The 227,416-nt window shown below is 60.1% G+C and carries 218 protein-coding genes and 3 pseudogenes (2 of these 221 only partly in view); 107 read left to right on the top strand and 114 right to left on the bottom strand.

Annotation, left to right across the window (positions count from 1 at the left end):
- From D8767_RS01375 to dadA, 3 genes are all read right to left on the bottom strand, one after another.
- Window positions 1–464, bottom strand: the 5' portion of a protein-coding gene (locus D8767_RS01375) for a cupin domain-containing protein (protein WP_012274808.1). Its footprint begins 85 nt before the window's first position; only the first 464 of its 549 coding nucleotides appear in the window; the start codon lies at window positions 462–464; the stop codon falls past the left edge of the window.
- A gap of 109 nt (window positions 465–573) precedes the next feature.
- Window positions 574–1,647, bottom strand: coding sequence for an alanine racemase (gene alr / locus D8767_RS01370; RefSeq protein ID WP_016712681.1), 1,074 nt, complete (start codon window positions 1,645–1,647; stop codon window positions 574–576).
- Between the two features lie 148 nt (window positions 1,648–1,795).
- Window positions 1,796–3,100 carry a D-amino acid dehydrogenase gene (gene dadA, locus D8767_RS01365; protein WP_016712682.1) on the bottom strand — a complete coding sequence of 435 codons (1,305 nt, stop codon included), beginning with the start codon at window positions 3,098–3,100 and terminating at the stop codon, window positions 1,796–1,798.
- 156 nt (window positions 3,101–3,256) lie between these two features.
- On the opposite strand from dadA, the gene dadR reads away from it, so the two are divergent.
- Window positions 3,257–3,745 carry a transcriptional regulator DadR gene (gene dadR / locus D8767_RS01360; protein ID WP_003258963.1) on the top strand — a complete coding sequence of 163 codons (489 nt, stop codon included), beginning with the start codon at window positions 3,257–3,259 and terminating at the stop codon, window positions 3,743–3,745.
- A 2-nt stretch (window positions 3,746–3,747) separates the two neighbouring features.
- On the opposite strand, the gene D8767_RS01355 is transcribed toward dadR, so the two are convergent.
- Entirely contained in the window at window positions 3,748–4,101 is a 354-nt protein-coding gene (locus D8767_RS01355) for a YkgJ family cysteine cluster protein (RefSeq protein ID WP_003253518.1), read from the bottom strand.
- 195 nt (window positions 4,102–4,296) lie between these two features.
- On the opposite strand from D8767_RS01355, the gene D8767_RS01350 reads away from it, so the two are divergent.
- A complete protein-coding gene (locus D8767_RS01350) occupies window positions 4,297–5,589 on the top strand; it encodes an FAD-binding oxidoreductase (RefSeq protein ID WP_016712684.1) in 1,293 nt (430 codons plus the stop codon).
- 4 nt (window positions 5,590–5,593) lie between these two features.
- Here the strand turns inward: D8767_RS01350 and D8767_RS01345 are convergent, their stop codons facing one another.
- The gene (locus tag D8767_RS01345; RefSeq protein WP_016712685.1) at window positions 5,594–5,824 is read right to left on the bottom strand and encodes a DUF1127 domain-containing protein; all 231 of its coding nucleotides are present in this window, start codon (window positions 5,822–5,824) and stop codon (window positions 5,594–5,596) included.
- 178 nt (window positions 5,825–6,002) lie between these two features.
- On the opposite strand from D8767_RS01345, the gene D8767_RS01340 reads away from it, so the two are divergent.
- Window positions 6,003–7,433: a PLP-dependent aminotransferase family protein gene (locus D8767_RS01340; protein ID WP_163002504.1), complete on the top strand. Its 1,431-nt coding sequence runs from the start codon at window positions 6,003–6,005 to the stop codon at window positions 7,431–7,433.
- Window positions 7,434–7,494: 61 nt separating this feature from the next.
- Entirely contained in the window at window positions 7,495–9,048 is a 1,554-nt protein-coding gene (locus D8767_RS01335; RefSeq protein WP_016712687.1) for a phospholipase D family protein, read from the top strand.
- A 39-nt stretch (window positions 9,049–9,087) separates the two neighbouring features.
- Here the strand turns inward: D8767_RS01335 and D8767_RS01330 are convergent, their stop codons facing one another.
- The gene (locus tag D8767_RS01330; RefSeq protein ID WP_016712688.1) at window positions 9,088–10,227 is read right to left on the bottom strand and encodes an MFS transporter; all 1,140 of its coding nucleotides are present in this window, start codon (window positions 10,225–10,227) and stop codon (window positions 9,088–9,090) included.
- Between the two features lie 100 nt (window positions 10,228–10,327).
- A complete protein-coding gene (locus D8767_RS01325; protein ID WP_016712689.1) occupies window positions 10,328–11,821 on the bottom strand; it encodes an aldehyde dehydrogenase in 1,494 nt (497 codons plus the stop codon).
- Between the two features lie 196 nt (window positions 11,822–12,017).
- On the opposite strand from D8767_RS01325, the gene D8767_RS01320 reads away from it, so the two are divergent.
- Both D8767_RS01320 and D8767_RS01315 read left to right on the top strand, forming a co-directional pair.
- Window positions 12,018–12,377, top strand: a complete 360-nt coding sequence (locus D8767_RS01320) for a cupin domain-containing protein (RefSeq protein ID WP_012274818.1) — start codon at window positions 12,018–12,020, stop codon at window positions 12,375–12,377.
- Window positions 12,378–12,460: 83 nt separating this feature from the next.
- On the top strand, window positions 12,461–12,664 hold the full coding sequence (locus D8767_RS01315) for a hypothetical protein (RefSeq protein WP_016712690.1): 204 nt from the start codon (window positions 12,461–12,463) through the stop codon (window positions 12,662–12,664).
- Window positions 12,665–12,730: 66 nt separating this feature from the next.
- Here D8767_RS01315 and rpmG read toward each other — a convergent pair whose 3' ends face one another.
- On the bottom strand, window positions 12,731–12,886 hold the full coding sequence (gene rpmG, locus D8767_RS01310; protein ID WP_003253507.1) for a 50S ribosomal protein L33: 156 nt from the start codon (window positions 12,884–12,886) through the stop codon (window positions 12,731–12,733).
- 11 nt (window positions 12,887–12,897) lie between these two features.
- On the bottom strand, window positions 12,898–13,134 hold the full coding sequence (gene rpmB / locus D8767_RS01305) for a 50S ribosomal protein L28 (protein ID WP_003253504.1): 237 nt from the start codon (window positions 13,132–13,134) through the stop codon (window positions 12,898–12,900).
- A 361-nt stretch (window positions 13,135–13,495) separates the two neighbouring features.
- On the opposite strand from rpmB, the gene D8767_RS01300 reads away from it, so the two are divergent.
- Entirely contained in the window at window positions 13,496–15,103 is a 1,608-nt protein-coding gene (locus tag D8767_RS01300; protein WP_016712691.1) for an ABC transporter substrate-binding protein, read from the top strand.
- Window positions 15,104–15,223: 120 nt separating this feature from the next.
- Here D8767_RS01300 and D8767_RS01295 read toward each other — a convergent pair.
- Window positions 15,224–15,388 (bottom strand): annotated as a pseudogene (locus D8767_RS01295) (JAB domain-containing protein); the annotation flags it as partial.
- A gap of 76 nt (window positions 15,389–15,464) precedes the next feature.
- On the opposite strand from D8767_RS01295, the gene D8767_RS01290 reads away from it, so the two are divergent.
- Genes D8767_RS01290 through D8767_RS01275 form a run of 4 tightly spaced genes read left to right on the top strand, consistent with a single transcriptional unit; the run spans window position 15,465 to window position 20,986 of the window.
- Window positions 15,465–16,631 carry a tyrosine-type recombinase/integrase gene (locus D8767_RS01290; RefSeq protein WP_223817826.1) on the top strand — a complete coding sequence of 389 codons (1,167 nt, stop codon included), beginning with the start codon at window positions 15,465–15,467 and terminating at the stop codon, window positions 16,629–16,631.
- A complete protein-coding gene (locus tag D8767_RS01285) occupies window positions 16,624–18,168 on the top strand; it encodes a site-specific integrase (protein ID WP_232859845.1) in 1,545 nt (514 codons plus the stop codon). Before D8767_RS01290 ends, D8767_RS01285 begins: the two co-directional genes overlap by 8 nt.
- 59 nt (window positions 18,169–18,227) lie before the next feature.
- Window positions 18,228–20,630 carry a hypothetical protein gene (locus D8767_RS01280; RefSeq protein WP_003253492.1) on the top strand — a complete coding sequence of 801 codons (2,403 nt, stop codon included), beginning with the start codon at window positions 18,228–18,230 and terminating at the stop codon, window positions 20,628–20,630.
- Entirely contained in the window at window positions 20,627–20,986 is a 360-nt protein-coding gene (locus D8767_RS01275; RefSeq protein ID WP_003253491.1) for a hypothetical protein, read from the top strand. The genes D8767_RS01280 and D8767_RS01275 overlap by 4 nt, the downstream gene beginning before the upstream one ends.
- 8 nt (window positions 20,987–20,994) lie before the next feature.
- Here D8767_RS01275 and D8767_RS01270 read toward each other — a convergent pair whose 3' ends face one another.
- The gene (locus D8767_RS01270; RefSeq protein WP_003253488.1) at window positions 20,995–21,417 is read right to left on the bottom strand and encodes a hypothetical protein; all 423 of its coding nucleotides are present in this window, start codon (window positions 21,415–21,417) and stop codon (window positions 20,995–20,997) included.
- 83 nt (window positions 21,418–21,500) lie between these two features.
- Between D8767_RS01270 and D8767_RS01265 the strand changes: the two genes are divergently transcribed.
- From D8767_RS01265 to D8767_RS01255, 3 genes are all read left to right on the top strand, one after another.
- Window positions 21,501–21,821: a helix-turn-helix domain-containing protein gene (locus tag D8767_RS01265; protein ID WP_003253486.1), complete on the top strand. Its 321-nt coding sequence runs from the start codon at window positions 21,501–21,503 to the stop codon at window positions 21,819–21,821.
- Between the two features lie 149 nt (window positions 21,822–21,970).
- Complete coding sequence (locus D8767_RS01260) at window positions 21,971–22,330, top strand: histone-like nucleoid-structuring protein, MvaT/MvaU family (protein WP_003253484.1); 360 nt, start codon at window positions 21,971–21,973, stop codon at window positions 22,328–22,330.
- A 956-nt stretch (window positions 22,331–23,286) separates the two neighbouring features.
- On the top strand, window positions 23,287–24,207 hold the full coding sequence (locus D8767_RS01255; protein ID WP_003253479.1) for a hypothetical protein: 921 nt from the start codon (window positions 23,287–23,289) through the stop codon (window positions 24,205–24,207).
- 130 nt (window positions 24,208–24,337) lie between these two features.
- Here D8767_RS01255 and D8767_RS01250 read toward each other — a convergent pair whose 3' ends face one another.
- From D8767_RS01250 to D8767_RS01240, 3 genes are all read right to left on the bottom strand, one after another.
- Window positions 24,338–26,167: a CocE/NonD family hydrolase gene (locus D8767_RS01250; RefSeq protein WP_003253477.1), complete on the bottom strand. Its 1,830-nt coding sequence runs from the start codon at window positions 26,165–26,167 to the stop codon at window positions 24,338–24,340.
- A 44-nt stretch (window positions 26,168–26,211) separates the two neighbouring features.
- A complete protein-coding gene (locus D8767_RS01245) occupies window positions 26,212–27,651 on the bottom strand; it encodes a YfcC family protein (protein WP_003253475.1) in 1,440 nt (479 codons plus the stop codon).
- A gap of 112 nt (window positions 27,652–27,763) precedes the next feature.
- Window positions 27,764–28,675 (bottom strand): LysR family transcriptional regulator, encoded by a 912-nt coding sequence (locus D8767_RS01240; RefSeq protein ID WP_003253472.1) that lies wholly within the window; start codon window positions 28,673–28,675, stop codon window positions 27,764–27,766.
- A gap of 202 nt (window positions 28,676–28,877) precedes the next feature.
- Between D8767_RS01240 and D8767_RS01235 the strand changes: the two genes are divergently transcribed.
- The gene (locus tag D8767_RS01235) at window positions 28,878–30,104 is read left to right on the top strand and encodes an OprD family porin (RefSeq protein WP_009682006.1); all 1,227 of its coding nucleotides are present in this window, start codon (window positions 28,878–28,880) and stop codon (window positions 30,102–30,104) included.
- A gap of 323 nt (window positions 30,105–30,427) precedes the next feature.
- On the opposite strand, the gene D8767_RS01230 is transcribed toward D8767_RS01235, so the two are convergent.
- Together D8767_RS01230 and D8767_RS29060 are read right to left on the bottom strand one after the other, a co-directional pair.
- Entirely contained in the window at window positions 30,428–32,125 is a 1,698-nt protein-coding gene (locus D8767_RS01230) for a phosphoethanolamine transferase (protein ID WP_003253466.1), read from the bottom strand.
- 440 nt (window positions 32,126–32,565) lie between these two features.
- Complete coding sequence (locus tag D8767_RS29060; RefSeq protein ID WP_003253464.1) at window positions 32,566–32,772, bottom strand: hypothetical protein; 207 nt, start codon at window positions 32,770–32,772, stop codon at window positions 32,566–32,568.
- Here D8767_RS29060 and D8767_RS29055 point away from each other — a divergent pair.
- The 3 genes from D8767_RS29055 to D8767_RS01215 all read left to right on the top strand — a co-directional run bounded on the left by D8767_RS29055 (window position 32,752) and on the right by D8767_RS01215 (window position 34,420).
- Entirely contained in the window at window positions 32,752–32,952 is a 201-nt protein-coding gene (locus tag D8767_RS29055; protein WP_223255137.1) for a zinc ribbon domain-containing protein, read from the top strand. The two genes, D8767_RS29060 and D8767_RS29055, sit on opposite strands and share 21 nt — an antisense overlap.
- Before the next feature lie 54 nt (window positions 32,953–33,006).
- Window positions 33,007–33,912 carry a cation diffusion facilitator family transporter gene (locus D8767_RS01220; RefSeq protein ID WP_003253462.1) on the top strand — a complete coding sequence of 302 codons (906 nt, stop codon included), beginning with the start codon at window positions 33,007–33,009 and terminating at the stop codon, window positions 33,910–33,912.
- A gap of 157 nt (window positions 33,913–34,069) precedes the next feature.
- Window positions 34,070–34,420, top strand: a complete 351-nt coding sequence (locus D8767_RS01215; RefSeq protein WP_003253461.1) for a DUF3147 family protein — start codon at window positions 34,070–34,072, stop codon at window positions 34,418–34,420.
- Window positions 34,421–34,452: 32 nt separating this feature from the next.
- Here D8767_RS01215 and D8767_RS01210 read toward each other — a convergent pair whose 3' ends face one another.
- Window positions 34,453–34,779 (bottom strand): DUF2790 domain-containing protein, encoded by a 327-nt coding sequence (locus tag D8767_RS01210; protein ID WP_003253458.1) that lies wholly within the window; start codon window positions 34,777–34,779, stop codon window positions 34,453–34,455.
- Window positions 34,780–35,468: 689 nt separating this feature from the next.
- Between D8767_RS01210 and D8767_RS01205 the strand changes: the two genes are divergently transcribed.
- Entirely contained in the window at window positions 35,469–36,143 is a 675-nt protein-coding gene (locus tag D8767_RS01205; RefSeq protein ID WP_003253457.1) for a heavy metal response regulator transcription factor, read from the top strand.
- Window positions 36,140–37,558, top strand: a complete 1,419-nt coding sequence (locus tag D8767_RS01200) for a heavy metal sensor histidine kinase (RefSeq protein ID WP_009682005.1) — start codon at window positions 36,140–36,142, stop codon at window positions 37,556–37,558. Before D8767_RS01205 ends, D8767_RS01200 begins: the two co-directional genes overlap by 4 nt.
- 57 nt (window positions 37,559–37,615) lie before the next feature.
- Here D8767_RS01200 and D8767_RS01195 read toward each other — a convergent pair whose 3' ends face one another.
- Complete coding sequence (locus tag D8767_RS01195; RefSeq protein ID WP_003253452.1) at window positions 37,616–38,203, bottom strand: hypothetical protein; 588 nt, start codon at window positions 38,201–38,203, stop codon at window positions 37,616–37,618.
- Between the two features lie 266 nt (window positions 38,204–38,469).
- Here D8767_RS01195 and D8767_RS01190 point away from each other — a divergent pair, with 266 nt between their 5' ends.
- Window positions 38,470–38,691 (top strand): hypothetical protein, encoded by a 222-nt coding sequence (locus D8767_RS01190; RefSeq protein WP_003253450.1) that lies wholly within the window; start codon window positions 38,470–38,472, stop codon window positions 38,689–38,691.
- Window positions 38,692–38,773: 82 nt separating this feature from the next.
- Here the strand turns inward: D8767_RS01190 and D8767_RS01185 are convergent, their stop codons facing one another.
- Genes D8767_RS01185 through D8767_RS01175 form a run of 3 tightly spaced genes read right to left on the bottom strand, consistent with a single transcriptional unit; the run spans window position 38,774 to window position 41,590 of the window.
- Window positions 38,774–40,228 (bottom strand): glycosyltransferase family 39 protein, encoded by a 1,455-nt coding sequence (locus D8767_RS01185; RefSeq protein ID WP_003253448.1) that lies wholly within the window; start codon window positions 40,226–40,228, stop codon window positions 38,774–38,776.
- Window positions 40,222–41,205: a glycosyltransferase family 2 protein gene (locus D8767_RS01180; RefSeq protein ID WP_003253446.1), complete on the bottom strand. Its 984-nt coding sequence runs from the start codon at window positions 41,203–41,205 to the stop codon at window positions 40,222–40,224. The genes D8767_RS01185 and D8767_RS01180 overlap by 7 nt, the downstream gene beginning before the upstream one ends.
- On the bottom strand, window positions 41,171–41,590 hold the full coding sequence (locus tag D8767_RS01175) for a GtrA family protein (protein ID WP_003253444.1): 420 nt from the start codon (window positions 41,588–41,590) through the stop codon (window positions 41,171–41,173). Before D8767_RS01175 ends, D8767_RS01180 begins: the two co-directional genes overlap by 35 nt.
- 257 nt (window positions 41,591–41,847) lie before the next feature.
- Between D8767_RS01175 and D8767_RS01170 the strand changes: the two genes are divergently transcribed.
- The 4 genes from D8767_RS01170 to D8767_RS01155 all read left to right on the top strand — a co-directional run bounded on the left by D8767_RS01170 (window position 41,848) and on the right by D8767_RS01155 (window position 46,010).
- The gene (locus D8767_RS01170) at window positions 41,848–42,816 is read left to right on the top strand and encodes a LysR family transcriptional regulator (RefSeq protein ID WP_003253442.1); all 969 of its coding nucleotides are present in this window, start codon (window positions 41,848–41,850) and stop codon (window positions 42,814–42,816) included.
- Between the two features lie 210 nt (window positions 42,817–43,026).
- Window positions 43,027–44,334: an OprO/OprP family phosphate-selective porin gene (locus D8767_RS01165; RefSeq protein ID WP_003253440.1), complete on the top strand. Its 1,308-nt coding sequence runs from the start codon at window positions 43,027–43,029 to the stop codon at window positions 44,332–44,334.
- 298 nt (window positions 44,335–44,632) lie between these two features.
- Window positions 44,633–45,658, top strand: coding sequence for a hypothetical protein (locus D8767_RS01160; protein WP_003253439.1), 1,026 nt, complete (start codon window positions 44,633–44,635; stop codon window positions 45,656–45,658).
- 127 nt (window positions 45,659–45,785) lie between these two features.
- Window positions 45,786–46,010, top strand: coding sequence for a hypothetical protein (locus D8767_RS01155; protein ID WP_003253436.1), 225 nt, complete (start codon window positions 45,786–45,788; stop codon window positions 46,008–46,010).
- Between the two features lie 90 nt (window positions 46,011–46,100).
- On the opposite strand, the gene D8767_RS01150 is transcribed toward D8767_RS01155, so the two are convergent.
- From D8767_RS01150 to D8767_RS01130, 5 genes are all read right to left on the bottom strand, one after another.
- Window positions 46,101–48,098 (bottom strand): heavy metal translocating P-type ATPase, encoded by a 1,998-nt coding sequence (locus D8767_RS01150; RefSeq protein WP_009682002.1) that lies wholly within the window; start codon window positions 48,096–48,098, stop codon window positions 46,101–46,103.
- A 201-nt stretch (window positions 48,099–48,299) separates the two neighbouring features.
- Entirely contained in the window at window positions 48,300–48,623 is a 324-nt protein-coding gene (locus D8767_RS01145; RefSeq protein ID WP_003253432.1) for a DUF2790 domain-containing protein, read from the bottom strand.
- Between the two features lie 162 nt (window positions 48,624–48,785).
- Window positions 48,786–51,947: a CusA/CzcA family heavy metal efflux RND transporter gene (locus tag D8767_RS01140; protein WP_003253428.1), complete on the bottom strand. Its 3,162-nt coding sequence runs from the start codon at window positions 51,945–51,947 to the stop codon at window positions 48,786–48,788.
- A 24-nt stretch (window positions 51,948–51,971) separates the two neighbouring features.
- Window positions 51,972–53,222 (bottom strand): efflux RND transporter periplasmic adaptor subunit, encoded by a 1,251-nt coding sequence (locus tag D8767_RS01135; RefSeq protein WP_003253426.1) that lies wholly within the window; start codon window positions 53,220–53,222, stop codon window positions 51,972–51,974.
- 68 nt (window positions 53,223–53,290) lie between these two features.
- A complete protein-coding gene (locus tag D8767_RS01130; RefSeq protein WP_016712696.1) occupies window positions 53,291–54,562 on the bottom strand; it encodes a TolC family protein in 1,272 nt (423 codons plus the stop codon).
- 404 nt (window positions 54,563–54,966) lie between these two features.
- Here D8767_RS01130 and D8767_RS01125 point away from each other — a divergent pair, with 404 nt between their 5' ends.
- Together D8767_RS01125 and D8767_RS01120 are read left to right on the top strand one after the other, a co-directional pair.
- Window positions 54,967–56,310, top strand: a complete 1,344-nt coding sequence (locus tag D8767_RS01125) for an OprD family porin (RefSeq protein WP_003253422.1) — start codon at window positions 54,967–54,969, stop codon at window positions 56,308–56,310.
- A gap of 489 nt (window positions 56,311–56,799) precedes the next feature.
- On the top strand, window positions 56,800–57,474 hold the full coding sequence (locus D8767_RS01120; protein WP_003253420.1) for a heavy metal response regulator transcription factor: 675 nt from the start codon (window positions 56,800–56,802) through the stop codon (window positions 57,472–57,474).
- A 535-nt stretch (window positions 57,475–58,009) separates the two neighbouring features.
- Here D8767_RS01120 and D8767_RS28590 read toward each other — a convergent pair.
- Both D8767_RS28590 and D8767_RS01105 read right to left on the bottom strand, forming a co-directional pair.
- On the bottom strand, window positions 58,010–58,246 hold the full coding sequence (locus D8767_RS28590; protein WP_074059229.1) for a hypothetical protein: 237 nt from the start codon (window positions 58,244–58,246) through the stop codon (window positions 58,010–58,012).
- Window positions 58,247–58,521: 275 nt separating this feature from the next.
- Window positions 58,522–59,061 carry a hypothetical protein gene (locus D8767_RS01105; protein ID WP_122048271.1) on the bottom strand — a complete coding sequence of 180 codons (540 nt, stop codon included), beginning with the start codon at window positions 59,059–59,061 and terminating at the stop codon, window positions 58,522–58,524.
- Window positions 59,062–59,160: 99 nt separating this feature from the next.
- Here D8767_RS01105 and D8767_RS01100 point away from each other — a divergent pair, with 99 nt between their 5' ends.
- The gene (locus D8767_RS01100) at window positions 59,161–59,694 is read left to right on the top strand and encodes a hypothetical protein (protein WP_009682000.1); all 534 of its coding nucleotides are present in this window, start codon (window positions 59,161–59,163) and stop codon (window positions 59,692–59,694) included.
- Here D8767_RS01100 and D8767_RS29050 read toward each other — a convergent pair.
- The 3 genes and pseudogenes from D8767_RS29050 to D8767_RS01080 form a co-directional block, all read right to left on the bottom strand.
- The gene (locus tag D8767_RS29050; RefSeq protein WP_014754857.1) at window positions 59,687–60,583 is read right to left on the bottom strand and encodes an alpha/beta fold hydrolase; all 897 of its coding nucleotides are present in this window, start codon (window positions 60,581–60,583) and stop codon (window positions 59,687–59,689) included. The genes D8767_RS01100 and D8767_RS29050 overlap by 8 nt on opposite strands.
- Before the next feature lie 336 nt (window positions 60,584–60,919).
- Window positions 60,920–61,957: a hypothetical protein gene (locus tag D8767_RS01085; protein WP_003253411.1), complete on the bottom strand. Its 1,038-nt coding sequence runs from the start codon at window positions 61,955–61,957 to the stop codon at window positions 60,920–60,922.
- Between the two features lie 498 nt (window positions 61,958–62,455).
- Window positions 62,456–62,968: pseudogene (locus D8767_RS01080) on the bottom strand (JAB domain-containing protein); the annotation flags it as partial.
- Between the two features lie 127 nt (window positions 62,969–63,095).
- On the opposite strand from D8767_RS01080, the gene coaBC reads away from it, so the two are divergent.
- From coaBC to argB, 4 genes and pseudogenes are all read left to right on the top strand, one after another.
- Entirely contained in the window at window positions 63,096–64,307 is a 1,212-nt protein-coding gene (coaBC, locus tag D8767_RS01075) for a bifunctional phosphopantothenoylcysteine decarboxylase/phosphopantothenate--cysteine ligase CoaBC (protein ID WP_016712699.1), read from the top strand.
- A gap of 5 nt (window positions 64,308–64,312) precedes the next feature.
- Window positions 64,313–64,768, top strand: a complete 456-nt coding sequence (gene dut, locus D8767_RS01070) for a dUTP diphosphatase (RefSeq protein ID WP_016712700.1) — start codon at window positions 64,313–64,315, stop codon at window positions 64,766–64,768.
- A 144-nt stretch (window positions 64,769–64,912) separates the two neighbouring features.
- Window positions 64,913–66,280, top strand: a pseudogene (locus D8767_RS01065) (phosphomannomutase/phosphoglucomutase); the annotation flags it as partial.
- 30 nt (window positions 66,281–66,310) lie between these two features.
- Window positions 66,311–67,216 carry an acetylglutamate kinase gene (argB, locus tag D8767_RS01060; protein ID WP_004575216.1) on the top strand — a complete coding sequence of 302 codons (906 nt, stop codon included), beginning with the start codon at window positions 66,311–66,313 and terminating at the stop codon, window positions 67,214–67,216.
- A gap of 70 nt (window positions 67,217–67,286) precedes the next feature.
- Here the strand turns inward: argB and pyrE are convergent, their stop codons facing one another.
- The gene (gene pyrE, locus D8767_RS01055; protein ID WP_016712702.1) at window positions 67,287–67,928 is read right to left on the bottom strand and encodes an orotate phosphoribosyltransferase; all 642 of its coding nucleotides are present in this window, start codon (window positions 67,926–67,928) and stop codon (window positions 67,287–67,289) included.
- Window positions 67,929–68,008: 80 nt separating this feature from the next.
- On the opposite strand from pyrE, the gene D8767_RS01050 reads away from it, so the two are divergent.
- The gene (locus tag D8767_RS01050) at window positions 68,009–68,788 is read left to right on the top strand and encodes an exodeoxyribonuclease III (RefSeq protein WP_003253401.1); all 780 of its coding nucleotides are present in this window, start codon (window positions 68,009–68,011) and stop codon (window positions 68,786–68,788) included.
- A 63-nt stretch (window positions 68,789–68,851) separates the two neighbouring features.
- On the opposite strand, the gene rph is transcribed toward D8767_RS01050, so the two are convergent.
- Window positions 68,852–69,574 (bottom strand): ribonuclease PH, encoded by a 723-nt coding sequence (gene rph / locus D8767_RS01045; protein ID WP_016712703.1) that lies wholly within the window; start codon window positions 69,572–69,574, stop codon window positions 68,852–68,854.
- 228 nt (window positions 69,575–69,802) lie between these two features.
- Between rph and D8767_RS01040 the strand changes: the two genes are divergently transcribed.
- Both D8767_RS01040 and gmk read left to right on the top strand, forming a co-directional pair.
- Window positions 69,803–70,666 (top strand): YicC/YloC family endoribonuclease, encoded by an 864-nt coding sequence (locus D8767_RS01040; RefSeq protein ID WP_028699257.1) that lies wholly within the window; start codon window positions 69,803–69,805, stop codon window positions 70,664–70,666.
- Window positions 70,667–70,679: 13 nt separating this feature from the next.
- The gene (gmk, locus tag D8767_RS01035; protein WP_016712705.1) at window positions 70,680–71,300 is read left to right on the top strand and encodes a guanylate kinase; all 621 of its coding nucleotides are present in this window, start codon (window positions 70,680–70,682) and stop codon (window positions 71,298–71,300) included.
- A 35-nt stretch (window positions 71,301–71,335) separates the two neighbouring features.
- Here gmk and D8767_RS01030 read toward each other — a convergent pair whose 3' ends face one another.
- From D8767_RS01030 to D8767_RS01020, 3 genes are all read right to left on the bottom strand, one after another.
- Complete coding sequence (locus D8767_RS01030; protein ID WP_016712706.1) at window positions 71,336–72,877, bottom strand: APC family permease; 1,542 nt, start codon at window positions 72,875–72,877, stop codon at window positions 71,336–71,338.
- A gap of 119 nt (window positions 72,878–72,996) precedes the next feature.
- Window positions 72,997–73,764, bottom strand: coding sequence for a gamma-glutamyl-gamma-aminobutyrate hydrolase family protein (locus D8767_RS01025; protein WP_016712707.1), 768 nt, complete (start codon window positions 73,762–73,764; stop codon window positions 72,997–72,999).
- Between the two features lie 4 nt (window positions 73,765–73,768).
- Complete coding sequence (locus tag D8767_RS01020) at window positions 73,769–75,151, bottom strand: glutamine synthetase family protein (RefSeq protein WP_016712708.1); 1,383 nt, start codon at window positions 75,149–75,151, stop codon at window positions 73,769–73,771.
- 204 nt (window positions 75,152–75,355) lie between these two features.
- Between D8767_RS01020 and D8767_RS01015 the strand changes: the two genes are divergently transcribed.
- From D8767_RS01015 to D8767_RS00995, 5 genes are all read left to right on the top strand, one after another.
- Window positions 75,356–76,228 carry a LysR family transcriptional regulator gene (locus D8767_RS01015; RefSeq protein ID WP_016712709.1) on the top strand — a complete coding sequence of 291 codons (873 nt, stop codon included), beginning with the start codon at window positions 75,356–75,358 and terminating at the stop codon, window positions 76,226–76,228.
- 240 nt (window positions 76,229–76,468) lie between these two features.
- Window positions 76,469–76,732, top strand: coding sequence for a DNA-directed RNA polymerase subunit omega (gene rpoZ / locus D8767_RS01010; protein WP_003253383.1), 264 nt, complete (start codon window positions 76,469–76,471; stop codon window positions 76,730–76,732).
- A 59-nt stretch (window positions 76,733–76,791) separates the two neighbouring features.
- The gene (spoT, locus tag D8767_RS01005) at window positions 76,792–78,900 is read left to right on the top strand and encodes a bifunctional GTP diphosphokinase/guanosine-3',5'-bis pyrophosphate 3'-pyrophosphohydrolase (protein ID WP_016712710.1); all 2,109 of its coding nucleotides are present in this window, start codon (window positions 76,792–76,794) and stop codon (window positions 78,898–78,900) included.
- Window positions 78,901–78,923: 23 nt separating this feature from the next.
- Window positions 78,924–79,304: a RidA family protein gene (locus D8767_RS01000; RefSeq protein WP_003253379.1), complete on the top strand. Its 381-nt coding sequence runs from the start codon at window positions 78,924–78,926 to the stop codon at window positions 79,302–79,304.
- A gap of 60 nt (window positions 79,305–79,364) precedes the next feature.
- The gene (locus tag D8767_RS00995) at window positions 79,365–80,096 is read left to right on the top strand and encodes a hypothetical protein (protein WP_016712711.1); all 732 of its coding nucleotides are present in this window, start codon (window positions 79,365–79,367) and stop codon (window positions 80,094–80,096) included.
- Between the two features lie 67 nt (window positions 80,097–80,163).
- Here D8767_RS00995 and D8767_RS00990 read toward each other — a convergent pair whose 3' ends face one another.
- Window positions 80,164–81,021: an SDR family oxidoreductase gene (locus D8767_RS00990; RefSeq protein ID WP_028699259.1), complete on the bottom strand. Its 858-nt coding sequence runs from the start codon at window positions 81,019–81,021 to the stop codon at window positions 80,164–80,166.
- A gap of 189 nt (window positions 81,022–81,210) precedes the next feature.
- Here D8767_RS00990 and exbB point away from each other — a divergent pair, with 189 nt between their 5' ends.
- From exbB to D8767_RS00960, 6 genes are all read left to right on the top strand, one after another.
- A complete protein-coding gene (gene exbB, locus D8767_RS00985) occupies window positions 81,211–82,200 on the top strand; it encodes a tonB-system energizer ExbB (protein ID WP_016712713.1) in 990 nt (329 codons plus the stop codon).
- Window positions 82,201–82,203: 3 nt separating this feature from the next.
- Window positions 82,204–82,632, top strand: coding sequence for a TonB system transport protein ExbD (exbD, locus tag D8767_RS00980; RefSeq protein WP_003253367.1), 429 nt, complete (start codon window positions 82,204–82,206; stop codon window positions 82,630–82,632).
- Complete coding sequence (locus D8767_RS00975) at window positions 82,629–83,360, top strand: energy transducer TonB (protein WP_016489831.1); 732 nt, start codon at window positions 82,629–82,631, stop codon at window positions 83,358–83,360. Before exbD ends, D8767_RS00975 begins: the two co-directional genes overlap by 4 nt.
- A gap of 94 nt (window positions 83,361–83,454) precedes the next feature.
- Window positions 83,455–84,381: a hydrogen peroxide-inducible genes activator gene (locus tag D8767_RS00970; protein WP_016712714.1), complete on the top strand. Its 927-nt coding sequence runs from the start codon at window positions 83,455–83,457 to the stop codon at window positions 84,379–84,381.
- 3 nt (window positions 84,382–84,384) lie between these two features.
- Window positions 84,385–86,463, top strand: a complete 2,079-nt coding sequence (gene recG, locus D8767_RS00965) for an ATP-dependent DNA helicase RecG (RefSeq protein WP_016712715.1) — start codon at window positions 84,385–84,387, stop codon at window positions 86,461–86,463.
- A 78-nt stretch (window positions 86,464–86,541) separates the two neighbouring features.
- Window positions 86,542–87,945 carry an aminoacyl-tRNA deacylase and HDOD domain-containing protein gene (locus tag D8767_RS00960; RefSeq protein ID WP_016712716.1) on the top strand — a complete coding sequence of 468 codons (1,404 nt, stop codon included), beginning with the start codon at window positions 86,542–86,544 and terminating at the stop codon, window positions 87,943–87,945.
- A gap of 33 nt (window positions 87,946–87,978) precedes the next feature.
- On the opposite strand, the gene D8767_RS00955 is transcribed toward D8767_RS00960, so the two are convergent.
- From D8767_RS00955 to D8767_RS00940, 4 genes are all read right to left on the bottom strand, one after another.
- Window positions 87,979–88,353, bottom strand: coding sequence for an SCP2 sterol-binding domain-containing protein (locus D8767_RS00955; protein WP_010955807.1), 375 nt, complete (start codon window positions 88,351–88,353; stop codon window positions 87,979–87,981).
- Between the two features lie 148 nt (window positions 88,354–88,501).
- Window positions 88,502–88,801: an HU family DNA-binding protein gene (locus D8767_RS00950; RefSeq protein ID WP_016712717.1), complete on the bottom strand. Its 300-nt coding sequence runs from the start codon at window positions 88,799–88,801 to the stop codon at window positions 88,502–88,504.
- Window positions 88,802–88,988: 187 nt separating this feature from the next.
- Window positions 88,989–90,137: an NAD(P)/FAD-dependent oxidoreductase gene (locus D8767_RS00945; RefSeq protein ID WP_016712718.1), complete on the bottom strand. Its 1,149-nt coding sequence runs from the start codon at window positions 90,135–90,137 to the stop codon at window positions 88,989–88,991.
- Between the two features lie 16 nt (window positions 90,138–90,153).
- A complete protein-coding gene (locus tag D8767_RS00940; protein WP_003253349.1) occupies window positions 90,154–90,321 on the bottom strand; it encodes a rubredoxin in 168 nt (55 codons plus the stop codon).
- Between the two features lie 129 nt (window positions 90,322–90,450).
- On the opposite strand from D8767_RS00940, the gene D8767_RS00935 reads away from it, so the two are divergent.
- Window positions 90,451–91,008, top strand: coding sequence for a chorismate lyase (locus D8767_RS00935; RefSeq protein ID WP_016712719.1), 558 nt, complete (start codon window positions 90,451–90,453; stop codon window positions 91,006–91,008).
- Window positions 91,008–91,898, top strand: coding sequence for a 4-hydroxybenzoate octaprenyltransferase (gene ubiA, locus D8767_RS00930; RefSeq protein ID WP_016712720.1), 891 nt, complete (start codon window positions 91,008–91,010; stop codon window positions 91,896–91,898). The genes D8767_RS00935 and ubiA overlap by 1 nt, the downstream gene beginning before the upstream one ends.
- 33 nt (window positions 91,899–91,931) lie before the next feature.
- Here the strand turns inward: ubiA and D8767_RS00925 are convergent, their stop codons facing one another.
- The gene (locus D8767_RS00925; RefSeq protein ID WP_016712721.1) at window positions 91,932–92,300 is read right to left on the bottom strand and encodes a hypothetical protein; all 369 of its coding nucleotides are present in this window, start codon (window positions 92,298–92,300) and stop codon (window positions 91,932–91,934) included.
- A 171-nt stretch (window positions 92,301–92,471) separates the two neighbouring features.
- Here D8767_RS00925 and phoB point away from each other — a divergent pair, with 171 nt between their 5' ends.
- The 3 genes from phoB (at window position 92,472) to D8767_RS00910 (ending at window position 96,031) form a co-directional block, all read left to right on the top strand.
- Window positions 92,472–93,161 carry a phosphate regulon transcriptional regulator PhoB gene (phoB, locus tag D8767_RS00920; RefSeq protein WP_003253341.1) on the top strand — a complete coding sequence of 230 codons (690 nt, stop codon included), beginning with the start codon at window positions 92,472–92,474 and terminating at the stop codon, window positions 93,159–93,161.
- A gap of 48 nt (window positions 93,162–93,209) precedes the next feature.
- Window positions 93,210–94,517 carry a phosphate regulon sensor histidine kinase PhoR gene (phoR, locus tag D8767_RS00915; protein WP_016712722.1) on the top strand — a complete coding sequence of 436 codons (1,308 nt, stop codon included), beginning with the start codon at window positions 93,210–93,212 and terminating at the stop codon, window positions 94,515–94,517.
- A gap of 173 nt (window positions 94,518–94,690) precedes the next feature.
- Entirely contained in the window at window positions 94,691–96,031 is a 1,341-nt protein-coding gene (locus tag D8767_RS00910) for a hemolysin family protein (RefSeq protein WP_016712723.1), read from the top strand.
- 12 nt (window positions 96,032–96,043) lie between these two features.
- Here the strand turns inward: D8767_RS00910 and D8767_RS00905 are convergent, their stop codons facing one another.
- From D8767_RS00905 to D8767_RS00870, 8 genes are all read right to left on the bottom strand, one after another.
- Window positions 96,044–96,940, bottom strand: a complete 897-nt coding sequence (locus tag D8767_RS00905) for a peptidoglycan DD-metalloendopeptidase family protein (RefSeq protein WP_016712724.1) — start codon at window positions 96,938–96,940, stop codon at window positions 96,044–96,046.
- Between the two features lie 114 nt (window positions 96,941–97,054).
- On the bottom strand, window positions 97,055–97,951 hold the full coding sequence (locus D8767_RS00900; protein ID WP_016712725.1) for a response regulator: 897 nt from the start codon (window positions 97,949–97,951) through the stop codon (window positions 97,055–97,057).
- 164 nt (window positions 97,952–98,115) lie between these two features.
- The gene (gene phoU / locus D8767_RS00895; RefSeq protein ID WP_122048270.1) at window positions 98,116–98,886 is read right to left on the bottom strand and encodes a phosphate signaling complex protein PhoU; all 771 of its coding nucleotides are present in this window, start codon (window positions 98,884–98,886) and stop codon (window positions 98,116–98,118) included.
- Between the two features lie 59 nt (window positions 98,887–98,945).
- Window positions 98,946–99,779: a phosphate ABC transporter ATP-binding protein PstB gene (pstB, locus tag D8767_RS00890; protein ID WP_012274853.1), complete on the bottom strand. Its 834-nt coding sequence runs from the start codon at window positions 99,777–99,779 to the stop codon at window positions 98,946–98,948.
- A 72-nt stretch (window positions 99,780–99,851) separates the two neighbouring features.
- A complete protein-coding gene (pstA, locus tag D8767_RS00885; RefSeq protein WP_174442280.1) occupies window positions 99,852–101,468 on the bottom strand; it encodes a phosphate ABC transporter permease PstA in 1,617 nt (538 codons plus the stop codon).
- A 71-nt stretch (window positions 101,469–101,539) separates the two neighbouring features.
- Entirely contained in the window at window positions 101,540–103,828 is a 2,289-nt protein-coding gene (locus D8767_RS00880) for an ABC transporter permease subunit (RefSeq protein WP_016712728.1), read from the bottom strand.
- A gap of 139 nt (window positions 103,829–103,967) precedes the next feature.
- Complete coding sequence (locus D8767_RS00875) at window positions 103,968–104,966, bottom strand: phosphate ABC transporter substrate-binding protein PstS (protein ID WP_016712729.1); 999 nt, start codon at window positions 104,964–104,966, stop codon at window positions 103,968–103,970.
- A 153-nt stretch (window positions 104,967–105,119) separates the two neighbouring features.
- The gene (locus D8767_RS00870; RefSeq protein ID WP_016712730.1) at window positions 105,120–106,409 is read right to left on the bottom strand and encodes an MFS transporter; all 1,290 of its coding nucleotides are present in this window, start codon (window positions 106,407–106,409) and stop codon (window positions 105,120–105,122) included.
- Between the two features lie 362 nt (window positions 106,410–106,771).
- On the opposite strand from D8767_RS00870, the gene D8767_RS00865 reads away from it, so the two are divergent.
- Both D8767_RS00865 and D8767_RS00860 read left to right on the top strand, forming a co-directional pair.
- On the top strand, window positions 106,772–107,170 hold the full coding sequence (locus tag D8767_RS00865) for an acyl-CoA thioesterase (RefSeq protein ID WP_016712731.1): 399 nt from the start codon (window positions 106,772–106,774) through the stop codon (window positions 107,168–107,170).
- Between the two features lie 71 nt (window positions 107,171–107,241).
- Window positions 107,242–108,138, top strand: a complete 897-nt coding sequence (locus D8767_RS00860) for a D-hexose-6-phosphate mutarotase (RefSeq protein WP_016712732.1) — start codon at window positions 107,242–107,244, stop codon at window positions 108,136–108,138.
- Between the two features lie 62 nt (window positions 108,139–108,200).
- Here the strand turns inward: D8767_RS00860 and D8767_RS00855 are convergent, their stop codons facing one another.
- From D8767_RS00855 to D8767_RS00835, 5 genes are all read right to left on the bottom strand, one after another.
- Complete coding sequence (locus D8767_RS00855) at window positions 108,201–108,734, bottom strand: DUF3299 domain-containing protein (protein ID WP_161751323.1); 534 nt, start codon at window positions 108,732–108,734, stop codon at window positions 108,201–108,203.
- 48 nt (window positions 108,735–108,782) lie between these two features.
- Entirely contained in the window at window positions 108,783–109,028 is a 246-nt protein-coding gene (locus tag D8767_RS00850; protein ID WP_010955824.1) for a GlsB/YeaQ/YmgE family stress response membrane protein, read from the bottom strand.
- 99 nt (window positions 109,029–109,127) lie between these two features.
- Complete coding sequence (locus D8767_RS00845; protein ID WP_016712734.1) at window positions 109,128–110,210, bottom strand: 5-(carboxyamino)imidazole ribonucleotide synthase; 1,083 nt, start codon at window positions 110,208–110,210, stop codon at window positions 109,128–109,130.
- Window positions 110,211–110,220: 10 nt separating this feature from the next.
- Window positions 110,221–110,712, bottom strand: a complete 492-nt coding sequence (gene purE / locus D8767_RS00840; protein WP_009684500.1) for a 5-(carboxyamino)imidazole ribonucleotide mutase — start codon at window positions 110,710–110,712, stop codon at window positions 110,221–110,223.
- A 171-nt stretch (window positions 110,713–110,883) separates the two neighbouring features.
- The gene (locus tag D8767_RS00835) at window positions 110,884–111,816 is read right to left on the bottom strand and encodes a LysR substrate-binding domain-containing protein (protein ID WP_161751324.1); all 933 of its coding nucleotides are present in this window, start codon (window positions 111,814–111,816) and stop codon (window positions 110,884–110,886) included.
- 182 nt (window positions 111,817–111,998) lie between these two features.
- Here D8767_RS00835 and aspA point away from each other — a divergent pair, with 182 nt between their 5' ends.
- The 4 genes from aspA to D8767_RS00815 all read left to right on the top strand — a co-directional run bounded on the left by aspA (window position 111,999) and on the right by D8767_RS00815 (window position 116,859).
- Window positions 111,999–113,423, top strand: coding sequence for an aspartate ammonia-lyase (gene aspA / locus D8767_RS00830; protein WP_025754235.1), 1,425 nt, complete (start codon window positions 111,999–112,001; stop codon window positions 113,421–113,423).
- Window positions 113,424–113,603: 180 nt separating this feature from the next.
- Complete coding sequence (locus D8767_RS00825) at window positions 113,604–114,596, top strand: AraC family transcriptional regulator (protein ID WP_016712738.1); 993 nt, start codon at window positions 113,604–113,606, stop codon at window positions 114,594–114,596.
- A gap of 116 nt (window positions 114,597–114,712) precedes the next feature.
- Complete coding sequence (locus D8767_RS00820) at window positions 114,713–115,756, top strand: histone deacetylase family protein (protein WP_016712739.1); 1,044 nt, start codon at window positions 114,713–114,715, stop codon at window positions 115,754–115,756.
- Complete coding sequence (locus tag D8767_RS00815; protein WP_016712740.1) at window positions 115,756–116,859, top strand: polyamine ABC transporter substrate-binding protein; 1,104 nt, start codon at window positions 115,756–115,758, stop codon at window positions 116,857–116,859. The genes D8767_RS00820 and D8767_RS00815 overlap by 1 nt, the downstream gene beginning before the upstream one ends.
- 30 nt (window positions 116,860–116,889) lie before the next feature.
- Here the strand turns inward: D8767_RS00815 and D8767_RS00810 are convergent, their stop codons facing one another.
- Window positions 116,890–118,419, bottom strand: coding sequence for a PLP-dependent aminotransferase family protein (locus D8767_RS00810; RefSeq protein ID WP_016712741.1), 1,530 nt, complete (start codon window positions 118,417–118,419; stop codon window positions 116,890–116,892).
- 91 nt (window positions 118,420–118,510) lie between these two features.
- Here D8767_RS00810 and D8767_RS00805 point away from each other — a divergent pair, with 91 nt between their 5' ends.
- From D8767_RS00805 to D8767_RS00795, 3 genes are read left to right on the top strand one after another with little or no spacing between them, the layout of a single operon-like run.
- A complete protein-coding gene (locus tag D8767_RS00805) occupies window positions 118,511–119,140 on the top strand; it encodes an FMN-binding negative transcriptional regulator (RefSeq protein ID WP_016712742.1) in 630 nt (209 codons plus the stop codon).
- Window positions 119,141–119,151: 11 nt separating this feature from the next.
- Window positions 119,152–119,598: a GNAT family N-acetyltransferase gene (locus D8767_RS00800; protein ID WP_016712743.1), complete on the top strand. Its 447-nt coding sequence runs from the start codon at window positions 119,152–119,154 to the stop codon at window positions 119,596–119,598.
- Window positions 119,599–119,605: 7 nt separating this feature from the next.
- Window positions 119,606–120,277 carry a GNAT family N-acetyltransferase gene (locus D8767_RS00795; protein ID WP_016712744.1) on the top strand — a complete coding sequence of 224 codons (672 nt, stop codon included), beginning with the start codon at window positions 119,606–119,608 and terminating at the stop codon, window positions 120,275–120,277.
- Between the two features lie 85 nt (window positions 120,278–120,362).
- Here the strand turns inward: D8767_RS00795 and oadA are convergent, their stop codons facing one another.
- Window positions 120,363–122,171 (bottom strand): sodium-extruding oxaloacetate decarboxylase subunit alpha, encoded by a 1,809-nt coding sequence (gene oadA, locus D8767_RS00790; RefSeq protein ID WP_016712745.1) that lies wholly within the window; start codon window positions 122,169–122,171, stop codon window positions 120,363–120,365.
- Between the two features lie 11 nt (window positions 122,172–122,182).
- Window positions 122,183–123,598 (bottom strand): acetyl-CoA carboxylase biotin carboxylase subunit, encoded by a 1,416-nt coding sequence (locus D8767_RS00785; protein WP_016712746.1) that lies wholly within the window; start codon window positions 123,596–123,598, stop codon window positions 122,183–122,185.
- A gap of 204 nt (window positions 123,599–123,802) precedes the next feature.
- On the opposite strand from D8767_RS00785, the gene D8767_RS00780 reads away from it, so the two are divergent.
- Window positions 123,803–124,750, top strand: a complete 948-nt coding sequence (locus D8767_RS00780) for a LysR family transcriptional regulator (protein ID WP_161751335.1) — start codon at window positions 123,803–123,805, stop codon at window positions 124,748–124,750.
- Here the strand turns inward: D8767_RS00780 and D8767_RS00775 are convergent.
- Together D8767_RS00775 and hexR are read right to left on the bottom strand one after the other, a co-directional pair.
- On the bottom strand, window positions 124,692–124,910 hold the full coding sequence (locus tag D8767_RS00775; RefSeq protein ID WP_080578095.1) for a PA3496 family putative envelope integrity protein: 219 nt from the start codon (window positions 124,908–124,910) through the stop codon (window positions 124,692–124,694). The two genes, D8767_RS00780 and D8767_RS00775, sit on opposite strands and share 59 nt — an antisense overlap.
- A 132-nt stretch (window positions 124,911–125,042) precedes the next feature.
- Window positions 125,043–125,909, bottom strand: a complete 867-nt coding sequence (gene hexR / locus D8767_RS00770) for a transcriptional regulator HexR (protein WP_003253273.1) — start codon at window positions 125,907–125,909, stop codon at window positions 125,043–125,045.
- A 103-nt stretch (window positions 125,910–126,012) separates the two neighbouring features.
- Between hexR and zwf the strand changes: the two genes are divergently transcribed.
- From zwf to D8767_RS00750, 4 genes are all read left to right on the top strand, one after another.
- The gene (zwf, locus tag D8767_RS00765; protein WP_016712748.1) at window positions 126,013–127,455 is read left to right on the top strand and encodes a glucose-6-phosphate dehydrogenase; all 1,443 of its coding nucleotides are present in this window, start codon (window positions 126,013–126,015) and stop codon (window positions 127,453–127,455) included.
- A 96-nt stretch (window positions 127,456–127,551) separates the two neighbouring features.
- Window positions 127,552–129,738: a DNA helicase II gene (gene uvrD / locus D8767_RS00760; protein WP_016712749.1), complete on the top strand. Its 2,187-nt coding sequence runs from the start codon at window positions 127,552–127,554 to the stop codon at window positions 129,736–129,738.
- Between the two features lie 110 nt (window positions 129,739–129,848).
- Window positions 129,849–130,706 carry a Tim44 domain-containing protein gene (locus D8767_RS00755; RefSeq protein WP_016712750.1) on the top strand — a complete coding sequence of 286 codons (858 nt, stop codon included), beginning with the start codon at window positions 129,849–129,851 and terminating at the stop codon, window positions 130,704–130,706.
- A gap of 115 nt (window positions 130,707–130,821) precedes the next feature.
- Entirely contained in the window at window positions 130,822–131,229 is a 408-nt protein-coding gene (locus tag D8767_RS00750; RefSeq protein WP_016712751.1) for an SMI1/KNR4 family protein, read from the top strand.
- A 155-nt stretch (window positions 131,230–131,384) separates the two neighbouring features.
- Here D8767_RS00750 and D8767_RS00745 read toward each other — a convergent pair whose 3' ends face one another.
- Window positions 131,385–133,145 carry a cation:proton antiporter gene (locus D8767_RS00745; RefSeq protein ID WP_016712752.1) on the bottom strand — a complete coding sequence of 587 codons (1,761 nt, stop codon included), beginning with the start codon at window positions 133,143–133,145 and terminating at the stop codon, window positions 131,385–131,387.
- Window positions 133,146–133,487: 342 nt separating this feature from the next.
- Between D8767_RS00745 and D8767_RS00740 the strand changes: the two genes are divergently transcribed.
- On the top strand, window positions 133,488–133,973 hold the full coding sequence (locus D8767_RS00740) for an acyl-CoA thioesterase (protein WP_016712753.1): 486 nt from the start codon (window positions 133,488–133,490) through the stop codon (window positions 133,971–133,973).
- On the opposite strand, the gene pdxY is transcribed toward D8767_RS00740, so the two are convergent.
- The gene (gene pdxY, locus D8767_RS00735; protein WP_016712754.1) at window positions 133,970–134,842 is read right to left on the bottom strand and encodes a pyridoxal kinase PdxY; all 873 of its coding nucleotides are present in this window, start codon (window positions 134,840–134,842) and stop codon (window positions 133,970–133,972) included. The two genes, D8767_RS00740 and pdxY, sit on opposite strands and share 4 nt — an antisense overlap.
- A 120-nt stretch (window positions 134,843–134,962) precedes the next feature.
- On the opposite strand from pdxY, the gene D8767_RS00730 reads away from it, so the two are divergent.
- A complete protein-coding gene (locus D8767_RS00730; RefSeq protein WP_016712755.1) occupies window positions 134,963–135,355 on the top strand; it encodes a DUF3301 domain-containing protein in 393 nt (130 codons plus the stop codon).
- Here the strand turns inward: D8767_RS00730 and D8767_RS00725 are convergent, their stop codons facing one another.
- From D8767_RS00725 to zigA, 3 genes are read right to left on the bottom strand one after another with little or no spacing between them, the layout of a single operon-like run.
- A complete protein-coding gene (locus D8767_RS00725) occupies window positions 135,356–136,327 on the bottom strand; it encodes a GTP-binding protein (protein WP_063977231.1) in 972 nt (323 codons plus the stop codon).
- A gap of 40 nt (window positions 136,328–136,367) precedes the next feature.
- On the bottom strand, window positions 136,368–136,994 hold the full coding sequence (locus D8767_RS00720) for a DUF1826 domain-containing protein (protein WP_016712757.1): 627 nt from the start codon (window positions 136,992–136,994) through the stop codon (window positions 136,368–136,370).
- Window positions 136,991–138,199: a zinc metallochaperone GTPase ZigA gene (gene zigA, locus D8767_RS00715; protein ID WP_016712758.1), complete on the bottom strand. Its 1,209-nt coding sequence runs from the start codon at window positions 138,197–138,199 to the stop codon at window positions 136,991–136,993. The genes D8767_RS00720 and zigA overlap by 4 nt, the downstream gene beginning before the upstream one ends.
- 114 nt (window positions 138,200–138,313) lie before the next feature.
- On the opposite strand from zigA, the gene D8767_RS00710 reads away from it, so the two are divergent.
- Both D8767_RS00710 and folE2 read left to right on the top strand, forming a co-directional pair.
- Window positions 138,314–138,694, top strand: coding sequence for a hypothetical protein (locus D8767_RS00710; RefSeq protein ID WP_016712759.1), 381 nt, complete (start codon window positions 138,314–138,316; stop codon window positions 138,692–138,694).
- 25 nt (window positions 138,695–138,719) lie between these two features.
- The gene (folE2, locus tag D8767_RS00705; RefSeq protein ID WP_016712760.1) at window positions 138,720–139,625 is read left to right on the top strand and encodes a GTP cyclohydrolase FolE2; all 906 of its coding nucleotides are present in this window, start codon (window positions 138,720–138,722) and stop codon (window positions 139,623–139,625) included.
- Here the strand turns inward: folE2 and D8767_RS00700 are convergent.
- Window positions 139,609–140,136: a DUF3617 domain-containing protein gene (locus D8767_RS00700; RefSeq protein WP_016712761.1), complete on the bottom strand. Its 528-nt coding sequence runs from the start codon at window positions 140,134–140,136 to the stop codon at window positions 139,609–139,611. The two genes, folE2 and D8767_RS00700, sit on opposite strands and share 17 nt — an antisense overlap.
- 132 nt (window positions 140,137–140,268) lie before the next feature.
- Between D8767_RS00700 and cls the strand changes: the two genes are divergently transcribed.
- Window positions 140,269–141,708, top strand: a complete 1,440-nt coding sequence (cls, locus tag D8767_RS00695; RefSeq protein WP_016712762.1) for a cardiolipin synthase — start codon at window positions 140,269–140,271, stop codon at window positions 141,706–141,708.
- 36 nt (window positions 141,709–141,744) lie between these two features.
- Here the strand turns inward: cls and cfaB are convergent, their stop codons facing one another.
- Complete coding sequence (gene cfaB, locus D8767_RS00690; RefSeq protein ID WP_016712763.1) at window positions 141,745–142,929, bottom strand: C17 cyclopropane fatty acid synthase CfaB; 1,185 nt, start codon at window positions 142,927–142,929, stop codon at window positions 141,745–141,747.
- Between the two features lie 207 nt (window positions 142,930–143,136).
- Here cfaB and lpdA point away from each other — a divergent pair, with 207 nt between their 5' ends.
- Window positions 143,137–144,537, top strand: a complete 1,401-nt coding sequence (gene lpdA / locus D8767_RS00685) for a dihydrolipoyl dehydrogenase (protein WP_016712764.1) — start codon at window positions 143,137–143,139, stop codon at window positions 144,535–144,537.
- A gap of 54 nt (window positions 144,538–144,591) precedes the next feature.
- On the opposite strand, the gene glmS is transcribed toward lpdA, so the two are convergent.
- The 21 genes from glmS to rpmH all read right to left on the bottom strand — a co-directional run bounded on the left by glmS (window position 144,592) and on the right by rpmH (window position 164,862).
- Window positions 144,592–146,427: a glutamine--fructose-6-phosphate transaminase (isomerizing) gene (glmS, locus tag D8767_RS00680; RefSeq protein WP_016712765.1), complete on the bottom strand. Its 1,836-nt coding sequence runs from the start codon at window positions 146,425–146,427 to the stop codon at window positions 144,592–144,594.
- 3 nt (window positions 146,428–146,430) lie between these two features.
- Window positions 146,431–147,207 (bottom strand): DeoR/GlpR family DNA-binding transcription regulator, encoded by a 777-nt coding sequence (locus D8767_RS00675; protein ID WP_016712766.1) that lies wholly within the window; start codon window positions 147,205–147,207, stop codon window positions 146,431–146,433.
- Between the two features lie 192 nt (window positions 147,208–147,399).
- The gene (glmU, locus tag D8767_RS00670) at window positions 147,400–148,767 is read right to left on the bottom strand and encodes a bifunctional UDP-N-acetylglucosamine diphosphorylase/glucosamine-1-phosphate N-acetyltransferase GlmU (protein WP_016712767.1); all 1,368 of its coding nucleotides are present in this window, start codon (window positions 148,765–148,767) and stop codon (window positions 147,400–147,402) included.
- A 121-nt stretch (window positions 148,768–148,888) separates the two neighbouring features.
- A complete protein-coding gene (locus D8767_RS00665) occupies window positions 148,889–149,308 on the bottom strand; it encodes a F0F1 ATP synthase subunit epsilon (RefSeq protein ID WP_010955886.1) in 420 nt (139 codons plus the stop codon).
- A 43-nt stretch (window positions 149,309–149,351) separates the two neighbouring features.
- The gene (gene atpD / locus D8767_RS00660) at window positions 149,352–150,728 is read right to left on the bottom strand and encodes a F0F1 ATP synthase subunit beta (protein WP_016502294.1); all 1,377 of its coding nucleotides are present in this window, start codon (window positions 150,726–150,728) and stop codon (window positions 149,352–149,354) included.
- Window positions 150,729–150,755: 27 nt separating this feature from the next.
- Window positions 150,756–151,616, bottom strand: a complete 861-nt coding sequence (gene atpG / locus D8767_RS00655; protein ID WP_003253195.1) for a F0F1 ATP synthase subunit gamma — start codon at window positions 151,614–151,616, stop codon at window positions 150,756–150,758.
- A 48-nt stretch (window positions 151,617–151,664) separates the two neighbouring features.
- Window positions 151,665–153,209, bottom strand: a complete 1,545-nt coding sequence (atpA, locus tag D8767_RS00650; RefSeq protein ID WP_016712768.1) for a F0F1 ATP synthase subunit alpha — start codon at window positions 153,207–153,209, stop codon at window positions 151,665–151,667.
- Between the two features lie 21 nt (window positions 153,210–153,230).
- Window positions 153,231–153,767, bottom strand: a complete 537-nt coding sequence (locus D8767_RS00645; RefSeq protein ID WP_003253191.1) for a F0F1 ATP synthase subunit delta — start codon at window positions 153,765–153,767, stop codon at window positions 153,231–153,233.
- Between the two features lie 12 nt (window positions 153,768–153,779).
- On the bottom strand, window positions 153,780–154,250 hold the full coding sequence (locus D8767_RS00640) for a F0F1 ATP synthase subunit B (protein ID WP_003253189.1): 471 nt from the start codon (window positions 154,248–154,250) through the stop codon (window positions 153,780–153,782).
- Between the two features lie 56 nt (window positions 154,251–154,306).
- Window positions 154,307–154,564 carry a F0F1 ATP synthase subunit C gene (gene atpE / locus D8767_RS00635; RefSeq protein ID WP_003097235.1) on the bottom strand — a complete coding sequence of 86 codons (258 nt, stop codon included), beginning with the start codon at window positions 154,562–154,564 and terminating at the stop codon, window positions 154,307–154,309.
- A 142-nt stretch (window positions 154,565–154,706) separates the two neighbouring features.
- Window positions 154,707–155,576, bottom strand: coding sequence for a F0F1 ATP synthase subunit A (gene atpB / locus D8767_RS00630; protein WP_003260030.1), 870 nt, complete (start codon window positions 155,574–155,576; stop codon window positions 154,707–154,709).
- Window positions 155,577–155,592: 16 nt separating this feature from the next.
- On the bottom strand, window positions 155,593–156,000 hold the full coding sequence (locus tag D8767_RS00625) for a F0F1 ATP synthase subunit I (RefSeq protein ID WP_011536507.1): 408 nt from the start codon (window positions 155,998–156,000) through the stop codon (window positions 155,593–155,595).
- Between the two features lie 149 nt (window positions 156,001–156,149).
- Complete coding sequence (locus D8767_RS00620; protein ID WP_016712770.1) at window positions 156,150–157,022, bottom strand: ParB/RepB/Spo0J family partition protein; 873 nt, start codon at window positions 157,020–157,022, stop codon at window positions 156,150–156,152.
- Window positions 157,023–157,031: 9 nt separating this feature from the next.
- A complete protein-coding gene (locus D8767_RS00615) occupies window positions 157,032–157,823 on the bottom strand; it encodes a ParA family protein (RefSeq protein ID WP_012274913.1) in 792 nt (263 codons plus the stop codon).
- Between the two features lie 18 nt (window positions 157,824–157,841).
- Entirely contained in the window at window positions 157,842–158,492 is a 651-nt protein-coding gene (gene rsmG, locus D8767_RS00610; RefSeq protein ID WP_016712771.1) for a 16S rRNA (guanine(527)-N(7))-methyltransferase RsmG, read from the bottom strand.
- Complete coding sequence (mnmG, locus tag D8767_RS00605) at window positions 158,489–160,381, bottom strand: tRNA uridine-5-carboxymethylaminomethyl(34) synthesis enzyme MnmG (protein ID WP_028700025.1); 1,893 nt, start codon at window positions 160,379–160,381, stop codon at window positions 158,489–158,491. The genes rsmG and mnmG overlap by 4 nt, the downstream gene beginning before the upstream one ends.
- Window positions 160,382–160,927: 546 nt before the next feature.
- The gene (gene mnmE / locus D8767_RS00600; protein WP_016712773.1) at window positions 160,928–162,298 is read right to left on the bottom strand and encodes a tRNA uridine-5-carboxymethylaminomethyl(34) synthesis GTPase MnmE; all 1,371 of its coding nucleotides are present in this window, start codon (window positions 162,296–162,298) and stop codon (window positions 160,928–160,930) included.
- Window positions 162,299–162,386: 88 nt separating this feature from the next.
- On the bottom strand, window positions 162,387–164,069 hold the full coding sequence (yidC, locus tag D8767_RS00595) for a membrane protein insertase YidC (RefSeq protein WP_016712774.1): 1,683 nt from the start codon (window positions 164,067–164,069) through the stop codon (window positions 162,387–162,389).
- 2 nt (window positions 164,070–164,071) lie between these two features.
- Window positions 164,072–164,317 carry a membrane protein insertion efficiency factor YidD gene (gene yidD / locus D8767_RS00590; RefSeq protein WP_015268406.1) on the bottom strand — a complete coding sequence of 82 codons (246 nt, stop codon included), beginning with the start codon at window positions 164,315–164,317 and terminating at the stop codon, window positions 164,072–164,074.
- Entirely contained in the window at window positions 164,310–164,714 is a 405-nt protein-coding gene (gene rnpA / locus D8767_RS00585) for a ribonuclease P protein component (protein WP_016712775.1), read from the bottom strand. Before rnpA ends, yidD begins: the two co-directional genes overlap by 8 nt.
- A 13-nt stretch (window positions 164,715–164,727) precedes the next feature.
- Entirely contained in the window at window positions 164,728–164,862 is a 135-nt protein-coding gene (gene rpmH, locus D8767_RS00580) for a 50S ribosomal protein L34 (RefSeq protein WP_003253163.1), read from the bottom strand.
- Window positions 164,863–165,457: 595 nt separating this feature from the next.
- On the opposite strand from rpmH, the gene dnaA reads away from it, so the two are divergent.
- From dnaA to gyrB, 4 genes are read left to right on the top strand one after another with little or no spacing between them, the layout of a single operon-like run.
- On the top strand, window positions 165,458–166,987 hold the full coding sequence (dnaA, locus tag D8767_RS00575; RefSeq protein ID WP_016712776.1) for a chromosomal replication initiator protein DnaA: 1,530 nt from the start codon (window positions 165,458–165,460) through the stop codon (window positions 166,985–166,987).
- 40 nt (window positions 166,988–167,027) lie between these two features.
- Complete coding sequence (dnaN, locus tag D8767_RS00570; protein ID WP_016712777.1) at window positions 167,028–168,131, top strand: DNA polymerase III subunit beta; 1,104 nt, start codon at window positions 167,028–167,030, stop codon at window positions 168,129–168,131.
- A gap of 15 nt (window positions 168,132–168,146) precedes the next feature.
- Entirely contained in the window at window positions 168,147–169,250 is a 1,104-nt protein-coding gene (recF, locus tag D8767_RS00565; RefSeq protein ID WP_016712778.1) for a DNA replication/repair protein RecF, read from the top strand.
- Between the two features lie 4 nt (window positions 169,251–169,254).
- The gene (gene gyrB / locus D8767_RS00560) at window positions 169,255–171,675 is read left to right on the top strand and encodes a DNA topoisomerase (ATP-hydrolyzing) subunit B (RefSeq protein WP_016712779.1); all 2,421 of its coding nucleotides are present in this window, start codon (window positions 169,255–169,257) and stop codon (window positions 171,673–171,675) included.
- A gap of 61 nt (window positions 171,676–171,736) precedes the next feature.
- Here gyrB and D8767_RS00555 read toward each other — a convergent pair whose 3' ends face one another.
- Both D8767_RS00555 and D8767_RS00550 read right to left on the bottom strand, forming a co-directional pair.
- Window positions 171,737–172,144 carry an RcnB family protein gene (locus D8767_RS00555; protein WP_016712780.1) on the bottom strand — a complete coding sequence of 136 codons (408 nt, stop codon included), beginning with the start codon at window positions 172,142–172,144 and terminating at the stop codon, window positions 171,737–171,739.
- Between the two features lie 129 nt (window positions 172,145–172,273).
- Complete coding sequence (locus tag D8767_RS00550; protein WP_016712781.1) at window positions 172,274–173,566, bottom strand: sigma-54-dependent Fis family transcriptional regulator; 1,293 nt, start codon at window positions 173,564–173,566, stop codon at window positions 172,274–172,276.
- A gap of 222 nt (window positions 173,567–173,788) precedes the next feature.
- Here D8767_RS00550 and D8767_RS00545 point away from each other — a divergent pair, with 222 nt between their 5' ends.
- Genes D8767_RS00545 through D8767_RS00535 form a run of 3 tightly spaced genes read left to right on the top strand, consistent with a single transcriptional unit; the run spans window position 173,789 to window position 176,799 of the window.
- Window positions 173,789–174,673 carry an MBL fold metallo-hydrolase gene (locus D8767_RS00545; protein ID WP_016712782.1) on the top strand — a complete coding sequence of 295 codons (885 nt, stop codon included), beginning with the start codon at window positions 173,789–173,791 and terminating at the stop codon, window positions 174,671–174,673.
- Window positions 174,674–174,712: 39 nt separating this feature from the next.
- Entirely contained in the window at window positions 174,713–175,984 is a 1,272-nt protein-coding gene (locus D8767_RS00540; protein ID WP_016712783.1) for an FAD/NAD(P)-binding oxidoreductase, read from the top strand.
- Window positions 175,981–176,799, top strand: a complete 819-nt coding sequence (locus tag D8767_RS00535; RefSeq protein WP_016712784.1) for a sulfite exporter TauE/SafE family protein — start codon at window positions 175,981–175,983, stop codon at window positions 176,797–176,799. Before D8767_RS00540 ends, D8767_RS00535 begins: the two co-directional genes overlap by 4 nt.
- Here the strand turns inward: D8767_RS00535 and D8767_RS00530 are convergent.
- Entirely contained in the window at window positions 176,788–177,675 is an 888-nt protein-coding gene (locus D8767_RS00530; protein ID WP_016712785.1) for a LysR family transcriptional regulator, read from the bottom strand. The two genes, D8767_RS00535 and D8767_RS00530, sit on opposite strands and share 12 nt — an antisense overlap.
- 170 nt (window positions 177,676–177,845) lie before the next feature.
- On the opposite strand from D8767_RS00530, the gene D8767_RS00525 reads away from it, so the two are divergent.
- Entirely contained in the window at window positions 177,846–179,492 is a 1,647-nt protein-coding gene (locus D8767_RS00525; RefSeq protein WP_016712786.1) for a GMC family oxidoreductase, read from the top strand.
- 96 nt (window positions 179,493–179,588) lie between these two features.
- Window positions 179,589–181,208, top strand: coding sequence for an MFS transporter (locus tag D8767_RS00520; protein WP_016712787.1), 1,620 nt, complete (start codon window positions 179,589–179,591; stop codon window positions 181,206–181,208).
- Window positions 181,209–181,385: 177 nt separating this feature from the next.
- Here the strand turns inward: D8767_RS00520 and D8767_RS00515 are convergent, their stop codons facing one another.
- Genes D8767_RS00515 through glyQ form a run of 4 tightly spaced genes read right to left on the bottom strand, consistent with a single transcriptional unit; the run spans window position 181,386 to window position 185,743 of the window.
- Window positions 181,386–182,171 (bottom strand): 1-acyl-sn-glycerol-3-phosphate acyltransferase, encoded by a 786-nt coding sequence (locus tag D8767_RS00515; RefSeq protein WP_016712788.1) that lies wholly within the window; start codon window positions 182,169–182,171, stop codon window positions 181,386–181,388.
- A gap of 45 nt (window positions 182,172–182,216) precedes the next feature.
- The gene (gmhB, locus tag D8767_RS00510) at window positions 182,217–182,744 is read right to left on the bottom strand and encodes a D-glycero-beta-D-manno-heptose 1,7-bisphosphate 7-phosphatase (RefSeq protein WP_016712789.1); all 528 of its coding nucleotides are present in this window, start codon (window positions 182,742–182,744) and stop codon (window positions 182,217–182,219) included.
- Window positions 182,745–182,747: 3 nt separating this feature from the next.
- Entirely contained in the window at window positions 182,748–184,799 is a 2,052-nt protein-coding gene (glyS, locus tag D8767_RS00505; protein WP_016712790.1) for a glycine--tRNA ligase subunit beta, read from the bottom strand.
- On the bottom strand, window positions 184,796–185,743 hold the full coding sequence (glyQ, locus tag D8767_RS00500) for a glycine--tRNA ligase subunit alpha (protein ID WP_003253126.1): 948 nt from the start codon (window positions 185,741–185,743) through the stop codon (window positions 184,796–184,798). The genes glyS and glyQ overlap by 4 nt, the downstream gene beginning before the upstream one ends.
- An 83-nt stretch (window positions 185,744–185,826) precedes the next feature.
- Between glyQ and D8767_RS00495 the strand changes: the two genes are divergently transcribed.
- Window positions 185,827–186,378, top strand: coding sequence for a DNA-3-methyladenine glycosylase I (locus D8767_RS00495; protein ID WP_016712791.1), 552 nt, complete (start codon window positions 185,827–185,829; stop codon window positions 186,376–186,378).
- Between the two features lie 41 nt (window positions 186,379–186,419).
- The gene (locus tag D8767_RS00490) at window positions 186,420–187,307 is read left to right on the top strand and encodes a lysophospholipid acyltransferase (RefSeq protein WP_016712792.1); all 888 of its coding nucleotides are present in this window, start codon (window positions 186,420–186,422) and stop codon (window positions 187,305–187,307) included.
- A 97-nt stretch (window positions 187,308–187,404) separates the two neighbouring features.
- Here the strand turns inward: D8767_RS00490 and D8767_RS00485 are convergent, their stop codons facing one another.
- Genes D8767_RS00485 through def form a run of 5 tightly spaced genes read right to left on the bottom strand, consistent with a single transcriptional unit; the run spans window position 187,405 to window position 191,934 of the window.
- On the bottom strand, window positions 187,405–187,719 hold the full coding sequence (locus D8767_RS00485) for a tetratricopeptide repeat protein (protein WP_016712793.1): 315 nt from the start codon (window positions 187,717–187,719) through the stop codon (window positions 187,405–187,407).
- Window positions 187,720–187,730: 11 nt separating this feature from the next.
- On the bottom strand, window positions 187,731–189,104 hold the full coding sequence (gene trkA, locus D8767_RS00480) for a Trk system potassium transporter TrkA (protein WP_016712794.1): 1,374 nt from the start codon (window positions 189,102–189,104) through the stop codon (window positions 187,731–187,733).
- Between the two features lie 23 nt (window positions 189,105–189,127).
- Complete coding sequence (gene rsmB / locus D8767_RS00475; protein ID WP_016712795.1) at window positions 189,128–190,438, bottom strand: 16S rRNA (cytosine(967)-C(5))-methyltransferase RsmB; 1,311 nt, start codon at window positions 190,436–190,438, stop codon at window positions 189,128–189,130.
- On the bottom strand, window positions 190,435–191,367 hold the full coding sequence (fmt, locus tag D8767_RS00470) for a methionyl-tRNA formyltransferase (RefSeq protein ID WP_016712796.1): 933 nt from the start codon (window positions 191,365–191,367) through the stop codon (window positions 190,435–190,437). The genes rsmB and fmt overlap by 4 nt, the downstream gene beginning before the upstream one ends.
- 60 nt (window positions 191,368–191,427) lie before the next feature.
- Entirely contained in the window at window positions 191,428–191,934 is a 507-nt protein-coding gene (def, locus tag D8767_RS00465; RefSeq protein WP_016712797.1) for a peptide deformylase, read from the bottom strand.
- 206 nt (window positions 191,935–192,140) lie between these two features.
- On the opposite strand from def, the gene dprA reads away from it, so the two are divergent.
- Together dprA and D8767_RS00455 are read left to right on the top strand one after the other, a co-directional pair.
- Window positions 192,141–193,238, top strand: coding sequence for a DNA-processing protein DprA (dprA, locus tag D8767_RS00460; RefSeq protein WP_016712798.1), 1,098 nt, complete (start codon window positions 192,141–192,143; stop codon window positions 193,236–193,238).
- Between the two features lie 42 nt (window positions 193,239–193,280).
- A complete protein-coding gene (locus D8767_RS00455; RefSeq protein WP_016712799.1) occupies window positions 193,281–193,838 on the top strand; it encodes an L-threonylcarbamoyladenylate synthase in 558 nt (185 codons plus the stop codon).
- Between the two features lie 79 nt (window positions 193,839–193,917).
- Here the strand turns inward: D8767_RS00455 and D8767_RS00450 are convergent, their stop codons facing one another.
- Window positions 193,918–194,895: an NADPH:quinone reductase gene (locus D8767_RS00450; protein WP_028699541.1), complete on the bottom strand. Its 978-nt coding sequence runs from the start codon at window positions 194,893–194,895 to the stop codon at window positions 193,918–193,920.
- 135 nt (window positions 194,896–195,030) lie between these two features.
- Between D8767_RS00450 and hemF the strand changes: the two genes are divergently transcribed.
- Together hemF and aroE are read left to right on the top strand one after the other, a co-directional pair.
- Window positions 195,031–195,942, top strand: a complete 912-nt coding sequence (hemF, locus tag D8767_RS00445; protein WP_016712801.1) for an oxygen-dependent coproporphyrinogen oxidase — start codon at window positions 195,031–195,033, stop codon at window positions 195,940–195,942.
- Between the two features lie 25 nt (window positions 195,943–195,967).
- The gene (gene aroE, locus D8767_RS00440; RefSeq protein ID WP_016712802.1) at window positions 195,968–196,792 is read left to right on the top strand and encodes a shikimate dehydrogenase; all 825 of its coding nucleotides are present in this window, start codon (window positions 195,968–195,970) and stop codon (window positions 196,790–196,792) included.
- A 304-nt stretch (window positions 196,793–197,096) separates the two neighbouring features.
- On the opposite strand, the gene D8767_RS00435 is transcribed toward aroE, so the two are convergent.
- From D8767_RS00435 to betC, 3 genes are all read right to left on the bottom strand, one after another.
- Window positions 197,097–198,662 carry a SulP family inorganic anion transporter gene (locus tag D8767_RS00435; protein ID WP_016712803.1) on the bottom strand — a complete coding sequence of 522 codons (1,566 nt, stop codon included), beginning with the start codon at window positions 198,660–198,662 and terminating at the stop codon, window positions 197,097–197,099.
- A gap of 158 nt (window positions 198,663–198,820) precedes the next feature.
- Window positions 198,821–199,744: a choline ABC transporter substrate-binding protein gene (gene choX, locus D8767_RS00430; RefSeq protein ID WP_016712804.1), complete on the bottom strand. Its 924-nt coding sequence runs from the start codon at window positions 199,742–199,744 to the stop codon at window positions 198,821–198,823.
- Window positions 199,745–199,758: 14 nt separating this feature from the next.
- Entirely contained in the window at window positions 199,759–201,276 is a 1,518-nt protein-coding gene (gene betC / locus D8767_RS00425; protein ID WP_016712805.1) for a choline-sulfatase, read from the bottom strand.
- A 108-nt stretch (window positions 201,277–201,384) separates the two neighbouring features.
- Here betC and D8767_RS00420 point away from each other — a divergent pair, with 108 nt between their 5' ends.
- Together D8767_RS00420 and D8767_RS00415 are read left to right on the top strand one after the other, a co-directional pair.
- On the top strand, window positions 201,385–202,284 hold the full coding sequence (locus tag D8767_RS00420; protein ID WP_016712806.1) for a LysR family transcriptional regulator: 900 nt from the start codon (window positions 201,385–201,387) through the stop codon (window positions 202,282–202,284).
- Between the two features lie 23 nt (window positions 202,285–202,307).
- The gene (locus tag D8767_RS00415; protein ID WP_016712807.1) at window positions 202,308–202,640 is read left to right on the top strand and encodes a DOPA 4,5-dioxygenase family protein; all 333 of its coding nucleotides are present in this window, start codon (window positions 202,308–202,310) and stop codon (window positions 202,638–202,640) included.
- A gap of 43 nt (window positions 202,641–202,683) precedes the next feature.
- On the opposite strand, the gene trpA is transcribed toward D8767_RS00415, so the two are convergent.
- Both trpA and trpB read right to left on the bottom strand, forming a co-directional pair.
- Window positions 202,684–203,493, bottom strand: coding sequence for a tryptophan synthase subunit alpha (gene trpA, locus D8767_RS00410; RefSeq protein WP_016712808.1), 810 nt, complete (start codon window positions 203,491–203,493; stop codon window positions 202,684–202,686).
- Window positions 203,490–204,707: a tryptophan synthase subunit beta gene (gene trpB / locus D8767_RS00405; RefSeq protein WP_016712809.1), complete on the bottom strand. Its 1,218-nt coding sequence runs from the start codon at window positions 204,705–204,707 to the stop codon at window positions 203,490–203,492. Before trpB ends, trpA begins: the two co-directional genes overlap by 4 nt.
- A 110-nt stretch (window positions 204,708–204,817) precedes the next feature.
- Here trpB and D8767_RS00400 point away from each other — a divergent pair, with 110 nt between their 5' ends.
- The gene (locus D8767_RS00400) at window positions 204,818–205,714 is read left to right on the top strand and encodes a LysR family transcriptional regulator (RefSeq protein WP_016712810.1); all 897 of its coding nucleotides are present in this window, start codon (window positions 204,818–204,820) and stop codon (window positions 205,712–205,714) included.
- Here D8767_RS00400 and D8767_RS00395 read toward each other — a convergent pair.
- Window positions 205,711–206,034 carry a YqjD family protein gene (locus D8767_RS00395; protein WP_016712811.1) on the bottom strand — a complete coding sequence of 108 codons (324 nt, stop codon included), beginning with the start codon at window positions 206,032–206,034 and terminating at the stop codon, window positions 205,711–205,713. The two genes, D8767_RS00400 and D8767_RS00395, sit on opposite strands and share 4 nt — an antisense overlap.
- A 151-nt stretch (window positions 206,035–206,185) precedes the next feature.
- Between D8767_RS00395 and D8767_RS00390 the strand changes: the two genes are divergently transcribed.
- The gene (locus D8767_RS00390; RefSeq protein WP_003253076.1) at window positions 206,186–206,401 is read left to right on the top strand and encodes a dodecin; all 216 of its coding nucleotides are present in this window, start codon (window positions 206,186–206,188) and stop codon (window positions 206,399–206,401) included.
- Between the two features lie 101 nt (window positions 206,402–206,502).
- Window positions 206,503–206,724 carry a DUF1161 domain-containing protein gene (locus D8767_RS00385; RefSeq protein WP_016712812.1) on the top strand — a complete coding sequence of 74 codons (222 nt, stop codon included), beginning with the start codon at window positions 206,503–206,505 and terminating at the stop codon, window positions 206,722–206,724.
- Window positions 206,725–206,761: 37 nt separating this feature from the next.
- Here D8767_RS00385 and D8767_RS00380 read toward each other — a convergent pair whose 3' ends face one another.
- On the bottom strand, window positions 206,762–207,766 hold the full coding sequence (locus D8767_RS00380) for an LLM class flavin-dependent oxidoreductase (protein ID WP_016712813.1): 1,005 nt from the start codon (window positions 207,764–207,766) through the stop codon (window positions 206,762–206,764).
- A gap of 154 nt (window positions 207,767–207,920) precedes the next feature.
- Between D8767_RS00380 and D8767_RS00375 the strand changes: the two genes are divergently transcribed.
- Together D8767_RS00375 and D8767_RS00370 are read left to right on the top strand one after the other, a co-directional pair.
- Complete coding sequence (locus D8767_RS00375) at window positions 207,921–208,346, top strand: OsmC family protein (protein WP_016712814.1); 426 nt, start codon at window positions 207,921–207,923, stop codon at window positions 208,344–208,346.
- Window positions 208,347–208,419: 73 nt separating this feature from the next.
- A complete protein-coding gene (locus D8767_RS00370; RefSeq protein WP_016712815.1) occupies window positions 208,420–208,653 on the top strand; it encodes a DUF1161 domain-containing protein in 234 nt (77 codons plus the stop codon).
- 35 nt (window positions 208,654–208,688) lie between these two features.
- Here D8767_RS00370 and D8767_RS00365 read toward each other — a convergent pair whose 3' ends face one another.
- Entirely contained in the window at window positions 208,689–209,102 is a 414-nt protein-coding gene (locus D8767_RS00365) for a hypothetical protein (RefSeq protein ID WP_016712816.1), read from the bottom strand.
- A 55-nt stretch (window positions 209,103–209,157) separates the two neighbouring features.
- Window positions 209,158–209,571: a hypothetical protein gene (locus D8767_RS00360; RefSeq protein ID WP_016712817.1), complete on the bottom strand. Its 414-nt coding sequence runs from the start codon at window positions 209,569–209,571 to the stop codon at window positions 209,158–209,160.
- An 85-nt stretch (window positions 209,572–209,656) separates the two neighbouring features.
- Between D8767_RS00360 and D8767_RS00355 the strand changes: the two genes are divergently transcribed.
- Window positions 209,657–210,730 (top strand): aminopeptidase, encoded by a 1,074-nt coding sequence (locus D8767_RS00355; RefSeq protein ID WP_016712818.1) that lies wholly within the window; start codon window positions 209,657–209,659, stop codon window positions 210,728–210,730.
- Window positions 210,731–210,764: 34 nt separating this feature from the next.
- Here D8767_RS00355 and D8767_RS00350 read toward each other — a convergent pair whose 3' ends face one another.
- Window positions 210,765–211,415 carry an HAD family hydrolase gene (locus tag D8767_RS00350; RefSeq protein WP_028699535.1) on the bottom strand — a complete coding sequence of 217 codons (651 nt, stop codon included), beginning with the start codon at window positions 211,413–211,415 and terminating at the stop codon, window positions 210,765–210,767.
- A gap of 20 nt (window positions 211,416–211,435) precedes the next feature.
- Entirely contained in the window at window positions 211,436–211,984 is a 549-nt protein-coding gene (locus D8767_RS00345; RefSeq protein ID WP_016712820.1) for a gamma carbonic anhydrase family protein, read from the bottom strand.
- A 102-nt stretch (window positions 211,985–212,086) separates the two neighbouring features.
- Between D8767_RS00345 and prlC the strand changes: the two genes are divergently transcribed.
- From prlC to D8767_RS00315, 6 genes are all read left to right on the top strand, one after another.
- On the top strand, window positions 212,087–214,138 hold the full coding sequence (prlC, locus tag D8767_RS00340; RefSeq protein WP_232889095.1) for an oligopeptidase A: 2,052 nt from the start codon (window positions 212,087–212,089) through the stop codon (window positions 214,136–214,138).
- The gene (locus D8767_RS00335; protein WP_016712822.1) at window positions 214,135–214,416 is read left to right on the top strand and encodes a YheV family putative zinc ribbon protein; all 282 of its coding nucleotides are present in this window, start codon (window positions 214,135–214,137) and stop codon (window positions 214,414–214,416) included. Before prlC ends, D8767_RS00335 begins: the two co-directional genes overlap by 4 nt.
- Window positions 214,417–214,526: 110 nt before the next feature.
- Window positions 214,527–216,521, top strand: coding sequence for a M3 family metallopeptidase (locus D8767_RS00330; protein WP_016712823.1), 1,995 nt, complete (start codon window positions 214,527–214,529; stop codon window positions 216,519–216,521).
- Between the two features lie 70 nt (window positions 216,522–216,591).
- Complete coding sequence (locus D8767_RS00325) at window positions 216,592–217,650, top strand: PA0069 family radical SAM protein (protein WP_016712824.1); 1,059 nt, start codon at window positions 216,592–216,594, stop codon at window positions 217,648–217,650.
- 273 nt (window positions 217,651–217,923) lie between these two features.
- Window positions 217,924–218,643 (top strand): carbonic anhydrase, encoded by a 720-nt coding sequence (locus D8767_RS00320; protein WP_016712825.1) that lies wholly within the window; start codon window positions 217,924–217,926, stop codon window positions 218,641–218,643.
- Window positions 218,644–218,833: 190 nt separating this feature from the next.
- The gene (locus tag D8767_RS00315) at window positions 218,834–220,366 is read left to right on the top strand and encodes a SulP family inorganic anion transporter (RefSeq protein ID WP_016712826.1); all 1,533 of its coding nucleotides are present in this window, start codon (window positions 218,834–218,836) and stop codon (window positions 220,364–220,366) included.
- 70 nt (window positions 220,367–220,436) lie between these two features.
- Here D8767_RS00315 and D8767_RS00310 read toward each other — a convergent pair whose 3' ends face one another.
- Window positions 220,437–221,078, bottom strand: a complete 642-nt coding sequence (locus tag D8767_RS00310; protein WP_016712827.1) for a hypothetical protein — start codon at window positions 221,076–221,078, stop codon at window positions 220,437–220,439.
- Between the two features lie 369 nt (window positions 221,079–221,447).
- On the opposite strand from D8767_RS00310, the gene coxB reads away from it, so the two are divergent.
- From coxB to D8767_RS00290, 4 genes are read left to right on the top strand one after another with little or no spacing between them, the layout of a single operon-like run.
- Window positions 221,448–222,575: a cytochrome c oxidase subunit II gene (gene coxB / locus D8767_RS00305; RefSeq protein WP_016712828.1), complete on the top strand. Its 1,128-nt coding sequence runs from the start codon at window positions 221,448–221,450 to the stop codon at window positions 222,573–222,575.
- A gap of 43 nt (window positions 222,576–222,618) precedes the next feature.
- Window positions 222,619–224,208, top strand: a complete 1,590-nt coding sequence (ctaD, locus tag D8767_RS00300) for a cytochrome c oxidase subunit I (protein ID WP_016497403.1) — start codon at window positions 222,619–222,621, stop codon at window positions 224,206–224,208.
- A gap of 10 nt (window positions 224,209–224,218) precedes the next feature.
- A complete protein-coding gene (locus D8767_RS00295) occupies window positions 224,219–224,785 on the top strand; it encodes a cytochrome c oxidase assembly protein (protein ID WP_016712829.1) in 567 nt (188 codons plus the stop codon).
- Between the two features lie 16 nt (window positions 224,786–224,801).
- On the top strand, window positions 224,802–225,689 hold the full coding sequence (locus D8767_RS00290; RefSeq protein ID WP_016712830.1) for a cytochrome c oxidase subunit 3: 888 nt from the start codon (window positions 224,802–224,804) through the stop codon (window positions 225,687–225,689).
- Window positions 225,690–225,713: 24 nt separating this feature from the next.
- On the opposite strand, the gene D8767_RS00285 is transcribed toward D8767_RS00290, so the two are convergent.
- Entirely contained in the window at window positions 225,714–225,917 is a 204-nt protein-coding gene (locus tag D8767_RS00285) for a twin transmembrane helix small protein (protein ID WP_003253030.1), read from the bottom strand.
- Window positions 225,918–225,968: 51 nt separating this feature from the next.
- Between D8767_RS00285 and D8767_RS00280 the strand changes: the two genes are divergently transcribed.
- The 3 genes in view from D8767_RS00280 to D8767_RS00270 are tightly spaced (at most 9 nt apart) and all read left to right on the top strand, a layout consistent with a single transcriptional unit that may run on beyond the window.
- Window positions 225,969–226,706: an SURF1 family protein gene (locus tag D8767_RS00280; RefSeq protein ID WP_028699530.1), complete on the top strand. Its 738-nt coding sequence runs from the start codon at window positions 225,969–225,971 to the stop codon at window positions 226,704–226,706.
- On the top strand, window positions 226,675–227,256 hold the full coding sequence (locus D8767_RS00275; protein ID WP_016712832.1) for a hypothetical protein: 582 nt from the start codon (window positions 226,675–226,677) through the stop codon (window positions 227,254–227,256). Before D8767_RS00280 ends, D8767_RS00275 begins: the two co-directional genes overlap by 32 nt.
- 9 nt (window positions 227,257–227,265) lie before the next feature.
- Window positions 227,266–227,416, top strand: the 5' portion of a protein-coding gene (locus D8767_RS00270; protein WP_016712833.1) for a heme A synthase. The gene runs 929 nt beyond the window's last position; only the first 151 of its 1,080 coding nucleotides appear in the window; the start codon lies at window positions 227,266–227,268; its stop codon lies beyond the right edge, outside the window.

Raw genomic sequence — 227,416 nt, 5'->3', positions numbered from 1 at the left:
AAGTAATAGCTGTCGCCTTCTTCGAGGATGAAGATCTCGTTGCCGACCACCAGTTCCAGGCGGCCCTCCAGCAAGATACCGGTTTCCTCGCCGTCATGGGTGAGCATCTCGGCACCGGTGTCGGCACCCGGCGGGTACACCTCGGTGAGAAAGGCGATGGCGCGGTTGGGGTGCGACTTGCCGACCAGCTTCATGGTCACCGCACCGTCCGAGATGTCGATCAGCTCGTGGGCCTTGTAAACAATCTGCGTGGGGCTTTCAGGTTCCAGCTCGACCGAAAAGAACTCGACCATGGACATGGGGATGCCACTCAGCACCTTGCGCAGCGAGCTGATCGAGGGGCTCACACTGTTCTTCTCGATCATCGAGATGGTGCTGTTGGTCACGCCGGCACGCTTGGCGAGTTCACGCTGGGACAGGCCCTTGAGCTTGCGGATGGCTTGCAGTCGTTCGCCGACGTCCAAAGCTGGAGCCTCCTGAAACGGTGGAAAAGGGGGTGGATGTGAACGATATCATGGCAATGCCGTTCAGTATTTACAACACACCGCCCTTCAACCTGTCCGCTTCAGCATGTCATTCGCCGATGTAGTCCCGCGGTACGCGCTTCAGGTTGCAGAAGATCTGGTAAGGAATGGTGCCCGCGTGTGCGGCCACTTCACTGGCCAGCACCTGCTTGCCCCACAGCTCGACCGGGCTGCCGACAGTGGCTTGTGGCACGTCGGTCAGGTCGACGCTGAGCATGTCCATCGATACACGGCCAATCAGCTGGGTGCGCTGGCCGGCAACCAATACCGGGGTGCCGTTGGGCGCCTGGCGCGGGTAGCCGTCGGCATAGCCCATGGCAACCACGCCAACGCGGGTTGGCCGGGGGCTGACGAACTTGGCGCCATAGCCCACCGGCTCGCCGGCAGGCAGCTCGCGCACGCTGATGACCCGCGATTGCAAGGTCATGACCGGTTGCAGGCGTTGGGCCTGGGCCTGGGCCACTTCGAACGGGGTGGCGCCATACAGCATCAGGCCTGGGCGTACCCAATCGCTGGGGGCTTGTGGCCAGCCCAGCACGCCGGGGGAGTTGCGCAGGCTGCATTCGGCGGCCAGGCCCTGGCGGGCAGCCTCGAACACGGCAATCTGCTGGGCAGTGGCGTCGGCATCCAGCTCGTCGGCGCGAGCGAAGTGGCTCATCAGCACGATGCGAGAAACCTTGCCACTGGCCAGCAGGCGCCGGTAAGCCTCGTGGTAATCCTTGGGGTGCAGACCGACACGATGCATGCCACTGTCGAGCTTCAACCAGACAGTGAGCGGCTTGTGGACCTGGGTCTGCTCGATGGCTTCGAGCTGCCACAACGAATGCACCACACACCACAGGTCGTGCTCGGCGATCAGCGCCAGCTCGCTGACTTCGAAAAAGCCTTCCAGCAGCAGCACCGGGGCCTTGATACCGGCGGCGCGCAGTTCCAGCGCCTCCTCAATGCAGGCCACGGCAAAACCGTCGGCTTCGGCCTCCAGGGCCAGGGCGCAACGCACGGCGCCATGGCCATAGGCGTCGGCCTTGATCACGGCGAGGGCTTTGGCACCGGTCAGTTCACGGGCCAGACGGTAGTTGTGGCGCAGGGCCTGGAGGTCGATCAGGGCGCGGGCGGGACGCATGGCGGCTGCCTTATGGTGGTTCACAGGTTGAAAACGGTGTTGGGTTCTTCGCGGCTAAAGCCGCTCCCACAGGCGACCGCACAATGTCGATGCACATGCGATCTCTGTGGGAGCGGTCTTAGCCGCGAAAGGGCCGGTACTGGCGAACTTACTGCTGGTGAGCCGGCGCAGTCTGCCCGTGCTTGGCCACTTCCGGGCTGTTGCCATAACGGGAAATGTCCAGGCCTTCGGCACTGATCTGCGGCTTCTTGCGCGCAATCAGGTCGGCCAGCAGACGACCGGAGCCGCACGCCATGGTCCAGCCCAAAGTACCGTGACCGGTGTTCAGGAACAGGTTGCGGAACGCGGTCGCACCCACAATCGGCGTACCGTCCGGGGTCGCCGGGCGCAGGCCGGTCCAGAAGCTGGCCTGGCTCAGATCACCGCCGCGAGGATAAAGGTCGTTGACGATCATCTCCAGCGTTTCGCGCCGACGCGGGTTCAGCGACAGGTCAAAACCGGCGATTTCAGCCATGCCACCAACGCGGATGCGGTTGTCGAAACGGGTGATCGCAACCTTGTAGGTTTCATCAAGAATGGTCGACGTCGGGGCCATGTCGCCGTTGGTGATCGGCACGGTCAGCGAGTAGCCTTTAAGCGGATAAACCGGGGCCTTGATGCCCAGCGGCTTGAGCATCTGCGGCGAATAGCTGCCCAGCGCCAGCACGTAGCGGTCGGCAGTTTCCAGCTTGCCGTCGATCCACACGCCATTGATGCGGTCGCCAGCGAAGTCCAGGCGCTGGATGTCCTGGCCGAAGCGGAACTCCACGCCCAGCTTCAGCGCCATGTCGGCAAGCTTGGTGGTGAACAGCTGGCAGTCGCCAGTTTGGTCGTTAGGCAAGCGCAGGGCGCCGGCCAGGATGTCTTTCACCCCCGCCAGGGCAGGCTCCACGCGGGCAATGCCGTCGCGGTCGAGCAATTCGTAAGGCACGCCGGACTGTTCGAGCACGGCAATGTCCTTGGCCGCAGCATCTACCTGAGCCTGGGTACGGAACAGCTGGGTAGTGCCCAGGCTACGGTTTTCGTAATTGATGCCGGTTTCAGCGCGCAACTCGTCGAGGCAGTCACGGCTGTACTCGGACAGACGCACCATGCGCTCTTTGTTCACCGCGTAACGGCTGGCGGTGCAGTTGCGCAGCATCTGTGCCATCCACAGGTACTGGTCGACGTCGCCGGTGAGCTTGATGGCCAGGGGGGCGTGGCGCTCCAGCAGCCACTTGATGGCCTTCAGCGGCACGCCAGGTGCGGCCCAGGGCGAGGCATAGCCGGGCGAGATCTGACCGGCGTTGGCAAAACTGGTTTCCATGGCCACCGCCGGCTGGCGGTCGACCACCGTCACTTCGAAACCTTGCCGGGCCAGGTAGTAGGCACTGGCGGTTCCGATTACGCCGCTACCAAGTACCAGAACTCGCATCGTTATATCCCTCACACGCGGCACGCCGCAGACTTTTATTGAAATGGCATGAATGGGCGCAGTATAGGAATTTGAGACCAGTGCAATTCACTATATAAAAGCCTATTATTGGCGAGAATTCTCGGCAAAATCGCCTTTCACGGAGGGGCATCCCCTATGAGAACCCAGCACCAGAGCAAGCGTGAACTGGACAAGATCGACCGTAACATCCTGCGCATCCTGCAGAATGACGGGCGTATTTCCTTCACCGAACTGGGCGAGAAAGTTGGGCTGTCCACCACCCCTTGCACCGAGCGGGTTCGCCGCCTGGAGCGCGAGGGCATCATCATGGGCTACAACGCCCGCCTGAACCCGCAGCACCTAAAGGGCAGCCTGCTGGTGTTCGTGGAAATCAGCCTGGACTACAAGTCGGGCGACACCTTCGAGGAGTTCCGCCGCGCGGTGTTGAAGCTGCCCCATGTGTTGGAGTGCCACCTGGTGTCGGGCGACTTCGACTACCTGGTGAAAGCGCGTATTTCGGAGATGGCGTCGTACCGCAAGCTGCTTGGCGACATCCTGCTGAAGCTGCCGCACGTGCGTGAGTCGAAGAGCTACATCGTGATGGAAGAGGTGAAGGAGAGCCTCTGCCTGCCGATTCCGGACTGAGGCTAGACCAGCACCTGGCGGGTGGTGGCAATGAACTGATGGACCAACTGCTCGGCGGCAGGGTCGATCATCGGTTCAGGGCCACGACCACGCGGGCAGGCCATGCGCGGCGTGGTGCCGAACAGGCGGCAAATCATGGGCCGTTCTTCATACACCGTGCAGCCGTTGGGGCCGAGGTGCACACAGTCCAGGCGCTCCAGAGCGGCGTCCTGCTCGGCCTGGGACTTGCGCGGGAGGCGGGCCATTTCTTCTGCCGAGGTGGTGACCGGGCCGCAGCAGTCGTGGCAGCCGGGTTCGCACTCGAATGAGGGGATGAGTTCGCGCAGGAAGTGGATCTTGTGGCGGTTGCAGGACATGGCGATGTACAAAATTGAAGACTGAAGCTGGATTATAGGGCCAATCGCCGGCAAGCCAGCTCCCACAGGTACACCACTGGTCTCAGCTATCGCACAATCCTGTGGGAGCTGGCTTGCCGGCGATGAGGCCGGTTGCCCACCCCAAAGGCCCGGCTTATCCTCCTCCCCTAGCCTTCCAGCCTCAGGACCGAACCAATGATCCACAGCGCGCAGCATGCCGCCTCCTACTACGCCGCCAGCAGCGCACCACACCCTGACCACTCCTTCCTGCAAGGCGACCATAGCGCCGATGTGTGCATCGTCGGCGGGGGCTATTCGGGCCTGAACACTGCCATCGAACTGGCCGAACGCGGCTTCTCAGTCATCTTGCTGGAAGCACGCAAACTGGGCTGGGGCGCCAGTGGGCGCAATGGCGGGCAGCTAATCCGTGGCGTTGGTCATGGCCTGGAACAGTTCCTGCCGGTAATTGGCGAGGACGGCGTGCGCAGCATGAAGCTGATGGGCCTGGAGGCCGTGCAGATCGTGCGCGAGCGGGTGGAAAAGCATGCCATCGCCTGTGACCTGACCTGGGGTTACTGCGACCTGGCCAACAAACCCGCCGAATTGCTGGGCTTTGCCGAGGACGCCGAAGAACTGCGCAGCCTGGGCTACGCGCATGAACTTCGGCTAGTCGGCAAGGACGATATCCACAGCGTGGTCGGTGCCGACTGCTATGTGGGCGGGCTGGTCGACATGGGTTCCGGCCATCTGCACCCGCTGAACCTGGCCCTGGGCGAAGCGGACGTGGCCAGCCGCCTGGGCGTCAAGCTGTTCGAACAGTCCGAGGTTACCCGCATCGACTACGGGCCTGAAGTGCAGGTGCATACTGCCCAAGGGCGAGTGCGCGCCAAGACCTTGGTGCTGTGCTGCAATGCCTATCACAACGACCTCAACCGCGAGCTAGGCGGCAAGGTACTGCCTGCGGGCAGCTACATCATCGCTACCGAGCCGCTGGGCGAAGAACGCGCACGCACGCTGCTGCCACAAAACATGGCGGTGTGCGACCAGCGCGTGGCCCTGGACTACTACCGCCTGTCTGCCGACAACCGCCTGCTGTTCGGTGGGGCCTGCCATTACTCGGGCCGCGACCCGAAGGACATTGCCGCCTACATGCAGCCGAAGATGCTCAAGGTGTTCCCTGAGTTGGCCGACGTGCGCATCGACTACCAGTGGGGCGGCATGATCGGCATCGGCGCCAACCGCCTGCCACAGGTTGGCCGCTTGGTCAGCCAGCCGAACGTGTATTACGCCCAAGCCTATTCAGGCCATGGGCTCAACGCCACCCACCTGGCCGCGCGCCTGCTGGGCGAAGCCATCAGCGGCCAGGAAAGCGGGCGTTTCGACCTGTTCGCCAAGGTGCCACACATCACCTTCCCTGGCGGCAAGCACCTGCGCTCGCCGCTGCTGGCATTGGGGATGCTGTGGCACCGGCTTAAAGAACTGGTCTAGGGCCTCAATCTTTCCAGAAGGGCTTACGCCCTTCTGTCCGGGCCTGCTCCCAGCTCAGCCCCACATCGCGCAGCTCGTCATCCGTCAACTGCAGCAGCGCCCTGCGGGTGTGCCAGCGATGCAGCATCAGCCCCCAACGCCCCAAACCCTCCGGCGCGTTGAAGACCTTGGCCTGCTGCCCGACTTCCAGCTCCCTGGCCAACAGTTGCAAGCGCACATCGCTCATGCCACCCATCGCTGCATTCTCCCATTCGATTGATACCGTGGAGAAAGCATGCGCGTCGGCAGCACCGGCAATACAGATCCAATACAGCCTTATTATTCCCATACAGAATTGGCTGAAGATCGACTGAATGCTGTATTGTCAACCCAACTGTACCGGTCGCTATGCCAATGCACCGCAGGAGTATGCCGTGACCCTCTACCTGAACCTCGCCGAACTGCTCGGCGCCCGCATCGAACAGGGCCTGTACCGCCCCGGCCAGCGCCTGCCATCGGTGCGCGCCCTGAGCGTGGAGCATGGCGTCAGCCTGAGCACCGTGCAGCAGGCCTACCGCACGCTCGAAGACAGCGGCATGGTCTCGCCACGGCCCAAGTCCGGCTATTTCGTCAGTGACCACCGCCTGCTGCCGGCCCTACCCGCCGTCAGCCGCCCGGCCCAACGCCCGGTGGACATCTCGCAGTGGGAACAGGTGCTGGAACTGGTGCGCAGCACCCCACGCAAGGATGTGGTCCAGCTCGGCCGCGGCATGCCCGACATCGACAGCCCCACCCTTAAGCCGCTGCTGCGCAGCCTGGCGCAGTTGAGCCGGCGGCAGGACATGCCAGGCCTGTACTACGACAACATTCACGGCAACCTGGCCCTGCGTGAACAGGTTGCCCGGCTGGTGCTCGATTCCGGTTGCCGCCTTGGCCCGGCCGACCTGGTGATCACCACCGGCTGCCACGAGGCGCTGTCGTGCAGCATCCGCGCCGTGTGCGAGCCGGGCGACATCGTTGCCGTCGACTCCCCCAGCTTCCACGGCGCCATGCAAACCCTGAAGGGCCTGGGTATGAAGGCGCTGGAAATCCCCACCGACCCGGTCACCGGCATCAGCCTGGAGGCGCTGGAGCTGGCCCTGGAGCAGTGGCCGATCAAGCTCATCCAGATCACCCCCAGCTGCAACAACCCGCTTGGCTACATCATGCCCGAGGCACGCAAGAAGGCATTGCTGAGCCTGGCCCAGCGCTACGACGTGGCAATTCTGGAGGATGATGTATACGGCGACCTGGCCTACAGCTACCCGCGCCCGCGCACCCTCAAGTCGTTCGACGACGATGGCCGCGTGCTGCTGTGCAGTTCATTCTCCAAAACCCTCGCCCCTGGCCTGCGAGTAGGTTGGGTGGCCCCTGGGCGCTATCTGGAACGCGTGCTGCACATGAAGTACATCAGCACCGGCAGCACCGCCTGCCAGCCCCAACTGGCCATCGCCGACTTCATCGCCGCCGGGCACTATCAACCCCACGTCCGGCGTATGCGTAGCCAGTACCAACGCGGCCGCGACCTGATGAGCGACTGGGTGACCCGCTACTTCCCGGCAGGCACCCGGGTGAGCCGGCCCCAAGGCGGCTTCATGCTCTGGGTAGAATTGCCCGAACATTTCGATACGCTGCGCCTGAACCGGGCTTTACTGGAGCAGGGCGTGCAGGTTGCCGTCGGCAGTATCTTCTCGGCCTCGGGCAAGTTCCGCCACTGCCTGCGCATGAACTTCGCCGCGCGGCCAACGCCGCAGATCGAAGCCGCCGTGCGCAAGGTTGGTGAAACCGCCCTTCGTCTACTGGATGAAGAAAGCGCCGACGCGTAACTTTGCGCCGCCCGCCACGGTCCAACCCCCTAAAGCCCTTGCTGCACAGGACGATCCACCCTTGAGACTCCAGCGAGCCTTGCCTCTGCTGCTGGTACTGTCGCTCGGCCTTACCGGCTGCGCCAGTGTCGGTGTGCCCCGCGAAACCAGCCAGGCGTTACCCGCCAACGACTCGGCCTTCGGCCGCTCGGTGCTGCGCCAGGCCGCGCCCTACGGGGGGCGCTCGGGCTTTCGCCTGCTGCCCAACAGCAACGAGGCATTCCGCGCCCGTGCCGAACTGATCCGCAACGCCCAGGCAAGCATCGACCTGCAGTATTACATCGTCCACGACGGCCTCAGCACCCGCGCACTGGTGCATGAACTGCTACGCGCCGCCGACCGTGGCGTGCGTGTGCGCATCCTGCTGGACGACACCACCAGCGATGGCCTGGATACCATCATGGGCACCCTGGATGCCCACCCGAACATCCAGATTCGCGTGTTCAACCCGCTGCACCTGGGCCGTAGCACAGGCGTGACGCGCGCCGTGGGCCGGCTGTTCAACCTGTCGCGCCAGCACCGGCGCATGCACAACAAACTGTTCCTGGTGGACAACAGCATGGCCATCGTGGGTGGCCGCAACCTGGGTGACGAATATTTCGATGCCGAACCCAACCTCAACTTCACCGACATAGACCTGCTGGGTGTAGGCCCGGTGGCTGAACAGCTTGGCCACAGTTTCGACCAATACTGGAACAGCGCCCTGAGCCGGCCGATTACCGACTTCCTCTGGCGTGCTCCGGATGCCAATGACCTGCACGCCAGCCGCCATCGCCTGGAGGTGTCGCTGGCCGAAGCCAGAACCCGGCGCAAGGCCCTGTACGACCGCCTGATGGCCTACCAGTCGCAGCCGCGCCTGGATGTATGGCGCAACGAGCTGATCTGGGCTCATGCCCAGGCGTTGTGGGATGCACCGAACAAGGTGCTGGCCGATGACGAACCCGACCCACAGCTGTTGCTGAGCCAGCAACTGGCCCCGGACCTGGCCAACGTGCGCAGCGAGCTGATGCTGACATCGGCGTACTTCGTGCCGGGTGAACCGGGGTTGCTGTACCTGACCGGCCGCGCCGACGCCGGTGTTTCGGTGAAGCTGCTGACCAACTCGCTGGAAGCCACCGATGTACCGGCGGTGCACGGAGGCTACGCGCCCTATCGCCGGGCCTTGCTTGAGCACGGAGTGCAGCTGTACGAGCTGCGCCGCCAGCCCGGCGACCCCAGGGCGGGGCACCTGAGTTTCCGTGGCAGTTCGGATTCGAGCCTGCACACCAAGGCGATCGTGTTCGACCGGCGCAAGACCTTCATCGGCTCATTCAACTTCGACCCGCGTTCAGTGCTGTGGAACACCGAGGTAGGCGTGCTGGTGGACAGCCCGGAGCTGGCCGAATACACCCGCGAACTGGCCCAGCAGGGTATGGCGCCTGCGTTGAGTTACCAGGTGAAACTGGTGGGTGACAAATTGGTATGGGCGACCGAGGACAATGGTCAGCGGCACATGCTGACATCAGAGCCAGGTGGGATGTGGCGGCGGTTCAATGCCTGGATCAGCAAGGCCGTTGGCTTGGAGAAGATGTTGTAGCGGCAATTTCTGGGGCTGCTTTGCAGCCCCCAAATCCCATCAGGCAGACACTGCCTCGAAAGCCCCACGCCGCTGGGTCAACACCACCAGCCCGGCAGCCCCGGCTGCCATCAGGAACAGCAATGCATGTCCGCTGATCCACTGGCTGCCGGCCCCCGCCAGCAACGGCCCGAGCAGGCAGCCAATACCCCAGAGCTGCGCCACATGGGCATTGGCCCTTACCAGCTCATCATCGCGGTAGCGCTCACCGATCAGCACCAGCGACAGGGTGAACAAGCCACCAGCACTGGCCCCGAACAGCACCCACAACGGCCACACAACCGGGGTATGCAGCAGCAGGGGAATCGCCAGGCTGGACACCAGCAGCGTTACCGCACACCCCGTGAACAATGCACGTCGCGACATATGGTCGGCCAGCGCGCCGATAGGCAGCTGCAGCACTGCATCACCCACCACCACGGTACTGACCATGAACAGGGCGATTTCAGTGGTAAAGCCTTGCTGCAGGCAATACACCGGCAGCAAGGTAAGGATCATCGCCTCGAACGAGGCGAACAGGGCGATGGCCCAGGCAATCACAGGCAAGCGCCGGCAGAAGGCGAACAAGTCGCGGAAGGTAACGCTGCAGGCCTCTGTGCTCGGCGCTCCGCCACGCCCCAACAGCACCAGCGGTGCCGCCAGCAGCAGGCCGGTCGCGGCCCAGAAGCCGAAGTCGTCATCCGAGCCGAGAAAACCCAACACCAACGGCCCGGCCAGCTGGCTCAGGGCATAGCTGCTGCCGTACAAAGCCACCAGCCGGCCACGCCACTGCTCGACTACCAGCTGGTTGATCCAGCTTTCGCCGAGGATGAACACCACAGTGAGGGACATACCGATCATCAGCCGCAGCAACAGCCACAGCGGGTAGCTGGGCAGCAGCGCGACCAACCCGATCGACAGTGCCCCGCCCCACAGGCACAAGCGCATGGCCGAAGGCACGCCGACCCAGCCGGCCAGTCGGCTGGCGATACTAGCGCCAGCCAGAACACCCAGCGCTGGCATCGCAGCCATTACGCCGATGGCGAAGCTGCCGTAGCCCCAAGCCTCCAGGCGCAGGGAGACCAGCGGCATGCTTACGCCAAGGGCCAGCCCGACACTGAGTACGGATGCCAGCACGGCGAAATAGGTACCCCAACGCATTGCAGCCTCCCAGGCAGAATTCTTGAACAGCAAAAACGACAAAGCCGGGGCAGCGTGAGCCGACCCGGCTATTGTTGGGGCTGCTCTGCAGCCCCGGCGATTACAGCTTGATCCAGGTCGCCTTCAGCTCGGTGTATTTCTCCAGTGCATGCAGCGACTTGTCACGGCCGTTGCCCGACTGCTTGAAGCCACCGAACGGTGCGGTCATGTCGCCGCCGTCGTACTGGTTGACCCACACGCTACCTGCGCGCACGGCACGGGCAGTCTTGTGGGCCTTGGAAATGTCCGACGTCCAGATGCCCGCCGCCAGGCCATACGGCGTGTCGTTGGCAATGGCGATGGCTTCTTCGGCGGTGTCGAAGGCAATCACCGACAGCACTGGGCCGAAGATTTCTTCCTGGGCAATGCGCATGGCGTTGGTCACACCGTCGAAGATGGTCGGCTCCACGTAGGTGCCACCCGTCTCCTCCAGGGTACGCTTGCCGCCAGCCAGCAGCTTGGCGCCGTCCTGGTGGCCGGCCTCGATGTACGACAGCACGGTGTTCATCTGCTGGGTGTCGACCAGGGCACCGACCGTGGTCGCCGGGTCCAGCGGGTTGCCTGGCTTCCAGCCTTTCAGGGCCTCGACCACCATTGGCAGGAACTTGTCCTTGATCGAACGCTCGACCAGCAGGCGCGAACCTGCGGTGCACACTTCGCCCTGGTTGAAGGCGATAGCGCTGGCAGCCGCTTCGGCAGCTGCTTGCAGGTCTGGCGCGTCGGCGAAGACGATATTCGGGCTCTTGCCGCCGGCTTCCAGCCAGATGCGCTTCATGTTCGACTCGCCCGCGTACACCATCAGCTGCTTGGCGATCTTGGTCGAACCGGTGAACACCAGGGTGTCGACGTCCATGTGCAGGGCCAAGGCCTTGCCCACGGTGTGGCCGTAGCCTGGCAGCACGTTCAGCACACCCGCCGGGATACCGGCTTCGATCGCCAGCTGGGCGATACGGATGGCGGTCAGCGGCGACTTTTCGGACGGCTTGAGCACCACCGAGTTACCGGTGGCCAGCGCCGGGCCGAGCTTCCAGCAGGCCATCAGCAGCGGGAAGTTCCACGGTACGATGGCACCGACCACACCCACTGGCTCACGGGTCACCAGGCCAAGCTGGTCGTGCGGGGTCGGGGCGACTTCGTCGTAGACCTTGTCGATGGCTTCGGCAGTCCAGTGAATGGCTTGCGCAGCCCCCGGGATGTCGATGCTGGAGGAGTCGCCGATCGGCTTGCCCATGTCCAGGGTTTCCAGCAGCGCCAACTCTTCAACGTTCTTGCGCAGCAGGTCGGCGAAGCGGATCAGCTTGGCCTTGCGCTTGGCCGGGGCCAGCTGCGACCACACGCCCGAATTGAAGGTAGCGCGGGCGTTTTCCACTGCGCGGTTGGCGTCGGCCAGGTCGCAACTGGCAACCTTGGCCAGGAAGCGTCCGTCGACCGGGCTCAGGCACTCGAAGGTTTCACCGGATGCGGCATCGGTGTATTCGCCGTTGATGAAGGCGCGGCCTTCGATCTTCAGTTGCTGGGCACGTTGTTCCCAGTCCGCACGGGTCAGGGTGGTCATACGAAACTCCTCCTCTTGTTTAGGTGCAACGCCGCACTGAGGACTCACAGGCGTTGTCAGAATTCTGGCCGGGCGACACGCGCACACGGGCAAGCGATACCCTAAACCAGCCGGTGTAAACTATCAATATATTTGACACGCAGGGCTCAAAAGCCTACTGATGTTCATTTTATTAAACAACAACAGGAGCCGCACCATGAGAATAGACAGCATCATCGACTTCGCGCAGGTCATCACCGAGGCCGAACGCTACCGCCCGGCGGCGGAAAAAATCCTCAAGGGCGAGCCTGACCAGGCTGTCTACAACCATTATTCCAGCCCGTGCGGCCAGTTTGCCGCAGGCGTGTGGGAAGGTGAGGTGGGCCAGTGGACGGTGAACTACACCGAACACGAATACTGCGAAATCGTCCAGGGCGTTTCGGTACTGCGCGACCAGGACGGCGGGGCGAAAACCCTGCGTGCCGGCGATCGGTTCGTGATTCCGGCCGGCTTCAAAGGCACCTGGGAGGTGCTGGAACCGTGCCGCAAGATCTATGTGATGTTCGAACAGAAGTAACTATGTAGTGCAGGCAGCCTGCTGGCGTGCGTGAGGATGGCCCTGCCCATGTCGGGCCATCCAACTTCAACAGGAAGATCACCATGACCAACGAAGACGTTCTGAAAACCCTCGCCCACTTGGTCGGCACCCCCTACTCGCCGGCAATCAAGGACACCATCTGCACCCTCACCGGCCGCACCCGGGTAGTCGGCCCCGACGAGATGTGCACCCGCGAGTACGACATCGAGCGCATCCAGATCAAGGCCGGCACCGACCTTTTGATCCAGGGCTTCGACTTCAACTGACCGTAATGCAGGCATAAAAAAACCCGCGTCCTTTCGGATGCGGGTTTTTTTCAGGTCGCCGATCAATTACTTGATCTTGGCTTCCTTGTACACCACGTGCTTGCGAACAACCGGATCATATTTCTTGATCTCGATTTTGTCCGGGGTGGTGCGCTTGTTCTTGTCGGTGGTGTAGAAGTGGCCGGTACCGGCACTCGAAACCAGACGGATCAATTCACGCATGATGCTCTCCCTTAAACCTTGGCGCCAGCTTTACGGATGTCAACCAGAACGGCGTCGATGCCGCGCTTGTCGATGATACGCATGCCTTTGGCGGAAACGCGCAGACGCACGAAACGCTTCTCGGATTCAACCCAGAAACGGTGGTGCTGCAGGTTCGGCAGGAAACGACGACGGGTTTTGTTGTTTGCGTGGGAAATGTTGTTCCCGGTTACTGGACCCTTACCAGTAACTTGACAGACTCTCGACATGACTCAGCCCTCTAAAACCTCATGCCCAACCCGGCATGGGTTGGCCGCTTAATCTCTCAGTCTTTGGCGCCTGGGCGCCGTGATTCTGGAGGTCTTATCGACCGGATCCGCTTATGCGACAGGCCGAGCCCCTAGAAAAGAGCGCTGCTTTATACCAGAAAGACTTGGCTGCAACAACAGTAGATGCACATTGCCGCAAGCTAGAACACGCCGGGCCAGCATAGCGGCAGGCCCCGCCAGCCGTCGACCGCTCGTCGCCAGATTTGTAAAAAAGGGTGTGGTCATTTGCCGGCGGGCGCACTAGGGTAAGCCTTTTCCAGACTGCACAGGCAGATGGGCCACTGACTGCCAAGGAGCCACCATGCGTGTAGCCGCCCTTTCCTTATTGTTCAACTCTCTGTTCGCCGCCGGCGCTCTGTTCGCTACCGCCGTTGCCCAGGCCGCCCCGCTGAGCGTTTGCAGCGAGGCCAGCCCCGAAGGCTTCGACGTGGTGCAGTACAACTCGCTGACCACCACCAACGCCACGGCTGACGTGCTGATGAACCGTCTGGTGGAGTTCGACGCGGCGCAAGGCAAGGTGGTGCCGAGCCTGGCGGCCAGCTGGACGGTATCGGCCGACGGCCTGGTGTATGACTTCACCCTGCGCGATGACGTGAAGTTCCACAGCACGGCCTACTTCAAGCCAAGTCGCGAACTGAATGCCGACGACGTGCTGTTCAGCTTCCAACGCATGCTCTACCCGGCCCATGCCTGGCACAAGACTGCACCGGGCGGCTACCCGCATGCCCAATCGCTGCAGCTGGGCAGCCTGATCAAGGCGATCGAGGCACCGACGCCGAATACCGTGCGCTTCACCCTCAGCCACCCGGACGCCACCTTCCTGGCCACCCTGAGCATGGGCTTCGCCTCGATCTATTCCGCCGAATATGCCGACAAGCTGCTGAAGGCGGGCACGCCAGAGAAGCTCAACAGCCAGCCGATCGGCACCGGGCCTTTCGTGTTCCAGCGTTTCCAGAAGGACGCCGTGGTGCGCTACCGCGCCAACCCGGACTACTTCGCTGGCAAGCCGGCGGTCGACCCGTTGATCTTCGCCATCACCACCGACGCCAACGTGCGCCTGCAGAAGCTCAAGCGCGGCGAATGCCAGGTCGCCCTGTCACCCAAGCCACTGGACATTGCCGAAGCGGGCAAGGACGGCACCCTCAAGGTGGCCAGCACCCCGGCGTTCATGACCGCCTTCGTCGCCATCAACAGCCAGCACCCGCCGCTGGACAAACCGGAAGTGCGCCAGGCCATCAACCTGGCTTTCGACAAGCAGGCCTATCTCAAGGCCGTGTTCGAAGATTCCGCGGTGGCCGCCAACGGACCCTACCCGCCCAATACCTGGAGCTACGCCAAGGACCTGCCCGGCTACCCGCTGGACCTGAAGAAAGCCAAGGCGTTGCTGACCAAGGCTGGCTTGGGTGAAGGCTTCAGCACCACGATCTGGACCCGCCCGTCGGGCAGCCTGCTCAACCCCAACCCCAGCCTCGGCGCGCAAATGCTGCAGGCCGACCTGGCCAAGATCGGCATCAAGGCTGAAATCCGCGTGATCGAGTGGGGCGAGCTGATCCGCCGCGCCAAGGCCGGCGAGCATGACCTGCTGTTCATGGGTTGGGCAGGCGACAACGGCGACCCGGACAACTTCCTCAGCCCGCAGTTTTCCTGTGCGGCGGTCGAGTCGGGGACCAACTTCGCGCGCTTCTGCGACAACCGCCTGGACCAGTTGATCAGCGCCGGGCGTACCACCAACGACCAGAGCGTGCGCAGCCGGCTGTACCAGCAGGCGCAGACGCTGATCCAGCAGCAGGCGTTGTGGGTGCCACTGGCGCACCCGACGGCGGCTACCCTGCTGCGCCAAGGGGTTGAGGGGTACCAGGTGAGCCCGTTCGGGCGGCTGGATTTCAGCAAGGTGTCGGTGACCAAGTAAGCCTGCACCGGCCCTTTCGCGGGACAAGCCCGCTCCCACAAGGTCTCCATTGCCCTCAAACATGGCGGGTAACCTGTGGGAGCGGGCTTGTCCCGCGAAGAGGCCGGCACATGTACACCACTAAGCAACAATCCACCCCTGCTCCACCATCGATAACGGCTCTCCATCTCCCACGATGATGTGATCCAGCACCCGCACATCGATCAACGCCAGCCCCCGCTTCAGCGACAGAGTCAAATGCACGTCATCCTGGCTCGGCTCAATGCTCCCCGAAGGATGGTTATGACACTTATGGTATATGTTCGGAAACGTTGCAGATCTGGAGCTACCGATGCCAGACGTCCCTTTCTGCGAGATCCGAATGATTCGTACTGCCTCCAGCGGCCTCAGGCCATACCTGCTGGTGCAGGGGGTTCCAGTGATCCTAGCAAACCTCTGGGCGGAGGATTTGCTCCACAGATCGCGTCTCAATACCGTCGAAAATTACCTACGTGACATCGCTATCGCGTACGAGTGGGCTCTCAGCCGAGGTTCTCCACTGGAAGCGAAGCTTGAGCGCCTAGCGGTGTTCAGCTCAGCGGAACTGACATCGCTGGCCGAACGCCTCTGCTCCACCAAACGCGGTGCGGGTGCGAGCCAATCGACATGCACCCGACGACTCGAAGCTGTCAAATCATTCATAGATTTCTCCTTCGAGCACTACGTTGAGCTCAATCGACTAGGTCTACTTGAGCAAAGCCAAGCGGAAAAAAACAAAGCCAAGAATCTGCGAAATCTTCAAAAAAAAATCACCAAGATTGCATATCAATCAGAACCGCCGCTACCAGCAACGCCACTTGACTCCGGCGGACAAGCCTTATTCAAAGGGGTGCTCAGTCCTGATGACTTTAGGAACCCATTCCAAAGTAAACAGATACAGGCACGCAATTACTGTCTGTTCTTAGTAATGCTTGAAACACTTGCCAGGCGTGGCGAAGTGGTTCTCATAGAACTCGACGACGTTGACCTTGGTCCCTCACCTACAATACGCATCAAGCGCCCAAGCGATATCAACAGGGAGCGGAGACTGGACGGGGCTAGTCTCAAGACGCGCGGTCGGATAGTCCCCATAACCGCATCGGTAGCCGCGGTTCTGAACGAATACATTTCCGATCATCGCCCTAAACTGATCAAACCAAAAAGACCTTGTACAGCCCTATTCGTGAGTTCCCGTGACGGGAGACGGCTATCTGCGCGAACCGTAAACACCATTCTTCGTACCGTTGCAGCCAGCCTCGGCTTGCCAAACTTTTCAACACGAATTCATCCGCACGGCTTGAGGGCGACAGGGGCAAATATAGCTCGCAAAAAGTTTGAAAAAAGTGGCGCCAACAGCATTAATGTAAAAGATGCTCTGGCGTATCTGGGCGGATGGAGCCCCAGCAGCGAAAGTGTTCAGCGCTACTCTCGACAGGCCATATCTGATCGGCTCGGCGAAATAATCAGAAGCTCAGACAGCTCAAATTTTCGAGGCAATGAAGATGATTAAAATTTCGCCTGCCGAACTCGTAGCCGAGATTGAATGTCGCTTCGGCATCGAGGCCGATGCCTTTCCTTCCACAGTCAAATCCACCTTCGGTCAGGCTATAACAATTCACAACAATGATGCGTGGGTTGAGAGAATAACGGTAGAGATTGTCGGGTGTGCTCCGATGAATATTGCGTGGAGCAAGCCCCTACATTCTAACTTGTTAGTTGAGTGGCTACTCAGAGGGTGGTTCATCGACAGACTCCAAACCCACATCGACCTTAGGCCTCTGATTGTCGTCCAGCGGCTTCTGGCCCAGCATAAATTTTCGGGAAATGACGCGGATACTATTGGCAATAGGTTATCGACATTTGCTGTACGTGAATGCACTCGATTAAAAGCATCAAGCTGGTATGAGGAGCTAGTTGCTCTTCGAGTATTTTATCGATGGTGCTTGGATGAAGAAGTCCCAGGCTTCAACGAACATGACAGCCTTGAACTATCACAGCTTACAGTAAAGGCGCATGATAACAGGCATTTAGTCACGATGCGAGATGATGACTTTGGCCCTTTCACTCGCGTACAACTCGCGAACATTGAGATGAAGCTTGCCAACAATCCGCTCATCACTCATGCCCAACGCACGCTTTTTTTGCTCTGTCGCGACTGGGCTCTTCGCCCTATACAGTTGGCCCTAATGCAGGTTACTGACTTCGGGATCGATGAGGGCGGCCCCTTTGTAAAGGTGCCGAGTGTTAAAGGAATTAGACGTTCAAGGCTCAGGAGGCATCCGAGCAACCTGGTAAAACGTTACATCGCTAACGATACTGCAGAGGCAGTAGAACTTCAGTGCACTTTAGCTGAGACCCAATGCAATGCCGCATCGAAGGAAATCAACGCGATATGTGCCAGGCATGGAATAAGCACTCCAGTACTTCCTACGCCGTTGTTTCCCTCGGCGTACACAACCGAAAACCGCCTTTTACGCTTCCTCACCAACCCCAAGCTGACACCATTCACATTACATCTCGACAACCATAGAATAAGTTATGCGCTAACATCTCTCACTTGGATACTCCAGTTACCAGACCCTCATCGACCCATACAAAAAACAGAGCCCTTCATGCGGATCACCGCGTACCGACTGCGCAGGACCAAGGCTACTTCAATGGTTCTTTCCGGTGCATCCCCTGAAGAGGTCGCTGAAGCTTTAGATCATTCAAATCTGAACTCTATAAAGCACTACTTCCATTACAACCTTGAGCTGCAAGAGTTCATAAATACGACCCACATGGCAAGCCCGGAGATCAATGCAGCCGTGCAGATGTGGTGCGGCAAATTCATGGAAGAAATCCCTGACAGATCCGCGCTAAGGCCAATAAGTGGCTTAGGATCATGCAATTCTGAAGAGCCATGTCCTTACCACCCGACGGTCACTTGCTATGCATGCCCTAAATTCAGACCTAGCCGTCATGCTAATCATGAAGGGGCTTTAGCAGACATCACTAAATTCCAGCAGATGCTCGGGAGCAATTCCACTGGCGCTATGGCCCAATAGGTCGAAGCAGCAATTCACGGCGCTAAGTCAGTAATCATTGCTGTGAAGGAGTTGAAAGAATGAGCATATCAATGATGGTCTTAGACGACCGATACAAACATGCAGAGCAACAATTTAATGACCTCAAGGCCAACGGATTAGTAGCAGGAGATTTCGAGGGCAAGGTATGGCAGTATCGATCGAGTAATATTCCCTTCACATCACTCGATCCTCTCAACAGGCGAAATCAAGACCAACCCCCTCTCCCGCTAGTGATTGGCAAGCTTGCGCGCTGCTTTATAGTTAAAGAAATTCTGGCACATCCGTCAGCAGAGCTGATTATCGGCAGAATGGCCTCGATTAGGCATCTATCCGCAGTAATGGATAGCGAAAACATTGAGTGGAGCGACATAACGCGCAAAGTCTTCGACCGCACCGTAGACTCGATCAGGCATGGACGTTCAGACTCTACCATTTACCATAGAGCAAATGCCCTCAAGGCATTTGTTGATTTCCTCAACCAACTTAGCGTAATGGTCGATGGAGTACTGCTGCGATTCGTCGATAGGTTTATCAAATGGCAAACTGGGATACCCAACCCGACTCATAGTGCGCTTGAACTCACATCACGAGAGTTTCAGCAAAGAGAAGAAAATCTATACTCTTCTGACTTGCACAAAGGGATTGCACAAGCCAGGTGGTTGATCAAGCAGAACCCACATTTGGAGCCAACTGCGGGCTTCGATAGAATTCGACTTGAGGCGACCTGCTTTGGAATGGCGCTCGGTTTGAGAGTTGGTGAGATCGCGAATCTTCCAAAGAGTTGCCTTTTCCAAGATCCCAACACTCACACGACGTTCGTACGAGTGCCTGTAGAAAAAAACTGCATCCCCAACGCCGTACCCGTCGCAGACCTATGGAGCGCACCACTCACCGAAGCGTACGAGTACTTGCTGGCTGTCACTCAGGATGCTAGAGAGCGTGCTCTTGACATTGAAACCAATGGTTTCTCATTTATAGATAAAGCACTCGCAGCCTATCGCGCTAACCATCCGTTAGATCCCGGCGCGGTGGATCAACTCTCATCGTTGGATCTGCCCGTAGAACATCACTACTTTGTTGAGGAGATATGTAAGTGCTTCCCCGTATCTCCAAAAGAGCTCTACAGTGGTGGGCGATTTTACAGCAGCAGCGTTGAACTCCCTAGAATAACGGCCGCTCGAATCGCAATTTGGATAGATGAACGAATGCATAATTGGGATTGGTCTAATTTTCTCAATGAGTACAAAAAGAACTGTTATAGCGTATCCGTCATTGACATTGCAAAACACACAAAATCCTCCGAGGCGTCAGTAAAAAAGAGCAAATGGTTTGTAGATCACCTGCGCACCTTTCTCAAGGGAATGGTTCACGACGGGCTTTTCAAGCCTGGAAACAATCCTTCACATGCGCAACTCTTCGACATCCGGAATGAGTGGGCAAGCATCAGAGAACTTATGTTATCTCAAAGAGGATTCGGGGCGGGAGTACCATCCCTGGTCATAGATATCAGACTGCTCAAGCGCCTTTTAGAAGATAAATACAGATTTCACCTGCGACGCCATTTTGAAGAACAATTTTCAATGCCTGGTGATGGAAGTGAAGCACCTTATCATGCGAAGCACACTGCCAAAGGTTATCCTAGCAAGCTGAGTGACAACTTACTTGTAATCTGGGAAAACCAGTTTGACTCGATATCTGAGCTAGGGATCATCCCCCGCCCCCTATTTAGAGCCGATCTCTACAACTATCTCTCTTCGAACTCCTCAAAAAAAACAATCTTTCAGCGCCTTGACCTACGAGGGCAAGACGGTGAAATCTTTTCCATCACTCCTCATCAAATCCGTCGTTGGGTTACCACGGCAATTCTTCGTTCTGGTCCCTCTGAAACAGCTGTGGACCTATGGATGGGGCGAACCCCACGCCAAAGCCGTCAATATGACTACCGTACTGCCAAAGAGCGAGCAGAATATGTGAGATCTTTATACTTGGCCGTTGACCCTCCCCCAGACTTTTTGGGCAGGCTAGTAATCCGATGGCGGGAGGAGTCAATCGCTGACGAACAAATCGAAGAGATGATCATCGAGAAACTCAGCATTCTCAACCTAACGCCTTGGGGCGGGTGTACACGTGAGCTCTATATCAGTCCGTGCGACAGGGGCCTCATGTGTATCAGAGGCTTCGGTACAGATTCTGGATGTAAATCCTTTCACCTGAACCCTGATGATCTGGAAGCAAAGGCCGCTATCGAGAGCTTACTCAGCGAGTACGAGAAAATTTTGAGGGCAATTTTTGACAACCAAACTGACATCACGTCTAGTATTGAGGCTGAGCTCGATAATACTCACGCTTTCGATCAGCACGTTCTGTTTGTGATGGATATGGTTACGAGCTGCAAAACGGCCTTAGAAGCTTACTCAAAACCTAAGAAGGCTTCATCATGAAGCAGGAAAAAAAATGGAAGGACCACGTGCGGTCCATTCTCGCCGAATATGAGGCCGGACGGGTTCAGGAACCGCTCACCCAAAGTGGCCTTGCCCAGCAGGCGGGTGTTAGTCGTCAAACGCTCTGGAGAGATGAGGAAATACGATCTTTATATACGGCCACTCAGACCCATCTTAAAGACTTCAAAAAGGTCGGGCGTAAAAATAGTGATGCGAGAATTTATGCTCTCGAAGCACAGCTACAAAAAGCACGCATGGAGAACAATCGATTAATTCAGACAATCGTCAAAGCCGCTCAGCTAATGACCGAGGATGCAATTGACCCAAGACGATACTTCGAAGATACCACGAGCTGACTCACCAGCTATCCTCGTCTGTAAAGTTCCTTGAAGAAGCCATACTCACGGCACTCGGAGCTGTTAGGCTGGTAATACCGACGACCGCCTTGAACGGTGTAACACCTGTACAAACGATCCTCGCTTTCATGAATGACCTCCAGATGCTCCATCGCCCACCCGCTACTACCGTTCATCCACCCGGGAGTAACAATCTGAAGGGATAACTCAACGGCACCATTCAGGGTTAAACGCGTGAACTGCTCCAGCCCACGCATGTCCTCCAGAAAGAAGACCTCCACACACGTGTCCTCTCCCCGCTCCCTCGTCACCGTGATGTGAATCCATGGCGATGACAGCCGTTGCTCCACGAAATGCCAAGCCTGCTGATCCTCAGCCAGCCAGGCGAAGGAGCGATCCACCTCTGCCCATCGGTTGGTGATAAACATCATGACCCCCTCTCAAATGAACAGCATACATTGTAGTCATATACTGTTCACGGGTGCCTCATCTTTCCTTTTGCGGAAGATGCAAAGTGGAATTGAGACAGGCATTCGGTCGGGTTCTGAAGTGGATGCGAGTCCAGCAAAAGCTGACCCAAGAAGACTTCGCGACGGTGAGCAGTCGTACCTACATCAGCACGCTGGAAAGGGGACGATACGTCCCGACCATCGAGAAACTGGACACCATCGCACCAGTGCTGGGAGTTCATCCGATCACATTACTGGTTGGGAGCTATGCCCTCAAAGAGAACCGAGCAGTGGCAGAGTTACTCGCTCAAATCACTCAAGAAGCTGAACGCATGGACCTTGCAACGGCCTTCCCGGACTCAAGCAAAACCTCACACCAGAGCTGATCACCACCTGCTAATGCCGCGAAGCGATTGCCCAAGCGCCAATGGGGGGACTGGATTTTGCTCTATTGCAGGGCTGTTTAGGCCACAAGATACTTAGCACGCTTTCTGTCTAGCCTGATAAAATCTCAGGCCACTTCTTGGAGAATCTCATGTCCCGTCTCGCTGAATTTCGCCTTCTCGAACAACAGCTCGCCGCGCAGCTCGCCGAACTGGAAGCACTGAAGAATGATTCCGCCCTGAAGCAGGAAATGGAATTCGAAACGAAGCTCCGCAACCTGCTCAACGATTACGGCTACAGCCTGCGTCACGTGATCCAGATCATTGATCCGCAGCCCGTAGATTCCGGATCTATTGCACAAAAACCTGCACGGAAACCACGAGTAGTGAAAACCTACAAGAACCCGCATAGCGGAGAAGTCGTTGAGACGAAGGGGGGCAATCAGCGCACTCTGAAGGCCTGGAAGGCAGAGTACGGTGCCGAGGTGGTTGAGTCCTGGTTAGCCAACTGACTGTGCTGTAGTCGACCTGTGGCAGGAGCATAAACGTGAATCGTCGCCAAATGCGAATTCCCATTCTGGGGCGCGACGATTTTTTTGGTAGGTGGTAATGACACACCATTTATGCGCATTAAATAGAGGTCCACTTCAGAAACGGACGCTCCAAAATGCGCAATGCTCTCGTCACAATCTCAGTAAACACCCTCGCAAGCATCCTGGCTGGTCTCATGCTCCACTGGATCACCCCCCCTCCTACTGCCGAAGCCATTCGATCCGGGATCGCGACGCCTGTCTCACCGTCTAAGTCGGTTACCGAGCCTTGACATCTGCACCTCCGAATCATGTGGCCGGCTTACCCAGTGGATGCCTCAAAAAAGCAGAACTTGGGGACCAGTTCGCGCCCCGCCCGAAGCGCATGAAGTGATGTTCCGTTTTTAGACCAAGCGAGAGCACGCCAGGCTTACAAGTCAGTTGCATGATCAGCTGAACGAATTGCTGGAGCATTTCGTAAACCTCAACGAGGGGCTGTACTTCGGGGGCGGATGTCACGGTATTGCAGAATTTCACTATGCTCGATGCGGAGGATGAAGACTTCGTGCATTACAGCCTGCACGACTGGTTCAGTTTTGGAGACGCCATAGAAGACGACGATTTGCTGATTGAGCGGCCTTGATCGACGGTGCTGGGCCATAGCTGACGGCTGGTCTGCCTACCAACTGATCCGTTCCGTGGCAGGTGTTATTTTCTCTACAAGAATAGCCTCCACGCCTCGGGCGGGTCCCAGACCTGCACTGCGCACCAGGGGGTTAGTTGTTTCTGGGGCTCACAGACTCCTTACGGGGTAATCCCATGCTTCTGGCAAGGCCTGCCACCGGAGGGTGACCACCTAAGGGGCAGATAGGCCTTCCTGCTACCGAACTTCGCTGGGTACGATCAATAAACCCTCTATTGATACGGTTTTGGCAAAGATGGATGTGTACAAGCTCCGCATTGAAGACACTGAAAGCAAAACCATAGACAAGGATCGGTTCGAGTCTGAGACCTTCCGCAGGGAGCCGTGGTATCAGCCCGGAAGCGCGGGCAAGCTGGCTCAGTTCGCGGTGTGCCCGGCATGCGACAACCCTGTCCAGCTGGTAGGGCTGTATGAGTTACCCCCAAACGTAAAAAATCCCTTCGGAAAGCACGCGACGAAGAGCATTCGCGGTATCGCTCCATTTGATGGAGAGGCCCGTAACGATTGCCCATACTTCCAGCCCCGTCAGCACAAGAAGACCGACCGAAAAACCGGTTTTGACGGCGTACCGCGGAAGATTCTCAGGCTTTTGATAGAACAGTTTGACCGCGTGGTTTACATCCTGGAGAAGGAAACCCAGGTGGTGCTCTCGGAGAAAGCCTTGCGAGGCATGCTGCAGCGTTACAAAGGGGAGCGCGGCTACCTCTATACCGGTGCGACGCTACGCAACGTGCCATGGATCTTCGCCTATATGTCGGACGCCACTCGGCTCTTTGGCCAGAAGATAGGTGGGAATGCTGAGCTTGTGAAAGCGATAGAGTCTCAAGTGCCAGGGGCGGAAATCAGCACCAAAGGCCGGCTGGAGGCGAAGAGCCTTCCTGGGATGAAAGGCCCCTACTTCGATCTCAAGATGAGTTTCATCCGCCACCGGATCTCTAAGGATAACGAGGAATCCGGCCTGGTTGAGAGCATGGAGTTTGTAGTGTCCCAGCTTCGCAAAGGTGAGCTTGAGCACATTCACAAGCAGGTGCTCAAATTCGATCCGGCTTGGTTCGAGAGCCTCATCCGAATGCCTGTTGATCATCCCTATCGCAGGATGGACCGAGTGGATATGGCCCGTGAAGAGCTAGGCGATTTGCTGGTGTCGAACGGGTAGAGGTGAGCATCGTGTAAACCTATTTTTTTACCTGTTAACTACAGTGGTTAACAGGTAAAAAAACTGGTTTACAGGGACAGCGCTCGGCAGCTGTCCAGAACTGCTGCCAAGCGATAGCTCTATACCGCTATCAGCTACCAGCTGGTGCTTGGACGACCGTTAGCTGAATCCTGGAGGGCCGCTTAGCCCCCATATGTACGGTATTTCGAGCAGTCCTTTTTTTGTTCGCGCAGCCTTCCGGCTCACCGCTGTTGGGGTTTACGTCGAACCGTGGGAAATTGCTGCCGGCAATCTCAAGGCGCAAGCTGTGACCGCGCTTGAACAGGTTGCAGGTTGCAAACGGTTCGATCTGCACCTTGAAACATTCCCCAGGTACCGTCGGCTTCGGATCGTTCCAGCTGTCCCGGTATCGGCAACGAATGATGCCGTCTGTAATGTTCATGGCATACCCCTCTGGGAAGTCATCGCTTGGCGGATAGACGTCGACCACCTTAGCGGTAAAGTCAGTGTCTAAGCCGTCGGTCTCGACCCACAGCTGGATCGTTACCGGACCGGCGACAGCAAGGTCAGCTTCAAGCGGCTCAGTTTCGAAACACAGCACATCGCTGCGCTGGCAGATGGCACTGCCATCTCCGCGCGCGCCGAAGAAGCGTGGTGTTTCTCGCTGATCAAACGCTCCGCCTTCGAAGACAGGAGCGCCGGAAGTCAGCGCGCCGCCGATGGTCGGTACTGGATTAGATGGATCGGCGAGGAAGTGGCAAGCAGCATCGGTTGCCGCTGGCCCCCCTTTGCTCAACTGACCGTCAGGATGAAGATAAAGATCCAACCGCTGGCTGCCAGGTAATGGCCACTGCTGTGCATCAAGCCACTGACCACCATGATCTATTCGCGTGTCCTGAAGCTTGCGACCACTACCACCGCCCATCATGAATACCTGCACCTGTTGGGCTGGTGCAGTGATCTGTAGCTGCAGATGGTTTACAAACCACTCAATACGACAGGACAGCCAATCCTGCGCCACTTGCCCATCGAAAGCGGCGGCTGGGCCAAACTCGGCATCGCCGCTGTGGCTAATGTTGCGGTCGCCATGCAGCCAAGGGCCCATCACGAGTCGTTGTGGTGCCTTACCGTTCGCGACGAAGGCAGCAAAGTTATCCAGGGTTGAGCTGACATAGGCGTCATACCAGCTCGACATGTGCAGCACCGGAATATCGGGAATGTTGCTGCGATAGTGATCGGCGCAAATGCCCAACTGTTGCCAATAGGCATCGAAACAGCCGCGGCCCCATTGGTCGAACAGGTAGTCCTCATACGCTGGCGCATGACGCAGCGGTGAAAATCCTGGACGCCACGGCATATGGGCGAACCAATGCCGGATGTCTTCCTGCTCCAATGCTTCGCGCAATAGTGGATCGGCTTTGGCTGCCGGACTTTCCTTGGCCTGCTTGTATGCCCATGTGGCCTGTTTGAGCTCGAATGCGCCTCCTTGGCGGATGCCACATTGATAAGCGTTGGCGAAGCCTCCAGAGTCCAGCACCATCGTCTTCAGCCCTGGAGGATTTAAGCAGGCCATAGCGAGCTGAGTATGGGCTGCATAAGAAAGACCCATGCTTCCGACCTTCCCATTGCACCAAGGCTGCTCGACCAACCAGGCCAAAGTGTCGTAGCCGTCTTCTGCTTCGTTGACGTACTTGATGAATTCGCCTTCGGAGGCGTAGCGACCGCGGCAGTCCTGAAACACAGTGACGAAGCCATGTTCGGCAAAGGCTTGGGCCATCTCTTCACGCCCTAAGTGATGACCATTCAGGCATTTCTCCGAGCGTGAGGGCTTGCTCTTGTCGTATGGAGTGCGTTCGATCACCACTGGCCACACGCCGGTACTTTCATCAGGCAGGTAGACATCGGTGGCCAACCGAACGCCATCGCGCATCGGGACCATCAGGTTTCTGAGGATTTGCATGTTTGACACTCAAAGCAGTAGGGCCGCATACGCGGCCCGAGATTTCAGTAGCCGGTCAGAACGGCAATGGAGAGGAGGCACATGGCGATGGCCGCGAATACCAGGCACAACGGCCAGATGAATCGCGCCCATTGACCCCATCCGACTTGAGCGGTCGCAAGCAGCACTAGTAGGCCACTTGAGGTAGGAGTGATCAGGTTTGTTAGACCATTGCCCAGCAAAAAGGCATACACAGTGGTCTGAGCGCTCACACCTGACAATTGCCCCAACGGTCCGAAGATTGGCATGGTCACTGCTGCTTGCCCCGACGTGGACGGGATCAGGACATCCAGCCCGAGTTGTGCGAAGAACATGCCGTACGCCGAAACTAGAGGGCCGTGATCGCTGACCAGGTTGGAAAGGTTGTTGACGATAGTGTCGAGCACCTGGCCAGTGCTGAGGATGATCTCCACCGCAGTGGCGAGACCGATCAGCACGCCGGCCATTAGCACCTTCTTCATTCCGTCGACGAATGCGCCGGCAGCCTCGCTGGCACCGATGCCAGCCACCACACTGAACACCATGCTCATCGCCAAGTAGTACGCAGACAACTCTGGGTACTTCCAGTGCCAGCGATTGGAGGCATAAACCAGGAAGGCGACGCCCGCTCCCAGCAGTAGAAGGTTGAGACTGTGGCGTGGCGCTAGCGGTGTGCGCTTAAAAGTAAACTCAGCACTGGCGTCGTAACCCAGTCGGCGTACAGTCATTAACACGAAGCCAATGCCGACCAGCAGAAACACCAAGTAGGCTGCCACACGCATATTCAGCCCGCTGAACATTGGAACGCCCACTAGCGGCTGGGCAACCGCCAATGCCACGGGGTTGGTAATCGAACCCAGATAGCCGATTTTCACCGAGATCACCACGATCGCCAGACCAACAATGTTGGGCAGCCCCAGGCGATTGGCCATCGCTACCATTAGCGGGACGATCAGGATGAACTCTTTGGCCAGTCCCATGAACGTGCTACCGGCCGAGAACACCAGCATCAAGCAGGGTACCAGCACGTAGATGTTGCCCCGGGTAAGGCCAAGTATCCGCTCAAGACCAGCATCGATTGCCCCGGCCTTGTTCAGCACGCCAAACATTCCGCCGATGAACAAAACCATGAAGATCAGGCCGGCTCGCTTCTCGATGCCCTGTGGAATGGCCATGAAAGCCTCAACCAAGGAGACCGGACGTGCAGCAGAATCGGTTGTGGCACGCGGCTCTGTGGAAAATAGCTGGCTTAGAGAGGCGTCCTTTTCCAAGGTCTGGTACGAACCGGGGACAACAGCGATGTCTTTGCGCTGGAACTGGCCTGAATCGACGAAGTAGGTGAAGGCCAGAGCCATGAAAACAATGCTCAACAGGATCAACGCAGGATTGAGCTGCTTGGCCGGGCGAGGGATGTCTGCTTTTCCAGCAGGCGCGGCTTGCGCCGCCGGTGCATGAGGTAGGTTCATGGTGCGCGATCTCGATTATTGTTTTGTAGGGGCCCAGGGCTACAGGGCGCACACTAGTTCAATCGGATGCAGTCACTCAACGTTATGAGTAAATCGGGTTGGGCTATGCAATTTATTGCGTTGGCGTAGAACCATTCACCTCTGTGAGCCTGTTACGCATGTGCTCCGCGAAACTCTCAACCAGCAAAGAGCGTGGCTGGTCTTTGCGGAAAATCAGGCCAAAACGATAGCAAAGCGCAGGTCTCAGCGGCTTGGCGATCAAAGGAAGGCCACCAAACTCTTTGGCCAAAAGACCATTGATAATTGAGACCCCCATACCCTCTGCAACGAATGCGCAAGCAGCACTGACCGAGTGGACCTCTACGCGAACTTGAGGGGTAATTTCAGCCTCTCGGAAACGCAGGTCGAGTTCAGATCGAAGGCTCCTTTGCCGCCCCAGAAGCACGAGGGGTTCATACCGCAATGCTTCGAGACTGACCTCCGATAGCTCCGCCAGTGGATGGCTTTGGTGCATGACGCACATCCCTTCGGTCTCCAGTACCGGTAGCACTTCAAAATGCTGAAGTTCCGTAGGCAAACGCACGAAAGCGAAGTCAGCGCTTTTGTCGAGTACGGCCCTTTCCAGCGCATCGTATCCGCCGGTGATGACCTCTACGACGACGTCCTCACGGCCCTGCATGAATTCGGCAACGATCCTCGGTAGCAAGTGTTGAGACATGCTGGTCGGTACTGCAACCTTGAGCAGACTCCGGCGCGAATGACCCAGTCTCAGCTCATCTGCCATGCGTTGTACGCGCTGGAGGTTGTCTACGAGCTCCGCCACCTGTCCAAGGAGTTCTTCCGCCTCAGGAGTCGCCATCAATCTGCCCTTACGTCGAAGGAAGAGCGCGAGGCCTAAGTGATCTTCGAGCTGAGTTAACAAGCGGCTGACGGCCGATTGGGACAAGCCCATACGGGTAGCAGCTCCGATGGTAGAGCCCGTTGTCATGATGGCTTGAAAAGCTTCGAGTTGTTTGAGGTTCACAAGATACTCCGAGGTTTCTTACCAACTAAACGCATAGCCTCATGCGTATTACTCATAACGTTGTTGCCGATTCCACGACGGGTTAGTGTCCGCCGCATGAGTGAATCCCGTCCAGCATGACGCTGCGTAATCTGCGATGGATAGTACTGGGTCGCTCCATTTTGATGCTGCCAAAAATCACAATACACAGCAGAGATTTCCGATGAACACCCTCACAACATCGCGCACACTCGCGTGTGCAAGCGTCATTGCTAGCTTGTTCCCCAATTTTGCTGAAGCAGACTTCTTCAAAGACTCCGAGGGCCGGCTGGCTCTGCGAAATTACTATTTCAATGATGGATTTCGTGATGGGGGCGAAGATCGCAAAGAGTGGGCGCAGGGTTTTCTGCTCAAGCTACAGTCAGGTTACACCGAAGGACCTGTAGGCTTTGGTTTGGAGGCACTGGGACTTTCAGGAATCCGGCTCGACTCAAGCGCTAAGCATGCGGGGACAGGCCTTCTGCCGGTCCACGACGATGGTCGGGCAGCTAGCGAATATTCGAGTCTTGGCATTACCGCTAAGGCCAAATGGAATGACCTTTTGGTCAGTGGTGGCACTCTCCTCCCCAAAATCCCCGTCCTGGTTTACAACGATGGTCGACTACTACCTCAAACGTTCCGAGGTACCCAAGCGGAGTACACCGGTGTTGATCGGTTGTACCTTCAAGCTGGGCATCTAGACAAATTCAAAGCCCGAAACTCTACCGATAGCGTCGATATATTTCCTCAGGGATATTCCGGAGGTGGCGGTACGGACTTTGATTTTGCGGGGATGCGCTACGACCTCACCAAACAGCTCAGTTTTAGCAGCTACTACGGGGAACTTCGGGATTTCTACCGCCAACAATTTTTCGGGTTGGTTTACACACTGCCGCTTGGCCCAGGCAAGCTAACTAGCGATCTACGTTACTTTATCAGTGATGATGCTGGCGCAGCCCGTAATGGTGTAGTTGATAGCGATATGTTTAGCGGTTTACTCAGTTATCGTCTGGGTGGCCACACGTTCAGTGCTGGATATCAAAAGGTTGATGGCAGCACCGCACTTCCGTACGTGAGCGTAAGCACGGTCTACTCGTTCAGCAATGCTAGCGTTGGCAAATTCATTCAGCCCGGAGAGCGGACCTGGATGGCGAGGTACGACTACGATTTTACTAGCATGGGAATTCCTGGACTGAGCTTCATGACCCGCTACTACAAGGGCGAGGATGGGGTCTATCGTGGTCAGGAAGCCCGGGAGCACGAGTCCAATACGAACCTGAAATATGTGATCCAGGACGGGCTCTTCAAAGGTGTGGGGGCTGAGTTTCGATATGCAGTGGCCAGGAGCACGTACAGCAGCGACCGGGATAACTACCGCTTGTATCTGACGTACGACATTGCATTGTGGTGATAGCTTCAAGTTCCCCTTGAAGCCGTCATCTAAAGGCAGCTCCCGCAGTCGGGAGCTGCCTTGTTAACCTACTCCCCCTTTTTGTGCTTGTGGGGTTTCAGGTCCGGATGGTCCTTCTGCTTCTCAGGCGTGACTCGCTGCCTTTTATCCGGAGTGCCATCTTCGTTAGTTCGTTTAGGGCCTGGCTTGATGCTCATGCGAGATTTCCTTTATCGCTTGGGTTGGTGGGTGCTGCTATGTAGTTAGTCCAGCTTCTTATAGCTGTCAAAGCGGACGGGAGCAGAAGCACTTGGCATCCCAGAGGGGCCATCCTACTTCGTGTCTTAGAGGCCTGAGTAAGAGCCTCCTGGCAAGGGCTTGCACGGGGCAGTGAAATCCAAGGCTGAGCGGTACGAGGACGTCTGGACATTCATCATCCCGAGCACTGTGTGAAACAGGTTGTCGTGGCTAAGAGGTGAGCTTGCTTGAGCTTTCAAACAGCCGACGTTGAGCCTTTCACTCTTCGCAAGAGAATCGGACATCCAAAGCACCAATGGCACCTTGGTTTGCTCTTCAGGAGCCATCGCATAAGGCAGCCCATGCAGGTAGAGCCCACCCTCACCCAGTGATTCTCCGTGGTCAGAAACGTACAGGAGCCCAGTGTCGAATTTGGTGTTCGCTGCCAGGATGTCGATCAGCCCGGCTGTAACGTAGTCGGTGTAAAGGATCGAGTTATCGTAGGCATTGAGCACTTCCTGCTGCTTACATTTGTCGAGCTCGTTGGTCTCGCACACCGGCGCGAATTTCTTGAATTGCGCGGGGTAGCGCTTGTAGTAGGCCGGGCCATGGCTACCTTTGTAGTGGAGCACCAGGACAGCATCGCCTTCTTGACGCTTGATGAAGTCTTGCATCTCCGAGAGCAGCACCCCGTCCTTACACTCCTCGCTGGTGCAAAGTTGGGGATCCGCGTGAGAGGCAGCCTTGTGGTTGGGAACCCTGTCGCAGGCCCCTTTGCACCCCGAGTTGTTGTCAGTCCACATGACACTAATGCCTGCGCGTTGAAGCACGTCGAGCAGCCCTTCTCGGCTCTTGGCCAAGCCATCTTTGTACTCGGCCTTACCCACATCCAGGAACATGCATGGCAACGAAACTGCGGTGGCGGTGCCGCAGGAGCTGACGTTGGAGAAGCTGATGACGTTGCGTTTTTCCAGCTCCGGGTTCGTTTCACGGGTGTAGCCATTGAGGGAGAAGTTGGCGGAGCGGGCGGTCTCTCCTACAGCCAGTACCAGCAGCCTAGGTTTACGGGCCGCCCCCTGTCGATTAACTACCGCATCAGTTCCAATGGCCGTCAGCGTTTTAGGTGTGGCCAGCTGGCGCTTCAGGTAACCATGGCCAGCCGCAAACAAGTTGGTGGGTACCAGGATCAGTCGGATCTCCCGATTGTTGCGCAGCAAGGAGGCATATGACTGGTATTGACTCAGCACGATGCCAGACAAGGTCAACAGAGCGAGCGACAGAGCAATGACCCTGCTGACCAAAGCTCTGGCCCAAGGCTTGCGCCGGAGGGGAACCCGGGAGATCAGGTAGACGGGCAACACCCCAACCATTGCGACCCACAGACCGAGCTTCCAATTCAGCAGCTCGGTTGCCTCAGCGACGTCTGTCTCCACAACGTTGGTGAACATTGTGTAATCGATCACGATGCCATAGGCATTCATGAAGTAACTCGCAAAAGCCGCGCTGATCAGTACGAGACATAGAAAAGGTTTGGTCAGCCGCGCCCATGACAGCAAGCTCAGAACCGTAAACACCCATGCGAATACTATGACTGGGAGGCTAGCTGCTAGCAGCCAGTTCACTTCATCGGTTTTGAATACCAGCTTCCAGAGCACGCTCCAGAGCTCAGCATTCGCGAATAGCAGCAACCAAAGAGTTACCAGCCCAATGAGCAGATTAGTGCTGATGCCTTCCTGTCGGGCAGTGCGAATAGCAAAGATCCATTTACTTAACAGGGTGTGAACAATGGATTTTGAAGGTGTCATTATCAAACTCTGAGAGGCTGCTTATCCATGCGTTAGCTGTGGAGTTAGCGGGAGCTGCTTGGCAAACCATCGACAGATGCTGAGCGATTGCGCAATGTGCGGAGCGCCAGAGGCCTTAGGGCCTAGGCGTTGGAGACGCTTAGAATGTGTGAGGCATAGGGACAAAAGAGAAATAAATCTCGCTGAGCGCATTATTTCCGGCGCCTGATAACGACACGATGACCTCGTGATTACAATGCTGACAGAAATGCAATAACTGCTGTTTTAATTGCCATCGACCAGGCTATGATAAAAATTAGGGCGACACCATCTATTAAACGCAGAGCACCGCTCAGCTAGATAAATTTAATTTCACAAACAAAACGGCTTCGTTTTGACGTAGGCTAATTTTGAACTTTCACTTTAACTTACAAGTCTTTCTCGCGAGCAGAACATTCTTTTCAACTTTTGCTCGTTAATATGTCACCCATCAATGAGGGGCGAATACCATGAGCTTTTTCAAAAATATCCTGGGCGGGCACCATGGCCGTGGAAACCACGGTGGAGGCAAGCACCACAGCGGGGGACATGGGGCCGAGCAATACGATCGCCATGGCCGGCAGCAGGGCTGCGACGGCGGCAACCAGGTGTATGACGGCGGGCGCCATGCCACTCCAGCCCCCATTAAAGATCTGCAGGGCTGCAGGCAGTGCCGGACGGCCAACGATCCGTCAGCACGCTTTTGTCTAAACTGCGGAACACCACTATCGAGTGGTTGCACCGCCTGTGGCTCGTTGCTGAGCGCAGGAGCAAAATTCTGCAGTCAGTGTGGCCAAGCGACGCTCTAACGATAGGCAGACAGGAAGGCCAACGAGACCACAACCCTGCGCAAGGAGAAATACGTGGGTTCAAATCATGACCATGGCAGCGCTGCAGTACGCGAGGGGCATCAGAAGAAGCTAATCATGGCGCTCGCCTTGACTGGCAGCTTCATGATTGCAGAAGTGATCGGTGCGTGGATTACCGGCAGCCTGGCGCTGCTGTCTGACGCATCCCACATGTTCACAGATACTGCCGCCTTGGCGATCTCACTGATTGCACTTCAGATAGCCAAGCGCCCGGCGGATCAGAAAAGAACCTTCGGCTATGCGCGCCTGGAGATTCTGGCTTCGACGTTCAACGCCGTGCTGCTCTTCCTGGTGGCGATGTACATCTTGTACGAGGCCTACCAGCGCTTTTTCATGCCGGCGGAGATCGCTACCGGGGCGATGATGTGGATCGCAATCGCCGGCCTGATCATCAACCTAATCTCGATGCGCCTTCTGGCATCTGCGAGCAACGAGAGCCTTAACGTCAAAGGCGCCTACCTCGAAGTTTGGAGCGACATGCTCGGCTCGCTAGGCGTAATCATTGCAGCACTCATCATCCGCTTCACGGGCTGGACCTGGGTCGACACGATTGTCGCTGTGGCAATCGGACTTTGGGTACTGCCGCGGACGTGGCAGTTGCTTCGCGAAAGCCTGGGGATTCTCATGGAGGGTGTGCCGAGGGGGCTCGACGTTACGGCAATCGAGGCCACCATCCGCGGCGTAGATGGGGTCACGGACGTTCATGACTTGCACGTCTGGGCCGTCAGCAGTGGCAGCAACGTGATGACGTCGCACGTAGTGGTACGGGATTCTGCAGATGGGGATGCTGTGTTGGCGGCCGTCGTGGATGCTGTCAGCGATGGATTTGAAATCCATCACTGCACCATCCAGATCGAGCGGGCAGCTTTCCACGAGAGCGTTCCCTCGCCCTCGCACTGATCGATCGGTAAACACCATGCAGACACATCCCCTTCCTGGCTGAGGGGGATGTTGTAGAAGAAATGCGATGAGGGATGGCGTAAACGGCAGGAGCACTTCGAGAGGGGTTGGAGAATGGCTTCACCTCCCCCGTCCACAATCCCCAGAAGGTTCAGCGATGGCTTGGATCATCACGAAGTACCTACTCACTGCCGGAATAGTGATTCTCGTATCAGAGCTGGCGAAACGCAGTGACAAGCTGGGCGGCCTGGTCGCCGCCCTACCCCTGGTCACTGTCTTGACGCTGGTCTGGCTCTATTTGGAGAACCAGAGCATGGAGAAGATCTCCAATCATGCTTGGTACACGTTCTGGTACGTGCTTCCTACACTGCCGATGTTTATCGCGTTCCCGTTGCTGCTACCTAAGCTCGGCTTCTGGCCGACCCTTATCAGCAGCATCCTCATCACAATGGCCAGTTTCGGATGTTTCGCCGTACTGCTGCGCCGGTTCGGCATTGAGCTTCTATGATCCGGCGACCGCAGACATCATCTTGATGAGCCTTAACGGCTGTTAATACACTCGCCCTTCACCAGGTAGCGAACCATGTGCAGCTCGCCTTTCGAGTCTTCGTAGGTCATCATACTTCTTACATTACCGCAGTACCGCACGCTGGGTGATACATACACCAACTTACCAACGTCAAGGTCCATACCGTAGGCATAGTCTTCAAGTTGAGGCATGGGCTTTTTTACGCGCTGAGCATAATCCGCAGTAGCCTCTCTAGCAGAACGCTCAATGCGTTGGTTTATTTCCATACCGCTTTGTGCATTGGCTGTTAGTGATGTGAAGAGCATAAACACGGCGATCGCTGATACAGTAGTGTTCATAAGAAGTCCCTTAATAAAAAAGCGCCCGTAGGGGGGCGCTAAAATTCACCTACCAAAGGAGCGTATGGTTTACAGGTGAATGCATTGACGAGAACAACTGCCCGCTGCTCTTGCCAAGCTGCTTTGAAATGAGACAATTTCCAAAGCAGCGATGCCTCTTCCGCTGCCCTTAAACTAGCAAAGGAGGCTAACACCAAGATGATCGCGCAATTACAATTTGGACATGTAATAGATTGTAAGGTAATTATTCGGGAGACTACTGAGCCACCAAGTGAACTAATTCGCAGAAAGGCGTAGCAGTTCGCGGCCGTGCATGGGGACTGCCTGCGTGGCGCACTCGATGCAAGGCCAGCGCCAGTCTCTGCAAGCTGGCGACCGAAATACTGCCTGTCATGGCCGATTCCGCCTGTCAGGCGAAGCTGTCATACACCGTCGCAGACCCCAGAATCCGCTAAGCTCAGAGCTGGAGCCTGCATGACTGTCAGAAATCTTGCGGCTACATTACAAATTTGTAGGATTTCGCCGCGGCCAGCTTCTTCGCGTTAAGATTCAAGCGTCCTCAGGTGACCCGGCGTATGGACAGAGGTAGCGACTACCACATGCCATACCCTCAGCCTATCTTTCGAACAGCCTGCAACCATAATCTTGGCGGATTAGGCCAACTCCTTCCTCACACCTTGAGATAAGTTATGCGCGTTCTAGTTGTGGAAGACGAAATTAAAACTGCCGAATATCTTCAGCAGGGCCTATCCGAAAGCGGGTATGTCGTAGATATCGTGCACAACGGTGTAGATGCCCTGCACTTGTTCAACACTAATGTCTATTCGTTGGTCCTTCTGGACGTGAACCTCCCCGGTATCGACGGCTGGGACCTGCTGGAAACCATCCGTAAGACCAGCCGGGTCCGCATCATCATGCTGACCGCCCGCGGACGCATCAATGACAAGCTCAAGGGCTTGGACGGCGGCGCGGATGACTACCTTGTGAAGCCATTCGAATTCCCTGAACTGCTTGCTCGCATCCGTTCGCTGCAACGCCGTGGTGATGAGTTGGTCGAGAAGAGCTCGCTGAAAATTGCGGATCTGGAACTCGACTCCGTCCGCCATCGCGTCTTCCGCGGTGGCACACGCATCGATCTCACCACCAAGGAATTTGCGCTTCTGCACCTGCTCATGAGCCGAACGGGCGAAGCGCTGACTCGTTCCCAGATCATCTCGTTGGTCTGGGATATGAATTTCGATTGCGACACCAATGTCATCGATGTAGCCATCCGGCGCTTGCGCTCGAAGATCGATGACCCGTTTGAAACCAAGCTCATTCACACGCTTCGTGGCGTTGGGTACGTTTTTGAGGAACGCGCATGAGGCCATTCAGCCTGGCTGCAAAGCTGGGGTTAAAAGTTGGGTTGATGAGCGCAGCGTTGCTGCTTCTGTTCGCCACCTTTGGCTATCTGATGGTAGGTAAGGCTCTGGAAAGAAATGCCCGAGCGGACCTGGAAGTAAAGATGGCGGGGATGGCTCACAACCTGTCCACCATCCCGGATATCTCCGGCGTCAACGCAGATGCACATCAGCTTGTCGATTTGGTCATGGGCCACAACAACCTGTATGTGAGCATATTCGATACCTCACAGAATCAGACTCCTCTGCTCTCGATTGGCTCGAAACAGGTCAATCTGGAGGTGCACAAGTTTCAGCCGGCGGCCCAGCCTAAAGAGCATGAATGGCGTGATACGCAGGACCGTCCTCTGCTGAGTGCTTCTCGGATCATGCGCTTGGGCGATGGAACAGAGGTCAGCGTCTATATGACCATGGACCAGTCATCCAGTGAGGCACTGCTTGATGCGTTGCTGACTTGGGCCTTGATGATGTCCCCCGTCATCCTCGCACTGATCTTGGCCATTGGCTGGTGGACCGTGCGCAGAGGCCTGCTGCCGCTGACCAAATTCCTCAAGGTGGCGTCAAAGATCTCAACGGAGAGCCTCGACCATCGTCTTCCGACTGATGGGATGCCGGCAGAACTCAAGAAGCTCGCCGACGGCATCAACATCATGCTGGCTCGCCTGGATGATGGCGTTCAGCAGCTCTCGCAGTTCTCTGACGACCTTGCCCACGAACTTCGAGCACCGCTTTCCAACCTGATGGGCAAGGCCCAGGTTGCCTTGACCAGAGAAAGATCGCTTTCCGAGTACCGGGAGGTTCTAGAGTCGTGCACAGAAGAGTTGGACCGCATGAGCCGCATGGTTTCCGACATGCTGTTCTTGGCCCAGGTCAGTCACCCTGCGTCCATGGTGGAGTTCGAACCGGTGTCCCTGGTCGACGAGGTTCAGCGCGTATGCGACCTCTTCAGCATTTCGGCAGAGGAAGGCGAGATCCAGCTGCAGATTTCTGGGAGTGATGATGTGGTACGCGGGAACCGCCTGATGGTTCAACGGGCCGTCTCAAACCTCGTGTCGAACGCGATCCGCTACTGCCCTCGCGGCCGCACGGTCTACGTGAAGGTGCAGCATAGTGCGAGCGGTACGACCTTGAGTGTCGGCAACCCCGGCCGCGGTATTGCCAAGGAACACCATGCGCACTTATTTGAGCGGTTCTACCGTGTGGACAAGAGCCGAGCACGGAGCGAAGGCGGTACCGGTCTTGGCTTGGCCATTGTGCAGTCGATCATGAGCCTGCACCAAGGGTCGGCGAGCGTGGAGGTGACCGAAGAAAACTTCACCTGGTTCCACCTTCACTTTCCCGCAGCCCAGCAACTGCAGCCAGCAATGACCGCCGCTTAAACCGCGCAGACATGATTAGGCCCGTCCATCGACGGGCCTTTTTGTTTGCTCAATGCATCAGTGCCGGAGGACCACAGGGTCCATAGGCGACCGCAGAATCACCGACTTGATGATCTTCTGCTCGTCAGGATTGGCGTTCTTCCACAGGTGTGAGAAGTACTGAGCATTCACTTTCTCTTGAGCACTTACGCTGCCGGCGGCATCGATCAGGCGCATGGTCGAGTAGACACAGATCAGCGCCAGAATGAAGAACGACGTGGCGACCACCATCACATAACGCTTGGCCAGCACCGGTGCCCGCTTGAGCTCCTGGATAGAGGCGTCCGCCGCCTTTGTCGCTGCTGTAAGCTCCGAGATCAGTGGCTGGATGGCGGTGTCGACTCCGCGGCATGCAGCTGAATACGCTGATGCAGCGGCGCGCAAGGCAACCTCCTCCGCGTTCGACCAAGCCTTCTCCGCCTTTCGCACCTCCTCCTGAATCTGCCGGCCGACAGCGTCCACCTGCTCCACCAGTTCGTTCGACCTCTCCAGAACAGCGCTGGAGGTCCGCGTCTGCGAGGTCAGCTCATCGAGCTGGACAGTGAGTTTTTCAGTGCAGCGGCGAAAGTCACCGATAGCAACTGCCCAGGGCTCTATGTCATTCATGGCTATCTCCTAGGGCGGCCAACAACGCCGCGCTGAATTAACGCGCTAGATATCAAAATTGTAATTTAAGAGAAAATTCTTAGTCGCCCTCGACAGTGCCGAGATAGACATGATCCTTCCAGATTTGAGGATTTAACGCATCCTGCCTGCCGCCAAAATTACGGAATTGTAATTATTGACTCACCTTGTCGTTAGCTTCGCGTTCCTAAACTACAAACCAACAAAGGCCGCTAATCAGGCAGGCCTAGTATGAACCGAGGTTCACAATGAAATTTGTCAAATCTATCGCTATTGGCAGCCTGCTGCTGGGTCTCATGGGTACCGCTTACGCTGAAGGTGGCTTCGAGCGAGCGAAACAGTTCAATGAAAACTTCCGAACCGAACAGGCTCGCCTATGGAGCGATGACTCTTCGGACCAGAACAAACAACAAGTCGCTCAAGAGCAAAAGAAAGAAAGCAAGGATGGTAAGGAACAAGCCGACAATTAATCGGCGGTTAAATAGGACTTCAAATGACGAAAGAAATCGACAAAAAAGCCAGGATAAAACCTGGCTTTTTTGTGCTTGGAATTTAGCCTTCGTTCTTGCGAGGCGTTTCCGCATTGCTTTCTCCAGCCAGACCCTCGGCACCTTGTACGGTACGTTTCCAATGGCACAGCATGAGCTGGCTGGCGTTCGCTTCGGTGATCGCTGTACATGCTAGATCAGCGGGCAGACCATCCTTGCTGTCTCGCAAGCGCCTGGACAGATAGAACGAGCCATCCTGCGGCCACTTGGCAGGATCCTTGATGTTCTCGGACTTTCCGCTGCTGTAAAACTCCGACGAGTATGAGCGGCGGCCAGGATAGATCAGGGGAGCGGAATGAGCAGACTGCACATTGAGCCAGGCTTGAACCACATCTCGCTGATTCTGAGGTCGCTCCTCAAGTACCCCGGCGTAGATGATGCCCGCACCGATGATTGGTAACACCAATGCACTCGCCGCGGCAGCCCATGTAGTCTTCGGGCCAACATCGCTGATCCGTCCGGATAGCAGCAATGCCCAGGCTGGCAGCGCAGGTAGCAGGTAGGTCCACAGAATGTTGCCTGCAAATGTGAAGAAGACCGGTGTCGCCAAGGCCCACAGCCAGAGGTAAGCCTCGAAGCGCTGCATTGATTCACGCTTGCGGATCAGTAATGGTAAGAAAAAGGCCCACGGCAGTAGCGACAGTCCGAGCTGGATCCAGATGGTGCCATATGGCTTGGCATGAGCACTGCCGTATAGGTCGCCCGCCCAGTTACTGACGACGTAGCGGCTCCAGTGCTCACCAACGAAGAAGTACTCCATGAAGCCGGGCGTTTTCATCTCGGCCGCGACATACCAAGGCACGGATATACCGAACATGAGTACAAGGCCGCTGATCCAGGGAAGCCTCAGTACCCGTCCCCATTCCTTGTAGATAACGAACCAGGCGAATGCCGGCGCCCCCATAAGCACTAGGGTCAGAGGGCCTTTGGCAAGCAAGCCCAGCCCGAGACCTGCGAACATCAGGTAGGCATCCGCCTTGCTGGCGCACTTCATCCAACGCCAGAAACCGTAGCTGGCCAGCAGAATCGAGAACGACAAAACAGGGTCGGTCAGCACGACACCGCTGGAGACTAGGCCAAGGGTGGTGCTGGAAAAGATAATGGCGGCCCAGATGCCGGCGTTACGGGAAATCTGCTGCGTGCCGAGTTTGATGATGATGAAACAGCTTGCCAGGTGCAGCAGCCACGCCGGGAAACGCGCAGCGAACTCGTTAACGCCGAAGACCGTCATGCTTGCGGCCTGGGTCCAGAAGGACAACGGTGGCTTGCCCCAGAACGGTACCCCGTAGTCGAACATGGGCGTGATCCAGTCATTCAACTCGACCATCTTGCGAGCCATTTCAGCGTAGCGAGCCTCCGATGTGTCCATCAGTGGATAGATGCCCAGCCCCACCAAACGCAAGAGCAAAATCGAACCCAGGATCCACCACAGCGTCCGCTCGTTTTTCAGGCTCAGCATTTCTTACCCTCGATCGAGGCCATCGAAGGGTGGAGTGACACGGGATCCGCCTTGCTGCTGTGCTTCAGGAAATAGAGAGGCCGGCGCTTCACTTCCGCGAGTGTCACGCCCAGGTACTCCCCCACCATGGCGACACCGACGCACATGAATGAAGCCATTCCGACGATCAGGTGATGGATGTCGAAACTTCCTGCCACAAGCGACGCAAGCATGTAGCAGATGCTGGAGACGAAAAGACCGAAACTGATGAGGCTGAAAATGCGCAGCGGTTTGCGAGAGAAGCTGACGATGCTTTCGATGGCCAGATTGAACAGGCCAGCTGCATTCCACTTGGTGCTGCCGGCATGGCGAACGGTGCGATTGTAGGGCAGCTCGATGGTACGGAAGCCTACCCAGCCGATCATGCCTTTGAGAATCCTGGAGCGTTCGTCCAGCGCCCGCAGTGCTGCCAGCGGCGCAGGCCCAATCAATCGGAAATCGCTGACATCGGCCGGCATGTCCACCTTCTCCACCAGGCGCTGCATGACCCAGTAGTAAGCCCGGGCACTCATGCGCTTAAACCACGAATCACCGACTCTCAGGTTGCGTTGCATGTTCACCACGTCGTAACCGCGTTGCCAGTGGTCCACCATGGCCGAGATGAGCTCTGGTGGGTCCTGCAGGTCGACATCGATGAAGATCAGCGCACTGCCACGGGCATGGTCTATCCCGGCGCTGAGTGCAGCCTCTTTGCCGAAGTTGCGACTCAGGGACAGACAACGTACAGATGACCCATCCTGATAGTGGCGAAGAATGTCGGCCGTTCGGTCGTTACTGCCATCGTCGATATAGAGGATTTCGCAGGAGACGGGTAAGCGCTTCACGACGCGGGTGATCCGCTGGTGGAACTCGGGGATGGTTTCCTCTTCCTGGAAGCAAGGGACGACGATGGTTAACAAGGGATCAGGGCGCTCGGGAAAGCGATGTAATGTCTGCATGATTGAATGTCCAAAAACGATGTGCAATGAATCCAAGTGCAGTGAGGCTTAAGGTCACTACAAGTTGGGAGATGAGCGGTGACAGATTCGACTTGATGAGGAACCACATACCCACGCCATTGCCGAAGTTTGTGGCTAACGCGACCAGTGCAAACCTGACAGGCTGAAACTTACGAGAGCCATCTGACACAAAGCAGAGCGCCCTATTTCCAATAAAGCTTGCGATAGCGCCAACCATGCCTCCACAGATACTGGCTAGCAATGGAGTAGATAATTCTGTCGTAACCAGCACTAGGAACACCGCATAATGGATTCCCGTTGCTATGAAGCCGATCCCCAGATAACGAATCAGTAAGGTAGTAAGAGGTAGGGTTTGATTTTCCATGCCCAAAGCCTATGGAGGCAAAGGTGAAAAAAAAGTGAACCAAATGTAAATGCGTAATTGGCTAAATTTAGATCTGCCAAGTAATGAAATTGGCGCGCTAGGCTAGCACGCTACAATATCAGCAAGATTGCTCGAAAATTACGCTTTCGAAATAAAACCTTCCGATAACGCATGCATGACCTGCGGATTACAATGCTGACAAGATAAGGAAATGCTGGGTGGCATTGAGATAGATTCCCCGAATTAAGGGGGACCCAATGGTTACACAAAATGAAACATTTACAAGCAGCGTTGTTCCTTACAGTCCTGACATATTGGATGATCTGCCAATTGATGATCAGCTGGCCGTAGAGTTTTTCGCAACAGCACGTTGTGCCAGTTTCAAACAGGCTGCCCGGGGGCTCAATGTGCCAGTGGTAGGCCTTCGGAAACGCTTGGAGAAACTGGAAGAGCACATTGGTGCTCCCGTGTTTGTATACAAACACAACAAGCTTGCCCTGACCCGCACTGGCGAGAGGGTCAGCCATTACCTGTGCCAGCTCTTCGGCCCAGACGGCCTTGGCAAGTCCGGTGAAAAGGAAGTCCCCAGGCTTACCATCGCGATCACGGAGCCAGTGTTGAGCGACATCGTAAACCGCGATCTAGTCGCCTACGTGCGCGATCATGCCGAAATGCAGCTTGAAATCCATTCAGAGTGCACAACGCAGATGCTCTCTGAGTGTGAAGTCGATGTGGGTATCGCTTTCGTGAGCCCAGATGATGAGGGCGCGTTTGATCGCCATCCTACGTATAGGTTTGAACGGCTTGGCCGGATTGGGCACTCGCTGTTCATTTCCAGCCGCTACTCAAGAAGCGTCACCCTTCCAGTGCAGAGCCTGGATTTGCACAACTTCATGCTCGTTATCCCTTGGGATGAAGAGATTTTGGCGGGCTCACGAAAGTGGGCATCGATAATGGCTGAGCATCAGGGCGGTACCACTCGGGTAAAGAACTATAACTTATCCCGTGGCCTTGTCGTAGGAGGCGCGTGTATCGGTGTGCTGCCCGACTATAGTCGAAAGATGGAGAGGAATATTCTGCCGATGCCGGGTTTTTTGGACGATCTGGAGGAGAAAGATGTCTATCTTGTTATCAAAACCAAGCTTGCCCGCAACCCGCACGTTCTGGAAATCCGTAGATTGATCAAGAAGAGCTTCTTTGATAAGAAGGACTGGCTTGTTCGGTAACAGTTTTGTTAGGTTTCAAACTCTCCTGTTAACACTACAGAAACACAACTGTCATATTCGCTTGCAATCTAGTCAGAGTGCTTAGAACAAAGGCATCTTGTTACAGCAGGTGACAACCGTGGCCTGCTCCCATCTGCAAGATAAATTTAGGCCGACGAAGGGCGAAATACAACGTCGGTAGCTAAGCACTTAACATACGAGAGGCAAGCAATGATCCGTTCTTCGAACATGCGGGAAAAGCTGTTGGCTGCCGCAATAATAGGCACATTTTCCTCGCAAGCATTCTCCGGAACAGTAACCACTGACGGAGCTGACATCGTTCTGAAGACCAAGGGCGGTCTTGAAGTATCGACTTCTGACAAGGAATTCAGTTTCAAACTGGGCGGTCGCGTTCAGGCCGACTACGGCCGTTTCGATGGTGTCTTCACCAAGAATGGCGATACCGCTGACGCCGGCTACTTCCGTCGCGCCTACCTTGAGCTCGGCGGCGTTCTGTACCGCGACTGGAAGTATCAGCTCAACTACGACCTTTCCCGCAACACGGGCAACGACTCCGACGGTTACTTCGACGAGGCCAGCCTGACCTACACCGGTTTCAAGCCCGTCCAACTGCGATTCGGTCGTTTCTACACCGACTTCGGTCTTGAGAAAGCCACCAGTTCGAAGTGGACCACTGCCATGGAGCGGAACCTCTCGTACGACCTGGCGGACTGGATCAACGACAACGCCGGCATGGGTGTTCAAGCCACCAGCACCATCGCTGACATGGCTTATGTCTCCGGTAGCGTTTTCAGCGAAACCAACAACAACTCGGATGGCGACAGCACCAAGCGCTACAACGCACGTGCCGTGTTCGCACCGCTGCACAGTGATGGCAACGTCCTGCACGTCGGTGCTCAGTACGCTTACCGCGACCTCAAAAACAGTGCGGTCGATACCCGGATTCGTTCGCGTCTTGGCGTTCGCGGTGTAGATACCAATGGCGGCGGCGATGCCGGCACCAACGGCAACCGCATGCTGTTTGGCGGTGCCGCCGCACAAGATGGCCTGTGGAAGGACGATTCGGTCTGGGGTCTCGAAGGTGCCTGGGCCACCGGCCCGTTCTCGGTGCAAGCGGAATACCTTCGCCGCAAGCTGAAAGCTGACCAGGCCAACAGCGACATGAAGGCCTCTGGTTACTACGCCCAGATGGCTTACACCCTGACCGGCGAGCCGCGTATCTACAAGCTCGACGGTGCCAAGTTCGACACTATCAAACCAGAGAACAAGGAACTGGGGGCCTGGGAAGTTTTCTACCGCTTTGACGATATCAAGGTCGAAGACGGCAACCTGGTCACCGCAGCGGATCAATCGAACGAGCGCAAGGCCAAGAGCCACACTGTGGGTGTGAACTGGTATGTCAACGAGGCAGTGAAACTCAGTGCCAACTACATCAACGTGCGTACTGACAATAACGAGAACACCGTGGGCGACGACAGCGGCAATGCAATCGTGACCCGCCTGCAATACGTCTTCTGATCCCTCTCATCAGTCTGACGTGAGAAAGCCGGAAGCGCTCAATGTGCTTCCGGCTTCCCTGTTTCTGACGTGATCGAGCTTGGAGCGTCCTCCTCCTACCTGCTCTCGCTCACCTGATGACCTCTCTTGCCAAAACTCGGCGAATCTGGTGTGATCGCCGCGTCGGGTTTTGCATGGTGGCCGTGCAAGCAAACCAAACCTGACTCCTACTCATGATTGAACCTGATTCGACGTCCAGCTTCGCGTCTAACGGCCCTACAAGCGCAGCTACCCCAACGTCGCTCATTAGGGGATAGTCATGTCTGCCAAAAAGCTGCTTCAACCTCTCGCTGCTCAGCTGCACGCCTCATTCTCGGCTTCCGGTCGCCCGTACGCTCACCAGCACATTCACCAGTTGCTCCACGCTGCCATTGGCTCCGTCTCCCCAGAAGTTGACTCCCAAGACAATCTGCCAATCCAGGTATGCCGTGACAGCGACAGGCAGTACAACCTCTACGAGACGATTGAGCGGGCGAAAAAGTGCTTGGGATTGACCGATCTTCAAGCAGTCGGCGTGGCTGAAGAAGTCATCGAAGTACTACGAGCTGCAGGGATAGGCGTGAACCAGGTTCGCCTGCTCCTCGACCCCTCCTTCACCTCGAAGACTCGTAAAAAGGCATTCAAAGCCCTTTGCAAGAATCTGGATCTGAACGAGCTCGGCGATCGATTCGTCCCGAAAACGGCGACGCTGGCCATTGCGGCGGGTATGGCACCGCCTCCGAAAATCACGTGGAAAGATCGCTTCGCACTGGCTGCAGATTTCCCTATACGGGGACAGAGCCAGCTCGTCGAAATGGTGACTCGAAGCGAGTGCTATCTGTGGGTATTTCCGCCGACTGATCATCAAGCTACGGCTTCGGCGAGTCACGACCGCTATTTCGGTGAACAGACCCATCCGAGCGCTGAGATGGGCATGGGGTTCACTATCATCGATTCCGGATCGACCCGCCCTAAATTTCCGATGCTCTCCAAACAGCCGGAAGAGACCTTCATCCAGTATTCACTTTCGGCGCCGATGTGGTTCTGGCGCGCACAAAGTAACACCTGGCGGCTGGGAAACATCCTGCGCTCCAAGATCCTTGACGGGGCTCCTTGGCATAACGAGCCCTTGAGCGATGTGCTGCCAGGTGGTCTGAAGTCTCTGCCGCGGATTTATGGGTGCACCACCTGCCAAACGCTGTTCGTCGAGAAACACAGCGGCTATCCGGATGTACCCACTCAGTGCCAATGCGGTGAGGCGAGCAGCACGCGTGACCAAAACGAGTCACCTGCTCTCAATAGCTGATTTTCCTTACGGTGGCGGGCTATGCCCCCCGTTAGGGATTGGCTATGGGAGCGGGATTCGCTCACCCCAAACCTGAAGGCGCCGCCATCTAACCGAGCGATATGAGCTGAATGCTCGCGGAGTAGATATGCAGAACAGTACCAACAAACAAGACACCCTGGCGGCGATCAATGCACTTGTGGAGATTGCGTATGATCAGGGATTTGCGAACGGACAAGGGGTCGGCAATCAAGTCGGTTTCGTAGCCGGTGTCATGAGTCTCAAAGCTGCGTTGGCCTGCGGCTTAAGGCACGGCTCACCTGAGTGTGGGAAGGCCCTTGAAAGCCTCAAGCGCATCGGGATCGACGAGTGAGAAAAGTACGGGTCGTGCGCTGATCGCGCACGACCCGTACTTCTACTTCAAGTCATTTCCCTGCTTAGCTTCATGATTGAAGCTCAGGGATCAGGAGCTTCTGCGGTAGGCCAACAACCGCAAGGCGTTGAAGACGACCAGCAGTGTGGAGCCCTCATGGATCGCAACGGCGGCACCAATGCTCAAGCCCATGATGGTAGACGGAACCAAGATGGCCACAATCCCCAAGCTGACGAACAGGTTCTGGCGGATGATCGATCGCGTGTGACGGCTCAGCCCCACCGCAAATGGGAGTTGCCTGATGTCGTCAGCCATAAGCGCGATATCAGCCGTTTCCAGGGCGACATCAGATCCGGCAGCCCCCATTGCGATGCCAACGCTCGAATTGGCCATGGCAGGGGCATCATTCACGCCGTCACCCACCATGGCCACCCTGGCGCTGAGGCGCAGGTTCTTGATGGCCTTGACCTTGTCTTCCGGCATTAGGTCTCCCCACGCCTCATCTAAGCCAACTTGTTTGGCTACCGCCTCTGCAACGCGGTTGTGGTCCCCAGAAATCATGACCATGCGGTCGATGCCCATCTCTCTGAGTTTCTGGAGTGCCTCTTTGGCACCCTCTCGGGGTGTGTCCAATAGCCCGATAGCGCCCAGATCCTTGTCAGCGCGACGTACCACCATGGTTGTGCGGCCCGACTGACGCAGACGCTCCGCAGCCTCCAAGGCTGCCTTGCTCAGTGCGGGAATACCATTGGTACCGAACATCTCGACCTTGCCAATCCAGACGAACTGCCCATCAAGCTCGGCACGTACGCCGCGGCCAATCATGTTGCTCATGTTCTTGGCTTGCAATCGGCGCCGTGTGCCAATCATCTCTTCACCGTCACGCACAATTGCCGCAGCCAGCGGATGGTCGCTCATCGACTCCACAGCGATGGCGACGTTTAGTAGATCCTCGATCTGCGTGCCGCCTACCGGTATTACATCGGTGATGCGTGGGCGCCCTTCGGTCAGGGTACCGGTCTTGTCGAATGCCATGGCATTCAAGGAGCCGAGCTCTTCAAGCGGTGCACCGCCCTTGATCAGCACGCCACCTCGGGCTGCCCTGGCGATGCCAGATAGAATGGCGCTTGGTGTTGCGATCGCCAGCGCGCAGGGGCTGGCTGCAACCAGTACGGCCATCGCCCGGTAGAACGAGTCACGGAACGGCTCATCAAGGAAAATGCCGGCAAATAGCAGCCCGACTACCAGCAGCAAAACCAACGGGACGAATATGCGTTGGAAGCGGTCCGTGAATCGCTGGGTCGGTGACTTCCTGACTTCGGCTTCACTGACCATCTTGATGACCCGCGCCAGGGTACTTTCCGTAGAGCGCCGTGTTACCTCAACCTCGATGAGCGTTTCGCCATTGATGGTACCGGCGAAGACTTTCGAGGCTGCATCCACTGCATCTGGCTTGCTGCGTGCGAGTTCGGCATCAGGGACAGGTTGCTTGTCCACGGGGACGCTCTCACCGGTTACTGGCGCCTGGTTGATACTTGAGGAGCCCACTACAACAAAACCATCGGCCGGTAGGCGGTCATTGGGGCGCACGATGACAACGTCACCGGGAACCAGCAGCTCCACAGGCATTTCCAACGTGCCATTTGCTCTGCGTACGATCGCGGTGGCTGGTGCGAGCTTGGACAGTGCCTCAATCGCTTTCTTGGCCCGCCCCATCGCGTAGCTTTCAAGGGAATGCCCCAGACTGAACAGGAACAGCAGCAGAGCCCCCTCCGCCCAGGCGCCAATGCTCGCGGCACCGGCTGCGGCGAGAAGCATCAGCGAATCGATCTCGAAGCGTTTCTGGCGGATGTTGCTGATCGCTTCCTTGGTGGTGAACCATCCACCGAACACATAGGCCGACACGTACAGAATCAGGGGCAGTCGATCAATCAGGTCAAGTTGTCCTGCGAGAGCTCCGGCACCCAGGAGGGCACCACAGATCAGCGCGAAAATCAGCTCCGTGTTCATGCCAAAAATGCCGCCATGCTCATGGCTATGACCTTCATGCCCAGCTTGGTCATCAGGGCGTTCAAGCAAACTCTTCATAACTCGTCCCTTCTGGGGTCAAGGCTTCCAATTGCCCTCTGCAGTTGGGAGCCGTCGCGGTTGGTTAGCTAAGACCTATTGCACGGTTTGCCCCGGCCCAGGCGTTAACATGTCAAAACCATGGGGCATCGGGCGTAATAAAAAATGCCAGGCACTGCCTGGCATTTATGAATTCTCTAATTGTTCTGTTCAAATCGTTTACTACTTGTTGTTGATGCATTGCGAATACATCGAGTAACGAACAGTCTTGAGCGTGCCCTGGGAGTCCTCGAAGGTCATCAACCGTGGGTAGACCTGGCAGGTACGTGGGTCCTGCGACTGACGTACGAACTTAGCAACGTCTATCTTCATGCCATATTTGTAATCCTGAATCTCTGGCATTGGCTTGCCATTTTTCTCCGCGTACTTGGCCACTGCGGTCTGGTGCTCCTTGGTGTATTGCAGCTGCTTGCTCTCGGAAAAAGTGTTGGCCTGCGAAGCCACCGAGAAAACAACAAGTGCAGCAGCGATAATTAGCTTTTTCATAAAACCCTCTCAATTTCAAAACTTCTCGGGCGTAACCTTAGCAATGCATAGGCATCACCGGCATGACGAGAAACTTACAATTTTGAAAGGTAAGTGCATCTACTTCACTTTAAACAAAAAAGCCCACAACACGTGTTGTGGGCTTCTCTTTAGCGGAGCCTGTTAGCTAACCACTTCGGCCTCGTCGCCGTCTTCATCCTTGCGGTGTGCCCAGTAATACAGGGCAGGCAGTACCAACAAGGTCAATGCGGTGGAGGACAGGATCCCGCCAATCACCACAGTCGCCAGTGGCCGCTGAACTTCTGCACCGGTACCGGTGGCCAAAGCCATCGGGATGAAGCCCAGGGAAGCTACCAAGGCAGTCATCAGAACAGGTCGCAGACGGGTTAATGCACCTTCATCGACTGCCTGCCTGAGCGTTCGCCCTTCCTCCCTTAGCCCGCGGATGAAGGCAATCATCACCAGGCCGTTCAGTACTGCAACGCCGGACAGTGCAATGAAGCCGACACCTGCCGAGATCGACAGTGGGATGTCCCGCAACCACAACGCCACAACACCACCGGTGAGTGCGAATGGAATACCGGTGAAGACCAGCATGCCGTCCTTCAGGTTGTTGAACATCAGGAACAACAAGGTCATGACCAGCAGCAAGGCGACTGGAACAACGATCTGCAGCCGTTTGGCAGCCGACTGCAGCTGCTCGAACTGGCCACCCCAAGTCGTCCAGTAGCCCGCAGGGATTTGCACCTTCTGATCCAGCGAAGCGGTCGCCTCCTCAACGAAGGATCCCAGGTCACGGCCTCGAACGTTGGCACTGACGATTACCAGACGCTTGCCGTTCTCGCGGCTGATTTGGTTCGGGCCCAGTTGCAGGTCCAGATTAGCGACCTGCGACAGCGGGATGAAACCGATCTGGTTGGCACCCTGAGCCGCATTGGCAGGCACCGGAATCAGCAAACTGGACATCCCCGCTACGTCGGTGCGAACGGTCTCAGGCAGGCGCACTACCATGTCGAACCGACGGTCGCCCTCATACAGCGTGCCGGCCTGGCGACCACCCACGGCGATAGCGATCGAGTTCTGAACATCCGCGATGTTCAGGCCGTAGCGTGCTGCTTTCTCGCGGTCGATGTTGATTGTCAGCACCGGCAGGCCGGATGTCTGCTCAACTTTCACTTCCGACGAGCCCGGTACCGCTTTGAGCGCTGCCGCGATCTTGTTGGCGGTGTTGTTGAGCACGTCCATGTCATCGCCGAAGACCTTCACAGCGACATCACTACGCACGCCCGAAATCAGCTCGTTGAAACGCAGTTGGATTGGCTGCGACAACTCGTAGTTGCTTCCTGGAACACCCGCTGCGGCCTTCTGCACCTCAGCAATCAGCTCATCGCGAGGCTTCTTGGGGTTAGGCCACTGATCCTGAGGCTTGAGCATGATGTAGGCGTCGGAGGCGTTCGGTGGCATCGGGTCAGATGCAATTTCCGCGGTACCCGAGCGTGCGAACATCCGCTCGACTTCAGGCACCTGCGCTATTACCGCTTTCTCCAGACGCTGCTGCATCTCGACGGACTGAGTGAGGCTCGTTCCAGGCACACGCATGGCCTGCATCGCAAAGTCACCCTCACTGAGGCTTGGGATGAACTCGCTACCCATACGACTTGCCAGCACACCACTGAGCACGACCAAGGCTACTGCGGCCGAGAAAGCGATGTTCCGATGTCCCAGCACCCATTGCAGAACCGGCTCATAGCGCAGTCGAGCTGTGCGCATGACCACGCCTTCCTCTTCCTTCACCTTGCCAGTGACGAACATGGCAATAGCTGCAGGAACAAAGGTAACGGACAGGATCATTGCGCCCAGCAGAGCCATCACAACGGTGAACGCCATAGGGTGGAACATTTTGCCTTCGACGCCGGTGAGGGCGAAGATCGGCAGGTACACCACCATGATGATCAGCTGACCGAAGATCAGCGGCCGGCGAGCTTCTCGCGCCGCGGCAAAGACCTCGTGGAAGCGTTCGGTTTTGGTGAGCATGCGGCCATGCTTATGCTGCGCATGAGCCAGTCGACGGATCGCGTTTTCTACAATAACCACGGCACCGTCGACGATGATGCCGAAGTCGAGTGCCCCCAAACTCATTAAGTTGGCACTGACCTTGTTGTTGAACATGCCTGTGAAGGTGAAAAGCATGGACAGCGGAATCACCATCGCGGTGATCAGGGCTGCACGGATGTTGCCGAGGAACAGGAACAGAATCGCGATTACCAAGATCGCGCCTTCTACCAGGTTCTTCTTCACCGTCGCGATGGCTTTTTCAACCAGGTTGGTACGGTCGTAAACGGTCACAGCCACCACGCCCTTTGGCAGGGTGCGGTTGATGTCCGCCAGTTTGGCGGCGACAGCTTGAGACACAGTACGGCTGTTTTCACCAATCAGCATGAACACGGTACCGAGCACGACTTCGCGGCCGTTCTCAGTAGCAGCACCTGTGCGGAGTTCTTTACCGATGCTGACGTCAGCAACGCTGCTGATGCGAATCGGTGCACCATCCACGCTGGTGATCACGATGTTGGCGATGTCTTCGATGTTGCCTACCTGGCCGGGCGCACGGATGAGCAACTGCTCACCATTACGTTCGATGTAGCCGGCGCCGACGTTGGCATTGTTACTTTCCAACGCTGCGACCAGGTCATTGAGGGTAAGCTTGTAGGTAGCCAGGCGCTTAGGATCTGGCGCAACCAGGAACTGCTTGGCATAGCCGCCGATGGTATTGATCTCGGCTACACCCGGGACGTTGCGCAGCTGAGGCTTGATGATCCAGTCTTGGATCACGCGCAGGTCGGTCGGGGTGTAAGGCGTACCGTCCTCTTTGACCGCGCCATCTTCGGCTTCAACGGTCCACAGGAAGATCTCGCCGAGGCCGGTAGATACCGGGCCCATAACGGCCTCTACGCCTTCTGGCAGCTGTTCCTTCGCAACCTGCAGCCGCTCGTTGATCAACTGGCGGGCAAAGAAGATGTCAGTGCCATCCTTGAAGATCACGGTGACCTGAGACAAGCCAGAGCGAGACAGGGAACGGGTCTGCTGAAGGCCCGGGAGACCGGCCATGGCCGTTTCAACTGGAAACGTGATCCGTTGTTCGGTTTCCAAAGGCGAATAACCAGGCGCTGCAGTGTTGATCTGCACCTGGACGTTGGTGATATCGGGTACCGCATCGATGGGCAGCTTTTGATAGCTGTAGATACCGATACCCGCCATGATCAGAACAGCGATCATTACTACGATGCGCTGCTCGATGGCGAATCTGATGATACGTTCAAACATGAGAAATCATCCTGTCAGTTCGCATCAGTGACCGTGTTCGGCAGAAGCTTTGCCGAGCTCGGACTTGAGTGTGAAGCTGCCACTGGTTGCTACCTGGGCGCCGGCTTCAATACCGTCGATGACTTCCACGTACCCATTGTCGCGACGACCCAGTTTTACCGGGCGGGTGTCAAACCCATCTGGGGTGCGTACGAATACCGAGGGTTTGTCTTCAACGGTCTGGACTGCGTGCTCAGGGACCGCTACGGCAACTCGATCAGTCTGGGAAGTGACCGCAATGTTCACGAACAGGCCTGGACGCCAGGCACCGTTGGGGTTGGTCAAGGTGACGCGGACAGTGGCTGCGCGGTTTTGCTCGCCCAGCAGGCTCCCGACATAACCCACCTTCCCTTCGACCTCGACATTCATGTCAGGCGAAGAGACTTTCACCGCACGACCAGTCGTGACCTTGCCCAGATCTGTAGGCGGGACGGCGAAGGTTGCCCAGACCTGATTCAGGTCAGAAAGGATGAAGGCGTTGGTCGCCTCGCTGACGACTTCGCCAACGGTCAGGTGTTTCTCCACCACCACGGCGTCGAAAGGAGCTCGGAGTTCGTAACGATTACCGCCAACGGAGTTAACCGAAGCACCGATCGCACCGACCTTCTGCTTGGCGTTGGCCAAGGAGATCTCCGCTTCTTGCAGCGCTTGGCGTGCTTGGAGGTAGTCTTGCTCCGCGGAAATCTTGTCCTGCCACAGCTGCTTCTCACGCTCGAAGGTCACTCGCGCCAGTTCGACGCGACGCTGTGCGGCCTGTTGTTCGCTGCGCAGGTCAGAGATCTGCTGGCTCGCGATTACAGCGAGGACCTGACCCTTTTTGACCGTCTCACCCAGGTCGGCTTGGACAGTCTCTACAACGCCAGGAACACGAGGAACCACGTGGGCGGTCCGGTCTTCATCGAAGCGAATTTCGCCCGGGAAGCTCACGACTGTACCCAAGTCACGCGGCGCTGCAGCTTCCAGGGCAACGCCGGCAGCCTTGATCTGCTCAGCGCTAAGCGTCAGCTTGCCCTCTTCTTCACCGCCCTCTTCGCTGTGGCCTTCTTCACCATGGCCCTCATCACCCTCCTCTTTGGCGGCAGATGCGGCTTTCTTTTCGTCGCCATGGCCATCGTTAGCGCCATGCTCGGCGGTACTAGCGGCCTGCTGTCCAGAACTGTTGTTCCAGGCAAGGCTGCCAAATCCGAGGGCTGCCACAGCGGCTACCGCGAGGGCGATCTTGCGTTTGTTATCCATTGCTACTCCTGCTGATCGTAGGCACCGGCTTGTTCAAGGCTGTGTGCCGAAGAAAATGTTTGGCCCGTTCAGCGAGCGCCGGCAGTTGAGCCGACTTCGCCATAAACCCTTTCCACCTGCGCACGCGCATTGGTCGCCGCTGCCAACGATTCGAGATATTGGCCACGAGCGACGATCAAGGTGCGCTGGGCATCCAGCACTTCGATGAAGCCGAATTTGCCCATCTCGAAGCCGCGGGTTGCGGTATCTACGGCTTGTTGGGCTGACGGCAGAATGGTCTTGTCGTAGGACTCGACCTCCTGCATGGCGGTGGACCACTGGTTCAACGCGGTTTGGGTTTCGGTGCGCAGCCGCAGCTCCACAGCATTGCGCTGGTCTCGGGCCTGATCTGCACGACGAGAAGCGGAAAGAATGTTGCCCTGGTTGCGATCAAACAGCGGCAAAGGCATAGAGACGCCCACAGTGTTGACACGCTCGCGCACAGAGCGGTCGTACTGGCTACCTACGCTGACGGTAAGGTTCGGGATACGCTGAGCTTTCTCTGAACCGAGCGAGGCATCGCTCTTGTCGATCTGTACCACGGCCTGGCGCATTTCTGCGGTCTGATCGAGCTTCGCCAGCAGCTCTTCAGTCCGCGGTGGCAGTCCCGGGGAGAGGGTTGGCGATTCGAGTCGATCAAAGACGGTGACCGAGCTCCCGGTAATTTGAGCGAGTTGCTGGTAAGCGGTCGTCTTTTCGGTTTCGGCACGTCGAACTTGCAGCTTTGCTTCGGCCAGTTGTACTTGGGCGCGGGTGGCCTCTACTGGAGACGATTTACCTGCGCGAACACGACCATCGACGATGCGGAGACCGCGCTCAGTCAGTTCGAGAGATTGCTTGGCCAGGTCAAGGCCTGTCTGGGCCCGCAATGCGGCGTAGAAGGCCTGTACGACGTCTGCCCGCAGACCGTTCACGCGACGGTCCAACTCCAGCTGTGCGGCGGTCTGCCCGTAAGTGGCGACGTCAACACGAGCTCCCCGCTTACCACCCAGCTCCAGGGTTTGGCTAAGCGACACGGTCGTCGTGCTGGTGTTACGACGGGTGTCTTCCACGTCGTACGAAATAGTGGGGTTGGGGATAAGCCCGGCCTGCTTGCGAGCACCATCAGCGATGCCAATCTCTTGCCGGGCCGCGGCCAGGTCAGGGTTGGCATCCATGGCCGTCGAAAGCGCCTGGGGCAAGCTGATGCTTTGAGCAAGAGCTGCAGGTGCCATCAATCCAGAGATGACTGCACAGAGTGCAGCGATCTTCCAGGGCGAGACGGAGGTCTTGGATAAGACATTGCGGTTATACCGGGGCACTTTGATGGTCCTCGTGCACAAACTTCGATAAAGCTTGGCGAGAACGCCGAAACAGCTGCCAAGCCCCACTTGATTAGGTGATGGCACTCTAATGAGCGGTAGCTATCAGAGGGGTGGCTAGAAAATTACAATTTCGTAAGAAAGTCCTGTAATGCCCGAAAATACTGGGAAACCAAACCCGGCACTAGGATTTCGTTACAAGCAACGGAGATGGCAAACACGCGGTGCGAAGGCGCCGAATAACAGGCAGATGACGAAATTGTAATTGTCCTATCACCCTCCCGTTATCTTCGGCCTGCAAATATGAGCTCGCGCTACGCTAGGCGCGCCGCCGGGTCAGAACAATTAACGACACCCGCGCCGGTAAACATAATAAAAACTGCCGTGAATCAAAGGAGCATCGGATGAAAATCAAAGTACCACTGTATTTGGCGGCAGTTTCTGCGCTGTCTGGAAGCTACGCTATTTCGGCACAAGCTGAAGACAAGCCAGAAGGCTTCATTGAAGGCAGCAGCCTTACAGTGTTGAACCGTAACTTCTACTTCAACCGTGATAATCGCGACAGCACCGCCCCCACTTACAACAGTGGCAAGGGCAATACCAACGGCTACTCCGAAGCCTGGGCGCACGCGATCATCAGTAAATTCAACTCTGGGTTTACCCAGGGTACCGTTGGCTTCGGCGTTGATGCCTTCGCCATGATCGGCCTCAAGCTCGACACCGGTGATGGGCGCAACGGCGGCCGTAGCTCCTTCGACGTGCTACCCGTTGATAACAAGGGCGAAGCTCGCGACGAATACACCAAGGTCGGCGGTGCAGCCAAAGTCCGCTTGTTCGATACCATCGTGAAAGTAGGTGATGTTTTCCCATCGACTCCGGTCGTTGCATCCGGTGACTCTCGCCTGCTGCCAGAAAGCTTCCGCGGCGTGACCGTTGAGAACACCAGCATCCAAGGCCTCACCCTTCAGGGTGGTCGACTGCACGCCATGAGCCAGCCAGTCTCCAGCAACCTGAACGACAACTTCGTGACCTTCTACGGCGGCCCGGTCAACTCGCCATGGATCGGTTACGGTGGTGGTGACTACTCGATCAACGACAACTGGACTGTGAGCGTCTACGCCAGCCAGCTGAAAGACGTCTGGAATCAGTACTACGCCGGCACCAGCGTTGTTTACCCGCTGAGCGACGATCTGGCGCTGATCGGTGGCTTCAACTACTACAAAGCCGTAGATGAAGGTAAGAAGCGCCTGGGTGAATTCGACAACAACATCTGGAGTGCCAAGGTCGGCGTGCGTTACGGCGCCCACACCCTGGCCCTGTCGCACCAGCGCAACAACGGCGACGACGATTTCGACTATCTGCGTCAGTCGGACTCGATTTTCGTCGACAACTCCATCCAGTACAGCGACTTCAACTCGCCGAAAGAGCGTTCCTGGATGCTGCGCTATGACCTGAACTTCACCAGCTACGGCATCCCAGGCCTGACGTTCATGACCCGCTACGCCAGAGGCTCGGGCGCGGATTACTCGAACGCTAACCAGTTCTACATGCGCACCGACGACAACGGCAACCCGCTCGACAATCAGAAGCGTTGGGAGCGTGACGTCGAAGTCAAATACGTTGTGCAAACCGGTCCGGCAAAAGACTTGTCCTTCCGGTTGCGCCAGGCAACCACGCGTGCCACTGCTTTCGAATCGGATCTGGATGAAACTCGTGTAATCATCGAGTACCCGCTTTCGATTCTGTAATTCGCTGAGCGGGCCAGTCTTTCGACGGCTGGTCCGATTAGTAAAACGAGCATTACGAATTCACCTTGAGTGGCTTAATTGCTCCTTTGGTAAAAGGTGGATATTTGGCGCCCATTGGGCGCCTTTTTTTTGCCTAAAATTCAAGTAAGCGTTCGATTGTACGCATTGCATGCCGGTGAAGTTCATGACTACACCAATGACCAGTCTCCTCAACATGAGCGACCTCGCCGTCATCCGAACGGAACGAAGCTAGCACAAAGAAGAAAATAACCCAGTATTTCATATGGTCAAATCATCCGCTGGAGAGAGGGCCCGCAACTGTCAAACCCAAGCCGCGACAAGATATACCTCCAGACTATCAACTGTATTACCTAGAAATTACAAATCCGTCATTTGAACCCCAACACGCTCATTTTGATTTACCATCCATTTCAATAATGCCGGCGCGCGTGCGCGGTTAATTGCTCAGTGATATCGAGACATAATCCCATGCGAATTCTGGTAATTGAGGATGAAGTAAAAACTGCGGAGTATGTGCGTCAAGGCCTTACAGAGTGTGGCTATGTCGTAGATTGCGTCCACACCGGATCAGATGGATTATTCTTGGCCAAGCAGCATGAGTACGAGCTGATTATCCTCGATATAAACCTACCAGAGATGGACGGTTGGCAGGTCCTTGAGTTGTTGCGCCGTAAAAACTGCCCGTCCCGCATCATGATGCTGACGGCGAGAAGCCGATTGGCGGATAAGGTCCGGGGGCTGGAGAACGGCGCAGATGACTATCTGATCAAACCATTTGAGTTCCCAGAGCTGCTAGCCCGGGTTCGCGCCTTGATGCGCAGGTCAGATCACCCCGCATCTGTGGAGGTCATTCGCGTGGCCGATCTGGAACTTGATCAAAGCCGGCACAGGGCATTCAGGGACGGTCAGCGTATTGATTTGACCACCAAAGAATTCGCGTTGCTGCACTACTTGATGCGTAACACCGGGGTGGTACTGAGCCGTACGCAGATTATCTCTCAGGTTTGGGATATGAATTTTGATTGCGACACGAACGTTGTAGAGGTGTCGATTCGAAGACTCAGAGCCAAGATAGATGACCCCTTCGAAACCAAGCTGATACACACACTTAGAGGCGTAGGGTATGTACTTGAAAAGCGTTAATTGCCAAACTATATAGTATCGAGATCGGCTAACTAATTCCGTCGCAAACGTGCCTACTGAACTGGATTTTACTATTTACGACCCGCGGCGCTGATTCCTTACCCCGCAAATGAGGTAGGCTGTGCATGAGGTATAGCATTGATTATCAGCAGGTCTCGGAGGATCAAGAGTTTGTCAGGCCTGATGACCGCTCAGCTGATATTGTCTTTAACAGTGAGCATGGCTTAGCTCTTATCCCATGTGTTGGCGATGTAGTCAACCTACCCTCTACGGCCGTCAAAGCGGGGGTTTGTGGCGTCGTCAGATCAAGAATTTTCAATTATCTCAGGGGTCCTGAAGAGTTTTACTGCCACGTCAATATTTTTGTTGAAGAGGCCGACATCAATTTCGGCAATCTAATATCCGAATATATGCGTAACCAGGCACGCTCACGATCACCCTCCTCATAGTGGTTTGAATAGTCAATACGGATTCCGTCCTTTTATTGAGTGCTCAGTAGAACCCACGTTGCAGAGCTCTACTGAGCCCAAAAACCTTATTTCCGCTGCTGTGCAAAAACCACTAACTGCCACTCAATCTTGCCCGCGCCAGGTGCATGCTGGTGATGGTTCTGTGGAGGAAGAACATGCCCTTTGGCAATACCGATCTCATCCCCGCAGGAGACGCATCGGTAAATGCCTGGATTTGGCGCTTCGGTACCAGGCGAATACTTTTTATCGTACTCCGAATGATCACTTTTGTGCAGAAAATTGCCGTGCTTATACTGAGCCATATCTATTCCCTTGAACTGTTGCTCTATATTTTTGTGCCACTTTACCGGGGCACAGAATAATTTTTATCACGTAATGACGAATAGATTCCAGCGAAGTTTTCCATAATCGCTCAGTACGCAGCCTACTTTCGTAGCATTTATTATTCTGATTGTGTCAGGCAGGAGATTTTTATGCCGGCGGAATTTTGGCGCCATGCTATGGCACCAGGATAGAGATCAAATCACGCCATCAAGTGACTCTTGCTATTCGAACCTGCCCCTACAAGAACAGGTAGTCACGGCACCCTGCTAGAGCGCGGGAGAGGCGGAGCACACAGAGCAGGCGTCATTGTTTTTTGAATAGCGCACTGAAAAATATAGAAGTACAAGAAGCCCGCAAAGAGAACAGTAGGCGCCATCAGAGCCAATTGAGGATCCATAAACCCTGAAATTACATACTGCTTAAGTGTAAGAGAAGCCAGGATAAAGGCCGAACAATACAAAGCACCTGTAAATTGATTCCCTAGAAAGCTTAGCACCCCACTAAAGGCATTATTGGCGCTCAATAACACTGCCTTCAATATGGTCCAACCGAAAAGCGGAAGGAAAATCTTCACCATAAAGGCAAATAAAGTTGTTGAGGCGAACAGTTTCAGTGGTATCTCTGCCCATGGCTTGATGGTACCGTCGTTTTCTACACCAAAGAATAGGATGGCATTCAGGATAATTGCTATAGAGCAGCATATGATGAGGCGTATCACCTCCCGTTTAAGCGGGGCCATCATTAAAACTGAGTTAATGCTTTTCGCGATATATTGCTTTAGAGCCTGGGTCATTGACCTATTGCGTCCTATGCTAGCCGAGGTGATAATATTGTATTGATGCAGCAGTAATAGACTGACGCTTTATTTATTTCTCAGTCAAGGAGAATCCTGATGATTTACGAGTCTGATGATTGGAGGAAGTCACTTCTTCGTTCAGCTCGTTGGCTTGAGAAGGCTCGTGTAAAAGAGTGTTCTGAAGGGCGCATTTATGCGAAAGCAGAACGTGAAATTTTTGTCAGTTTTTATACGGTACGCAAGCTAATCGAGACCTACAAAATCTCTGAATCAACGAAGAAAATTAAGCTCCATCTACCGTACTACCCGATCACCAGTGGCAAGACAGTAGACTACTTCAATCGGCACAACATAATGGAAAACTACGAAACTACTAAAGTTTACAAAGAACTGCGGGATATGACTTTTGTCGCGAACCAGGTAATCCACTCGTACGTATTCGAATTCGCGACTAGTGAGGATGGACGGATTGACGGGGTGTTTGTGGCCTCAGACAAGGGACGACACCAGCGACTCTATTACTATTCTATGACGCTAATGCTCAGTATTTTTAGGTCCGTAGGCTTGGATGTCGTCTCAGAGCAGCATTTGGTAAGGGACCCTGAAACAGAGCAGTGGAAGATCAGGTGAGTAGCCACCAAGCCAAACCCGCTACGGCAGCTGTAATTAACCCAACGGTTGCATAGAAGGCAGGTCTGCCGATCCAAGGGTGACAAGCCAGCATGATTCCCAGATGGGTCTTCGGCTTTATGCTATCCCACTCAGACTCGACGATGGTCCCATCTAGAATATAAGGCTTCCAATATTTGACGATATGGTCCTTGTCGGGCTCAAAAAAATCGCTATGGCCGTAATCAAAGTAACGGTCAGCTACACGTGTATTTTTAAATCCGTTTCGACCAGTCCCGCCGTAGCCTATAGTCGAAAAGGTAGCTAGGACGGGGTAAAAATCTCGCGTCCCGACATCGTTGACGATGTTGCCTGCAGCCATGTGCCGAGCATGCTTCTCCCAGGCATAATTGCCTTTTATTATGGAGCCGCAGAGAACAATTCTCTCAATGTTGATGTCAGTGTATTTGGCGAGGATCCGACTAATGATATAGGTGCCGAAGCTGTGGGCAATGACCATAATGCGAGCAGTCGGTTCCATAAGCCGTGCGTCTCGGAAGTCATTTGCGATCTTATTGATTGGCGTAGATCGAAACGGACACGCAAGCTGCAGCGCGGTCACACAATGGTAGCCAAGACCTTTGACTCTGACATGAGCAACATCTCGGAAGGCTGCTTTTACCAGCTCGTGCCAGGAACCATCAGTTTGAATACCATGGACAAGCATGAGCGTGATGGCCTGAGCATCATCTTTGACATTAGAAATCTGCATATCGACTAACGAGTCAAACAGCTCCAGATGCTCGGCATCCAGAGTTGCCCTAATTGCCTGCAGCTGGGCCAGTCGTTTGGTCTCAATCGTATTTTCCCAAGTCGATCGAACAAGGGTAACAATATCAACAGGCTTCAATCGAGCACCAATCTATAGGTTGGTTCCACGTTGGCGGCAAGTACTTCAAATTCGGTATCCATCCCAGGATCACGAACAATCTCTGGGATATCGCCGTAAGATTGGAATGAGAGACCTTCGCCGCTGGGGCACCTAACAATAAGGAATCTCTTGATAATCCGGCCCGTTACCAAGATATTAATCAAGATTGCAAGGTGCGCGGAAGTACCGGCTTGCATAATATCGAACATGCGATTCGGGTTTAGCCGAATTCTAGGCAAAGCTTCGCCACCCTGGGATTCATAGCCCTGGATAAAACTAGCCAATCTTCGGAGGCCTTCAGCCTCGTCTGGATGGTTAAGTATTAAAGGCGATAACTTTTCCGCGAACATATTCGTATTCTCCGGCGGAGCACGCTACGGTCACCGCAAACTCGTTTCTCTCACCCGAAATCAAAAGCCTCAGTTCACGGGGAGGATCACTGTCTGGTAGTTTAACGTAAATATTGGCTCCCGTCACTTCGCCATCACGCTCCAAGAAGCGATCCAACGCAGACATCGAACCCTCATCCGATGAAAGGTTTTCATCAACCGATGCGGAGGTAATCTGCATTTGGGCCCCGAATTCATTTCGAGCCGTTGAATTGCTATATCTGATTTCTTGGGAGAGGTTATCGCGCTCGCGCAGAATCTTATTCTTAGCGGGGCTAAGCGAAACTTCAGCGAACCCATCGTCCGGTAGAAATTTCCTTACTTTGTTTTTCAACACCCACAAGAGCTCGGAATATTTCTTTGCCTGATTATCTTGAGAGGCAATACGAAACTCCAATAAACCAGTGTGGTCCAGGTGAACAATATTCACCGCACGTTTTTTTGTGGTCGCATAGCGTCGAATCAGTTCGCCAGTTGCTGGATCCGTCTCCACAGCGCTGAGACGATTGATGTCACGGCTTTCGACGACTTTGATCGTAAGCGAAACCGGTGTCTTCTGCGGGTCCGGACGGTACAGGCGGATGTCGACGATTGTGGCCTCGTCGGGCATCTCAAGATCCAGCGGGTGAGTAAACAGCCCCGAAAGGCCCTCAGCTGCTGCGATTGAAGCGATGCGCGTAGGAGACAGCAGGCCGATTGCCCGCTCTTCAGTGCACTGGAAAAGGAACGAGTGCTGCTTGCCAAACTCCTCCACCTGCTGCAGTAGATCACGGAGGTCTTTCAGGGCAAGTTTTTTATCCTTGAGGGCAGGCTCGATCCGCTTCTCATAGAGATCGTCCCAGTTTTGCGCAGAAACGGGGATGCCCTTCGTCCGGAGGAATTCCTTGACGACGGCTTGGCTAGTCGCATTTTTCAGAAGGCCAAAAAGGATCTTGGCTAGCTTTTGGTCGTCGTCACTCAGCACATCACTCTCCACAAATTGGCATTAAGCTTAAAGGCTCGTGCGAGCCTTGGCTGTGGAGGCATGAAGCCGGTGACATCCTGCCACGAGAGCGCCGACCTGCGCGCATCATGCCTTCCATTGCGCGCGCATTCTCGCCTTTTTATCCAGCGGTACACAATGAGTGGAGAAGGTCAAAATGCCATCAGCGATGTAGGATCCCTTGGCCACGTGGAGTAGGTTCCATCAGATTTTGCCGTAATGTTCAGCTTTTTCGGGAAGATGGGTAGGAATTCCCAGCTTTTCTGTGAACCGCAAGCAACAGCCTGAGCCCCAGTCATCCGGGACCTAGCATCACAATTGTTGGTGAAGCTGACTGCTGTGGTGGCCCGCCTGGGCCTAAAATCAAATTTGCTCTGCAACACTGAATATGGAACATCAAAATCTGAATAAGCATCAAGGAATGCTTCTATCTCGGGCACTTCAGCCGAGTGAAACACTAGAGTTGACACCATAACCCGTCAGGATCAAAGCCGCCGCGTTATGCAGCAACGCCCGCCGCACCACCTCCCGCGGGTAAACACTCGCCCGGTCTATCGTGCCCCTGAACAGGGTCTCGAACGCCAACGGCCGGTGCTTGGTGTCCAGAAACAGGCACCCGAACACTTCACTGGCCTCATGCCGCAGCATGGCCTTGAGATAACGCCGCACCGCCGCTGGCCCATCCAGAGCCTCTGCGCGCTTGATGTTCTCACCCAGATAACGCCGGCCGATCTCCAGCAGCGCCTGCAACTGTGCATACTTCACGGCCCCAATACCCGGCTCGCGCAGCACCGTTTCGCGATCGGCCTCCAGAAACTGCCTCAGCCCGCCAAAACGCATCAGCAGCCCCCGCGCAAGGTCCAGTACATTGCGCCCGGCCACCCCTGAGCCCAGCAGCACGGCAAGCAATTCGGCATCCGTGAGTACCGCCGCACCACGCTGCAACAACTTCTCCCTCGGCCGCTCTTCAGCCGGCCACTCCCTGATATTCATCCCCGCCCCCTGCCCTTGCTGCGGCCCATTTCGACCCTGTGTTAATCTATTTCGCCTCGTACATGCGACGTTCTGCCGCAGGCATTTCGAACGTCGCCGCCCGCTCTCACTGGAAAAAGGCAAGCCTATGCAGCGGCTGTATCGCAAGCGCATCGTTCTCGGCGTGGGTGGCGGCATTGCCGCCTACAAAAGCGCCGAGCTGATTCGCCGACTCCTCGAGCACGGCGCGCAGGTGCGCGTCGTCATGACCCGTGGTGGTGCCGAGTTCATCACCCCGCTGACCCTGCAGGCGCTGTCGGGCCACCCGGTGCACATGGACCTGCTCGACCCTGCCGCCGAAGCAGCCATGGGCCATATCGAACTGGCCAAGTGGGCCGACCTGGTGCTGATCGCCCCGGCCACCGCCGACCTCATGGCGCGCATGGCCCAGGGCATGGCCGACGACCTGCTGACCACCCTGGTACTGGCCACCGACGCCACCGTCGCCGTGGCCCCGGCCATGAACCAGGCCATGTGGCGCGACCCGGCCACCCAGGCCAACCTTGAGCTGCTCAAGAGCCGTGGCATTCAGGTATTCGGCCCGGCCTCCGGTAGCCAGGCCTGTGGCGACGTGGGCCTGGGCCGCATGCTCGAAGCCACCGACCTGGCCTGGTGCGCCGCAGAAAGCTTCAAGCGCCAGGCACTCACCGGCAAACACGTATTGATCACCGCCGGGCCGACCCAGGAAAACATCGACCCGGTGCGCTACATCACCAATCATAGCTCCGGCAAGATGGGCTTCGCCCTGGCCGAAGCGGCTGCCGAAGCCGGGGCTCGGGTGACCCTCGTCACGGGCCCGGTGCACCTGCCAACCCCCGACCGGGTCAGCCGCATCGACGTGGTCAGCGCGCGGGACATGCTCGCGGCCTGTGAAGCAGCCATGCCATGCGACCTGTTCATCGCCTCGGCAGCGGTCGCGGACTACCGTCCGGAAGTGGTTGCCACACAAAAACTGAAGAAAGATCCTACGACCGGCGACGGCATGCTGCTGCAGATGGTGCGCAATCCCGATATCCTTGCCACCATTGCTGGCCGCAGCGACCGCCCGTTCAGCGTCGGCTTCGCCGCCGAAACCGAACACCTGCTCGATTACGCCACGCGCAAGCTCAAGGACAAGAACCTCGACCTGATCGTCGCCAATGATGTGGCCAACCCCAGCATCGGCTTCAACAGCGAAGAAAACGCCTTGACCGTGATCGACCGCCAGCAGCACCAGACCCTCTTCGCGCAGACCAGTAAGGGCAAGATCGCCCGGCAACTGGTCGCCTTCATCGCCGAACGGCTCAACCAGGTTCAATAAGTTACATGCACGCTCTTCAAGCCAAGATCCTCGACCCACGCCTGGGTTCCGAATTCCCCCTGCCGACCTACGCCACCCCTGGCTCCGCGGGCCTGGACCTGCGCGCCCTGCTCAAGGAGGACACTGTCCTTGAGCCAGGCCAGACCCTGCTGATCCCTACCGGCCTGTCGATCTACATCGGCGACCCGGGCCTGGCGGCGGTGATCCTGCCGCGCTCGGGCCTGGGCCATAAGCACGGCATCGTGCTGGGCAACCTGGTCGGCCTGATCGACTCGGATTACCAGGGCGAGCTGATGGTGTCGTGCTGGAACCGCGGCAACACGCCATTCACCATCGCCGTTGGCGAGCGTATCGCCCAGCTGGTGCTGGTGCCGGTGGTACAGGCCCATTTCGACATCGTCGAAGCCTTCGATGAAAGCCAGCGTGGCGCTGGCGGCTTCGGTCACTCCGGCAGCCACTGAGCCGGTAGATGACCGTTCAGGCCAAGGATGGCGAACTCTCTGGCGAAAGCACCGTCCAAGCGTTCAGTTTGCGCCTGCCCAGAATGCCTTTGACTAATGGAGCTTCCAGAGATGAACGACATGGCCCACCTGGTCCCCGCCGCATTGCCCGACAGCATTTTCCGCGCGTATGACATCCGCGGCGTGGTCGGCAAAACCCTTCACGCCGATACCGCCTACTGGATCGGCCGCGCCATCGGTGCGCAAAGCCTGGCTCAGGGCGAACCGCAGGTTTCGGTCGGCCGTGATGGCCGCCTGTCCGGCCCGATGCTGGTCGAACAGCTGATCAAGGGCCTGGTCGATGCCGGCTGCCACGTCAGCGACGTCGGCCTGGTGCCCACCCCGGCCCTGTACTACGCGGCCAACGTGTTGGCAGGCAAGTCGGGCGTGATGCTGACTGGCAGCCACAACCCGTCGGACTACAACGGCTTCAAGATCGTCATCGCTGGCGACACGCTGGCCAACGAACAGATCCAGGCCCTGCTCACCCGCCTGAAAACCAACGACCTGACCTTGGCAGAAGGCCGCGTGGAAAAGGTCGAGATCCTTGACCGCTACTTCCAGCAGATCGTCGATGACGTGAAGCTGGCGAAAAAGCTCAAGGTGGTGGTGGACTGCGGCAACGGTGCCGCTGGCGTGATCGCACCGCAACTGATCGAAGCCCTGGGCTGTGAAGTGATCCCGCTGTTCTGCGAAGTAGACGGCAACTTCCCCAACCACCACCCGGACCCGGGCAAGCCGGAAAACCTTGAAGACCTGATCGCCAAGGTCAAGGAAACCGGCGCCGATATCGGCCTGGCCTTCGACGGCGATGGCGACCGCGTCGGTGTGGTGACCAATACCGGCAGCATCGTCTACCCCGACCGCCTGGTGATGCTGTTTGCCCAGGACGTGCTGGCGCGCAACCCGGGCGCCGAAATCATCTTCGACGTCAAATGCACCCGTCGCCTGACCCCGCTGATCGAACAGCATGGCGGCCGCGCACTGATGTGGAAGACCGGTCATTCGTTGATCAAGAAGAAGATGAAACAGACAGGCTCGCTGCTGGCCGGCGAGATGAGCGGTCACATCTTCATCAAGGAACGCTGGTACGGTTTCGACGACGGCATCTACAGTGCCGCACGCCTGCTGGAGATCCTCAGCAAGGCCGGGCAAAGCGCCGAAAACCTGTTTGCCGCCTTCCCGAACGATATTTCCACGCCGGAAATCAATATTGATGTGACCGACGAGGGTAAATTCAGCATCATTGATGCACTGCAACGCGACGCCGACTGGGGCGAAGCCAACCTGACCACCATCGACGGTGTGCGGGTCGACTACGCCCACGGCTGGGGCCTGGTTCGCGCCTCCAACACCACCCCGGTGCTGGTATTGCGCTTCGAGGCCGACAGCGACGCCGAATTGCAACGTATCAAGGATGTTTTCCGTACCCAGTTGCTGCAGGTTGACCCTGAGCTGCAACTGCCGTTCTGACCGACTATCTGTTCCTTACAGGAGCCCTGCATGACCCTCGATCGCGATGCCGCTTCCCATGTAGCCGAGGTTTTGTCCGAAGCACTGCCTTACATCCGCCGCTTTGTCGGCAAGACCCTGGTGATCAAGTACGGCGGCAACGCGATGGAGAGCGAGGAGCTCAAAACCGGCTTCGCCCGTGACATCGTGCTGATGAAGGCTGTGGGCATCAACCCGGTGGTGGTCCACGGTGGTGGCCCGCAGATCGGCGACCTGCTCAAGCGTCTGTCGATCGAAAGCCACTTCATCGACGGCATGCGCGTCACCGACTCGGCGACCATGGACGTGGTGGAGATGGTGCTGGGTGGCCAGGTCAACAAGGACATCGTCAACCTGATCAACCGCCACGGCGGCAGCGCGATCGGCCTGACCGGCAAGGACGCGGAACTGATCCGCGCCCGCAAGCTGACCGTCAGCCGCCAGACGCCCGAGATGACCACCCCGGAAATCATCGACATCGGCCACGTGGGCGAAGTGGTGAGCGTGAACACCGACCTGCTGAACATGCTGGTGAAGGGCGACTTCATCCCGGTCATCGCGCCGATCGGCGTGGGTGCCAACGGTGAGTCGTACAACATCAACGCCGACCTGGTAGCAGGCAAGGTCGCGGAAGCGCTGAAAGCCGAGAAGCTGATGCTGCTGACCAACATCGCCGGTTTGATGGACAAGCAAGGTCAGGTTCTGACCGGCCTGACCACCGAACAGGTCAACGAACTGATCGCTGACGGCACCATCTACGGCGGCATGCTGCCGAAGATCAAGTGTGCATTGGATGCGGTGCAGGGCGGCGTGAACAGCTCGCACATCATCGACGGCCGCGTGCCGAATGCTGTGCTGCTGGAAATTTTCACCGACAGCGGCGTGGGTACCCTGATTACCAACCGCAAGCCGCGCTGATCGGCCGAAACGGGCGACAAAAAAAGGCGACCTTCACAAGAAGGTCGCCTTTTTCATTTCCAGGCCAGGATCAGATCCCGTACTGCGCGCGGTAAGCCTCGACAGCCGGCAGATGCTGCTTCAGCTGAGGGTCATCTGCCAGGAACTCCAGCACCTGGGTCAGCGAAACGATGCTGACCACCGGGATACCGAAGTCGCGTTCCACTTCCTGGATCGCCGACAGCTCGCCATTGCCACGCTCTTCGCGGTTCAGCGCGATCAGCACGCCGGCGGCCTTGGCCTGCTGGGCGTTGATGATCTGCATGACCTCACGGATGGCAGTACCGGCGGTGATCACGTCGTCGATGATCAGCACGTCACCGGCCAGTGGCGCACCCACCAGGCTGCCGCCTTCGCCGTGGTCCTTGGCTTCTTTGCGGTTGAAGCACCAAGGCACGTCGAGCTTATGCTGGTCTGCCAGGGCCACGGCAGTGGTCGCCGCCAACGGAATACCCTTGTAGGCCGGGCCGAACAGCACGTCGAACGGGATCTTGCTGTCGACAATGGCTGCGGCATAGCACCGCCCCAGTTCGGCCAATGCAGAACCGGTGTTGAACAGGCCGGCATTGAAGAAATACGGGCTGGTACGCCCCGATTTCAGGGTGAATTCACCGAAACGCAGTACCCCGCGATCGATGGCAAAACGGATAAAGTCGCGCTGATACGGCTGCATGAATAGTCCCGGACACCACGGATTTAGCTAAATGGGTTGAGCTCGGGTATCATACACGCACGAGATTTTTGGGGCCATTTATGCGGATCATCAGTGTGAACGTAAATGGCATTCAGGCTGCGGCCGAGCGTGGTTTGCTCAGCTGGCTGCAAGCCCAGAATGCCGACGTCATCTGCCTTCAGGATACCCGCGCCTCGGCCTTTGAACTCGATGACCCAGCTTTCCAGCTCGATGGCTATTTCCTTTATGCCTGCGACGCGGAGGTGCCTGCCCAAGGTGGTGTGGCCCTTTATTCGCGCATGCAGCCCAAGGCAGTCATCACCGGCCTGGGTTTCGAGACAGCCGACCGCTACGGGCGTTACCTGCAAGCAGATTTCGACAAAGTCAGTATTGCCAGCCTACTGCTGCCTTCGGGCATGAACGGCGACGAAGACTTGAACCAGAAGTTCAAGTTGATGGACGACTTCGCCAAGTATCTGGACAAGCAGCGTCGCAAGCGTCGCGAGTACATCTATTGCGGCTCGTTCTACGTGGCGCAGCAGAAGCTCGACATCAAGAACTGGCGTGACAGCCAGCAATCGCCGGGCTTCCTGGCGCCGGAGCGCGCCTGGATGGATGCGATCACTGGCGAGATGGGTTACGTCGATGCCCTGCGCGAAGTCAGCCGTGAAGGCGACCAGTACAGCTGGTGGCCAGACAACGAGCAGGCCGAGATGCTCAACCTGGGCTACCGGTTCGACTACCAGATCCTCACGCCAGGCCTGCGCCGTTTCGTGCGCAACGCCCGCCTGCCGCGTCAGCCGCGCTTCTCCCAGCATGCGCCGCTGATCGTGGACTATGACTGGACGTTGACCATCTAAGCGCTTTGCTCAGATACAAAAAAGCCGACAATGATGTCGGCTTTTTTGTATCTACGGAATCAGTCAGTCCGCCAGTGCAGCCTGCTGCAGCTCGAAGATTTCGGTCATGCCCTTGTGCGCCAGCGCCAGCATGGCGTTGAAGTCTTCAGGCTGGAACGGCGCACCTTCGGCAGTGCCCTGCACCTCGATAAAGCCACCTGCGCTGGTCATGACCACGTTCAGGTCGGTTTCGGCGGCGGAGTCTTCCAGGTAGTCCAGGTCGAGCACGGCTTCGCCCTGGTACATGCCCACCGACACGGCAGCGATCATGTGCTTGAGCGGGCTGCCGGCCTTCAGGCCACCACGCTTCTTGATCACCGCCAGCGCATCGCACAGGGCGACCATGGCACCGGTGATGGACGCGGTACGGGTACCGCCATCGGCCTGGATCACGTCGCAGTCGACGTACAGGGTGATGTCGCCCAGCTTGCTCATGTCCAGCGCGGCGCGCAGCGAACGGCCGATCAGGCGCTGGATTTCCAGGGTGCGGCCACCCTGCTTGCCACGGCTGGCTTCGCGCTGGTTACGCTCACCAGTAGAACGCGGCAGCATGCCGTATTCGGCGGTCAGCCAGCCTTGGCCTTGGCCTTTCAGGAAGCGCGGTACACCGTTTTCAACGCTGACCGTGCAGATGACCTTGGTGTCACCGAACTCGACCAGTACCGACCCTTCGGCGTGCTTGGTGTAGTTGCGGGTGATGCGGATCGAGCGGAGCTGATCGGCGGCGCGACCACTTGGACGTTTCATCTGGGATACCTGTACTGGGACTTTGAATCTGCCGAGCATTATAGAGCCCGCAGCCCAGGGAAGACATGCCTATTGTCGTACCCGCCACAGCCCGTCGCCTTTTCCTACTGGCGCGCCCGCCCGTCGGTAACATAGGTGGATTGGGCGCCAAGGCCCCACTGCGCTACAATCCTGCGCCTTGCAGCCGAGAGGCTCCCACCGTTCATTCATCTAAGCGAGGTACTCCCCATGGTGCACAGCATGACCGCTTTTGCTCGTGTCGAGCGCGCCGGCAGCCAAGGCACCCTGATCTGGGAGCTGCGTTCGGTCAACCACCGCTACCTGGAACCGCACCTGCGCCTGCCGGAGGCCCTGCGCGACCTCGAAGGCGCCGTGCGTGAAGGCCTGCGCCAGGGCTTGTCGCGGGGCAAGGTGGAATGCACCTTGCGCCTCAACGAAGACAGCAACGGCAAGCCCCTGAAGGTAGACCGCGAGCGCGCAGCGCAACTGGTTGCCGCCGCCGAGGAAGTGGCCGGCCTGATCAAGCAGCCAGCACCCCTGAACCCGCTGGAAGTGCTGTCGTGGCCAGGTGTGCTGGTGGCCGACACCAGCGACCCGCAGGCACTGAACGCCGAAGCCATGGCGCTGTTCGACGAAGCCCTGGCCGAACTCAAGGCCGGTCGCCTGCGCGAAGGCCAGGAACTGGCCCGGCTGATCAACGAGCGCCTGGACAACATGTCCAGCGAAGTCACCACCTTGCGCGCCTTGGTGCCGCAGATGCTGGCGGCGCAGCGGCAGAAGATTCTCGACCGTTTCGGCGACATGCAAGCCGAGCTCGACCCACAGCGCCTGGAACAAGAGATGGTGCTGCTGGCGCAGAAGAGCGACGTGGCCGAGGAGCTCGACCGCCTCAGCACCCACGTCACTGAAGTGCGCCGGGTCCTCAAGGGTGGCGGCGCCGCAGGGCGTCGCCTGGACTTCCTGATGCAGGAACTCAACCGCGAAGCCAACACCCTCGGCTCCAAGGCCTTCGACCCACGCAGCACGCAAGCGGCGGTCAACCTGAAGGTATTGATCGAACAGATGCGTGAACAAGTACAGAACATCGAGTAAGGCCACCCCGACCATGAACCACAGCAGCGGCACCCTCTACATCGTTTCGGCCCCTTCGGGCGCCGGCAAGACCAGCCTGGTAACGGCCCTGACCAAGGACGACCGGCAGATCCGCGTTTCGGTCTCGCACACCACCCGCGCCATGCGCCCGGGCGAGGAACACGGGGTGAACTACCACTTCGTCGTCCACGAAGAATTCAAGGCGCTGATCGCGCAGGGCGACTTCCTGGAGCATGCCGAAGTGTTCGGCAACTTCTACGGCACCTCGCGCAGCGCGCTGCAGCAGACGCTGGATCAGGGCTACGACCTGATCCTGGAAATCGACTGGCAAGGCGCCCAGCAGGTGCGCAAGCTGATGCCACAGGCACTGTCGGTGTTCATCCTGCCACCGAGCCAGGAAGCGCTACGCCACCGCCTGGACGGCCGCGGGCAGGACAGTGAAGAAATCATTGCCGGGCGCATGAAAGAAGCGGTCAGCGAGATGGTGCACTACGACGAGTATGACTACGTGATCATCAATGATGACTTCGACGTGGCGCTGGAGGATTTGAAGGCGGTGTTCCGCTCGAATCGCTTGCTGTTGAAGAAACAGCAACAACGTCATGCGACGCTTCTGAAGCAAATGATCGGCTGAAAAACGAGTTGGGGCCGCAGAGCGGCCCCAACTATTTATTCCTGCAGTGGCAAGGTAGCCTGCTGACGCAGAGTAGCCCCCAGGAAGTAAGCCGGCGCGCGCATGCGCGACAGCATCATCAGCCCGATGCCCAGCACCGAGATGATCGCGGCAATCACGAACACCAGCCCCAACCCGCCCACATGCGAGCCACTGCCGAAGTCCGGCGACGCGCTGTCGATGGCAGTCCGTACGAAGATCACCGACAGGATCACCCCACCCACCAGCGGGCACAGGCCGCGCATGATGAAGTGGCGCAGGCTGTCGAACAGGCTGCCACGGAAATACCAGACGCAGGCAAATGCGGTCAGCGAATAATAGAAGCAGATCATCATGCCCAGCGCGGTGATGGTATCTGCCAACACGTTCTCGCTCAGGCTACGCATGGTCACGTAGAACAGACCTGCTGCCAGGCCTGCGCAAATAGTGGCGTAGCGCGGGGTTTGCGAACGTGGGCAGACGCTGGCGAACTTCGGCGGCACTGCACCGTAGTACCCCATCGCCAAGAGGGTCCGCGCCGGCGCCACGAAGGTCGACTGCAACGACGCCGCCGTACTGGCCAGCACGGCAATGGACATCAGGATCGCCAGCGGCCCCATGACCGGGCCGGCCAGGTGGGCAAAGACGTTTTCCTGGATGCGCGGGTTGTTCAGGCCCAGGCCCGTTTCGCTGATACCGGCAAACTGCAGGGTGGCGATGGCGGTGAACAGGTACAGGCCGAGGATCAGCATCACGGTCCAGGTGGCGGCCTTGCCCGGCACCTCTTCGCTGCCCACCGACTCTTCGCTGACGGTGAGGCATGTGTCCCAGCCCCAGAAGATGAAGATCGAAAGCGACAGCCCGGCGGCAAAGGCCGAGAACGACTCGACACCGAACGGGTTGAACCAGGCGAAATCAAACGCCAGCGGTGGCGGCGCGGTGGTACCGCCGAAGGCGGCGACGGCAAAGCCGATCAACACCACCAACTGCAAGGCCACCAGGCCGTACTGCACGGTCATGGTGGTGGCGATGCCGCGACAGCAGATCCACACCGCCAGGGCGATGAACACGCAACAGGTAACGATGTTGATCAACAGGTTATCGGCCAACGCCGCCAGCTCATGCTTGCCAGTGATCTGCCCCAGGAACAGGTAGAAGAAGTCGACTGCCACTCCCGCCAGGTTCGACAGCACGATGGTGGTGGCAACCACCAACCCCCAGCCGCCAATCCAGCCGATCATCGGGCCGAAGGCACGTGCCGACCAGGTGAACGATGTACCGCTGTCCGGTTCTGCCGAGTTCAGCTCGCGGTAGCCCAGGGCCACCAGCAACATCGGCAGGAAGCCGACGATGAACACGGCTGGCAGGTGGGCACCGACCTCGCGCACGGTCGGGCCAAGGGCGCCGGTCAGGGTGTAGACCGGGGCGATGGTAGAAATGCCCAGCACCACGCTGGCCAGCAAGCCCAAACGGCCCTTGGCCAGACCTTTGCTGCGCTGAGTGTTGCCCGCGTCGGCTGCCACGTCGGGTGGGCGGCCAGCTTCTGTGTAATTGCTCATGAGTATTTGCCGTAAATTTTGGAATTGTTTTCACAGGCCTTGCGTACAAGACCCGCTTTCACTCATTGAAAGCTTGCTGTCGGGGACAAGTCATCCGAGACCTTCGGCTGACGTCAGAATCATTCCTGCCGTGCGCCCTCCCGTGCTGCAAAGGCAATGCAGGCCTCGCGAAACGCCTGAAACAGGCGCAGCGAGACCGGGTTTTCGTTGAAGCGCCACTCCGGGTGCCACTGAACACCGAGCACAAAGCCCGGCGCATCGGGCATGGACACTGCTTCGATCAGGCCATCCGGGGCCCGTGCCTCGACGCGCAAGCCTGGGGCCAGGCGGTCGATGCCCTGGCTGTGCAGCGAGTTGACCTCGAACTGCGCCGCCAGGCCCAGGCGCTCGAACAACCCGCCAGGCTCGATGCCGACCGGGTGACGAGGGCCGTATTGCACCTCCAGGGGTGCGTCCTCAGGTTCGCGATGATCAAGGTAGCCAGGCAGCTCCTGCACGCGTTGGTGCAAGCTGCCGCCAAGGGCCACGTTCAGTTCCTGATAGCCACGGCAAATGCAGAACACCGGCACACCGGCAGCAATCGCCGCCTGCAGCAGTGGCAAGGTCAGCCGATCACGCGCCTGGTCGTGCCGGGTACCCGCCACGCTGGGGGCGCCATTGTAATGATGCGGTTCGATATTTGAAGGCGAGCCTGTAAAAACAATGCCGTGCAGCCGGGCCAGCAGCGCCTGTGGGTCGCTGCCCCCGTCGCGGGCCGGCAAGATCAGCGGCATGCCGGCAAAGCCGGCCGCCTCGACATACTTGTCGCCTACCGTGTGCGACGAGTTCTTCCCCACCTGCTGGCGGCAGGCGCTGACACCGATCAAGGGGACCGCAGTTGCGCTCATGGGCTTACACCGTGTGCAGGTACCAGTTGTACTCAAGGTCGGAAATCGACACTTCGAACTCGGCCAGTTCGCTTTCCTTGCAGGCCACGAAGATATCGATGTAGTCCGGGCTGATGTATTGGTTGAGGACTTCGCTGTCGTCCAGCGCGCGCAGGGCATCGCGCAGGTTGTTCGGCAGGCTTTGCTCCAGCTGTTCGTAGGAGTTGCCTTCGATCGGCGCATCCGGCTCGACCTTGTTGGTCAGGCCGTGATGCACGCCGGCCAGGATGGCCGCCAGCATCAGGTACGGGTTGGCGTCGGCGCCAGCCACACGGTGCTCCAGGCGCACGTTGTCGCTGCTGTCGGTGGGCACGCGTACGGCAACGGTGCGGTTATCCAGGCCCCAGCTTGGCGCATTGGGCACGTAGAACTGCGCGCCGAAGCGGCGATAGGAGTTGATGTTCGGGCACAGGAACGCCATCGACGCCGGCATGGTTTCCAGCACACCACCGATGGCGTGGCGCAGCGTGTCGCTTTGCAACGGGTCATCGCTGGCAAAGATGTTCTTGCCGGTTTTCTTGTCCAGCAACGAAATGTGTACGTGCAGGCCGTTACCTGCCTGGCCCGGGTAGGGCTTGGCCATGAACGTGGTGTCCATTTCGTGGTCGTAGGCCACGTTCTTGATCAGGCGCTTGAGCAGGATCGCGTAATCACAGGCCTTCAGCGGATCGGCCACGTGGTGCAGGTTGACTTCGAACTGCGCCGGGGCGCTTTCCTTGACGATGGCGTCGGCGGGCAGGCCTTGTTCCTTGGCGGCTTCAAGCATGTCCTGCAGGCAGTCGGCGTATTCATCGAGGTCGTCGATCAGGTACACCTGGGTAGACTGCGGGCGTTTGCCGGAAATGGGCGAACGCGGCGGCTGCGGGCGACCGTTGAGGTTGTCCTGGTCGATCAGGTAGAACTCCAGCTCGAACGCCGCGCAGATATCCAGGCCCAAGTCGTCGAACTTGCTCACCACCTGGCGCAACACTTCGCGCGGGTCGGCGAAGAACGGCTGGCCATCGAGCTCGTGCATGGTCATCAGCAACTGGGCCGTGGGGCGCTTCTGCCACGGCTCATCCGACAACGTGCCCGGGATCGGGAAGCAGATGCGGTCGGCATCGCCGATGTCCAGGCCAAGGCCGGTGCTCTCGACGGTGGAGCCATTGATGTCCAGGGCGAACAGCGATGCGGGCAGGTTGATGCCCTTCTCGTACACCTTGTGCAGGCTGGCCCGCTCGATGCGCTTGCCACGTACCACGCCATTCATGTCGGAGATCAGCAGGTCGACGTACTGCGTGTCCGGATGGGCCTGGAGGAAGTCATTCATCTCGCTGGAAGAACTGGCGCACGGGGTTACCGACGTCATGGTGTACATCCTTTGATGTGCTGCGGCGATGTGGGATACGGCTGGCGCCTCACGGGCGACGATGGTTGCAGCTGTTGTTCTTTTCACTTTCCCATCGTGGGGACTGGTTACCCGACCGGGCGCATTGATTCCGGGGGGCCGTTTCACTATAAAATGGCCCTGACGCAACAGACATTGGCAATTCGGCAAGCAGAGCGTGCACCAATGCAATATCAGATCACCCACGCCGACCTCTCCCTGGTCCTGGCACTGGAGCGGGGCCGCTCGCTGGCCAAGGCCGCCGAGCTGCTGAAAGTCGATGTTTCGACAGTATTCCGCTCGATCCGCCGGCTGGAGTCGGCGCTGGGCACCGCCTTGTTCGTCAAGAGCCGCAAGGGCTACCTGCCGACCGACACCGCTCAGGCGCTGGCCGAGCAGGCCGAACGCGCAGAACAGGCACTGGAGGCGGCGCGCATTGCCATGACCAGTGGCGAGCAGGTGGTAAGCGGCACGGTGCGCCTGACCTGTACCGAGGCGGTGATGCACAGCCTGTTGCTGCCGGCGCTGGCCGAGTTCATGCCCAACTACCCGGCGCTATCGCTGGAGATGGGCACCTCCAACACGTTTGCCAACCTCAGCCGGCGCGATGCCGACATCGCCCTGCGCCTGACCAACACGCCACCGGAGCACCTGGTGGGCCGCAACCTGGGTTCTACCTCCTATGTCGTCTGCGGCCAGCCACAGTGGCGCGAGCGTCTGGCCGAGTCGCCCGCCAACGTGCCGTGGATCGCCCCCGATGACTCGATGGTGGACCACCCTACGGTGGTCTGGCGCAACCAGCAGCACCCTGGGGTAAGCCCGCGCTACCAGTGCAGCAGCATGTCGACCATCGCCCAGCTGGTCACCGCCGGCCTGGGCGTGGCGGCGTTGCCGGACTATATGGTGCATGCCTTGCCCGGCGTGGATGCGTTGAGTGGGCCGCTGCCGGGTTGTGACACCCAGCTGTGGCTGCTGACCCGGCCGGATTGCCGGGCATTGCGCTCGGTACAGACCTTGTTCGAAGAGCTGACCCCGCGGTTGCGAGACGCGATGCTCTGAGGTTATCGTCAGGATCAAGCATCGAGGGTCTCTGTTCCGGCCCTTTCGCGGGTAAACCCGCTCCTACAGGCACCGCGTACCTTGTAGGAGCGGGTTTACCCGCGAAGAAGCAAACACGGGGCTTGAAGGTATCACCCGACAAAACAGCGCTTCCCTATTGGCTGGTGAATTTTTATACTATCGAGTCCGCCTGCCCACTATTGGGCTGCACGCCCACCGCATTTGCTACTGAGGAAGACCATGGCCCGCGTAACTGTTGAAGACTGCCTGGAACACGTGGATAACCGCTTTGAGCTGGTCATGCTCTCGACCAAGCGCGCTCGCCAGCTGGCGACCGGCGGCAAAGAACCACGCGTTGCGTGGGAAAACGACAAGCCAACCGTTGTTGCCCTGCGTGAAATCGCCGAAGGCATCGTCACCAACGAGTTCATCGCCGCTGAAGAGATCGTCACCGAGGATCCGGTGTTCGCCGCGTTCGAGGACGAGAACAACGAGGCTGTCTGATTGATGCCAGGTCGACGTCGCACGGCGCAAGGCCCTCTTCCTCCGCAGGAGGTGAACCCATGCCGGGTATAGAAGCCTTGGCCGAACGGCTGTCGACCTATCTTGGCCCCGAACAGGTCAACCTGGTCCGCCGCGCCTATTTCTACGCCGAACAGGCCCACGACGGGCAGCGCCGCCGCAGCGGCGAGCCCTACGTGACCCACCCACTGGCCGTGGCCAGCATCCTCGCCGACATGCACATGGACCATCAGAGCCTGATGGCGGCCATGCTGCACGATGTGATCGAAGACACCGGCATCGCCAAGGAAGCCCTCAGCCAGCAATTTGGCGAGACCGTGGCCGAACTGGTCGATGGGGTCAGCAAACTGACCCAGATGAACTTCGAGACCAAGGCCGAGGCGCAGGCCGAAAACTTCCAGAAGATGGCCATGGCCATGGCTCGCGATATCCGCGTGATCCTGGTCAAGCTGGCCGACCGCCTGCACAACATGCGCACCCTGGAAGTGCTGTCTGGCGAAAAGCGCCGACGCATCGCCAAGGAAACCCTCGAAATCTACGCCCCCATCGCCAACCGCCTGGGCATGCACACCGTGCGCGTGGAGTTCGAGGACCTGGGCTTCAAGGCCATGCACCCGATGCGCTCGTCGCTGATTCACCGGGCGGTGAAAAGCGCACGCGGCAACCGTAAAGAGATCGTCGCCAAGATCGAGCACTCGCTGGCCAACTGCCTGGCCGCCGACGGCATCGAGGGCGAGGTCAGCGGCCGGCAGAAACACCTCTATGGCATCTACAAGAAGATGCGCGGCAAGCGCCGTGCCTTCAACGAGATCATGGACGTGTACGCCTTCCGCATCATCGTCGACAAGGTCGACACCTGCTACCGCGTGCTCGGCGCCGTGCATAACCTGTACAAACCGCTGCCCGGTCGCTTCAAGGACTACATCGCGATCCCCAAGGCCAACGGCTACCAGTCGTTGCACACCACGCTGTTCGGCATGCACGGCGTGCCCATCGAAATCCAGATCCGCACCCGCGAAATGGAAGAGATGGCCAACAACGGCATCGCCGCGCACTGGCTGTACAAGTCCAACGACGACGAGCAGCCCAAGGGTAGCCACGCCCGTGCCCGTCAGTGGGTCAAGGGCATCCTTGAACTGCAGCAACGTGCCGGCAACTCGCTGGAATTCATCGAAAGCGTGAAGATCGACCTGTTCCCGGACGAGGTCTACGTGTTCACGCCCAAAGGCCGCATCATGGAGCTGCCCAAAGGCTCCACGGCTGTCGACTTCGCCTACGCGGTGCACACCGACGTGGGCAACAGCTGCATCGCCTGCCGCATCAACCGCCGCCTGGCGCCGCTGTCCGAGCCGCTGCAAAGCGGCTCGACGGTGGAAATCGTCAGCGCACCGGGCGCACGGCCGAACCCGGCCTGGCTCAACTTCGTGGTCACCGGCAAGGCGCGCACGCACATCCGCCACGCCCTCAAGCAGCAGCGTCGGTCCGAGTCCATCAGCCTGGGCGAACGCCTGCTGAACAAGGTGCTCACCGGCTTCGACAGCAGCCTGGAGAAAATCCCCCAGGAACGCATCCAGTCGATTCTCGCCGAGTACCGCCTGGAACTCATCGAAGACCTGCTCGAAGACATCGGCCTGGGCAACCGCATGGCCTACGTGGTTGCACGTCGCCTGCTGTCGGCCGAAGGCGAGCAGTTGCCAGCGCCGGAAGGCCCGCTGGCGATCCGTGGTACCGAAGGCCTGGTGCTGAGCTACGCCAAGTGCTGTACGCCGATCCCGGGTGACCCGATCGTCGGCCACCTGTCGGCTGGCAAAGGCATGGTCGTGCACCTTGAGAACTGCCGCAACATCAGTGAAATCCGCCACAACCCGGAGAAGTGCGTGCAGCTCTCCTGGGCCAAGGACATCACGGGCGAGTTCAATGTCGAACTGCGTGTCGAACTGGAGCACCAGCGCGGCCTGATCGCCCTACTGGCCAGCAGCGTCAACGCCGCCGACGGCAACATCGAGAAGATCAGCATGGACGAACGCGACGGCCGTATCAGCGTGGTCCAACTGGTGGTCAGCGTGCACGACCGCGTGCACCTGGCGCGTGTGATCAAGAAGCTGCGTACCCTGACCGGTGTGGTCCGCATCACCCGCATGCGTACGTAGTCCGCCAACCGCAAGGAGTCATCATGAGCAAGACCGTCATCAACAGCGACAAGGCCCCAGCTGCCATCGGCACCTACTCGCAGGCGATCAAGGCCGGCAATACCGTGTACATGTCGGGCCAGATCCCGCTGGACCCGAAGACCATGGAGCTGGTCGAAGGCTTCGAAGCTCAGACCGTGCAAGTGTTCGAGAACCTCAAAGCCGTGGCTGAAGCCGCTGGTGGTTCGTTCAAGGACATCGTCAAGCTGAACATCTTCCTCACCGACCTGAGCCACTTCGCCAAGGTCAACGAGGTGATGGGCCGCTACTTCGAGCAACCATACCCGGCCCGCGCCGCCATCGGCGTTGCCGCGCTGCCGAAAGGCTCCCAGGTCGAAATGGACGCCATCCTGGTCATCGAATGATGCCCTTGGTGACGGGCACCCTGCCCGTCACCCCTCCCTCTTCTGCAAGGTTATTCCCTCATGCGTCAAGCACTGCCCCTCGCACTGGCAGCCCTGCTTCTGGGCGGCTGCGCCAGCCACAAACCCGAAGACTTCAACGGCACCTGGATCAACCAGGACGCCATCACTGCGGCCGTCAAAGGCGGCAGCCTGCGCCAGGCGCTGAACGAGCACGGCCCGGTGTTCGAGTGGAAGGTCGACGTCGCCAACCAGCAGGCCAGCTACAGCAATGGCTTCGAGGCCGCTGACGGCCAGCTGAGCGCCAATGAAAAGCAATGGCAGGCCAACTTCGAAGGCGGCCAGACCGAGCAGTTGTCGCTTGATGGTGACGAGCTGCTAACCGTCGACCAACGCGGTACCAAGCAGGCCTTCGTACGCGCCAAAACGCCTGCGGCTGCCAATGCCCCGCTGGGCAGCAACTTCGAGAAGGCGCTGTACCAGGCCTACCTGGGCGGCAACTGGAAGATCACCGAAGGCCAGGGCAAAGGTGCCAGCGTGCGCTTCAGCGACACCGGCAACGTCACCGGCCTGCCAGGGCCGGACCGTTTCGCCCTGTGCCTGGCAGGCGACTGCGCGACCATGGGCGGCAGCAATGACAGCCTGTGGCTGGAGCGTAACCAGCGTGGCGCGCCGTTCATCATCAAGCGTGATGGCGACAAGCTGGAGATTTTCCAGGCGGTGAACCGGGCACAACCGGATGAAATGCCGCAGCTGGCGGCGGGTAAGCGCCAGTGGGTGCTGGAGCAGAACTGAATGCTGCTGCATTTGCACTGAATTTACCGGCCTCTTCGCGGGTTTACCCGCGAAGAGGCCGGTACATTCAACGGCCTCCTTTCAGGATGGCTGCATACCCTTCCTTGTAACTCGGATACACCGGTACCCACCCCAACGCCCGCGCCCGGGCATTGCTGCAGCGCTTGCTGCCAGTACGCCGCACCCGCTGCTCATCAGACCACTCGGTAACCCCCATGTACGCCCGCAGCCAAGCCACCACATCGGCCAGCGGTGCCGGATCGTCATCGACGCCAATGTAATAGTCGTCCAACGCCTTGCCGTCGGCATCGGCCTGCAGCAGGTGAGCCAACAGGCTGGCAGCATCCTCGGCATGAATACGGTTGCCATACAGCGGCGGCTCCTCGGCGACGCGGTAACCCTGGCGCACCTGGCTCAACAGCCACTCGCGGCCTGGGCCATAGATGCCGGTCAGACGCACCACGCTTGCCGGAATGCCGCTGGCCAGCGCCAGCTGCTCGGCCTCCAGCATCACCCGCCCGGAATAACCTTCAGGCTCGGTGGCCGCACCTTCTTCGATCCATTCACCGTCTTTTTGGGCATACACGCTGCTGCTCGATACAAACAGCAGGCGACGCGGGCGCTGGCCTCGCTCGGCCAGCCACGCCAGCACATGGCGCAAGCCGTCGACGTAGGCCGCCTGGTAACCCGCCTCGTCGTGCTGGCTGGCCGCCACGCAGTACACCAGGTAGTCCAGCGAGCCCTGCGGCCAGGCTTGCGGAATTGCAGGTTTCGCCAGGTCGGCGGCAACCGGTGCAATACCCGCAGGCAGTTGCCCGACAGAACGGCGCAGGCCGCTTACCCGCCAGCCTTTGGCCAGCATCTGCTTGGCAAAACGCCCGCCTACATCACCACATCCCACCACCATCACGGATAGGTCTGACATCACAAAACTCCCTAGACCAATTGATCAGCCAGGCCACGCTACACGATGGGCGGCTAGACCATAGGCGAAAAAAGCAACAAGATTACTTTTGTTAACAAGAATTACTTGCAATAATGACGACCAATTTGTTCTCGGCCTATCTCGAGGCCTTGGAGAACGTCCACTTTTTCTTCATCAGGTCCGGCCAGCATGACACGTACTCAACCTTCCGCTTCGCCAACCCCGTCGCGCGCCTGGCGCGCCATCGCCGCGCTGACACTCAGCCTGGTGCTGGCCCCGGTGGCCATGGCCGATGAGCCAACCGCCAATGCCGCTACACCAGCCGCTGCTTCCGCTCCGGCTGCTCAAGCTGCCCCGGCGGCACCGGCTGTGGAAGGCCAGGCTCCCGCTGGCGAAGTACAAGCTGCCGCCCCGGCAGATTCGCAGGTTGTGGTTGATCCCGCTACCGATGCACTGGTTGAAGACACGTCCCTGGGCATGGCCCACGACCTGTCCCCGTGGGGCATGTACAAAAACGCCGACATCGTGGTGAAGATCGTCATGATCGGCCTGGCTATCGCCTCCATCATCACCTGGACAATCTGGATTGCCAAAGGCTTCGAGCTGATGGGCGCCAAACGTCGCCTGCGTGGTGAAATCGCCCAGCTGAAGAAGTCCACCACCCTGAAAGAAGCCAGCGAAGTCTCCAAAAAGGAGGGCACCCTGGCCCACACGTTGGTTCACGACGCCCTCGAAGAGATGCGCCTGTCGGCCAACGCCCGTGAAAAAGAAGGCATCAAGGAGCGCGTCAGCTTCCGTCTGGAGCGCCTGGTGCACGCCAGCGGCCGTACCATGAGCAGCGGCACCGGCGTACTGGCAACCATCGGTTCCACCGCGCCGTTCGTAGGTCTGTTCGGTACTGTATGGGGCATCATGAACAGCTTCATCGGCATCGCCAAGACCCAGACCACCAACCTGGCCGTGGTCGCCCCCGGCATCGCCGAAGCCCTGCTGGCCACCGCCCTGGGCCTGGTCGCAGCAATCCCGGCCGTGGTCATCTACAACGTCTTCGCCCGCTCCATCGCCGGCTACAAGGCCCAGGTGTCCGACGCCTCCGCCCAGGTACTGCTGCTGGTCAGCCGTGACCTGGACCACCAGGGCAGCGAGCGCGCCGCCCCGCACATGGTGAAAGTGGGGTAAGCCATGGGCCTGCATCTCAACGAAGGTGGCGACGACCTCGCCGAAAACCACGAAATCAACGTTACGCCGTTCATCGACGTGATGCTGGTGCTGCTGATCATCTTCATGGTCGCAGCCCCCTTGGCCACGGTCGACATCAAGGTCGACCTGCCGGCCTCAACCGCCAAACCGGCGCCGAGGCCCGAGAAACCGGTGTTCGTCAGCGTCAAGGCCGACCAGAAGCTGTACGTCGGCGACGATCAGGTTGCTGCACCCGACCAGCTTGGCCCGATGCTCGATGCCAAGACCAAGGGTGACAAGGAAACCACCATCTTCTTCCAGGCTGACAAAGGCGTGGATTACGGTGACTTGATGGAAGTGATGAACAACATGCGCGCGGCCGGCTACCTCAAGGTCGGTCTGGTAGGTCTCGAGACGGCAGCCAAGAAATGACAAAAACGCGCTCTAACATGGCGCGCTACGGTGGCAGCCTGGCGATCGTGCTGGGCGTGCACGTGGTCGCCGTGCTGCTGACGCTCAACTGGTCGGTGCCCCAGGCCATCGAACTGCCACCGGCAGCCATGATGGTCGAGCTGGCGCCATTGCCGGAGCCTGCGCCACCACCGCCCCCGAAAGCGGCGCCGCAGCCACCGGCACCGGTCGAGGAACCGCCGCTGCCGAAGCTGGCCGAGGCACCCAAGCCCAAGATCGCCATTCCCAAGCCGCCCAAGCCGAAGGCCAAGCCACAGCCGCCCAAGCCCGAGAAAAAGCCTGAGCCGCCGAAGGAAGCACCACCGACCGAACAAACGGTAGACGCACCGCCCAGCAACACGCCGCCGCAGAAGTCCGCGGCACCGGCGCCGAGCATTGCGTCCAACAGCAACGCCCTGCCGACCTGGCAGAGCGACCTGCTGCGTCACCTGGCCAAGTACAAGCGTTACCCGGAAGACGCGCGCCGTCGCGGTCTGCAGGGCATCAACCGCCTGCGCTTCGTGGTCGACGCCGAAGGCAAGGTGGTGTCGTACTCCATGGCTGGTGGCTCGGGTAGCGCCGCACTGGACCGGGCGACGCTGGAAATGATCCGTCGGGCCGGCACTGTACCCAAGCCGCCACCCGAGTTGCTGAACAATGGCACGATCGAAGTCGTGGCACCGTTCGTCTACTCGCTGGACCGCCGCTGAGACTTTTGTTTCTGTCACAAATCGGCAAGTCTGATAACGTGCGTCTATCGATTGCAGCCGCTATGCTGGGCCCGCAACTTCATGGACGCACGTTATGACCCTCACAGAATTACGCTACATCGTCACACTCGCCCAGGAACAGCACTTCGGCCATGCCGCCGAACGCTGCCACGTGAGCCAGCCGACCCTGTCGGTCGGTGTGAAGAAGCTCGAGGATGAGCTTGGCGTTCTGATCTTCGAACGCAGCAAGAGCGCGGTGCGCCTGACCCCGGTCGGCGAAAGCATTGTCGCCCAGGCGCAGAAGGTACTGGAGCAGGCCCAAGGCATTCGCGAGCTGGCCCAAGCCGGCAAGAACCAGCTAACCGCCCCGCTCAAGGTCGGTGCCATCTACACCGTCGGCCCCTACCTGTTCCCGCACCTGATTCCGCAACTGCACCGCGTAGCGCCGCAGATGCCGCTGTACATCGAAGAAAACTTCACCCACGTGCTGCGCGAAAAGCTGCGCAATGGCGAACTGGACGCGGTGATCATCGCCCTGCCGTTCAACGAAGCCGACGTGCTGACCCTGCCGCTGTACGATGAGCCGTTCTGCGCCCTGATGCCGGCCGACCACCCGTGGACGGCGAAAAAGACCATCGACACCGCCATGCTCAACGACAAGAGCCTGTTGCTGCTGGGTGAGGGCCACTGCTTCCGCGATCAGGTACTGGAAGCCTGCCCGACCCTGAACAAGGGCGGTGAAGGTTCCAAGCACACCACGGTCGAGTCCAGCTCGCTGGAAACCATCCGCCATATGGTGGCATCAGGCCTTGGCGTTTCGATCCTGCCGCTGTCGGCGGTGCACAGCCACCACTACGCCCCTGGCATCATCGAGGTCCGCCCGCTGACGGCGCCAGCGCCGTTCCGCACCGTGGCCATCGCATGGCGTGCCAGCTTCCCGCGGCCGAAGGCCATCGAGATCCTCGCAGATTCGATCCGCCTGTGTTCGGTTGCCAAAGCCCCTGCGGAACAACCGGCCTGAGTCATGAGTGAGCTGTCGAAGGTCCCGGTCACGGTACTCAAGGGCGTTGGCGAGGCCATGGCGGAAAAACTCGCCAAGGTCGGCCTGGAGAACCTGCAGGATGTGCTGTTCCACCTGCCCCTGCGCTACCAGGACCGCACCCGCGTGGTGCCGATTGGCCAATTGCGCCCCGGCCAGGATGCCGTGATCGAGGGCGTGGTCAGCGGCGCCGACGTGACCATGGGCAAGCGACGTAGCCTGGTGGTGCGACTGGGAGATGGCAGTGGCGTGCTGAGCCTGCGCTTCTACCACTTCAGCAACGCGCAGAAAGAAGGCCTGAAACGCGGCACCCACTTGCGCTGCTACGGCGAAGCCCGCCCCGGCGCTTCGGGCCTGGAAATCTACCACCCGGAGTACCGCGCACTGAATGGCGACGAACCACCGCCCCCGGTCGAGCAGACGCTGACACCGATCTACCCGTCCACCGAAGGCCTCACCCAGCAACGCCTGCGCCTGTTGTGCCAGCAGAGCCTGGGCCTGCTTGGCCCGCGCAGCCTGCCTGACTGGCTGCCTGACGAGCTGGCCCGGGACTACCAACTGGCGCCGCTGGACGATGCCATCCGCTACCTGCACAACCCGCCGGCCGACGCCGACCTCGACGAGCTCGCCGAAGGCCAGCACTGGGCCCAGCACCGCCTGGCCTTCGAAGAACTGCTGACCCACCAGCTGTCGCAGCAACGCCTGCGCGAAAGCCTGCGTAGCCTGCGCGCACCGGTACTGCCCAAGGCCAAGCGTCTGCAAGCGCAGTACCTGGCCAACCTGGGCTTCCAGCCGACCGGCGCGCAGCAGCGGGTGGCCAACGAAATTGCCTATGACCTCAGCCAGCACGAGCCGATGATGCGCCTGGTGCAGGGCGATGTGGGGGCAGGCAAGACCGTGGTCGCCGCCCTGGCCGCGCTACAGGCGTTGGAAGCCGGCTATCAGGTGGCCTTGATGGCACCCACCGAGATCCTCGCCGAACAGCACTACATCACCTTCAAGCGCTGGCTCGAACCACTGGGCATCGAAGTGGCCTGGCTGGCCGGCAAGCTCAAGGGCAAGGCCCGGGCAGCTTCCCTGGAACAGATCGCCAACGGCGCACCGATGGTGGTCGGCACCCACGCGCTGTTCCAGGAAGAGGTGAAGTTCAAGCACCTGGCCCTGGCGATCATCGACGAACAGCATCGATTTGGGGTGCAGCAACGCCTGGCCCTGCGCAAGAAGGGCGTGGCCGGCGAGCTGTGCCCGCACCAGTTGATCATGACCGCCACGCCTATTCCGCGCACCTTGGCGATGAGCGCCTACGCCGACCTGGACACCTCGGTACTGGACGAACTGCCACCCGGGCGTACGCCGGTAAACACGGTGCTGGTGGCCGACAGCCGTCGCTTCGAGGTAGTCGAGCGGGTGCGCGCCGCCTGCGCCGAGGGCCGTCAAGCTTACTGGGTATGCACGCTGATCGAAGAGTCCGAAGAACTCACCTGCCAGGCGGCCGAAAGCACGTATGAAGAACTTGGCAGCGCCTTGGGCGAACTGCGTGTGGGCCTGATCCACGGTCGCATGAAGCCTGCGGAGAAAGCCGAGATCATGGCGCTGTTCAAGGCCGGTGAATTGCAGTTGCTGGTTGCGACCACGGTCATCGAGGTAGGCGTGGACGTGCCCAACGCCAGCCTGATGATCATCGAGAACCCCGAGCGCCTTGGCTTGGCCCAGTTGCACCAGCTGCGCGGCCGGGTTGGCCGGGGCAGTGCCGTGAGCCATTGCGTGCTGCTGTACCACCCGCCACTGTCGCAGATCGGCCGCGAGCGCCTGGGGATCATGCGCGAGACCAACGACGGCTTCATCATCGCCGAAAAGGACCTGGAGCTGCGCGGCCCGGGCGAGATGCTGGGGACCCGCCAGACCGGCCTGCTACAGTTCAAGGTCGCCGACCTGATGCGTGACGCCGACCTGTTGCCAGCGGTGCGCGACGCCGCCCAGGCCCTGATCGCGCGCTGGCCGGAACACGTCAGCCCGTTGCTCGACCGCTGGCTGCGTCATGGCCAGCAATATGGCCAAGTGTGACGCTAGTCCCAGAATGGATCCAGATTTGCTCGCAGGCTGGTTATACTTCGCGTTTAAAAGAATCAGTGGATACGGACCATGACTGAAGTTGCCCTGGACACCGCAACCCCACACGCACCCTCTGTTATCAGGCTGCTGCTCGACAAAGTCGGCGTCGCCTACCGCGAGGTGGCCGAGCACCCGAACCTTCCTGCGGCTTCGCGGGTGCAGGCAGTGCTTCTCGACGACGAAGTCGGCGCCCTCATGGTGCTGTTCCCGCAGAGCCAACTGCTGGACCTCAACCGCCTGACCGAGCTGACCGGGCGCAAGCTGACCGCCGTGTCGGTGCCGCGCTTGAAGCAGATGCTCGACAAACACCAGCTCAAGGCCCTGCCAGGCATTCCGGCGCTGACCAGCTCACCGTGCCAGTACGAGAAGAGCCTGCTCGACGCCGAAACCGTCTATATCCAGTCGGGCGAAACCGGCCTGCTGCTGGAAATCGAAAGCGCGCACTTCAAGCGCATGCTGGCCAAAGCCAGCGCCAGCAGCTTCGGTCAGGAAATCGAGGCCATCAGCCCCAACCTCGACCGCCCCGATGACGACACCCGGGAAATCACCAATGCCGTGCAGGCCTTCACGGCCCGACGCATCCAGAAGCGCCTGGAAGAAACCATCGAGATCCCGCCGCTGGCCGATACCGCGCAAAAGATCATCAAGCTGCGGGTAGACCCCAACGCCAGCATCGATGACATCACCGGCGTGGTTGAAACCGACCCGGCGCTGGCGGCCCAGGTGGTGAGCTGGGCGGCTTCGCCGTACTACGCCTCACCCGGCAAGATCCGCTCGGTGGAAGATGCCATCGTGCGCGTGCTGGGCTTCGATCTGGTGATCAACCTGGCCTTGGGCCTGGCGCTGGGCAAGACGTTGAGCCTGCCTAAAGACCACCCGCAGCAGGCCACACCGTACTGGCAGCAGTCGATCTACACCGCCGCAATCATCGAAGGACTGACCCGTGCCATGCCGAGGGCAGAACGCCCCGAGGCAGGGCTAACCTACCTGGCCGGGCTGCTGCACAACTTCGGCTACCTGCTACTGGCGCACGTGTTCCCACCGCACTTCTCGCTGATTTGCCGCCATCTGGAGGTGAACCCGCACCTGAACCACACCTACGTGGAACAGCACCTGTTGGGCATCAGCCGCGAACAGATCGGCGCCTGGCTGATGAAGCTGTGGGACATGCCGGAAGAGCTGTCGACCGCGCTGCGTTTCCAGCACGACCCGGCCTATGACGGCGAGTACTCGGCATTCCCCAACCTGGTGTGCCTGGCCACCCGGCTGCTGCGCTCGCGAGGCATTGGTTCGGGGCCGGTGGAGGAGATCCCGGACGAGTTGCTGGAGCGCCTGGGGATTACCCGGGACAAGGCGGAAGATGTGGTGAACAAGGTGCTCGAGGCCGAGAACCTGTTGCGCGAACTGGCTTCGCAGTTTCACGCACCGCATTGATTTTTCTGGGGCTGCTTTGCAGCCCCGGCAATTTCAGCCTTTCTTCTTCGGCTTCAGGTACTTCATCAACCCCTGGAACCACATCACCAACGCCGGATTGCCCTTGATCTGGATGTGCTTGTCCTGAATCCCCTGCATGAACGCCAATTGCTTGTTACCCGCCTGCATCGTGGCAAAGCCATAGGCCGCGTCCTTGAAGGCAATGGCGAAGGCCGGCTGCGGGTGTGCGCCGCCCTTGCTGCTGATGCGTTCGTTATTGACGATGAAGTGCCGGGCGACCTTGCCGTCCAGGGTCTGCATCTGGAACACCAGGTCCTTGCCCTTGAGCTGCTGCTGGAATGCCGGGTTGTTACGGCTGGCCCTGGCCATCAACAGCCCCATGGCCCAGAGAAGAAAGCGGAACTTCATCAACGCGCCTCGAATGAAAAGTGACTAAGGCGCGCAGTTTATCCCTTTCCCGAACTATTTATGCAAGTTCGAAACATTTTGCCTGCAGAAAGCACAACGGGCGCCCTGGGGCGCCCGCTTGGCTGACACGGGGGTTGTCAGGGAGCGATCACTTGCCTTTCTTGGCTGGCTTGACGGGGGCGTTGACGCTGTCGCGCAGGTTCTTGCCAGGCTTGAAGGCCACGGTGTTGCTGGCTTTGATCTTGACCGGCTCACCGGTTTGCGGGTTCTTGCCGGTACGCGCGCCGCGATGACGTTTTTCAAAAGTGCCGAAACCGACCAGGGTCACGGTGTCCTTGTCCAGGGCGCCGGTGATGCTGTCGAGAATCGCGTTCAAAACCTGATTGGCCTTTTCCTTGGTCAGATCGGCCTTATCGGCGATGACGGCGGCGAGTTCTGGTTTGCGCATAGTGAAGCCTCTTTGACGGAATTCTTGTTGTTATGCCGTGCTGCCTTTGGGAGCAGCGCTCAAGGCACCGCAGGCTCTAATCTGCGGCAGACGGAAGTGAGAATGGCACGAGCTCCGGGGACGCGCCAGTATCTGGGCGGCCATTGTGTGGGCAACAACAGGATAAAACCGACAGAACACCCTCTATTTACGCCATTACGGCTGGCAACTGACGATTCAGCGCCAGCTTCTCCATCACGGCTTTCCCGGTCAGGGCGTAGCCCAGCAAATTGCCGTCTGCGCCGTGGCAGAGCACCTTGAGGTCACTGCCCTGACCGTCCACCTGCCAAGTGCCTTCGTGGCCCATGGGCGGCGGCGAAACCACCAGCGGGCAGGCCGGGGTTTTTACCGTGACCGGCATCGGCCCATACGCGACCGCCGTCGGCTTGCCGGCCAGGGTTTGCGCCAGCGCCCGGGCACAGCTCATCAGTGGCATCACGTAGAGCAGGTTGATGCCATCGACCTCGGCACAGTCGCCGAGGGCGAAGATGTTGGCGTGGGATGTACGTAACTCGCGGTCTACGCTGACGCCACGGTTGGTCTGCAAGCCGGCTGCGGCAGCCAGGTCGGTGCGCGGGCGAAGGCCGATGGCCGAAACCACCAGGTCGCAGGCGATCACGCTGCCATCCGACAGGTGCGCCTCCAGGCCTTGGGGCACCTGCTGCAAGCGGGTCAACACCGGGCCCAGGTGGAAGCGCACGCCCAAGCCCTCCAGCCCGGCTTGCACAGCCGCCGCAGCGGCCGGGTGCAGCAGGGTTGGCATCACTTGCTCACATGGCGCCACTACCTCCACCTGGAAGCCACCCAGGCTCATGTCGTTGGCGAACTCGCAGCCGATCAGGCCGGCACCGAGAATCAGCACGCGCTGCTTGCCGACAGCGGCAGCACGGAAGCGCGCGTAGTCTTCGAGGTCGTTGATCGGGAACACCAGATGGCTGCCGTCGCCTTCGATCGGCACCTGCACGGTCTGCGCCCCCCAGGCCAGCACCAGGTCGCGGTACTCCACGGCCTCTTCGCCGATCCACAGGCGCTTGTGGCCTGGGTCGATGCCGCTGATGCGGGTATGGGTGCGGATCTCGGCATTCAGCTGTTCGGCCATTGCGCCTGGCTCGGCCATGACCAGGCCGTCGGCGTCTTTCTGCTTGGCAAAGCCCATGGAGAGCATGGGCTTGGAGTAGGAACGACCATCGTCGGCGGTGATCAGCAGCAACGGCGTCTGCGTATCGAGCTTGCGAAATTCACGCGCCAGGTTGTAACCCGCAAGGCCGGTACCGATGATTACCACAGGGGACGTCATGTCGTGCTTTCCTCGATTAGCCGATGGAGATCATTTCAAAGTCGCTTTTGCCAACCCCGCAGTCAGGGCACAGCCAGTCTTCAGGCACATCTTCCCAACGGGTGCCGGGGGCGATGCCGTCGTCGGGCCAGCCTTCGGCTTCGTCGTAGATCAGGCCACAGACAATACATTGCCACTTTTTCATCAGGTCTTTTTCCTTGGTGGAACTCAGGCTTTATCGGGCCGGTCTCTGGCCCTGTTTCATGCATTATGCAAGCAGTCAGGGCAATCATGCTAAGCTCGCCGCCTCTCTGGTTGTAACAAGCAGACCGACGTGTCGTACGAATCCCCGCAAGCAGCCGCTGTCGCGTGGCTGCCGTATTCACAGCTGGCGACCGGCATCGACCAGCCCACCCTTGACTGGCTGTTCGACGAGGGCTCGCTGACCCGCCGCCTGACCCGCCTCTCCAACGATCACTTCTCCGTCACCCCGCTGTTCGAGGGCTGGCAGCCACTGCGCGATGACGAATGCCAGGCGCTGGGCATTGCCGCTGGCGCCGAAGGCTGGGTGCGCGAGGTTTACCTGCGTGGCCATGGCCGACCTTGGGTGTTCGCCCGCAGCGTCGCCAGCCGCAGCGCCCTGGAGCGCGGCGGGCTGGACCTGGAAACCCTGGGCAGCCGCTCGCTAGGCGAATTGCTGTTCTGCGACCAGGCGTTCATCCGCCACCCGATTGAAGTGTGCAGTTATCCACAGGCCTGGCTGCCGACCGAAGCCACCCGCGCAGCACTGTGGGGCCGCCGCTCGCGCTTCGAACGGGGCGGCCTGGAACTGCTGGTGGCAGAAGTGTTCCTGCCGGCATTGTGGCAAGCGGCCAAGGAGGACAACCGCTGATGTACCTGCAACTGCTCAAGTCGCTCAACCGCCTGCACCCGCGGGCCTGGGACTTCGTCCAGCTCAGCCGCATGGACCGGCCGATCGGTATCTACCTGCTGCTGTGGCCAACCCTGTCGGCGGTATGGATTGCCGGCAACGGTTCACCTACCGTGGCCAATGTGCTGATCTTCGGCCTTGGCGTGGTGCTGATGCGCGCTGCGGGCTGCTGCATCAACGATTTCGCCGACCGTAAGGTGGATGGCCACGTCAAGCGCACTGCCGACCGGCCTCTGGCCAGTGGTCGAGTACGGCCACGCGAAGCGCTGGCGCTGTTCGCCATCCTGGTCGGGGTGAGCTTCCTGCTGGTGCTGTGCACCAACAGCCGCACGGTATGGCTGTCGTTCGGCGCGGTGGCGCTGGCGTTCTGTTACCCGTTCATGAAGCGCTACACCTATTACCCGCAGGTGGTGCTGGGGGCGGCGTACTCCTGGGGTATTCCCATGGCGTTCACGGCAGCGGGTGGCGAACTGCCGGCCAGCGCGTGGCTGCTGTATATCGCCAACCTGCTGTGGACGGTGGGTTATGACACCTACTACGCCATGGTCGACCGCGATGACGACCTGAAGATCGGTGTGAAGTCGACCGCGATCCTGTTTGGCGACGCCGACCGCACCATTATCCTGACCTTGCAGCTGCTGTCGCTGGGCTGCCTGTTGCTGGCAGGCAGCCGCTTCGACCTGGGGGGCTGGTTCCACCTGGGACTGCTGGGTGCGGCAGCGTGCTTTGCGTGGGAGTACTGGTCGACGCGCAAGCTGGACCGGGAGTCGTGCTTCAAGGCGTTTCTGCACAACCACTGGGCGGGGATGCTGGTGTTCATTGGCGTAGTGTTGGATTACGCGTTGCGCTGAATATGTAGGGGCCGCGAAGCGGCCCCTACAATCTCAAGGCTTGGCGACGTGCCAGACGTCCTTCACGCCATCACCGGTCATGTCACCGGCCTTCTTGTCCTTGACGAAGGTGTACAGCGGCTTGCCGTCGTAGGCCCACTGCATCGAACCGTCGTCACGCTTGATCTGCGTCCACTTGCCCTCGGCCTTTTCGCCATCCATCACCTTCAACGGCGGCCAGTTGGTGGCGCAATCGCCATTGCACATCGACTTGCCTCCCGCATCCTTGTCAAAGGTGTACAGGGTCATGCCGGCATGATCGACCCACATGCCGTCCTTCTCCATGGCATGTTGGGCCGACGCCACCCCCGGGAGCGCCAGCGCAGCGAAAAGGGCCATCCAGCTCAGCGTTTGTCGTGTCATTGGATTCACCATTATTTCGGGGGGATTGAGTTCGAGTCGCCGCAACTGCGGCCCTCTCAAGCCTAGTTCAGTCACGGAATGTCGCCAGAACGGCCAACACCCTGTCACACAGCTGCAATAATTCCGTTATCTAATGCGGGCCAAGACACCGTATCCAGGAGAGGTTTGAGCATGGTTGGCAGGAACATTCTGATCGTCGACGACGAAGCGCCCATTCGCGAGATGATCGCCGTTGCCCTGGAAATGGCCGGCTATGACTGCCTGGAAGCGGAAAACTCCCAACAGGCCCATGCAATCATCGTCGACCGCAAGCCGGACCTGATCCTGCTCGACTGGATGCTGCCAGGCACCTCCGGCATCGAGCTGGCCCGCCGCCTCAAGCGCGACGAGCTGACCGGCGACATCCCGATCATCATGCTTACCGCCAAGGGTGAAGAGGACAACAAGATCCAGGGCCTGGAAGTGGGTGCCGACGACTACATCACCAAGCCGTTCTCGCCGCGGGAGCTGGTCGCGCGCCTGAAAGCCGTGTTGCGCCGTACCGGCCCGAGCGACAGCGAGGCGCCGATCGAAGTTGGCGGCCTGCTGCTGGACCCGATCAGCCACCGCGTCACCATCGACGGCAAGCCGGCCGAGATGGGCCCGACCGAATACCGCCTGCTGCAGTTCTTCATGACCCACCAGGAGCGTGCCTACACACGTGGCCAGCTGCTGGACCAGGTATGGGGCGGCAACGTCTATGTCGAGGAACGCACGGTCGACGTGCACATCCGCCGCCTGCGCAAGGCGCTGGGTGAAGCCTATGAAAATCTGGTACAAACCGTCCGGGGCACTGGCTACCGCTTCTCGACCAAGAGCTGATCGAGTTCAAAAGCGCCACGCTGCACGTTGTTGTACAAGGACCGTCAATTGAACCAGAACTGGCACGCGACTCTTATTCGCCATTTGCTGTTGCTGATTACCGTCTGCCTGATCGGCGGGCTGGTCAGCGGCTACTATGGCTGGAGCCTGGCCATTGGCCTGGCGCTCTACCTGGGCTGGACCCTCAAGCAACTGCTGCGCCTGCACGACTGGCTGCGCAACCACCAACCCGATGAGGCACCGCCCGATGGCTACGGCCTTTGGGGCGAGGTGTTCGACAGCATCTACCACCTGCAACGCCGCGACCAGCGCGTGCGTGGCCGCCTGCAGGCCGTGATCGACCGGGTGCAGGAGTCCACCGCCGCACTACGTGACGCCGTGATCATGCTCGACAGCGACGGCAACCTGGAGTGGTGGAACCGCGCCGCCGAGACCCTGCTGGGCTTCAAAACCCCACAGGACGGCGGCCAGCAGGTAACCAACCTGGTGCGTCACCCGCGCTTCAAGGAATACTTCGAAGCGGAGAACTACCTCGAACCGCTGGAAATCCCCTCGCCCATCAACGACCGCATGCGCGTGCAACTGCACATCACCCGCTACGGCAACAACGAACACCTGATGCTGGTGCGCGATGTCACCCGCATTCACCAGCTGGAGCAGATGCGCAAGGACTTCGTCGCCAACGTGTCGCACGAGCTGCGCACGCCGCTGACGGTCATCACCGGCTACCTGGAAACCTTGCTGGACAACGTCGAGGACGTGAACCCGCGCTGGAGCCGCGCCCTGCAGCAGATGAGCCAGCAAGGCTCACGCATGCAAACGCTGCTCAACGACCTGCTGCTGCTGGCCAAGCTGGAAGCCACCGATTACCCGTCGGATAACCAGCCGGTGGCCGTCGATGCCCTGCTCGCCGCCATCAAGAATGACGCCCAGGCCCTGTCCGGGCCACGCAACCAGCGCATCAGCCTGGAAGCTGCGCCCGGCGTGAAACTGAAGGGCAGCGAGTCGGAGCTGCGCAGCGCCTTTTCCAACCTGGTATTCAACGCCGTCAAGTACACCCAGGACGAAGGCAACATCCGCATCCGCTGGTGGGTCGATGCCCAAGGTGCGCATTTGTCGGTGCAAGACTCGGGGGTGGGCATTGACGCGAAGCACTTGCCCCGCCTGACCGAACGCTTCTATCGGGTGGACTCCAGCCGCGCGTCGAATACCGGTGGCACCGGGCTGGGGCTGGCGATTGTGAAGCATGTGCTGATGCGCCATCGCGGCAAGCTGGAAATCAGCAGTGTGCCGGGGCATGGCAGCACCTTTACCTGTCACTTTGCGCCGGCACAATTGGCCAACGGCGAGGTTTGATATTGGGGCTGCGGTGCAGCCCTTCGCGGGCGCGCCCGCTCCCACAGCGACCGCAATAAATCCGCCACCCTTTGCTTTTACGGCTCCAGCCGCTACATTGGATCCCCTGTGCCAGCAAAAGCTGGCACTTTTTTTCTCTCTATCTCTAAGACGGACCCCGTAAAAACTCCATCATGGACCCTTCCCCTGGTATCAGCCTCACCTCGTTATTCGCCGATTTCGGCATGATCATCTTTGCCTTCCTGCTGGTGCTGCTCAACGGCTTCTTCGTTGCCGCCGAGTTCGCCATGGTCAAGCTGCGCGCCACCCGCGTTGAGGCCATCGCCGAGCAGCACGGCTGGCGCGGTAACATCCTGCGCAAGGTTCACAATCAGCTCGACGCCTACCTGTCAGCCTGCCAGTTGGGCATTACCCTCGCCTCGCTGGGCCTGGGCTGGGTCGGTGAACCGGCGTTTGCCCACCTGCTCGAGCCGCTGCTGGCGTACTTCGGGGTCGACTCGCCCGAGCTGATCAAAGGTGTCTCGTTCTTCGTCGCCTTCTTCGTCATCTCGTACCTGCACATCGTGGTCGGCGAGCTGGCGCCCAAGTCCTGGGCCATCCGCAAGCCAGAGCTGCTGTCGCTATGGACCGCCGTGCCGCTGTACCTGTTCTACTGGGCAATGTACCCAGCCATCTACCTGCTCAATGCCAGCGCCAACACCATTTTGCGTATTGCCGGCCAAGGCGAGCCTGGCCCGCACCACGAGCACCACTACAGCCGTGAAGAGCTGAAGCTGATCCTGCACTCCAGCCGTGGTCAGGACCCAAGCGACCAGGGTATGCGCGTACTGGCGTCGGCCGTGGAAATGGGCGAGCTGGAGGTGGTCGACTGGGCCAACTCGCGTGAGGACATGGTCAGCATCGACGCCCATGCGCCGTTGAAGCAGATCCTGGCCCTGGTGCGCCGCCACAAGTTCAGCCGCTATCCGGTGTATGACGCCGAGCGCGAAGAGTTCACCGGCCTGCTGCACATCAAGGACCTGCTGCTGGAGCTGGCCGAGCTGGAGCACTTGCCCGAAACCATCGACCTGGAAGACCTTGCCCGCCCCCTGGAGCGCGTATCGCGGCACATGCCGCTGGCCCAGTTGCTGGAGCAGTTCCGCAAGGGCGGCGCGCACTTCGTGCTAGTGGAGGAAGCCGACGGCAAGGTTATCGGCTACCTGACCATGGAAGACGTGCTGGAAGTGCTGGTAGGCGATATCCAGGACGAGCACCGCAAGACCGAACGCGGCATCCTCGCTTACCAGCCAGGCAAACTGCTGGTGCGCGGCGACACACCGCTGTTCAAGGTCGAGCGCCTGCTGGGGGTCGACCTCGACCACATTGAGGCAGAGACCCTGGCCGGGCTGGTCTACGAAACGCTCAAGCGCGTGCCTGAAGAAGAGGAAGTGCTTGAGGTCGAGGGGCTGCGCATCATCATCAAGAAGATGAAAGGGCCCAAGATCGTGCTGGCCAAGGTGCTGAAGCTGGACTGATGGCTATATCGGTCAGGGGTTGCCGGCAGTGAAATCTGGTAACCCGCTGATCGGCCTGTCGAACCGGTAAGGTATCGACTCCAGCGCCAGCCCCACATTGCGCTGCACCACGAAATGCAGGTGGGGCCCGGTGCTGTTGCCAGTATTGCCCGACTTGGCCAGTACCTGCCCCTGCCGTACCCGCTGCCCCTGCGCCACCACCACTGAACCGCGCATCAGGTGCAAGTACACGCCCATGGTGCCGTCCGGGTGCAGGATCCTGACGAAATTCCCTGAAGGGTTGGTTCCCCGCCCGCTCTGGGTGTTTTCCGTCTTCACCACCACGCCTTCGCGCGCCGCAATGATGGTGGTACCTTCAGGCATCGCGATGTCCATGGCGTAGCGCCCCTTTGGCCCAAAGTGGCTGACACGCCCGTTAGGACCCTGAGTGACGCGGAACGGCCCGCCAATCCAAGGGAATGCGTAACGGAAGCCCTGTGGCCGCATGCCCGGGTCCCCCATGGCCTGCAGCAGGGTCGAGCGGTAGTTCAGCAGCAGCCCGGGGCGCCCCCGGAGCACACTGAGCATTTGCGTGGTACGCGGCGGCAGCAAGCGGCGCACGATGCGCGGAGCATCGCCGCCTTGCGCGTTCACCAGATTGTCCAGTCGCAACTCGACCTCCACGGGTACATGCAGTTCGTTGCGCGCCGAAAAGCTCACGCCACCGTCGAAGGTCCTGGCGTTCAACAGCACCTGGCCCTCCAGCGTTTCGACCATGGGCTCGCGCAGCACCAAGGGCTTGGCGCCCGGGCCTGGCCGGTCGGAATAGGAGACCACACCGGAATCGTCGGTGATCTTGTAGAGGGTCACACCCAGGCTCGACGCCGAGACCATGAGCAATGCACAGAACAGCAGCAGGCGCGTGGGCATGATGGTGGCTTTTTGACAGTCTTGATGTCTCGAAGCCTAGCAGCGGGTTTTGCGGCGGGTATTGCAGTTGGTCGGATGGCGCAGGAGCAGCACTGTGCTGCCCCTGCTTTGGCGTCAAGCGCCGGGGGTGAAATGCTTCTGTGCAGTGCCACGGGCAATCAAGCGCGACAGGTAATCGAGCTTCTGGGCGTCCTGATCGACGAACTTGAAGGTCAACTGCAGCCAGTCGCTGTCGGGCTTGGGCTCCAATGCCGCGACAGCATGCAGGTAGCCGTTCAACCGCGCAACTTCAGCGCTCTCACCCTGCTCCAGGTCCAGCACCGCACCTTCCAGCACCTGCGGGAGCGCTTCGCTGCGGCGTACCACCAGCAAGGCCTCCTTCAAGCTCAGTGCCTTGATCACACAGGGCTGCATGCCGCTGGCCAGTCGCAACTGGCCCTGGCCACGCCCGGTCGGTGCGGGGGCAGGTGGTGTGGAGGCTGCGGCCAAGGGCTTGATGGCAGCCGGTGCCGGTGCGGGGGCCGACACCTTGGCCGCTTCTGGTTTGCCCCCTGTCAGGGCACTCAGCGAATCATTGGCAAACGCCGAATTCACCCGCGCCGGGCCGCTGGCCATCAGGCTGTCGAGCTTGCCGATCTTGGTCAGGGCCTTTTTTACCTTGGTCAGCAGTTGCTCGTTGGTGAACGGCTTGCCGACAAAATCGGAAACGCCCGCCTGGATCGCCTGAATGACGTTTTCCTTGTCGCCACGGCTGGTCACCATGATGAACTGCAGGTTTTTCAGCGCAGGCTGCTGGCGGCACCAGGTAAGCAGTTCCAGGCCCGACATTTCCGGCATTTCCCAGTCGCACAGGACCAGGTCGAACGCTTCCTTGTCCAGCATGGCCATGGCCTTGCGACCGTTGACCGCGTCGTCGATGGCCATGCCCGGGAAGGCACTGCGCAGGCATTTGCGGACCAGGTCACGGATAAACGGCGCGTCATCCACGACCAGCACATTCACTTTACTCATCGATACTCCTTCTGAACCCCGACTAGCCTACTGCCAAATAATGGCCATTTGCTACAACCTGGTCACGCCGGGACTTCTTCAACATCGTTCGCGGGTGCCTGCAGGCGCTCGACCGCAAACGAAAACGCCCGGCCAAGGCCGGGCGTCGATGCTCGGGAGCAACCTTACTTATCGTCAGATTCGCCCGAAACATTAGCCTTTTCGCCATCAGCGACAGCTGTGCCCTGCACTTCTGCTGTCATGCGCTTGAGGCCCATGTGACGTACGTCGGTGCCGCGCACCAGGTAGATCACCAGCTCGGAGATGTTTCGCGCATGGTCGCCAATTCGCTCCAGCGAGCGCAGAACCCAGATCACGCTCAGCACCCGCGAAATAGAGCGCGGGTCCTCCATCATGTAGGTCACAAGCTCGCGCAGCGCGGTCTTGTATTCAAGATCGATGGTTTTGTCGTACTGGGCCACCGACAACGCCAGGTCGGCGTCGAAGCGGGCAAAGGCGTCCAGTGCATCACGGACCATGTTGCGCACCTGGTCACCGATATGACGAACCTCGACGTAGCCACGCGGCGATTCACCTTCTTCGCACAGCTGGATGGCGCGACGGGCGATCTTGGTCGACTCGTCACCAATGCGCTCCAGGTCGATCACCGACTTGGAGATGCTGATGATCAGGCGCAGGTCCGAGGCGGCCGGCTGGCGGCGGGCAAGGATACGCAGGCACTCCTCGTCGATGTTGCGCTCCATCTGGTTGATCTGCTCGTCAACCTCGCGCACTTGCTGGGCCAGGCCCGAATCGGCTTCGATCAGCGCGGTGACCGCGTCGTTGACCTGCTTTTCAACCAGCCCGCCCATGGCCAGCAGGTGGCTGCGCACCTCTTCGAGCTCGGCGTTGAACTGCTGGGAAATGTGGTGCGTAAGGCTTTCTTTGTTGATCATCGTTTTGTCCTTTGGTAACGCGGCCCTGTAGGAGGCCAGGTGCTCATCACGAGCGCCGCTTAACCGTAGCGACCGGTGATGTAGTCTTCGGTCTGCTTCTTCGCCGGGTTGGTGAACAGGGTGTCGGTATCCCCGAATTCGACCAGTTTGCCCATGTACATGAACGCGGTGTAGTCCGAAACACGGGCCGCCTGCTGCATGTTGTGGGTCACGATGACGATGGTGTACTTGGATTTCAATTCGTAGATCAGCTCTTCGACCTTCAGGGTCGAAATCGGGTCCAGCGCCGAGCACGGTTCGTCGAGCAGCAGCACTTCCGGCTCCACGGCGATGGTGCGGGCGATGACCAGACGCTGTTGCTGGCCACCAGACAGGCCCAACGCCGACTCATGCAGGCGGTCCTTGACCTCGTCCCACAGGGCTGCGCCCTTCAGCGCCCACTCGACGGCTTCGTCGAGCACACGCTTCTTGTTGATGCCCTGGATACGCAGGCCGTAGACCACGTTCTCGTAGATGGTCTTGGGGAACGGGTTGGGCTTCTGGAACACCATGCCCACACGGCGGCGCAGCTCGGCCACATCCTCGCCCTTGCGGTAGATGTTGTTGCCGTACAGGTTGATGGCGCCTTCCACGCGGCAGCCGTCAACCAGGTCGTTCATGCGGTTGAAGGTGCGCAGCAGGGTCGACTTGCCGCAGCCGGACGGGCCGATGAAGGCGGTCACGCGTTGCTTGGGGATGTTCATGCTGACGTCGAACAACGCCTGCTTGTCGCCGTAGAATAGGCTCAGGCCCGGTACTTCGATGGCCACGGTTTCTTCGGCCAGGCGCAGGCTCTGCTTGTTGCGGCCCAGGGCAGACATGTCGATGCCGTGGGTATGGGAATCTTGCTGCATGGTCTACTCCATACGCTATCAATTCGTTTCAAAGGGCCGCCCGGCTGATGGGAGGCACGCTTGCAATCAGGGTCAGCTGTCGAGGGCCTTGTACTTCTCGCGCAGGTGGTTACGGATCCACACGGCCGAGAGGTTGAGGGTCGCGATCACCAGCACCAGCAACAGCGCAGTGGCATACACCAGCGGCCGCGCGGCCTCGACGTTCGGGCTCTGGAAGCCGACGTCATAGATGTGGAAGCCCAGGTGCATGATCTTCTGGTCCAGGTGCAGGTACGGGTAGTTACCGTCCACCGGCAGCGACGGCGCCAGCTTCACCACACCCACCAGCATCAGCGGCGCAACTTCACCAGCGGCGCGGGCCACGGCGAGGATCATGCCGGTCATCATGGCCGGGCTGGCCATGGGCAAGACGATCTTCCACAGCGTTTCGGCCTTGGTCGCGCCCAAGGCCAGCGAGCCTTCGCGCACGGTACGCGGAATACGCGCCAGGCCTTCTTCGGTGGCCACGATCACCACCGGCACGGCCAGCAGTGCCAGGGTCAGCGATGCCCACAGCAGGCCCGGGGTACCCAGGGTCGGTGCCGGCAGCGCTTCAGGGAAGAACAGGCGGTCGATCGAGCCACCCAGCACGTAGACGAAGAAGCCCAGGCCAAACACGCCGTAGACGATCGCCGGCACGCCGGCCAGGTTGTTCACGGCAATGCGGATCAGCCGTGTCACCGGCCCCTGCCTGGCGTACTCACGCAGGTAGACCGCAGCCAGCACGCCGAACGGGGTGACGATCACGGCCATGATCAGGGTCATCATCACGGTGCCGAAAATGGCCGGGAAGATACCGCCCTCGGTGTTGGCTTCACGCGGGTCGTCGCTGAGGAACTCCCAGACCTTGGCGAAGTAGGTACCGAGCTTGGTGAAGCCGGACATGCCGTTCGGCTGGATGGCATGCACCACCTTGCTCAGGTTGATTTCCACTTCACGGCCGTTGCCATCGCGGGCCACCAGGCTGTCGCGGGCAAAGGCCTGGTGCAGGCCGGTCAGGCGGTCTTCGATGGCCTTGTAGCGGCTGTTCAGCTCGGCGCGGTCGGCATCCAGGTCGGCCTGGGCAGCGGCGTCCAGCTTGCCGTCCAGCTCCAGCTTGCGGGCCTGCAGGCGCAGGCGCTCGAGGCCATGGTTGATGGCGCCGATGTCCTTCTTCTCCAGCTGCTGCAACTCGCCGTTGAGCTGGTTGGCGCGCTTGAGGCGGGCCTGCAGTTCGTGCCAGGCGGCAGGGCCTTCGGCCACCACGCGGCCTTCTTCCTTGACGCTGACCAAGTAGCCGTAGAAGTTGCCCCACTCGCGGCGTTCCAGGGCGATCAGGTCGGCCGGGCGTTTTTCGTCAACCAGCCAGTCACCGACCACCCAGGTAAAGTCGCTGCCGTTGAGGTCGCGGTTACCAACCTTGATCAGTTCACGGGTCATGAACTCCGGGCCCTGGTCTGGTACCGGCAGGCCGGCACCCTTCAGGCGGGCGCGTGGCACTTCTTCCTTTTGTACCACTTCGCCGATGACGACGTGGTCAGCCTGGCCCGGCACCTTGTAGGTGGCCTGTACAAGATCGGCCGGCCAGAAGTGGCCCAGGCCGCGCACGGCAATCACCGCCAGCAGGCCGACGGTCATGATCACCGCCATGGCCACCGCGCCGCCGCTCATCCAGACGCCGGGGGCGCCGCTCTTGAACCAGCCTTTGAGGGAATCCTTTTTCACGGATCGCTACCTTTCTATCAAAGCGACGAGTATTTCTTGCGCAGACGCTGGCGAATCAGCTCGGCCAAGGTGTTCATCACGAACGTGAACATCAGCAGCACCAGAGCGGCCAGGAACAGCACGCGATAGTGGCTGCCGCCGACTTCCGATTCCGGCATTTCCACGGCCACGTTGGCGGCCAGGGTGCGCATGCCCTCGAACAGGTTCATCTCCATCACCGGGGTGTTGCCGGTGGCCATCAGCACGATCATGGTCTCGCCCACCGCACGGCCCATGCCGATCATCAGCGCCGAGAAGATACCCGGGCTGGCGGTGAGGATGACCACGCGGGTCAGGGTCTGCCAGGGCGTCGCGCCCAGGGCCAGCGAGCCCAGGGTCAAGCTGCGCGGCACGCTGAACACGGCGTCTTCGGCAATGGAATAGATATTCGGGATGACTGCAAAGCCCATGGCGATACCCACGACCAGGGCGTTGCGCTGGTCATAGGTGATGCCCAGATCGTTGGTGATCCACAGCCGCATGTCGCCGCCGAAGAACCAGCTTTCCAGGTGCGGGCTCATGGTCAGGGCGAACCAGCCGGTGAACAGGATGACCGGGATCAGGATCGCCGCCTCCCAGCCATCCGGTACGCGCAGGCGGATCGACTCTGGCAGGCGGGTCCAGGCGAAGCCGGCCAGCAGGATGCCAACCGGCATCAGCAGGAACAGGCTGAACACGCCCGGCAGGTGGCCTTCCAGGTACGGGGCCAGGAACAGGCCGGCGAAGAAGCCGAGGATTACCGTGGGCATCGCTTCCATCAGTTCGATCACCGGCTTGACCTTGCGGCGCATGCCCGGGGCCATGAAGTAGGCGGTGTAGATGGCGGCGGCGATGGCCAGCGGGGCGGCCAGGATCATCGCGTAGAACGCGGCCTTCAAGGTACCGAAGGTGAGCGGCGAGAGGCTCAGCTTGGGCTCGAAGTCAGTGTTCGAGGCGGTCGACTGCCAGACGTATTTCGGCTCGTCGTAGTTCTCGTACCACACCTTGCCCCACAGCGCGCTGAAGGAAATTTCCGGGTGCGGGTTGCGCAGGCTCAGGGGCAGCAGTTTGCCGCCTTCTTCGATGATGATGCGGTTGGCGCGTGGCGACAGGGCCAGGATACCTGGGCCTTCGGCAGCCGGCTCGACCAGCAGGGTGCGGTGCGCGGTGCTGTGGAACACGCCCAGCTTGCCGTCTGCGTCCAGCGCGATGAAGCCTTTGCGGCGCTCTTCCGCGTCGATCTGCACGATAGGCGCCTTGCCCATCTGGAAGGTACGAATTTGCTTGAAGCGCGACTCGCCATCCGGGTCGCGGGCCATGAACCACTGGGCCAGGCCGCCTTTGGAATCACCGATGATCAGCGAAATGCCGCCAACCAGCTGGGCCGTGGCGGTGATTTCGGTATCGCCGCTTTCAGACAGCTTGTAACGGCCGTTGAGGCTCTTGTCGCGCAGGCTGAACACGTCGGCAGTGGCGCGGCCGTTGATCACGTAAAGCCACTGCTGGCGCGGATCGATGAAGATGTTCTTCACCGCTTCGGTCATTTGCGGCAGTTCGATGCGGTTCTGCTCGGTGGTGACCTCTTCGGTCATCATGTTTTCCGTGCGGGTCAGCTCCAGCACCTGCAGATGCGCGCCGGTGGAGCCGGCCAGCAGCAAGGTGTCGCCATTGACGTTGACGCTGACGTGCTCCAGCGCACGGCCCTGTTCGTCGAGCACGAACGGCTGCTCGCCGTACGGGTAGTCGATGCCTGGGCTAATGGTTTTCTTGTTGTCCGGGTAGGTGATCTTGTAGGTGTGGTGGAACACCAGCGCCTGGCCATTGGACAAGCCCAGCACCACCAGCGGGCTACCCGGCTGGTCGGCACTGATCGACGTAACCTGGGTGCCTGCCGGCACAGGCAGGTCGACACGTTTGAGCTCGTTACCGGTCTTGGTATCGAAGAACAATGCCTGGCCCTTGTCCGAAACTCGCATCCCCACCAGGTTCTGCTCTTCTAGCGCGATCATCAGCGGCTTGCCGGCATCCTGCTGCAGCCAGGTTGGCGCCAGGGCTTTCTTGCTGGTCAGCTCGGCGCCCTGGAACAGTGGCAGCACCACATAGGCCAGGTAGAAGAAGATCAGGGTGATGGCCGCCAGAACGGCAAGCCCGCCCACCAGTACATACCAGCGGGTCAGGCGGTCCTTGAGCGCACGCATGCGGCGCTTGCGTTGCAACTCGGGCGTATTGAAATCAATGCGCACGGGCTGGGAGTTTTGGGTCATGTTGGAATTGGCCAGATCATTCATGCGCACACCCTAGCGGTCCCGTGTGACAAAAACATTACAAAGTGGTGACGCGCGAAAGCCCGCCGCACAGGAAACCTGGCTTCGGACTGGAATTTCGTGGAAGAGGCCGGGCATCGGCACCGGCCTCTTCTTCAGTTACTTACTTCTTTGCAACGTTACCGGCGTGCGACAGGCCCAGGTCAGCCAGGGTCTTGTCGACGACTTTGGCCGGCAGCGGGATGTAGCCATCCTTCACCACGACCTGCTGGCCAGCTTGCGACAGCACCAGCTTGACGAACTCGGCTTCCAGCGGGGCCAGAGGCTTGTTCGGGGCCTTGTTGACGTACACGTACAGGAAGCGCGACAGCGGGTAGGTGCCGTTCAGGGCGTTGGTTTCGTTGTCTTCAACGAACTCGCCGCCTTCTTTCTTGGCCAGGCCTACGGTTTTGACGCTGGCAGTCTTGTAACCGATACCCGAGTAGCCAATGCCGTTCAGCGAAGAGCTGATCGACTGCACCACCGAAGCCGAGCCAGGCTGTTCGTTGACGTTAGGCTTGAAGTCGCCTTTGCACAGGGCTTCTTCCTTGAAGTAGCCGTAGGTGCCCGATACCGAGTTGCGGCCGAACAGCTGGATTGGCTTGTTGGCCAGGTCGCCGGTCACACCCACGTCGCCCCAGGTCTTGATTTCGGCTTTGCCACCGCACAGGCGAGTGGAAGAGAAGATGGCGTCGACCTGAGCCATGGTCAGGCCCTTGATCGGGTTGTCCTTGTGCACGAACACGGCCAGGGCGTCGACAGCAACCGGGATGGCAGTCGGCTTGTAACCGTACTTCTGCTCGAAGGCCTGCAGCTCGACGTCCTTCATCTTGCGGCTCATCGGGCCGAGGTTGGCGGTGCCTTCGGTCAGCGCGGGTGGCGCGGTGGAGGAGCCGGCCGCCTGGATCTGGATGTTTACGTTCGGATATTCCTTCTTGTAGGCCTCGGCCCACAGCGTCATCAGGTTCGCCAGGGTGTCGGAGCCAACGCTGGAGAGGTTGCCCGAAACACCGGTGGTCTTGGTGTAGGTCGGGATCGCAGGATCGACAGCGGCTACCGCGTTGGCGGTTGCAACGCCAGCGGCGGCAAAGGTGAGGGCCGCCATCAAACGCTTCAGTTTCATGCCTTGCTCCTAGCAGGAATATTGGGGTGTTGGATGGAACGGGCCCAAGTATCGGCAGGCCGCATGAACACGATATGACTTCATTGTGACAATTGGATGAAAGGCCATCACTGTAAGCAGGTCTGGCCTTTTCGCGGGTAGCCTCGAAGCAGATCAGCGCTTATTGGCGAGCAAGTACAGGCCCACGGCCAGACCAACGGCACACAGCCCCGCCACGTAGTAGGCCGGCGCCATCGGGCTCACCTTCAGCAGCGCCGTCACCACCATCGGTGTCAGCCCGCCGAAAATCGCGTAGGCCACGTTGTACGAGAACGACAGCCCGCTGAAGCGCACCGCCGCCGGGAACGCCTTGACCATCACATAGGGCACAGCGCCAATCACGCCCACGCACAGGCCAGTCACCGCGTACAGCGGGAACAACAGCTCAGGCCGGGTCGGCAGGCTGTGGTAGAAGGCCCAGGAACTGGCCAGCAGCAACAGGCTGCCAATCACGAACACGCGGCCCGCACCAAAGCGGTCGGCCAGGCTGCCGGCGCCGATGCAGCCAAGGCTGAGCAGCACGATCGCCAGGCTGTTGGCCTTGAGCGAGTCGGTCGGGCTGATGTGGTAGAAGCTCTGCAACAGCGCCGGGGTCATCAGGATGACCACCACGATGCCGGCCGACAGCATCCAGGTCAGCAGCATCGACAGGATGATCGGGCCACGGTGGTCACGCAGCACGGCCCGCAGCGGCAATTCCTCGGCCAGCGCCTTGCGCTGCTGCATTTCGGCGAACACTGGCGTTTCGTGCAGCCAGCGGCGCAGGTACACCGAGAACAGGCCGAACACACCGCCGAGCAGGAACGGAATCCGCCAGGCGTAATCGGCCACTTCTTCGGCGCTGTACACGCTGTTGATCAGGGTCGCCACCAGCGAACCCAGCAGAATGCCCGCCGTCAGGCCTGCAGTCAGGGTGCCGCAGGCGTAGCCGGTATTGCGCGCAGGCACGTGTTCGGACACGAACACCCAGGCGCCCGGCACCTCGCCACCGATGGCCGCGCCCTGGATCACGCGCATCATCAGCAGCAGGATCGGCGCCCACATGCCTATTTGTGCATAGGTTGGCAGCAGGCCCATGATCAGGGTCGGCAGGGCCATCATGAAGATGCTCAGGGTGAACATCTTCTTGCGCCCCAACAAATCACCGAAGTGGGCCATGATGATGCCGCCCAGCGGCCGCGCCAGATAGCCGGCGGCGAAGATGCCGAAGGTTTGCATCAGGCGCAGCCACTCGGGCATGTCGGCCGGGAAGAACAGCTTGCCGACCACTGTGGCGAAGAACACGAAGATGATGAAGTCGTAGAACTCCAGCGCACCGCCCAGGGCGGACAGTGAAAGGGTCTTGTAGTCACTGCGGGTCAGCGGCCGCGCGGGCTGCTCGATACTGCTGGGCACGGAAGTCATCGCTCGTTGTTCTCTTTGTAGGGCATGCAGGCCGCTTGGCACGCGGCTTCTGGATTAGGGGACACGCGAAGATAGCAAATAGCCGAGCTGCGCTGAAAGCGATACAAAATCCCTACACATATTCATGAATGCGCGGTCGTCGCTGGCCGTTATGCTCTATATACTGGCAGTTCGTAGGAAAAGGTTGCCCCTAACGTGGGATGTTGTGCGAAAACGCCGGTCAGTATTGTCAGACGGTTTCGCAGAGTTTCCCTACGGCCGCCCAGTGAAACGAAATCGGCGTAGTATGTTTCAAGCTGAATCGTTTACCCGGCCTTTGCGCCACACCAACGAAAAGCGTCACGGGTCAGAGGCCCCATCGCATGATTGAGCTCGAACAAGAAGATCCAATCCCACAAGGCGACCTGGCCTTGCAGATCACCGCATTGCCGCGCGAGACCAACGGCTTCGGCGACATCTTCGGCGGCTGGCTGGTTGCCCAGATGGACCTGGCCGGCACCGCCATGGCCAGCCGCGTCGCCGGTGGCCGCGTGGCTACCGTGGCCATCGACCGCATGGCCTTCCTGGTACCGGTCGCGGTCGGCGCGCAGCTGTCGTTCTATACCCAGACCCTGGAGATCGGCCGCAGCTCGATCCGGATGATGGTCGAAGTGTGGAGCGACGACCCGCTGTCCAGCGAATGGCGCAAGGTTACCGAAGCGGTATTCGTCTTCGTCGCCATCGACGGCAGTGGCCGTACCCGGTCTGTGCCTCGTCGCTAAGCCTCGCCGGCGGTAAACTCATTGCATGTGCCCGGGTCCAAGGCCCACTGGCAACCAATGAGATGAATGCAATGGCTACCTACCAGGTCGTAACCGAGCAACATGGCGAACTGAACTGCTGGCGTATCAGCAGCGACCGCGCCGAACTCCTGATCGCCCAGCAAGGCGCACAGATCCTCAGCTACCAGCGGGTCGGCGAGCCGCCGCTGCTGTGGCTGAGCGACCAGGCCATCTTCCGCCAGGGCAAGTCGGTTCGCGCCGGGGTGCCGGTGTGCTGGCCGTGGTTTGGCAACTTGCAGCGCAACCCCCAGGCCGTTCAGGCCATGTACCACGGCGAGCAGGCACCAGCTCACGGTCTGGCGCGCTCACGTGACTGGCAGTTGCTGGGTATAGAGGAAGCGGGCGACGGCCTGCGTATCGAGTTCGAGCTGCCTGAGGCGCAGGGCGACCTGCCCGGGTGGCCCCATGACGTCGAGCTGAAGCTGGTGGTGGAGCTGGGTGACGAGCTGAAGCTGAGCCTGACCAGCCGCAACATGGGCAATACCCCGGTTACCATCAGCCAGGCGCTGCATAGTTACTTTGCAGTTAGCGATGTGCGTCAGGCGCGGGTCGAAGGGGTCGAGGGGCTGGGCTATATCGAGACCCTGGCTGACTGGGAACAGCGCCAGCAGCAAGGGCCGCTGGCGTTTGCCGGGGAGACGGACCGGATCTACCTCGATACCCCGCAGACGCTGAGCATTGTCGACCCGCATTGGAGCCGGCGGATTACCTTGACCAGCAGCGGGTCGCGCTCGGCGGTGATCTGGAACCCATGGACCGAGCGGGCCAAGGAGCTGGCAGACATGGCTGATGACGGCTGGCAGCGGATGCTGTGCATCGAGACGGCGAATGTGTGGGATGACCTGGTGGAGCTGAGGCCAGGGGCGAGTCACTCGCTAGGCGTCGTGATCGGCTGTGAAATGATCTGAGTTTTACAGTGGTTTTGCCGGCCTCCTTACGGGCTTGCCCGCGAAGAGGCCGGTGCAGGCAATCAGAGGTCTGCATCCTCCACCACCCTCACCTTCCCCGCATCCAGCGCATAGGCCGCGTCGGCCAGGTCATTGCTGACCTTTTCCACCTTAAGCGTGCCGCTGACCCACAGCGGTGTGTAGATGTCATCGATCTTCAGTCCTTTCGGGTAGCGCACCAGCACCAGCTGGTTCGGCGGCGGTGGCGGCACATGGATGCACGCCCCAGGGTACGGCACCAGGAAGAACAGCGTGCTGTTGCCCTTGGCGTCGCTTTCCAACGGCACGGGGTAGCCGCCCAGGCGAATGTCCTTGCCGTTCATGGCTGCCACGGTCTTGGTCGAGTACATCACCGCCGGCAGGCCCTTGCTCTGTTTCAGGCCACCCTTGTCGGTAAAAGTGCCCATGGCTTCCGGTGAGTTGTGGTCGATTTCGGGCATTTGCTCGAGCGCCTTCTGGTCCGACTTGGGCATCAACTCCAGCCAGTCGGTTTCAGGCAGTTCGGCATGGGCCAGGGCGCTGGCCAACAGCAGGGGGACAAGGAAAAAGGCACGCATGGAAATGCTCGGCAACTCGGATGAATTGCCGGGCATTCTAACCAGTATTCAGCGTTTCTTGATGAATCCGTAGATCACCAGAAGGACCACGGCACCGACCAGCGCGCCAAAGAAGCCCGCTGCCTGTCCGGCCTGATAGATGCCCAACGCCTGGCCGCCATAGGTGGCCAACAGGGAGCCGGCAATACCCAGCAGGATGGTCATGATCCAGCCCATGCTGTCGTCGCCCGGCTTGATGAAGCGGGCCAGCAGGCCGACGATGAGGCCGATGAAGATGGTTCCAATGATGCCCATGGCAATCCCTCTGCAGTTCGAAGATGGAACAAGCCAAAGCCTAGGCAGCGCTTTGGCTTGTTGCCATCTTCAGAGGGCAAGCCGGTGGTAGAAGTTCGATCAGTTGCTGATCAGGGCTTCTACTTCGGCAATCTTGCGCTCGAGGGTAGCCATGTCGTGGCAGCGCAGGGTGGCGTGGCCAACTTTGCGGCCGACCTTGAAGGCCTTGCCGTAGTGATGCAGGTGGCAGTCACCGATGGCGACCACTTTATCTACAGCTGGCACTTCACCGATGAAGTTGAGCATCGCACTCTCGCCCACCTTGGCAGTCGAGCCCAGCGGCAGGCCGGCAACGGCGCGCAGGTGGTTCTCGAACTGGCTGCATTCGGCGCCTTCGATGGTCCAGTGGCCGGAGTTGTGCACGCGCGGGGCGATTTCGTTGGCCTTGAGGCCACCGTCGACTTCGAAGAACTCAAAGGCCATCACACCTACATAGTCCAGTTTTTGCAGCACGCGGCCCACGTAGTCTTCGGCCAGGGCCTGCAGCGGGTGCGCCTGGCTGGCCACCGAAAGGCGCAGGATGCCGCTTTCGTGGGTGTTGTGCACCAGCGGGTAGAAGCGGGTTTCGCCATCGCGGGCACGCACGGCCACCAGCGACACTTCGCCGGTGAACGGCACGAAGCCTTCCAGCAGGCACGGCACGCTGCCCAGCTCGGCGAAGGTGCCTACCACGTCTTCAGGCGTACGCAGTAACTTCTGGCCCTTGCCGTCGTAACCCAGGGTGCGGGTTTTCAGCACGGCCGGCAGGCCGATGCTGGCCACTGCGGCGTCCAGGTCTGCCTGCGAGAGAATGTCGGCGAAGGCCGGGGTCGGGATACCCAGGTCGCGGAACATGCTTTTTTCGAACAGGCGGTCGCGGGCGATGCGCAGCGCTTCGGCGCTGGGGTAGACCGGCACGAACTGCGAGAGGAAGGCCACGGTCTCGGCCGGGACACTTTCGAACTCGAAGGTGACCAGGTCGACTTCGTCGGCCAGCTGGCGCAGGTGATCCTGGTCGCCATAGTCGGCACGCAGGTGCTCGCCCAGGGGCGCGGCGCAAGCGTCCGGCGCCGGGTCGAGGAAGGCGAAGTTCATGCCCAGCGGGGTGCCCGCCAGAGCCAGCATGCGGCCCAGCTGGCCGCCACCGATTACACCGATCTTCATGGGTTGAGCCTCAAGCCTGGCGCGGGTCTGGGTTGTCCAGCACGGTGTCGGTCTGCTCCGTGCGGAACTGCTTCAACGCCGCGTGGAACTGTGGGTACTTGGCGCCCAGGATGCTGGCCGACAGCAGCGCAGCGTTGACGGCACCGGCACGGCCGATGGCCAGGGTGGCAACCGGCACGCCGGCTGGCATCTGCACGATCGACAGCAGCGAATCGACGCCCGACAGCATCGACGACTGGACGGGTACGCCCAGCACTGGCAGGTGGGTCTTGGCGGCGCACATGCCTGGCAGGTGGGCTGCGCCACCGGCACCGGCGATGATCACCTCGATGCCACGGCCTTCGGCCTCCTCGGCATACTGGAACAGCAGATCCGGGGTGCGGTGGGCGGATACCACCTTCACTTCGTAGGGAATGCCGAGTTTTTCCAGCATATCGGCGGTGTGGCTAAGGGTGGACCAATCGGACTTGGAGCCCATGATCACGCCAACCAGTGCACTCATCGTCGAGCCTCTTCGCTTGTGCGCCCTTGGGCGCGTCAAAAAACAACAAGCCACGCGGGACGACCGGCGTGGCTTGTTTGCTGATCAGGACCGGACGCATCCGGTCGAAAGGCCGCGCAGTATACCGTAAGGTGTTGCGTTTAAGGCACCCCGGCGACCAACTGTCGCCCCTTATTTTTCGGGGCTTTGGCTGACTTTTGGGTCAACCGCCGCCGCACCTTCCAGCTTGCGCCACAACAGCCGTACGTTGGCCTTGCGTACCAGGGCGCAGCGGTACAGGCGGATCTCCAGCGGCACATGCCACTGACTGCCGCCGCAGATGGCCAGTTCGCCCCGCTCCAGCTCGCCGCGCATCGACAGGCGCGGCACCCAGGCGATGCCCATGCCTTCCAGCGCCATGCTCTTGAGACTGTCGGCCATGGCGGTTTCGTAGACGGTGGTATAGCGCAGGTTACGCTGGCGCAGCAGCAAATTGACCGAACGCCCCAGGAACGCGCCTGCGGTATAGGCAAGCAGCGGCACGCTGCCCTCGCCTTCCAGATCGAACAACGGTTTGCCTTCGGCGTCCACGGCGCACACCGGCAACATTTCGGTGGTGCCCATGTGCAGCGACGGGAAGATCTCGGCATCCATCTGCAAGGCCGCGTCCGGGTCATAGAACGCCAGCATCAGGTCGCAGCCACCTTCGCGTAATGCATGCACGGCATCCCCGACGTTAGTCGCAACCAGGCGGGTGGCGATGTTCAAACCGTCGTTGCGCAACTGGGCCACCCAGCGGGGGAAAAAGCCCGATGCAAGGGAGTGCGCCGCCGCCACCTGAACGACCTCGCCCTGCCCACCTTCAAGGTGATGCAAATGGCGGAGAATCTCGCTCAACTGGTCGACAACCGTACGCGCCGTGACAAGAAAAAGCTGCCCGGCCTCAGTCAGTTCGATCGGTGTGCGGGAACGATTCACCAACTGCAGGCCCAACGCCGCCTCCAGGCTGCGAATGCGCCGGCTGAAGGCCGGTTGGGTGACGAAACGCCGCTCTGCAGCCTGGGAAAAACTGCGGGTGGCAGCCAGCGCGCTGAAATCTTCCAGCCATTTGCTTTCAAGGTTCACGAAGCACATCTCCCGGCATGCACCAAAATGGAACACGCTCGAATGTCAATTGGCGTCACATGAAACACTATGCCGTTTGTGCATAGGTTAGCGTGCAACAGCATTGGCCGCAAAATCACCTTCGGGCCTAGGATTGGCGCCATTCCGGCATGTGCCGGGTCAAAATCGAGATGATATACATCATGTCCTCTGCTGCATCGTTCCGCGTCGAAAAAGATCTGTTGGGTACCCTTGAAGTTCCTGCTGATGCCTACTACGGCATCCAGACCCTGCGCGCTGCCAACAACTTCCACCTCTCCGGCGTTCCGCTGTCGCACTACCCGAAACTGGTAGTCGGCCTGGCGATGGTCAAGCAGGCAGCTGCTGACGCCAACCGTGAGCTGGGGCACCTGAGCGATGCCAAGCACGCCGCGATCAGCGCAGCCTGCGCACGACTGATCAAGGGCGACTACCACGAGCAGTTCGTGGTGGACATGATTCAAGGCGGTGCTGGTACTTCCACCAACATGAACGCCAACGAAGTCATCGCCAACATCGCGCTGGAGGCCATGGGCCATCAGAAGGGTGAGTACCAGTACCTGCACCCGAACAACGATGTGAACATGGCGCAGTCGACCAACGACGCCTACCCGACCGCTATCCGTCTGGGCCTGCTGCTGGGTCACGACGCGCTGCTGGCCAGCCTCGACAGCCTGATCCAGGCCTTCGCTGCCAAGGGTAAGGAATTCGACCACGTACTGAAGATGGGCCGTACCCAGCTGCAGGACGCCGTGCCGATGACCCTGGGCCAGGAATTCCGCGCCTTTGCCACCACCATGACCGAAGACCTGCAGCGCCTGCGCTCGCTGGCTCCGGAGCTGCTGACCGAAATCAACCTGGGTGGTACTGCCATCGGTACCGGCATCAACGCCGACCCTGGCTATCAGGCCCTGGCCGTGCAGCGCCTGGCAATCATCAGCGGCCAGCCGCTGGTACCGGCTGCCGACCTGATCGAAGCCACTTCCGACATGGGCGCCTTCGTGCTGTTCTCCGGCATGCTCAAGCGTACCGCCGTCAAGCTGTCGAAGATCTGCAACGACCTGCGCCTGCTGTCCAGCGGCCCGCGCACCGGCATCAACGAGATCAACCTGCCAGCACGTCAGCCAGGCAGCTCGATCATGCCAGGCAAGGTCAACCCGGTTATCCCGGAAGCCGTCAACCAGGTGGCCTTCGCCATCATGGGCAACGACCTGGCCCTGACCGTCGCCGCCGAAGGTGGCCAGCTGCAGCTGAACGTAATGGAGCCGCTGATCGCCTACAAGATCTTCGACTCGATCCGCCTGCTGCAACGCGCCATGGACATGCTGCGCGAACACTGCATCGTCGGCATCACCGCCAACGAACAGCGCTGCCGTGAACTGGTCGAGCACTCGATCGGCCTGGTCACCGCCCTGAACCCGTACATCGGCTACGAAAACGCCACCCGTATCGCCCGCGTTGCCCTGGAAACAGGCCGTGGCGTACTGGAACTGGTGCGCGAAGAGAAGCTGCTGGACGAAGAGATGCTCAACGACATCCTGCGTCCGGAAAACATGATCGCTCCCCGTCTGGTTCCGCTGAAGGCGTAACCCGGCTGCTGCAAACAGTCTCACCAGGTTAAGGGACTAGACACCTCTCAACCTTTCAAGGCCCGAGCCTATGCTTCGGGCCTTTTTTTTGCCCGCAAAACAAGCGGCGCGAAGACCGCTTGCCGATATCGGCATACTACTTGCTCGATAATGCGTCCCAGCCCAACGGGATTACCCAGCATGCTGCACAGCCACCTCACCACCCTCAACGCGGTTTCGCTGATCCTCAACGTCTTTCAGGCAGACGGTTGCGAGGCATCAGCGCTGCTGGCCGGCAGCGGCATTGGCCCGTCAGACCTGGGGCACGCCGATGCGCGCATCACCACCCAGCAGGAACTGCAGGTGTGCGCCAACGCTGTGGCCCGGCGCGCGGACATCGGCCTTGAACTGGGCCGGCGCATGCACGTGTCGTGCTACGGCATGCTAGGTTACGCATTGCTCTCCAGTGCCACTTTGGGTGACGCCTTGCGCCTGGCGCTGGCATATCCGGCACTGCTGGGAACAGTGTTCAAGCTACGTTTGATCGAGGACGGCCAGCGGGTCTGGCTAAGTGCCAGCGACTGCCACGACAGCCCGGCGCTGAGCGCATTCAACGCGGAGTTCTGCCTGGTGTCGCTGAAAGTCATCTGCGACGACTTGCTTGGGCGCCCACTGCCTCTGCTAGGCGCCCGTTTCGAACACTCGCGGCCCGGTTACCACGCGCTCTATGCCGGTGCATTCCAGTGCCCGGTGGGTTTCGACGCTCAGGACAATGCCTTGGCGTTTGAACGGCGCTGGCTGGACAGGCCACTGCCGCTGGCCGATTCGATTACCCACAAGGCCATGAGCGAACGCTGCCGGCGCCTGAACCTTGAGTTCACGGGCCGGCAGGCCTGGCTGGGGCGGATTCGCCAACTGCTGGCACAGCAACTGGACGCCGCGCCTGGGCTGGAAGGGTTGGCGCGGCAGATGAATTGCTCGTCGCGCACCCTGCGCCGGCATTTGCAGGCGCTGGGCAGCAGTTATCAACAGCTGCTAGACGAGTTGAGGTTCGAGCGGGCCAAGCAGTTGTTGGCTGATGAACAGATGCCGATCTATCGCATTGCTGAGACCTTGGGGTTCAGCGAGACCGCCAGTTTTCGCCATGCGTTCCAGCGTTGGAGTGGTGTAGCGCCCAGCCACTTCCGTGGTTGACCAGCTACGGCCAAAGAGCTTGGCCACATCGATCCCCTTTTGGCCGTTTGCGTCGTTCTCCGCTACTGACCTGCCCATGACAATGGACCCACGCCAGTATCCAACGGAGAACAACAATGCTGACGATCTATTCCGATGATCACCGCCTGCACCACGGCCGCTGCGAGCTGATCGACGGCAAGCTGATGCCCTGCTTCGAAATGCCTTCGCGCGCTGACCATGTGCTCGACCAGGTAAAAAAACGCAACCTTGGCGACATCCAGGGGCCTACCGACTTCGGCCGCGCGCCGTTGCTGCGCATCCACAGCGCCGACTATCTCGACTTCTTCGAAGGCGCCTGGGCGCGCTGGGCCGCACTGGGCCAGGAAGGCGACCTGCTGCCGTTCACCTGGCCTGCTCGCACCTTGCGCCAGGTAAAACCCACCGGCCTGCATGGCGAGTTGGGCTATTACAGCTTCGATGCCGGCGCCCCGATCACCGCCGGTACCTGGCAGGCCGCCTACAGCGCCGCCCAGGTCGCCCTCACGGCCCAGGCGGCAATCCAGCAGGGCGCCCATTCGGCCTTTGCCCTGTGCCGCCCACCGGGGCACCACGCCGCCGGCGAAGTCATGGGCGGTTATTGCTACCTGAACAACGCCGCCATCGCCGCCCAGGCCTTCCTGGACCAAGGCAAGCGCAAGGTCGCCATCCTCGACGTCGACTACCACCACGGCAACGGCACCCAGGACATCTTCTACAGCCGCGACGACGTATTCTTCGCTTCGATCCATGGCGACCCGCAGGACGAATTCCCGTTCTTCCTGGGCTATGCCGACGAAACCGGCGAAGGTGCCGGTGAGGGCTGCAACATCAACTACCCGCTTCCGGCTGGCAGCGACTGGGCGGCCTGGAGCGCAGCCCTGGAGGATGCCTGCCAGCGCATTGCCCGCTATGACGCCGACGTACTGGTGATCTCGCTGGGTGTGGACACCTTCAAGGACGACCCAATCTCGCAGTTCAAGCTGGACAGCCCGGACTACCTGGAAATGGGCAAACGTATCGGCCAGCTCGGCAAGCCGACCCTGTTCGTGATGGAGGGCGGCTACGCTGTGGAAGAAATCGGTATCAACGCGGTCAATGTGCTGGAAGGCTTCCAGCACGCCCAGCCAGGAGCCCGGTAATGGTCCGACTCAAGCGTCTACTCGCCCCGTTCATCGCTGCCACCTTGTTCACCGGTGCCCTGCATGCTCAAGCCGAGCAGCGCACACTGCGTGTGTATAACTGGTTCGACTACATCACCCCGCAGACCTTGACCGATTTCAAGCAGGACAGCGGGGTCAAGCTGATCTACGACATCTTCGACACCAACGAGGCGCTGGAGGCCAAGCTGCTCACCGGCAACTCCGGCTATGACGTGGTGGTGCCGTCCAACGTGTTCCTCGCCAAGCAGATCGAAGCCGGGGTGTTTCAGCCGCTCGACCGCAGCAAACTGCCGAACTGGCAACACCTGGACCCGGCGCTGATGAAGCTGATCGAGGCCAACGACCCGGGTAACAAGTACGCGGTGCCCTACATGTACGGCACCGTGCTGATCGGCTTCAACCCGGCCAAGGTCAAGGCAGCGCTCGGCGACAACGCCCCGGTAGACAGCTGGGACCTGATCTTCAAGGAGGAGAACATCGCCAAGCTCAAGCAGTGCGGCGTGGCGCTGCTCGACTCGCCTTCGGAGATTCTGCCGCTGGCCCTGCAGTACTTGGGTTTACCGCCGAACAGCGACAAACCGGCCGACTACAAGAAGGCCGAAGCGTTGATGCTGAAGATCCGCCCACACATCACCTACTTCCATTCTTCGAAGTACATGGCAGACATCGCCAATGGCGATATCTGTGTGGCGGTGGGTTACAGCGGCAGTTTCTCGCAGGCCGCCAACCGCGCGCGCGATGCCAAGAACGGCGTGGTGGTGGACATGCGCCTGCCCAAGGAGGGTGCGCCGATCTGGTTCGACATGCTGGCGATTCCAAAGAATGCGGCCAACCCGGAAGATGCCCACACGTTCATCAATTACTTGCTACGGCCTGAGGTGATTGCGCCGATCAGCGACTTTGTCGGTTATCCGAACCCGAACAAGGATGCGACTGAAAAGGTCAGTCCGGCGATTCGCAACAATCCCAACCTGTACCCGACGGCGGAAGCGATGGCCAAGCTTTATACCCTCAAGCCCTTGGCGCGGGACGCAGAGCGGGCCAGAACCCGGGCCTGGACACGGATCAAATCCGGCACCTGATAGAGTCGGGGGCTGCTTTGCAGCCCCAATTCACTTTCTCCAGACCTTGCGCAATTTCATCAAGGCTTCGGCGATCTCCCCCTCCGGCACCGCCGCAAACCCCAACACCAGCCCTGCCCGCTTATCCACAGGCACGTCGCTGTCCGACAGCCAGAAATTGCTCAGCGGCGTCACCTCTACCCCCGCAGCTTCAGCCTTGGCCACCAGCTCCTGCTCTCGCGCAAAGTTATCCACATCCACCTTCACATGCAGCCCGGCCGCCACTTCCGGCATCTCGCCCAACCCGGGAATATCCACAGGCCAGCCAGCCTTGAGTACGTTACGTCGACTCAAAGCGGCCTTGCGCATACGGCGGATATGCCGCTGGAAATGCCCGCGTGCCATGAATTCGGCCATCACGCACTGGCTGCTGACTTCCGAATGCCGCACGGCCAACGCCTTGCCCTGACTGAATCCCTGCACCAGTTGCGGCGGCAGCACCAGGTAACCCAGGCGCAACGCGGGGAACGCAATCTTGCCGAAGGTACCGACGTACAGCACCCGACCGTGCCGGTCGAGCGCCGCCAACGGGGCCAAGGGCGCACCGCTGTAGCGGTACTCGCCGTCATAGTCGTCCTCGATGATCCAGCCATCGTTGCGTTCGGCCCACGCCAGCAGCGCCAGGCGCCGTGCCAGGCTCATGGTGACCCCGGTCGGGTATTGATGCGCCGGTGTGACATACGCCAGCCGGCAGTCCGCCTGCTGACCGAGCAAGCGGCAGTCCATGCCCTCTTCGTCCACAGGCACGCCATGCAACGTGGCGCCAGCCAGCGCAAAGGCATGCCCGGCCGCGCGGTAGCCGGGGTTTTCCACAGCCACACCGTCACCCGGCTGCAACAACAGCTGTGCACAAAGGCTGATGGCTTGCTGTGCACCACTGGTGATCACAATTTGTTCAGCCATACAACTTAGCCCACGCGAACGGCGCAGGTAGGCCGCGATCAACTCACGCAAAGCCGGCTCGCCTGCCGGGTCACCGTAACCCAGCTGCGCAGGGGATGGTTTACGCCAAAAACCCGCCTGCAGCTTGGCCCAGACGTCAAATGGGAACAAGTCGAATGCCGGAATGCCGACCCGAAAGGCACGGGGCGCACCACTTCTTGGGGAAGGTAAGTGGTTACTTTTTAGGCGCAATAAAGGCGCTGATAAACGCCGTTCGCTGGATAAATCCTCAGTATTTTCTTCGGAAAATGTGGATAACCCTGTTGATAAACCCCGGGATAACCCTGTGGATATTTGTGTGGATATTTTTGGCAGCCGACTTACGTAAGTACCATCTCCAACTCGGCTTTCGATGTAGCCCTCGGCATACAGTTGGTCATAGGCGCGCACCACACTGTTGCGTGACAGCGCCAGCATGACGGCCAGGTCGCGAGTGGCTGGTAGCCGTGTACCACTGCTCAGGCGCCCATCCAGCACCCGCGCACGCAAGGCCTGGTACAGCTGCTGACTCAGCCCACGGCGTCGATCAAGGGCGATCCCGGCAGGGTCGAATGGCAGTGTGAAGGGGCGCTCGCTCATGGTATTGGACCTATCAAATCAGGCAGTAATGGCTCTTACCCAGAACCAATAGCCTGCCTAGGATGGAACCATTCGACAAGGACCAAGCCCTATGTACAACAGCAAGCCGCATCAGGAGCACGACCTCGGCCGCCTGCACCAGCACATGCTCGACACCCGCCTGGCTGTCCTGGTCAGCCACGGCGATCAGGGGCTGCTGGCCACGCACCTGCCAGTGCTGGTCGATACCACCGAAGGCGAATTCGGTACGGTCTATGCCCACCTGGCCCGGGCCAACCGCCAATGGCAGGACCTGGCACAGGGTGTCGAAGCCTTGCTGGTATTCCCCGGCGCCGATGCCTATGTCAGTCCCGGCTACTACCCGAGCAAGGCTGATAACCCCAAAGTCGTACCTACCTGGAACTATCTGGCCGTGCACGCCTATGGCACAGCCGAGGTGATCCACGATACCGAGCCGCTGCTGGCGATCGTCAGCCGCCTGACCGACCGCCATGAACAGGGCCGCAGCGAACCGTGGAAAGTCACTGACGCCCCTGCCGACTACCTCGATGGCATGCTCCGCGCCATCGTCGGCATCCGCCTGCCCGTCGCCCGTCTGCAAGGGGCACGCAAGCTCAGCCAGAACCGTTCCGATCAAGACATCGCGGGCGTGCGCGAAGGCCTGAGCGCCAGCGCCGATCAGCTGGACAACCAACTCGCGGCGCACATGCGCCAACTCTGAAGGAATAGCCCATGTCTAGCGTTACCCTACGCCCTGTCACTGCCCAAGATCACGCGGCCTGGCTCGCCCTGTGGCAGGCCTACCTGCACTTCTACGAAAGCGAACTGGCCGATGAAGTCAGCCTGAGCACCTGGCAACGCCTGCTCGATCCGAAGGAGCCCACCCATTCGACCCTGGCCTGGGTCGATGGCAAGGCGGTGGGCATGGTCAACTTCATCTACCATCGTTCCAACTGGAGCATCGAGAATTCCTGCTACCTGCAGGACCTGTACGTGGACAGTACGCAGCGGGGCCTGGGCATTGGCCGCCAGCTGATCGAGCACGTCTACGCCACAGCCAAGGCCGACGGCTGCATCAAGGTGCACTGGCTGACCCACGAAACCAATGCCACCGCCATCAGCCTGTATCAGCAGGTTGCCGAGCGCTCGGGCTTCATCCAATTCCGCAAAGGTTTGTAGGCCGAACATGACAGACGTATTGAACTGGAAACCCGCCGCAACGCCCCAGGCCGACCCCATTGAAGGCCGCTTCATCCGCCTGGAAAAGCTCGACCCGGCGCGCCATGGCGACGATCTTTGGAACGTGCTGCAAGGCCCGGCATCCGACCCGGTGCTATGGGACTACCTGCCTTATGGGCCGTTCACCGAGCGTGCCGCCTTCGACCGTTGGCTGGAGAGCAACGCCGCAGGCCGCGATCCGCTGTTCTACACCGTCATCGACCGCCCCAGCGGCCAGGCACAGGGCATTCTGAGCCTGATGTCCATCGTACCCGACCACGGGCGTATCGAAATCGGCCATATCGCCTTCGGCGCCGCCATGCAGCGCACGCCCAAAGGAACCGAGGCGGTGTACCTGCTGGGCAAACTGGGCTTCGAACTGGGCAACCGCCGTCTGGAGTGGAAGTGCAACAACGCCAACGCCCGCTCCAAGCGGGCGGCGGAGCGGTTTGGCTTCACTTATGAAGGCGTGTTCCGCAAGCACTTGGTGGTGAAGGACCATAACCGCGATACAGCCTGGTATTCGATTACCGATGAAGAGTGGCCGGCGGTGGCTGCCGGGTTCGAGCGGTGGCTGGGAGAGGAAAACCAGCAGCCGAGTGGACAGCTGCAGACACTTGAGGCATGCCGCAAAGGCTGAATCTTGCATGGGCCATCAGGTTCAGCACAAAAAAAGGGGAGCATTCGCTCCCCAGAGGTAAACCGCTTGTAGATGAGGGCTTAAATCAGCCCTCGATCTCGATCAGGATTTCACCCGGCGTTACACGGTCGCCCTTGGCCACATGAATGGCGACGACCTTGCCGGCGATGGCCGCCTGCACTTCGGTTTCCATCTTCATGGCTTCGGTGATCAGCACGGCCTGGCCGGCCTTGACCAAGTCGCCTTCCTTGACCAGCACATCGACGATGTTGCCTGGCATGGTGGTGCTGACGTGGCCTGGGTCGGTGGCTTGCTTGCGCTTGCTGCCGCCGCCGCCAACGAACTCGTTGAGTGGCTCGAACACCACTTCTTCCGGCATGCCGTCGATCGACAGGTAGAAGTGACGCTTGCCTTCGGCCTTAACGCCCACGCCGGTGATATCGACGCGGTAGGTTTCGCCGTGCACGTCGATGACGAACTCGGTCGGCACGCCTTCACCGCCCGGAGCGGCTACGGCGCCGGCTTCCGGAATCGGCAGCAGGGCTTCTGGCGTCAAGGTGCCGGCTTCGCGCTCTTCGAGGAACTTGCGGCCAATATCAGGGAACATGGCGAACGTCAGCACGTCTTCTTCACAACGAGCCAGGGCGCCGATATCGGCACGCAGCTTGGCCATTTCCGGCTTGAGCAGGTCGGCCGGGCGTACGTCGATCACTTCTTCGCTGCCGATTGCCTGGCGGCGCAGCTGCTCGTTGACCACGCCCGGCGCCTTGCCGTAACCGCCTTGCAGGTACAGTTTCACCTCGTTGGTGATGGTCTTGTAGCGCTCGCCAGCCAACACGTTGAAGAATGCCTGGGTGCCAACGATCTGCGAGGTCGGGGTTACCAGCGGCGGGAAGCCAAGGTCTTCACGTACACGCGGGATCTCGGCCAGCACTTCGTTCATGCGGTTAAGCGCGCCCTGCTCTTTCAGCTGGTTGGCCAGGTTGGAGATCATGCCACCCGGCACCTGGTTGACCTGCACACGGGTGTCCACGGCGGTGAACTCGCTTTCGAACTGGTGGTACTTCTTGCGCACGGCGTAGAAGTACAGGCCGATTTCCTGCAGCAGCTCCAGGTCCAGGCCGGTGTCGAATTCGCTGCCCTTGAGCGCAGCCACCATCGACTCGGTGCCTGGGTGGCTGGTGCCCCAGGCGAAGCTGGAGATGGCGGTGTCGATGTGGTCGGCGCCGTTCTCAACCGCTTTCAGCTGGCACATGGCAGCCAGGCCGGCGGTGTCGTGGGAGTGGATGAACACCGGCAGGGATTGTTCGGCCTTCAGCGCCCTGACCAGCTCGCCAGTGGCGAACGGCGTCAGCAGACCGGCCATGTCCTTGATCGCGATCGAATCGCAACCCATGGCTTCCATCTGTTTGGCCTGGGCTACAAAGGCGTCGATGGTGTGCACGGGGCTGACGGTGTAGGCGATGGTGCCCTGGGCGTGCTTGCCAGCGGCCTTGACCGCTTCAATGGCCACGCGCAGGTTACGCACGTCGTTCATGGCGTCGAAGATGCGGAACACGTCGATGCCGTTGACCGCTGCCTTGGCGACGAAGGCCTTGACCACGTCGTCGCTGTAATGGCGGTAGCCCAGCAGGTTCTGGCCGCGCAGCAGCATTTGCAGGCGGGTGTTGGGCAGGGCTGCGCGCAGCTTGCGCAGGCGCTCCCACGGGTCTTCTTTCAGGAAGCGCACGCAGGCGTCGAAGGTGGCGCCGCCCCAGACTTCCAGCGACCAGTAGCCGACTTTGTCGAGCTTGTCGCAGATCGGCAGCATGTCTTCGGTGCGCATGCGGGTGGCCAGCAAGGACTGGTGGGCGTCGCGCAGGATCGTGTCGGTAACGTGGATTTTCTTGGACATTATGGGGTTCCTCACAGGCCTGCGTGGGCGGCGATGGCGGCGGCGATGGCCAGGGCCAGCTCTTCGGGTTTGCGCTTGATCGAGTAGTTGGTCAGTTCAGGGTGGCTTTCGACGAAGCTGGTATTGAACTGGCCGCTACGGAATTCCGGGTTGCGCAGGATTTCCTGGTAGTACGCGGCAGTGGTCTTCACCCCTTGCACGCGCATGTCGTCCAGGGCCCGCAGGCCGCGGTCCATGGCTTCTTCCCAGGTCAACGCCCACACCACCAGCTTCAGGCACATGGAGTCGTAGAACGGCGGAATGGTGTAGCCGGTATAGATTGCCGTGTCGGTACGCACGCCCGGGCCGCCGGGGGCGTAGTAACGGGTGATCTTGCCGAAGCTGGGCAGGAAGTTGTTTTTCGGGTCTTCGGCGTTGATGCGGAACTGCAGCGCGTATCCGCGGTGCTGGATATCTTCCTGCTTGACCGACAGCGGCAGGCCCGAAGCAATGCGGATCTGCTCACGGACGATGTCGATACCGGTGATCTCCTCGGTGATGGTGTGCTCCACCTGCACCCGGGTGTTCATTTCCATGAAATACACCTCGCCATCGGCGAGCAGGAACTCCACGGTACCGGCGTTCTCGTAGTTCACGGCCTTGGCCGCACGCACCGCCAGGTCGCCGATGTAGGCGCGCTGCTCGGGGGTGAGCTGCGGGCTTGGGGCAATTTCGATGAGCTTCTGGTTACGGCGCTGGATCGAGCAGTCGCGCTCGAACAGGTGCACCACGTTGCCAAAGCTGTCACCGAGGATCTGCGCCTCGATGTGCTTGGGGTTGACGATGCACTTTTCCAGGAACACCTCGGCCGAACCAAAGGCCTTGGTGGCCTCGGAAATGACCCGTGGGAAGTTCTGTTCCAGTTCTTCACGGCTGTTGCAACGGCGGATACCACGGCCGCCACCACCGGAAGTGGCCTTGAGCATCACCGGGTAACCGATGCGGTCACCTTCGCTCAGGGCTTCATGAATATCGGCAACGTTGCCTTCGGTACCCGGGGTTACCGGCACACCGGCGGCGATCATGGTGCGGCGCGCTTCGGTCTTGTCGCCCATGCGGCGAATCACGTCGGCAGCCGGGCCGATGAACTTGATCCCGCGCTCTGCGCAGATCTCCGCCAGTTCGGCGTTTTCCGACAGGAAACCATAGCCTGGGTGCAGGGCATCGCAGCCGGTTTCCACAGCCAGGTTCACCAGCTTGCGCGGGTTCAGGTAGCCAGCCAGCGGCTCGGCACCAATGCTGTGTGCCTCATCGGCGCGCTTGACGTGCAAGGCGTGACGGTCGGCGTCGGAATAGATCGCTACCGAGCGAATGCCCATCTCGGCGCAGGCACGCACGATCCGAACTGCGATTTCACCTCGGTTGGCGATCAGGATTTTTTTTATCACTGGAGTCTTCCCAAAGCCGTAGGAACAGTCGAGCCGGTTCTACCGGTCGGCGCGTGACCAGACGATGCTGGCCAGTCGCGTATTCACCCTAGCGCTGTAGGTCGATAAACAAAAATCAATATTTGTTAGGGGCTGTATTAGCAAAAGCTTATAGTGCGGTTACAAGGTGTTGCCAACGAGCCGATAAAAATGCGTAAGTCCTTGATGCGTATGACTTTGCGTCAATTGCAGATCTTCAACGAGGTGTGCGATTTGCGCTCGTACAGCCGCGCGGCGGAGGAGATGGCACTGACGCAACCCGCCGTTAGTCTACAGATCCGCCAGCTCGAAGAGCTGATTGGCCAGCCACTGTTCGAGTACGTAGGCAAGAAGCTGTACCTGACCGAGGCGGCCGAAGCCTTGCAACGCGCCAGCCGCGACATCTTCGGGCGGCTGGAGAGCCTGGACATGCAGCTGTCGGACATGCAGGGCTCACTGCAGGGGCAGCTGAAACTGGCGATCGAGTCCAGTGCCAAGTACTTCGTGCCACACCTGTTCGCCGCCTTCAAGCAGCGTCACCCGGAGGTCAACCTGACCCTGACGGTGGTCAACCGCGCCCAGGCCATTCGCCGCCTTTCGGATAACCGCGACGACCTGATCATCATGTCGATGGTGCCGCAGGACATGGGCCTGGAATTTCTGCCATTCCTCAACAACCCAATCGTGGCGGTGGCACCGCCCGAACATCCGCTGTGCAAACTGGAGCAGTTGCGCCTGCAGGACCTGGAGCCTCATACCCTGCTGGTCCGCGAGCAAGGTTCGGGCACACGCAAGGCGTGCGAGGAGTACTTCAAGGACAAGCGCGTACACTTTACGCAGACGCTGGAAGTGGCCTCTGCCGATGCCCAGCGCGAATGCGTGATCGCCGGCCTGGGTGTCGCCTTGCTGACCCGCCATGCAGTCAACCTGGAGCTGGCCACCGGTGTGTTGAGGGAGCTACCCGTAGAAGAACTGCCGCTATACCGCAGCTGGTGCGTGGTGCAGGCCAAGGCCAAGCGGCAGTCGCCAGTGGCCTTGGCGTTTTTGGCGTTCATCCGCAGCGAACGTGCGTTGATCAGCGCGCTTGTTGAACGTTTTTCGGGGAAGCTGCCGACGACGTCTGCCATACCGTGAGCGCTTGCAGCTCGGGGTAGTCTGCCAGGTCGCGGAGCAATTGGCGTTGGTCGCAATAGACCTCGATCGCGCGGCGGTACTCCATGCGGCGCTGATCCTTTTCCTGCTGTTTGCGAGCCTTGGCGTTGGGTTGGTAAGTACCTTCGTGGTCGCGTGCCATTGCCTGTCTCCCAGATAGGATGCGGGAGTTTCAGACTGGCCTGGATGGTTTACGGTTTGGCGGTGGAATGGTGACAAAACAATGAATTTTTACTGCCTGTGCCGGCGATAGGGCCAGTACAGGCAATGCAGATCAGTCGTCTGTAGCCTTGATCGACTTGGGCGACAAACGCAGGCTGCGCAAGCTGCGTTTAACGCTTTTCAGGTGGTTGACCAGGCTCGGCCCACGCGCCATCGCCACCCCCATGGCCAACACGTCGATCACCACCAGGTGAGCGATACGCGAGGTCAGCGGCGTGTAGATTTCGGTGTCTTCATGCACGTCGATCGCCAGGTTGACCGTCGACAGCTCGGCAAGAGGTGTCTGGCTGGGGCACAGGGTAATCAGGTTGGCACCGCTCTCACGCACCAGGTTGGCGGTGATCAGCAAGTCCTTGGAGCGGCCCGACTGGGAAATGCACACCGCCACATCACCCGGCTTCAGGGTAACCGCCGACATCGCCTGCATGTGCGGGTCGGAATACGCGGCGGCGCTGAGCAACAGGCGGAAGAACTTGTGCTGGGCATCGGCCGCCACCGCACCGGACGCGCCAAAGCCATAGAACTCCACGCGTTGCGCCTGGGCCATGGCACTCACCGCCTGCTGCAGCGCCTGCGGGTCGAGGTGCTCACGCACTTCCATCAGGGTATGCAGGGTGGTGTCGAAGATCTTCAGGCTGTAGTCGGCAACCGAGTCGTCCTCATGAATGGCGAACTGCCCGAAACTGGCCCCCGCTGCCAGGCTCTGGGCCAGCTTCAGCTTGAGGTCCTGAAAGCCCGAGCAACCGATAGCCCGGCAGAACCGCACGATGGTAGGTTCGCTGATACCCACGCTGTGTGCCAGGTCGGCCATGGAACTGTGCATGACGGCAGCCGGGTCGAGCAGCACGTGGTCGGCCACTTTGAGTTCCGATTTGCGCAGCAGGTGGCGCGATTGGGCGATATGTTGCAACAGATTCACAGGCTGGACTCGGTTATGATCGGCTGGCCGGGTTGTAGCTTTCTTGTAGTTATACTACATGGACGCCAACCCGCCCAGTTAAACGAACGTGGAGAGTGGCGGTTTGACTATTCCTTGCGACATTCTGGTCTTCGGCGGCACCGGCGATCTGGCCCTGCACAAGTTGCTTCCGGCGCTCTACCACCTGTTTCGCGAGGCCCGTCTTGACCCTGCCGTACGGATCATCGCGCTGGCGCGCCGCAACTTGCCACGCAACGATTATCTCAAGCTCGCCGAACGCCATTGCCGGGCACAGATCGCCCGCAACGACTTCGAAGAAGAGGTCTGGCAGCGGTTTTCCGCGCGGATCGACTATTTCGCCATGGATGCTTCGCAAAGCGCCGACTTCGGCCGCCTGGCGCGCTACCTGGGCGAACCTGGCGGCTTGACGCGTATCTTCTACCTGGCCACCGCCCCCAACCTGTTCGTACCGATTGCCAAGCACCTGCATAACGCCGGCCTGGCCGACGCCGAAGCGCGCATCGTGCTGGAAAAGCCGATCGGCCATTCGCTGGAATCGGCTACCGCCATCAACGAAGCGATTGGCGCAGTGCTGGAGGAAAACCAGGTATTCCGCATCGACCACTACCTGGGCAAGGAAACCGTGCAGAACCTGATGGCCCTGCGCTTCGCCAATGCCCTGCTGGAGCCGGTGTGGCGCAACAATCAGGTCGACCACGTACAGATCAGTGTTTGCGAGACGCTGGGTGTAGAGAACCGCGGCGCCTACTACGACCGCGCCGGGGCAATCCGCGACATGCTGCAGAACCACCTGCTGCAGCTGCTGTGCCTGGTGGCCATGGAGCCCCCCGCCCAGTTCGAAGCCGAAGCGGTACGCGACGAAAAAGTGAAGATCCTGCGCGCCCTCAAGCCGATCACCGGCCAGGATGTGCAGGACAAGACCGTGCGCGGCCAGTATGGCGCCGGGCACATTGGCGGCCAGGAAGTGCCGGCCTACTACTTCGAAAAGGATGTCGACAACGACAGCGATACCGAAACCTTCATCGCCATCGAAGCGCACATCGACAATTGGCGCTGGGCGGGCGTGCCATTCTATCTGCGCACCGGCAAGCGCATGGCACGGCGCTCGTCGCAGATCGTCATTCAGTTCAAACCGGTACCCCACGAGCTATTCAACGGCGGCCAGGTCAATCAGTTGCTGATCCAGCTGCAACCGGAGGAACGCATCAGCCTGCGCATGATGACCAAAAGCCCGGGCAAGGGCATGCGCCTGGAACCGGTGGACCTGGACCTGAACCTGGCCCAGGTGTTCAGCCAGACCCGCCGCTGGGAAGCCTACGAACGCCTGCTGCTGGATGTACTGGAGGGCGACTCGACGCTGTTCATGCGCCGCGATGAAGTGGAAGCAGCCTGGGCCTGGACCGACCCGATCATCAAGGGTTGCGAGGAGCACTTTCAGGCGCCACGCCCTTACCCGGCGGGTAGTAGCGGGCCAGAGCAAGCCAACAGCCTGCTGGCGCGTCATGGCAGGCACTGGCATGGCTGACCCACTGTCATCGGGTCGAGGAACGGCCATGCGCCAAGGTGAATATTTATACAGTGGAGGTTTGCCCCATTTCCTGCCGCGCCCTAGAATGGCCCGATGCACACAGACGACCTCTCCCTCCTGCTGAATTCCCTCAACGATGCCCAACGCCAGGCCGTAGCGGCCACGCTTGGGCGTCAACTGGTGCTTGCCGGCGCCGGTTCCGGTAAAACCCGCGTGCTGGTGCACCGCATCGCCTGGCTGATCCAGGTGGAGCAGGCATCGCCGCACTCGATCCTGTCGGTGACGTTCACCAACAAGGCTGCAGCCGAAATGCGCCAGCGGATCGAGCAACTGCTGGGGATCAACCCGGCAGGCATGTGGGTCGGCACCTTCCACGGCCTGGCCCATCGCTTGCTGCGGGCCCACTGGCAGGAAGCGCGGCTGGTGCAGAACTTCCAGATTCTCGACAGCGACGACCAGCAGCGCCTGATCAAGCGGGTGATGCGCGAGCTGGGCCTGGACGAACAGAAATGGCCGGCACGCCAGGCACAGTGGTTCATCAACGGGCAGAAGGACGAAGGCCTGCGCCCGCAGCATATCCAGGCCGGTGGCGACCTGTTCCTGGCGACCATGCGTGACGTCTATACCGCCTACGAGCAGGCGTGTGAGCGTGCTGGGGTCATCGATTTCTCCGAACTGTTACTGCGTGCTCTGGACCTGTGGCGCGACCACCCGGGCCTGCTTGAGCACTACCAGCGGCGCTTCCAGCATGTGCTGGTAGACGAGTTCCAGGACACCAACGCCGTGCAGTACGCCTGGCTGCGCCTGCTGGCGCGCGGGGGTGCAAGCCTGATGGCGGTGGGTGATGACGACCAGTCGATCTACGGCTGGCGCGGTGCCAAGATCGAAAACATTCACCAGTACACCGCCGACTTCCCCGACGCCGAAATGATCCGCCTGGAGCAGAACTACCGCTCTACCGGCGGCATCCTCAAGGCCGCCAACGCCCTGATCGCCAACAACAGCGGGCGCCTGGGTAAGGAGCTGTGGACCGACATGGGCGAAGGCGAACCGCTGACCCTGTACGCGGCCTACAACGAGCACGACGAAGCGCGCTACGTGGTGGAAACCATCGAGAGCCTGGTCAAACAGGGCAATGCGCGCAACGAAATCGCCATCCTGTACCGCTCCAACGCCCAGTCGCGCGTGCTGGAAGAAGCCCTGCTGCGCGAGCGCATTCCCTACCGTATCTATGGCGGCCAGCGCTTCTTCGAACGCGCTGAAATCAAGAACGCCATGGCTTACCTGCGGCTGATCGAAGGACGCGGCAACGATGCTGCCCTGGAGCGGGTAATCAACGTACCGCCACGCGGCATTGGCGAAAAAACCGTCGAAGCCATCCGCGAGCATGCCCGCCACAGCCAGGCATCGATGTGGGACGCCATGTGCCAGCTGCTCGCCGCCAAGGCCCTCAAAGGCCGCGCCGCCAGTGCGCTGGGGGCTTTCATCGAGCTAATCGAGGGGTTGGCCGCCAAGGTCGTGGACATGCCGCTGCATACCATGACCCAGACCACCATCGAGCAATCCGGGCTGATCATCTATCACCAGGAAGAAAAAGGTGAAAAGGGCCAGGCACGGGTAGAAAACCTTGAGGAACTGGTCAGCGCGGCGCGCAACTTCGAATCCACCGACGAAGACGCCGACCTTTCGCCCTTATCGGCCTTCCTCGGCCATGCCTCGCTCGAAGCCGGCGATGCCCAGGCTGACGAGCACGAAGACAGCATCCAGCTGATGACCCTGCACAGCGCCAAGGGCCTGGAGTTCCCCTACGTGTTCCTGGTGGGCATGGAAGAAGGCCTGTTCCCGCACAAGATGAGCCTGGAAGAACCCGGCCGTCTCGAAGAGGAACGCCGCCTGGCCTATGTGGGAATTACCCGCGCCATGCGCCAGCTGGTCATGACCTACGCTGAAACACGTCGCCTGTATGGCAGCGAGACCTACAACAAGGTGTCGCGTTTCGTACGTGAAATTCCGGCGGGCCTGGTCCAGGAGGTGCGGCTGTCCAACAGCGTCAGCCGGCCGTTCGGTGGGGTCAAGACGGCCACCAACAGCAACTTGTTCGCCAATGCCAGCATTCCGCAGACCGCGTTCAACCTGGGCCAGCGTGTGCAACATGCGGTTTTCGGGGAAGGCGTGATCCTCAACTTCGAGGGATCCGGCGCGCAGGCGCGGGTACAGGTGAACTTTGCCGAAGGCAGTAAGTGGCTGATGCTGGGGTATGCCAAGCTCGAAGCCCTGTAGCAGCCTTGTAACATTCAGGCAAAAGCTCGAAACACTCTGTCGCTGGTCATGTGCACGGGAACCTGTGCAACATGACGCGCGTGCAATCCACAACAGGGGATATCCCACTTATGCAACGTTTTCTTAGCATCGCTCTGGCGCTCTGCGTCGGCCTGACGCTGAGCCTGGACGCCAACGCCAAGCGTTTCGGCGGCGGCAAGAGCTCGGGCTCCGCGCCTATCCACCAGACCCGTCAGGCTACGCCAACCACGCCTGCCGCCGCGCCGGCCGCCGCACCTGGTCGTGCGGCCCCGGCCGCCAGCGGTGCTTCGCGCTGGTTGGGCCCACTGGCAGGCCTGGCCGCCGGTGGTCTGCTGGCATCCATGTTCATGGGTGACGGTTTCGAAGGCTTCCAGATCATGGACTTCCTGATCGTGGCGCTTATCGCCTTCCTGGTGTTCCGTTTCATCGCCGCTCGCCGCCGCCAGCAGCAGCCGCAAATGGCCATGCCAGGCCATGCGCCAATGCAGCGTGAGGCTCACGCTCAGCCTGCCCAGCCTTCGATCTTCGGTGGTTCGGCCGCACCTGCTGCCGCTGCCGCCCCGGTGATCAATGCCCCGGCCTGGTTCAACGAACAAAGCTTCCTGGCTGCTGCCCGTAACCACTTCCAGTCGCTGCAGCAGCACTGGGATGCCAACGAGATGGACAAGATCGCCGAATTCGTCACCCCGCAAATGCTCGAGTTCCTCAAGCGTGAACGCGCTGAACTGGGTGATGGCTTCCAGTCCACCTACATCGATAACCTCGAAGTGCAGCTGGACGGTGTAGACGATCGCAGCGATCGCACCGATGCCACCCTGACCTTCCGTGGCGTGTCGAAGAACTCGCGCTTCGACCAGGGCGAAGTGTTCAGCGAAAGCTGGCACATGGTTCGCGCCCAGGGCGAAAACCAGCCTTGGCTGGTTGCCGGTATCCGTCAAAACGGCTAACCGCTGCATGCTGCACAAAAAACCCCAGGCGCTGTCCTGGGGTTTTTGCTTTTGCCAGAGTGGCCTACTAGGGTATAACGCGCAGCGTTGTCATCTAGGTCAGAGGAAGTGAACCGTGGAAGAAGTGATCGAACAACTCCGTGAAGCCAATGAGCCGGTACCGGTGCCCTTGGAGCTTCCAGACGAGGACCAGCTGGTAGAGATCGAAGAGCAGCTGTTCATCAACATTCCGTTCGTGTTCAAAGAGTTCCTGCTGACCGTCAGTGACGTGGTGTATGGCTCACTGGAGCCGGTGACCGTAACCGACCCACAGTCTCATACCTACCTGCCCGACGTCGCCGCCAATGCCTGGGACGCCGGCGTGCCGCGTGATCTGATTCCGCTGTGCCAGGACGGTGACAACTACTACTGCGTCGAAGAAGACGGCACCGTGGTGCTGTGGGATGCCGATGAGGAAATCGTCGGCGAAGACAGCTGGGAATCGGTGTGGCACTGGGCGCGGGATGTCTGGCTGGAGAGCTGATTCCAGCCGTTGCTTGAATACCACCTGCACAGGAAAAATAATGGCCTAGCGCCATCAATGCAGCTAAAATCGCCAGGCTTTCTGCGCCTGGCGACATCGCTACCGCTCCATCCCCTCGGACGACGGTGAAATCTTGCGCAGGGAGCATTGCCCCCTCAGTGTGAATTCTCGCGGCTGTTCTCCAGTGTCTCCAGCAAGGCAATCTGCATGCGCGTGTGCACGCGGATGAACCAGCGCCACAGCAAGGCCACCACCACCGCAGCCACCACGGCAATCACCAGCAGCAACTCGCTGGTTGGCAGAATGCTTGCCGAAAGCGCCGACAGCAGCAGGAAAATCACCAACAGCGACAATAGCGGGATCACCTCGGCGATCACTCGCCGCACCCGCTGGGTATGCCGCCCGGCCATTTCCGGCTTAACGCCCATCTCTGCCAGCAGCATCGACAGTGCCTTGAGCTTGCGATAGGCCGCGATCAGGAAGGGCAGCGACAGCAACAACGCCGCCCCCCAGATAAGCGCCTTCTGTTGGCTGGCATCGCTGACCCACTCACTGAGCCAGTTGCCAATACGCCCTGCAAAGTAACCACCGCTGAAGAAAATGGCGATCACCAGCGCCAGGTTCACCCCCACCTGCAACAGGATGCGCCGAATCATCGCCGCCAGCATGGCACCCTCGCCCTGCGGCTGAATGTTGCGTAACCACTCGCCATACAAGGAAAGTACCCGCGCCAGGCGGCCAGGCACCACATTGCCCAGCTTCTGCGACAAGGGGTCGGCCGCGCGAATCAGGTACGGTGTCAGCAGCGTGGTGATTGCCGATACCGCAACCGCTACCGGGTACAGGAAATCGCTGGTCACCTGCAGGGTCATGCCCAGCGCGGCGATGATGAACGAGAACTCGCCAATCTGCGAAAGCCCCATGCCCACCCGCAATGACGTGCGCCCGTCATTGCCGGCAATGAACGCCCCCATGCCACAGGACAGCATCTTGCCCAATACCACCGCCAAGGTAATGACCACGATCGGCCAGGCGTAGTCGATCAGCACCTGCGGGTCGATCATCAGGCCAATCGCTACGAAGAAGATGGCGCTGAACAGGTCGCGTACCGGCTCGATCAAGCGTTCGATCTTCAGCAACTGGCGCGATTCAGCCATGATCGCGCCAATCAGGAAGGCACCCAGCACCATGCTGTATTCCAGCTTTACCACCAGCAGGCAGAAGCCAAAGCACAGGCCCAGCACGGTAATCAGCAACATCTCGTTGCTTTCGAACTTGGCCACATAGGCCAGCAGCCGTGGCACCAGCAGGATGCCGATGACCAAGGCAACGATCATGAACAGCGACAGCTTGCCGACGGTGGAGAACACTTCACCGGAGCTGACCGTGCCACTGACAGCGATGCCCGACAGCAGGGCGATGATGCCGATACCGAGGATGTCTTCCACAATCAGCACACCGAAGATCAGCTGGGCGAAACGCTCGTTCTTCATCTTCAGGTCGTTGAGCGCCTTGACGATGATGGTGGTCGACGAAATGGCCAGGATAGCGCCAAGGAATAGCGAATCCATGGTGCTCCAGCCGAACCAGCGGCCGATTTCGAAGCCGATCCAGATCATCAGCACGATTTCCAGAAACGCCGCAATAAACGCCGTCGCGCCCACCTTGAACAGCTTGCGCAGGCTGAACTCAAGGCCCAGGCAGAACATCAGGAAGATCACCCCCAGCTCGGCGAGGGTCTTGATGGTGTCTTCATCATGGATCAGGCCGAACGGCGGGGTGTGGGGGCCAATGATGAAGCCGGCGACGATGTAGCCCAGCACCACCGGCTGCTTGAGACGATGAAAAAGAATGGTGACCACGCCAGCGACCAGCATGATGACTGCCAGGTCCTGGATGAAGCTGATGGCATGCATGGCGTGATACTCCTTTTCTCGTCGTTTTCTGGATGCCTGGGCAGACCGCTCCTCTGCCAAGGCAAACCTGAGCGAGCAGCAAGTACATACTGTATTGAATGCAGGAACGCCCATATTGCATGGGCGTACTCAGGTTAACATCGCACCCCGCCGCAAAAAGCCGGTGCAATATGCAGAAACAGATCGGCTGGAAAAGCGCCGCTGATGGCATGATCAGCGTGACGGCGGGGCGTCAGCCAACGTCCCGTATCAGCAAGGCAAATTCAAAAGAGGGGAACAGAAGTGTCAGCAGATAACGCCCCGCATTCGCCCGATTCAGCGCAACCTCACCGTGAGCACACTATGGAACCTGGAAACGCCCAGCTGAGCATGACCGTCCTGATGACCCCGGACATGGCCAACTTTTCTGGCAACGTACATGGCGGCACCCTGCTCAAGTACCTCGACGAAGTGGCCTATGCGTGCGCCAGCCGCTATGCCGGCAGCTATGTGGTGACGCTGTCGGTCGACCAGGTAATCTTCCGTGAACCCGTACACGTGGGTGAACTGGTGACCTTCCTGGCATCGGTCAACTACACCGGTAACACGTCGATGGAAGTTGGCATCAAAGTGGTGACCGAGAACATCCGTGAGCGCTCGGTACGCCATTCCAACAGTTGCTTCTTCACCATGGTCGCGGTCGACGACAACCGTCGCCCGGTGGCGGTGCCGCCGCGCCAGCCGCAAAGCAGTGAAGAAAAGCGCCGCTTCCTGCAGGGCCAGCAGCGCCGGCAGATCCGCCAGGAGCTGGAAAAGCGCTACCAGGACCTGAAGACCGACGCCATTTAAAGCGCCAGCAATTGCGCCTCGAAGCGCACACGCGGGTGGGCAATGCGGTCCTGGGCCCGCACCAGCTGCAGTTCGTAGCTGGCGCAGGCCTGGGTTTCCAGCAGCACTTCATGCACCGCCGCCGCGGTGAACTCGAATGCCTGTACCCAGCTGTCGCCGAGCAGCACGCGGGCCAGGAACAAGCCCGAGGTCAGGTCGCCCACCCCCACCGGCTGACGTGGAAACGCCAGCAGCGGGCGGCGCAGGAGCCAGCTGTGCTCGGCAGTCACCAGCAGCATCTCGAACTGGTCCTCGGCACGCCCGGGATAAGCCAAGTGCTTGACCACCACCACCTGCGGCCCCCGCTGCAGCAGGCTGCGCGCCATATTCACGCAGTCTTCCAGCGACTGCGCACGGCGCCCACAGAAGCTGTCCAGCTCCAGCTGGTTCGGGCACAGGATATCCGCGCGGGCGGCCGCCTCCTCAAGCAGGAACTCGCTGACTTCCGGCGGCACGATGCAGCCCTTCTCCGGGTGCCCCATGACCGGGTCGCACACGTACAACGCTTTCGGATTTACTGCCTTGATCCGCTCGACGCCGGCCAGTATCGCTCGCCCTTGTTCGGCACTGCCCAAGTAGCCGGAAAGCACCGCATCGCAGTGACCCAGTTCGCCGATGTTGGAAATGCCTTCCACCAGCGCAGGAATTTGCGCCGGAGCAAGCACTTCGCCGGCCCACTGGCCATACTGAGTGTGATTGGAGAACTGCACGGTATTGAGCGGCCAGACATTGACCCCGATACGCTGCATGGGAAATACCGCGGCACTGTTGCCGGCGTGGCCGAACACCACATGGGACTGAATGGCGAGCAGGTGCGGGGTACGTTTCATGCGGGAGGTTTCCAAAGCTGTTTCAAGGATTGTGCGCAGCGCAGTATGAACTCGATTGCCACCTGTACGACAGGCCAGGGACGCAGTTAAGCTGGATCTACCTGTTTGGAGCATATGCAAATGTTGACCCTGGAGAACCTCTTCGTCCTGATGCTGGTAGCCACGGCAGGCGCCTGGTTGTGGCACAACCATGGGTTGCGCGAAAAAGCCCTGGAACGGGTGAAACAGCATTGCGCCAAGCTTGACCTCGAATTGCTCGACGACGCCGTCGCGCTCAAGCGTATCGCCTTTGTGCGCGATGCCAACGGCCGCAAGCGCCTGGCGCGCATCTACGCCTTCGAGTTCACCGTTACCGGCGAGCAGCGCCATCCCGGCACGGTGACCCAGTTCGGCGCCCACAGTGTGCAGATCGAACTCGCACCCTATCCGTTCGAAATCAAGACACCACCGCGCACCGACAACGTCATCGAAATGCAGCAGTGGCGCCAGGAGCACAACCGCTGGCGCAATTGATCAACTGACGCGGCACTCGCTCAACCCGGCTTGCAGTGCGGGTTGCGATTGCGGCTGGTCGAAAATCAGCTCGATACGGGAGTCCCTGCGCCAGTCGCTAGGCTGCCAGGCGGGCATGTCTCCCCTCAGCCCATTGAATGATTGCCAGCCATCCACGCTGTGGATAACACCCTTGGCGCGACGCCAGGGCCATGCGCGCAAGAACGCCTGCACCCGCTGTGGATAAAACTGTTGGCCCGGGTGCCAGCGCCAGCCAATACTCCAACCTCCCTCCCCCTGCTGGGCAAGACAGATAGGCTGACCTGGGTCTGTCCACAATATTCCTGGGCTACTCTCAAGATTGTCGACAATCCGGTCTTCCTCAAATGGGCTGTCGACAATCTGCTCAGGGCTGCCGGGAAGGCTTGAGAATGGCACCTGCCCCTGCACGGCCCAGATGATTTTCTTGTCTTTAAACTTATTAGTTATCAACAGCTTACATACTTCATCCACAGCTTCTGATTTGTTGAAAACCACGCTTCCAGACACATCGAAAGCCTGCTGTTGAGCCTCTGGAAGCGGCTCGTCACGCGCCATGGACTGCGCATCCACCACCATCAGGAAGGGCTTGATTGTCAGCACTCCGGCCCAAGGAGCCTGTTGCAGCTGAGCAAGCAACTGCAATGGGTGACCCAGCCCGGAAGGTTCGATAAACAGCCGATCAGGCCGGGATTTGCGCAGTAACCGACCCAAGCCCACCTGGAACGGCATGCCATTGACACAGCACAGGCAGCCGCCAGCGACTTCCCCGATGGCAATGCCATCTTCGTCACGGCTGAGCAAGGCGGCATCCAGCCCTACCAGGCCAAACTCATTGATTAATACAGCCCAACGCTCATGGGGTGGGCGCTGAGCCAGCAGATGACGGATTAGGGTGGTTTTGCCGGCCCCCAGCGGGCCGGCTATCACGTGGGTGGGTATGTTCTGCAGCATGGCATGGCTTCAAGCGGTGGCGATGCCTCACTATGCGCTGTCAGGCAAGCCAGTCAAGGCTGAGCAACAGACGCCCCTGCTGGCCCGAAGGCGAACGATGCACCAGCCCTGCGCCTTCGTTACCTTGCCACTTCTCCCCTTTAAGTATGGCCACTTCGCCAGCGTGCAGATGCTGAATGTTATCCACAGGAACTTGAGCTGTGTGTAACTCCCCACGCGGGCTTTCCTGCTCTCGCAACCACTCGCTGCCTGGGCCTACGTAAGTGGTGAGTAACCGCAACGGAACGTTATCCACATGGAAACGCGGGCACATGGGGCCAGCCAGTACCCGCAGACGCAAGCCAACCCGTCGAGCGCCAACCAGGCAGGTGTAAGCCGCCACCAGCCAGGTCACATCAGCAACGAACGCCTCATAGCCGTGTAAATCTGCCGCTTCACGCATCAGATGGGGCAATACCGGTGTTTGCTGCTCATCCACATCGATTACCCGTTGATCAGCCAAGGGCTGACCAAGACTTATCAACAGGTGCGCAAAGTCTTCCAGCTGCGCCGGCAACCGTCGGCGCCAAACGGCCAGGTTCACACCATCCTGCAGTACTTCAGTCAGCACTTGCGGGGTTTCGCCGAACACCTGAAAGATATCCACAGGCCGGTGTGCCAAGTTCATGCTGCCACCTCTTCGTGCCATGGGCCGAACGGGTCGGGCAAACGCAACCAGCCCATGTGGCCCAAATCCATTTCCTGGTCCGTCAACAGGCAGGCATCAAGGGCTGTGGTTAATTTTTCGAAGTCGATGTTCTGCCCGATGAACACCAACTCTTGGCGGCAATCACCGGTCTCAGCCGTCCAGTGTTTCAAGATCGCGCCAGTGTTATCCACATCCTGCGGCCATTGCTCGCGAGGCACGAAACGCCACCAGCGACCAGCCAGGCCGTGGCGCATCATTCCGCCCGCCTGCGACCAGCTACCGGCTTCCTGGTACTTGCTGGCCAGCCAGAAAAAACCTTTGGAACGCAAAAGCCGCCCATTGCTCCATTGCGTGTGGATAAAGTCGAAAAAGCGCTGTGGATGAAGCGGACGTCGGGCCTGCCAGGTCATGGCCGCGATTCCATACTCTTCGGTTTCCGGCACATGCTCACCACGCAGCTCCTGCAGCCAGCCCGGCGCTTGGGCTGCCTGGTCAAAGTCGAACAGGCCAGTGTCGAGGATACGCGCCAGCGGTACCTGACCCATGACCATGGGCACGATCTGCGCCCGTGCATTGAGGCTGCGCAAGATGGCGATGAGTTCTTCACGCTCATGCTGGCTGATCAAGTCGATCTTGCTCAGCAACAGCACATCGGCGAACTCGACCTGTTCGATCAGCAGGTCACTGATCGACCGCTCGTCTTCTTCACCCAACGTTTCGCCACGGCTGGCCAGGCTGTCTGCTGCCTGGTAATCGCGCAAGAAGTTCAAGCCATCGACCACCGTAACCATGGTGTCCAGGCGCGCCATATCGGACAGGCTACGGCCCTGTTCGTCACGGAAGGTGAATGTCTCTGCCACCGGCAGTGGCTCCGAGATGCCAGTAGACTCGATCAGCAAATAATCGAAACGCCCTTCTTCGGCCAGCCGCGCCACCTCCTCAAGCAAGTCTTCACGCAATGTGCAGCAGATGCAGCCGTTGCTCATTTCGACCAGTTTCTCCTCAGCGCGGTTGAGGCTCACATTGCGCTGCACCTCGCTGGCATCAATGTTGATTTCACTCATGTCGTTGACGATAACCGCGACCCGCAGGTTCTCGCGGTTACGCAATACATGGTTGAGCAAAGTGCTCTTGCCGGCGCCAAGAAAGCCGGACAGCACGGTGACGGGGAGACGATTGGGCATGGCGAACCTCTTCAGGCGGGCGCATTCGAAACGATGCATTGCACAATGTTATAAAGTAACAATACAATTTCGCCAAGCCGTTCTCGACGGACGAGTGCTTACCGGGGATAAAACATGTATCTGCCACGCGCCATGGCGTTGCTGCTGCTCGCTGTGCCCAACGTGCTGTTGGCCATGCCACACGCCAGTACGCTGGCGCTTTGTACGCGAAGCGCCACACTGCTCGCCTGCCAGGACAGCAAAGGTAGTTACTACAGCGTGCGCACCGACGGCAGTACGTTCTACCTGCGCGGCTACGACCACGCCACCCGGCGACTATGGGCACAAACCAACAGCCGCTACGGCACGTTGACCTTTTTCACCGGCCTGGCCAGCGATGGTGAGGCCTGGGTGGGCTACAGCCGCCGTGTTGGCTGGACCACTTTGAACCGCGTATCCAGCTCCAGCGGGCAGCGCTTCAACCTGCATTGCAGCTTGATTGGCGGTTGCCGTTGATGCCTCTTTTTATCTGGAAAGCCAAATGACCCAGCTCAAGCTCCCCGATATCGCCGCACAAACCCAGAAGTACACCTTGCCGTTGAGCTGGGTTGGCATGTGCGGAATTGCCCTGCCTGTGCAATTCGAAGGGCGTACCGCAGCTGCCAAAGTCGATGCAGGGGTAAGCCTGGTGGATGGCAGTTCACGCGGCATCCATATGTCGCGGCTTTACCTTGCACTGGAGTCCTTGGAACACCAGCCACTCACACCGCTGGCAATGAGGCAGCTCCTGGCAGATTTTCTGTCCAGCCATGACGGCCTGTCTTCCGCTGCCTACTTGCGAATCAGCTTCGAGCATCTGCTGAAAAGACCTGCGTTGGTCAGCCCCTTGGCAGGCTGGAAAAGCTATGCCGTAACCGTCGATGCGCGAATCGAAAATGAAATGTTCCACGTGGAACTATCGGTTTCCGTGCCTTACTCCTCGACCTGCCCTTGCTCGGCAGCACTTGCAAGGCAGCTGATTCAACAACAGTTTCAGGCGAGCTTCAGCGAGCAGCAGGTTGATAAATCTGCCGTTCTGCAATGGCTTGGCAGTGCCGAAGGAGTTGTGGCTACACCTCATAGCCAGCGAAGCAATGCTCAGATTCAGGTGCGCCTGCACAGCAGTCAGCAGGTGCTGCCAATTACCGAACTGATCGATCGTATAGAGTCGAGCTTGGGTACAGCGGTGCAGACAGCAGTGAAGCGCGCAGATGAACAAGCCTTCGCCTTGGCCAACGGGCAAAACTTGATGTTCTGTGAGGATGCCGCCCGACGCCTGCACAAGGCACTACGGCAAGTTGAATGGAGTACCGCTTTCAAGCTGCGTGTGGAACATGCAGAAAGCCTGCATGCCCACGACGCGGTTGCCACCAGCCAGTGGCAATGGAATATCAGCTGCGCGGTTTAACCGCGCCGCAGTCATTGCCTAACCACACCGCACGGGTGTTCATGCTGCCTTGCTGCTGCACCCCTGAAGCGTTGAACGTACCACTGACCTGGGTGGTGAATTCACGATCACTGAGGAAAGTAGCCTGGCCACTGCCCTGAGCCTTCGGGCAGCTGAACTGGAACTTCCACACATTACCGGTTCGGTCGGTGATCTTCTGAGTGCAGCCGGATTTCGGGTCTTGCAGCGGGATGTCATTGGTTGCCACCTGCTCTGGCGTCAGGCACGAACGCACGCCATTTCCTCCAACGGTCACCCCCTGTTTGGCCAGCACCCCTTCCATCATGGCACGCTGCTCGGGCGGCAGGTTTTTCAGCTGGCCGAGCATGAACGCCATGTCAGGTAACGGCTTGCCATCGACCTGCATGTTGCTGGTGGTCAGCTCCCACAAACCGGGCTGCAGCATCTGTGCATGCACCAGCGGGCTGCTCATACCTAGGGCCAACGCCAACAGTGGCAGACGAATCTTCATGGACGAACGCTCCTGAGAAAAGCCGGCCAAGCGGGCCGGGCTGAGCCTTAGACGCCAAATCCACCTGCGGGTTGCAAGGGGGGCCGGGAACGTGTTCTGTTACCCCAAGTGTACTCGGCAAGCAGGATGCATATGGATTACCACAGCCCCTACTTTTTTGGTTACCTACTCGGCCTTATCCACCTGTTGGGTATCGTCGCCGCGCTCCACGCACTGTTCACTGTACGCACCGCTCAAGGCGCAATTGCCTGGGCCATGCCCCTGTTCTTCATCCCTTACCTCACCTTGATCCCCTACCTGATCTTCGGCGCCCGCTCGTTCTATGCCTACATCAAGGCCCGGCGCCAGGCCAACCAGGAAATGCACGTGGCCATGGCCAACCTCAACTGGCGGCCTTGGGTGGAAGAAGCCCTCACCGCCCGCGAGTCGGAAAGCTACGCAGCCTTGCGCGCCATGCCCAAGCTGGGGCGTATGCCTTGCCTTGCGAACAACCAGGTGAAGCTACTGGTCAATGGCAAAGCCACATTCGATGCCATCTTCGCTGCTATCGAAAAGGCACGCGATGTGGTGTTGGTGCAGTTCTTCATCATTCATGACGACACCCTCGGCAAGGCACTGCAGCAATTGCTGTTGCGCAAAGCTGCCGAGGGGGTGCAGGTGTTCGTACTGTATGACCGCGTCGGCAGCCATGCCTTGCCGGCCAGCTACAGCCAGCAACTGCGCGACGGTGGAGTGCAGATCCATGCCTTCGCCACCCGCCGCGGCTGGTTCAACCGCTTCCAGGTGAACTTCCGTAACCATCGCAAGATTGTGGTGGTGGATGGTCTGCTCGGTTTTATCGGCGGCCACAACGTGGGGGACGAATACCTCGGAGAGCATCCTCAGCTGTCGCCCTGGCGCGACACCCATGTGCAGATCAGCGGGCCGGTGCTGGCCTGCCTGCAGGAGTCGTTCGCCGAGGATTGGTATTGGGCCACGCGCCAGCTACCGCCGCTGATCCTGCCGGATGCCTACCCGGATAACGGCGTGCTGTGCCAGGCGTTGGCCAGCGGCCCCGCCGACCCGCAGGAAACCTGCTCGTTGTTCTTCCTCGAGGCGATCCATTCCGCTACCCGGCGGGTATGGATCACCAGCCCTTACTTCATCCCGGACGAAGCGGTCTTTGCTGCACTGCGCCTGGCGGTACTACGGGGTGTCGATGTACGGGTACTGATCCCGTCACGGCCAGACCACCGCATCGTCTATGCCGCCTCCAGCCTGTTCGCCTTCGAAGCCGTGCGCGCGGGTGTGCGCATGTTCCGCTACCAGCCGGGCTTCCTGCATCAGAAGGTGGTGCTGGTAGATGATGAGGTAAGCGCAATCGGCAGTGCCAACCTGGACAACCGTTCGTTCCGGCTGAACTTCGAGATCACCCTGCTAACGGTCGACCGCAACTTCGCCGACCAGGTTGAACACATGCTGATCAATGACTTTGAACAGGCGCGGGAGATTACTGCGGAGGACAGCAGCGATACACATCGGCTACAGCAATTGGGGATGCGGATTGCGCGGCTGATTTCACCCATTCTGTGAGAAAGGCCGCCTCCCTTGCAGAGGCGGCAATGGGGTTCAGCGATACATGTCCTCACGCGTCCATGGCAAATCGTGGTGGCCATCCGCATAAGGCTTCACTGCCAAAATCTGGTGCAGGTTGATCCAGCCTTTCTCAAACGCATAGGCACAGCCTGCAAGGTAGAGGCGCCAGATACGCAGGGTTTTTTCTGGCACCAGCGCCGCGGCTTTGTGCAACTGGTTCTCCAGGTTTTCGCTCCAGTGGTGCAAGGTCTTGGCGTAGTGCAGACGCAGGCTTTCCACGTCTACCACCTCCAGCCCCGCTTCACAGATACTGGCGCTAATCATCGACAAATGAGGGAGCTCACCGTGGGGGAATACATAACGGTCGATGAACTCACCTGCACCCCGCCCTACCGGACGGCCATCGACGTGTTTGGCGGTGATACCGTGGTTCATCACCAGCCCGCCTTCCCTGACAGCACCGAACAGTTTCTGGCAATACAGCGCCAGGTTGGCATGCCCGACATGCTCGAACATGCCCACGCTGACCACTTTGTCGAAGCGACCATCTTGGGGCAAATCGCGATAATCGAGAATCTGCAGCTCCACTTTGTCGGCCAAGCCCTCGGCTTTGACACGCTGCCGGCCGAGCTTGAGCTGCTCCTTGCTCAGGGTAATACCGAACACCTTGGCGTCATATTCGCGTGCTGCAAAACGCGCAAGCCCACCCCAACCACACCCAACGTCTAGCAGGTAGTCACCAGCATTCAGCCGCAGCTTGCGGCACAGGTGATCGAATTTATCCTGCTGCGCCTGGTCGAGCGTGTTGTCCGGTTCACGGAAGTAGGCACAGGAATAGGCCATATCCTGATCCAGCCACAACTGGTAGAAGGCGTTGGATACGTCATAGTGGTAAGAGATGGCTTCGGCGTCAGTGCGCTTGTCATGAGACCGGCGTTCCGGCCGCTGTTCATCTTCGTCCGTGAACAGCGCTTCGCTCAGCTCATCGCACACACGAATGGCTTCACCGATATCGCCTTCCAGTTCCAGCTTGCCTTCAACGAATGCTGTGCCCAGCTGTTCCATGCTTGGGTGGGTCAACTGGCCAATAAGCTGAGGCTCCTTGACCAGGATCGTGACCTGCGGGCTCGGCCCCAGATCGAACTGGTTTCCGTCCCACAGTTTCAGCCGCAGCGGCAGATGCAAACTCTGCAGTGCCGGTGGAAGTTGAGCAAGCATGAACGACCCTCCTGTCCGTATATGGCCACGACGCCTGATATTTCGAACGTCGCCGGTTCAGAGTAGTTCATTCGTGGAAGGTTTCCCCTATACGAGACCATGGTCTAGAACCAACTGATCTTATCCACATAGAGGATTGTATACAATTCTAACATCTCAGCTTAACCTTATGCCCCTCTCGCGCTTCTTCATCCTGGAGTTGAACCCATGAAATCCTATGACGTGGTGATCATCGGCGGTGGCCCTGGTGGCTACAACGCCGCCATCCGCGCCGGCCAGCTGGGCCTGACCGTTGCCTGTGTGGAAGGCCGCTCGACCTTGGGCGGCACCTGCCTGAACGTGGGCTGCATGCCGTCCAAGGCGTTGCTGCACGCTTCCGAACTGTACGAGGCTGCCAGTGGCGACGAGTTCGCCCACCTGGGTATCGAAGTAAAACCCACCCTCAACCTCGCCCAGATGATGAAACAGAAGGACGAGAGCGTAACCGGGCTGACCAAAGGCATTGAGTATCTGTTCCGCAAAAACAAAGTGGACTGGATCAAGGGCTGGGGCCGCCTGGATGGCGTTGGCAAGGTTGTGGTCAAGGCCGAAGACGGCAGCGAAACTGCGCTGCAGGCCAAGGACATTGTCATTGCCACCGGCTCCGAACCCACCCCGCTGCCGGGCGTGACCATCGACAACCAGCGCATCATCGACTCGACCGGTGCGCTGTCGCTGCCGCAAGTGCCGAAGCACCTGGTCGTCATCGGTGCCGGTGTGATCGGCCTTGAGCTGGGTTCGGTCTGGCGCCGCCTGGGAAGCCAGGTCACGGTCATCGAATACCTCGACCGTATTTGCCCGGGCACCGACACGGAAACCGCCAAGACCCTGCAAAAGGCACTGGCCAAGCAAGGCATGGTGTTCAAATTGGGTAGCAAAGTGACCCAGGCCACCGCCAGTGCCGACGGCGTGAGCCTGGTGCTGGAACCTGCCGCCGGTGGCACGGCAGAATCACTGCAGGCCGACTATGTGCTGGTGGCTATCGGCCGCCGCCCTTATACCAAAGGGCTGAACCTGGAAAGCGTAGGCCTGGAAACCGACAAGCGCGGCATGCTCGCCAACGAACACCACCGCACATCCGTGCCGGGTGTCTGGGTGATTGGCGACGTCACCTCCGGCCCGATGCTGGCACATAAAGCCGAAGACGAAGCGGTGGCCTGTATCGAGCGCATCGCCGGCAAGCCACACGAGGTCAACTACAACCTCATCCCGGGCGTGATCTACACCCGCCCGGAGCTGGCCACCGTGGGCAAGACCGAAGAGCAGCTCAAGGCTGAAGGCCGTGCCTACAAGGTCGGCAAGTTCCCCTTCACCGCCAACAGCCGCGCCAAGATCAACCACGAAACCGAAGGCTTCGCCAAGGTTATCGCCGATGCCGAAACCGATGAGGTGCTGGGTGTGCACCTGGTAGGCCCAAGTGTCAGCGAAATGATCGGCGAATTCTGCGTGGCCATGGAGTTCTCGGCCTCGGCGGAAGATATCGCCCTCACCTGCCACCCGCACCCGACCCGCTCCGAGGCATTGCGCCAGGCGGCGATGAATGTGGACGGTATGGCAATGCAGATCTGACAGGAACAAAAAGCCCTCCGTGTGGAGGGCTCTTGAACAGCGACTGTCCGCTACTTACTCAACCGTAACCGACTTGGCCAGGTTACGCGGCTGGTCAACGTCGGTACCCTTGAGTACGGCGACATAGTAAGACAGCAGCTGCAGCGGAATGGTGTACAGGATTGGCGCCAAGGCATCGGCAATGTGCGGCACCTTGATCACATGGGTGCCTTCCCCATTGGTCATGCCAGCCTGCTCGTCGGCGAACACGACCAGCTCGCCACCACGGGCACGCACTTCCTGCAGGTTGGACTTCAACTTCTCCAGCAGCTCGTTGTTCGGCGCAACGGTAACCACCGGCATGTCGTTGTCCACCAGCGCCAGCGGGCCGTGCTTCAGCTCGCCTGCCGGGTAGGCTTCAGCGTGGATGTACGAGATTTCCTTGAGCTTGAGTGCACCTTCCATCGCCACCGGGTATTGCGCACCACGGCCAAGGAACAGGGTGTGGTGTTTATCGGCGAACAGCTCGGCGATCTTCTCGACAGTGGCGTCCATCGCCAGTGCTTCGCCCAGGCGGGTCGGCAGGCGACGCAGTTCTTCAACCAGTTCGGCTTCGACACCGGCTTCCAGGGTACCGCGCACCTGGCCCAGGGCCAAGGTCAGCAACATCAGCGACACCAGCTGGGTGGTGAAGGCTTTGGTCGAGGCCACACCGATTTCCGGGCCAGCCAAGGTCAACAGGGTCAGGTCCGACTCGCGTACCAGCGAGCTGATGCCCACGTTGCAGATCGCCAGGCTGCCGAGGAAGCCCAGCTCCTTGGCGTTGCGCAGCGCGGCCAGGGTATCGGCGGTTTCGCCGGACTGCGAGATCGAAACGAACAGGGTATCCGGTTGCACCACCACCTTGCGGTAACGGAACTCGCTGGCCACTTCCACCTGGCACGGGATGCCGGCCAGGCTTTCCAGCCAGTAACGGGCGACCATGCCTGCGTGGTAGCTGGTGCCGCAGGCAACGATCTGCACATTGCGCACCTTGGCGAACAGTTCGGCAGCCTTCGGGCCGAAGGCCTGGACCATCACGTTGTCCTTGCCCAGGCGGCCTTCCAGGGTGCGCTGAACGACGCTTGGCTGCTCGTGGATTTCCTTGAGCATGAAGTGGCGATAGTTGCCCTTGTCAGCAGCCTCGGCACCTTCATGGTACTGCACGGTTTCGCGCTGGACCTTGTGGCCGTTCTCGTCCCAGATGGTGACCTGATCACGGCGAATTTCAGCGATGTCGCCTTCTTCCAGGTACATGAAGCGGTCAGTGACCTGGCGCAGGGCCAACTGGTCGGACGCCAGGAAGTTTTCGCCAAGGCCCAGGCCAATGACCAGAGGGCTGCCGCTGCGTGCAGCTACCAGTCGGTCGGGTTGCTTGGCGCTGACCAGTGCCAGGCCATAAGCGCCATGCAGGCGCTTGACGGCGGCTTTCAGCGCATCGGCCAGGTCTGGAGTGCTCTTCAGGGTGTTGTGGATAAGGTGGACGATCACTTCGGTGTCGGTCTGCGAGGTGAAGGTGTAGCCCAGGCCTTTCAGCTCTTCACGCAGCTCTTCGTGGTTCTCGATGATACCGTTGTGCACCACCGCCACTTCATTGCCCGAGAAGTGCGGGTGGGCGTTGCCTTCGGTCGGCGCACCGTGGGTAGCCCAACGGGTATGGGCGATACCCAGCTGGCCAGCCAGTGGGTCAGCCGCTACAGCGGCTTGCAGCTCACTGACCTTGCCGATACGGCGACGGCGCTGCAATTCACCGCCTTGGGTAAGAACAGCCAGGCCTGCGCTGTCGTACCCGCGGTACTCCAGACGCTTGAGGCCTTCGATCAGGATGGCTGTGATATTGCGCTCGGCGATGGCACCAACGATTCCACACATGTTTTATTGCTCCTGGCTGATCGCGGCGCAGATCAGGTTGATGCCGCGGGCTTGAATTTGTTCACGTGCCGCTGCGGGCAGTCGTTCGTCTGTAATAAGGGTGTGCACGCTGCTCCAGGGCAGCTCGAGGTTAGGGATCTTGCGCCCCACCTTGTCCGACTCGACCATCACGATCACTTCGCGGGCAACTTCAGCCATGACCCGGCTAAGCCCCAGCAGTTCGTTGAAGGTGGTGGTACCCCGGCCGAGGTCGATGCCATCGGCACCGATGAACAGCTGGTCGAAATCGTAAGAGCGCAAAACCTGCTCGGCCACCTGGCCCTGGAACGACTCGGAATGCGGGTCCCAGGTACCGCCGGTCATCAGCAGCACCGGCTCGTGTTCAAGGTCGCTGATGGCACGGGCCACATTCAGCGAATTGGTCATCACCACCAGGCCTGGCTGACGCCCCAGCTCGGGGATCATGGCTGCCGTGGTGCTGCCGCTGTCGATGATGATGCGCGCATGTTCGCGGATTCGACCAACCGCGGCACGGGCGATGGCCTTCTTGTAGGAAGACACAGGCTGGGCCGGCTCACCGAGCAGTTCTTGCGGCACGGGTACTGCACCACCGTAGCGGCGTAGCAGCAGGCCGTTGGTTTCGAGGGCGGCAAGATCTTTGCGAATGGTTACTTCCGAAGTCTCGAAACGTTTGGCCAAAGCGTCCACGCTCACCTCGCCCTGCTCACTGAGCAACGCCAGGATGTTATGCCGCCGCTGCGGGGTATTTCGTTTCGACATGAGTGCTTAAGTTTCGTTTCGAAAGATAATGGTTGCAATCAAAACCTAAGATGAACGATTCGTCAAGCTGTCGCTGCCCTGTGGATAGTTTTTACCCGATTCGCTGCAGCCCTACAGGCACCGCAAAAAACCAATAAAAAAAGCCGACTTACTCACATAAGTCGGCTTTCGATCGAAACAGCTGTGAACAAATCAGCTCTTCTTGATCTTCTCCGGACGCTTCCAGCCCGAGATGTTGCGCTGGCGCGCACGGGCCACCGCCAGGTCACCGGCTTCGACGGCCTGAGTGATGGTCGAACCGGCTGCGGTGGTCGCACCAGCCTGAATTTCCACAGGCGCTACCAGCGAGTTGTTCGAACCGATGAACACGTCCTCACCCATCACGGTCTTGAACTTGTTCGCGCCATCGTAGTTGCAGGTGATAGTACCGGCGCCAATATTGGTGCGCGCACCGATTTCAGCATCGCCCAGGTAGGTCAGGTGACCGGCCTTGGCGCCTTCGCCCAAGTGGGCGTTTTTCAGTTCCACGAAGTTACCCACATGGGCTTTGGCATCCAGCACGCTGCCTGGGCGCAGGCGGGCGAACGGGCCAGCATCGCTACCCTCGCCCATCACGGCGCCTTCAAGGTGGCTGTTAGCCTTGACCACCGCGCCTTTGCGCAGGGTGGTGTTCTTGATCACGCAGTTAGGGCCGATCTGCACATCGTCCTCGATGACCACCTTGCCTTCGAGAACCACGTTGATGTCGATCAGCACGTCACGGCCGACGGTCACTTCGCCCCGTACATCGAAGCGTGCCGGGTCGCGCAGGGTTACACCCTGGGCCATCAGGCGGCGGCCTTCACGCAGCTGGTAGTGACGCTCCAGCTCGGACAGCTGGCGGCGGTCGTTGGCGCCCTGCACTTCCATCGGGTCGTGCGGCTGCTCGGTAGCCACTACCAGGCCATCGGCCACTGCCATGGCGATGACGTCGGTCAGGTAATACTCGCCTTGGGCGTTGTTGTTCGACAGACGGCCCATCCAGTCAGCCAGACGCGCAGCTGGCAATGCCAAGATACCGGTGTTGCCTTCCTTGATCGCTTTCTGCACGTCGTTGGCGTCCTTGTGCTCAACGATGGCAGTTACCTTGCTCTGCTCGTCACGGACGATACGGCCATAACCTGTCGGGTCGTCCAGGGTAACGGTGAGCAGGCCCAACTGCTGGTCGTTGGCCTTGGACAACAGGCGCTGCAGGGTCTCCACTTCGATCAACGGCACATCACCGTACAACACCAGCACGGTGTCGGCAGTCAGCGCCGGCAGAGCCTGGGCAACAGCATGGCCGGTACCCAGCTGTTTATCCTGCATGACGAAGTTCAGGTCGTCAGCGGCCAGGCGCTCGCGAACCAGCTCGGCACCATGGCCAATCACAACATGAATACCTTGCGGCTGCAGTTGGCGCGCACTGTGGATAACATGGCCGAGCATGGAGTTGCCGGCTACCGGGTGCAGCACCTTGGGCAGCGCCGAGCGCATGCGGGTGCCTTGGCCGGCGGCGAGAATAACGATATCGAGTGACATTACTGGCTACCAATCCTGGGCGGTCAGTGGAATGACCGGGGGGAGAAATCAGAAAAAGAAAAAGGGTAGCCGAGGCTACCCTTTTACTCAATCGCAACAGAAGTTATCAGCCAAAGGCCGATTACTTGCCTTTGCGCATTTGCTGGACGGTACGCAGCTGGGCTGCGGCCTCGGCCAGACGTGCGGCGGCGGCACCGTAGTCGAAGTCCGCGCCTTTCAGATTCAGGGCGTTCTCAGCAGCCTTGAGGGCTTCCTGAGCCTGAGCTTCATCCAGGTCTGCAGCACGTTGCACGGTATCGGCAAGCACCTTGACCATGTTTGGCTGAACCTCGAGGAAGCCACCAGAGATGTAGAACACCTCATGGGCGCCACCCTGCTTGGTCAGCGTGATCGGACCAGGCTTGAGATTGGTGATCAGCGGCGCGTGGCCTGGAGCGATACCGAGATCACCCAGGTTACCGTGCGCAACTACCATCTCGACCAGGCCGGAGAAAATCTCTCCTTCCGCGCTGACGATATCGCAATGGACTGTCATAGCCATCTGCTTGCCTCAACCTGATAGCGCCCCTTGCGGGGCGCAAGAATTACAGTTTCTTGGCTTTCTCGATCGCTTCGTCGATGCTGCCGACCATGTAGAACGCTTGTTCTGGCAGGTGGTCGTAGTCACCTTTGAGGATGCCGCTGAAGCCAGCGATGGTGTCTTTCAGGGAAACGTACTTGCCTGGCGAACCGGTGAAGACTTCGGCCACGAAGAACGGCTGCGACAGGAAGCGCTGGATCTTACGAGCGCGGGCTACCAGTTGCTTGTCGGTCTCGGACAGTTCGTCCATACCCAGGATCGCGATGATGTCCTTCAGCTCTTTGTAGCGCTGCAGAACATACTGAACGCCACGAGCGGTGTCGTAGTGCTCGTTGCCGATCACGTTCGGGTCCAGCTGGCGCGAAGTCGAGTCCAGTGGGTCGACCGCTGGGTAGATACCCAGGGAGGCGATGTCACGGGACAGAACGACGGTGGCGTCCAAGTGGGCGAAGGTGGTCGCTGGCGACGGGTCGGTCAAGTCGTCCGCAGGTACGTAAACGGCCTGAACGGAGGTGATCGAACCTTCCTTGGTGGAGGTGATGCGCTCTTGCAGAACGCCCATCTCTTCAGCCAGGGTCGGCTGGTAACCTACTGCCGAAGGCATACGGCCCAGCAGTGCGGATACTTCGGTACCGGCCAGGGTGTAACGATAGATGTTGTCGACGAACAGCAGAACGTCGTTACCTTCGTCACGGAACTTCTCAGCCATGGTCAGGCCAGTCAGCGCTACGCGCAGACGGTTTCCTGGTGGCTCGTTCATCTGACCGTAGACCAGCGCTACCTTGTCGAGAACGTTGGAGTCCTTCATCTCGTGGTAGAAGTCGTTACCCTCACGAGTACGCTCACCCACACCCGCGAACACGGAGTAACCGCTGTGTTCCATGGCGATGTTACGGATCAGTTCCATCATGTTTACGGTCTTGCCAACACCGGCACCACCGAACAGACCAACCTTACCACCCTTGGCGAACGGGCAAACCAGGTCGATAACCTTGATGCCGGTCTCCAGCAGGTCGTTGCCGCCTGCCTGGTCAGCGAACGAAGGCGCTGGCTGGTGGATACCGCGACGCTCTTCTTCGCCGATCGGGCCGGCTTCGTCGATCGGGTTGCCCAGTACGTCCATGATACGGCCCAGGGTGGCCTTACCAACAGGAACGGAAATGGCAGCGCCGGAGTCAACGACTTCCAGACCGCGCTTCAGGCCTTCGGTCGAGCCCATCGCAATGGTACGAACCACGCCGTCGCCCAGCTGCTGCTGAACTTCCAGGGTGGTTTCCGCGCCTTGTACTTTCAGCGCGTTGTAAACACTCGGCACGACGTCACGTGGGAATTCCACGTCGATGACGGCGCCGATGATTTGAACGATACGTCCGCTACTCATAGCTGGATCCTCTGAATATGTGAACCGTTAAACCGCGGCAGCGCCGCCGACGATTTCCGAGATCTCCTGGGTGATCGCAGCCTGACGCGCCTTGTTGTAGATCAACTGAAGCTCTTTGATCAAATCACCGGCGTTGTCTGTGGCGTTCTTCATGGCGATCATCCGGGCCGCTTGTTCAGCAGCGTTGTTCTCGACCACCGCCTGGTACACCTGCGACTCCACGTAACGCACCATCAAGCCGTCCAGCAGCTCTTTTGCGTCGGGTTCGTACAGGTAATCCCAGTGATGCTTGAGATCCTGATCCGGGGTTGCCACCAACGGTACCAATTGCTCGACCGTTGGCTTCTGGGTCATGGTATTGATGAACTTGTTCGAAACCACCGAGAGGCGATCGATACGGCCGTCCAGGTAGGCGTCCAGCATCACTTTGACGGAGCCGATCAGATCGTTGATCGATGGCTCTTCGCCCAAGTGGCTGATCGCGGCTACGACGTTGCCGCCAAAGATGCGGAAGAAAGTCGCACCCTTGCTGCCGATCACGCACAGGTCGATTTCCACGCCCTGTTCGCGGTTTGCGCTCATGTCCTTGACCAGGGCCTTGAACAGGTTGGTGTTCAAGCCACCGCACAGACCACGGTCACTGCTCACCACGATATAACCGGCGCGCTTTACAGGGCGCTCGATCATGAACGGGTGGCGGTATTCCGGGTTGGCGTTGGCCAGATGACCGATCACCTGGCGGATACGCTCCGCGTAAGGACGGCTAGCAGCCATGCGCATTTGTGCCTTGCGCATTTTGCTGACCGCCACTTTCTCCATGGCGCTGGTAATTTTTTGCGTGCTTTTGATGCTCGCAATCTTACTGCGAATCTCTTTTGCGCCTGCCATGTATCACCTATCAGGTTAGCAAGCGGGGGCCACGGCCCCCGCTGCGGCTTACCAGGTCTGGGTGGCCTTGAACTTCTCGATACCGGCTTTCAGGCCTGCGTCGATTTCGTCGTTGAAGTCACCCTTCACGTTGATCTTCGCCATCAGTTCGGCGTGATCACGGTTGAAGAAGGCGATCAGTGCTTGCTCGAAGCTGCCGATCTTGGAGACTTCTACGTCAGTCAGGAAGCCACGCTCAGCGGCGTACAGCGACAGGGCCATGTCTGCGATGGACATTGGCGCGTACTGCTTCTGCTTCATCAGCTCGGTAACGCGCTGACCATGCTCCAGCTGCTTGCGGGTCGCTTCGTCCAGATCGGACGCGAACTGGGCGAATGCAGCCAGTTCACGGTACTGAGCCAGCGCGGTACGAATACCACCGGACAGCTTCTTGATGATCTTGGTCTGAGCGGCACCACCTACGCGGGATACCGAAACACCGGCGTTCACTGCAGGGCGGATGCCCGAGTTGAACATGGCCGATTCCAGGAAGATCTGACCGTCGGTGATGGAAATCACGTTGGTCGGAACGAACGCGGAAACGTCGCCAGCCTGGGTTTCGATGATCGGCAGAGCGGTCAGGGAACCGGTTTTGCCAGTGACTGCGCCGTTGGTGAACTTCTCGACGTACTCTTCCGAAACGCGCGAAGCACGCTCCAGCAGACGGGAGTGGAGATAGAACACGTCGCCTGGGTACGCTTCACGTCCTGGTGGACGGCGCAGCAGCAGGGAGATCTGACGGTAAGCAACGGCCTGCTTGGACAGGTCATCGTAAACGATCAGGGCGTCTTCACCGCGGTCACGGAAGAACTCGCCCATGGTGCAGCCGGCGTATGGCGCCAGGAACTGCAGTGCGGCGGATTCCGAAGCACTGGCAACGACCACGATGGTGTTGGCCAGGGCGCCGGCTTCTTCCAGCTTGCGAACGATGTTGGCAACGGTGGAACGCTTCTGGCCGACAGCAACATAAACACAGAAAATACCGGAGTCTTTCTGGTTGATGATGGCGTCGATGGCCATGGCGGTCTTGCCGATCTGACGGTCACCGATGATCAGCTCGCGCTGGCCACGGCCGACAGGGATCATGGCGTCGACGGACTTGTAGCCAGTCTGTACAGGCTGGTCTACCGACTTACGCCAGATGACGCCTGGAGCCACTTTCTCGACTGCGTCGGTCTGGGTGTTGCCCAGAGGACCTTTGCCGTCGATCGGGTTGCCCAGTGCGTCAACGACGCGACCCAGCAGTTCCTTACCAACAGGAACTTCCAGGATGCGGCCGGTGCACTTGGCGCTCATGCCTTCGGCGAGGGTGTCGTATGCACCCAGGATCACTGCACCTACGGAGTCTTGCTCCAGGTTCAGGGCCATGCCGAATACGCTGCCAGGGAACTCGATCATTTCGCCGTACATGACGTCGGCCAGACCGTGGATCCGCACGATACCGTCGGATACCGAAACAACGGTACCTTCGTTACGGGCTTGGGAGCTCACATCGAGGTTGTCGATGCGGCCCTTGATGATTTCACTAATTTCGGAAGGATTGAGTTGCTGCATTGCTCTGCTGCCCCTTCAAACTCAAGATTTCAATGCTTCGGCCAGTTTCGCGATTTTGCCGCGAACAGAGCCATCGATTACCAGGTCACCAGCGCGGATGACGACGCCGCCAATCAGGCTGGCATCCTCCGACGCGTGCAGGCGCACTTCCTGGCCTAACCGTGCACTGAGAACCTTGGCGAGTTTGTCTTGCTGTTCTTGGTTCAACGCGAAGGCACTGGTGACTTCCACGTCCACGGATTTCTCTTGCTCGGCCTTGTACAGGTCGAACAGGGCGGCAATCTCCGGCAGAAGCAGGAGACGGTCGTTTTCCGCGGCAACATGAATGAAATTCTGTGCCTGTGCATTGAACTTGTCACCGCACACGTCAATGAACGTGGCGGCCTTTTCTGCGCTCGTCAGTCGCGGGGCCTTGAGCAGGCGCTGCATGGTGTCGTCTTGCGACACCGCAGCAGCCAGGCCGAGCATGGCTGACCAATTGGCCAGTTGCTGATGGGCCTGGGCATGCTCAAAGGCAGCCTTAGCGTAAGGTCGGGCCAACGTGGTCAGTTCTGCCATGATCGCCCTCGCTTAAATTTCAGCGGCCAGTTTGTTAACCAGCTCCGCATGCGCGTTTTGATCGATTGTGGCGCCAAGGATCTTTTCGGCACCGCCAACGGCCAGGGCACCCACTTGGGCACGCAGGGCGTCTTTAGCGCTGTTCAGTTCCTGTTCGATCTCGGCCAGAGCCTGAGCCTTCACACGGTCAGCTTCGACGCGGGCCTGTTCACGGGCTTCCTCGACAAGCTGAGCAGCGCGTTTCTTGCTTTGCTCAATGATTTCGGCTGCCTGTGCTTTAGCTTCACGCAGTTGCTGACCCGCTTTTTCTTGGGCCAGCTCCAGGTCGCGAGCTGCGCGGTTGGCAGCGTCCAAGCCGTCGGCAATCTTCTTTTGGCGCTCTTGCAGAGCAGTGATGACCGGAGGCCATACATACTTCATGCAGAAGAGTACAAAAATCAGAAAAGCAACGGATTGGCCAATCAGGGTTGCATTAATGTTCACGCCAACACCTCGCTCGGTCTTAATTCATACAGCCATCAACTCGTGGTGACGAGTGATTAGCCGGCGATCTGACCAACGAACGGATTCGCGAAGGTGAAGAACAGAGCGATACCAACACCGATCATGGTTACGGCGTCGAGCAGACCGGCAACGATGAACATTTTGACCTGCAGCATCGGAACCATTTCTGGTTGACGAGCAGCGCCTTCCAGGAATTTGCCGCCCAGCAGGCCGAAACCAATGGCGGTACCCAGAGCACCCAGGCCGATCAGCAGAGCAACAGCGATAGCGGTCAGACCAACTACAGTTTCCATCTTTCCTCCCGACTTTTACGTCGTATTGGTTAGGTTTTTAGTTTGAAGCGGTAAAACAAATCGTGAGTACAGCTGCCCTTGCGGACTTTTTAAGCCCTCCCCCCGAACAGGCGAGGAAGGCTATCAGACACGCCAGGCGGTCTTAATGGTTATCTTCGTGCGCCATCGACAGGTAGACGATGGTCAGCATCATGAAGATGAAAGCTTGCAGGGTGATGATCAGGATGTGGAACACAGCCCACGCCCATTGCAGCACCACACCCAGGCCGCTCAGCCACAGCAGGCCGGAGCCGAACATGACTGCGATCAGGATGAACACCAGTTCGCCGGCATACATGTTGCCGAACAGACGCAGTGCCAGCGAGATCGGCTTGGCGATCAGGGTGACGAATTCCAGCAGGAAGTTGACCGGAATCAGCAGGATCTGAACGAAGATGTTCTTGCTGCCGAACGGGTGCAGGGTCAGCTCACCGATGAAGCCGCCCAGACCCTTGACCTTGATGCTGTAGAAGATGATCAGGGCGAACACACAGAAGGCCATGGCCAGGGTCGCGTTCGGGTCGGTGGTCGACACGGCGCGGAACGGAATGTGCGGGTCACCGGAAATCAGGATGGCCAGCTGAGGAATCCAGTCGACCGGTACCAGGTCGACGGCGTTCATCAGGAATACCCAGACGAAAATGGTCAGCGCCAGCGGAGCGATTACCGGGCTACGGCCGTGGAAGGAGTCCTTCACGCTGCCGTTGACGAAGTCGACCATCACTTCAACGAAGTTCTGCAGACCGCCAGGTTGGCCCGAAGTCGCCTTCTTGGCCGCCATGCGGAAGATGAACAGGAAGATCAGACCCAGCGCGACGGACCAACCCAGGGTGTCCAGGTGGAACGCCCAGAAGCCCATTGCCTTGGCTTCTGCAGCCGAATGGGCGAAGCCCCAGCTGCCGTCTGGTAGTTGACCGTAGGTCAGGTTCTGCAAGTGGTGCTGGATATAGCCCGAAGCGGTTTCTGCTGCCATGGTTGCCTCAAACGCCCTAAGGTCTCGAAAGTCTTTTATTCATCAGCAGGGGCGCGAACCAGCTGACCAAAAGGGTCAGCACGAAGACGCCGAATACTGCTAACGGCGCCAATGGCTTCACTCCTGCAAAGGTCAGTGCAAAAAGCACTGCCGTCAAAATCATCTTGCCTGCCTCGCCAGCGTAAAACGACTTGACGATGGCTTGTGCCGCCCGAGCTCCGCTGAAGCGAAAAGCCTTCCAGGCGAAGTACACATTGGGCAGCCAGGCAATCAAACCTCCGCAAAGGCCTGAATATCCACTGACCACCCCTTTCCACTGCCACAACACCAAGGTTGCCAGCAGTAGTACGACGAATTGAGCCAGCAGTACCGGAAAAACCGCCCAGCGATGGAAAGGCAGGCGGTTTGGCGTGCGGATTTCCATCACAACTGCTCCTCGGAAGTCGACCAACAAGTCAGTTATGACTTGGCATAATTTGTGCCGACAAAATGCGCGCAGAGTATAGGGGTGGATTAACCCCTATTCAACTCTTCGGTAGTGATTTCCGACTGCGCGCTACAACAGGAATTGTTTCAGCGGATGTGAGCAAGCACGCCCTGCAACTCGTCAAGGGAGTTGTAACGAATAACCAACTGGCCTTTGCCCTTGTTGCCATGACGGATCTGGACAGCCGAGCCCAGGCGCTCTGCGAGCCGCTGTTCAAGGCGTGCGATATCCGGATCAGGTTTGCTCGGTTCGACCGGATCAGGCTTGTCACTGAGCCACTGACGCACCAGTGCCTCAGTTTGGCGCACGGTGAGGCCACGTGCGACAACATGACGCGCCCCCTCCTCCTGACGGTTTTCTTCCAGACCGAGCAATGCACGGGCGTGGCCCATCTCCAGGTCACCGTGGGCGAGCATGGTCTTGATCGCCTCAGGCAGCGTAATCAGACGCAGCAGGTTGGCCACGGTCACCCGCGACTTGCCTACGGCGTCGGCCACCTGCTGCTGGGTGAGCTCGAATTCCTGCTGCAGGCGCTGCAGGGCCAGGGCCTCTTCCAGCGGGTTGAGGTCTTCGCGCTGGATGTTCTCGATCAGCGCCATGGCAATGGCCGCTTCATCGGCCACTTCGCGGACCATGGCCGGGATCGTGTCCAGGCCGGCCTGCTGCGTGGCGCGCCAGCGGCGCTCACCGGCGATGATCTCGTAGCGGTTGTCGCCAATCGGGCGCACCACGATCGGCTGCATCACGCCATGGTTGCGGATCGAGTGCGCAAGCTCTTCCAGCGTCTCCGGGTCCATGTCCCGGCGCGGCTGGTACTTGCCACGCTGGATCAGCTCGACCGGCAGGTGTTGCAGTTCTTTCTGGTCGATCTTCACAGCCTGCTCTTCGAGCGCGCTGACGGAAGGACCACTGAGCAGTGCATCCAACCCACGTCCGAGACCCCGTTTCTTGACGGCCATACGGATTCCTTAAGTTGTTTGTGCAGTGCGTGATTGACGGCGTTGACGGCGTACCAGTTCCCCGGCCAGGGCCAGATAAGCCAGCGCGCCTCGCGATTGCTTGTCGTAAGCCAGTGCCGGCATGCCGAAGCTCGGGGCCTCGGCCAGGCGAATGTTGCGCGGAATGACCGTGTCGTACAGCTGCGGGCCAAAGTGCTCCTTCAGCTGCGCCGAAACATCGTTGTTCAGGCTCAGGCGCGGATCGTACATGGTCCGCAACAGGCCCTCGATCTTCAGCTCCGGGTTCAACCGGGCAGCGATGCGCTTGATGTTATCCACAAGGTCGCTGAGACCTTCCAGTGCGTAGTACTCGCACTGCATGGGGATGATGACGCCATCGGAAGCAACCAGGGCGTTCAGCGTCAGCATCGACAGCGACGGTGGGCAGTCGATGAGGATGTAGTCGTAGTTCTCGCGGATGGGCGCCAGCGCGTTGCGCAGACGGCTTTCCTTGACCTGCATTTCCAGCAGCACCACCTCGGCGGCGGTCAGGTCGCGGTTGGCCGGCAGCAACTGGAAACCGCCGTGCTCGGAGTAATGCATGGCCTGGGCCAAATCGCATTCCCCGATCAGCAGGTCGTAGACCGAGTGCTCGAGCTCGTGTTTGTCCACACCGCTGCCCATGGTGGCGTTGCCCTGCGGATCGAGGTCGATCAGCAGCACACGACGCTTGGTCGCCGCCAGCGAGGCGGCGAGATTGATACAGGTGGTTGTCTTGCCCACACCACCTTTCTGGTTCGCGATTGCGAATACCTTAGCCATTGTTGCGTGTGTTCCCAGTCATGCCTTGCGGCGCAGTATCAGCAGATGGCGCTGGCCCTGGCAACCCGGAACGGTCAGGGCCTGTTCGCTTTCCACTGTGAAGTCTGCGGGCAATGCTACCAGTTCATCGGCAGGATGCAGCCCCTTCATTGCAAGCCATTGCGTCCCGGTGTCGCCCAGGTGGCGGGTCCAGTTGGTGAAGTTCTCCATGCTGCTGAAGGCACGGGAGATGATGCCGTCGAACGGCTGCGCTGGCTGGAAGGCCTCGACCCGGCTGTGGATAACCGTGAGGTTGTCCAGCTTGAGCTCCATTTTCACCTGGGTCAGGAAGCGGGTCTTCTTGCCATTGGCGTCCAGCACCGTCACGCGCTTGTCCGGATGCAGGATAGCCAAGGGAATGCCGGGCATGCCACCGCCACTGCCCACATCCAGCCAGTTGACACGCTCGCTGTGGATAAACGGCATGACGCTGAGGCTATCCAGCAGGTGTCGCGACACCATCTCGTCGGGGTCGCGCACGGCGGTGAGGTTGTAGGCTTTGTTCCATTTGATCAACAGGGCCAGGTAGCCGAGCAGCTTATCGTGATGCTCGGTGCTCAGCTCGACACCGAGCTGGCGGGCACCTGTGGACAACTCTTCTGCGTGTTGCGGGGTGACCAGGGAACTCAAGCGCTTTGCTCCAATTCGCGGCCAGCGCCGCGTTTTTTCAAGTGAATCAGCAACAGAGAAATCGCCGCCGGGGTCACGCCCGGGATGCGCGAAGCCTGGCCCAACGTTTCCGGACGGGTCTGGCCAAGCTTGCTCTGGATCTCCTTGGACAGGCCGGAAATGGTCGAGTAGTCGATATCCACAGGCAGGCGAGTATCTTCGCTGGCACGCAGGCGGGCGATTTCGTCTTGCTGGCGATCGATGTAACCGGCGTATTTGGTGCGAATCTCGACCTGCTCGGCAACGTGTGGATCGATCGCATCACCGCCGGTCGCCTCGATCAGGCCGGCGTAGTCGATTTCCGGGCGCGCCAGCAGGTTGAGCAAGCTGTACTCGTGGCTAAGCGGGGTGCCGAACTTATCCACAATGGCTTGGCCTTGCTCGGTGTTCGGGCGCACCCAGGTCGACTTCAGGCGCTGCTCTTCGCGCTCGATACCCTCGCGCTTGGCGCAGAAGGCGGCCCAGCGTTGGTCATCGATCAGGCCCAGTTCGCGGCCTTTCTCGGTCAAACGCAGATCGGCGTTATCTTCGCGCAGGATCAGGCGGTACTCGGCACGCGAGGTGAACATGCGGTACGGCTCCTGCGTGCCCAAAGTAATCAGGTCGTCAACCAACACCCCGATGTACGCCTCGTCGCGACGCGGGCACCAGCTGTCACGGCCCTGCGCGCGCAGGGCCGCGTTGGTCCCGGCCAACAAGCCCTGGGCGCCGGCTTCTTCGTAGCCGGTGGTGCCATTGATCTGCCCGGCGAAGAACAAGCCTCCGATGACTTTGGTTTCGAGGCTGTACTTGAGGTCGCGCGGGTCGAAGTAGTCGTATTCGATGGCATAGCCCGGGCGCACGATGTGGGCGTTTTCCATGCCACGGATCGAACGCACCAGTTCCAGCTGCACGTCGAACGGCAGCGAAGTGGAAATACCGTTGGGATACAGCTCATGGGTGGTCAGGCCTTCCGGCTCGATGAACACCTGGTGGCTTTCCTTGTCGGCAAAGCGGTGGATCTTGTCTTCGATCGACGGGCAGTAGCGCGGACCGACACCTTCGATCACGCCCGAGTACATCGGCGAACGGTCGAGGTTCGAGGCGATGATCTCGTGGGTGCGCGCATTGGTGTGGGTAATCCAGCAGCTCACCTGACGTGGGTGCATTTCGGCATTGCCCATGAACGACATGACCGGGATCGGCGTATCGCCTGGCTGCTCGGTCATCACCGAGAAGTCCACCGAGCGGCCATCGATGCGTGGTGGCGTACCGGTTTTCAGGCGGCCGACGCGCAGCGGCAGTTCACGCATGCGGTGGGCCAGGGCGATCGAAGGCGGATCACCGGCGCGGCCGCCGGAATGGTTTTGCAAACCAATGTGGATAAGGCCGCCAAGGAAGGTACCTGTGGTCAGTACCACCGATTCGGCGAAGAAACGCAGGCCCATCTGGGTCACCACGCCTTTGACCTGGTCCTGCTCGACGATCAGGTCGTCGCAGGACTGCTGGAATATCCACAGGTTTGGCTGGTTTTCCAGGATTTCACGCACCACTGCCTTGTAGATGGCGCGGTCGGCCTGTGCTCGGGTGGCGCGTACGGCCGGGCCCTTGCGGTTGTTCAGAACGCGGAACTGGATGCCGCTCTTGTCGGTGGCCAGCGCCATGGCGCCACCGAGGGCATCGATCTCTTTGACCAGATGGCTTTTGCCAATACCGCCGATGGCGGGGTTGCAGCTCATGTGACCGAGGGTTTCCACGTTATGGGTCAGCAGCAGGGTTTTCACACCCATGCGTGCAGACGCAAGCGCAGCCTCGGTACCGGCATGGCCGCCGCCGATGACGATCACTTCAAAACGGGAAGGGAAATCCACCACGCACCTCGTGCCTGTTTTTGCGAATAGAGAAGGTAAGCGGACAAGTATAGGGACTTCACCCCCTTTAAAGAAACCGTCTGAGCAAATTTTGACCAGTCTGTGGATGAGTGGCAAACAACAGAAAACAAAGAGGAAAAATTTAAAAAAGCTTTGTTTTTATGTTTATTCTTATGCACAGCCTTGTCTGTGGATAAGGTTCTGTAGCCCTTTGTTCATGCATTGTAGAGAGAAATTAAACCCTGTGGTTGGAGTGCCATGAGGGTTATGGATAACACGGTTTAGCCTGTGGATTAAATGGCTCCTTACCCACAGGCCAGATTATCCTCAGCAAAAAAGCCTGCTTATCAACGGAGCTGAAGGCGAGTTTTCCACAGGGCTCCTGAGCACAGATTGCCTTCTGTGGATGAGTGATGTGTGAATTTCGAGGGCCTCGTCACGGGTAAACCCGCTCCCACAGCGATCTGCTCGAGGCTTGAGATGAGAAATTGCAGGCAAAAAAAAGCCGCTCCCGAAGGAGCGGCTCTTGATCTTGCCTGTTGTGGATTATTTGCCGATGCAGAAGCTGGAGAAAATCCGCCCCAACAAATCATCCGAGCTGAATGCCCCGGTAATTTCGCCCAAGGCATGTTGTGCCTGGCGCAAGTCCTCAGCCAGCAGCTCTCCTGCGCCCGCCAGAGTCAACTGAGCACGGCCGTGCTCAAGGTGTTCGCTGGCTTGGCGCAAGGCATCCAGATGGCGCCTACGGGCACTGAAACCACTCTCTGCAGTCTGTTCGTAACCCATGCAGGCCTTCAGATGGTCGCGCAGCAGTTGCAGCCCTGCATCGTCCCCTTTGGCGCTGAGGGTGATCGTCACATGGCCGTCATCACACTGCTCCAGCGCTACCCGCTCACCACTCAGGTCGGCCTTGTTGCGAATCAGCGTGACCTTGGCCGGGTCTGGCCGCTGGTCGAGAAATTCCGGCCACAAAGCGAACGGGTCGCTGGCCTCGGGCGCGGTGGAGTCGACCACCAGCAACACACGGTCAGCCTCGCCAATGGCCTTCAGGGCGCGTTCCACGCCGATCTTTTCCACATGGTCGTCGGTATCGCGCAAACCGGCCGTATCGACGACGTGCAGTGGCATGCCGTCGATGTGGATATGTTCCCGCAGGATGTCCCGGGTGGTACCGGCAATGTCGGTGACAATGGCCGCTTCCCGGCCAGCAAGCTGGTTCAGCAGGCTCGACTTGCCCGCATTCGGCCGGCCGGCGATGACCACCGTCATGCCGTCACGCAGCAAGGCGCCCTGCCCGGCCTCGCGCTGCACAGTGGATAACTCGCTGCGTACGGCATCGAGCATCGACAGCACGTGGCCATCGGCAAGGAAGTCGATTTCTTCTTCCGGGAAGTCGATAGCCGCCTCGACGTAGATGCGCAGGGCAATCAACGCTTCGGTAAGGCTGTGCACACGTTTCGAGAACTCCCCCTGCAGCGAACGCAGGGCGTTACGCGCCGCCTGGCTGGAACTGGCCTCGATCAGGTCGGCAATAGCTTCGGCCTGGGCGAGGTCAAGTTTGTCATTGAGGAACGCACGCTCGCTGAATTCGCCCGGGCGGGCCAGGCGGCAGCCGACTTGTACACAGCGCTGCAGCAACATGTCCAGGACCACAGGTCCGCCGTGGCCCTGCAGTTCGAGCACATCCTCGCCTGTGAACGAATTCGGCCCCGGGAAGAACAGCGCGATGCCCTCATCCAGTACAAGCCCTTCATCGTCGCGGAACGGGCCGTAATGGGCATGCCGAGGGGTGAGTGTACGGCCGGTGATCAACTGGCCGGCCTTGGCAGCCAGAGGCCCGGACAACCTGACAATACCCACCCCGCCGCGGCCTTGGGCGGTAGCGATGGCGGCGATGGTTTCACGCACAGTGTTCATGCTCGAAAGCCTCTACGACAAAAACGACAGATAGCAAAAACGCCCCACTAGGGGGCGTTTTTTATTCACAGGCTAGCGCAGTAGCCTGTCAAGCAGCAGCTTTTTTGCTGGCTGCCTCGATGCTGCGGGTGATGTACCACTGCTGAGTGATCGACAGGCAGTTGTTCACAACCCAGTACAGCACCAGGCCAGCCGGGAACCACAGGAAGAAGAAGGTGAAGATGATCGGCATCATTTTCATCACCTTGGCCTGCATCGGATCCGGTGGGGTCGGGTTCAGGCGCTGCTGGATGAACATGGTGGCGCCCATGATGATCGGCAGGATGAAGAACGGATCCTTGATCGACAGGTCGGTAATCCACAGCATCCATGGGGCCTGGCGCATTTCAACGCTTTCCAGCAGTACCCAGTACAGGGCCAGGAATACCGGCATTTGTACCAGGATCGGCAGGCAGCCGCCCAGCGGGTTGATCTTCTCTTTCTTGTACAGCTCCATCATCGCCTGGGACATCTTCTGGCGATCGTCACCGAAGCGTTCCTTCAGCGCGGCGAGCTTCGGCGCAACAGCACGCATACGTGCCATCGAACGGTAGCTTGCAGCCGACAACGGGAAGAACAGGCCTTTGATCAGCATGGTCAGTACGATGATCGACCAGCCCCAGTTACCCAGCAAGCTGTGGATATGTTGCAGCAGCCAGAAGATCGGCTGGGCAATGAACCACAGGAAGCCGTAGTCGACGGTCAGTTCCAAGCCTGGGGACAACTCTTTCAGCTTGGACTGGATTTTCGGACCGGCGTACAGCATGGCGCTGGTTTCGACCTTGCCGCCAGCAGGCACGCTGATGACTGGGCCGGTGTAGCCGATGATGTAGTTGCCCTGGCTGTCCTTGCGGGTCTGGACAACGTTGTTGTCCGACTTGGCCGGAATCCAGGCGGTCACGAAGTAGTGCTGCAGCCAGGCAACCCAGCCGCCGGACACATTTTCTTTCAAACTACCTTTGTCGATGTCCTTCATCGAGACCTTTTTGTAAGGCTCGGAAGCTGTCCACAGGGCGGCGCCCAGGTAGGTTGCGGTGCCGGTAGCGGTGCTCGACGACGGATCGGAGCTGGCGTCACGCTTGAGCTGGGCAAACATGTTGCCGCTCCAGGCCTGACCGCTCTGGTTGTCGATCAGGTAGCTGACATTCAGGTCGTACTCACCACGCTTGAAGCTGAAGCGCTTGATGTAGTTGACGCCGTTGTCGCTGAACTTCAGGTCGACCACCAGTTGATCCTGGCCATCAGCCAGCTGGTAACCCTTCTGGTCGGCTGCGTAAAGCGGGCGACCGGCAGGGCGGGCATCCGGGCCATTGGCACCGGTCAGGCCGCTTTGTGCCAGGTAGACACGCTCACCACCGTTGTCGAACAGCTGGAACGGAATGTCCGGGTGGTCCTGGCGACGTGGGAACTTCGGCAGGTTCAGCTGGACGATGTCACCACCGACCGGATCGATAGCCAGGTCCAGAACATCGGTCTTGACCCGGATCAGGTCCTTGCTGACTGCAACGGGTGCCAGTTCGGCTGTGCTGGTTTCGGCGTTGGCGCTCGGTACATCGGCGCTGGCGCCGGCATTACCGGCCGGTACGCCATCCGGCAAGCCCGGGGCAACAGTGCTGGCAGCAGTATTCTGAGTCGGCAGGGCAGCCTGGCCGTAGTCCTGGTTCCACTTGAGGACCATGACGTAGGACACGATTGCCAGGGCGACGATCAGGATCGTGCGTTTAATATCCATGATTACTCGGCTATCGAAGAAGTTCGGGAGGAAGGAGCAGGTGGAACGGGATCGAAACCGCCGTCGTTCCACGGATGACAACGCCCCAGGCGACGAACGGCTAGCCACCCACCACGCCAGAGGCCGTGGTTTTCGATGGCTTCATAAGCGTAACAGGAGCAGCTGGGGAAGAAACGACAGTGGTTGGCCATCAGGGGGCTGATGGCATAACGGTAAAACTGGATCGGAACGAGCGCCAGTTTACGCATCTTGGCTGTCTACCCCTGCGGAATTGGCGGTGACTGCTGGTGTTGGCCGGCTGCGCGCCAGGCGTTTCCAGAGTTTGCCAAAGTGTTGGTGCAATTCCGGGTTTTCTACTTCACCCAATCCCTTGCGCGCGACGATCACGATGTCCAACCCGGCGAGCATTTGCTGGTTCAGACGAAAGGAATCGCGCATCAAGCGCTTGAGGCGGTTGCGTTGAACGGCGAGCTTGACGCTCTTCTTGCCAATCACCAGGCCGAGCCTTGGGTGATCAAGGCCGTTCTCGCGAGCAAGGATCAGCAGGTTTTTCCCTGGAACCTTGCCGGTTGGGGAGTCGAAGACCGCTTTGAAGTGTCGGGGTGTAAGCAGTCGCTTTTCCCGACTGAAGTCCTGACTCACCACCTGTGCCGAAAAATCAAATGGCCAGACGCTTACGGCCTTTGGCACGACGACGCGACAGAACAGCGCGGCCGTTCTTGGTAGCCATACGGGCACGGAAACCGTGGGTGCGGGCGCGCTTGATGGTGCTTGGTTGGAAAGTACGTTTCATGGCGTGTTACCTGGTTTGTCGACGACGGGCCGGGATGGCCCCCTTTTTAAGAGACCGGCGATTCTAGAGAAAGCAAGCCCATAGGTCAATTTCCAACCAGTCTTTCCATATAGAGCACAGGATGGACGGTGCCTTCCGGTTCATCCCCAAGGGGTGCTTGATCGGACACACGAATCGGGGACAACATGAAAAAAAAGAAGAGACATATAAAAAGCTTTTCTGAAGAACTTATAAATCTTATGTGGGTAACCTTCTGTGGATAACCTGCTCTAGCCCACAAATAACGCCATGTACAGAGTTTTACAACCGTGTTCTCAACCGGTGCTGCACCTGTTTCATTCGTGCGGGCAAGCTGTGGATTAAAATGTCACTTACCCACAGGTGAGTTATCAACAGGTCTGACCTCAGGGTTGTGCATAGCCCTCATGGCCGGTTATCCACAGACCTTATTCACAACGCGGCAAGGCCGTTTTGGTCGATAAATGGCTGTTTTGTCATGGCTCCTAACGTGTCCACATGTGGATAACTGGCCGCCCGACCGGTACAATGGCGGTTTGTTTTTGCCTCATCCGGCTTTCAAACTCAGGGGATATCCGTGTCAGTGGAACTTTGGCAGCAGTGCGTGGAGCTTCTGCGCGATGAACTGCCTGCCCAGCAATTCAACACCTGGATCCGTCCGCTACAGGTCGAAGCCGAAGGCGACGAGTTGCGCGTCTATGCGCCCAACCGTTTCGTTCTCGATTGGGTCAATGAAAAGTACCTGGGTCGCTTGCTCGAGCTGCTAGGTGAAAACGGCAGCGGTATTGCGCCTGCCCTTTCCTTGTTGATAGGTAGCCGTCGCAGCTCGGCTCCGCGTGCCGCGCCCAACGCACCGGTCAGTGCTGCCGTGGCGGCCTCGCTCGCTCAAGGCCAGGCGCACAAGCCTGTACCGGTAGCTGCGGTCGAACCTGTTGCAGTGCCGGTGGCCGAGACGGTATTGGTCGAGGATATTGCCGAACCGTCCGCACGCGACAGCTTCGATGCCATGGCCGAAACGGCTGCGGCACCCGTCGTTGGTGGTCGGGCCGAGCAGCGCACGGTGCAGGTTGAAGGTGCGCTCAAGCACACCAGCTACCTGAACCGTACCTTCACCTTCGAAACCTTCGTCGAAGGTAAGTCGAACCAGTTGGCGCGTGCGGCTGCCTGGCAGGTCGCGGACAACCCCAAGCATGGTTACAACCCGCTTTTCCTCTATGGCGGTGTGGGCCTGGGTAAAACCCACCTTATGCATGCTGTGGGTAACCACCTGCTGAAGAAGAACCCGAACGCCAAGGTCGTGTACCTGCATTCGGAGCGCTTCGTCGCGGACATGGTCAAGGCTCTGCAATTGAACGCTATCAACGAATTCAAACGCTTCTACCGTTCGGTGGATGCGTTGCTGATCGACGATATCCAGTTCTTTGCCCGTAAAGAGCGCTCGCAGGAAGAGTTTTTCCACACCTTCAACGCTCTGCTTGAGGGCGGCCAGCAGGTAATCCTGACCTCTGACCGTTACCCCAAGGAGATCGAAGGCCTGGAAGAGCGCTTGAAGTCGCGCTTTGGCTGGGGCCTGACGGTGGCCGTCGAGCCACCCGAGCTGGAAACCCGCGTGGCCATCCTGATGAAGAAGGCCGACCAGGCCAAGGTCGAGCTGCCGCATGATGCGGCCTTCTTCATTGCCCAGCGTATCCGCTCCAACGTGCGTGAGCTGGAAGGTGCCTTGAAGCGGGTGATCGCCCACTCGCACTTCATGGGCCGCGATATCACCATCGAACTGATCCGCGAGTCGCTGAAAGACCTGCTGGCGCTGCAGGACAAACTGGTCAGTGTGGATAACATTCAGCGAACCGTCGCCGAGTACTACAAGATCAAGATCTCTGATCTGTTGTCCAAGCGGCGTTCACGTTCTGTCGCACGTCCACGCCAGGTGGCCATGGCCCTGTCGAAGGAGCTGACCAACCACAGTCTGCCGGAAATCGGCGACATGTTTGGTGGTCGCGACCACACGACTGTGCTGCACGCCTGCCGCAAGATCAACGAACTGAAGGAATCCGACGCGGACATCCGCGAGGACTACAAGAACCTGCTGCGGACGCTGACGACCTGATGGCCGTCTGCGCAGCTAATTGAAGGCAAGGGACTAGACCATGCATTTCACCATTCAACGCGAAGCCCTGTTGAAACCCCTGCAACTGGTCGCCGGTGTCGTCGAGCGCCGTCAGACCTTGCCGGTCCTGTCCAACGTATTGCTGGTTGTGCAAGGCCAGCAACTGTCGTTGACCGGTACCGACCTGGAAGTCGAACTGGTAGGCCGCGTGCAACTGGAAGAGCCGGCTGAGCCCGGCGAAATCACTGTCCCGGCACGCAAGCTGATGGACATCTGCAAAAGCCTGCCGAACGACGCCCTGATCGATATCAAGGTCGACGAGCAGAAACTGTTGGTCAAGGCCGGCCGTAGCCGCTTCACCCTGTCCACCCTGCCAGCCAATGACTTCCCGACGGTGGAAGAAGGCCCGGGCTCGCTGACCTGCAATCTGGAACAGAGCAAGCTGCGCCGGCTTATCGAGCGCACCAGCTTCGCCATGGCCCAGCAGGATGTGCGCTACTACCTGAACGGCATGCTGCTGGAGGTGTCCCGCAACACCCTGCGCGCAGTGTCCACCGATGGTCACCGCCTGGCGTTGTGCTCCATGACCGCGCCGATCGAGCAAGATGATCGCCATCAGGTCATCGTGCCACGTAAAGGTATCCTGGAGCTCGCGCGTTTGCTCACGGACCCGGAAGGCATGGTCAGCATCGTGCTTGGCCAGCATCACATCCGTGCCACCACCGGTGAATTCACTTTCACCTCCAAGCTGGTGGACGGCAAGTTCCCGGACTACGAGCGCGTACTGCCCAAGGGCGGCGACAAGCTGGTGGTCGGTGACCGCCAGGCTTTGCGTGAAGCTTTCAGCCGTACTGCGATTCTTTCCAACGAAAAATACCGTGGCATTCGTCTGCAACTGGCTGCTGGCCAACTGAAAATCCAGGCCAACAACCCCGAGCAGGAAGAAGCAGAGGAAGAAATCAGCGTGGACTACGAAGGTAGCTCGCTGGAAATCGGCTTCAACGTCAGCTACCTGCTCGACGTGCTGGGCGTAATGACTACTGAGCAAGTTCGTCTGATCCTCTCGGATTCCAACAGCAGTGCCCTGCTGCAGGAAGCGGGCAATGACGATTCTTCCTATGTTGTCATGCCGATGCGTCTGTAACCCATAGCAGGCGACATGTCCCTTCGACGTATCATGGTCACCGCGGTGCGCAATTTGCACCCGGTGACACTCTTACCCTCCCCCCGTATCAACATACTTTATGGCGCCAACGGCAGCGGCAAGACCAGCGTGCTTGAGGCCGTGCATTTGTTGGGGCTGGCGCGCTCTTTCCGCAGCACACGCCTGAACCCGGTGATCCAGTACGAACAGGCTGCCTGTACCGTGTTTGGTGAAGTGCAGTTGACCGAGGGTGGCACCAGCAACCTGGGCGTCTCCCGGGAGCGCCAGGGGGAGTTCACTATTCGCATTGATGGGCAGAATGCGCGCAGCGCGGCGCAACTGGCGGAGTTGTTACCGCTTCAGCTCATCAACCCAGACAGTTTCCGCCTGTTGGAAGGTGCCCCGAAAATTCGTCGCCAGTTTCTGGATTGGGGGGTGTTCCACGTGGAACCTCGCTTCTTGCCAGCCTGGCAGCGGCTGCAGAAGGCGCTGCGACAGCGGAACTCATGGTTGCGTCATGGTACACTTGACCCAGCTTCGCAAGCCGCTTGGGACCGGGAACTGTGCCTGGCCAGCGCGGAAATAGATGAATACCGTCGCAACTACATCAAGGCCTTGAAGCCCGTCTTCGAGCGAACCCTGAGCGAACTGGTCGAGCTGGACGGGTTGACCCTGAGCTACTACCGAGGCTGGGACAAGGACCGGGAACTGCAAGAAGTACTCGCCTCCTCTCTCCTTCGCGATCAGCAGATGGGCCATACCCAGGCCGGTCCGCAGCGTGCTGATCTGCGTCTTCGTCTGGCTGCCAACAATGCAGCCGACATCCTGTCGCGTGGTCAGCAAAAGCTGGTGGTGTGTGCATTGCGCATTGCCCAGGGCCACCTCGTTAGTCAGGCTCGCCGCGGTCATTGTATTTATCTCGTGGATGACTTGCCGTCCGAACTGGACGACCAGCATCGCCGCGCGCTGTGCCGCTTGCTTGAAGAATTACGCTGCCAGGTGTTCATCACCTGTGTAGATCACGAATTACTGAGGGAAGGCTGGCAGACGGAAACGCCAGTTGCTTTGTTCCACGTGGAACAAGGCCGTATCACCCAGACCCACGACCATCGGGAGTGAAGGCATGAGCGAAAATCAAACGTACGACTCCTCCAGCATCAAGGTGCTGAAAGGTTTGGATGCCGTACGCAAGCGTCCCGGCATGTACATTGGCGACACCGATGATGGTAGCGGCCTGCACCACATGGTCTTCGAGGTGGTCGACAACTCCATCGACGAAGCCCTCGCCGGCCACTGCGATGACATCACTGTCATTATCCATCCGGACGAATCCATCAGTGTGCGCGACAACGGTCGCGGCATTCCGGTCGACGTGCATAAAGAAGAAGGCGTTTCCGCAGCCGAGGTCATCATGACCGTGCTGCACGCCGGCGGTAAGTTCGACGACAACTCCTACAAGGTATCCGGCGGCCTGCACGGCGTAGGTGTTTCGGTCGTGAACGCCCTGTCCGAGAAGCTGGTGCTGACCGTTCGGCGTAGCGGCAAAATCTGGGAACAGACTTACGTTCACGGTGTTCCTCAAGCGCCTATGGCGGTTGTCGGTGACAGTGAAACCACCGGTACCCACATCCACTTCAAACCTTCGGCTGAAACCTTCAAGAACATTCACTTCAGCTGGGACATCCTGGCCAAGCGTATTCGCGAGTTGTCGTTCCTCAACTCGGGCGTTGGCATTCTGCTGAAGGATGAGCGCAGCGGTAAGGAAGAGTTCTTCAAGTACGAAGGCGGCCTGCGCGCATTCGTCGAGTACCTGAACACCAACAAGACGCCGGTCAACTCCCAGGTGTTCCACTTCAACGTCCAGCGTGACGATGGCGTGGGTGTTGAAGTTGCTCTGCAATGGAACGACAGCTTCAACGAAAACCTGCTGTGCTTCACCAACAACATTCCGCAGCGTGACGGCGGTACTCACCTGGTGGGCTTCCGCTCCTCGCTGACCCGTAGCCTGAACAGCTACATCGAGCAGGAAGGCCTGGCCAAGAAGAACAAGGTGGCAACCACTGGCGATGATGCCCGTGAAGGCCTGACCGCGATCATCTCGGTGAAGGTGCCGGACCCCAAGTTCAGCTCGCAGACCAAAGACAAACTGGTCTCCTCGGAGGTGAAAACCGCCGTGGAACAGGAGATGAACAAGTACTTCGCCGACTTCCTGCTGGAGAATCCGAACGAGGCGAAGGCTGTCGTTGGCAAGATGATCGACGCTGCCCGTGCCCGTGAAGCCGCACGTAAAGCCCGTGAGATGACTCGCCGCAAAGGTGCGCTCGATATCGCCGGCCTGCCAGGTAAACTGGCGGACTGCCAGGAGAAGGACCCTGCCCTTTCCGAACTGTACCTGGTGGAGGGTGACTCCGCCGGTGGTTCGGCCAAGCAAGGCCGTAACCGTCGTACCCAGGCAATCTTGCCGCTGAAGGGTAAAATCCTCAACGTTGAGAAAGCACGTTTCGACAAGATGATCTCGTCCCAGGAAGTGGGCACGCTGATCACCGCGCTGGGCTGTGGTATCGGCCGCGAAGAGTACAACATCGACAAGCTGCGTTATCACAACATCATCATCATGACCGATGCTGACGTTGACGGTTCGCACATCCGTACCCTGCTGCTGACCTTCTTCTTCCGTCAGCTGCCGGAGCTGGTCGAGCGCGGCTACATCTATATTGCCCAGCCACCGCTGTACAAGGTGAAGAAAGGCAAGCAGGAGCAGTACATCAAGGACGACGAGGCCATGGAAGAGTACATGACCCAGTCGGCCCTGGAAGATGCCAGCCTGCACTTGGACGAGTCGGCGCCGGCGGTTTCCGGTGTGCAGCTGGAAAGCCTGGTGAATGAGTTCCGCAGCGTGATGAAAACCCTCAAGCGCCTGTCGCGCTTGTATCCGGAAGACATCACCGAGCACTTCATCTACCTGCCGGAAGTGACTGTGGAGCAGTTGGGTGACCACGCTGTGATGCAAGCCTGGCTGGTCAAGTTCCAAGAGCGCCTGAGCAACAGCCAGAAGTCCGGCCTGGTTTACAAAGCCAGCCTGCGCGAAGACAAAGAGCGCAACGTATGGTTGCCAGAAGTGGAAGTTACCTCCCACGGCCTGGCTAGCTATGTCACCTTCAACCGGGACTTCTTCGGCAGCAATGACTACCGTACCGTAGTCAACGTTGGTGCCAAGCTGTCCAGCTTGTTGGGCGAAGGTGCTTACGTTCAGCGCGGTGAGCGCCGTAAGGCAATCGTCGAGTTCAAGGAAGGCCTGGACTGGCTAATGAACGAAACCACCAAGCGCCACACCATCCAGCGCTACAAAGGGCTGGGTGAGATGAACCCTGAGCAGCTGTGGGAAACCACCATGGACCCGACCGTGCGCCGCATGCTCAAGGTCACCATCGAGGATGCGATCGCAGCCGACCAGATCTTCAACACCCTGATGGGTGATGCGGTCGAGCCGCGCCGTGACTTCATCGAAAGCAACGCGCTGTCGGTATCGAACCTGGACTTCTGATCAGGTGTGATCCGCCATGCACTAAAAAGCCCGCTGATGCGGGCTTTTTAGTGCGTGAAAATCAGTAACCGCTGAGAATGTTAACGATCACACCACTGGCAATAGCCACCAGCACGTAGTCGCCATTCACATACAACCAGCGATGGTCACGTGGTGGCGCATACAAGTGGCGTGCTTTCCAGTCAGTCACCCAGTAGCGGTCGCCACGGTAGTGTGGGTCAACCACATGCCCTCGTTGCCACTGCTGGTGAGGCACAGGCATGCCCTGCTGCGGGCGGAAGTTCGGGTTGCGGTACTCAGGTGCACGGCCGTTGTCATGGCGGCCTTGCTGCTTTGGCTGGCCATGCGGCGGGTTGCCTTGGTGCGATGGGCCATCATCATGCCGGTCGGGTGGGCCCGGTTGTGCGAAGCTGGCCAACGGTGCGCTGAGCATGAGCGCGGCGCAGATCACGGTTAGGGTTTTCTTCATTTGAGAGGGGCCTCTGCCTGTTAACGCCTGGCGTTCACTGACTGCCAGATTCGGATAACTGATCAGACCACGATTTTTGCCCTTTTATGTCAGGGCGCAGGTAAAGGTCCGGTAAAGTCTGACGCACGCTTAGTTCAGCCCGAGCGACTTCAAGCGGCGATACAGCGTGCGCTCACTCATGCCAAGCTGACTGGCCAGCTCACTGCGTGAGCCCTTGAACTGCTCCAGCGCCTGCGCCAGTTCACCCAGGTCAGTGCGACGGCCGCGTCCCTTGACCACCTCCGTAGGCCCGATATCTTCCGGCAAATGCTCTGGCCGAATCAGCCCGTCATCGGCAAACAAACGGGCGCGCTCCAGAATGTTACGCAACTCGCGGATGTTGCCCGGAAATGGATGTAACCTAAGTTGCTGCAAGGCATCCTCACTCAGGCTGGGCGTAGGCTTGCCAGCCATTCGCTGTAACAGGCTTTGCGCGAGCAGCGGCAGATCTTCTACACGTTCGCGCAGCGCAGGCAGGCGAATGGGGAAACCGCTGATGCGGTAATACAGGTCTTCACGGAAGGTGCCCTGCGCAACCATTTGCTTGAGCGGTTTGTGTGTGGCCGAAACCAGGCGGAAGTCCGAGTGCACCGTGCGCAGGCTGCCCACCGGGCGGAAGCTGCCGGACTCGATAAGGCGTAACAGTTTCACCTGCATCGCTAACGGTACTTCGCCAATTTCATCGAGGAACAGGGTACCGCCATGCGCGGCCTCAGCCAGGCCGATCTTGCGCTGATTGGCGCCGGTGAATGCGCCCTTCTCATAGCCGAACAACTCACTCTCGAACAACGACTCGGTCAAGCCGGTGCAATCGACGACCACCAATGGGCCGTTGGCCCTGGGGCTGCCCATGTGCAGCGCGCGCGCGAACAGCTCTTTACCGGTACCTGACTCACCCTGCAATAAAACCGGGATCTGCGCCGGGGCTGCGCGCTGCAGGCTGGACAAGGCAACCTTGAATGAGGGGGCCCGGCCGACCAGGCCTTGTTCTTGGGGCTGAGCCGATGCGAGGGCGATGGTAGTCAGGCGCTCAACAAAGGCCACCACCCTTCCCTGCTCATCCAGGATCGGGCGCAGTTCGACATCGACATGCTCAGGGCCACGTGGCGTGTGATGAATGTGCAATACCCGCTCCGGCACCTTGCTGTCCCAGGCTTTGCGCATCGGGCAATGCTCGCCGGCCTGGTCGCAGGGCACGGCGTAGTGATGCGAGACCTTGTGGCATTTTTCGCCCAGCGGGGCTTGCTCGTGGTGGCCGAACTGGCGGCGATAGGCGGCGTTGGCGGCCAGGATGTTGTAGTCGGTGTCCAGCACAATGGTCGGCAGGGCATCGTGCTCAAGGTAGGAAACCAGCGCTAGGATGAGGGGATGGGTTTGAGGCATGACGGCACCGTATGGAGTACCGGCGCAGGGTAACAAGGACTGCCAAACACTGCCATTGGCTGTCAGTCGACTGTCAAAAGGGGTGTCAGTATTGCTGTCAGTTATCGGCACCTGGCCGATTTCATTGGTCCATACGCAGTAAAAAGCCTGGCATGCATCTTGATAAACCTCCTGTCACTGCCTACGCCTGTAAAAGGTGCGGTGGATAATCTGGAGAACGTGATGATCATCGGCAACAACCTTCACGTGGAAGCCTTCTTCGACAAGGCGACCTCAACCATTAGTTACCTGGTCATGGATGGCGAAACGCGCAAGTGTGCATTGATCGACAGCGTCCTCGACTATGATCCCAAATCAGGGCGTACCTGCACCGTCTCGGCGGACCAGTTGATCGACCGGGTGAAGGCGCTGGGCGCTGACGTTCAGTGGGTGCTGGAAACCCATGTGCATGCCGACCACCTCTCGGCGGCTGCCTACCTGAAGCAAAAGCTGGGCGGCCACACCGCTATCGGTGCTCACATCACTCAGGTGCAGAAAGTATTCGGTGCGTTATTCAACGCTGAGCCCGGCTTTGCCCGGGATGGCAGCCAGTTCGATGTACTGTTCGTAGACGAGGAAGGTTTCCGCATTGGCAACCTGCATGCCCGTGCCCTGCACACTCCGGGGCACACGCCCGCGTGCATGAGCTTCATGATCGAAGACGCTGGCGAAATTGCGGTGTTTGTCGGCGATACCCTGTTCATGCCCGACTACGGTACTGCCCGCTGTGACTTTCCGGGTGCCGATGCCCGCACCCTGTACCGCTCGATCCGTCGATTGCTGGCTTTCCCCGACCAGACACGGCTGTTCATGTGTCACGACTACCTACCGGGTGGCCGCGACATGCAGTACGTCACTACCGTGGCTGAGCAGCGCGCCAGCAACATCCACATTCATCAGGGCATCGACGAAGACAGTTTTGTCGCCATGCGTGAAGCGCGCGACAAGACCCTCGATATGCCGGTGCTGATCCTGCCTTCGGTGCAGGTGAACATGCGCAGCGGCCAGTTCCCCACGCCGGAAGAGAATGGCGTGAGCTACCTGAAGATTCCGCTGAACAAGCTGTAACTGCCCTACCCCATAATCAGATTTCCAGGATTTACCGCCATGCCTGCCTTGTTGTCCCCTGCCAATACCGACCATCACAAGGTGGTCATCGTCGGTGCCGGTGCCGCCGGTATCGCTACCGCTTCCAGCCTTATCAGCCGTGACCCGTCGCTGGACGTTGCCTTGATCGACCCCGCCGAAGTGCATTACTACCAACCCGGCTGGACCATGGTCGGTGCCGGTGTGTTCAAGGCACCGAGCACTGCCCGCACCATGGCCTCGACCATTCCGCGCGGGGTACGCTGGGTCAAGGCGCGGGTGCAGGCTTTCGATCCGTTGGGCCAGTTGGTCGTCCTCGAGGACGGTCGCGCCATCAGCTATGAGCAGCTGGTAGTCTGCCCCGGCCTTACACTGGACTGGGCGGCCATTGACGGGCTCAGCGAAACCCTGGGCCGCAACGGTGTCACCTCCAACTACCGCTACGACCTGGCGCCCTATACCTGGGAGCTGGTGCAGAAGCTCAAGCGAGGCCGTGCCATCTTCAGCCAGCCGCCCATGCCGATCAAATGTGCGGGCGCGCCGCAGAAGGCGTTGTACTTGTCTTGCGACCACTGGTTACGCCACGGCCATCTGGGGGCGGTGAAAGCCAGTTTCTTCAATGCTGGTGCTGTGTTGTTCGGTGTGGCGGACTATGTGCCCGCGCTGATGAAGTACATAGACAAATACGCCGTGGACCTCCATTTCTCCCACCGACTGGTGGCCGTGGATGGCCCGAACAAGCGCGCCACCTTCGTGTGCACCCTGCCCGACGGCAGCAGCGAAACGCACATCGAGGCCTTTGACATGCTCCATGTGGTCCCTCCCCAGGTGGCGCCGGCCTTCATTCGTGAAAGCCCGTTGGCCGATAACGCTGGCTGGGTCGATGTCGACCCGCATACCCTGCGCCACCGCAAGTACATCAACATCCATGCCCTGGGTGATGTGGCCAACACCAGCAATGCCAAGACTGCTGCGGCTGCCCGTAAGCAAGCGCCGGTCGTGGCCAACAACGTGTTGGTGGCATTGGGCAGGTTGCCTACCCTCGCCCAGTACGACGGCTATGGCTCGTGCCCGCTGACTGTAGAGCGCGGCAAAATCGTCCTGGCCGAGTTTACCTATGGCGGCAAGCTGGCGCCGAGCTTCCCCAGCTGGTTGCTGGATGGCCGCAAACCAACGCGCCTGGCCTGGTTGCTGAAGGCGCAAGCGCTGCCACCGTTGTACTGGCAAGGCATGCTGAAGGGCCGCGAGTGGCTGGCTCGGCCGCAGCCGTTGGGTGCAGAGGGTGGGAAGTGATCGAACATCAATTGTTGGGGGCGGGCATGGGCGCGATCATCGGCGCGGTCCTGGCATTGACCGGCGCAGGCGGAGGCATTCTCGCAGTGCCTTTGTTGGTGTTCGGGCTGGGGCTGTCGATGGTCGAGGCCGCTCCGGTTGGCCTGCTGGCCGTAGGTCTGGCTGCAGCGGTTGGCGCGGTGCTGGGCTTACGACAGGGGCTGGTGCGTTATCGTGCGGCGCTGTTCATTGCGATGGTGGGTGTGGTTGCCGCGCCGTTCGGGCTGATGCTGGCGCACCGCTTGCCGAATACACCCTTGCAGTTGGTGTTCGCGGGTGTGTTGGTGTACGCCTGCCTGCGTATCTGGCGCAAGGCTGCCAAGGAGCTGCGCGGTGAGGCCAATGACGCCCATCGCTATATCGAACCCTGTGTGTTGAACCCGTTGCAGGGCCGCTTGCGCTGGACCCTTCCCTGTGCGCGTGCCCTGGCATTCACCGGGGCGTTGTCCGGGTTACTGTCCGGCCTGTTGGGTGTGGGTGGAGGGTTCGTCATCATCCCTGCGCTGAACCGCTATACCAACTTACGCATGGCCAGCATCGTTTCCACTTCGCTGGCAGTAATCGCCCTGGTATCCACCGGCAGTGTGGTCAGCGCCAGCCTGGCGGGGGTCATGCATTGGCAGGTAGGCGCCCCATTCGCCGCCGGCGCGGTGCTGGGTTTGCTGCTGGCACGGCCATTGACGGCCAGGCTGGCCGGGCCGCGTTTGCAGCAGATGTTTGCAGTGGCTGGTTGGGTGGCTGCCTTGCTGCTGGCCGGTAAGGCACTACTGGGCTAGCAATTCGTGCTGTTCTGCCGCACATAGCGCCAGCAGGTAGTCCCACACCACCCGCAGGCGCACCGATTTGTGCAGCTCGCGGCGGGTGCAGATCCAGTAGCTGCGCTGGATGGTCTCGCCAGGCAGCACGCGCAGCAGCGTCGGGTCGTGGCGAGCCATGTAGTTGGGCAAAACGGCGATGCCCAGGCCGGCACGGGCAGCGGCCTGTTGGGCGATGACGCTGGTGCTGCGAAACACCACGTTCGGGGCTCGGCAGAAACTGTTGAGAAACAGCAGCTCCTGGCTGAACAGCAGGTCGTCGACGTAGCCGATCCAGTTGTGCCGGGCCAGGTCTTCGCGGTTGCGCAGTGGTGGTGCGCGGTCAAGATAGTCTTCGCTGGCGTACAGCGCCAAGCGATAGTCGGTGAGCTTGCGGGTGATCAGCAGATCGGCATTAGGCCGTTCCAGGTGGATGCTGATTTCTGCTTCGCGATTGAGGATGCTGACGAAACGCGGTACGGCGACCAGCTCCACTTCCAGGCCGGGGTAGCGCTCGAACAGCGCATTCATGCGCGGGGTGAAGAACATGATGCCGATGCCTTCGGTCACCCCCAGGCGAATCTTGCCCAACGGCGTGATGGCCTGGGTGATTTCTTCCTGCGCCAACAGCGCGACGTTTTCCATGGCTTCGGCGTGTTTGAGCAAGGCCTGGCCCGAGGGGGTCAGCTCGTAGCCTTGGGCATGCTGCACGAACAGCGCGGTGCCCAGGCTTTGCTCGATGCTCTCGATGTGCCGAGCCACGGTGCTGTGGGTGGTGTTGAGGCGCTTGGCGGCAGTGAGTAAGCGGCCGCTGCGCTGCAACTCGAGGAAAAACCGCAGATCGTTCCAGTCGAACATGCTTGTCCCTATGCATCCAGACGGCGAGAACCTTTGCAGGCGCACGCCGTTGCAGTGATGGTCGCTGTGCTAAAACGCACAGCGGCTGCGCGAAATCTCGTGTTTCCTCCGCGAAATTACTCACTAAGATGGATCGGGACAAGAATAAAAAAACAGGCCCGAGGTTGCACATGCCATCAGCCGATTCTGTCTTCGACTACGTGGTCGTAGGGGCCGGTCCCGCCGGTTGCCTGCTGGCCAATCGTTTGTCCGCCGACCCTTCCTGCCGCGTTCTGCTGCTGGAAGCGGGTGGTCGCGACAATTATCCCTGGATTCACATTCCCGTCGGCTATCTCTATTGCATCGGCAACCCGCGCACCGACTGGTGCTTCAAGACCGAGGCCCAGCCTGGCCTTGGCGGTCGCGCCCTGGGCTACCCGCGTGGCAAGGTTCTCGGTGGTTGTTCTTCGATCAACGGCATGATCTACATGCGTGGCCAGGCCGCTGACTATGACCGCTGGGCCGAGCAAGGCAATGACGGCTGGGCCTGGAAGGATGTGCTGCCGCTGTTCAAGGCCAGCGAAAACCACTTTGCCGGCGCCAGCGAGCACCATGGCGGTGGAGGTGAGTGGCGGGTCGAACGCCAGCGCTACAGCTGGCCGATCCTCGATGCCTTCCGTGATGCTGCCGAGCAAAGTGGCATCGGTAAAGTCGACGACTTCAACACCGGCGACAACCAAGGCTGTGGATACTTTCAGGTCAACCAGCGCAGCGGCGTGCGCTGGAACGCCTCCAAAGCCTTCCTGCGACCGATCAGGGACCGCGCCAACCTTACCGTGCTGACGGGCGTACAGGTTGACCAGGTACTGCTCAACAATACCCGGGCGCGCGCCGTGAAAGCGTTTTGGCGAGGCGCCTGGCACGAGTTTGCGGCGCGTCGCGAGATCATCCTGTGTGCTGGCGCCGTCGGTTCACCTGGCATTTTGCAGCGCTCAGGCATCGGCCCGCGTCAGCTGCTGGAAGGCCTGGGTATCGGTGTACGCCACGATATGCCGGGGGTGGGCGGCAACCTTCAGGACCACCTGCAACTGCGTCTGATCTACCAGATCCGCAACACCCGCACCTTGAACCAGATGGCCAACAGCCTGTGGGGCAAGATGGGTATGGGCCTGCGCTACCTCTATGACCGCAGTGGCCCGCTGGCCATGGCGCCGAGTCAACTGGGTGCATTTGTACGTTCAAGCCCGGATCAGGCCACTGCCAACCTGCAGTACCATGTGCAACCGCTGTCACTGGAGCGCTTCGGTGAGCCGTTGCATCAGTTTCCGGCTTTCACCGCTTCGGTGTGCAACCTGCGCCCGGCCAGCCGCGGGCGTATCGACATCCGCAGCACCGACATGAACAGCACGCCGCTGATCGACCCCAATTACCTCAGCGACCCACAGGACCTGCGCGTCGCTGCCGATGCCATTCGCCTTACCCGGCGTATCGTCCAGTCCCCTGCCCTCGCGGCGTTCGAACCCAAGGAATACCTGCCGGGCCCGGGCCTGCAAACCGAGGAAGAACTGTTCGAGGCCGCTGGCAAAATCGGCACCACCATCTTCCACCCGGTCGGTACCTGCCGCATGGGCTCCGGCGCACTGGATGTTGTGGATAACCAGCTGCGCGTACACGGCATTCCCGGCCTGCGCGTAGCGGATGCTTCCATCATGCCGCAGATCACTTCCGGCAATACCTGCTCACCCACCCTCATGATCGCCGAAAAGGCGGCGCAACTGATTCTCAAAGGAGCTGCGACCCAAACCTATCTGAATGAAGACGCGTTACCGACGCCCTGACCGGGTGCGTGCAGTACCGGCGGCTTGCGGTCAGAGGCTGCCGACAGTGGAACAACAAGAATAATCACTGTGGCCTGCGGGCCGAGGACAGCAACGATGTCGGATTACATCCAAGAGCAGGGTGCGGCGGCCAGCAGCTCCAGCCGCCGTGAAGAACGCAAGATCATTTTCGCGTCATCCCTCGGGACGGTTTTCGAGTGGTATGACTTTTTTCTCTATGGCGCGTTGGCAGCGGTCATCAGCAAGCAGTTCTTCGCTGGGGTGAACGACACCACCGCCTTTATCTTCGCCCTCATGGCCTTTGCTGCCGGCTTCCTGGTGCGGCCATTCGGGGCGCTGGTGTTCGGCCGCCTGGGCGATATGATCGGGCGCAAGTACACCTTCCTGGTCACCATCGTGCTGATGGGCCTGTCCACCTTCGCGGTGGGGCTGTTGCCCACCTATGCCAGCATCGGCATCGCAGCACCGATCATCCTGGTGATTCTGCGGATGTTGCAGGGGCTGGCGCTGGGCGGTGAGTACGGCGGTGCTGCCACTTATGTGGCGGAGCACGCACCGCCCGGCAAGCGTGGCTTCCACACCGGTTTCATCCAGTCCACCGCCACCCTTGGGCTGCTGCTTTCGCTTCTGGTGGTACTGGGCAGCCGCTACATCAGCGGCGACCAGTTCGAAACCTGGGGCTGGCGCCTGCCGTTCCTGCTGTCGATCGTGCTGCTGGCCATCTCGACCTGGATTCGTATGAGCATGCACGAATCGCCGGCGTTCGTGAAAATGAAGGCCCAAGGCAAGATCAGCAAATCGCCGATCCGTGAGTCGTTCACCTCCTGGCCAAACCTGAAGGTGGTACTTACCGCCCTGTTCAGCATCAACGCCGGGCAAGCCGTGACCTTCTACACGGCACAGTTCTACGTGCTGTTCTTCATGACCCAGATGCTGAAGATGGATCCGGCCCAGGCCAACACCCTGCTGATCATCAGTGTGGTGATCGGTGCGCCGTTCTTCGTGTTCTTTGGCTGGTTGTCCGACCGTATCGGCCGCAAGCCGATCCTGATGCTCGGCCTGTTGCTGGCCACCGTGCTGTACTTCCCGCTGTTCAAGGCGCTGAGCCACTACGCCAACCCGCAGATTGATGCTGCCAGCCGTCAGGCGCCGATCGTGGTAACCGCCGACCCGCAAGGCTGCACCTTCCAGTTCGACCCGGTGGGCAAGGCGCGTTTCGACAGCCCGTGCGACAAGGTCAAGACGTTCCTGGTCAAGCAGGGCTTGCCGTACAAATCGGTGAGCGTGGCGGGCAGTGATGTAGTGGTGAATATTGGCGACAAGGCCATCAATGGCTTCGACGAAACCGCCATGCGCGCGGCAATCGAGCAGGCGGGCTACCCAGCCAAGGCCGACCCTGCGCAGGTCAACCAGGTGATGGTGGTGGTGCTGATCGTGGCGATGATTCTGATCGCGACCATGACCTACGGCCCCTTGGCGGCGGTAATGGTCGAACTGTTCCCGACCCGTATCCGCTACACCTCGATGTCACTGCCCTACCACATTGGCAACGGCTGGTTCGGCGGCTTCCTACCGACGGTTTCGTTCGCGCTGGTGGTGTACACCGGGGATATCTTCTACGGGTTGTGGTACCCGATTCTGGTGACCGGGGTGAGCCTGGTGGTGGGGATCTTCTGCCTCAAAGAAACCAAGGATGTGGATATCGACAAGGTCTGATGCTGTCCACAGGGCATAAAAAAACCGGCTGTAAAAGCCGGTTTTTTTATGCCCCGAAAAAACTTATGCACGATTTTAAGAAAAATGTCATACGTAGAAATAAACAGATAATTCAATTACTTAGAGATCACTTTAAGCATTTTATCGAAAAACTGCTCACAAGTTATCCACAGAAAATCAAGCTGTCTGTTCCTGGGGTTTTTCCTCTGCTGGCGGCAGCGAACCCATGGCCCGCTGAGTCGCCTCGTTCCACGCTGCGGCGCGGTCGTTGAGCTCTGCAATGGCACGTGGCCCGCTGCCATTGGCGTACATGGGTTCGCCAATGACCACCTCGATGGTGCCAGAGCGTTTGCCCCAACCCGTCTTTGGCCAGAACTTGCCCGCGTTGTGGGCAATCGGCAGTACCGGCAGCCCGGCATTTACCGCCAGAGCGGTACCGCCACGGGAAAACTTGCCCACAGTGCCGAAGGGCACGCGGGTGCCTTCCGGGAAAATCAGCACCCAGGTCTTCTGCTTGAGCAGTTCGTCACCCTTGCTCGCCACCTGGCGCAGGGCTTCCTTGGGGTTGTCGCGGTTGATCGCGATCGGTCGCAGCATGGCCATGGCCCAGCCGAAGAACGGCACATACAGCAGCTCGCGCTTGAGCACTTGGCTCAACGGCGAGAAGTACTGGGACAGGAAAAAGGTTTCCCAAGTGCTCTGGTGGTTCGACAGGATCACGCAAGGCTCATTGGGCACGTTCTCGGCGCCGGTGATCTTGTAGTCGATGCCGAGGATGGTGCGCACCAGGAACAGCGCGCAGCGGCACCAATATACGTTGATGAACTTGTAGCGCTTGGGGAACGACAGGAACGGCGCGACGAAAAAGCTCAGCGAGCACCACAGCAGCGAACTGGTGCCCAGCAGCAGGTAAAAAAGAAAGATTCTGATCGCCTGCAGGATCGACATAGTGGCTTGTACCATTGCGGGCATGCCCGCCTGAGAAAAGTGCGCCCGAAGGCGCACTGATTAAATTAGTTCTCTGGCGATAGCTGCCAGATCGTCGAAAATCAGTGTAGTTTCAGGGACACCTTTTTCCAGGGTCCGCTCGCCCTTGCCGGTTTTCACCAACACGGGTTGTGCACCGACGGCCAGGGCGGCCTCCAGGTCACCTTTGCTGTCGCCAACAAACCAGATGCCCTCAAGGCCGACCTGATAATGCTCGGCGATGGCCCGCAGCATGCCAGGCTTGGGCTTGCGGCAATCGCAGCCCTCGTCCGGCCCGTGCGGGCAATACACGATATGGCCCACTTCGCCGCCCTGCTCGGCCACCAGCGCGCGCAGGCGCGCGTGCATCGCTTCGAGGGTTGCCAGTGTGTAATAGCCACGGGCAATACCGGACTGGTTGGTGGCCACTGCCACCGTCCAGCCCGCCTTGCTCAACTGCGCGATCGCTTCGACCGAACCTGGGATCGGTACCCACTCTTCCAGCGTCTTGATATAGGCGTCGGAGTCATGGTTGATCACCCCGTCACGGTCGAGAATCAGCAGTTTCAAGGCTTACCCCAGCAGCGAAATGTCGGCCACACCCAGGAACAGACCGCGCAGGCGGCTGAGCAGGGCATAACGGTTGGCGCGTACCTTGGCGTCTTCGGCGTTGACCATCACCGCCTCGAAGAAGGCGTCGACCGGGTCACGCAGGGCCGCCAGGCGGGCCAGCGATTCGCTGTACTGGCGTGCAGCAGCCATCGGTTGCACGGCCTGGTCGGCCTGCTGAATGGCCGAGTACAGGGAGAACTCGTTGGCATTGTCGAAGTACTTCGGCTCGACCTGTTCGGCGATGGCGCCTTCGGCCTTGCTCAGCAGGTTCGACACACGCTTGTTCACCGCAGCCAGGGCTTCGGCTTCCGGCAGCTTGCGGAAGGCCTGCACGGCCTGTACGCGCTGGTCGAAGTCCAGGGCAGAACCTGGTTGCAGGGCACGCACCGACAGGTAGGTGGCCACATCGATACCTTCGTCTTCGTAACGGGCACGCAGGCGGTCGAAGATGAATTCCAGCACCTGCTCCGACAAGCCGGCAGCCTTGACCTTGGCACCGAACTGCTTGACCGCGAACTCGACCGCACCGGTCAGGTTCAGGTCCAGCTGCTTCTCGATCAGGATACGCAGCACACCCAAGGCAGCACGGCGCAGGGCGTACGGGTCTTTGCTGCCGGTTGGCAGCATGCCGATACCGAAGATACCCACCAGGGTATCGAGCTTGTCGGCGATGGCCACGGCAGCCCCGGTAAGGGTCTGCGGCAGCTCGGCGCCAGCCCCGCGCGGCATGTACTGCTCGTTCAGGGCCAGGGCCACATCTTCCGGCTCACCGTCGTTGAGCGCGTAGTAGTAACCGGCAACACCCTGCATTTCAGGGAACTCGCCAACCATCTCGGTGGCCAGGTCGCACTTGGACAGCAGGCCGGCACGGCCAGCACGCTGGGCGTCGCCGCCGATCAGCGGGGCGATGAAGGCAGCCAGTTTGGAAACGCGCTCGGCCTTGTCGTACACAGTGCCCAGCTGGGCCTGGAACACCACGTTCTTCAGGCGCTCGTTGAAGGTTTCCAGCGGCTGCTTCTTGTCTTGCTTGAAGAAGAACTCGGCGTCGGTCAAGCGTGGGCGCACGACCTTCTCGTTGCCTTGCACGATCTGCTTCGGGTCGCGGCTTTCAACGTTGGCCACGGTGATGAAGCGCGGCAGCAGCTTGCCTTCGCTGTCCAGCAGGCAGAAGTACTTCTGGTTGTCCTGCATGGTGGTGATCAGGGCTTCCTGCGGCACTTCGAGGAAGCGCTCCTCGAACGAGCACACCAGCGGCACTGGCCACTCGACCAAGGCAGTCACTTCGTCCAGCAGCGCCGGTGGCACGATGGCAGTGCCTTCCTGCTGCATGGCCAGCTCGGCGGTACGCTTGCTGATCAGCTCGCGACGCTCGGCGAAGTCGGCCAGCACGTAGGCTTTGCGCAGGTCTTCGACGTAGTTGGCCGGGGTGGTGATGACCACGTTCTCCGGGTGGTGGAAGCGGTGACCACGGGATTCACGGCCGGCCTTCTGCGACAGGATGGTGCAGTCGACCACCTGGTCGCCCAGCAACATTACCAGCCATTGGGTCGGGCGCACGAACTCTTCACGGCTGGCCGCCCAGCGCATGCGCTTGGGAATGGGCAGGTCGTTGAGCGAATCTTCGACGATGGTCGGCAGCAGGCCGGCAGTGGCCTTGCCTGGTATGTGCTGGGAGAAGCGCAGCTTGGGGCCGCTCTGGTCGATTTCGGCCAGCTCCACGCCACACTTCTTGGCGAAGCCCAGGGCAGCCTGGGTCGGCTCGCCGTCTTTGAAAGCAGCCTGCAGGGGTGGGCCGTCGATATTGATGCTGCGGTCAGGCTGCTGCACGTCCAGTTGGCGAATCAGCACGGCCAGGCGACGCGGTGCGGCATAAACCTGCTTGCCGGTGTAGTTCAGGCCAGCAGCTTGCAGGCCCTTCTCGATACCGGCCAGGAAGGCTTCGCCGAGGCTGGCGAGGGCTTTCGGTGGCAGCTCTTCGGTGCCCAGTTCTACCAGGAAATCTTGAGCACTCATTGTGCAGCCTCCAGCTTAGCCAACACTTCGTCACGCAGTTCAGGGGTGGCCATCGGGAAGCCCAGGCGTGCGCGGGCTTGCAGATAGCTTTGCGCCACGTCCCGGGCCAGGGTACGTACACGCAGGATGTAACGCTGGCGCTCGGTTACCGAGATGGCGCGGCGGGCGTCCAGCAGGTTGAAGGTGTGCGAGGCCTTCAGGACCATTTCGTAGGTCGGCAGCGGCAGCTCCAGCTTGATCAGGCGGTTGGCTTCGCTTTCGTAGAAGTCGAACAGTTCGAACAGCTTGTCGACGTTGGCGTGTTCGAAGTTGTAGGTCGACTGCTCCACTTCGTTCTGGTGGAACACGTCGCCATAGGTGACCTTTCCGAACGGGCCATCGGCCCACACCAGGTCGTACACCGAGTCGACGCCCTGGATGTACATGGCCAGGCGCTCCAGGCCATAGGTGATTTCACCGGTGACCGGGTAGCACTCGATGCCGCCTACCTGCTGGAAGTAGGTGAACTGGGTGACTTCCATGCCATTCAGCCAGATTTCCCAGCCCAGGCCCCAGGCGCCGAGGGTTGGCGATTCCCAGTTGTCTTCGACGAAGCGGATGTCGTGCACCAGCGGGTCCAGGCCGATGGCTTTCAGCGAGCCGAGGTACAGCTCCTGGAAGTTGGCCGGGTTTGGCTTGAGCACCACCTGGAACTGGTAGTAGTGCTGCAGGCGGTTGGGGTTCTCGCCATACCGCCCGTCGGCAGGGCGACGGCTGGGCTGCACGTAGGCGGCGTTCCAGGTTTCTGGACCCACGGCGCGCAGGAATGTTGCGGTGTGGAAAGTGCCGGCGCCTACTTCCATATCGTAGGGCTGAAGCACCACACAACCTTGAGCTGCCCAGTAGTTTTGCAGGGCGAGGATCAGGTCTTGGAAGGTACGCACGGCTGGCGTAGGCTGGCTCACGAAATTCACCTGTATCTGGGGATGCGGATGTAAAGAGCGGGAGTATAACCTGATTCGCCTCGCCCTCTACTCATTGGAGCCTTATGCCACGCTGCTTTTGGTGTACCGACGATCCGTTGTACCAGGCCTACCATGACCAGGAATGGGGAACGCCACAGCGCGACCCGGCGTTGCTCTTCGAGATGCTTTTGCTTGAAGGGTTCCAGGCGGGGCTTTCGTGGATCACTGTTTTGCGCAAACGCGAGCGTTATCGCGAGGTGATGTACGGCTTCGACCCTGTGCAGTTGGCCGCCATGAGCGACGAACGCATCGAAGAACTGATGCAGGATGCCGGCATCATCCGCAACCGGCTCAAACTCAAGGCCGCCCGGCGCAACGCGCAGGCCTGGCTGGCTGTGGATAACCCTGCCGAGTGGTTATGGTCGTTCGTTGGCGGGGAGCCGAAGGTCAACCATTTCGCGGGCCGTAGCGATGTGCCGGCGGTCACCGATGAAGCCAAGGCCATGAGCAAGGCCCTGCAGAAAGCCGGCTTCACTTTCGTCGGCCCGACCATCTGCTACGCCTTCATGCAGGCCACCGGCATGGTCATGGACCACACCACCGATTGCGATCGCTACGCCGCCTTGTTGCGCTGAGGGGTTACAATGCGCGCCTTGCTGAAATAAGGAATTCGCCTGTGGAAAAGTTCAAGGGCGCCCTGATGGTCGGGGTGCTGCGCCTGTTTGCCAAGCTGCCCTGGGGCGCTGTACAGCGCGTCGGCGCGGGTATTGGCTGGCTGATGTGGAAGATCCCCAACAGTTCGCGCAACGTGGTGCGCATCAACCTGGCCAAGTGTTTCCCGGAGATGGACCCGGTTGCCCGTGAGCAACTGGTTGGCCAGGCACTACGGGATATTGGTAAGTCCTTTGTCGAAAGTGCCTGTGCCTGGATCTGGCCGCCACAGCGCTCGCTGGAGCTGGTCAAGGAAGTGCACGGCCTGGAAGTGCTGGAACAGGCCCTGGCTTCGGGCAAGGGTGTGGTGGGCATTACCAGCCACCTGGGTAACTGGGAAGTGCTGAACCACTTCTACTGCAACCAGTGCAAACCAATCATCTTTTACCGCCCACCCAAGCTCAAGGCGGTGGATGACCTGCTGCGCGAGCAGCGCGTGCAGATGGGCAACCGCGTGGCGCCTTCGACCAAGGAAGGCATTCTCAGCGTGATCAAGGAAGTGCGCCGGGGTGGCCAGGTGGGCATCCCTGCCGACCCGGAGCCGGCGGAATCGGCGGGCGTGTTCGTGCCGTTTCTCGGTACCCAGGCGCTGACCAGCAAGTTCGTGCCGAACATGCTGGCCGGTGGCAAGGCGGTGGGGGTGTTCCTGCATGCGCTGCGGCTGCCGGATGGCTCGGGCTTCAAGGTGTTCCTGGAGGCGGCGCCGGAGGCGATGTATAGCACTGACGTGACCGAGTCGGCGGCGGCGATGAGCAAGGTGGTCGAGCGCTATGTGCGCGAGTACCCGAGCCAGTACATGTGGAGCATGAAGCGCTTCAAGAAGCGCCCGGCGGGCGAGCCACGCTGGTATTAAGCCTTTCACCGTCCCCTGTAGGAGCGGGTTTACCCGCGAATGCGTCGGTAAATCCAACATCGCATTCGCGGGTGAACCCGCTCCTACAGGGACCGCGTCAACCCGATGCTTTGTTGAGCTTCTTGAGGAAAACGGTCATCTCTTTCTCGGCCTGCTTGTCCCCATGGGCAAGAGCTGCCTCGATCCCCTCCTCCCAGGCTTTGCGCGCCGCTGCCAGGTCACCCTGCAACTGATGCGCCTTGCCCAGCAGCTTCCAGGCTGCGGAGTACTTCGGATCCTGCTCAACACACCGAGCTAGGTGCTCCGCCGCTTCAGCGCCGTTGCCTTCATCCAGCCAGGCCTTGCCCAAGCCAAACCTCAGCAGCGGGTTATCCACACCCTTGGCCAGCATCTTCTCCAGCGATTCGCGCATGCCCTCTTCTCCTAGAAGAAACTCAAGCCGACGTGGAACAGCTTTTCCACATCCCGAATATGCTTTTTATCCACAACGAACAGGATCACATGGTCACCCGACTCGATCATGGTGTCGTCGTGGGCAATCATCACCTCTTCGTCACGAATGATCGCGCCAATGGTGGTGCCCGGCGGCAGGGCAATATCCTCGATCGCCTTGCCCACCACCTTGCTCGACTTCGAATCCCCGTGCGCCACCGCTTCGATGGCCTCGGCTGCGCCACGGCGCAGCGAGTGCACACTGACAATGTCGCCACGGCGCACGTGCGCGAGCAGGGTGCCGATGGTGGCCAGCTGCGGGCTGATGGCAATGTCGATATCGCCGCCCTGCACCAGGTCGACATAGGCCGGGTTGTTGATGATGGTCATCACTTTGCCCGCGCCCAGGCGCTTGGCCAGCAGCGACGACATGATGTTGGCTTCGTCGTCGTTGGTCAGGGCCAGGAAAATATCGGCGTCGGCGATGTTCTCTTCGAGCATCAGGTCCTTGTCCGACGCGCTGCCCTGCAGCACCACAGTGCTTTCCAGGGTATCGGAGAGGTGCCGGCAACGGGCCGGGCTCATCTCGATGATCTTCACCTGGTAGCGGCTTTCGATGGCCTCGGCCAAGCGTTCGCCGATCTGCCCGCCCCCGGCGATGACAATGCGCTTGTTGGTTTCGTCGATGCGGCGCAGCTCGCCCATCACGGCGCGGATGTCCTTCTTCGCGGCAATGAAGAACACTTCGTCGTCGGCTTCGATTACCGTGTCGCCCCGTGGGGTGATCGGCCGGTCGCGGCGGAAGATGGCCGCCACGCGGGTATCGACGTTGGGCATGTGCGCACGAATCTGGCGCAGTTGCTGGCCGACCAGCGGGCCACCGTAGTAAGCCTTTACCGCCACCAACTGGGCCTTGCCTTCGGCGAAGTCGATCACCTGCAGCGAGCCTGGGTGTTCGATCAGGCGCTTGATGTAGTTGGTCACCACCTGCTCAGGGCTGATCAGCACGTCGACCGGGATATGGTCGTTGTCGAACAGCTCTTCGCGGGTGAGGTAGGCCGACTCGCGTACCCGGGCGATCTTGGTCGGGGTGTGGAACAGCGAATAGGCTACCTGGCAGGCGACCATGTTGGTTTCATCGCTGTTGGTCACCGCTACCAGCATGTCGGCGTCGTCAGCGCCTGCCTGGCGCAGCACCGTCGGCAGCGAGCCGCGGCCTTGCACGGTGCGGATGTCCAGGCGGTCGCCCAGGTCGCGCAGGCGGTCGCCATCGGTGTCGACCACGGTGATGTCGTTGGCTTCGCTGGCCAGGTGCTCTGCCAGCGTACCGCCTACCTGGCCTGCGCCGAGGATGATGATCTTCATCCGCTACTCCCTACCTTTTGTTCTTATCCGCGCGAGGCGGCGATCTTGATCAGCTTGGCATAGTAGAAACCGTCGTGGCCGCCTTCCTGGGCAAGCAGCTGGCGACCGTGGGGCTGGCGCAGCCCGGCCTCGGTTGCCAGGTCCAGCTCACGGGCGCCCGGGGTGCGGGCCAGGAAGGCGTCGATCACTTCGGTGTTCTCGGTCGGCAGGCTGGAGCAGGTGGCGTACAGCAGCATGCCGCCCACTTCCAGGGTCGGCCACAGGGCATCCAGCAGCTCGCCTTGCAGCGAAGCCAGGGCCGGAATGTCGTCGGCCTGACGGGTCAGCTTGATGTCCGGGTGGCGGCGGATCACGCCAGTGGCCGAGCACGGGGCGTCGAGCAGGATGCGCTGGAACGGCTTGCCGTCCCACCAGCTGGCGGTGTCGCGGGCATCGCAGGCGATCAGCTCGGCGTCGAGTTTGAGGCGGTCGAGGTTCTCGCGTACGCGGGTCAGGCGCTTGGCTTCAAGGTCGATGGCCACTACGTGGGCCAGGCCAGATTCGGCTTCGAGCAGGTGGCAGGTTTTGCCTCCGGGTGCACAGCAGGCGTCCAGCACGCGTTGGCCGGGGGCCAGTTCAAGCAGGTCGGCAGACAGTTGCGCGGCTTCGTCCTGCACGCTCACCCAGCCTTCAGCAAAGCCTGGCAGGCCACGTACGTCGCAGGCTTCGGCCAGCACGATGCCGTCACGGCTGAACTGGCAGGCACTGGCGGCCACGCTAGCTTCGGCCAGCAGGGCCAAATAGGCATCGCGGCTGTGATGACGGCGGTTTACTCGCAAAATCATCGGTGGGTGGGCGTTATTGGCGGCGCAGATGGCTTCCCACTGCTCCGGCCAGAACGCTTTCAGCGATTTCTGCAGCCAGCGCGGGTGGGCGGTGCGTACCACCGGGTCGCGCTCCATGCTTGCCAACAGCTCCTCGCCTTCGCGCTGGGCGCGGCGCAGTACGGCATTGAGCAGCCCTTTGGCCCACGGTTTCTTCAGCTTGTCGGCACAGCCGACGGTTTCGCCGATGGCGGCGTGGGCGGGAATACGGGTGTAGAACAACTGATACAGGCCGACCAGCAGCAGCGCCTGCACATCGGCATCGGCGGCCTTGAACGGCTTTTGCAGCAGTTGCGCGGCCAGCAGGTCGAGGCGAGGCTGCCAGCGTGCGGTGCCGAACGCCAGGTCCTGGGTCAGGCCACGGTCGCGCTCGTCGACCTTGTCCAGTTGCGCCGGCAGCGAGCTGTTCAGCGAAGCCTTGCCGCTAAGTACAGCGGCAAGGGCACGGGCGGCGGCGAGGCGTGGGTTCATTGGCCCAGCACCTTGCCGGCGGCGAATTTCTCGCGACGGCTGTTGAACAGGTCGCTGAAGTTCAGCGGCTTGCCGCCGGGCAGTTGCAGGCGGGTCAGGCTCAGGGCCTGGTCACCGCAGGCGACCACCAGGCCGTCCTTGCTGGCGGAGAGGATCTCGCCGGGGGTGCCTGTCGCTGTGGACAAGTTGGCGGTCAGCACTTTCACGCTTTCGCCATCGAGGGAGCTGTGGCAAACCGGCCACGGGTTGAAGGCACGGATCAGGCGTTCCAGCTCGACGGCCGGGCGGCTCCAGTCGATGCGTGCTTCGTCCTTGTTCAGCTTGTGCGCGTAGGTGGCCAGGGCGTCGTTCTGAACTTCGCCTTGCAGCGAACCGTCGGCCAGGCCGGCAATGGCCTGGACGACTGCTGGCGGGCCCATCTCGGCCAAGCGGTCGTGCAGGCTGCCGCCGGTGTCTTCGGCGCTGATCGGGGTGACTACCTTGAGCAGCATCGGGCCGGTGTCCAGGCCTGCTTCCATACGCATCACGGTCACACCGCTCTCGGCGTCGCCGGCTTCCACGGCGCGCTGGATCGGTGCGGCACCGCGCCAGCGTGGCAGCAGGGAGGCATGGCTGTTGATGCAGCCCAGGCGGGGGATATCCAGCACCACCTGCGGCAGGATCAGGCCATAGGCGACCACCACCATCAGGTCCGGCTTCAGTGCGGCCAGTTCAGCCTGTGCGTCGGCGTTGCGCAGGGTTTGCGGCTGGAACACTGGGATGTCATGGGCCACGGCCAGCGCCTTGACCGCACTTGGCATCAGCTTCTGGCCACGGCCGGCAGGGCGGTCAGGCTGGGTGTAGACAGCCACGATTTCGTACGGGCTGTCGAGCAGGGCCTTGAGGTGTTCGGCGGCAAACTCTGGAGTGCCTGCAAAGACGATGCGCATGGAGTTCTCGCTTCAAAAAAGAAAAAGGCTTGCCGGAGCAAGCCTTCTGGAAGGTGGGGATCAGGCTTGCTGGCGGTGCTGCTTTTCCAGCTTCTTCTTGATCCGGTCGCGCTTGAGCTGCGACAGGTAGTCAACGAACAGCTTGCCGTTGAGGTGATCGAATTCGTGCTGCACGCACACCGCCAGCAGGCCTTCGCATTCCAGCTCGTACGGCTTGCCGTCCCGGTCCTGGGCCTTGACCCGTACGCGCAGCGGGCGGTCGACGTTCTCGTAGAAGCCCGGTACCGACAGGCAGCCTTCCTGATATTGGCCCATGTCATGGGTCAGCTCTTCGACCGTGGGGTTGATGAAGACGCGCGGCTCGCTGCGGTCTTCGCTGAGGTCCATGACCACGACCTGCAGGTGCACGTTCACCTGGGTGGCGGCCAGGCCGATGCCAGGGGCTTCGTACATGGTTTCAAACATGTCGTCGATCAGCTGACGCAGGGCGTCGTCGAACACCGTCACCGGCTTGGCGATGGTGCGCAGGCGCGGGTCCGGGAATTCGAGAATGTTCAAGATGGCCATAAGGTCAGGCAGTCACTGTGCGTTCGGTTGAAAACTGAGCACACATAATAAAGGGAAACGAGGATTTCGGCACCTGGCAAGCTCGTCTAGGGTGTTTATGGGCTTGATAGCCTTCAATCAATGGACAGCTTTTCAAAGTGTTACTCACAGAGTTATCCACAGGTTGTGCCACGTAAATGGCCCTATTTCGATCAAGGATGATCCCTATGCCAATTCACCATTCGTCGCTCTGTTCGCCTGCCGAACTGGATGCACGATTACGCCTGCACTGCCTGACCGGGATGGGACTGCGACGTTTTCGCACGTTGTTCGATGCCTTTGGCAGTGCCTCCTCTGCACTCAGTGCACCGGGTTCGGCCTGGCGTGCACTGGGCATCCCACAGATCACCATTGACGCGCGACGCAGTGCCGAAGTGCGCGATGGCGCACTGGCCGCAATGGCCTGGCTAGAGCGACCTGGCCAGCATTTACTGATGTGGGACGGCCCCGATTACCCTGCATTGCTGGCGGAAATCGACGATGCGCCACCGCTGCTTTTCGTGGCTGGCGAACCTGCGTTGCTCGAACGTCCACAGTTGGCTATTGTGGGCAGCAGGCGTGCCACACCACCGGCGCTCGACACCGCTGCGGCATTTTCCCGCTACCTGGTGCAGGCCGGTTTTATTATCACCAGCGGCTTGGCTGTGGGTATCGATGGTGCCGCTCATCGGGCTGCGTTGCAGGCTGGTGGGGGTACGATTGGCGTGCTTGGCACGGGGTTGCAAAAACTTTATCCACAGCGGCACCTGGAGCTTGCACAGGCGATGATCGACCATGGCGGCGCACTGGTTTCCGAGTACCCGCTGAATGCCGGGCCATTGCCCGGCAACTTCCCACGGCGCAATCGCATCATCAGTGGGCTGTCGCTGGGCGTACTGGTGGTCGAAGCCAGCCTGGCCAGTGGTTCGCTGATCACCGCCCGCCTGGCGGCTGAGCAAGGCCGCGAGGTGTATGCGATTCCGGGCTCCATTCACCACCCGGGTTCGAAGGGCTGCCACCAGTTGATCCGCGATGGCGCGCTGCTGGTGGAAAGCGTGGATCAGATCCTCGAAAGCTTGCAGGGCTGGCAAAACCTGCCGCCCGCCGTTGTGGACAAATTCGACCATCCCCTGCTTGCCCTGCTGCATGCCGCGCCGCAAACCAGCGAAAGCCTGGCGCATTGCAGCGAGCTGCCGCTCGCCGAAGTGCTGGCGCAACTGACCGAGCTGGAGCTGGAAGGCCGGGTCAGCAATGAAGCCGGGCGTTGGTTTGCCCGTGCGGGCTAAGTACACTGCACACAAGCAAGGTATATAGGCGGAGAGACAGCAATGGTGAGCAGTTTTCGTGTGCAACAAGCCGCACGTGAGGTACGGGCGGGCGCGGTGATCGCCTACCCGACGGAAGCGGTCTGGGGCCTGGGCTGCGACCCGTGGAACGAGGACGCGGTGTATCGCCTGCTGGCGCTGAAATCGCGGCCTGTGGATAAAGGGCTGATCCTGATCGCCGACAACATCCGCCAGTTCGATTTTCTGTTCGAGGACTTCCCAGAAGACTGGATCGACCGCATGGGCAGCACCTGGCCGGGGCCGAACACCTGGTTGGTGCCGCATCAGGACCTGTTGCCTGAATGGGTGACCGGGCAGCATGACACCGTGGCGCTGCGGGTCAGCGACCACCCGGTGGTGCGTGAGTTGTGTGCGTTGGTGGGGCCGCTGATTTCCACCTCGTGCAACCCCGGCGGGCGCCCGGCGGCGAAGACCCGGTTGCGGGTGGAGCAGTACTTCCATGGCCAGTTGGACCTGGTGCTCGGCGGGGCGCTGGGCGGGCGGAAGAATCCGAGTGTGATTCGTAATCTGGCTACTGGCGAAGTGGTGCGACCAGGCTGAATCTATCCACAGCGCTTGCGGGTGGGCTCGGGCCCCTGTGGGAGCGGGCATGCCCGCTCCCACAGGTGAAGTGCCCGGCTCAGGGGATCAGTACAGTCGACCCCACGGTCCTGCGCGCCGACAGCTCCGCCTGCGCCTTGGCCGCCTCACTTAATGGATACCGCTGCTGGATATCCACAACCAGCTTGCCACTCGCAATCATCGCAAACAGGTCATCGGCCATGGCCTGAGTGTTCTCGGCATTGTTGGCATAGCTCGCCAACGTTGGGCGTGTGACATACAGCGAGCCCTTCTGCGCCAGAATACCCAGGTTCACCCCGCTCACCGCGCCCGAGGCATTGCCGAAGCTCACCATCAATCCACGCGGTTGCAGGCAGTCCAGCGAAGTCAGCCAGGTATCGGCGCCCACGCCGTCGTACACCACCGGGCATTTCTTGCCATCGGTCAGCTCCAGCACGCGCTTGGCGACATCTTCACGGCTGTAGTCGATGGTTTCCCACGCCCCCAGCGCCTTGGCCCGCTCGGCCTTTTCGGCAGAACTCACGGTACCGATCAGTTTGGCGCCCAAGGCCTTGGCCCACTGGCACGCCAGCGAACCCACACCGCCAGCCGCCGCGTGGAACAGAATCACGTCACCCGCCTTCACCTCATAGGTCTGTTTCAGCAGGTACTGCACGGTCAAACCCTTGAGCATCACCGCCGCTGCCTGCTCGAAGCTGATGCTGTCGGGCAGCTTGACCAGGTTGGCCTCCGGCAACGTATGCACCTCGCTGTACGCCCCCAGGGGGCCACCGGCATGGGCCACACGGTCACCTACCTTCAGCCGCGTGACGCCTTCGCCCACGGCCTCGACGACACCGGCAGCCTCGGTGCCCAGGCCTGAAGGCAGGGACGGCGGCGCATACAACCCACTGCGGAAGTAGGTATCGATGAAGTTCAGGCCGATGGCATGGTTACGCACGCGCACCTGCTGCGGCCCCGGTGGGGCGGGTTCGAACTCCACAAACTGCAGCACTTCCGGGCCGCCATGCTGGCTGAACTGGATACGCTTGGCCATCTCGCACTCCTGTCGTCGGGATCGGGTAAAGGCCTTCTATCGGACGCCTTTGCTTGATCGCCGTCAACTGCGGCGCGCGCGCTGGCGGTGGTATGCTACGCGGCGAATTCTTCCCTGCCCGTTCCTGGTGACCCGATGACTAGCCGCACCGAGGCCGTGAAAGCCTACCTGCTCGACCTGCAAGACCGCATCTGCTCTGCCCTCGAAACAGAAGACGGCGGCGCCCGCTTCGTCGAGGACGCCTGGGTGCGCGAAGCCGGTGGCGGGGGCCGCACGCGGGTGATCGGCGACGGCAAGGTGATCGAGAAAGGCGGGGTCAACTTTTCCCATGTGTTCGGTGCGGGTCTGCCGCCCTCGGCCAGTGCCCACCGCCCTGAGCTGGCGGGCCGTGGTTTCGAGGCCTTGGGCGTGTCGCTGGTGATTCACCCGCACAACCCGCATGTGCCTACCTCCCACGCCAACGTGCGCTTCTTTATCGCCGAAAAGGAAGGTGAAGAAGCTGTGTGGTGGTTCGGTGGTGGCTTCGACCTGACCCCGTACTACGGCAATGAAGACGACTGCATCCACTGGCACCGCGTGGCCGAGCAGGCCTGCGCTCCGTTCGGCGCCGACGTGTACCCGCGCTACAAGGCCTGGTGCGACCGCTACTTCCACCTCAAGCACCGGGGTGAGCCACGTGGCATTGGCGGGCTGTTCTTCGATGACTTGAACGAGTGGGATTTCGACACCTGCTTTGCCTTCATCCGCGCCATCGGCGATGCCTACGTCAACGCCTACCTGCCGATCATCCAGCGTCGTAAGGACACGCCCTACACCCCGCAGCAGCGCGAGTTCCAGGAATACCGGCGCGGCCGTTACGTGGAGTTCAACCTGGTCTACGACCGTGGCACCCTGTTCGGCCTGCAGTCTGGTGGCCGTACCGAGTCCATCCTCATGTCGCTGCCGCCGCAGGTACGTTGGGGCTACGACTGGAAGGCTGCGCCCGGCAGCGAAGAAGCGCGCCTGACCGAGTACTTCTTGCAAGACCGCGACTGGCTTGGCCAGTAAGCCTGTGGACAACCAAGGAACCGCCATGGACCAGTACGTCGTTTTCGGTAACCCCATCGGCCACAGCAAGTCGCCGCTGATCCACCGCCTGTTCGCCGAGCAGACCGGCCAGGACCTGGAATACACCACCCTGCTGGCGCCGCTGGACGAGTTCAGCGATTGCGCGCGCGGCTTCTTCAAGCAAGGCAGTGGCGGCAACGTCACGGTGCCGTTCAAGGAAGAGGCCTATCGCCTGTGCGACAGCCTGACCCCTCGTGCACAGCGCGCTGGGGCAGTGAACACGCTGAGCAAGCTGGCCGACGGTACCTTGCAGGGCGACAACACCGATGGCGCTGGCCTGGTGCGCGACCTGACGGTGAATGCCGGCGTCGAACTGGCTGGTAAACGCATTCTCATCCTCGGTGCCGGCGGCGCCGTGCGCGGCGTGCTGGAGCCGATTCTGGCGCACAAGCCGCAGTCGCTGGTAATCGCCAACCGCACAGTGGAAAAGGCCGAGCAGCTGGCGCGTGAGTTCGATGAATTGGGGCCGGTGGTGGCCAGCGGGTTTGCCTGGTTGCAGGAGCCGGTGGATGTGATCATCAACGCCACCTCGGCGAGCCTGGCCGGGGAATTGCCGCCGATTGCCGACAGTCTGGTCGAGGCCGGGCGCACGGTTTGCTACGACATGATGTATGGCAAGGAGCCGACGCCGTTTTGCCAGTGGGCTACCAAGCTGGGGGCGGCCAAGGTGCTGGATGGGCTGGGGATGCTGGCTGAGCAGGCGGCTGAAGCCTTCTTCATCTGGCGGGGAGTGCGTCCGGACACGGCGCCGGTGCTGGCTGAGCTGCGGCGTCAACTGATGCGCAACTGACTCGACCTCCATTCGCCTGGAGGCGAGATTTCTCCAGGCGGATCTGCTCGTCATAGTGAGCAATTTTCTCGGCCGATTGCTTCTTGCCCGTGTAGGCCTCCCGTTCGTTCATCAGCAACTCGAGCCGGGAAATTCGCTGCTCCGCCTGGGTGATGCATTCGTCACTGGTTGCGCCGAAGGCAGTGGATGACAAAAGGATCAAGGCCATGAACCCTGTGTAAGACGCCATGAGGCAGTCCTTGCGCTGTTGATACCTCTGATTTTCCGCAGCCTTGTTTTTGGCACAACTGGCAAAATTGTCAGGTCATTCCTCAAACCGGATCGGGCACAATTCAACACCCTCCAGCTTTTGCAACTCCTCGACCACCTGCGGCCTGGCCCGGTGCAAAGTCAAACTCCCCCCCATTCGCATCAAGCGCCGGGCCTCGCGGTGCAACATATCCACACCCGAGTAATCGATAAAATTCACCTGCCGCGCATCGATCACCACATGTGGCCCCTGGCAACGCTGCAAGCGCACCTGCAGGTAATGCGCCGCACCAAAGAAGATCGACCCGCCCACCCGCAATACATCCGCATCACCTTCACGGGTCTGCTGTACCCGTGGCCGTGACGTGCGCTTCAAATAGAAGAACAGCGACGCTAGCACCCCGGCATAGATCGCCGTCTGCAATTCCAGCAACAAGGTCGCCGCTGCCGTCAGTGCCATTACCAGAAACTCCGAGCGGCTGACCCGGAACAGCGCGCGAATCCCCCGATGGTCCACCAACCCCCAACAGATCAGCAAAATGCTGCCGGCCATGGCGGGTATCGGCAGGTGTGCGATCAACCTGGCGCCGGTAACGGCGAACAACGCTACCCACAGCGCCGAGAACACCCCGGCCATGGGCGAACGGGCACCCGCTTCATAGCTCAGGCCCGAGCGGGTGAAGGAGCCGGCAGACAGGTAACCAGAGAAAAACGCCCCCGCGATGTTCGACAGGCCCTGGGCACGTATTTCCTGATCCGGGTCGATCAGTTGTTCTGAGCGTGCCGAGAGAGAGCGGGCAATCGACAGGCTGGTTACCAGCCCCAGCATGCCTACTGCCACGGCGCTGGGCAGCAGGCGCAGCATCAGTTCCACGTCTAGCAGGGGCAGCGGGCTAAAAGGGGGAAGTTGCCCGGTGAAGGCTGCTACTCGTGGTACATGATCAAAGAAGCCTGGCAACAGCCACGCCAGCAGGCTGACCAGGATCAGGCTTATCAACAGGCTCGGCCAGCGTGGGCGCCAGAGTTTCAAGGTCACGCCGATCAGCACGGTGGCCAGGCCAAGCATCAGTGAAGGCAGGTCGACTTCTCCGGCATGGCTGGCCAGATCCTGCACGGTCTTCAGCGCAGTAGCCTGGCTGGGCAGGTCCATGCCCAGCAGGTTGGGCAGTTGGCCCAAGGCGATGACGATGGCGGCGCCCAGGGTGAAACCGAGCACCACGGAATGGGAGACGAAATTGACCAGCGCGCCAAACCGCAAAAGCCCCAGCAGTAGCTGGAAGATGCCGCCGAGGAACGTCAATAGCAGCACCAGGGTGATGTAATCGGCGCTGCCCGCCATGGCCAGCGGGCTGATGCTGGCGTAGAGGACGATGGAAATGGCAGCGGTCGGGCCGCAGATCAGGTGCCAGGATGAACCCCATAGGCAAGCGATCAGCACCGGCACGATGGCGGCGTACAGGCCATATTCGGCGGGCAGGCCGGCGATCAGGGCGTAGGCGATGGATTGCGGCAGGGCAAGGATGGCACCGCTCAGGCCCACCAGCAGGTCCTGGCGCAGGCTGCGGCCCGATTGGCGGGGGAGCCAGGTGAGGAAGGGCAGCAGGTGAGTAAGGCGATGCATGGTTTATCCACAATCCTTAAGGTTTCGCCAAACCCTGCGGGAGCGGGCATGTCGAGGCGTCGAACCGCCGCGAACACCGGCAAAGCCGGTGCCATCCACCGCGGTGGCCTCTTCGCGGGCTTGCCCGCTCCCACAGGGGAGGTGTGTTGCTTGCGAGATTACAGTTTGGCTTTGACGGCCTCCAGGGCATTGCCGTCAGATTTGGTGGTCACCCCAGCCAACCACTCATCCAGCAACTTGGGATGCGCCTTCACCCAGCCCTTGGCTGCTTCATCAAAGCTGATCTTCTTGTCCACAACCTCGGCCATGATGCTGTTTTCCATGTCCAGCGTGAACCTAAGGTTACCCAGCAGCTTCGCCGCATTCGGGCAGGCCTGTGGATAACCCTTGCGGGTCAGCGTATACACCTCGCCTTTGCTGCCGAACCACTTCTCCCCGCCGGTCAGGTAATGCATCTTCAGCTTCACGTTCATCGGGTGCGGTGTCCAGCCAAGGAAGGTGATGAACTGCTGCTTCTTCACTGCCCGGTCGACCTGCGCCAGCATGGCCTGTTCGCTGGATTCCACCAGCTTCCACTGGCCGAGGTTGAAATCATTCTTGTCGATGATTTCCTTCAGCGACAGATTGGCCGGTGCGCCGGAGCCGATGCCGTATAGCTTCTTGTCGAACTGGTCGGCATGCTTTTGCAGGTCGGCAAAGTCCTTCACCCCGGCATTCCACACATAGTCGGGCACGGCCAGGGTGAACTCGGTGCCTTCCAGGTTGCGCGACAGTTGCTGCACATCGCCGTTGGCGATGAACTTGTCATGGAAGCCTTGCTGCGCCGGCATCCAGTTGCCGAGGAAGGCATCGACACGGCCGTCCTTCAGGCCACCGTAGATGATCGGTACGGCCAGGCTGTCGATTTTCACCTGGTAGCCCAGGCTTTCCAGTAGCAGGCGGGCCACGGCGTTGGTCGAAGCGATATCGCTCCAGCCGGGGTCGGCCATTTTCACGGTGCTGCATTGCGCGTCGCTGTCGGCGGCGTGGGCCGTGGCGGTGCCCATGGCCAGGGCGAACACGGCGGCGGAGAACTTGTGCATGGCGGCCTCTCTTCTCAATCCATGGGTGCGGGCTGTGGATAACGTGCCTTGCGCTCGAGGTCGTCGAGATCGATGTGGTTGCGCATGTACTGTTGACTGGCGTCCACCAGCGGTTGGTGGTCCCAGCTTTTCAGCTTGCCGATGGCCAGCGCTTCGGCCACCAGGCGGCGGCGGCGCTGGCTGGCCAGCACCTGCTGGCGCAGGCTGGGGATGTCCCAACGCTGCTGTGCTTCATCGACCAATGCCTGCAGCAGCGCCTGATGGTCCGGGCTGCCGGTGAGGTTCTCCCGCTCGTGCGGGTCGCGGCTCAGGTCATAGAGTAGGCATGGGTCGTCTTCGCTGTACACGAACTTGTACGGCCCACGGCGGATCATCATCAACGGGCCGACGGTGCCTTCGGCCATGTATTCGCCGATCACTTCGTCGTGGCCGCCCTGCCCTTGCAGGTGACTTACCAGTGAGCGGCCGTCCAGGTGCAGGTGGTTATCCACAGCGCCGCCAGCGAGTTCGACCAGGGTTGGCAACAGGTCGCAGGTGGAGACCGAGGCGCTGACCCGGCTTGCAGCGAAGCGCTTCGGTGCATGAACCAGCAACGGCACCCGTGCCGACATCTCGAACCAGTGCATTTTGTACCAGAGGCCACGCTCGCCGAGCATGTCGCCGTGATCGCCGGAGAACACGATCACGGTATCGTGTGCCAGGTTGCATTCCTCCAGGGTTTGCAGCAGCTGGCCGATGTTGTCGTCGATATAGCTGCAGGCGCCGAAGTAGGCGCGGCGGGCATCGCGGATCTTTTCCACAGGTAGCGGCTTGTTCCACAGGTCGTAGACCTTGAGCAGGCGCTGAGAGTGTGGGTCGAGTTCCGACTGGCTGAACTCGGCGCGAGGCATGGGGATATCCACACCCTCGTAGCGATCCCAGTAGCGCTTGGGGATGGTGTACGGGTCGTGCGGGTGGGTCATGGACACGGTCAGGCAGAACGGCCGGCCATCGTTCCCGCGCACATGGTCGTACAGGTACTGGCGCGCCTTGAACACCACTTCTTCGTCGAAATCCAGCTGGTTGGTGCGTACGCATGGGCCGGCCTGCAGCACCGAGGACATGTTGTGGTACCAGCTGGGGCGCACATCCGGTTCGTCCCAGTTCACCGCCCAGCCGTAGTCGGCGGGGTAGATATCGCTGGTCAGGCGTTCTTCGTAGCCGTGCAGCTGGTCCGGGCCGCAGAAGTGCATCTTGCCCGACAGTGCTGTGCGGTAGCCCAGCCGGCGCAGGTAGTGGGCATAGGTTGGCACGTCAGCGGGGAAATCGGCGGCGTTGTCGTAGGCGCCTATGCGGCTGGGCAGCTGGCCGCTGACCAGGGTAAAGCGCGACGGCGCGCACAGTGGGCTGTTGCAGTAAGCCGAGTCGAACACCACCGCCTGCTCGGCCAAGCGGCCCAGGTGCGGCATCTGGATCGGCGAGGGGGCGTAGATCGGCAGCAAAGGTGCGGCCATCTGGTCGGCCATGATGAACAGGATATTCGGGCGCGTCATGGTGGCTTCCATCGTTGAGGGTTATGCGAACCGCTTGCCTACCAAGATGCGACTGTGGCTAACATGGGTAAAGCCCATGGCGGGCAATGACTGGGATTAGCTGCGCTTATGTTTGATCACCTCGCCGAGCTGTCACTGGATACCTTGCGCGTGTTCGAGGCGGCAGCGCGTCTGCGCAGCTTTACTGCCGCGGCGCTGGAGCTGGGTACCACACAACCGGCCGTGAGCCAGCAGGTGAAACGCCTGGAAGCCCAGCTGGGCACGCGCCTGTTCGACCGTATTTACCGGGGCATCGAGCTGACCGAAGCCGGACAGGTACTGTTCGAGCAGGTGCATCAGGGATTGCAGGCGATGGATGACGGCATTGCCCAAGCCAGCGGGCGTGGCCAGCGCGAGGTGCTGCAGGTGGCCACTGACTTTGCCTTTGCCGCGTTCTGGCTGATGCCCCGGTTGCAGCGCTTTCACGATGCTTATCCACAGGTGGATGTGAGCCTGGTGACCGGTGAGCGCAGTCAGGGCATGTTGCGGCCGGACATCGATGTGGCGGTCCTGTTTGGCGATGGGCGCTTTCACCAGGGCGAAAGCCGCTGGCTGTTCGATGAGGAAGTGTTCCCGGTGTGCAGCCCCCGGCTGACTCATGGCAAACCCTTGTCAGCCGTGGCTTTGCAACAGTTACCCCTGTTGCATTTGAAGGGCGAGCAGGCCAGCCGCTGGTTTGATTGGGCGGGGGTGTTTCGCGGATTTGGCGTGGCCAGCCCGCCACCTGCGGGGCAGTTGCGCTTTGACAACTACACCCTGCTGATCCAAGCGGCGATTGCTGGTCAGGGTGTGGCGATTGGTTGGCGGCACCTGGTGGATGGCCTGGTGGATCAAGGCTTGCTATGTCGGCCATTAGAGGGGAGCCTGACGTCGAGTCGGGGCTATTATCTGGTTTTGCCGCCGCGCAAGCGGCGCGGGGCGTTGATCGAGCGGTTCGTCAGCTGGCTGGAGCAGGAGCGCAGTGGCTGATGGCGGTGTAATCGGGAGTTATCGTGCAAAGAATCAAGGGTTACCACGCACACGTTTATTACGACGCGGCAACGATGGAACAGGCACGTGAGCTGTGTGAGGAGGCGGCGCGGCTGTTCCCTGTGACCATGGGGCGTATGCACCAGAAGCCGGTGGGGCCGCACCCGGACTGGAGTTGCCAGCTGGCGTTCGAGCCGGAATTTGTCGGGGTGGTGTTGCCTTGGTTGGCGCTGTACCGCAAGGGGTTGGTGGTGTTCATGCACCCGCTGACCGGGGATGAGCTGGCGGACCACCGGGACCATGCGATCTGGATGGGTGCTGTGCGGCCTTTGAAACTGTCGATTTTTGGTGGGTAGATTTGTATTGCCTGTGCCGCGATCGAGGGCTGAGCCCTCGCAATCAATGGCGAGCCGAGCGTACCCCTTCAGCCAGTGCCGAGCACAAGCTCAACACATCATTCACTGCCTGGTCCGCACTAGTGGCCTGGGCAATCTTGTCGACCAGCGCCGACCCCACCACCACACCATCCGCCAAGCGGGCGATGTTCGCGGCCTGCTCCGGGGTGCGAATGCCGAAACCAACGCTGATCGGCAGATCGGTATGCCGACGCAGGCGGGCAATGGCCTCGGTCACGTGCTCGGTGGTCGCCGAGCCGGCACCGGTCACACCGGCCACCGACACGTAGTAGACGAACCCGGAGCTGCGCTCCAGAACGCGCGGCAGCCGCGCATCGTCGGTGGTCGGGGTGGTCAGGCGGATGAAGTCGATACCCGCAGCCTGGGCCGGGGTCGCCAGTTCGGCGTCGTGCTCGGGCGGCAGGTCGACGATGATCAGGCCATCGACCCCGGCTTGCTTGGCTTCAGCCACGAACTTTTCCACGCCAAAGCGGTGGATCGGGTTGTAGTAGCCCATCAGCACGATTGGCGTATTGTGGTTATCCACACGGAATTCGCGAACCATCTGCAGGGTCTTGGCCAGCGTCTGGCCAGCCTCCAGGGCGCGCAGGGTGGCCAGCTGGATGGCCACGCCGTCGGCCATCGGGTCGGTGAACGGCATGCCCAGTTCGATCACGTCGGCGCCAGCGGCCGGCAGGCCCTTGAGGATCTGCAGCGAAGCGTCGTAGCCCGGGTCGCCTGCGGTGACGAAGGTGACCAGTGCCGAACGGCCTTCGGCCTTCAGTTCGGCGAAGCGTTGTTCAAGACGGCTCATGCCTGTTTCTCCTGGGCGGCCATGTGGTTCATGACGGTTTGCATGTCTTTGTCGCCGCGGCCCGACAGGCACACGACCATCAGGTGGTCCTTGGGCAGCTTCGGTGCGCGCTTGATCGCTTCGGCCAGGGCGTGGGAGCTTTCCAGGGCCGGAATGATGCCTTCCAGGCGGCAGGTGGCGTGGAACGCATCCAGCGCTTCGTCGTCGGTGATGCTGACGTACTCGACGCGCTTCACTTCGTGCAGGTAGGCGTGCTCAGGGCCGATGCCGGGGTAGTCCAGGCCTGCGGAAATCGAGTGGGCGTCGGTGATCTGGCCGTCTCCATCCTGCAGCAGGTAGGTGCGGTTGCCGTGGAGCACGCCCGGTACACCGCCGTTCAGGCTGGCGGCGTGCTTGTCGGTGTGTACGCCGTGGCCACCGGCTTCGACGCCGATGATCTGCACGCTTGGTTCTTCGAGGAACTCATGGAACAGGCCCATGGCGTTGGAGCCACCCCCCACGCAGGCAACCAGGCTGTCTGGCAGGCGGCCTTCCTTTTCTTGCAGCTGGGCGCGGGTTTCCTTGCCGATGATCGACTGGAAGTCACGGACCATGGCCGGGTACGGGTGTGGGCCGGCCACGGTACCGATCAGGTAGAAGGTATCTTCGACGTTGGTCACCCAGTCGCGCAGGGCTTCGTTCATGGCGTCTTTCAGGGTGCCGGTGCCGGCAGTGACCGGGACGATCTCGGCGCCCAGCAGCTTCATGCGGAACACGTTGGCCTGCTGGCGCTCGATGTCGGTGGCGCCCATGTAGATCACGCAAGGCAGGCCGAAGCGGGCGGCGACGGTGGCGGTGGCCACGCCGTGCATGCCGGCGCCGGTTTCGGCGATCAGGCGCTTCTTGCCCATGCGCTTGGCCAGCAGCACTTGGCCGATGCAGTTGTTCACCTTGTGCGCGCCGGTGTGGTTGAGCTCTTCACGTTTGAAGAAGATCTTGGCGCCGCCACAGTGTTCGGTCAGGCGCTCGGCGAAATACAGCGGGTTCGGGCGGCCGATGTAGTCGCGCTGGAAGTAGGCCAGTTCTTCGAGGAACTTGGGGTCTGCCTTAGCCGCTTCGTATTCGCGGGCCAGGTCCAGCACCAGTGGCATCAGGGTTTCGGCCACGTAGCGGCCGCCGAACGAGCCGAACAGGCCGTTGGCGTCGGGGCCGGGGCGGTATTGGGACTGGGTCATGGGGCGCTCCAGGGCGTAATGAATGAGTGATGGGCTTTACTCTAACCACGGCAAGCCCGGCTGAAAACCGATAAGATTGCGCAAACTTGTCAGAAAAACTCACAGGTAAAATGGCCCACGACCTCCCTCCCCTCAATGCACTGCGAGCCTTTGAAGCCGCTGCCCGGCTTAACAGCGTCAGCCAGGCGGCCGAGGCCCTTCATGTGACCCACGGTGCCGTCAGCCGGCAGATCAAAGTGCTTGAAGAGCACTTGGGCGTGGCCCTGTTCGTCAAGGACGGGCGCGGCATCAAACTCACAGATGCCGGGGTGCGCCTGCGCGATGCCAGTGGCGAAGCCTTCGACCGGCTGCGCAGCGTGTGTGCCGAGCTCAGCCGTGATGTCAGCGAAGCGCCGTTCGTGTTGGGCTGCTCCGGTAGCCTGTTGGCGCGCTGGTTCATCCCACGGCTGGGGCGGCTACAGGCGGATTTGCCCGAGCTGCGCTTGCACCTGTCGGCGGGTGAAGGTGACCTGGACCCGCGGCGGCCTGGGCTGGACGCGCTGCTGGTGTATGCCGAACCCCCGTGGCCTGCGGACATGCAGGTGTATGTACTGGCCGAGGAACGTATCGGGCCAGTGGTGAGCCCCCATTACGCCGGCTTTGAACGCTTGCAGGGAGCGCCTGCCAAGGCGTTACTGGGCGAAGCCTTGCTGCACACCACCTCGCGCCCGCAGGCCTGGCCTACCTGGGCGCTGGAACAGAGACTGGACCCTGCAGCCATTCACTATGGCCAGGCGTTCGAGCACCTGTATTACTTGCTGGAAGCCGCTGTGGCGGGCTTGGGTGTGGCGATTGCGCCACAGCCATTGGTCGCTGATGACTTGCGTGCGGGCCGCTTGAGTGCGCCGTGGGGCTTTTCCCCTACCCCTGCCGCGTTGGCATTGTGGGTGCCCAGGCGCGCCGCAGATGGGCGCGCCGAGCAGTTGGCGCAGTGGCTACGTGCCGAATTGGCGCGGCAGAGCGCCTAGTTGCGTTTGCACATCAGGTAGGCCGCCAGCAGGCCCAGTGCGCCAATGGCCACGCCAGCGGTGGTGTACGGGTGTTCCTGGGCGTAGTCGCGGGTGGCGATGCCGGTCTGACGTGTGCGTTGCTTCACTTCTTCATAGGCATCGCTCAGCAGGCTGCGCGAATGACGGAGGGCACTCTCAGCGTTGCTGCGGATTGCCTTCACCGACTTCTGGGACTCTTCCGACGCATCGTGCTTGAGGTTCTCCAGGCTTTTCAGAAGGCTCTCGATCTCTGCTTCCATGCTTTCCAGGGACGTTTTACGCAGCGAGTTACGGTGCATGTTGACTCTCCTTTGCAGTATGGGCTGTAAGGAGTGCGACCGTTGGTATGCGTGAAAGTGCGATCGAACTTTGGCCATGGGTGACGGCTCGCAGATAAACCAGGCCTGCGCTGCTAGGCTAAAAAATCACCGTCACCCAAGGAGAACGCTCATGACCGATCATCACACGTACAAGAAGATCGAACTGGTGGGGTCTTCGCCCACCAGCATCGAAGAGGCGATCAACAACGCCCTGGCCGAAGCGGGCAAGAGCATCAAGCACCTGGAGTGGTTCGAAGTGGTCGATACCCGTGGTCATATCCGCGATAACAAGGCCGCGCACTTCCAGGTCACGCTGAAAGTCGGTTTCCGTATCGCCAACAGCTGATGCTGCGCCGGGGTAGATGATCCCGGCTTGATGGGGTATTTAGGAAGGGGGCGCCTTGGCGGGCGCCCTTTATGATTTCATCTGCACAAGGAAAGCGATCGATGAACAAACTGATTCTGGCCCTGGGCCTTATGACCCTGGCTGGCAGCGCCATGGCGGCGGGCAAGCCGTGCGAGGAGCTGAAGGCGGAGATTGCGGCCAAGCTGGATGCCAAGGGCGTCACCGGATACAAGCTGGAGATCGTCAACAAAGGCGAGCCGGCCGGCAAGGTGATTGGCAGCTGTGAGGCCGGTACCAAGGAGATTGTGTACCGCCGCGGTTGAAGTGTTGGCTCCTTCGCGGGCAAGCCCGCGAAGGAGGTCACTCGGTTTTCAAGGCCTGCGCCAACAGCTCATAGGACCTCACCCGGTCTGCATGTTCATACAGGTCGCAAGTAAAGATCAGCTCATCCGCCCCGGTTTGCTCCAGCAGCACCTCCACCTTGGCCCGTACTTTCTGCGGGCTACCGATCATCGCCAGGCCCAGGAAGCTACCCACAGCATCCCGCTCATGCGCCAGCCATAGCCCATCCATGCTTTCCACTGGCGGCTTTTGCATTAGGCTCTGCCCGCGAATCAGCGCCAGGATGCGCTGGTACACCGAGGTAGCCAGGTACTCGGCCTTTTCATCGGTTTCGGCCACCACCATGGGAATGCCCAGCATCACATACGGCTTGTCCAGCGTGGTCGATGGTTTGAAGTGGTTGCGGTAAACGCGGATGGCTTCGTGCATGTAGCGCGGTGCGAAGTGCGAGGCGAAGGCGTAGGGCATGCCGCGCATCCCGGCCAGCTGGGCGCTGAACAGGCTGGAACCCAGCAACCACATGGGTACGTCGGTGTCATGCCCCGGTACGGCGATCACTTTTTGATCATCGGTGCGTGGGCCGAGGTAGCGCGAAAGCTCCTCGACATCGTCCGGGAAGTCGTCCGGGCCACCGGCGCGGTCTCGGCGCAAGGCGTAAGCCGTCATCTGGTCTGAACCTGGCGCACGGCCCAGGCCCAGGTCGATTCGCCCGGGGTACAGGCTGGCCAGGGTGCCAAATTGCTCGGCGATCACCAGTGGCGCATGGTTGGGCAGCATCACCCCTCCTGAGCCCACGCGAATGGTCGACGTCCCCCCGGCCAGGTAACCGATCAGCACCGAGGTGGCCGAACTGGCGATGCCGTCCATGTTGTGGTGCTCGGCCACCCAGAAGCGGTTGTAGCCAAAGCGCTCGACGTGTTGTGCCAGGTCCAGCGAATTGCGCAGCGACTGCGCGGGGCCGGCGTCGGCGCGTACCGGCACCAGATCGAGGGTGGAAATTTTCAGGTCGCGCAGTTGCGTCATTGGAGCCTCCGCAAAGGTGGTTGGCCAGAGGCCTTTTGATCTCTGTATGGGCATATTCGGGGGATTCAATGCTTGCTGTGAGATTGGTCTGAACTTGCTGTAGGCGGCTGGCCTCTGAACCCATAAGCACGTAACCGAAAGACAAGGAGGCAGCATGAAAAAGACAGCATCGGCGATCTGGCAAGGTGGCCTGAAGGACGGCACTGGCCTGCTTTCCACAGAAAGCGGCGCGCTCAAGCAGAACCCTTATGGCTTCAACACCCGCTTTGAGGGCTCGCCGGGCACCAATCCGGAAGAGTTGATCGGTGCAGCCCATGCGGGCTGTTTTTCGATGGCGCTGTCGATGATGCTTGGTGAAGCGGGGCTCACGGCGGACCGGATCGACACTGCTGCCGAGGTGACGCTAGACAAGCTGCCTGATGGCTTTGCCATTACAGCCGTGCACCTGGTGCTCAGGGCCAAGGTGCCTGGTGCAAGCGAAGCGCAGTTTCTGGAGATAGCCAACAAGGCCAAGGAAGGTTGCCCGGTGTCCAAGGTGCTGAACGCGAAGATCAGCCTGGATGCCGCGCTGGTTGGCTGAAGCGGCGCAACGGTGGCGGTTTGCTGTAGTCTAAACAGCGTCGGCAGCACGCTGCCTCTTCAGGAGCCGTTCCATGATTCGCGTAGCAATCGCCGTGTTGGCTTCCCTGGCCGCCACCTCCACGTTGGCGGCAGTGAAACCGTGCGAGGAGCTGAAAGCCGAGATCGAGGCCAAGATCCAGGCGCAGGGCGTGCCTTCCTACACCTTGGAGATCGTGCCCAACAGCGAGGTCAAGGACCAGAATATGGTGGTCGGGACCTGCGATGGCGGGACGAAGAAGATAATCTACCAAAAGAATGACCGGTAGCCATGAGACCCGGGGCTGCGTGGCAGTCCCGGCTTTCACGGAATACAGAACACATCGCTAGGCTCGTTCACCAGCACCTTGCGGCTGGCGTCGTACAGCAGCACTTGCGGCTCCATCACCGGAGCCCGTGCCTCCAGGCGATAGCGCTCGCCGGCCTTGAAGTTGTCAAAACGCACGGTCAGGTAGCAGGTGCGGTCCCGGGGCTCGCTCATGATGCCGCCGGAGTAGATTTCATAATCGAATCGCACCACCAGTTCGTGCTTGCCGGGCGTTACCTGGAAGTAACGGCCATCCTCCAGGCGTTTCCCGTCAAGGCGGTCGGCCATGATCACCCGGCCGGGGGTCATGGTGTAGAGGTCGACCCAGGCCTGCTTGGGGTCGACGGGGGGCAAGGGGCTGGCGCAAGCCCCCAGCGCACTGAGGGCGATCAGCATCATGGGCTGGCGCATGGCAAGACTCCCACTTGCGATGTACAAGGTACAAGCATAGCGCCGTTTGCGGGGTTCAGGTGCGTTGGCAGCCTGCAGGCAGGCCTTGGCCGAGCAGTTTTTGCTGCTGGTCGTAGAGCTTGATCCAGGGGCGGAAGCCAATGCTGCCGGCTTGCAGCTGGTAGCGCTGCCCGGCGCTGAAGTCCTTGAAGGTCAGCTTGACCTGGCAATCGCGCCACAGCGGCTCATCGACCGGGCCGATATTGCTGGGGGTAACCGGAAACTGGTAGCGCACGGTCAGCTCGTGGCTGCCAGGCGGTACCTCAAAATAGCGGCTGTCGACCCACTCTCGTTCGTCGACCTGCACGGCGTGCAGCGACGTGTTGTCGTAGGGGGTGAGGTCGATCCAGGCCTGGTTCGGGTCCGGGTCTGGCAACGTTGAACAGGCACAAAGTAGCGACAGTGAACCGGCGACCAACAATGCACGCATGGCGAAACTCCCCCTTGGCGAGATAGTCTTGGAGTGAATCGGCCTTGAGCGAGTCAGACAGTCCCGGATGCTTCGACTTTTTCTTATGCAGCGCTCAGGCCCTGGGGCACTCGACCACGTTTTCATCCGTTTGGTTCCCCTGCTGGCCGCGCTCCTGCTGAACGGTTGCAGCAGCGTTGCCTACTATGGGCAGTTGGCTGAGGGCCAGTGGCAATTGCTGCGTGCTCGGCAGCCTGTCGCGCAGGTGATAGCCGACCCGGCGACACCCCCGCAGTTACGATCGCACCTGGCACACGCTGAACAGGCGCGGGTCTTCGCCAGCCAGCAGATGAAACTGCCGGATAACCACAGCTACCGGGTTTACGCCGACATTGGCCGGCCTTATGTGGTGTGGAATGTCTTCGCCACGCCCGAGTTGTCGTTGCAGCCTGTTACGCACTGCTTCCCGATCGCGGGGTGCGTGGCGTATCGCGGCTACTACCAGCAAGGCGCGGCCCGTGGGGCGGCGGCGCTGATGCGGCAAGACGGGCTGGATGTGTACGTTGGCGGTGTGGAGGCGTATTCGACGCTGGGTTGGTTCGATGACCCGATTCTCTCTTCGATGGTGGGCTGGGGCGACGAGCGCCTGGCCACGCTGATCTTCCATGAACTGGCTCACCAGCGCTTTTATGTGCAGAACGACACCGAGTTCAACGAGTCGTTTGCCTCCTTCGTCGAGCAGGAAGGCACGCGGCAATGGCGCGTGGCGCGTGGGCTTGCCGCCATTGGCGGGGATCAGGGACAGCAGCGTGAGCAGTTCATCCGGCTGGTGCTGGCCAGCCGTGAACGGCTGCAGGCGATCTATTCAGGCACACTGGACGAAGCGCACAAGCGGCAGGCCAAGCGGGCCGAGTTCGAGCGCTTGAGGCGCGAGTACCGGCAGGTGCGTGATGGCCAGTGGGGGGGTGACAAACGCTATGACGCCTGGGTGTATGGGCCGCTGAACAATGCCAAATTGTTGCCGTTCGGGCTTTATGACCAATGGGTGCCTGCGTTTGAGGCGCTGTTCCGCGAGGTGGGTGGGGATTGGGGGCGGTTTTATGAGCGGGTCGAGCAACTGGGACGGTTGCCGATTACTGAAAGGAAGGCGGCGTTACAGGGGTTGATGGTTAGCCAGTGAGATTTTGGGGCTGCGAAGCAGCCCCCCAAGGCCATCAAGCCTTGAGAAATGCCTGATGCATCTCGGCCAAGGTCGCAAAATGATAGGCCGGTTCTTCCGCCATCAACTCCTCCTGGCTACCAAACCCATACCCCACCGCCACGGCCTGCAAGCCATTGCTGCGTGCGCCAATCAGGTCATGCTTGCGGTCGCCGATCATCAGCGTCTGTGCCGGGTCCAGCCCTTCTTCGTCCAGCAGGTGGCGAATCAGCTCGACCTTGTTGGTTCGGGTGCCGTCCAGTTCGCTGCCGTAGATCACCTTGAAGTGGTGGTCGAAGGCGAAGTGCCGGGCGATTTCACGGGCGAACTCCCAGGGTTTGGAGGTGGCGATGTACAGCGTGCGGCCTTGCCCGTTCAGGGCTTCAAGCAACTCCGGCACACCCTGGAACACCAGGTTTTCGTACAGGCCGGTTACACGGAAGCGCTCCCGGTAGAAGTTCACCGCCTCCCAGGCCTTGGCTTGGTCGAAGCTGTAGAACTGCATGAAGGCTTGCAGCAAGGGCGGGCCAATGAAGTGCTCCAGGCGGGCCAGGTCCGGTTCATCGATACCCAGCTTGGCCAGGGCGTACTGGATCGAGCGGGTGATGCCCAGGCGTGGGTCGGTCAGGGTGCCGTCGAGGTCGAAGAGGATGTTTTGCTGGTGCATGTTCGTCTCGGTAATCGGGATCATTCCGGTTGGTCGTAGCCTTCGGCCAGGTGCTGGTCTTTGAGCTTCACGTAGTTGCCGGCGCTGTAGGAGAAGAATGCGCGCTCGTTGTCGTTCAGCAGCCGGGCCTGTTTCACCGGGCTGCCCATGTACAGGTAGCCACTGACCAAGCGTTTGCCGGGCGGCACCAGGCTGCCGGCGCCGATGATCACTTCGTCCTCGACGATGGCGCCGTCCATGATGGTGCTGCCCATGCCGACCAGAATGCGGTTGCCCAGGGTGCAGCCGTGCAGCATCACTTTGTGGCCGATGGTCACTTCGTCGCCGATGATCAGCGGGAAGCCGTCCGGGTTGAAAGGGCCGGCATGGGTGATGTGCAGCACGCTGCCATCCTGCACGCTGGTGCGTGCGCCGATACGAATGCGGTGCATGTCGCCGCGCACCACGGTCAACGGCCAGACCGAGCTGTCTTCGCCAATCTCCACATCGCCCAGCACTACCGCCGAACGGTCGATAAAGGCCCGTGATCCAACTTTCGGAGTGTGTTGCTGGAAGCTTCGGATGGCCATGATAGCGTCTCTCATCTGTGCCGATAGGCAGGCTGCCTGCTGCGGTCGGCGTCGATTGTAATTAAGATGGGGCAGTGTTTCTTCTGCCAAGGTATCCAAACCGTGACTGCGAACAACCCGCTTCTGCAATCCCACGATCTGCCGCCCTTCTCGCAAATCCGTGCCGAACACGTGTTGCCGGCGATCGAAGCGATCCTGGCCGACAACCGTAAAGCCATTGCCGAGATCCTCGACAAGCAGGGCAAGAACCCCTCCTGGGCTGGCCTGGTGCTGGCCATGGATGAACTGAACGACCGCCTGGGTGCTGCCTGGAGCCCGGTCAGCCACCTGAATGCGGTGTGCAACAGCGCTGAACTGCGCGAGGCCTATGAGTCGTGCCTGCCGGCGTTGAGCGCCTACTCTACCGAACTGGGTCAGAACCGTGCGCTGTTCGACGCCTACCAGGCTTTGATCAACAGCCCCGAAGCCGCCGGTTTCGACGTGGCGCAAAAGACTATCCTCGAGCATGCCCTGCGTGACTTCCGCCTGTCGGGCATCGACCTGCCGGCAGACAAGCAGCAGCGTTACGCCGAAGTGCAGAGCAAGCTCAGCGAGCTGGGTAGCCGCTTCTCCAACCAGCTGCTCGATGCGACCCAGGCCTGGACCAAGCACGTCACCGACGAAGCCGCGCTGGCTGGCCTGACCGACTCGGCCAAGGCGCAAATGGCCGCCGCTGCCCAGGCCAAGGGCCTCGACGGCTGGCTGATCACCCTGGAATTCCCCAGCTACTACGCAGTCATGACCTACGCCAGTGATCGCGCCCTGCGCGAAGAGCTGTACGCCGCCTACTGCACCCGCGCCTCGGACCAGGGCCCGAACGCCGGCCAGTTCGACAACGGCCCGGTGATGCAGGAAATCCTCGGCCTGCGCCAGGAGCTGGCCGAACTGTTGGGCTACAAGAACTACGCCGAGCTGAGCCTGGCCACCAAGATGGCCGAGTCCAGCGACCAGGTGCTGAACTTCCTGCGTGACCTGGCCAAGCGTTCCAAGCCATTTGCCGCCCAGGACCTGGAGCAACTGAAAGCCTACGCCGCCGAACAAGGCTGCCCTGAGCTGGCCAGCTGGGACGCCGGCTACTTTGGCGAGAAACTGCGCGAGCAACGCTACAGCGTTTCGCAGGAAGCCCTGCGTGCTTACTTCCCGATCGACAAGGTGCTGAGCGGCCTGTTCAGCATCGTGCAGCGCCTGTACGGCATCGAAATCGCTGAGCTCAAGGGCTTCGACAGCTGGCACCCGGACGTGCGTCTGTTCGAAATCAAAGAAAACGGCCAGCACGTCGGCCGCTTCTTCTTCGACCTGTACGCCCGCGCCAACAAGCGCGGAGGTGCCTGGATGGACGGCGCCCGCGACCGTCGTCGCACTGCCGCTGGCGAGCTGCAGAGCCCGGTGGCCAACCTGGTGTGCAACTTCACCCCGGCCGCACCCGGCAAGCCGGCGCTGCTGACGCACGATGAAGTCACCACCCTGTTCCACGAGTTCGGCCACGGCCTGCACCACATGCTGACCCGCATCGAGCATGCCGGTGTATCCGGCATCAACGGCGTGGCCTGGGACGCGGTCGAGCTGCCGAGCCAGTTCATGGAAAACTGGTGCTGGGAGCCGGAAGGCCTGGCGCTGATCTCCGCCCACTACGAAACTGGCGCCCCCCTGCCCCAGGACCTGCTGGACAAGATGCTGGCGGCGAAGAACTTCCAGTCGGGCATGATGATGGTGCGCCAGCTGGAGTTCTCGCTGTTCGACTTCGAATTGCATGCCACCCATGGCGACGGCCGCAGCGTGTTGCAGGTGCTCGAAGGCGTGCGCGACGAGGTGTCGGTGATGCGCCCACCGGCGTACAACCGCTTCCCCAACAGCTTTGCGCACATTTTCGCGGGCGGTTACGCCGCCGGCTACTACAGCTACAAGTGGGCCGAAGTGCTGTCGGCCGACGCCTTCTCGCGTTTCGAGGAAGAAGGCGTGCTGAATGCCGAAACTGGCCGCGCGTTCCGTGAGGCGATCCTGGCCCGTGGTGGTTCGCGCGAGCCAATGGAGCTGTTTGTCGACTTCCGTGGGCGTGAGCCTTCCATCGATGCGTTGCTGCGCCACAGTGGCCTCACCGAGAGCGCTGCAGCATGAGCGAGGTTGCTGTGAACAAGACCAAGAAACGCTTCATTGCCGGGGCGGTATGCCCAGCGTGCAGCGAGCCTGACAAGCTGATGATGTGGAGCGAAGACGACACCCCGCACCGCGAGTGTGTGGCCTGTGGCTTCACCGATACCCTCAACGAGCAGGGGCTTTCGGTGCCCAAGGAGCTTGGCACCCGGGTCAACCACCTGGCACCCAAGGCCGCGCCGGCCAAGGTGCAGACGGTGCAGTTCTTCCCGAATCCGAAGCTGAAGAAACCGGCTGAGTAATGCTGTCATGCCACCCGGGTGCAAAGCCCGGGTGGTAGATAGTCAGGCCCTCTGGCATACGCTGGCCATGCACGCTCTCTTGCTCCTTTCCACGAGCAAAGTGACGCGCCATGGACAACCCTCTGCTGCAAGCTAGCCACATCCCTATCGATTTCCCTTCCATCACCCTTGAAAGCATGCGTGCGGCTTTCGATCATGTGCTACTGGCGCACGAGCAAGGGATCGAGCGCATCATCCGTGATCAGCAGGCCATGCCCACCTGGGATGACATGGTGCTGGCCGTGGACGGCCTGGACAGCCAGCTACTGGCGGTGTTGTATGCCGCCTCGCCATTGGTTGGCCGGGATGAAGCCTGGGCCAACGCCATCATCGAGTTTGACGGTAAAGCGACGGCACGTTTCGAACAGAAGTTCGTCAACATGGGTTTGCATGCACTCTATAAGCGTTTGGCCAACAGTGACATTGGCAAGCAGCTGGATGCCCAGAAACGCGCCACCTTGTGTTGGCATCTGGACAAATTTGTCTCCAGCGGGGCGTTGCTCGATGCCCCTGGCAAGGCGCGTCTGGCAGACCTTCAGGCGCAGATCGTTGTCGCCTGCAACGCATTTCGCAGCAACATCAACCGGCCAGGGCTGAGTATTACCGATGAGTCCGAGTTGAGCGGCATCCCACAGCGGATACGCGACACACTGGCTGCACGGGCGCAGGAAAGCGGTGAGCGGATCTGGTTGATAGCCTGTGACAGCGTGACCACTGATGAGGTGCTCAAGCATGCCACCAACCGCCAGCTACGTGAGCGTGTTTACCGGGCATTCCACACCCGTGGCGTCAGCCAGGATCCGCAACTGGACAACCGCTCATATCTGCAGCACCTGGCCCAACTGCGCGAGGAAAAGGCCCTTCTGCTCGGTTTTTCCGGCCATCTGGAGCAGAGCCTGCATGTGAAGAGTGCGGGTTCGGTGGCTCAGGTGCGCGGCTTTCTTCATGCCTTGGCCGATGATGTGCGCCCGGCCATGTTGCGCTGGCGCTCACAGGTGGCGCGTCAGGCTGCCGATCACGGGCTGGAGAATCCGCAACCTTGGGACTACGACTACTTGCAGGCGTCTTCGCGCGGCGAGTTGTCCAGCGAAATCCTGCGTGACTACTTCCCGCTGAACACGGTTGTCAGCGCGTTACAGGCGCTGGCGCAGAGGCTGTTTGGTATGGTGCTGCAGCCTAAGCCGCTCGGGACCTGGGATGAAAGCGTGCAGCCGTTCGAGGTGTGGCAGGACAATGCCTTCATCGGTTTTCTGTATCTGGATGCCGTGCAGCATGCCGGAAAGCAGCCAGACTCCGTGTTCACCACATACATACGCAACCGCCGGGTCGATGCCGAGGGTATCTACCAGGCCGCGTCGGTGGTGGTTTTCAGCGATGTGCCGCAAGCACCGCCAGGCAGCCAGCCATTGCTCGACCACTTGTCACTGCGCAAGTTGTTCCATGAGTTCGGCCATGCCCTGCACCATTTACTGGTGCGTACGACGAACCACGTGATGTCCAACGTGACCGAACTGGGCACCGATGGTGTGGAGCTGTTTGGCAATCTGTTCGAGCGTTGGGTCTGGGATGCTGATTACCTGGTGTCGATTTCGGCTCATGCAAGCGATGGCAGCCCGCTGACCCGGCGGCAAGCCGATGAATGCCTGAAGGCGCTGCGGCAGGAGGGCGTGGAGGAAATCGCGCGTCATCTGAGCCTGGCGCTGTTCGACATGGACCTGCATGCCGCACCGAACGATGGCAGGTCCTTTGAGCAGCGCCTGAATGAGGCCCGTGAGCGCTGTGGCTACTGGCCACTCGCTGATTTCGAGCACCCGGCGCATGCCTTCGACCACCTGGTGAGTGGCTACGATGCGGGTTATTACGCCTACCTGTGGTCGGATGTGCAGGCCTTTGACGTGTTCACGCGCTTCGAGGCCGAGGGCCTGTTGAACCGGGCCACGGGCCAGGCCCTGCAGGACGCGTTGTGCGCCCCAGGTGCATCGCGCCCACTGCGCGAAGGCATCGAGGTGTTTCTGGGGCGGCAATCTGAACAGGCAGCTTACCTGAGCTGGCATGGCCTGAAGTAGCCAGACCAGAGGTGCTGGAAAGATTCTGGCGCGCATTATACTGTATGCGTATACAGTATAGAGGTGAGCCATGATTCCTCCAGCACCGCAAAAGGGCCGTGGCACGGCGTACAACCCACATAACCGCTTTGCCCCGAGCCATTCGGTGGCAGTGGATGATGGCTGGTACCAAGAAGTGCCACAGACGCAAGGCACTGAAGTGCGGGTCGAGACCGCCAAGTCGGTGATCAGTCGTAACACCTCGCCCGATCTGCCCTTCGACCGCTCCATCAACCCTTACCGTGGCTGCGAGCATGGTTGCATCTACTGCTATGCCCGCCCCTCGCACGCCTATTGGGACCTTTCCCCCGGCCTCGATTTCGAGACCAAGCTGATTGCCAAGACCAACGCCGCCGACGTGCTTGCGCAACAATTGAGCAAACCGGGCTACGTGTGCGCGCCGATCAACCTGGGCTCCAACACCGACCCTTACCAACCGATCGAGCGGGAGCACATGCTCACCCGGCGGCTGCTTGAGGTTTTGCTGCGTTTTCGCCATCCGGTGACCATTGTCACCAAGGGTTCGCTGGTGTTGCGTGATCTCGACCTGCTGGCCGAGATGGCCCGCCAGCGCCTGGCGCGGGTAATGATCAGCCTGACCACGCTGGACGATGATCTCAAGCGGGTGCTGGAGCCACGCGCGGCCTCTCCCGGCGCACGGTTGAGGGCTATCCGGGTATTGCGCGAAGCGGGTGTGCCAGTGGGTGTGTTGTGTTCGCCGATGATCCCGATGATCAATGACAGTGAACTGGAACGCCTGTTGGAGGCTGCCAGGGAAGCCGGCGCACAGAGCGCGGCCTACATGATGCTGCGCCTGCCGCTGGAAGTGGCGCCACTGTTCGAGCAGTGGCTGCAAGACCATTACCCGCAACGGGCTGCGCATGTACTGAGCCTGATCCGCCAGAGCCGGGGCGGCGAGCTGTACGACAGCCGGTTTGGTGCGCGCATGCGCGGTGAAGGCGTGTTTGCCGAGCTGTTGGCCCAGCGTTTTGCCAAGGCCATGAAGCGGCTGAACTTTGAGGGGCGGGAAGCGCAGGCACTGGATTGCTCGGCATTCTGCCCACCCGGGGGCCAGATGGTGTTGTTCTGAAGCCTGTAACTCAGCTAATAACACCCAATAATTTTGCTAATCTATATTGGCAACTGATGCTTTTTTGCTATTATCCAGATCCCGCCTTTCCTGTCTGGAACGCCCGTTCTAGAGCCGTCGAATTAAGTTTCAGTTAAGTTTTCCCCGCTAGCGTAGGAAATCAGTCCACACCGACTGTGATCAATGGCCCGTGCGTGTCATCTAAATCCCTGCATAGCCAGAATCTTTCACCGGTAAAATGGATTTACCTACACACCGTCAAGAGGATGAATCATGCCCGTCAAGGACCCATCCAAGGTCGTTCCGGATGTACCCGCCGAGGGCGCCGATGCAGCCCTGAAGCACATCGTCGACGGCTTCCTGCGCTTTCACCATGACGTCTTCCCCGAGCAGCAAGAGCTGTTCAAGAAGCTCGCCACTGCGCAGACGCCGCGTGCCATGTTCATTACCTGCGCCGACTCGCGCATCGTCCCCGAGCTGATCACCCAAAGCTCGCCAGGCGACCTGTTCGTGACCCGTAACGTGGGTAACGTGGTACCGCCTTATGGCCAGATGAATGGCGGTGTTTCCAGCGCGATCGAGTACGCCGTACTTGCTCTGAAGGTGCATCACATCATTGTGTGTGGCCACTCCGACTGCGGCGCCATGCGTGCGGTACTCAACCCGCAATCGCTGACCAAGATGCCAACCGTTTCCGCCTGGTTGCGTCACGCTGAAGTGGCGCGCACCGTGGTCGAAAACAACTGCTCGTGCGGTAGCGAACACGAGACGATGCAGGTGCTGACCAAGGAAAACGTAATCGCCCAACTGCATCACTTGCGTACCCATCCTTCGGTTGCCTCGCGCCTGGCAGCCGGTGAGCTGTACATCCATGGCTGGGTCTACGACATCGAGACCAGCAAGATCGAAGCCTACGATGCCGCCAGCGACAGCTTCCTGCCCCTGGCTGCTGGCGAGCCGGTCCCCTGCGCTACCCCGAGAGGCCGCTACTAAGCGACCCATCCACCGCTAGAACCTTGATAGCCGGCTGCACCCTTCAGGGTGTGGCGCGGCCTTCTGCTGCCTTGAATTCCCTGACTGCCCTGCCGGCACGCCCGCTGGCGGCCCGCGCCTGCGCGCTCGTCAGGGGCAAACGTGCCCACGGCCAGGGGAATGGCTGTGTGACTGAGAATGGAGAAACACGGTGAACATTACACAGTTGAAAGCGGCCCTGCCGCGTGAGTTGTTGGCGTCGGTGGTGGTCTTTCTGGTGGCCTTGCCGTTGTGCATGGGCATTGCGATCGCCTCGGGCATGCCGCCGGCCAAAGGGCTGATTACTGGCATTATCGGCGGCATTGTCGTAGGTTTTCTCGCCGGTTCGCCGCTACAGGTCAGCGGCCCGGCCGCCGGCCTGGCGGTGCTGGTGTTCGAGCTGGTGCGCCAGCATGGCATGGCCATGCTTGGGCCGATTTTGCTGTTGGCCGGGGTGCTGCAGTTGCTGGCCGGGCGCCTGCGTCTGGGATGCTGGTTCCGCGTCACTGCGCCAGCGGTGGTGTACGGCATGCTGGCGGGGATTGGCGTGCTGATCGTGCTGTCGCAAGTGCATGTCATGTTCGACACCGCGCCCCAGCCTTCAGGTATGCAGAACCTGCTGGAGTTCCCGGCAACCGTGGCCGCAGCCCTGCCACGGGAAAGCGCCGGTACCGGCTGGATGGCCGGTGCGCTGGGCCTGGGTACCATCGCCATCATGTGGGGCTGGGAGCGCTTGCGGCCGCAGCGGCTGCGCTTCGTCCCGGGTGCCCTGCTGGGTGTTGCGGCGATGACCGGCATCAGCATGTGGCTGGCCTTGCCGGTCAACCGGGTGCAGGTGCCGGCAGACTTGTCCGAGGCCATCGACTGGATCCGCCCGGAAGATCTGATGCAGTTGGCCGACCCTACCCTGCTGGTCGCAGCCTTCGCCCTGGCGTTCATTGCCAGCGCTGAAACCCTGCTGTCGGCTGCGGCGGTAGACCGCATGCACAGCGGCCAGCGCTCGGACTTCGACCGTGAGTTGTCGGCCCAGGGGATCGGCAACATGCTCTGCGGTGTGTTGGGTGCTTTGCCGATGACTGGCGTGATCGTGCGCAGTTCGGCGAATGTGCAAGCGGGTGCGCAAACCCGGGCTTCGGCGATCTTCCATGGCCTTTGGCTGCTGGCGTTCGTAGTGGCGCTGAGTAGCGTGCTGCAACAGATTCCGGTGGCGAGCCTGGCGGGTGTGCTGGTGTATACCGGGGTAAAGCTTGTGGACTTCAAGGCGTTTCGCGGATTGGGCCGTTATGGCCGCATGCCGATGTTCACCTATGCGGCGACAGCGCTGGCGATCATCTTTACCGACCTGCTGACCGGCGTGCTGCTTGGCTTTGCCCTGACCTTGCTGAAGCTGGCGTTCAAGGCGGCGCGGCTGAAGATCAATCTGGTGAGCCTGGAGAAGGCTGGGCACATGGAGCTGCGGCTTAGCGGTGCGGCGACGTTCCTCAAGGTACCGGCGCTGACTCAGGTGCTGGATACTGTACCGGCGGGAACCACGCTGCATGTGCCGTTGGGTAACCTGAGCTACATCGACCACTCGTGCCTTGAGCTGCTTGAAGACTGGGGCCGCAGCAATGCGGCGAATGGGTCGCGGTTGCTGATAGAACAGCGGCGGTTGAAGCGGCGGATCGAGGGGCGGTTGCGGACTACGGCGGGGGTTGGGGCCTGAAACTGAACATCTCTATTGCCTGAACTGGCCTCTTCGCGGGTTTACTCGCGAAGAGGCCGGGACAGGATAATCAGGCGGGCTGACCCAGCTCGACACCCAGCTGCCGCGACAGGCACGGCCAGCGCTTCCAGGCCTCGCCAGTTGCCGGGCTGCTCAGTTTCTCGCGATAAGCCTCAACAGACTCCACCGCAAAGCTCTCGTCATTGAGCATTTCGTCAACCGAGTGATGCACCACCTCATCCAGCTGGTTGGCAAACTCCTCGCCAATCAGCTGGTGGGCAATCAGATTGGCGACGGTGGTATCGACCGGGATCAGCGGCTGCTGGAAGTGACGGATATACAGGTCGTTCACCTCTTCCACCAGGCGGTGCGCCAGATAGGCCTCATCCAGCAGGCAGTCCAGGCCTACATGCCCTTGCATCACGCTGGGCGGCTGCAGGAAGTAGGCCTCGGCAATTTTCAGTACAGGTTTGATCTGCGATTCGATCCCGGCTTCGCGGGCGACCTCGTGGGCGGCCTCCAGCAGTTCCGGAACCTGATCGATGTAGGCGCTGACGAAGCGCGCCAAAGTACCCTGGGCGTCCTGCTCAGGCAGTTGGATCGAGGGGTGCAGGTGGGGCAGTTGCAGCTCGAGACGCTGTTTCAATTGGCCCGTCTGGCCTTCATGTTGATGGGCTTGGCTTACCTGCTCGCGTACAGCAGCGATGTTCATGACAACTCCAGGGACATTACGTTTCAAACGGAAGACACTAAATTAGCTCGGTATACAGAATACCTAAGACCTATTTGTTATAAATCTCGCAAACGTGTGCGCTCTCCGGCATATCAAGGTGCCATTATTGCGCCATACCCCCTCAAGCGTGCGGTTTTCAGGCAATTTGGCCATTTCGTGAAGTTCATTTCACAGGCTTCATTGCGTGCCATTGGTCGCTGTCTATACTCCCGGTGAACGTGATTCGTTGATGAGGCCCGACTGCTTTTAGCAGGGGCTCGGTCGTCGAAGCCAGGCAGTCTTGACCGCCGTTCCCTCTTGCCGCAGGCCACGCCTCCGGGACAACAAGAATTAGAAGGGGAACCCGCAATGATGCGACATCCACATGTCTGGATGGGCCTCCTGTTGTGGTCGGTTTTTGGTCAGGCCAACGCGGCCTGGACCGTGAACATGCACCCGGGGGCGACGGAAGTCTCCAACGCCGTCTTCGACCTGCACATGACCATCTTCTGGATCTGCGTGATCATCGGCATCGTGGTTTTCGGCGCGATGTTCTGGTCGATGGTCATCCACCGCCGTTCCACCGGTCAGCAGGCCGCGCATTTCCACGAGCATACCTGGGTGGAAATCCTCTGGACCGTGGTGCCCTTCCTGATTCTGGTGGCCATGGCCATCCCGGCCACCAAGACCCTGATCGACATCTACGACGCCAGCGAGTCGGACATCGACATTCAGGTCACCGGTTACCAGTGGAAGTGGCACTACAAATACCTGGGCCAGGACGTGGAGTTCTTCAGCAACCTGGCCACCCCCGCCGACCAGATTCACAACAAGGCCCCCAAGGACGAGCACTACCTGCTCGAAGTCGACCAGCCGCTGGTGCTGCCGGTGGGTGCCAAAGTGCGCTTCCTGGTAACGGCCGCCGACGTGATCCATTCCTGGTGGGTGCCGGCTTTTGCGGTCAAGCGCGATGCCATCCCCGGCTTCGTCAACGAAGCCTGGACCCGTATCGAAAAGCCCGGCATCTACCGTGGCCAGTGCACCGAGCTGTGCGGCAAGGATCATGGCTTCATGCCGGTGGTGGTGGAGGTCAAGTCCAAGGCCGACTACGACACCTGGCTGGGCGAGCGCAAGGCTGAAGCCGCCAAGCTCAAAGAGTTGACCAGCAAGGAATGGACCCTGGAAGAGCTGGTGGCGCGTGGCGACAAGGTTTACCACACCACCTGCGTGGCCTGTCACCAGGCCGAAGGCCAGGGCCTGCCGCCGATGTTCCCGGCACTGAAGGGTTCGAAGATTGCCACCGGGCCGAAGGAAGGCCACTTGGGCATCGTCTTCCACGGCAAGCCCGGCACTGCCATGGCGGCGTTCGGCAAGCAGCTCTCGGAAGTCGACATTGCCGCCGTTGTCACCTACGAACGCAACGCCTGGGGCAACAACAAAGGCGACATGGTCACGCCGAAGGACGTGCTGGCGCTGAAGCAGGCAGAAGCGCAATGAACCGGGTTACTCGCGGCAATCAATGGGTTGCAGGAGACAGGACATGAGCACAGTGATCGACGACCACGCCCACGGCCATGAGCACGCCCACGGCCCGGCCAAGGGCCTGATGCGCTGGGTGCTGACCACCAACCATAAAGACATCGGCACGATGTACCTGTGGTTCAGCTTCATCATGTTCCTGCTCGGCGGCTCGTTCGCCATGGTAATCCGGGCTGAGCTGTTCCAGCCCGGGCTGCAAATCGTGGAGCCGGCGTTCTTCAACCAGATGACCACCATGCACGGCCTGATCATGGTGTTCGGCGCGGTGATGCCGGCCTTCGTCGGCCTGGCCAACTGGATGATCCCGTTGATGATCGGCGCGCCCGACATGGCCCTGCCGCGCATGAACAACTTCAGCTTCTGGTTGTTGCCGGCGGCGTTTCTGTTGCTGGTGTCGACCCTGTTCAGCCCCGGCGGCGGGCCGAATTTTGGCTGGACCTTCTACGCCCCGCTGTCCACCACCTACGCCCCGGCCAGCGTCACCTTCTTCATCTTCGCCATCCACCTGATGGGCATCAGCTCGATCATGGGCGCGATCAACGTGATCGCCACCATCCTCAACCTGCGTGCCCCCGGCATGACCCTGATGAAAATGCCACTGTTCGTCTGGACCTGGCTGATTACCGCGTTCCTGCTGATTGCGGTGATGCCGGTGCTGGCCGGTGTGGTGACCATGATGCTGATGGACATCCACTTCGGTACCAGCTTCTTCAGCGCTGCCGGTGGCGGTGACCCGGTGCTGTTCCAGCATGTGTTCTGGTTCTTCGGCCACCCCGAGGTGTACATCATGATCCTGCCCGCCTTCGGTGCGGTCAGCTCGATCATCCCGGCGTTCTCGCGCAAGCCGCTGTTCGGCTACACCTCGATGGTGTACGCCACCGGCGCGATTGCCTTCCTGTCGTTCATCGTCTGGGCCCACCACATGTTCGTGGTCGGCATCCCGGTGGTGGGCGAGTTGTTCTTCATGTACGCCACCATGCTGATCGCCGTGCCCACCGGGGTGAAGGTGTTCAACTGGGTCAGCACCATGTGGGAAGGCTCGCTCACCTTCGAGACGCCGATGCTGTTTGCCATCGCCTTCGTCATCCTGTTCACCATCGGCGGCTTCTCCGGCTTGATGCTGGCCATCGCCCCGGCGGACTTCCAATACCACGACACCTACTTCGTGGTCGCACACTTCCACTACGTGCTGGTGCCCGGGGCGATCTTCGGCATCTTCGCCTCGGCCTACTACTGGCTGCCGAAATGGACCGGCCACATGTACGACGAAACCCTCGGCAAGCTGCACTTCTGGCTGTCGTTCATCGGTATGAACATGGCCTTCTTCCCCATGCACTTCGTGGGGCTGGCCGGCATGCCACGGCGCATTCCGGACTACAACCTGCAGTTCGCCGACTTCAACATGGTGTCGTCGATCGGGGCCTTCATGTTCGGTGCCACGCAAATCTTCTTCCTGTTCATCGTCATCAAGTGCATCCGTGGCGGTGCGCCGGCACCGGCCAAGCCTTGGGATGGCGCCGAGGGCCTGGAGTGGTCGATCCCCTCGCCTGCGCCCTACCACACCTTCCAGACACCACCGGAAGTGAAATAGGAAGCCCGCCATGAACGGCCTGTCGCTCAAACGCCTGGTAACGCGCCTGCTGATGCTGACGGTGGTGATGTTCGCCTTCGGCTTCGCCCTGGTGCCGATCTACGACGTGATGTGCAAGGCCTTTGGCATCAACGGCAAGACTGGCGGGCAATACGAAGGCAGCCAGGTCAGCGACCCGTCGCGTTCGGTGCGCGTACAGTTCATGTCGACCAATGCCAGCGACATGGTCTGGGATTTCTACTCCACGGCTGACCAGTTGGAGGTCAACCCGGGTGCGGTGAACCAGATGATTTTCATTGCCCACAACCCGACCGACCGGCCGATGAGTGCGCAGGCGATACCCAGTATTACCCCGGCCGAGGCCGCCGCGTATTTCCACAAGACCGAGTGCTTCTGCTTTACCCAGCAGGTGCTGCAGCCCGGCGAACGCATCGAGATGCCGGTGCGCTTCATCGTCGACCGCGACCTGCCGGCCAGCGTGAAGCACCTGACACTGGCCTACACCTTGTTCGACATCACCGCTCGCCACCCGCCGGTCGCGCATGTTGCGGCCCAGGACGTCCAGGGCGCCCGTTAAGGGAAGGAGAACAGCAATGGCAAGTCATGAGCACTATTACGTCCCGGCGCAGAGCAAGTGGCCGATCATCGCCACCATCGGCATGTTCATCACGGTGTTTGGCCTGGGCACCTGGTTCAATGACATGAAGGCCGGCCACCCGGAATCGCACGGGCCGCTGATTTTCTTCGTGGGTGCATTGTTCCTGGCCTACATGCTGTTTGGCTGGTTCGGCGCCGTGGTGAAGGAGAGCCGCGCGGGGTTGTACAGCCCGCAGCTGGACCGCTCGTTCCGCTGGGGCATGAGCTGGTTCATCTTCTCCGAGGTGATGTTCTTCCTCGCCTTTTTCGGTGCGCTGTTCTACGTGCGTGTGCTGGCCGGGCCGTGGCTGGGGGGCGAAGGGGCCAAAGGGGTTGCGCACATGTTGTGGCCGACTTTCGAGTTCAACTGGCCGCTGCTGCACACGCCCGACCCAAAACTGTTCCCGCCGCCCAAGGAAGTGATCGACCCGTGGCACCTGCCGCTGATCAACACCATCCTACTGGTCAGTTCCAGTGTGACCATCACCATTGCGCACCATGCGTTGCGCCGTGATCACCGTGGACCACTGAAGTTCTGGATGGCGCTGACCATTCTTCTGGGTATCAGCTTCATTACGTTGCAGGCCTACGAGTACCACGAGGCCTATACCAAGCTGGGCCTGACGCTGGGTTCGGGGATCTACGGGGCGACGTTCTTCATGCTGACCGGCTTCCACGGCGCCCACGTGACGTTGGGGACGATCATCCTGATCGTGATGTTCGTGCGCATTGTGTGTGGGCATTTCAACCCGGAGAAACATTTCGGCTTCGAGGCGGCCAGTTGGTACTGGCACTTCGTCGATGTGGTGTGGGTTGGGTTGTTCATCTTTGTATACGTGCTGTAGGAGCGAGGCCAGGTACTCAGAGATTCAGAAGGGAGCATGGGAAACCAGCTGACCGCTGATCAAGCCCCAGGCAACTAGGCCAATGGTCAGGGCCGCCAGGGTCACCCGCACGGTCAGCGCCTTGAGCAGGCGGGTCGAGTTTTCATCGTCCTTGACCAGAAACACCAGGCCACTGAACAGGCTGGCAATCGTGGCCAACAGCATCAGGACAATCGCGGCCTTGAGCATGGCGCTACTCCGGGGGGATGCGGTGATGTGGATAAGTATAGCGAGGCGCCCATGAGGCCGTTTCGCCCAGGCTGGGTACCGACCCTGGTGGTGCTTGCACTGCTACCGGGCCTGATAGCGCTTGGCTGCTGGCAACTCGGCCGTGCCGAGGAAAAGCGCACCCTGTTGGCCACCTATGCCGAGCGGCGGGTCGACGCGCCAATCGCCACGGCCCAGCTGGCAGCGAACGAAGACAACGCCTTGCGCCGCGTTCACCTCTATGGCCGCTTCGACGCCGGGCACAGCCTGTTGCTGGATAACCGCATGCGCGACGGCCAGGCCGGTGTCGAACTGCTGCAACCCTTCCATGACCAGGCCAGCGGCCTGTGGCTGCTGGTGAACCGCGGCTGGCTGCCCTGGCCAGACCGCCGCGTGCCCGTGCATTTCGATACCCCTTCCCAGGCCATGGCGCTGGACGCTTCAGTGTACATATCACCCGGCAGCACGTTCCAGCTGCATCCCGACCCGGAAGGCGGCCAATGGCCGCATCTGCTCACGGCCGTTGATGCCGCACAGCTCTGGCTGCAACTGGACCGCGAAGGCTACGCCCATGAGCTGCGTCTGGAACCAGGCCCGGCAGCCTATCGCCTGGATTGGCCAGTAGTCGCCATGGGCCCGGAAAAACACCTGGGGTACGCCGTGCAGTGGTTTGCCCTTTCTGCCGCATTGGTTCTGCTCTACCTCTACTTTGGCTGGCACCACAACAAGGAGAAACGCCATGGCCACCGCCACTCCACTGGACGTGCCTGAACGTGGCAAACCCAGAGCCCGCGGGCGTTTGCAGCTGCTGTTGATCTTGCTGGTGGTACTCGGGCCGATGATCCTGGCCACCAGCATGTACAAGCTCAAGTTCTGGGTGCCGGAAGGCCGCAGCTACCACGGCGCGATGATCGGTAACGGTGAGAGCCGTGCCGATATCGGCGTGGCGGGCGAGGACGCGCGTTGGCAACTCTTGGTCAGCGCCCCCGAAGCCTGTGCAGAGGATTGCCAGCGCCTGGTGTACCTGGCCCGGCAGATCCAAGTCGGCCTGGGCCGCGATGCCAGCCGCGCCAGCCATGCGCTGGCCGCCGCCCAGCCGCTGAGCGACGACTACCAGGCGCTGCTTGGCCGTGAGTACCCGCAACTGCAACGTTACCCGCTGGATGCCCAGCACTACCTGCAGAAGGTTGGCGAGCCTGGCCCGCAGCTGTGGATCGTCGACCCGCACGGCAACCTGGTGCTGCGTTACGACGGCAAGGTCAACGGCAAGCATGTGCTGGACGACCTGCGCCACCTGCTCAAGCTGTCCAACATCGGCTAGGAGCCTGCCATGGCCAGACCTGGATTCCGCTTGGCTGTATTCGCCACCCTGCTGGCACTGCTGGTCGTCCTGCTTGGCGCCTATACCCGCCTGACCCACGCCGGCCTGGGCTGCCCGGACTGGCCGGGTTGCTACGGCTTCATCAGCGTGCCCAAGAGCG

The sequence above is a fragment of the Pseudomonas sp. LTGT-11-2Z genome, from assembly GCF_003691445.1.
In the GTDB taxonomy this organism is placed as follows: Bacteria; Pseudomonadota; Gammaproteobacteria; order Pseudomonadales; family Pseudomonadaceae; genus Aquipseudomonas; species Aquipseudomonas monteilii.
This window is presented reverse-complemented; position numbering and strand designations above follow the sequence as displayed.

Bases quoted from the DNA above. Each gene is read 5' to 3' on its own strand.
- alr (WP_016712681.1), bottom strand. From the start codon at position 1,647: ATGCGTCCCGCCCGCGCCCTGATCGACCTCCAGGCCCTGCGCCACAAC.
- dadA (WP_016712682.1), bottom strand. From the start codon at position 3,100: ATGCGAGTTCTGGTACTTGGTAGCGGCGTAATCGGAACCGCCAGTGCC.
- dadR (WP_003258963.1), top strand. From the start codon at position 3,257: ATGAGAACCCAGCACCAGAGCAAGCGTGAACTGGACAAGATCGACCGT.
- D8767_RS01355 (WP_003253518.1), bottom strand. From the start codon at position 4,101: ATGTCCTGCAACCGCCACAAGATCCACTTCCTGCGCGAACTCATCCCC.
- D8767_RS01350 (WP_016712684.1), top strand. From the start codon at position 4,297: ATGATCCACAGCGCGCAGCATGCCGCCTCCTACTACGCCGCCAGCAGC.
- D8767_RS01345 (WP_016712685.1), bottom strand. From the start codon at position 5,824: ATGGGTGGCATGAGCGATGTGCGCTTGCAACTGTTGGCCAGGGAGCTG.
- D8767_RS01330 (WP_016712688.1), bottom strand. From the start codon at position 10,227: ATGCGTTGGGGTACCTATTTCGCCGTGCTGGCATCCGTACTCAGTGTC.
- D8767_RS01325 (WP_016712689.1), bottom strand. From the start codon at position 11,821: ATGACCACCCTGACCCGTGCGGACTGGGAACAACGTGCCCAGCAACTG.
- D8767_RS01320 (WP_012274818.1), top strand. From the start codon at position 12,018: ATGAGAATAGACAGCATCATCGACTTCGCGCAGGTCATCACCGAGGCC.
- D8767_RS01315 (WP_016712690.1), top strand. From the start codon at position 12,461: ATGACCAACGAAGACGTTCTGAAAACCCTCGCCCACTTGGTCGGCACC.
- rpmG (WP_003253507.1), bottom strand. From the start codon at position 12,886: ATGCGTGAATTGATCCGTCTGGTTTCGAGTGCCGGTACCGGCCACTTC.
- rpmB (WP_003253504.1), bottom strand. From the start codon at position 13,134: ATGTCGAGAGTCTGTCAAGTTACTGGTAAGGGTCCAGTAACCGGGAAC.
- D8767_RS01300 (WP_016712691.1), top strand. From the start codon at position 13,496: ATGCGTGTAGCCGCCCTTTCCTTATTGTTCAACTCTCTGTTCGCCGCC.
- D8767_RS01290 (WP_223817826.1), top strand. From the start codon at position 15,465: ATGATTCGTACTGCCTCCAGCGGCCTCAGGCCATACCTGCTGGTGCAG.
- D8767_RS01285 (WP_232859845.1), top strand. From the start codon at position 16,624: ATGATTAAAATTTCGCCTGCCGAACTCGTAGCCGAGATTGAATGTCGC.
- D8767_RS01280 (WP_003253492.1), top strand. From the start codon at position 18,228: ATGAGCATATCAATGATGGTCTTAGACGACCGATACAAACATGCAGAG.
- D8767_RS01275 (WP_003253491.1), top strand. From the start codon at position 20,627: ATGAAGCAGGAAAAAAAATGGAAGGACCACGTGCGGTCCATTCTCGCC.
- D8767_RS01270 (WP_003253488.1), bottom strand. From the start codon at position 21,417: ATGATGTTTATCACCAACCGATGGGCAGAGGTGGATCGCTCCTTCGCC.
- D8767_RS01260 (WP_003253484.1), top strand. From the start codon at position 21,971: ATGTCCCGTCTCGCTGAATTTCGCCTTCTCGAACAACAGCTCGCCGCG.
- D8767_RS01255 (WP_003253479.1), top strand. From the start codon at position 23,287: ATGGATGTGTACAAGCTCCGCATTGAAGACACTGAAAGCAAAACCATA.
- D8767_RS01250 (WP_003253477.1), bottom strand. From the start codon at position 26,167: ATGCAAATCCTCAGAAACCTGATGGTCCCGATGCGCGATGGCGTTCGG.
- D8767_RS01245 (WP_003253475.1), bottom strand. From the start codon at position 27,651: ATGAACCTACCTCATGCACCGGCGGCGCAAGCCGCGCCTGCTGGAAAA.
- D8767_RS01235 (WP_009682006.1), top strand. From the start codon at position 28,878: ATGAACACCCTCACAACATCGCGCACACTCGCGTGTGCAAGCGTCATT.
- D8767_RS01230 (WP_003253466.1), bottom strand. From the start codon at position 32,125: ATGACACCTTCAAAATCCATTGTTCACACCCTGTTAAGTAAATGGATC.
- D8767_RS29060 (WP_003253464.1), bottom strand. From the start codon at position 32,772: ATGGCGCCCGCCGTCATACACCTGGTTGCCGCCGTCGCAGCCCTGCTG.
- D8767_RS01215 (WP_003253461.1), top strand. From the start codon at position 34,070: ATGGCTTGGATCATCACGAAGTACCTACTCACTGCCGGAATAGTGATT.
- D8767_RS01210 (WP_003253458.1), bottom strand. From the start codon at position 34,779: ATGAACACTACTGTATCAGCGATCGCCGTGTTTATGCTCTTCACATCA.
- D8767_RS01205 (WP_003253457.1), top strand. From the start codon at position 35,469: ATGCGCGTTCTAGTTGTGGAAGACGAAATTAAAACTGCCGAATATCTT.
- D8767_RS01200 (WP_009682005.1), top strand. From the start codon at position 36,140: ATGAGGCCATTCAGCCTGGCTGCAAAGCTGGGGTTAAAAGTTGGGTTG.
- D8767_RS01195 (WP_003253452.1), bottom strand. From the start codon at position 38,203: ATGAATGACATAGAGCCCTGGGCAGTTGCTATCGGTGACTTTCGCCGC.
- D8767_RS01190 (WP_003253450.1), top strand. From the start codon at position 38,470: ATGAAATTTGTCAAATCTATCGCTATTGGCAGCCTGCTGCTGGGTCTC.
- D8767_RS01185 (WP_003253448.1), bottom strand. From the start codon at position 40,228: ATGCTGAGCCTGAAAAACGAGCGGACGCTGTGGTGGATCCTGGGTTCG.
- D8767_RS01180 (WP_003253446.1), bottom strand. From the start codon at position 41,205: ATGCAGACATTACATCGCTTTCCCGAGCGCCCTGATCCCTTGTTAACC.
- D8767_RS01175 (WP_003253444.1), bottom strand. From the start codon at position 41,590: ATGGAAAATCAAACCCTACCTCTTACTACCTTACTGATTCGTTATCTG.
- D8767_RS01170 (WP_003253442.1), top strand. From the start codon at position 41,848: ATGGTTACACAAAATGAAACATTTACAAGCAGCGTTGTTCCTTACAGT.
- D8767_RS01165 (WP_003253440.1), top strand. From the start codon at position 43,027: ATGATCCGTTCTTCGAACATGCGGGAAAAGCTGTTGGCTGCCGCAATA.
- D8767_RS01160 (WP_003253439.1), top strand. From the start codon at position 44,633: ATGTCTGCCAAAAAGCTGCTTCAACCTCTCGCTGCTCAGCTGCACGCC.
- D8767_RS01155 (WP_003253436.1), top strand. From the start codon at position 45,786: ATGCAGAACAGTACCAACAAACAAGACACCCTGGCGGCGATCAATGCA.
- D8767_RS01150 (WP_009682002.1), bottom strand. From the start codon at position 48,098: ATGAAGAGTTTGCTTGAACGCCCTGATGACCAAGCTGGGCATGAAGGT.
- D8767_RS01145 (WP_003253432.1), bottom strand. From the start codon at position 48,623: ATGAAAAAGCTAATTATCGCTGCTGCACTTGTTGTTTTCTCGGTGGCT.
- D8767_RS01140 (WP_003253428.1), bottom strand. From the start codon at position 51,947: ATGTTTGAACGTATCATCAGATTCGCCATCGAGCAGCGCATCGTAGTA.
- D8767_RS01135 (WP_003253426.1), bottom strand. From the start codon at position 53,222: ATGGATAACAAACGCAAGATCGCCCTCGCGGTAGCCGCTGTGGCAGCC.
- D8767_RS01125 (WP_003253422.1), top strand. From the start codon at position 54,967: ATGAAAATCAAAGTACCACTGTATTTGGCGGCAGTTTCTGCGCTGTCT.
- D8767_RS01120 (WP_003253420.1), top strand. From the start codon at position 56,800: ATGCGAATTCTGGTAATTGAGGATGAAGTAAAAACTGCGGAGTATGTG.
- D8767_RS28590 (WP_074059229.1), bottom strand. From the start codon at position 58,246: ATGGCTCAGTATAAGCACGGCAATTTTCTGCACAAAAGTGATCATTCG.
- D8767_RS01105 (WP_122048271.1), bottom strand. From the start codon at position 59,061: ATGACCCAGGCTCTAAAGCAATATATCGCGAAAAGCATTAACTCAGTT.
- D8767_RS01100 (WP_009682000.1), top strand. From the start codon at position 59,161: ATGATTTACGAGTCTGATGATTGGAGGAAGTCACTTCTTCGTTCAGCT.
- coaBC (WP_016712699.1), top strand. From the start codon at position 63,096: ATGCAGCGGCTGTATCGCAAGCGCATCGTTCTCGGCGTGGGTGGCGGC.
- dut (WP_016712700.1), top strand. From the start codon at position 64,313: ATGCACGCTCTTCAAGCCAAGATCCTCGACCCACGCCTGGGTTCCGAA.
- argB (WP_004575216.1), top strand. From the start codon at position 66,311: ATGACCCTCGATCGCGATGCCGCTTCCCATGTAGCCGAGGTTTTGTCC.
- pyrE (WP_016712702.1), bottom strand. From the start codon at position 67,928: ATGCAGCCGTATCAGCGCGACTTTATCCGTTTTGCCATCGATCGCGGG.
- D8767_RS01050 (WP_003253401.1), top strand. From the start codon at position 68,009: ATGCGGATCATCAGTGTGAACGTAAATGGCATTCAGGCTGCGGCCGAG.
- rph (WP_016712703.1), bottom strand. From the start codon at position 69,574: ATGAAACGTCCAAGTGGTCGCGCCGCCGATCAGCTCCGCTCGATCCGC.
- D8767_RS01040 (WP_028699257.1), top strand. From the start codon at position 69,803: ATGGTGCACAGCATGACCGCTTTTGCTCGTGTCGAGCGCGCCGGCAGC.
- gmk (WP_016712705.1), top strand. From the start codon at position 70,680: ATGAACCACAGCAGCGGCACCCTCTACATCGTTTCGGCCCCTTCGGGC.
- D8767_RS01030 (WP_016712706.1), bottom strand. From the start codon at position 72,877: ATGAGCAATTACACAGAAGCTGGCCGCCCACCCGACGTGGCAGCCGAC.
- D8767_RS01025 (WP_016712707.1), bottom strand. From the start codon at position 73,764: ATGAGCGCAACTGCGGTCCCCTTGATCGGTGTCAGCGCCTGCCGCCAG.
- D8767_RS01020 (WP_016712708.1), bottom strand. From the start codon at position 75,151: ATGACGTCGGTAACCCCGTGCGCCAGTTCTTCCAGCGAGATGAATGAC.
- D8767_RS01015 (WP_016712709.1), top strand. From the start codon at position 75,356: ATGCAATATCAGATCACCCACGCCGACCTCTCCCTGGTCCTGGCACTG.
- rpoZ (WP_003253383.1), top strand. From the start codon at position 76,469: ATGGCCCGCGTAACTGTTGAAGACTGCCTGGAACACGTGGATAACCGC.
- spoT (WP_016712710.1), top strand. From the start codon at position 76,792: ATGCCGGGTATAGAAGCCTTGGCCGAACGGCTGTCGACCTATCTTGGC.
- D8767_RS01000 (WP_003253379.1), top strand. From the start codon at position 78,924: ATGAGCAAGACCGTCATCAACAGCGACAAGGCCCCAGCTGCCATCGGC.
- D8767_RS00995 (WP_016712711.1), top strand. From the start codon at position 79,365: ATGCGTCAAGCACTGCCCCTCGCACTGGCAGCCCTGCTTCTGGGCGGC.
- D8767_RS00990 (WP_028699259.1), bottom strand. From the start codon at position 81,021: ATGTCAGACCTATCCGTGATGGTGGTGGGATGTGGTGATGTAGGCGGG.
- exbB (WP_016712713.1), top strand. From the start codon at position 81,211: ATGACACGTACTCAACCTTCCGCTTCGCCAACCCCGTCGCGCGCCTGG.
- exbD (WP_003253367.1), top strand. From the start codon at position 82,204: ATGGGCCTGCATCTCAACGAAGGTGGCGACGACCTCGCCGAAAACCAC.
- D8767_RS00975 (WP_016489831.1), top strand. From the start codon at position 82,629: ATGACAAAAACGCGCTCTAACATGGCGCGCTACGGTGGCAGCCTGGCG.
- D8767_RS00970 (WP_016712714.1), top strand. From the start codon at position 83,455: ATGACCCTCACAGAATTACGCTACATCGTCACACTCGCCCAGGAACAG.
- recG (WP_016712715.1), top strand. From the start codon at position 84,385: ATGAGTGAGCTGTCGAAGGTCCCGGTCACGGTACTCAAGGGCGTTGGC.
- D8767_RS00960 (WP_016712716.1), top strand. From the start codon at position 86,542: ATGACTGAAGTTGCCCTGGACACCGCAACCCCACACGCACCCTCTGTT.
- D8767_RS00955 (WP_010955807.1), bottom strand. From the start codon at position 88,353: ATGAAGTTCCGCTTTCTTCTCTGGGCCATGGGGCTGTTGATGGCCAGG.
- D8767_RS00950 (WP_016712717.1), bottom strand. From the start codon at position 88,801: ATGCGCAAACCAGAACTCGCCGCCGTCATCGCCGATAAGGCCGATCTG.
- D8767_RS00945 (WP_016712718.1), bottom strand. From the start codon at position 90,137: ATGACGTCCCCTGTGGTAATCATCGGTACCGGCCTTGCGGGTTACAAC.
- D8767_RS00940 (WP_003253349.1), bottom strand. From the start codon at position 90,321: ATGAAAAAGTGGCAATGTATTGTCTGTGGCCTGATCTACGACGAAGCC.
- ubiA (WP_016712720.1), top strand. From the start codon at position 91,008: ATGTACCTGCAACTGCTCAAGTCGCTCAACCGCCTGCACCCGCGGGCC.
- D8767_RS00925 (WP_016712721.1), bottom strand. From the start codon at position 92,300: ATGACACGACAAACGCTGAGCTGGATGGCCCTTTTCGCTGCGCTGGCG.
- phoB (WP_003253341.1), top strand. From the start codon at position 92,472: ATGGTTGGCAGGAACATTCTGATCGTCGACGACGAAGCGCCCATTCGC.
- D8767_RS00910 (WP_016712723.1), top strand. From the start codon at position 94,691: ATGGACCCTTCCCCTGGTATCAGCCTCACCTCGTTATTCGCCGATTTC.
- D8767_RS00905 (WP_016712724.1), bottom strand. From the start codon at position 96,940: ATGCCCACGCGCCTGCTGCTGTTCTGTGCATTGCTCATGGTCTCGGCG.
- D8767_RS00900 (WP_016712725.1), bottom strand. From the start codon at position 97,951: ATGAGTAAAGTGAATGTGCTGGTCGTGGATGACGCGCCGTTTATCCGT.
- phoU (WP_122048270.1), bottom strand. From the start codon at position 98,886: ATGATCAACAAAGAAAGCCTTACGCACCACATTTCCCAGCAGTTCAAC.
- pstB (WP_012274853.1), bottom strand. From the start codon at position 99,779: ATGCAGCAAGATTCCCATACCCACGGCATCGACATGTCTGCCCTGGGC.
- pstA (WP_174442280.1), bottom strand. From the start codon at position 101,468: ATGAGCGGCGGCGCGGTGGCCATGGCGGTGATCATGACCGTCGGCCTG.
- D8767_RS00880 (WP_016712728.1), bottom strand. From the start codon at position 103,828: ATGAATGATCTGGCCAATTCCAACATGACCCAAAACTCCCAGCCCGTG.
- D8767_RS00875 (WP_016712729.1), bottom strand. From the start codon at position 104,966: ATGAAACTGAAGCGTTTGATGGCGGCCCTCACCTTTGCCGCCGCTGGC.
- D8767_RS00870 (WP_016712730.1), bottom strand. From the start codon at position 106,409: ATGACTTCCGTGCCCAGCAGTATCGAGCAGCCCGCGCGGCCGCTGACC.
- D8767_RS00865 (WP_016712731.1), top strand. From the start codon at position 106,772: ATGATTGAGCTCGAACAAGAAGATCCAATCCCACAAGGCGACCTGGCC.
- D8767_RS00860 (WP_016712732.1), top strand. From the start codon at position 107,242: ATGGCTACCTACCAGGTCGTAACCGAGCAACATGGCGAACTGAACTGC.
- D8767_RS00855 (WP_161751323.1), bottom strand. From the start codon at position 108,734: ATGCGTGCCTTTTTCCTTGTCCCCCTGCTGTTGGCCAGCGCCCTGGCC.
- D8767_RS00850 (WP_010955824.1), bottom strand. From the start codon at position 109,028: ATGGGCATCATTGGAACCATCTTCATCGGCCTCATCGTCGGCCTGCTG.
- D8767_RS00845 (WP_016712734.1), bottom strand. From the start codon at position 110,210: ATGAAGATCGGTGTAATCGGTGGCGGCCAGCTGGGCCGCATGCTGGCT.
- purE (WP_009684500.1), bottom strand. From the start codon at position 110,712: ATGAGTGCACTGGTTGGCGTGATCATGGGCTCCAAGTCCGATTGGTCC.
- aspA (WP_025754235.1), top strand. From the start codon at position 111,999: ATGTCCTCTGCTGCATCGTTCCGCGTCGAAAAAGATCTGTTGGGTACC.
- D8767_RS00825 (WP_016712738.1), top strand. From the start codon at position 113,604: ATGCTGCACAGCCACCTCACCACCCTCAACGCGGTTTCGCTGATCCTC.
- D8767_RS00820 (WP_016712739.1), top strand. From the start codon at position 114,713: ATGCTGACGATCTATTCCGATGATCACCGCCTGCACCACGGCCGCTGC.
- D8767_RS00815 (WP_016712740.1), top strand. From the start codon at position 115,756: ATGGTCCGACTCAAGCGTCTACTCGCCCCGTTCATCGCTGCCACCTTG.
- D8767_RS00810 (WP_016712741.1), bottom strand. From the start codon at position 118,419: ATGAGCGAGCGCCCCTTCACACTGCCATTCGACCCTGCCGGGATCGCC.
- D8767_RS00805 (WP_016712742.1), top strand. From the start codon at position 118,511: ATGTACAACAGCAAGCCGCATCAGGAGCACGACCTCGGCCGCCTGCAC.
- D8767_RS00800 (WP_016712743.1), top strand. From the start codon at position 119,152: ATGTCTAGCGTTACCCTACGCCCTGTCACTGCCCAAGATCACGCGGCC.
- D8767_RS00795 (WP_016712744.1), top strand. From the start codon at position 119,606: ATGACAGACGTATTGAACTGGAAACCCGCCGCAACGCCCCAGGCCGAC.
- oadA (WP_016712745.1), bottom strand. From the start codon at position 122,171: ATGTCCAAGAAAATCCACGTTACCGACACGATCCTGCGCGACGCCCAC.
- D8767_RS00780 (WP_161751335.1), top strand. From the start codon at position 123,803: ATGCGTATGACTTTGCGTCAATTGCAGATCTTCAACGAGGTGTGCGAT.
- D8767_RS00775 (WP_080578095.1), bottom strand. From the start codon at position 124,910: ATGGCACGCGACCACGAAGGTACTTACCAACCCAACGCCAAGGCTCGC.
- uvrD (WP_016712749.1), top strand. From the start codon at position 127,552: ATGCACACAGACGACCTCTCCCTCCTGCTGAATTCCCTCAACGATGCC.
- D8767_RS00755 (WP_016712750.1), top strand. From the start codon at position 129,849: ATGCAACGTTTTCTTAGCATCGCTCTGGCGCTCTGCGTCGGCCTGACG.
- D8767_RS00745 (WP_016712752.1), bottom strand. From the start codon at position 133,145: ATGCATGCCATCAGCTTCATCCAGGACCTGGCAGTCATCATGCTGGTC.
- D8767_RS00740 (WP_016712753.1), top strand. From the start codon at position 133,488: ATGGAACCTGGAAACGCCCAGCTGAGCATGACCGTCCTGATGACCCCG.
- pdxY (WP_016712754.1), bottom strand. From the start codon at position 134,842: ATGAAACGTACCCCGCACCTGCTCGCCATTCAGTCCCATGTGGTGTTC.
- D8767_RS00730 (WP_016712755.1), top strand. From the start codon at position 134,963: ATGTTGACCCTGGAGAACCTCTTCGTCCTGATGCTGGTAGCCACGGCA.
- D8767_RS00725 (WP_063977231.1), bottom strand. From the start codon at position 136,327: ATGCTGCAGAACATACCCACCCACGTGATAGCCGGCCCGCTGGGGGCC.
- D8767_RS00720 (WP_016712757.1), bottom strand. From the start codon at position 136,994: ATGAACTTGGCACACCGGCCTGTGGATATCTTTCAGGTGTTCGGCGAA.
- zigA (WP_016712758.1), bottom strand. From the start codon at position 138,199: ATGCCCAATCGTCTCCCCGTCACCGTGCTGTCCGGCTTTCTTGGCGCC.
- D8767_RS00710 (WP_016712759.1), top strand. From the start codon at position 138,314: ATGTATCTGCCACGCGCCATGGCGTTGCTGCTGCTCGCTGTGCCCAAC.
- folE2 (WP_016712760.1), top strand. From the start codon at position 138,720: ATGACCCAGCTCAAGCTCCCCGATATCGCCGCACAAACCCAGAAGTAC.
- D8767_RS00700 (WP_016712761.1), bottom strand. From the start codon at position 140,136: ATGAAGATTCGTCTGCCACTGTTGGCGTTGGCCCTAGGTATGAGCAGC.
- cls (WP_016712762.1), top strand. From the start codon at position 140,269: ATGGATTACCACAGCCCCTACTTTTTTGGTTACCTACTCGGCCTTATC.
- cfaB (WP_016712763.1), bottom strand. From the start codon at position 142,929: ATGCTTGCTCAACTTCCACCGGCACTGCAGAGTTTGCATCTGCCGCTG.
- lpdA (WP_016712764.1), top strand. From the start codon at position 143,137: ATGAAATCCTATGACGTGGTGATCATCGGCGGTGGCCCTGGTGGCTAC.
- glmS (WP_016712765.1), bottom strand. From the start codon at position 146,427: ATGTGTGGAATCGTTGGTGCCATCGCCGAGCGCAATATCACAGCCATC.
- D8767_RS00675 (WP_016712766.1), bottom strand. From the start codon at position 147,207: ATGTCGAAACGAAATACCCCGCAGCGGCGGCATAACATCCTGGCGTTG.
- glmU (WP_016712767.1), bottom strand. From the start codon at position 148,767: ATGTCACTCGATATCGTTATTCTCGCCGCCGGCCAAGGCACCCGCATG.
- D8767_RS00665 (WP_010955886.1), bottom strand. From the start codon at position 149,308: ATGGCTATGACAGTCCATTGCGATATCGTCAGCGCGGAAGGAGAGATT.
- atpD (WP_016502294.1), bottom strand. From the start codon at position 150,728: ATGAGTAGCGGACGTATCGTTCAAATCATCGGCGCCGTCATCGACGTG.
- atpG (WP_003253195.1), bottom strand. From the start codon at position 151,616: ATGGCAGGCGCAAAAGAGATTCGCAGTAAGATTGCGAGCATCAAAAGC.
- atpA (WP_016712768.1), bottom strand. From the start codon at position 153,209: ATGCAGCAACTCAATCCTTCCGAAATTAGTGAAATCATCAAGGGCCGC.
- D8767_RS00645 (WP_003253191.1), bottom strand. From the start codon at position 153,767: ATGGCAGAACTGACCACGTTGGCCCGACCTTACGCTAAGGCTGCCTTT.
- atpE (WP_003097235.1), bottom strand. From the start codon at position 154,564: ATGGAAACTGTAGTTGGTCTGACCGCTATCGCTGTTGCTCTGCTGATC.
- atpB (WP_003260030.1), bottom strand. From the start codon at position 155,576: ATGGCAGCAGAAACCGCTTCGGGCTATATCCAGCACCACTTGCAGAAC.
- D8767_RS00625 (WP_011536507.1), bottom strand. From the start codon at position 156,000: ATGGAAATCCGCACGCCAAACCGCCTGCCTTTCCATCGCTGGGCGGTT.
- D8767_RS00620 (WP_016712770.1), bottom strand. From the start codon at position 157,022: ATGGCCGTCAAGAAACGGGGTCTCGGACGTGGGTTGGATGCACTGCTC.
- D8767_RS00615 (WP_012274913.1), bottom strand. From the start codon at position 157,823: ATGGCTAAGGTATTCGCAATCGCGAACCAGAAAGGTGGTGTGGGCAAG.
- mnmE (WP_016712773.1), bottom strand. From the start codon at position 162,298: ATGAACACTGTGCGTGAAACCATCGCCGCCATCGCTACCGCCCAAGGC.
- yidC (WP_016712774.1), bottom strand. From the start codon at position 164,069: ATGGATATTAAACGCACGATCCTGATCGTCGCCCTGGCAATCGTGTCC.
- yidD (WP_015268406.1), bottom strand. From the start codon at position 164,317: ATGCGTAAACTGGCGCTCGTTCCGATCCAGTTTTACCGTTATGCCATC.
- rpmH (WP_003253163.1), bottom strand. From the start codon at position 164,862: ATGAAACGTACTTTCCAACCAAGCACCATCAAGCGCGCCCGCACCCAC.
- dnaN (WP_016712777.1), top strand. From the start codon at position 167,028: ATGCATTTCACCATTCAACGCGAAGCCCTGTTGAAACCCCTGCAACTG.
- recF (WP_016712778.1), top strand. From the start codon at position 168,147: ATGTCCCTTCGACGTATCATGGTCACCGCGGTGCGCAATTTGCACCCG.
- gyrB (WP_016712779.1), top strand. From the start codon at position 169,255: ATGAGCGAAAATCAAACGTACGACTCCTCCAGCATCAAGGTGCTGAAA.
- D8767_RS00555 (WP_016712780.1), bottom strand. From the start codon at position 172,144: ATGAAGAAAACCCTAACCGTGATCTGCGCCGCGCTCATGCTCAGCGCA.
- D8767_RS00550 (WP_016712781.1), bottom strand. From the start codon at position 173,566: ATGCCTCAAACCCATCCCCTCATCCTAGCGCTGGTTTCCTACCTTGAG.
- D8767_RS00545 (WP_016712782.1), top strand. From the start codon at position 173,789: ATGATCATCGGCAACAACCTTCACGTGGAAGCCTTCTTCGACAAGGCG.
- D8767_RS00540 (WP_016712783.1), top strand. From the start codon at position 174,713: ATGCCTGCCTTGTTGTCCCCTGCCAATACCGACCATCACAAGGTGGTC.
- D8767_RS00530 (WP_016712785.1), bottom strand. From the start codon at position 177,675: ATGTTCGACTGGAACGATCTGCGGTTTTTCCTCGAGTTGCAGCGCAGC.
- D8767_RS00525 (WP_016712786.1), top strand. From the start codon at position 177,846: ATGCCATCAGCCGATTCTGTCTTCGACTACGTGGTCGTAGGGGCCGGT.
- D8767_RS00520 (WP_016712787.1), top strand. From the start codon at position 179,589: ATGTCGGATTACATCCAAGAGCAGGGTGCGGCGGCCAGCAGCTCCAGC.
- D8767_RS00515 (WP_016712788.1), bottom strand. From the start codon at position 182,171: ATGGTACAAGCCACTATGTCGATCCTGCAGGCGATCAGAATCTTTCTT.
- glyS (WP_016712790.1), bottom strand. From the start codon at position 184,799: ATGAGTGCTCAAGATTTCCTGGTAGAACTGGGCACCGAAGAGCTGCCA.
- D8767_RS00495 (WP_016712791.1), top strand. From the start codon at position 185,827: ATGCCACGCTGCTTTTGGTGTACCGACGATCCGTTGTACCAGGCCTAC.
- D8767_RS00485 (WP_016712793.1), bottom strand. From the start codon at position 187,719: ATGCGCGAATCGCTGGAGAAGATGCTGGCCAAGGGTGTGGATAACCCG.
- trkA (WP_016712794.1), bottom strand. From the start codon at position 189,104: ATGAAGATCATCATCCTCGGCGCAGGCCAGGTAGGCGGTACGCTGGCA.
- rsmB (WP_016712795.1), bottom strand. From the start codon at position 190,438: ATGAACCCACGCCTCGCCGCCGCCCGTGCCCTTGCCGCTGTACTTAGC.
- fmt (WP_016712796.1), bottom strand. From the start codon at position 191,367: ATGCGCATCGTCTTTGCAGGCACTCCAGAGTTTGCCGCCGAACACCTC.
- def (WP_016712797.1), bottom strand. From the start codon at position 191,934: ATGGCCATCTTGAACATTCTCGAATTCCCGGACCCGCGCCTGCGCACC.
- dprA (WP_016712798.1), top strand. From the start codon at position 192,141: ATGCCAATTCACCATTCGTCGCTCTGTTCGCCTGCCGAACTGGATGCA.
- D8767_RS00455 (WP_016712799.1), top strand. From the start codon at position 193,281: ATGGTGAGCAGTTTTCGTGTGCAACAAGCCGCACGTGAGGTACGGGCG.
- D8767_RS00450 (WP_028699541.1), bottom strand. From the start codon at position 194,895: ATGGCCAAGCGTATCCAGTTCAGCCAGCATGGCGGCCCGGAAGTGCTG.
- hemF (WP_016712801.1), top strand. From the start codon at position 195,031: ATGACTAGCCGCACCGAGGCCGTGAAAGCCTACCTGCTCGACCTGCAA.
- aroE (WP_016712802.1), top strand. From the start codon at position 195,968: ATGGACCAGTACGTCGTTTTCGGTAACCCCATCGGCCACAGCAAGTCG.
- D8767_RS00435 (WP_016712803.1), bottom strand. From the start codon at position 198,662: ATGCATCGCCTTACTCACCTGCTGCCCTTCCTCACCTGGCTCCCCCGC.
- choX (WP_016712804.1), bottom strand. From the start codon at position 199,744: ATGCACAAGTTCTCCGCCGCCGTGTTCGCCCTGGCCATGGGCACCGCC.
- betC (WP_016712805.1), bottom strand. From the start codon at position 201,276: ATGACGCGCCCGAATATCCTGTTCATCATGGCCGACCAGATGGCCGCA.
- D8767_RS00420 (WP_016712806.1), top strand. From the start codon at position 201,385: ATGTTTGATCACCTCGCCGAGCTGTCACTGGATACCTTGCGCGTGTTC.
- trpA (WP_016712808.1), bottom strand. From the start codon at position 203,493: ATGAGCCGTCTTGAACAACGCTTCGCCGAACTGAAGGCCGAAGGCCGT.
- trpB (WP_016712809.1), bottom strand. From the start codon at position 204,707: ATGACCCAGTCCCAATACCGCCCCGGCCCCGACGCCAACGGCCTGTTC.
- D8767_RS00400 (WP_016712810.1), top strand. From the start codon at position 204,818: ATGGCCCACGACCTCCCTCCCCTCAATGCACTGCGAGCCTTTGAAGCC.
- D8767_RS00395 (WP_016712811.1), bottom strand. From the start codon at position 206,034: ATGCACCGTAACTCGCTGCGTAAAACGTCCCTGGAAAGCATGGAAGCA.
- D8767_RS00390 (WP_003253076.1), top strand. From the start codon at position 206,186: ATGACCGATCATCACACGTACAAGAAGATCGAACTGGTGGGGTCTTCG.
- D8767_RS00385 (WP_016712812.1), top strand. From the start codon at position 206,503: ATGAACAAACTGATTCTGGCCCTGGGCCTTATGACCCTGGCTGGCAGC.
- D8767_RS00380 (WP_016712813.1), bottom strand. From the start codon at position 207,766: ATGACGCAACTGCGCGACCTGAAAATTTCCACCCTCGATCTGGTGCCG.
- D8767_RS00375 (WP_016712814.1), top strand. From the start codon at position 207,921: ATGAAAAAGACAGCATCGGCGATCTGGCAAGGTGGCCTGAAGGACGGC.
- D8767_RS00370 (WP_016712815.1), top strand. From the start codon at position 208,420: ATGATTCGCGTAGCAATCGCCGTGTTGGCTTCCCTGGCCGCCACCTCC.
- D8767_RS00365 (WP_016712816.1), bottom strand. From the start codon at position 209,102: ATGCGCCAGCCCATGATGCTGATCGCCCTCAGTGCGCTGGGGGCTTGC.
- D8767_RS00360 (WP_016712817.1), bottom strand. From the start codon at position 209,571: ATGCGTGCATTGTTGGTCGCCGGTTCACTGTCGCTACTTTGTGCCTGT.
- D8767_RS00355 (WP_016712818.1), top strand. From the start codon at position 209,657: ATGCAGCGCTCAGGCCCTGGGGCACTCGACCACGTTTTCATCCGTTTG.
- D8767_RS00350 (WP_028699535.1), bottom strand. From the start codon at position 211,415: ATGCACCAGCAAAACATCCTCTTCGACCTCGACGGCACCCTGACCGAC.
- D8767_RS00345 (WP_016712820.1), bottom strand. From the start codon at position 211,984: ATGGCCATCCGAAGCTTCCAGCAACACACTCCGAAAGTTGGATCACGG.
- D8767_RS00335 (WP_016712822.1), top strand. From the start codon at position 214,135: ATGAGCGAGGTTGCTGTGAACAAGACCAAGAAACGCTTCATTGCCGGG.
- D8767_RS00330 (WP_016712823.1), top strand. From the start codon at position 214,527: ATGGACAACCCTCTGCTGCAAGCTAGCCACATCCCTATCGATTTCCCT.
- D8767_RS00325 (WP_016712824.1), top strand. From the start codon at position 216,592: ATGATTCCTCCAGCACCGCAAAAGGGCCGTGGCACGGCGTACAACCCA.
- D8767_RS00320 (WP_016712825.1), top strand. From the start codon at position 217,924: ATGCCCGTCAAGGACCCATCCAAGGTCGTTCCGGATGTACCCGCCGAG.
- D8767_RS00310 (WP_016712827.1), bottom strand. From the start codon at position 221,078: ATGAACATCGCTGCTGTACGCGAGCAGGTAAGCCAAGCCCATCAACAT.
- coxB (WP_016712828.1), top strand. From the start codon at position 221,448: ATGATGCGACATCCACATGTCTGGATGGGCCTCCTGTTGTGGTCGGTT.
- ctaD (WP_016497403.1), top strand. From the start codon at position 222,619: ATGAGCACAGTGATCGACGACCACGCCCACGGCCATGAGCACGCCCAC.
- D8767_RS00295 (WP_016712829.1), top strand. From the start codon at position 224,219: ATGAACGGCCTGTCGCTCAAACGCCTGGTAACGCGCCTGCTGATGCTG.
- D8767_RS00290 (WP_016712830.1), top strand. From the start codon at position 224,802: ATGGCAAGTCATGAGCACTATTACGTCCCGGCGCAGAGCAAGTGGCCG.
- D8767_RS00285 (WP_003253030.1), bottom strand. From the start codon at position 225,917: ATGCTCAAGGCCGCGATTGTCCTGATGCTGTTGGCCACGATTGCCAGC.
- D8767_RS00280 (WP_028699530.1), top strand. From the start codon at position 225,969: ATGAGGCCGTTTCGCCCAGGCTGGGTACCGACCCTGGTGGTGCTTGCA.
- D8767_RS00275 (WP_016712832.1), top strand. From the start codon at position 226,675: ATGGCCACCGCCACTCCACTGGACGTGCCTGAACGTGGCAAACCCAGA.